This window comes from Pseudomonas sp. Z4-7 (assembly GCF_051131965.1).
Taxonomy (GTDB): Bacteria; Pseudomonadota; Gammaproteobacteria; order Pseudomonadales; family Pseudomonadaceae; genus Aquipseudomonas.
In genome coordinates, this window is the sequence record NZ_CP071642.1 from 4,376,152 (window position 1) to 4,606,837 (window position 230,686).

168 protein-coding genes, 4 tRNA genes, 5 pseudogenes and 1 riboswitch (2 of these 178 running past the window's edge) are annotated in these 230,686 nt (G+C 60.3%); of the genes and pseudogenes, 74 read left to right on the top strand and 103 right to left on the bottom strand.

Translation table 11 applies throughout. From position 1 onward, the window contains the following. The 21 genes from fliD to J3P91_RS19735 all read right to left on the bottom strand — a co-directional run. Nucleotides 1-889: the 5' portion of a flagellar filament capping protein FliD gene (gene fliD / locus J3P91_RS19635; protein WP_434601469.1), read on the bottom strand. Its footprint begins 542 nt before the window's first position; the window shows 889 of its 1,431 coding nt (coding positions 1-889); it begins with the start codon at nucleotides 887-889; its stop codon lies off the left edge, out of view. 81 nt (nucleotides 890-970) lie between these two features. After that, the gene (locus J3P91_RS19640; RefSeq protein ID WP_434601470.1) at nucleotides 971-1,336 is read right to left on the bottom strand and encodes a flagellar protein FlaG; all 366 of its coding nucleotides are present in this window, start codon (nucleotides 1,334-1,336) and stop codon (nucleotides 971-973) included. A 72-nt stretch (nucleotides 1,337-1,408) separates the two neighbouring features. Continuing rightward, the gene (locus tag J3P91_RS19645; protein ID WP_411386813.1) at nucleotides 1,409-2,257 is read right to left on the bottom strand and encodes a flagellin domain-containing protein; all 849 of its coding nucleotides are present in this window, start codon (nucleotides 2,255-2,257) and stop codon (nucleotides 1,409-1,411) included. A 277-nt stretch (nucleotides 2,258-2,534) separates the two neighbouring features. Continuing rightward, nucleotides 2,535-3,461, bottom strand: coding sequence for a ketoacyl-ACP synthase III (locus tag J3P91_RS19650; protein ID WP_411387478.1), 927 nt, complete (start codon nucleotides 3,459-3,461; stop codon nucleotides 2,535-2,537). 410 nt (nucleotides 3,462-3,871) lie between these two features. Further along, nucleotides 3,872-6,766, bottom strand: a complete 2,895-nt coding sequence (locus J3P91_RS19655) for a TIGR00180 family glycosyltransferase (protein WP_434601471.1) — start codon at nucleotides 6,764-6,766, stop codon at nucleotides 3,872-3,874. Nucleotides 6,767-6,828: 62 nt separating this feature from the next. Beyond that, nucleotides 6,829-10,416 (bottom strand): glycosyltransferase, encoded by a 3,588-nt coding sequence (locus tag J3P91_RS19660; RefSeq protein WP_434605180.1) that lies wholly within the window; start codon nucleotides 10,414-10,416, stop codon nucleotides 6,829-6,831. 109 nt (nucleotides 10,417-10,525) lie between these two features. Next, complete coding sequence (locus J3P91_RS19665; RefSeq protein WP_434601472.1) at nucleotides 10,526-12,091, bottom strand: flagellar hook-associated protein 3; 1,566 nt, start codon at nucleotides 12,089-12,091, stop codon at nucleotides 10,526-10,528. Between the two features lie 13 nt (nucleotides 12,092-12,104). Continuing rightward, on the bottom strand, nucleotides 12,105-14,171 hold the full coding sequence (gene flgK / locus J3P91_RS19670) for a flagellar hook-associated protein FlgK (protein WP_434601473.1): 2,067 nt from the start codon (nucleotides 14,169-14,171) through the stop codon (nucleotides 12,105-12,107). A 10-nt stretch (nucleotides 14,172-14,181) separates the two neighbouring features. Beyond that, nucleotides 14,182-15,489, bottom strand: coding sequence for a flagellar assembly peptidoglycan hydrolase FlgJ (flgJ, locus tag J3P91_RS19675; protein WP_434601474.1), 1,308 nt, complete (start codon nucleotides 15,487-15,489; stop codon nucleotides 14,182-14,184). Between the two features lie 11 nt (nucleotides 15,490-15,500). Continuing rightward, on the bottom strand, nucleotides 15,501-16,571 hold the full coding sequence (locus J3P91_RS19680) for a flagellar basal body P-ring protein FlgI (protein ID WP_434574135.1): 1,071 nt from the start codon (nucleotides 16,569-16,571) through the stop codon (nucleotides 15,501-15,503). A gap of 45 nt (nucleotides 16,572-16,616) precedes the next feature. After that, nucleotides 16,617-17,312: a flagellar basal body L-ring protein FlgH gene (flgH, locus tag J3P91_RS19685; RefSeq protein ID WP_434601475.1), complete on the bottom strand. Its 696-nt coding sequence runs from the start codon at nucleotides 17,310-17,312 to the stop codon at nucleotides 16,617-16,619. 72 nt (nucleotides 17,313-17,384) lie between these two features. Continuing rightward, a complete protein-coding gene (flgG, locus tag J3P91_RS19690; protein WP_434572605.1) occupies nucleotides 17,385-18,170 on the bottom strand; it encodes a flagellar basal-body rod protein FlgG in 786 nt (261 codons plus the stop codon). Between the two features lie 49 nt (nucleotides 18,171-18,219). After that, nucleotides 18,220-18,957 (bottom strand): flagellar basal body rod protein FlgF, encoded by a 738-nt coding sequence (locus J3P91_RS19695; RefSeq protein ID WP_305499560.1) that lies wholly within the window; start codon nucleotides 18,955-18,957, stop codon nucleotides 18,220-18,222. A 174-nt stretch (nucleotides 18,958-19,131) separates the two neighbouring features. Beyond that, nucleotides 19,132-20,283, bottom strand: coding sequence for a dTDP-4-amino-4,6-dideoxygalactose transaminase (gene rffA / locus J3P91_RS19700; RefSeq protein ID WP_434601476.1), 1,152 nt, complete (start codon nucleotides 20,281-20,283; stop codon nucleotides 19,132-19,134). Between the two features lie 50 nt (nucleotides 20,284-20,333). After that, nucleotides 20,334-21,011, bottom strand: a complete 678-nt coding sequence (locus J3P91_RS19705; protein WP_434601477.1) for a metallophosphoesterase family protein — start codon at nucleotides 21,009-21,011, stop codon at nucleotides 20,334-20,336. Then, on the bottom strand, nucleotides 20,992-21,969 hold the full coding sequence (locus J3P91_RS19710; RefSeq protein ID WP_434601478.1) for an ATP-grasp domain-containing protein: 978 nt from the start codon (nucleotides 21,967-21,969) through the stop codon (nucleotides 20,992-20,994). The genes J3P91_RS19705 and J3P91_RS19710 overlap by 20 nt, the downstream gene beginning before the upstream one ends. After that, on the bottom strand, nucleotides 21,966-22,814 hold the full coding sequence (locus J3P91_RS19715) for an NAD-dependent epimerase/dehydratase family protein (protein ID WP_434601479.1): 849 nt from the start codon (nucleotides 22,812-22,814) through the stop codon (nucleotides 21,966-21,968). The genes J3P91_RS19710 and J3P91_RS19715 overlap by 4 nt, the downstream gene beginning before the upstream one ends. Beyond that, a complete protein-coding gene (locus J3P91_RS19720; RefSeq protein ID WP_434601480.1) occupies nucleotides 22,811-23,539 on the bottom strand; it encodes a class I SAM-dependent methyltransferase in 729 nt (242 codons plus the stop codon). The genes J3P91_RS19715 and J3P91_RS19720 overlap by 4 nt, the downstream gene beginning before the upstream one ends. A gap of 45 nt (nucleotides 23,540-23,584) precedes the next feature. Next, nucleotides 23,585-27,127, bottom strand: coding sequence for a glycosyltransferase (locus J3P91_RS19725; RefSeq protein ID WP_434601481.1), 3,543 nt, complete (start codon nucleotides 27,125-27,127; stop codon nucleotides 23,585-23,587). A 52-nt stretch (nucleotides 27,128-27,179) separates the two neighbouring features. Then, on the bottom strand, nucleotides 27,180-27,881 hold the full coding sequence (locus J3P91_RS19730) for a WbqC family protein (protein ID WP_434601482.1): 702 nt from the start codon (nucleotides 27,879-27,881) through the stop codon (nucleotides 27,180-27,182). A 123-nt stretch (nucleotides 27,882-28,004) separates the two neighbouring features. Then, a complete protein-coding gene (locus tag J3P91_RS19735; RefSeq protein ID WP_434601483.1) occupies nucleotides 28,005-29,564 on the bottom strand; it encodes a sigma-54-dependent transcriptional regulator in 1,560 nt (519 codons plus the stop codon). A 396-nt stretch (nucleotides 29,565-29,960) separates the two neighbouring features. On the opposite strand from J3P91_RS19735, the gene phhA reads away from it, so the two are divergent. From phhA to J3P91_RS19750, 3 genes are all read left to right on the top strand, one after another. Then, the gene (gene phhA / locus J3P91_RS19740) at nucleotides 29,961-30,746 is read left to right on the top strand and encodes a phenylalanine 4-monooxygenase (protein WP_434601484.1); all 786 of its coding nucleotides are present in this window, start codon (nucleotides 29,961-29,963) and stop codon (nucleotides 30,744-30,746) included. 99 nt (nucleotides 30,747-30,845) lie between these two features. Then, nucleotides 30,846-31,202, top strand: coding sequence for a 4a-hydroxytetrahydrobiopterin dehydratase (locus tag J3P91_RS19745; protein WP_055101412.1), 357 nt, complete (start codon nucleotides 30,846-30,848; stop codon nucleotides 31,200-31,202). Further along, a complete protein-coding gene (locus J3P91_RS19750) occupies nucleotides 31,202-32,395 on the top strand; it encodes an amino acid aminotransferase (RefSeq protein ID WP_434601485.1) in 1,194 nt (397 codons plus the stop codon). Before J3P91_RS19745 ends, J3P91_RS19750 begins: the two co-directional genes overlap by 1 nt. Nucleotides 32,396-32,571: 176 nt before the next feature. On the opposite strand, the gene J3P91_RS19755 is transcribed toward J3P91_RS19750, so the two are convergent. After that, on the bottom strand, nucleotides 32,572-33,141 hold the full coding sequence (locus J3P91_RS19755; protein ID WP_434601486.1) for an NAD(P)H nitroreductase: 570 nt from the start codon (nucleotides 33,139-33,141) through the stop codon (nucleotides 32,572-32,574). Nucleotides 33,142-33,296: 155 nt separating this feature from the next. Between J3P91_RS19755 and J3P91_RS19760 the strand changes: the two genes are divergently transcribed. Beyond that, the gene (locus J3P91_RS19760) at nucleotides 33,297-34,751 is read left to right on the top strand and encodes a TrkH family potassium uptake protein (RefSeq protein ID WP_434601487.1); all 1,455 of its coding nucleotides are present in this window, start codon (nucleotides 33,297-33,299) and stop codon (nucleotides 34,749-34,751) included. On the opposite strand, the gene J3P91_RS19765 is transcribed toward J3P91_RS19760, so the two are convergent. After that, nucleotides 34,708-35,763, bottom strand: a complete 1,056-nt coding sequence (locus J3P91_RS19765) for an AraC family transcriptional regulator (RefSeq protein WP_434601488.1) — start codon at nucleotides 35,761-35,763, stop codon at nucleotides 34,708-34,710. The genes J3P91_RS19760 and J3P91_RS19765 overlap by 44 nt on opposite strands. A 297-nt stretch (nucleotides 35,764-36,060) precedes the next feature. On the opposite strand from J3P91_RS19765, the gene J3P91_RS19770 reads away from it, so the two are divergent. Both J3P91_RS19770 and J3P91_RS19775 read left to right on the top strand, forming a co-directional pair. Further along, nucleotides 36,061-36,372 (top strand): Mpo1-like protein, encoded by a 312-nt coding sequence (locus J3P91_RS19770; protein WP_434601489.1) that lies wholly within the window; start codon nucleotides 36,061-36,063, stop codon nucleotides 36,370-36,372. A gap of 11 nt (nucleotides 36,373-36,383) precedes the next feature. Beyond that, nucleotides 36,384-36,965 (top strand): HD domain-containing protein, encoded by a 582-nt coding sequence (locus J3P91_RS19775; protein WP_434601490.1) that lies wholly within the window; start codon nucleotides 36,384-36,386, stop codon nucleotides 36,963-36,965. A gap of 175 nt (nucleotides 36,966-37,140) precedes the next feature. Here J3P91_RS19775 and J3P91_RS19780 read toward each other — a convergent pair whose 3' ends face one another. Further along, entirely contained in the window at nucleotides 37,141-37,959 is an 819-nt protein-coding gene (locus J3P91_RS19780) for a UDP-2,3-diacylglucosamine diphosphatase (protein WP_434572576.1), read from the bottom strand. A 135-nt stretch (nucleotides 37,960-38,094) separates the two neighbouring features. On the opposite strand from J3P91_RS19780, the gene J3P91_RS19785 reads away from it, so the two are divergent. Next, complete coding sequence (locus J3P91_RS19785; protein WP_434601491.1) at nucleotides 38,095-38,838, top strand: AraC family transcriptional regulator; 744 nt, start codon at nucleotides 38,095-38,097, stop codon at nucleotides 38,836-38,838. Nucleotides 38,839-38,930: 92 nt separating this feature from the next. Then, nucleotides 38,931-39,821 (top strand): DMT family transporter, encoded by an 891-nt coding sequence (locus J3P91_RS19790; RefSeq protein ID WP_434601492.1) that lies wholly within the window; start codon nucleotides 38,931-38,933, stop codon nucleotides 39,819-39,821. A 19-nt stretch (nucleotides 39,822-39,840) separates the two neighbouring features. Here the strand turns inward: J3P91_RS19790 and J3P91_RS19795 are convergent, their stop codons facing one another. Continuing rightward, nucleotides 39,841-40,128, bottom strand: coding sequence for a SelT/SelW/SelH family protein (locus tag J3P91_RS19795; RefSeq protein WP_434572572.1), 288 nt, complete (start codon nucleotides 40,126-40,128; stop codon nucleotides 39,841-39,843). Between the two features lie 71 nt (nucleotides 40,129-40,199). Here J3P91_RS19795 and J3P91_RS19800 point away from each other — a divergent pair, with 71 nt between their 5' ends. After that, a complete protein-coding gene (locus tag J3P91_RS19800; RefSeq protein ID WP_434601493.1) occupies nucleotides 40,200-42,389 on the top strand; it encodes a patatin-like phospholipase family protein in 2,190 nt (729 codons plus the stop codon). A 114-nt stretch (nucleotides 42,390-42,503) separates the two neighbouring features. Here J3P91_RS19800 and J3P91_RS19805 read toward each other — a convergent pair whose 3' ends face one another. The 3 genes from J3P91_RS19805 to recQ all read right to left on the bottom strand — a co-directional run bounded on the left by J3P91_RS19805 (nucleotide 42,504) and on the right by recQ (nucleotide 47,302). After that, nucleotides 42,504-44,504 (bottom strand): FimV/HubP family polar landmark protein, encoded by a 2,001-nt coding sequence (locus J3P91_RS19805; RefSeq protein WP_434601494.1) that lies wholly within the window; start codon nucleotides 44,502-44,504, stop codon nucleotides 42,504-42,506. 119 nt (nucleotides 44,505-44,623) lie between these two features. Beyond that, entirely contained in the window at nucleotides 44,624-45,058 is a 435-nt protein-coding gene (locus tag J3P91_RS19810; protein WP_305499533.1) for a MarR family transcriptional regulator, read from the bottom strand. A gap of 117 nt (nucleotides 45,059-45,175) precedes the next feature. After that, nucleotides 45,176-47,302, bottom strand: a complete 2,127-nt coding sequence (gene recQ / locus J3P91_RS19815; protein ID WP_305499531.1) for a DNA helicase RecQ — start codon at nucleotides 47,300-47,302, stop codon at nucleotides 45,176-45,178. 419 nt (nucleotides 47,303-47,721) lie between these two features. Here recQ and J3P91_RS19820 point away from each other — a divergent pair, with 419 nt between their 5' ends. Together J3P91_RS19820 and J3P91_RS19825 are read left to right on the top strand one after the other, a co-directional pair. Next, nucleotides 47,722-48,309, top strand: coding sequence for a YecA family protein (locus J3P91_RS19820; protein ID WP_305499530.1), 588 nt, complete (start codon nucleotides 47,722-47,724; stop codon nucleotides 48,307-48,309). A gap of 8 nt (nucleotides 48,310-48,317) precedes the next feature. Further along, nucleotides 48,318-48,716, top strand: coding sequence for a YbaN family protein (locus J3P91_RS19825; RefSeq protein WP_434601495.1), 399 nt, complete (start codon nucleotides 48,318-48,320; stop codon nucleotides 48,714-48,716). 240 nt (nucleotides 48,717-48,956) lie between these two features. On the opposite strand, the gene J3P91_RS19830 is transcribed toward J3P91_RS19825, so the two are convergent. Continuing rightward, nucleotides 48,957-55,340 (bottom strand): retention module-containing protein, encoded by a 6,384-nt coding sequence (locus J3P91_RS19830; protein WP_434601496.1) that lies wholly within the window; start codon nucleotides 55,338-55,340, stop codon nucleotides 48,957-48,959. 452 nt (nucleotides 55,341-55,792) lie between these two features. Here J3P91_RS19830 and J3P91_RS19835 point away from each other — a divergent pair, with 452 nt between their 5' ends. The 3 genes from J3P91_RS19835 to J3P91_RS19845 all read left to right on the top strand — a co-directional run bounded on the left by J3P91_RS19835 (nucleotide 55,793) and on the right by J3P91_RS19845 (nucleotide 60,914). Further along, nucleotides 55,793-57,151 carry a TolC family outer membrane protein gene (locus J3P91_RS19835; protein ID WP_305499524.1) on the top strand — a complete coding sequence of 453 codons (1,359 nt, stop codon included), beginning with the start codon at nucleotides 55,793-55,795 and terminating at the stop codon, nucleotides 57,149-57,151. Nucleotides 57,152-57,169: 18 nt separating this feature from the next. Then, nucleotides 57,170-59,329, top strand: a complete 2,160-nt coding sequence (locus tag J3P91_RS19840; protein WP_434601497.1) for a type I secretion system permease/ATPase — start codon at nucleotides 57,170-57,172, stop codon at nucleotides 59,327-59,329. Nucleotides 59,330-59,549: 220 nt separating this feature from the next. Then, on the top strand, nucleotides 59,550-60,914 hold the full coding sequence (locus J3P91_RS19845; protein ID WP_434572560.1) for an HlyD family type I secretion periplasmic adaptor subunit: 1,365 nt from the start codon (nucleotides 59,550-59,552) through the stop codon (nucleotides 60,912-60,914). A gap of 160 nt (nucleotides 60,915-61,074) precedes the next feature. Here J3P91_RS19845 and J3P91_RS19850 read toward each other — a convergent pair whose 3' ends face one another. Both J3P91_RS19850 and J3P91_RS19855 read right to left on the bottom strand, forming a co-directional pair. Continuing rightward, a complete protein-coding gene (locus J3P91_RS19850) occupies nucleotides 61,075-61,668 on the bottom strand; it encodes a tRNA-uridine aminocarboxypropyltransferase (protein WP_434601498.1) in 594 nt (197 codons plus the stop codon). Between the two features lie 2 nt (nucleotides 61,669-61,670). Beyond that, on the bottom strand, nucleotides 61,671-62,564 hold the full coding sequence (locus tag J3P91_RS19855; protein WP_434572557.1) for a LysR family transcriptional regulator: 894 nt from the start codon (nucleotides 62,562-62,564) through the stop codon (nucleotides 61,671-61,673). 344 nt (nucleotides 62,565-62,908) lie between these two features. Here J3P91_RS19855 and speB point away from each other — a divergent pair, with 344 nt between their 5' ends. From speB to J3P91_RS19875, 4 genes are all read left to right on the top strand, one after another. After that, on the top strand, nucleotides 62,909-63,859 hold the full coding sequence (speB, locus tag J3P91_RS19860) for an agmatinase (protein ID WP_045155351.1): 951 nt from the start codon (nucleotides 62,909-62,911) through the stop codon (nucleotides 63,857-63,859). Nucleotides 63,860-63,868: 9 nt separating this feature from the next. Beyond that, nucleotides 63,869-64,276 carry a YybH family protein gene (locus J3P91_RS19865; protein ID WP_305499519.1) on the top strand — a complete coding sequence of 136 codons (408 nt, stop codon included), beginning with the start codon at nucleotides 63,869-63,871 and terminating at the stop codon, nucleotides 64,274-64,276. 51 nt (nucleotides 64,277-64,327) lie between these two features. Next, complete coding sequence (locus tag J3P91_RS19870; RefSeq protein WP_434605182.1) at nucleotides 64,328-65,833, top strand: purine-cytosine permease family protein; 1,506 nt, start codon at nucleotides 64,328-64,330, stop codon at nucleotides 65,831-65,833. A gap of 101 nt (nucleotides 65,834-65,934) precedes the next feature. Further along, a complete protein-coding gene (locus tag J3P91_RS19875) occupies nucleotides 65,935-67,323 on the top strand; it encodes a sodium:solute symporter (protein ID WP_434601499.1) in 1,389 nt (462 codons plus the stop codon). Between the two features lie 204 nt (nucleotides 67,324-67,527). On the opposite strand, the gene J3P91_RS19880 is transcribed toward J3P91_RS19875, so the two are convergent. Continuing rightward, nucleotides 67,528-67,656: a PA1414 family protein gene (locus J3P91_RS19880; protein WP_256222727.1), complete on the bottom strand. Its 129-nt coding sequence runs from the start codon at nucleotides 67,654-67,656 to the stop codon at nucleotides 67,528-67,530. Between the two features lie 139 nt (nucleotides 67,657-67,795). Continuing rightward, a complete protein-coding gene (gene ptrR / locus J3P91_RS19885) occupies nucleotides 67,796-68,689 on the bottom strand; it encodes a putrescine utilization regulator PtrR (protein ID WP_434601500.1) in 894 nt (297 codons plus the stop codon). Nucleotides 68,690-68,792: 103 nt separating this feature from the next. On the opposite strand from ptrR, the gene J3P91_RS19890 reads away from it, so the two are divergent. Further along, a complete protein-coding gene (locus J3P91_RS19890; RefSeq protein ID WP_434572550.1) occupies nucleotides 68,793-69,965 on the top strand; it encodes a YbfB/YjiJ family MFS transporter in 1,173 nt (390 codons plus the stop codon). Here the strand turns inward: J3P91_RS19890 and J3P91_RS19895 are convergent, their stop codons facing one another. Both J3P91_RS19895 and J3P91_RS19900 read right to left on the bottom strand, forming a co-directional pair. Further along, complete coding sequence (locus tag J3P91_RS19895) at nucleotides 69,966-71,420, bottom strand: NCS1 family nucleobase:cation symporter-1 (RefSeq protein ID WP_434572548.1); 1,455 nt, start codon at nucleotides 71,418-71,420, stop codon at nucleotides 69,966-69,968. 411 nt (nucleotides 71,421-71,831) lie between these two features. Beyond that, a complete protein-coding gene (locus tag J3P91_RS19900) occupies nucleotides 71,832-72,668 on the bottom strand; it encodes a CvfB family protein (protein WP_434572546.1) in 837 nt (278 codons plus the stop codon). Between the two features lie 318 nt (nucleotides 72,669-72,986). On the opposite strand from J3P91_RS19900, the gene J3P91_RS19905 reads away from it, so the two are divergent. From J3P91_RS19905 to J3P91_RS19915, 3 genes are all read left to right on the top strand, one after another. Continuing rightward, complete coding sequence (locus tag J3P91_RS19905; RefSeq protein WP_018607615.1) at nucleotides 72,987-73,175, top strand: hypothetical protein; 189 nt, start codon at nucleotides 72,987-72,989, stop codon at nucleotides 73,173-73,175. Between the two features lie 197 nt (nucleotides 73,176-73,372). Continuing rightward, the gene (locus J3P91_RS19910) at nucleotides 73,373-74,083 is read left to right on the top strand and encodes a TorF family putative porin (RefSeq protein ID WP_434601501.1); all 711 of its coding nucleotides are present in this window, start codon (nucleotides 73,373-73,375) and stop codon (nucleotides 74,081-74,083) included. An 80-nt stretch (nucleotides 74,084-74,163) separates the two neighbouring features. Beyond that, entirely contained in the window at nucleotides 74,164-75,030 is an 867-nt protein-coding gene (locus J3P91_RS19915; protein WP_434601502.1) for a DUF6279 family lipoprotein, read from the top strand. Nucleotides 75,031-75,156: 126 nt separating this feature from the next. Here the strand turns inward: J3P91_RS19915 and J3P91_RS19920 are convergent, their stop codons facing one another. After that, nucleotides 75,157-75,549, bottom strand: a complete 393-nt coding sequence (locus J3P91_RS19920) for a transcriptional regulator (protein WP_434601503.1) — start codon at nucleotides 75,547-75,549, stop codon at nucleotides 75,157-75,159. A 25-nt stretch (nucleotides 75,550-75,574) separates the two neighbouring features. Here J3P91_RS19920 and J3P91_RS19925 point away from each other — a divergent pair, with 25 nt between their 5' ends. The 5 genes from J3P91_RS19925 to J3P91_RS19945 all read left to right on the top strand — a co-directional run bounded on the left by J3P91_RS19925 (nucleotide 75,575) and on the right by J3P91_RS19945 (nucleotide 77,672). Further along, nucleotides 75,575-75,712, top strand: coding sequence for a hypothetical protein (locus tag J3P91_RS19925; protein WP_434572540.1), 138 nt, complete (start codon nucleotides 75,575-75,577; stop codon nucleotides 75,710-75,712). Between the two features lie 19 nt (nucleotides 75,713-75,731). Further along, on the top strand, nucleotides 75,732-76,463 hold the full coding sequence (locus J3P91_RS19930; RefSeq protein WP_434601504.1) for a DUF899 domain-containing protein: 732 nt from the start codon (nucleotides 75,732-75,734) through the stop codon (nucleotides 76,461-76,463). A 240-nt stretch (nucleotides 76,464-76,703) separates the two neighbouring features. Next, nucleotides 76,704-76,976 carry a hypothetical protein gene (locus J3P91_RS19935; RefSeq protein ID WP_434601505.1) on the top strand — a complete coding sequence of 91 codons (273 nt, stop codon included), beginning with the start codon at nucleotides 76,704-76,706 and terminating at the stop codon, nucleotides 76,974-76,976. Nucleotides 76,977-77,077: 101 nt separating this feature from the next. After that, a complete protein-coding gene (locus J3P91_RS19940; RefSeq protein WP_434601506.1) occupies nucleotides 77,078-77,380 on the top strand; it encodes a type II toxin-antitoxin system RelE/ParE family toxin in 303 nt (100 codons plus the stop codon). After that, entirely contained in the window at nucleotides 77,373-77,672 is a 300-nt protein-coding gene (locus J3P91_RS19945) for an addiction module antidote protein (protein WP_434601507.1), read from the top strand. Before J3P91_RS19940 ends, J3P91_RS19945 begins: the two co-directional genes overlap by 8 nt. Nucleotides 77,673-78,230: 558 nt before the next feature. Here the strand turns inward: J3P91_RS19945 and J3P91_RS19950 are convergent. From J3P91_RS19950 to J3P91_RS20015, 14 genes and pseudogenes are all read right to left on the bottom strand, one after another. Further along, complete coding sequence (locus tag J3P91_RS19950; RefSeq protein ID WP_434601508.1) at nucleotides 78,231-78,551, bottom strand: colicin; 321 nt, start codon at nucleotides 78,549-78,551, stop codon at nucleotides 78,231-78,233. 79 nt (nucleotides 78,552-78,630) lie between these two features. Continuing rightward, nucleotides 78,631-79,332, bottom strand: coding sequence for a transposase (locus tag J3P91_RS19955; RefSeq protein WP_434601509.1), 702 nt, complete (start codon nucleotides 79,330-79,332; stop codon nucleotides 78,631-78,633). A 198-nt stretch (nucleotides 79,333-79,530) separates the two neighbouring features. Then, nucleotides 79,531-79,803 (bottom strand): hypothetical protein, encoded by a 273-nt coding sequence (locus J3P91_RS19960; protein WP_434601510.1) that lies wholly within the window; start codon nucleotides 79,801-79,803, stop codon nucleotides 79,531-79,533. A gap of 131 nt (nucleotides 79,804-79,934) precedes the next feature. Then, on the bottom strand, nucleotides 79,935-80,333 hold the full coding sequence (locus J3P91_RS19965) for a hypothetical protein (RefSeq protein WP_434601511.1): 399 nt from the start codon (nucleotides 80,331-80,333) through the stop codon (nucleotides 79,935-79,937). A gap of 602 nt (nucleotides 80,334-80,935) precedes the next feature. Next, the gene (locus J3P91_RS19970) at nucleotides 80,936-81,319 is read right to left on the bottom strand and encodes a hypothetical protein (RefSeq protein ID WP_434601512.1); all 384 of its coding nucleotides are present in this window, start codon (nucleotides 81,317-81,319) and stop codon (nucleotides 80,936-80,938) included. Between the two features lie 773 nt (nucleotides 81,320-82,092). Continuing rightward, a pseudogene (locus tag J3P91_RS19975) lies at nucleotides 82,093-84,444 on the bottom strand (DUF637 domain-containing protein); the annotation flags it as partial. Between the two features lie 24 nt (nucleotides 84,445-84,468). Further along, nucleotides 84,469-84,870, bottom strand: coding sequence for a hypothetical protein (locus tag J3P91_RS19980; RefSeq protein ID WP_434601513.1), 402 nt, complete (start codon nucleotides 84,868-84,870; stop codon nucleotides 84,469-84,471). An 18-nt stretch (nucleotides 84,871-84,888) separates the two neighbouring features. Next, nucleotides 84,889-85,038 carry a deaminase domain-containing protein gene (locus tag J3P91_RS19985; protein ID WP_434601514.1) on the bottom strand — a complete coding sequence of 50 codons (150 nt, stop codon included), beginning with the start codon at nucleotides 85,036-85,038 and terminating at the stop codon, nucleotides 84,889-84,891. Between the two features lie 120 nt (nucleotides 85,039-85,158). Beyond that, the gene (locus J3P91_RS19990) at nucleotides 85,159-85,629 is read right to left on the bottom strand and encodes a hypothetical protein (RefSeq protein ID WP_434601515.1); all 471 of its coding nucleotides are present in this window, start codon (nucleotides 85,627-85,629) and stop codon (nucleotides 85,159-85,161) included. Further along, nucleotides 85,629-85,793, bottom strand: coding sequence for a polymorphic toxin type 24 domain-containing protein (locus tag J3P91_RS19995; RefSeq protein WP_434601516.1), 165 nt, complete (start codon nucleotides 85,791-85,793; stop codon nucleotides 85,629-85,631). Before J3P91_RS19995 ends, J3P91_RS19990 begins: the two co-directional genes overlap by 1 nt. Beyond that, on the bottom strand, nucleotides 85,790-87,163 hold the full coding sequence (locus J3P91_RS20000; RefSeq protein ID WP_434601517.1) for a DUF637 domain-containing protein: 1,374 nt from the start codon (nucleotides 87,161-87,163) through the stop codon (nucleotides 85,790-85,792). Before J3P91_RS20000 ends, J3P91_RS19995 begins: the two co-directional genes overlap by 4 nt. 254 nt (nucleotides 87,164-87,417) lie before the next feature. After that, a pseudogene (locus J3P91_RS20005) lies at nucleotides 87,418-87,632 on the bottom strand (transposase); the annotation flags it as partial. A 42-nt stretch (nucleotides 87,633-87,674) separates the two neighbouring features. Beyond that, entirely contained in the window at nucleotides 87,675-88,547 is an 873-nt protein-coding gene (locus J3P91_RS20010) for a hypothetical protein (protein WP_434601518.1), read from the bottom strand. A gap of 33 nt (nucleotides 88,548-88,580) precedes the next feature. Beyond that, a pseudogene (locus tag J3P91_RS20015) lies at nucleotides 88,581-90,590 on the bottom strand (hemagglutinin repeat-containing protein); the annotation flags it as partial. Between the two features lie 327 nt (nucleotides 90,591-90,917). On the opposite strand from J3P91_RS20015, the gene J3P91_RS20020 reads away from it, so the two are divergent. Together J3P91_RS20020 and J3P91_RS20025 are read left to right on the top strand one after the other, a co-directional pair. Next, on the top strand, nucleotides 90,918-91,190 hold the full coding sequence (locus J3P91_RS20020) for a hypothetical protein (protein WP_434601519.1): 273 nt from the start codon (nucleotides 90,918-90,920) through the stop codon (nucleotides 91,188-91,190). Between the two features lie 650 nt (nucleotides 91,191-91,840). After that, nucleotides 91,841-92,149: a hypothetical protein gene (locus J3P91_RS20025; protein ID WP_434601520.1), complete on the top strand. Its 309-nt coding sequence runs from the start codon at nucleotides 91,841-91,843 to the stop codon at nucleotides 92,147-92,149. Between the two features lie 380 nt (nucleotides 92,150-92,529). Here the strand turns inward: J3P91_RS20025 and J3P91_RS20030 are convergent, their stop codons facing one another. Genes J3P91_RS20030 through J3P91_RS20040 form a run of 3 tightly spaced genes read right to left on the bottom strand, consistent with a single transcriptional unit; the run spans nucleotide 92,530 to nucleotide 107,142 of the window. Beyond that, nucleotides 92,530-92,940, bottom strand: a complete 411-nt coding sequence (locus J3P91_RS20030; protein ID WP_434601521.1) for a hypothetical protein — start codon at nucleotides 92,938-92,940, stop codon at nucleotides 92,530-92,532. Next, complete coding sequence (locus J3P91_RS20035; RefSeq protein ID WP_434601522.1) at nucleotides 92,937-105,413, bottom strand: filamentous hemagglutinin N-terminal domain-containing protein; 12,477 nt, start codon at nucleotides 105,411-105,413, stop codon at nucleotides 92,937-92,939. The genes J3P91_RS20030 and J3P91_RS20035 overlap by 4 nt, the downstream gene beginning before the upstream one ends. Nucleotides 105,414-105,435: 22 nt before the next feature. After that, nucleotides 105,436-107,142, bottom strand: a complete 1,707-nt coding sequence (locus J3P91_RS20040) for a ShlB/FhaC/HecB family hemolysin secretion/activation protein (protein ID WP_434601523.1) — start codon at nucleotides 107,140-107,142, stop codon at nucleotides 105,436-105,438. 233 nt (nucleotides 107,143-107,375) lie between these two features. Here J3P91_RS20040 and J3P91_RS20045 point away from each other — a divergent pair, with 233 nt between their 5' ends. Next, entirely contained in the window at nucleotides 107,376-107,651 is a 276-nt protein-coding gene (locus J3P91_RS20045) for a hypothetical protein (protein ID WP_305499507.1), read from the top strand. A gap of 51 nt (nucleotides 107,652-107,702) precedes the next feature. Here the strand turns inward: J3P91_RS20045 and J3P91_RS20050 are convergent, their stop codons facing one another. Together J3P91_RS20050 and J3P91_RS20055 are read right to left on the bottom strand one after the other, a co-directional pair. Continuing rightward, on the bottom strand, nucleotides 107,703-108,890 hold the full coding sequence (locus J3P91_RS20050) for a patatin-like phospholipase family protein (RefSeq protein ID WP_434572504.1): 1,188 nt from the start codon (nucleotides 108,888-108,890) through the stop codon (nucleotides 107,703-107,705). 35 nt (nucleotides 108,891-108,925) lie between these two features. Continuing rightward, nucleotides 108,926-109,858: a lipid A biosynthesis lauroyl acyltransferase gene (locus J3P91_RS20055; protein WP_434601524.1), complete on the bottom strand. Its 933-nt coding sequence runs from the start codon at nucleotides 109,856-109,858 to the stop codon at nucleotides 108,926-108,928. A 118-nt stretch (nucleotides 109,859-109,976) separates the two neighbouring features. Here J3P91_RS20055 and minC point away from each other — a divergent pair, with 118 nt between their 5' ends. The 6 genes from minC to J3P91_RS20085 all read left to right on the top strand — a co-directional run bounded on the left by minC (nucleotide 109,977) and on the right by J3P91_RS20085 (nucleotide 114,571). Beyond that, nucleotides 109,977-110,711, top strand: a complete 735-nt coding sequence (minC, locus tag J3P91_RS20060; protein WP_030142350.1) for a septum site-determining protein MinC — start codon at nucleotides 109,977-109,979, stop codon at nucleotides 110,709-110,711. A 201-nt stretch (nucleotides 110,712-110,912) separates the two neighbouring features. After that, nucleotides 110,913-111,725, top strand: coding sequence for a septum site-determining protein MinD (gene minD, locus J3P91_RS20065; protein WP_042728954.1), 813 nt, complete (start codon nucleotides 110,913-110,915; stop codon nucleotides 111,723-111,725). Further along, the gene (gene minE, locus J3P91_RS20070; RefSeq protein WP_039594520.1) at nucleotides 111,725-111,979 is read left to right on the top strand and encodes a cell division topological specificity factor MinE; all 255 of its coding nucleotides are present in this window, start codon (nucleotides 111,725-111,727) and stop codon (nucleotides 111,977-111,979) included. The genes minD and minE overlap by 1 nt, the downstream gene beginning before the upstream one ends. Nucleotides 111,980-112,079: 100 nt before the next feature. Then, entirely contained in the window at nucleotides 112,080-112,715 is a 636-nt protein-coding gene (locus tag J3P91_RS20075; protein ID WP_018612476.1) for an RluA family pseudouridine synthase, read from the top strand. Nucleotides 112,716-112,892: 177 nt separating this feature from the next. Beyond that, nucleotides 112,893-114,182, top strand: a complete 1,290-nt coding sequence (locus J3P91_RS20080) for a M18 family aminopeptidase (protein ID WP_434601525.1) — start codon at nucleotides 112,893-112,895, stop codon at nucleotides 114,180-114,182. Between the two features lie 206 nt (nucleotides 114,183-114,388). Next, entirely contained in the window at nucleotides 114,389-114,571 is a 183-nt protein-coding gene (locus J3P91_RS20085; protein WP_305499501.1) for a hypothetical protein, read from the top strand. A gap of 7 nt (nucleotides 114,572-114,578) precedes the next feature. Here the strand turns inward: J3P91_RS20085 and J3P91_RS20090 are convergent, their stop codons facing one another. Continuing rightward, on the bottom strand, nucleotides 114,579-115,304 hold the full coding sequence (locus J3P91_RS20090; protein ID WP_434601526.1) for a UTRA domain-containing protein: 726 nt from the start codon (nucleotides 115,302-115,304) through the stop codon (nucleotides 114,579-114,581). A gap of 350 nt (nucleotides 115,305-115,654) precedes the next feature. Between J3P91_RS20090 and J3P91_RS20095 the strand changes: the two genes are divergently transcribed. The 6 genes from J3P91_RS20095 to J3P91_RS20120 all read left to right on the top strand — a co-directional run bounded on the left by J3P91_RS20095 (nucleotide 115,655) and on the right by J3P91_RS20120 (nucleotide 121,056). Beyond that, nucleotides 115,655-116,722: an ABC transporter substrate-binding protein gene (locus tag J3P91_RS20095; protein WP_434572496.1), complete on the top strand. Its 1,068-nt coding sequence runs from the start codon at nucleotides 115,655-115,657 to the stop codon at nucleotides 116,720-116,722. A 213-nt stretch (nucleotides 116,723-116,935) separates the two neighbouring features. Next, nucleotides 116,936-117,742 carry an alkaline phosphatase family protein gene (locus J3P91_RS20100; protein ID WP_434601527.1) on the top strand — a complete coding sequence of 269 codons (807 nt, stop codon included), beginning with the start codon at nucleotides 116,936-116,938 and terminating at the stop codon, nucleotides 117,740-117,742. A gap of 5 nt (nucleotides 117,743-117,747) precedes the next feature. Further along, nucleotides 117,748-118,584 (top strand): ABC transporter permease, encoded by an 837-nt coding sequence (locus tag J3P91_RS20105; RefSeq protein WP_434605184.1) that lies wholly within the window; start codon nucleotides 117,748-117,750, stop codon nucleotides 118,582-118,584. Further along, on the top strand, nucleotides 118,571-119,371 hold the full coding sequence (locus tag J3P91_RS20110) for an ABC transporter permease (protein ID WP_434572493.1): 801 nt from the start codon (nucleotides 118,571-118,573) through the stop codon (nucleotides 119,369-119,371). The genes J3P91_RS20105 and J3P91_RS20110 overlap by 14 nt, the downstream gene beginning before the upstream one ends. Further along, nucleotides 119,368-120,357: an ABC transporter ATP-binding protein gene (locus tag J3P91_RS20115; RefSeq protein ID WP_434601528.1), complete on the top strand. Its 990-nt coding sequence runs from the start codon at nucleotides 119,368-119,370 to the stop codon at nucleotides 120,355-120,357. Before J3P91_RS20110 ends, J3P91_RS20115 begins: the two co-directional genes overlap by 4 nt. Before the next feature lie 45 nt (nucleotides 120,358-120,402). Further along, nucleotides 120,403-121,056: an HAD family hydrolase gene (locus J3P91_RS20120; RefSeq protein ID WP_434572490.1), complete on the top strand. Its 654-nt coding sequence runs from the start codon at nucleotides 120,403-120,405 to the stop codon at nucleotides 121,054-121,056. A 204-nt stretch (nucleotides 121,057-121,260) separates the two neighbouring features. Here J3P91_RS20120 and J3P91_RS20125 read toward each other — a convergent pair whose 3' ends face one another. After that, on the bottom strand, nucleotides 121,261-122,223 hold the full coding sequence (locus J3P91_RS20125; protein ID WP_434601529.1) for a zinc-binding dehydrogenase: 963 nt from the start codon (nucleotides 122,221-122,223) through the stop codon (nucleotides 121,261-121,263). A gap of 142 nt (nucleotides 122,224-122,365) precedes the next feature. Between J3P91_RS20125 and J3P91_RS20130 the strand changes: the two genes are divergently transcribed. Further along, nucleotides 122,366-124,444 carry a carboxy terminal-processing peptidase gene (locus tag J3P91_RS20130; RefSeq protein WP_434605186.1) on the top strand — a complete coding sequence of 693 codons (2,079 nt, stop codon included), beginning with the start codon at nucleotides 122,366-122,368 and terminating at the stop codon, nucleotides 124,442-124,444. Nucleotides 124,445-124,574: 130 nt separating this feature from the next. Next, nucleotides 124,575-126,362: a bifunctional diguanylate cyclase/phosphodiesterase gene (locus tag J3P91_RS20135; protein ID WP_434601530.1), complete on the top strand. Its 1,788-nt coding sequence runs from the start codon at nucleotides 124,575-124,577 to the stop codon at nucleotides 126,360-126,362. Between the two features lie 192 nt (nucleotides 126,363-126,554). Here the strand turns inward: J3P91_RS20135 and J3P91_RS20140 are convergent, their stop codons facing one another. The 5 genes from J3P91_RS20140 to J3P91_RS20160 all read right to left on the bottom strand — a co-directional run bounded on the left by J3P91_RS20140 (nucleotide 126,555) and on the right by J3P91_RS20160 (nucleotide 129,231). Beyond that, nucleotides 126,555-126,956 carry a sel1 repeat family protein gene (locus J3P91_RS20140; protein WP_434601531.1) on the bottom strand — a complete coding sequence of 134 codons (402 nt, stop codon included), beginning with the start codon at nucleotides 126,954-126,956 and terminating at the stop codon, nucleotides 126,555-126,557. Beyond that, the gene (locus tag J3P91_RS20145; protein ID WP_003179080.1) at nucleotides 126,957-127,328 is read right to left on the bottom strand and encodes a hypothetical protein; all 372 of its coding nucleotides are present in this window, start codon (nucleotides 127,326-127,328) and stop codon (nucleotides 126,957-126,959) included. Then, entirely contained in the window at nucleotides 127,325-127,663 is a 339-nt protein-coding gene (locus J3P91_RS20150) for a helix-turn-helix domain-containing protein (RefSeq protein WP_305499486.1), read from the bottom strand. The genes J3P91_RS20145 and J3P91_RS20150 overlap by 4 nt, the downstream gene beginning before the upstream one ends. A 111-nt stretch (nucleotides 127,664-127,774) precedes the next feature. Further along, the gene (locus J3P91_RS20155) at nucleotides 127,775-128,230 is read right to left on the bottom strand and encodes a YkvA family protein (protein ID WP_434572484.1); all 456 of its coding nucleotides are present in this window, start codon (nucleotides 128,228-128,230) and stop codon (nucleotides 127,775-127,777) included. A gap of 287 nt (nucleotides 128,231-128,517) precedes the next feature. After that, nucleotides 128,518-129,231 carry an FKBP-type peptidyl-prolyl cis-trans isomerase gene (locus J3P91_RS20160; protein ID WP_305499483.1) on the bottom strand — a complete coding sequence of 238 codons (714 nt, stop codon included), beginning with the start codon at nucleotides 129,229-129,231 and terminating at the stop codon, nucleotides 128,518-128,520. A gap of 267 nt (nucleotides 129,232-129,498) precedes the next feature. On the opposite strand from J3P91_RS20160, the gene J3P91_RS20165 reads away from it, so the two are divergent. The 3 genes and pseudogenes from J3P91_RS20165 to J3P91_RS20175 form a co-directional block, all read left to right on the top strand. Further along, nucleotides 129,499-131,304 carry a di-heme-cytochrome C peroxidase gene (locus J3P91_RS20165; protein ID WP_434601532.1) on the top strand — a complete coding sequence of 602 codons (1,806 nt, stop codon included), beginning with the start codon at nucleotides 129,499-129,501 and terminating at the stop codon, nucleotides 131,302-131,304. Between the two features lie 31 nt (nucleotides 131,305-131,335). Further along, nucleotides 131,336-132,472 carry a catalase family protein gene (locus J3P91_RS20170; protein WP_434601533.1) on the top strand — a complete coding sequence of 379 codons (1,137 nt, stop codon included), beginning with the start codon at nucleotides 131,336-131,338 and terminating at the stop codon, nucleotides 132,470-132,472. A gap of 198 nt (nucleotides 132,473-132,670) precedes the next feature. Further along, nucleotides 132,671-132,784: pseudogene (locus tag J3P91_RS20175) on the top strand (nucleoid-structuring protein H-NS); the annotation flags it as partial. A gap of 1,400 nt (nucleotides 132,785-134,184) precedes the next feature. On the opposite strand, the gene J3P91_RS20180 reads toward J3P91_RS20175, so the two are convergent. The 4 genes from J3P91_RS20180 to J3P91_RS20195 form a co-directional block, all read right to left on the bottom strand. Next, nucleotides 134,185-134,261, bottom strand: a tRNA-Asp gene (locus tag J3P91_RS20180). A gap of 17 nt (nucleotides 134,262-134,278) precedes the next feature. Then, a tRNA-Val gene (locus J3P91_RS20185) sits at nucleotides 134,279-134,354 on the bottom strand. 176 nt (nucleotides 134,355-134,530) lie between these two features. Next, nucleotides 134,531-134,607 (bottom strand) — tRNA-Asp (locus J3P91_RS20190). 19 nt (nucleotides 134,608-134,626) lie between these two features. Beyond that, nucleotides 134,627-134,702: transfer RNA gene (locus J3P91_RS20195), tRNA-Val, on the bottom strand. Between the two features lie 160 nt (nucleotides 134,703-134,862). Here J3P91_RS20195 and rdgC point away from each other — a divergent pair. The 3 genes from rdgC (at nucleotide 134,863) to sugE (ending at nucleotide 137,323) form a co-directional block, all read left to right on the top strand. After that, complete coding sequence (gene rdgC, locus J3P91_RS20200; protein WP_305499478.1) at nucleotides 134,863-135,783, top strand: recombination-associated protein RdgC; 921 nt, start codon at nucleotides 134,863-134,865, stop codon at nucleotides 135,781-135,783. A gap of 142 nt (nucleotides 135,784-135,925) precedes the next feature. Then, nucleotides 135,926-136,891: a bile acid:sodium symporter family protein gene (locus tag J3P91_RS20205; RefSeq protein ID WP_434601534.1), complete on the top strand. Its 966-nt coding sequence runs from the start codon at nucleotides 135,926-135,928 to the stop codon at nucleotides 136,889-136,891. Between the two features lie 117 nt (nucleotides 136,892-137,008). Continuing rightward, entirely contained in the window at nucleotides 137,009-137,323 is a 315-nt protein-coding gene (gene sugE, locus J3P91_RS20210) for a quaternary ammonium compound efflux SMR transporter SugE (RefSeq protein WP_305499474.1), read from the top strand. A 150-nt stretch (nucleotides 137,324-137,473) separates the two neighbouring features. On the opposite strand, the gene J3P91_RS20215 is transcribed toward sugE, so the two are convergent. The 3 genes from J3P91_RS20215 to J3P91_RS20225 all read right to left on the bottom strand — a co-directional run bounded on the left by J3P91_RS20215 (nucleotide 137,474) and on the right by J3P91_RS20225 (nucleotide 141,876). Beyond that, nucleotides 137,474-139,348: an MFS transporter gene (locus J3P91_RS20215; protein ID WP_434572475.1), complete on the bottom strand. Its 1,875-nt coding sequence runs from the start codon at nucleotides 139,346-139,348 to the stop codon at nucleotides 137,474-137,476. Between the two features lie 81 nt (nucleotides 139,349-139,429). Continuing rightward, nucleotides 139,430-140,578: a TDT family transporter gene (locus tag J3P91_RS20220; RefSeq protein ID WP_434601535.1), complete on the bottom strand. Its 1,149-nt coding sequence runs from the start codon at nucleotides 140,576-140,578 to the stop codon at nucleotides 139,430-139,432. Nucleotides 140,579-140,682: 104 nt separating this feature from the next. Beyond that, complete coding sequence (locus tag J3P91_RS20225) at nucleotides 140,683-141,876, bottom strand: MFS transporter (protein WP_434601536.1); 1,194 nt, start codon at nucleotides 141,874-141,876, stop codon at nucleotides 140,683-140,685. A 102-nt stretch (nucleotides 141,877-141,978) separates the two neighbouring features. Between J3P91_RS20225 and J3P91_RS20230 the strand changes: the two genes are divergently transcribed. Both J3P91_RS20230 and J3P91_RS20235 read left to right on the top strand, forming a co-directional pair. Beyond that, nucleotides 141,979-142,518 carry a TetR/AcrR family transcriptional regulator gene (locus J3P91_RS20230; RefSeq protein WP_305499468.1) on the top strand — a complete coding sequence of 180 codons (540 nt, stop codon included), beginning with the start codon at nucleotides 141,979-141,981 and terminating at the stop codon, nucleotides 142,516-142,518. A 253-nt stretch (nucleotides 142,519-142,771) separates the two neighbouring features. After that, nucleotides 142,772-146,242 carry a hybrid sensor histidine kinase/response regulator gene (locus tag J3P91_RS20235; protein ID WP_434601537.1) on the top strand — a complete coding sequence of 1,157 codons (3,471 nt, stop codon included), beginning with the start codon at nucleotides 142,772-142,774 and terminating at the stop codon, nucleotides 146,240-146,242. Between the two features lie 143 nt (nucleotides 146,243-146,385). Here J3P91_RS20235 and rmuC read toward each other — a convergent pair whose 3' ends face one another. Both rmuC and J3P91_RS20245 read right to left on the bottom strand, forming a co-directional pair. Beyond that, complete coding sequence (gene rmuC / locus J3P91_RS20240) at nucleotides 146,386-147,774, bottom strand: DNA recombination protein RmuC (protein WP_434605188.1); 1,389 nt, start codon at nucleotides 147,772-147,774, stop codon at nucleotides 146,386-146,388. 175 nt (nucleotides 147,775-147,949) lie between these two features. Further along, the gene (locus tag J3P91_RS20245; RefSeq protein WP_434572466.1) at nucleotides 147,950-148,273 is read right to left on the bottom strand and encodes a sel1 repeat family protein; all 324 of its coding nucleotides are present in this window, start codon (nucleotides 148,271-148,273) and stop codon (nucleotides 147,950-147,952) included. Between the two features lie 933 nt (nucleotides 148,274-149,206). Between J3P91_RS20245 and J3P91_RS20250 the strand changes: the two genes are divergently transcribed. The 3 genes from J3P91_RS20250 (at nucleotide 149,207) to J3P91_RS20260 (ending at nucleotide 151,609) form a co-directional block, all read left to right on the top strand. Then, a complete protein-coding gene (locus tag J3P91_RS20250; RefSeq protein ID WP_007898912.1) occupies nucleotides 149,207-149,431 on the top strand; it encodes a hypothetical protein in 225 nt (74 codons plus the stop codon). 276 nt (nucleotides 149,432-149,707) lie between these two features. Beyond that, the gene (locus J3P91_RS20255) at nucleotides 149,708-150,190 is read left to right on the top strand and encodes a hypothetical protein (protein WP_434601538.1); all 483 of its coding nucleotides are present in this window, start codon (nucleotides 149,708-149,710) and stop codon (nucleotides 150,188-150,190) included. 144 nt (nucleotides 150,191-150,334) lie between these two features. Beyond that, nucleotides 150,335-151,609, top strand: a complete 1,275-nt coding sequence (locus tag J3P91_RS20260) for an OmpP1/FadL family transporter (RefSeq protein ID WP_305499461.1) — start codon at nucleotides 150,335-150,337, stop codon at nucleotides 151,607-151,609. Nucleotides 151,610-151,699: 90 nt separating this feature from the next. Here J3P91_RS20260 and J3P91_RS20265 read toward each other — a convergent pair whose 3' ends face one another. From J3P91_RS20265 to J3P91_RS20275, 3 genes are all read right to left on the bottom strand, one after another. Further along, the gene (locus tag J3P91_RS20265) at nucleotides 151,700-152,251 is read right to left on the bottom strand and encodes a glutathione peroxidase (RefSeq protein ID WP_434572462.1); all 552 of its coding nucleotides are present in this window, start codon (nucleotides 152,249-152,251) and stop codon (nucleotides 151,700-151,702) included. 182 nt (nucleotides 152,252-152,433) lie between these two features. After that, nucleotides 152,434-153,633, bottom strand: coding sequence for an MFS transporter (locus J3P91_RS20270; RefSeq protein WP_434605190.1), 1,200 nt, complete (start codon nucleotides 153,631-153,633; stop codon nucleotides 152,434-152,436). A 61-nt stretch (nucleotides 153,634-153,694) separates the two neighbouring features. Continuing rightward, nucleotides 153,695-154,099 carry a MarR family winged helix-turn-helix transcriptional regulator gene (locus J3P91_RS20275; RefSeq protein ID WP_434601539.1) on the bottom strand — a complete coding sequence of 135 codons (405 nt, stop codon included), beginning with the start codon at nucleotides 154,097-154,099 and terminating at the stop codon, nucleotides 153,695-153,697. 302 nt (nucleotides 154,100-154,401) lie between these two features. Between J3P91_RS20275 and J3P91_RS20280 the strand changes: the two genes are divergently transcribed. Next, on the top strand, nucleotides 154,402-154,677 hold the full coding sequence (locus J3P91_RS20280) for a response regulator transcription factor (protein ID WP_434601540.1): 276 nt from the start codon (nucleotides 154,402-154,404) through the stop codon (nucleotides 154,675-154,677). A gap of 195 nt (nucleotides 154,678-154,872) precedes the next feature. Continuing rightward, nucleotides 154,873-155,466, top strand: coding sequence for a response regulator (locus J3P91_RS20285; protein ID WP_434601541.1), 594 nt, complete (start codon nucleotides 154,873-154,875; stop codon nucleotides 155,464-155,466). A 39-nt stretch (nucleotides 155,467-155,505) separates the two neighbouring features. Here the strand turns inward: J3P91_RS20285 and J3P91_RS20290 are convergent, their stop codons facing one another. From J3P91_RS20290 to J3P91_RS20305, 4 genes are all read right to left on the bottom strand, one after another. Then, the gene (locus tag J3P91_RS20290; protein ID WP_434601542.1) at nucleotides 155,506-159,261 is read right to left on the bottom strand and encodes a sugar-binding protein; all 3,756 of its coding nucleotides are present in this window, start codon (nucleotides 159,259-159,261) and stop codon (nucleotides 155,506-155,508) included. 88 nt (nucleotides 159,262-159,349) lie between these two features. Further along, entirely contained in the window at nucleotides 159,350-162,157 is a 2,808-nt protein-coding gene (locus J3P91_RS20295) for a hypothetical protein (RefSeq protein WP_434601543.1), read from the bottom strand. Continuing rightward, nucleotides 162,147-164,642, bottom strand: coding sequence for a hypothetical protein (locus J3P91_RS20300; RefSeq protein ID WP_434601544.1), 2,496 nt, complete (start codon nucleotides 164,640-164,642; stop codon nucleotides 162,147-162,149). The genes J3P91_RS20295 and J3P91_RS20300 overlap by 11 nt, the downstream gene beginning before the upstream one ends. Nucleotides 164,643-164,738: 96 nt before the next feature. Further along, nucleotides 164,739-166,532, bottom strand: a complete 1,794-nt coding sequence (locus J3P91_RS20305) for a hypothetical protein (protein ID WP_434601545.1) — start codon at nucleotides 166,530-166,532, stop codon at nucleotides 164,739-164,741. A gap of 209 nt (nucleotides 166,533-166,741) precedes the next feature. Here J3P91_RS20305 and J3P91_RS20310 point away from each other — a divergent pair, with 209 nt between their 5' ends. From J3P91_RS20310 to J3P91_RS20340, 7 genes are all read left to right on the top strand, one after another. Further along, nucleotides 166,742-167,212 carry a hypothetical protein gene (locus tag J3P91_RS20310; protein WP_434601546.1) on the top strand — a complete coding sequence of 157 codons (471 nt, stop codon included), beginning with the start codon at nucleotides 166,742-166,744 and terminating at the stop codon, nucleotides 167,210-167,212. 23 nt (nucleotides 167,213-167,235) lie between these two features. After that, nucleotides 167,236-170,193 (top strand): sugar-binding protein, encoded by a 2,958-nt coding sequence (locus J3P91_RS20315; RefSeq protein WP_434601547.1) that lies wholly within the window; start codon nucleotides 167,236-167,238, stop codon nucleotides 170,191-170,193. A gap of 11 nt (nucleotides 170,194-170,204) precedes the next feature. Continuing rightward, nucleotides 170,205-172,187, top strand: coding sequence for an RHS repeat-associated core domain-containing protein (locus J3P91_RS20320; RefSeq protein ID WP_434601548.1), 1,983 nt, complete (start codon nucleotides 170,205-170,207; stop codon nucleotides 172,185-172,187). 230 nt (nucleotides 172,188-172,417) lie between these two features. After that, complete coding sequence (locus J3P91_RS20325; protein WP_434601549.1) at nucleotides 172,418-172,975, top strand: fimbrial protein; 558 nt, start codon at nucleotides 172,418-172,420, stop codon at nucleotides 172,973-172,975. Nucleotides 172,976-173,116: 141 nt separating this feature from the next. Next, on the top strand, nucleotides 173,117-173,806 hold the full coding sequence (locus J3P91_RS20330; protein ID WP_434601550.1) for a fimbrial biogenesis chaperone: 690 nt from the start codon (nucleotides 173,117-173,119) through the stop codon (nucleotides 173,804-173,806). Nucleotides 173,807-173,833: 27 nt separating this feature from the next. Then, nucleotides 173,834-176,341 carry a fimbria/pilus outer membrane usher protein gene (locus J3P91_RS20335; RefSeq protein WP_434601551.1) on the top strand — a complete coding sequence of 836 codons (2,508 nt, stop codon included), beginning with the start codon at nucleotides 173,834-173,836 and terminating at the stop codon, nucleotides 176,339-176,341. 60 nt (nucleotides 176,342-176,401) lie between these two features. Then, the gene (locus tag J3P91_RS20340) at nucleotides 176,402-177,481 is read left to right on the top strand and encodes a fimbrial protein (RefSeq protein WP_434601552.1); all 1,080 of its coding nucleotides are present in this window, start codon (nucleotides 176,402-176,404) and stop codon (nucleotides 177,479-177,481) included. 9 nt (nucleotides 177,482-177,490) lie between these two features. On the opposite strand, the gene J3P91_RS20345 is transcribed toward J3P91_RS20340, so the two are convergent. From J3P91_RS20345 to J3P91_RS20370, 6 genes and pseudogenes are all read right to left on the bottom strand, one after another. Beyond that, a complete protein-coding gene (locus J3P91_RS20345; RefSeq protein ID WP_434601553.1) occupies nucleotides 177,491-178,966 on the bottom strand; it encodes a hypothetical protein in 1,476 nt (491 codons plus the stop codon). A 146-nt stretch (nucleotides 178,967-179,112) separates the two neighbouring features. Next, the gene (locus J3P91_RS20350; RefSeq protein WP_434601554.1) at nucleotides 179,113-181,254 is read right to left on the bottom strand and encodes an autotransporter outer membrane beta-barrel domain-containing protein; all 2,142 of its coding nucleotides are present in this window, start codon (nucleotides 181,252-181,254) and stop codon (nucleotides 179,113-179,115) included. Between the two features lie 248 nt (nucleotides 181,255-181,502). Then, nucleotides 181,503-183,512: a hypothetical protein gene (locus J3P91_RS20355; RefSeq protein ID WP_434601555.1), complete on the bottom strand. Its 2,010-nt coding sequence runs from the start codon at nucleotides 183,510-183,512 to the stop codon at nucleotides 181,503-181,505. Between the two features lie 291 nt (nucleotides 183,513-183,803). Next, the gene (locus J3P91_RS20360; RefSeq protein ID WP_434605255.1) at nucleotides 183,804-187,883 is read right to left on the bottom strand and encodes a hypothetical protein; all 4,080 of its coding nucleotides are present in this window, start codon (nucleotides 187,881-187,883) and stop codon (nucleotides 183,804-183,806) included. Nucleotides 187,884-187,913: 30 nt separating this feature from the next. Further along, nucleotides 187,914-188,759 (bottom strand): annotated as a pseudogene (locus J3P91_RS20365) (dermonecrotic toxin domain-containing protein); the annotation flags it as partial. Between the two features lie 77 nt (nucleotides 188,760-188,836). Then, nucleotides 188,837-197,182: an NEL-type E3 ubiquitin ligase domain-containing protein gene (locus J3P91_RS20370; RefSeq protein WP_434601556.1), complete on the bottom strand. Its 8,346-nt coding sequence runs from the start codon at nucleotides 197,180-197,182 to the stop codon at nucleotides 188,837-188,839. Nucleotides 197,183-197,455: 273 nt separating this feature from the next. Here J3P91_RS20370 and J3P91_RS20375 point away from each other — a divergent pair, with 273 nt between their 5' ends. The 4 genes from J3P91_RS20375 to J3P91_RS20390 are packed head-to-tail and all read left to right on the top strand — an operon-like array spanning nucleotide 197,456 to nucleotide 201,123. After that, nucleotides 197,456-198,280: an SDR family oxidoreductase gene (locus tag J3P91_RS20375; protein ID WP_434601557.1), complete on the top strand. Its 825-nt coding sequence runs from the start codon at nucleotides 197,456-197,458 to the stop codon at nucleotides 198,278-198,280. Between the two features lie 22 nt (nucleotides 198,281-198,302). Next, nucleotides 198,303-199,298: a TRAP transporter substrate-binding protein gene (locus J3P91_RS20380; RefSeq protein WP_434601558.1), complete on the top strand. Its 996-nt coding sequence runs from the start codon at nucleotides 198,303-198,305 to the stop codon at nucleotides 199,296-199,298. Then, on the top strand, nucleotides 199,295-199,843 hold the full coding sequence (locus J3P91_RS20385; protein WP_434601559.1) for a TRAP transporter small permease: 549 nt from the start codon (nucleotides 199,295-199,297) through the stop codon (nucleotides 199,841-199,843). Before J3P91_RS20380 ends, J3P91_RS20385 begins: the two co-directional genes overlap by 4 nt. Next, a complete protein-coding gene (locus J3P91_RS20390; RefSeq protein ID WP_434601560.1) occupies nucleotides 199,840-201,123 on the top strand; it encodes a TRAP transporter large permease in 1,284 nt (427 codons plus the stop codon). Before J3P91_RS20385 ends, J3P91_RS20390 begins: the two co-directional genes overlap by 4 nt. Nucleotides 201,124-201,289: 166 nt before the next feature. On the opposite strand, the gene J3P91_RS20395 is transcribed toward J3P91_RS20390, so the two are convergent. The 11 genes from J3P91_RS20395 to cobO form a co-directional block, all read right to left on the bottom strand. After that, nucleotides 201,290-207,343: a leucine-rich repeat domain-containing protein gene (locus tag J3P91_RS20395; protein WP_434601561.1), complete on the bottom strand. Its 6,054-nt coding sequence runs from the start codon at nucleotides 207,341-207,343 to the stop codon at nucleotides 201,290-201,292. 151 nt (nucleotides 207,344-207,494) lie between these two features. Then, entirely contained in the window at nucleotides 207,495-208,226 is a 732-nt protein-coding gene (locus J3P91_RS20400) for an adenosylcobinamide-GDP ribazoletransferase (RefSeq protein WP_434601562.1), read from the bottom strand. A 2-nt stretch (nucleotides 208,227-208,228) separates the two neighbouring features. Further along, complete coding sequence (gene cobC, locus J3P91_RS20405; protein WP_434601563.1) at nucleotides 208,229-208,804, bottom strand: alpha-ribazole phosphatase family protein; 576 nt, start codon at nucleotides 208,802-208,804, stop codon at nucleotides 208,229-208,231. Further along, complete coding sequence (gene cobT, locus J3P91_RS20410) at nucleotides 208,801-209,856, bottom strand: nicotinate-nucleotide--dimethylbenzimidazole phosphoribosyltransferase (RefSeq protein ID WP_434601564.1); 1,056 nt, start codon at nucleotides 209,854-209,856, stop codon at nucleotides 208,801-208,803. The genes cobC and cobT overlap by 4 nt, the downstream gene beginning before the upstream one ends. Next, complete coding sequence (gene cobU, locus J3P91_RS20415) at nucleotides 209,853-210,374, bottom strand: bifunctional adenosylcobinamide kinase/adenosylcobinamide-phosphate guanylyltransferase (RefSeq protein WP_434601565.1); 522 nt, start codon at nucleotides 210,372-210,374, stop codon at nucleotides 209,853-209,855. The genes cobT and cobU overlap by 4 nt, the downstream gene beginning before the upstream one ends. Before the next feature lie 123 nt (nucleotides 210,375-210,497). Then, nucleotides 210,498-211,949, bottom strand: a complete 1,452-nt coding sequence (locus J3P91_RS20420; protein WP_434601566.1) for a cobyric acid synthase — start codon at nucleotides 211,947-211,949, stop codon at nucleotides 210,498-210,500. Further along, on the bottom strand, nucleotides 211,946-212,938 hold the full coding sequence (gene cobD / locus J3P91_RS20425; protein WP_434601567.1) for a threonine-phosphate decarboxylase CobD: 993 nt from the start codon (nucleotides 212,936-212,938) through the stop codon (nucleotides 211,946-211,948). Before cobD ends, J3P91_RS20420 begins: the two co-directional genes overlap by 4 nt. Next, on the bottom strand, nucleotides 212,931-213,839 hold the full coding sequence (cbiB, locus tag J3P91_RS20430; protein WP_434572441.1) for an adenosylcobinamide-phosphate synthase CbiB: 909 nt from the start codon (nucleotides 213,837-213,839) through the stop codon (nucleotides 212,931-212,933). The genes cobD and cbiB overlap by 8 nt, the downstream gene beginning before the upstream one ends. Next, the gene (bluB, locus tag J3P91_RS20435) at nucleotides 213,836-214,486 is read right to left on the bottom strand and encodes a 5,6-dimethylbenzimidazole synthase (RefSeq protein WP_434601568.1); all 651 of its coding nucleotides are present in this window, start codon (nucleotides 214,484-214,486) and stop codon (nucleotides 213,836-213,838) included. The genes cbiB and bluB overlap by 4 nt, the downstream gene beginning before the upstream one ends. Beyond that, nucleotides 214,483-215,862, bottom strand: a complete 1,380-nt coding sequence (locus J3P91_RS20440; RefSeq protein WP_434601569.1) for a cobyrinate a,c-diamide synthase — start codon at nucleotides 215,860-215,862, stop codon at nucleotides 214,483-214,485. The genes bluB and J3P91_RS20440 overlap by 4 nt, the downstream gene beginning before the upstream one ends. Before the next feature lie 11 nt (nucleotides 215,863-215,873). Beyond that, on the bottom strand, nucleotides 215,874-216,485 hold the full coding sequence (cobO, locus tag J3P91_RS20445) for a cob(I)yrinic acid a,c-diamide adenosyltransferase (protein WP_305499435.1): 612 nt from the start codon (nucleotides 216,483-216,485) through the stop codon (nucleotides 215,874-215,876). 82 nt (nucleotides 216,486-216,567) lie between these two features. Then, nucleotides 216,568-216,800: riboswitch (cobalamin riboswitch) on the bottom strand. A 159-nt stretch (nucleotides 216,801-216,959) separates the two neighbouring features. Here cobO and J3P91_RS20450 point away from each other — a divergent pair. Further along, nucleotides 216,960-217,544 carry a hypothetical protein gene (locus J3P91_RS20450; protein WP_434572435.1) on the top strand — a complete coding sequence of 195 codons (585 nt, stop codon included), beginning with the start codon at nucleotides 216,960-216,962 and terminating at the stop codon, nucleotides 217,542-217,544. A gap of 209 nt (nucleotides 217,545-217,753) precedes the next feature. Further along, on the top strand, nucleotides 217,754-219,064 hold the full coding sequence (locus tag J3P91_RS20455; RefSeq protein WP_434601570.1) for a PQQ-dependent sugar dehydrogenase: 1,311 nt from the start codon (nucleotides 217,754-217,756) through the stop codon (nucleotides 219,062-219,064). A 124-nt stretch (nucleotides 219,065-219,188) separates the two neighbouring features. Here J3P91_RS20455 and J3P91_RS20460 read toward each other — a convergent pair whose 3' ends face one another. From J3P91_RS20460 to J3P91_RS20480, 5 genes are all read right to left on the bottom strand, one after another. Next, complete coding sequence (locus J3P91_RS20460; protein ID WP_434572431.1) at nucleotides 219,189-219,722, bottom strand: C40 family peptidase; 534 nt, start codon at nucleotides 219,720-219,722, stop codon at nucleotides 219,189-219,191. A 166-nt stretch (nucleotides 219,723-219,888) separates the two neighbouring features. Then, on the bottom strand, nucleotides 219,889-220,515 hold the full coding sequence (locus tag J3P91_RS20465; RefSeq protein ID WP_434601571.1) for a C40 family peptidase: 627 nt from the start codon (nucleotides 220,513-220,515) through the stop codon (nucleotides 219,889-219,891). 214 nt (nucleotides 220,516-220,729) lie between these two features. Beyond that, the gene (gene hda / locus J3P91_RS20470; RefSeq protein ID WP_003178999.1) at nucleotides 220,730-221,434 is read right to left on the bottom strand and encodes a DnaA regulatory inactivator Hda; all 705 of its coding nucleotides are present in this window, start codon (nucleotides 221,432-221,434) and stop codon (nucleotides 220,730-220,732) included. A 170-nt stretch (nucleotides 221,435-221,604) separates the two neighbouring features. Continuing rightward, a complete protein-coding gene (locus J3P91_RS20475) occupies nucleotides 221,605-222,678 on the bottom strand; it encodes an AI-2E family transporter (protein WP_305499429.1) in 1,074 nt (357 codons plus the stop codon). Nucleotides 222,679-222,710: 32 nt separating this feature from the next. After that, nucleotides 222,711-223,769: a DUF2066 domain-containing protein gene (locus J3P91_RS20480; protein ID WP_434605192.1), complete on the bottom strand. Its 1,059-nt coding sequence runs from the start codon at nucleotides 223,767-223,769 to the stop codon at nucleotides 222,711-222,713. A 366-nt stretch (nucleotides 223,770-224,135) separates the two neighbouring features. Between J3P91_RS20480 and purM the strand changes: the two genes are divergently transcribed. From purM to J3P91_RS20500, 4 genes are all read left to right on the top strand, one after another. Further along, the gene (gene purM, locus J3P91_RS20485; protein ID WP_434572426.1) at nucleotides 224,136-225,194 is read left to right on the top strand and encodes a phosphoribosylformylglycinamidine cyclo-ligase; all 1,059 of its coding nucleotides are present in this window, start codon (nucleotides 224,136-224,138) and stop codon (nucleotides 225,192-225,194) included. Then, a complete protein-coding gene (gene purN / locus J3P91_RS20490) occupies nucleotides 225,194-225,844 on the top strand; it encodes a phosphoribosylglycinamide formyltransferase (protein ID WP_434601572.1) in 651 nt (216 codons plus the stop codon). The genes purM and purN overlap by 1 nt, the downstream gene beginning before the upstream one ends. Nucleotides 225,845-225,852: 8 nt before the next feature. Further along, nucleotides 225,853-226,566, top strand: coding sequence for a DUF3108 domain-containing protein (locus tag J3P91_RS20495; RefSeq protein WP_305499421.1), 714 nt, complete (start codon nucleotides 225,853-225,855; stop codon nucleotides 226,564-226,566). 321 nt (nucleotides 226,567-226,887) lie between these two features. Next, nucleotides 226,888-227,082 (top strand): hypothetical protein, encoded by a 195-nt coding sequence (locus tag J3P91_RS20500; protein ID WP_434601573.1) that lies wholly within the window; start codon nucleotides 226,888-226,890, stop codon nucleotides 227,080-227,082. A gap of 137 nt (nucleotides 227,083-227,219) precedes the next feature. On the opposite strand, the gene J3P91_RS20505 is transcribed toward J3P91_RS20500, so the two are convergent. From J3P91_RS20505 to relA, 3 genes are all read right to left on the bottom strand, one after another. Next, the gene (locus tag J3P91_RS20505) at nucleotides 227,220-227,759 is read right to left on the bottom strand and encodes a DUF2058 domain-containing protein (RefSeq protein WP_305499418.1); all 540 of its coding nucleotides are present in this window, start codon (nucleotides 227,757-227,759) and stop codon (nucleotides 227,220-227,222) included. Between the two features lie 26 nt (nucleotides 227,760-227,785). Continuing rightward, nucleotides 227,786-228,619, bottom strand: a complete 834-nt coding sequence (mazG, locus tag J3P91_RS20510) for a nucleoside triphosphate pyrophosphohydrolase (protein WP_434601574.1) — start codon at nucleotides 228,617-228,619, stop codon at nucleotides 227,786-227,788. Nucleotides 228,620-228,753: 134 nt separating this feature from the next. Next, nucleotides 228,754-230,686, bottom strand: partial view of a GTP diphosphokinase gene (relA, locus tag J3P91_RS20515; RefSeq protein WP_434601575.1) — the 3' portion only. It continues 314 nt past the right edge of the window; 1,933 of the gene's 2,247 nt are visible here — the last part of the coding sequence; its start codon lies off the right edge, out of view — the gene reads right to left on this strand; it ends in the stop codon at nucleotides 228,754-228,756.

Below are 230,686 nucleotides of genomic sequence, written 5' to 3' on the forward strand. Positions count from 1 at the left end.
TATTGGCGACCGCGTTATAGGCATCGACAAATTTCTGGATCGAGGCTTTCAAGCCATCATTGTTCGGCGCCACGGTAACGGTTGAAGTGCCGCCGTCCGCTACTCCGAGCAGATTCAACGTCAGCCCGGAAATGGCCGTGCTGACTGTATTGCTCTTGCTGGTCAGCAGCATGCCATCGACTGTGAAGCTGGCATCTTTGGCCAGGGCACCGATGGCGCCCGCCGAAGAAGCCGTCAACGCAGCCCCTCCGGCACCCACGATGTTCGTCCCATCGATCTCCAGCCCCGCAATACCACTCACCGAAATATCGGAGCCTGCGCCGGTCGTGGTCGAACCCAGCACCAGCCGCGAACCGAAGGAGTCGGTGATGATGTTCGCACTGACACCGGCAGCCTTGAGCGACGAGTCGGCGTTGATCGCGTCGCGAACCGATTGCAAGGTGGAGCCATCCGGCACATTGAGGTTGTAGTTGTTACCCCCCTGCGAGATGGTCATCGTACCCGTGGGAATGGCACTGGTCGTACCACCCGCGAAGGCCGCCGAAGTGACCTTGGACGCAGTGGCCAGGTTGGTGACTTTGATGGCGTAAGTGCCATTCACCGCCGTGTTACTGGCGGTAGCCGTGAGAACGCCGGGAGCTGAAGATGTCGCAGCAAAACCCGAGAATTGCGGGGTCGTTGTGCTGGACAAGTCCTTCATGGCGGTATTGAAAGCTGCCAACAACGACTTCAGGGTACCCACCCCGGAGATACTGTTGGTAGTCGTCGTCGTCGCTCGGGTGATCTGACCTTGCTTGGCGGCCTTGTCGGAATCGACCAGCGCCTTGACGATAGCGCCGGTATCAAGGCCGGAGCCTAGACCCAAGCCAGGTAGAATTGGACTTGCCATGTGGGACTCCCTTCAGTATGTCGCCGGCCTTTTGGCCTTTACACGCCCAAAAGAACATAACAACAAAATTCGTGCCGGTTGTCAGGCTTCGGCGCTGAACAACAAGCTGTTTGCATCATTCAAACTGTTGGCCAGTTTCAGGACTTCTTCGTTCGGAATCTGGCGAATCACTTCACCGGAACCACTGGCAATCACTTTGACCACTACTTTGCCTGAAGGCTCGTCAATAGAGAACTCCAGATTGCGCTTGACCGACTGGACGAAGTTCTCGATTTCCTGAACGGCTTTCTTGAGTTTGTCCTGCTCGGCGGCAGCGTCTTTAGGTGCTTCCTTGACCGGGGTCACGGTAGCAACCTCGGCTCGAGGCTTCTCCACGGGCTTGTCGGCCACGGTAGGTGCCGGCTTCGCCGCTGGATAAGACAAGTTCAGCTTCACGCTCATATCCATGTCCATCACCTCTTGAACGGAAAAAGCGAGAGAGCACGCAAGCGCACTCCCCCGCTAAAACTCATCCGGCTATTACTGAAGCAGCTTCAGTACAGCGGATGGCAGTTGGTTGGCCTGGGCCAGAACCGAGGTAGACGCTTGCTGCAGAGTCTGCTGCTTGGTCAGTTGTGCAGTTTCAGCAGCGAAGTCGGTATCTTGTACGCGACCCAGTGCAGCACTGGCGTTTTCGTTGATGTTCTGCAGGTTGGAGATGGTGCTGGCGAAACGGTTTTGTGCAGCACCGAGGTCGGCACGAGCACTGTTGATGGTGTCGATGGCGCTGGTGATTGCGTCCATAGCCGACGCGAAGTTGGTTTCAGCAACAGCGCTGTCGGAACCAACGATGGTGATTGCCGAGTCAACACCCAGGGCTGCAGCGTCGAAGCTGGCGCTCAGAGTCAGAGAGATCTGGTTGTCAGCACCGGTGTTCGAGCCGACCTGGAAGGTCATGGTGCTGGCGGTACCGTCGAGCAGGTTCTTGCCGTTCAGGTTGGTGCTGTTGGCGATACGGGTCAGTTCGTCGCTCATCTGCGAGAACTCTTTGTTCAGAGCGATACGGTCATCTGCGCTGTTGCTATCGTTACGGGACTGGATGGCCAGTTCACGCATACGTTGCAGAATGTTGGTCTGCTCTTGCATCGCGCCTTCAGCGGTCTGCGCCATGGAGATACCGTCGTTGGCGTTTTTGATCGCCATGGTCTGACCGCGGATTTGCGAGGTCATACGGGTAGCGATCTGCAGGCCGGCGGCGTCGTCTTTGGCGCTGTTGATTTTCAGGCCGGAAGACAGGCGAGTCATCGAAGTGGAGAGAGCGTCGGAAGCACGGTTGAGGTTCTTCTGAACGTTCAGCGATGTGGTGTTGGTGTTTACTGTTAAAGCCATGACGAATTCCTCGTTGGTTGGGTACTGCGGCTTCCGGCCCTTGGCAACCGCCGGGGTGTGGCCTAGAGAACCTTCGTAATAGTTATCGTCGGATTAGGAACTTGCTTGAGGGCTTTTTTCAAAAAATTTGCTAGCAGACTGCCACCCCTTGCAAAACAAGGCCTTAGCGGCGAGTAAAAGCCCGAAAAATGGCGTCAAGAAAGCGCAGAACAAAGCTGCGGGCAAAAAAATAGCGCCACAGGCCAGCCTGAAGCGCTATTGAGAAGAACGTGATGGGTCAATCGCGATACAGAATCGCCGAGCCCCACGACAGGCCCACACCAAAACCACTGATTGCCACGCGCTTCCAGTCAGCATCCAGGACGTGCTTTTCCAGCAGCAGCGGAATGCTCGACGACACGGTATTGCCGGTCTCGACCATGTCCTTGATGAATTTCTCAGGCTCGCCCTCGAAACGCCGCGCCACGGCATCGACAATCGCCGCACTGCCCTGGTGGATGCAAAACGCATCGATGTCGCTGGGTTGCAGCGACGACTCGGCCAACAGTTCGTGCAAATGAGCCGGTACTTTCAGCAAAGCGAAGTTGAACACCTGGCGACCGTTCATGAAAAACACTCCGTCGCTGACCTTCAGGTGCGGCGCACCGGAACCGTCTGTGCCGAACTTGGCCTTGCCCAACTGCCAGCTGGCGTCTTCGGCCATCCAAGTGGCGGTGGCTGCATCGCCGAACAGCATGGTGGTGTTGCGGTCCTCAGGGTCGACGATTTTCGAATACGGGTCGGCTGTAACCAGCAGCCCGTTCTTCAGCCCTGCAGCTTCCATGAAGCCTTTCAAGGCATAGATGCCGTAGACGTAGCCCGAGCAGCCCAGCGATATATCGAACGCCGCCACATGGGTCGGCAGGCCAAGCTTGTCCTGCACGATTGCGGCGGTGTGCGGCAACCCCTCTTCATCGCCGTTCTGGGTGACGACGATCAACGCGTCGATCGACTCGCGCGAAAGCTGCGGGTTATTGGCGAACAATGCGTTCACGGCTTCGACACAAAGGTCCGAAGTCTCCTGGTCGGCGTCTTTGCGCGGCAGGAACGCTGAACCAATCTTGCCAAGGATGAATTCTTCATCCTTCTCGAATTTGGCACCCTGAGCGTAGTTATCCACACCAGCGGTCGGCACATAACTCGCTATGCTTTTTATGCCAATCATCATGGCTTCCCGATCATGTACTGCGACTAGGTTCACCCCCAAAAGCTCAGGGGGCGCTTCAAAATGGTTGATTTCCAAGGGCGGACGCCTTGTCAGGCGAACGGACAGGCCTCCACTCCGGGGAATACAATACAGTGAAGATGCACTTTATGACCTATGCGTCACGCCGTTTTGTTCTGGAGGGGCATTTTTTCATGACAAACGAAGCCGTGTCATTTCCCACAAAGGGATTGGACACCGGAAAGAAATCTCGGGGATGGCAGCGTAATACGGGAACGAAGCCGGCAGGTTTTTACCTGCCGGCTTCATCAATGGAGCCCCCCGCAAGGCGATGAATGTTGTTCACTCAAGGCAATCGCCACAATGATCAGACAAGCCTTGGCTGAACAGCATTACCGCAAGGCGACAAGTTAGTTCAGCAAGCCGGTCCAGGGTACGTTGCGCACCGGTCCCAGAGCGAAACCCGCGCCCTGCAACGCCAGGTTGCCGTTGTAGAACCGATCCTGGGCGAATGCCCCGGCCCACTTCTCACGCAGTGCCGCAAGCGCTTCAGCCGTACTCGCCAGCACACCGGGCTGGATCACCTGCACATGCGGCGTCCACACCGTCAAATAACCGGCCTGGTCGACTCTCAGGCAGAGATCGACGTCACCCAGGGCATCGTCGAACAGTCCTGTATCAACGCCGTCAGCCGCTTCGAACAGTTGCTTGGAAATCATCAGGCAGGCGAAAGAAACCGCCGAACAGTTCTGCTCGACCACCAGCCTGTTCATGTAGCCCCTGGCGGTCTTCGGCTCGCCGATGAAGGCCGAGCCGACTTCGTCATTCAGACCCAGGATCAGGCCGGCCTGGGTGATGCGCCCATCACGTTCGACCAGCTTGGCGCCGACCACGCCCACTTCCGGACGCAACGCCTGATTGAGCAGCGATTCGATCCAGTTGACGTTGACCACTTCGCTGTCGGCTGCCAGTGTCACCAGATAGTCGCCCTTGGCCTCCTGGCTGGCAGCGTTGATCAAAGTCCCCGTCGCGACGCCCGCGTCGATATCCAATAACCGAACGCGACTGGCCTGGTGCCCCTGGCCATCGAGCCAGGTGCGCAGTACGGAATGGTTTTCCGTCCCGGTGGGGACCAGTACTTCGTAGCGCTGATATCGGGTGCGCTGCAGTACGCTGAGCAGGCATCGTTGTAGCGTCGTCAGATCGCCAATACCGTGGAGGATGATCGACACCTGGGGGCGCTCGGCAAAGCGGTAGTCGATTTTGTGCGTGCCCGGCACGACTGCACTCACGTCAGCTTGATAACCACGAACCGCCAGGTGACGCAGCAAGGTCTTGCGCTCGTCGGCATTGTCTTCCACCGGCGCCGCCTGGCAAGTCAGCAGAGGTTCATCCAAGTGGGCAAGCCCCTCCAGGCCGTCCTGCTCGATCAAACGCAACAGCAGGTCGAACTCCAACGCATTTTTGAACTCGCGCGAATAACCGCCGAGCTTTACCAACGTCTCGCGGCGTACCAGCCAATGACGGGCCATCAAGGCCGGGGCGTTTTGCAGCAAGTCAAGGTTGAACCCTGGCCGGAAGACATCGGCCAGCGTCCCGTCGGGCTGGCGCTGGAACTCATCCATTGCCACGGCCTGGCACTGCGGTGCGGCCAGCAGTTCCACACTCGCGCGAAACAGGCCGCTGGGTGTCAATTCATCGCCGGCCTCGACCATGACCATCCAATCGCAATCGCTTTGACTGACAACCTGATTGATTTTGTCGACGTAATTGCTTTCGTTGACTTTGACGAAATGCAGGACGCTTTGTGGCGTGGTCTCGCTCGGCAGGTCACCGGTGGTGAACACAACAATCTTGAACATCCGGCAATAGCCATTGATCACGCTGTCGAAGGTGGCCTGCATCTTGAAGATGTCGGCTTCCAGATCCAGGATCAAAATGCCAAACGTCGGCCCCCCGTTGCGAGCAGCCAGGTACTTCGACACTTTCTGGGCTTCACTGGCGCTCGGTTCACGCGCCTCGAGCCAGCGCAGCAATTGACCGGAGTGCGTGGCGTCGAACAACCTCGCGGTATTTTCATATGCCGCCGCCTTGAGCCGTTGTTCCCAGGCCTGAATCATCTGCACGTAGCGCGTGTCACCCTTTGCCTGCATGACCTCATGCAGTTGCTTTACCAGATCCTGGTTGAAGGCGTAGCTCAGGAAAGCCCTCGCCAGCTGTTGATCAAGCGGCTCGGCGCTGGTGTTGCGCTGGGGACGAGTCAGCTCCTTCTGCTTGAGCATGACGGCTTCCAGCTCCTTCAACTGCACCTGCCCGCTTGGCGCCGCATGAAGCAGGAATTCCAGCGCGGTGAGCACGTCAAAAAAAGACTGGTTATAGAACGGCAAATCAACGTATTGCGTCGGTTCGAAACGCCGAACAGGTTCGCCACGCCGCGAATCCCAGGTCGACTCGAACAGTTTTCCGGGCTGCGGCACCGAACGCTCGTCCAGCTTCTTGACAATGGCCTTGGCCTGTTCCCGCGCCGTGGCGTCCGTGCCGAAGGCATTGGCCAAGGCCGTGGCAAAGCGTTCCTGTTCAGCGACCGCACGCAAGTCCACGGAGCCAGGCGCCGTGGTGACCGAGCCCTGCGGCTTCGCCACGCGACTGCGCTCCTGCACACCATAGGGGACGTCCAGCAAGCGAACTCGTGCAGCGGCCACCAATCCATAGGAATGGCCGGCCTCCTGCAGCCGAGAATCAAAACCGCCGGGCAACGAAGCGTTGCTGTGCCGCAGGGTTTCGGTGCGGGTGACGGCATTCACCAGCGACGGGCAATCCTCGGCAAACACGGCCAGCCGGGCTTCGGCCGATAGGCCGGAATAATCCTCGCAGCCCTTGCGATCGAGCACGTAATAATCGACACGGTCGGCATGGGCCTCGAATGCCAGGCTGTAGCCTTGGCAGGCACCGTATTCTGCGTGTGCTTCGAGGAAACTCACCGCTTGTTCGAGCGCTCGGGGCAGCAGGAAACTTTCGGCATCGGCAATCGCCAGGTAAGGCGTGGCGACTCGCTCGACAGCCTGGCGAACCTTGTCGCCGAAACCAATGGCCGTGGGCGCATACAAATATTGCACTTCAGGGAACGCTGCCGAGATATCCGCAGCGATCTGGCTCGATGAGTCGATCACCAGCACCGCGAACGAACTGTCGCGGTAGTGGCGCAACGCCCGCCGCAGGGCAGTCGACTGGTCATGAGCGAGCAGCACCAGGGTAAACCGTTCATTCAATGGCGCAGTCGATCCTGTTGGGGCATTGCTTTGCATATTCGTTCCTTAACGAGTGGGGGCCGCATCGGCGGTACCGGGAGTTTCGCGGTTGAAACTCATCAGTCCGGTAGCCAACCATTGGCCCAGTACTGCAGGTTATCGCCGCGCAAGATAAAGTCGCGCAGCACCACTTCACGTAATTCGTCGCCCATCCGGTAACTGGCAATCGGATCCGCCAGGTGCATGCGGATGGCCTCCAGCCATTCTTCGGTGCTGTTGGTGAGGACCCGGGTACAAGGCAGGTGCCCCCGGTAAGCCTCGGTATCCGAACAGATGACCGGATAGCCACACGCACCGTATTCCAGCAGGCGAAGGTTGCTTTTGCAGTCGTTGAATATATGAAATTCCAGCGGCGCCAAGGCCAGGTCGAGATTCAGGCTGGCCAGCTTCGCCGGATAATCCGCCAGGCTCACGCCTGGGTGAAACTCATGGATATAGGGCTTGAGCAAATCCGGACACATGCCGAAGAAAACCCATTCGACTTCGTCGGCCAATTCCCGAACGACATCGACAATAAGCTCCAGGTCGCCACGGTGGCTGGTGCCGCCCCCCCAACCGATACGCGGCTTGCTGGAGGTTGCACGCCGGCTTCTGAGTTGGTTCCACAGGCTGGCAGCCAGCATGTTCGGCACCACGCGGATATCGTGGTGCATGCTCGACAAGACGTCCGCCAGCGGATGGGTGGACACCACGACCCGATCACACAGGGCGATCCCTCGGCGCAACATGTCATCAAGGTTGTCCGGCATGTTGCGGCGATGTTCGTTTTTTTCCGGGACCCGGGAGATGTAGTCATCCAATTCATAGATGCGCATGGCGTTGGAGTAAGTCTTGACTTGAGTGATGTCCTTGAACTTACTCACGTTATAGCGACCCTGAAGGATGACCACATCCGGTGACTGGCGCTCGATGTCGATGATCGAGGGCGTATCGTAGGCCACACGCCCCACGACTCGACCCGCCGCTTCCAGTTCGAACAACGGTTGGCTGACCCGGTAATGCCCCACCGCCGAGGTATTGACCGCCATCCCGAGGATCGAAGGGACGTTGCGGGTGATCAACGGATTCCAGCCGGTGCGGGGTCCAGGCTCAAGACTGAAGCTTTTCCCGGTCAGGCTCAAGTTACGGTTGTAGGCAGGATCGTTGGCGATCTTGGGCAACCAGCGCTGATAGAATGCCTCTTGTTCGTGCTCCAGCCGCTGCTTCCACGCAGGATCAGCACTGGTTTCCACGCCGGACGCGGACGCCAGCACGACATCACTGTGAGGCGTGGTGACGATCAGGTAACCATTTTTACCGACCTGCTGGCAGAGCTCCAGCGAGTTGATCCGCTGTATCGTAATGCTCTGATCGAACCCGCCCACTTCCTCCAGAACCTGCTTGCGTATCAACAGGCAGTGATCACCGACGGCGCTCCAGTTCTGCACCGTCTGCAAGCGTTGCATGTAGCCGCCGGATGTCACCGATTCGTTGACGAAAGCCCTGCCCGCCAACCCACCCATTCCCATGATCACGCCGGAGTCGATGACTCGGCCTTGCAGGTTGAGTGTACGAGGGCCGACGATGCCGACCTCAGGACGTTGACCCTGATTGAGCAGTTCGTCCAGCCAGGCGGCCTCATGCACGATGCAATTGGGGCTGAGCAACAACAGGTATTCGCCGCGGGCCTGTTGCGCGGCGAAGTTGCGGATTACCGCTTCGCTGGCACTTTCGGAATGCGTGAATATGCGCAACTTTTCACTGCCCAGCTCGGCCATTGCCCGCAGCCAATGCTGCAACTCGGCATCTTCACTGGCGTTATCGACAATGATGATTTCGTAGTGTGGATACGCAGTCGTACTGATCAGGCTGTTGACGCAACGCTCCAGCGCGCCCAGGCCATCCTTGACGCTGATGATGATCGACACCAGGGGGCGCTCGGCGAACAGGTATTCAATGCGCGGAATCAACGCCAGCAGCGGCCCAGGGTGCAGCTGGTGCGGCACGCCAATACGCTGTAGATGAGCGCCAATCAATTCGGCGTTTTGCTCGATGACTTTCGGCAACGACAGCCATTGGGCGAACGAAAACGTCGACTCGACCTGGACTTCCGGAATGTGGCCAATGACCTGCGGCCCATCCGTTTCCACCAGCCGCCAGATCAAGTCATGGGGTGCCAGCTCGCCCAGGCTCGGATCGAATCCACCCGAGGCCAGGAATCGGGCACGCTCGAAAGCCAGTGTCCGACCGACATAGGGATAACCGCGCATCAGGTCGAGATTGAAGTCGGGCTTGAAGATCGGCTCCACCGCCTTGTCATCCACCAGCGCACCTTCATCGCTGTAGAGGCAGGCAGCAGCCGGCGAGCTGACAATCCGATCGGCCATGATCAGCAGCGCTGACTCGGTCAAGCGATCGCCGGCTCGCAGCAGGTAGAACCAGTCGGCACCGTCCAGTTGAGGCAACAGCCCGTTGAGCTGCTGCGCCCAGTCCGCTTGCAGGCCAAGACGCAGGACGTGATTGTCCACAGCCTGGCGACCATTGGACAACAGCAGCACCGATTCGCAAGCATAGGCTTGGGCAGCGATACTCTGCAGGGTAATGTCCAACGCATAAGGATCGTCCTGCTCGTCGATGATGACGGGAACGATCTTCGGTCGATAAGCCCAGCGGGCGATCTGCCGGGACAAGACTTGCTTGCGCGATGGACTGAAACGGCGACAGGCCAACCACTGCGGATAGAGGTCTGCGTAGCTCTCGATGTCAGTGCCGACTTGCGAGTTGATGACGCCCTGCCGATTCGCAATGACCGCGTAGGCGTTGAGTTCTTCCCATTCGGGCGCCCCAGGCTCCCTGGGCTGCCCCAGTGGCTGGTAACGCACCCAGCCACTGGCGGGCGCCGGTTCGCCACTGCGCTGGGCGAGCATTTCCTTGAGCCAGGTCATCTCCACCGTGGCCGCTTCGAGCATCTTGGCCTGACGCGCCAGGCGATCCGGATGCAAGCGCTGGCCGCTTCCCTCGGCGAACAGTTGGACCAGGTGACCCCGGCGCAACAGGCAGATGAACAAGGCAAAATCGAGGACCGCCTCGAAGCCTTCGCCAGGCCGCGCCAGCGCCGGTAACAAGGCCTCGACATCGGCGCGGCGCATCAATGCGCCACTCAAACCGCCGAGAAGTTGACGGGCGCTCTTTTCAAAATACGCCAGCATGTCGGTACCGTTGAACAACGCATCGAACTGCGTGATGCCAGTGTTTTCAAGGCGGACCGGCAACGCATAGTTATCTACATCGATTAGATGATGCCTGTTGATCACAAGCGATACGTGCGCATGCTCCTGCAGGATGGCCGCCTGTTGACTGACGCAGAACGCCAGCAACTGGTCGTCATCGCACAGAAACTTGATGAACTCGCCCCGGGACTCTTCCAGACAGCGCAACAGGTTCTGCTGGAACCCCAGCCGAGTCGGGTTGCGCAGGTAACGCACCTCAACCTTGGCGTTCGCGCCAAGCTCCTGGACAATCTGCTCGATGCCATCGGTGCGGCAATCGTCGCAGATGACAATCTCCAGGTTCTCGTAGGTCTGCTCGAGCGCGCTTAGCAAGGCGAGGCGGAAAAAGCGTGGGCGGTACGCGGGGATGGCAATGCTGACAAGAGGAGCTGAATTCACACGCATGGCTCTCAACCGGTGGGCGCCAACTCGGGCGAGAGCAGGACGTCCTGAATCGTATTAGGAACGGGTCAGGGACCGCTTATAGCGTCACGGTCCCTGCCCTGGATCACACTTTGTTGAACAGGCCCAATTGAGCGATCTTGCTGAACGCCAACTGCGACGCTTGAAGCATAGTCTGCTGCAAAGTCAGGCGCGTCATCACTTCGGCCGGGTCGGAATCACGAATCGCCGACTGGGTCTGCGAGTTGGCCAGGACAAAGCTCTGATTGGTATCGCTTTGGGTATCGAGCGACTGGCCGCGACCACCGACTGAACTCAGTGCACTGGTCAAGTGGTCGGTACCACTGGCCAGGTTACCGATCGCCGAAGCCAGTGACGCATTCAGTTTCTGGATGGCGATGTTGTCGCCATTGGCCGGCGTATTCAAAGCAGTGCGCAACTGGTTGACGGTGTCCAGGATGTTCTGCGTCTCGTGGGTATTGACCGCGATGCTGAACTGATCGTTGGCCGCCGGCGCGCCATTGAGTGTGAAACTCACACCCGATGCGGTGGCGACGTTGCCTGCAAGGGTACCGCTGGAGACGGGTTTGCTGTCCGCGGTCAGTGGCGCGGCGTACAGGTCGAAGTCCGTGGCACTGGTAAACTTCAGTACCGCCGAGCTCGTCGGGAAGCTGGCGTGGTAGGCCGCCGGATCGGTAATTGCGCTGCCCGTGATTTGGGTCGCGGTGGTGTTGCCAGGGCTGCGAGCCGGTGTGAACGAATCAGGTTTGGCGGCCAGAGTGAAGGTATGGCCGGGCAAGATCGTGCCGGCAACATCACCCGCATGAAGGTTGACGTTCAAGGTCAAGTCGACGCCGCGAAAGCTCACGGTCTGGCCGGCCTGGCTGTTGGGATCAATAGTCCCGCCCTTGCTGGCTTCGGCCGTCACATCGTTGCCGCCCGAGTCGGTGATTTTCAACTGGGTGCCGCTGACGAATTCCACCGTGTACGGCTCGCCACTGCGGAACTGGCTGTTGTAACTGACGCTGGACGAGACTTGGCCGTTGGTCAGCACCACGCGCCCATCATCCACCGCCGGCGCGGTCATGGTGACCTGGGTGCGGCTGGTGTTGACGGCTTGCTGGAACACTTCCCAGCCGGTGCTGTTGGTGGCCATGGTCATGGTGTCGCCGATCGGCAGGTCCAGGGTCACCTGGTCGCCGTTGTAGCTGTAGGTGCCGTCGTCGTTGCGGGTAAACGGTACGACATCGCCCTTGGAACCGGCGAAGATATATTTGCCGTTTTCGTCCTTGGTGTTCATCAGGCTCAGCAACTGATCCTCGATCGAACCCAACTCCGACGCCACTGCTTTACGGTCTGCGTCGGTGTAGGCGGCGTTACCGGCACTCACGGCCAATTCCTTGGCGCGCTGCAACACGTTGCCAATGCTGGTCATGACCGCTTCGGTCGTGCCCAGGGTCGCCTTGATGGTGGTGACGTTGGCTTCGTATTGAGAAAGCATCGACGCCTGGTTGCCTAACTGCAGCAGGCGCGAAGCCCCCACCGGATCATCAGCGGCGGTGTTCACCCGCACGAGACTGCTGGCTTCCTCGCTGCTCTTGACCACCTTGGCGAAGTTTTTCTGATAGTTCGCAGCCGTGCTTTCGTAGAACTGAGAAGTAGAAATGCGCATGGGCTACGGCTCCTTAAAGACTGTTGATCAGTGTGCTGAAGATTTGTTGCGCCGCCTTGATGATCTGCGAAGACGCGGTGTAGTACTGCTGGAACTTGACCAGGTTGCCGGTTTCTTCATCCAGGTCCACGCCCGACAGCGAGTCGCGGGCGGTCTTGGCGTTGTTCAGGATTGCACCCGTGGCGGCGCTGTCGAGCTTGCCTTGGGCGGCCTTGGCGCCGACGCCTTCCACCAGTTTGCCGTAGGCATCGTTCAGGGAAATACCCTTGCTACTGGAGCCGGTGTCGACGGTCTTGGCGGTCTGCAAGCCGGCCAGGATCGTACCGTTACGGTTGTCCAGGCTGCCGGGCTGGCTGAGGCTGATGTTGATACCTGAACCATCGGATGGCGCGCCGGCAATCGACATGTCGAACGTGACGGTACGCTGCACCGGAGGTACGGACGAGTCGAAGATCGGCGCGCCTGTGGCGTCCTTGAGCGGAACGCTCAGGCTTAGGGTGTTGTTCTGGCCGGGCGTGATCGTGCCGCTGCTGATCAAGCCGCCCTGGGCATCGAGCAGCCGGTAGGCCTGGCTGGTGCCACCGGCCGAAGTCGCCCCGAACACCACTTTGACTGGCATGGAATTCTTGATGCCGTTCTGGATGATGCTGGTGGTGGCCGCATCGTAGATGTCCAGCTTCGTCGTCATGGTTGGCTGGCCGCTGGCCGGAATGGTCAGCGTGCCGCTGCCGCCCGGCGTGATGGCGGCGCCCAACGGCGCGGCAATCGCCAGCCGCTTGGAGTCGGTCATCTCGGTCTTGATGTTGGTCGCCGCGTTGCGGGTCGGGGTGAGCTTGAACGAGTCGCCGACGGCCGCAGTGCCGTTGGCAAAGGTCATGGAAAAACCGTCGATCACCGGCGGCGGCGTGGTCGCGGTGTTGAACGCGCCCATCGAGGTGCCGTCGGGCAGGCGCTGGACGGTGTAGTCCGTGCCGCTGGTGAACGTCACCTTATAGTCGTTGGTGGTCAGCTTGCCGGAGTCTGTGATGGCGATGTTGAAGTTGCCGGAGCCCGCGCTGTTGTTCAACGAGGCAACGCTGCGCTGGCTGATCTGCGCGGCGCTGTTGATGTTGCTGAACAGGTTGGAGCCAAAGGCCCCGTTCATGTCGATGCCCGATGCCTGGATGCTGTTCATCTGGTCGGCGACCACCAGGGCCACGCGCCCCAGCTCGTTCATGGCCGGGTCGAGCACGGTACTGCGGTAGCGCATCAAGCCACCGATCTCGCCGCCAGTGAGCACCGACGTCAGGTCCATGGAACTGGAACCGCTGTTGAGCTGGATCCCCATGCGGCCTGGATCGTTCTTGTCCGGTACTGCTTCGAGTTTATTGGTGATATTGCCCATCACCAGTGGCTGGCCGGAACCCAGGTAGATGTCCAGGCTACTGCCGTTCTCGACGACCTGCGTGCCGGTGAAGGTCGAGAGCTGGCGAATGGTCTCGCTACGGGCGTCGAGCAGGTCGTTGGGGGCGCCGCCGGCGTTGGAAACCTCGGCGATTTTCTTGTTCAACTGTGCAACGGTAGCCGCCAGGTTATTGACCTGCTCGACCATGTTCGACAGGTTGCCGTTGATGTTCTCGCTCTGCGCGGTCAGCTGGCTGGCAACCGAGTTGAAGCGGTTGCTCAGGGCCTGGGCATCGCTGAGCAGCAACTGGCGGGAGGCATCGTCGCCTGGCTTGGCGTTGACGTTCTGCACCGAGGCGAAGAACTTGGTCAGTGCGCCATTGAGGCCGGTGCCGCTGTCCGACAGCAGCGAATCGAGTGGGGTGATCTGCCCCTGATAGGCCGCCGCATCGCTGTTCAGCGAGGTGGTGGTCTTCAGTTGTGCTTCAAGGTACGAGTTATAGACCCGGCGCACGTCAGCCAAGGTCGTGCCGGAGCCGATGAACACGTTGCCGTACTGGTTCGACGCCTTGGTGGTCTGCACGGTCTGCTGACGCGAATACCCAGCGGTATCGACGTTGGCGATGTTGTTACCCGTGGTCACCAGTGCGGTCTGGCTTGCGGACAGACCCGACATCCCGATATTGAGCAAACTCATGGTTCAGACCTTATAAAGTCGTGGTGGCACCAGCCGAGGCGTAGTTCTGGTAACTCGTCATCTGCCGGGCTATGTTCGAAATCTTGTTGGCGTAGTTCGGGTCGGTGGCGTAACCGGCCTTCTGCAACTCGCGTACAAACTGTTCCGGGTTATCGGCCGACTTCAGCACAGCTTGATAGCGGCTGTTGCTTTGCAGCAGATTGACCAGGTCATGAAAACTGTCGCGGTACGAGGCGTAGGAACGGAATTCGGCCGTCTCCTTGACCATCTCGCCATTGCGGAATTCGCTGGTGATGGCGCGCGCCGAATCGCCCGTCCAGTTCTTGCTGGCCTTGATGCCGAACAGGTTGTGGCTGCTGCTGCCATCGGGCTGGCGCATCACCGATTTACCCCAGCCGGTTTCCAGCGCGGCCTGGGCCACCAGGTAACGTGGGTCGACGCCGATACGGTCCGCCGCTTCCTTGGCCATTGGCAGCATGGCGTCGACGAATTCATCGGCATCGCGGAAGGCCTTGCGCGCCGGTGCCAGCGGTGGCTGGGCCACGGCGCGGCCGTAAACCTGCATGTCACCTTTGGGCTCGGCAGCCTTGAGCGCGGCCAGCCAGTCGCCATTGGCCAATTCGCCGGTGGCCGGCTTGACGGCGGCAACGGCGCGGTCAGGCAGGATGTTCTGAGCGGGCGCCTCGGTCGAGGCCGCAGCAGCAGGCACCAGCCCGGCGAGCAGGCGGTCGGCCAATTTCGGCGGCAGCGCCAGGCGACGCTGGTTGAGCAATTCCATATCGTTGCGGTGCACGCCCTCGCCTGCACCTTGCGGTGTGCTCACGGCCCGCGAAGCCCACAGCGGGCGCTGACCGTTGGTGCGCGACAAAGGCCCGTCGGTGGGCAGCGTTCCGGCGGCCACCGGCGTTACAACCGGCTTGGTCACCTTGTCCAGCGCCTCTTGCTGCTTGGCGGCGGACAACGTCGCCGCCTCGCCTGGCGCCGTCGGTTTGTTCTTCGACATCTGGCGCAGCAGCACGTCGGCCAGGCCGATACCGCCACCCTCGCGCGACATCGAAACGGCCAGCTGCTGGTCGTACATTTCCTGATACTGCTTGGCTTCGGCAGTATTCATCGGATTATCCTTGCCCAGGGCCTCGGTGGCCGAACGCATGGACTTGAGCATTTCGCCGAGAAACAGCGACTCGAATTCCTGCGCCACCTTGCGCAGGTTGCCTTCGCTGTTCTTGTCGCCGACCTTGAGCTGGTTCAGGCGGTTGAGGTCCGAGTAGGACCCCGAATCCCCGCTGATCAAGGCGCCTTTGCGCATATCCACCATGACCGCTTTCCTTAAATCACGATCAGGTCGGCTTGCAACGCGCCGGCCTGCTTCAAGGCTTCAAGAATGGCCATCAAGTCGCCCGGCGCCGCGCCGACCTGGTTCACCGCCCGGACGATCTCATCCAGGGTGGTGCCCGGGCCGAACTTGAACATCGGCTTGGCTTCCTGTTCGGCATTGACCCGCGAGCGCGGAACCACGGCGGTCTGGCCGTTGGACAACGGCCCCGGCTGGCTGACGATCGGGTCTTCGGTGATGGTCACGGTCAGGCTGCCGTGGGTCACGGCGGCCGGCGAGACCTTGACGTTCTGGCCGATCACGATGGTGCCGGTACGCGAATTGATGATGACTTTCGCCACCGCCTGGCCCGGATCGACCTCGAGGTTTTCGAGGATCGACAGGTAGTCGACGCGCTGGCTCGGGTCCAGTGGCGCGGTGACGCGAATCGAGCCACCGTCGATGGCCTGGGCCACGCCTGGGCCGAGCATGTCGTTGATCTTGTCGACGATGCGCTTGGCCGTGGTGAAGTCGGAACGGTTGAGGTTCAAGGTCAGGCTGTTGCCCTGGTTGAAGCCGCTCGGCACGGCACGTTCAACCGACGCACCGCCGGGAATACGGCCCGCCGACGGAACGTTGACGGTGATCTTCGAACCGTCGCGACCCTCGGCATCGAACCCGCCCACCACCAGGTTGCCCTGGGCGATGGCGTAGACGTTGCCGTCGATACCCTTGAGCGGGGTCAGCAGCAAGGTGCCGCCACGCAGGCTCTTGGAGTTACCGATGGACGAGACGGTGATATCCACTTGCTGGCCGGGCTTGGCGAACGGCGGCAGGTCGGCACTGATCGACACCGCCGCGACGTTCTTCAACTGCACGTTGCCGGAGCCGGCCGGCACCTTGATGCCGAACTGCGACAGCATGTTGTTGAAGGTCTGCAGGGTGAACGGAGTCTGGGTGGTCTGGTCACCGGTACCGTTCAGGCCCACGACCAGGCCGTAGCCGATCAACTGGTTGGAACGCACGCCGGAAATGCTGGCGATGTCCTTCAGGCGCTCGGCTTGAGCGGTGAAGGCTGCCGACATCACCAGGGCACCGATCAACAGCTGTTTAAGATTCAACTTGATCACCTAGAAAGGGAACTTCGGGCTGAGGAAGAAACGGTCGAACCAACCTGGCTGACTCGCATCGGCAAAGGCACCAGTGCCCGAATAGGTGATGCGCGCATCGGCCACGCGGGTCGACGGAACAGTGTTGTCGGTGGAGATGTCATCGGCGCGAACCATGCCGGCGATGCGCACCAGTTCGTCACCGGTGTTGAGCGTCAGCCACTTCTCGCCGCGCACGGCGATGATGCCGTTGGGCAGCACATCGGCGACGGTCACGGTGATCGAACCGGTCAGGCTGTTGCTCTGGCCGGACTGGCTGTCGCCACTGCTCGATCGGTCGGAACCGTAGCCGGCATTGAGGCTCAGGTCGCCGCCACCGATGGGATTGTTGGTGGTCAGGCTGGAGCCGAACAGCGAGGTCAGGCCGACGCTGGTCTCGCTGGTCTTGTCGATCTGCGAGTTGGCGTTCTTGCTGGCCTGGGTCCGCTCGTTCAGGGTGATGGTGATGATGTCACCGACCCGGAAGGCCTTGCGATCGCTGTACAGGTTCTGCTCGAAGCCAGCCTGGTAGATCGAGCCATTGTTGGCGGCAGCCGGCAACGGCGTACGCGGCAACACCGGAGCGTAATACGGGTCATTGGGCTTGGGCGTTGGCGCGACACAGCCCGCCAGCGCGGTAACCCCACTCAATGCCAGAACAGATACAAAGCGATTCATGACCCTACCTCTTGGTGTTGCAGGCGACCCTGGGGCCGCCCTGTCTACGTGATGACGGATTTCGCGACGGGATTACAGATTCTGCGTGACGAACGAGAGCATCTGGTCGGCGGTGGAGATCACCTTGGAGTTCATCTCGTAGGCACGCTGAGTAGTGATCATGTTGACCATTTCCTCGACGGTGCTCACGTTGGAGGTTTCCAGGGTGTTCTGCAGCGTGGTACCGAAGCCGTTCAAGCCCGGGGTGCCGACTTGCGGCGCGCCACTGGCAGCGGTTTCCAGGAACAGGTTGTTACCCACCGCCTGCAGGCCGGCCGGGTTGATGAAGTCAGCGGTCTGCAGGTTACCGATCACCTGCGCAGCCGGATTGCCCGCGATGGTGATGGACACGGTGCCGTCACGGCCCACGGTGAATGTCTGCGCATCGTTCGGGATGACGATGGCCGGCTCCAGGGCGAAACCGCTGGCGTTGACGATCTGGCCGTTGGAGTCGAGGTGGAAGGTACCGTCACGGGTGTAGGACGTGGTGCCGTCCGGCTGCAGGATCTGGAAGAAACCGCGACCGTCGATGGCCATGTCCAGCGGCTGCTCGGTGGTTTGCAGGCTACCGGCGTTGAAATTTTTCTGGGTGCCGACAATGCGCACCCCGGTACCCACTTGCAGGCCCGACGGCAATTCGCTGTCCTGGGTCGACTGGGCGCCTGGCTGGCGTTTTACCTGGTAGAGCAGGTCCTGGAACTCGGCGCGATCACGTTTGAAACCCGTGGTCGAAACGTTCGCCAGGTTGTTGGAAATAGTGGAAAGGTTGGTGTCCTGGGCGGACAGACCTGTTTTGGCAACCCAAAGAGCCGGAAGCATTCGATTCTCCTCATACGCCTGTTTTTCGGCGCAGCGCTGTAATTAATGATTAGATCTGCAAGACCCGAGCCATGGCCTCATCGCCTTCTTTGGCGGTGGTCATCATCTTGACGTGAAGCTCGAACTGCTTGGCCAGGGCCAGCACCGAAGTCATCTCATCCACGGCATTGACGTTGCTCGCCTCCTGGAAGCCCGACACCAGCTGCACGTTGCCATCGATGGGCGCCGGCTGGCCGTCCTTGGAACGGATCGAGCCGTCCAGGCCTTTGGTCATGGTCTTGAGGTCCGGGTTGACCAGCTTGATGCGGTCCACCTCAGCCATTACCCGTGGGCCTTCGCCCATGGCGCGGATGCTGATGGTGCCGTCCTGGCCGATTTCGATTTTCTGCTCTGGCGGCACGGCAATCGGACCGCCGTTGCCCATCACCGGCATGCCGTTGCCGGCGCGCAGCACGCCAAGGGCGTCGACGTTGAGGCTGCCGGTGCGCACGTAGCTTTCGCCACCGTCGGGGTTCTGCACGGCCATCCAGCCCGGCCCGCTGACCGCCACGTCCAGTTCACGGCCGGTTTCAATCAGCGCACCCGGGGTGAAATCGGTGGCAGGCCGTTCGGACATGGCAAACGCCCGCGCCGGAAAGCTGTCGCCGAACACCGGCATCGAACGTGCCTGCTCCAGGTCTTTCTGAAAACCGTTGGTGGAGATGTTCGCCAGGTTGTTGGCATGGGCCCGCTGCGCCAGTGCGTTCTGGCTGGCGCCGGTCATTGCCACATAAAGGTACTTGTCCACTGTCGTTCCTCTGCATGCCGGACGTTTGCCGTCCACTGCTGTGTTGCAGAGCCTTAAGCAATTAGCAGACCAACTTTTTTCTGGCGGGCCCAGCCCCTTGAAACCAAGGGCTCTGGGGTTTCAGTAGACATTGTTGAAGGGTGCCGAAGTCGAAAAACCGGCGGTGTCATGCCGCTAAGTGGCAAGCGCAGCCAAAGCATTGCCGAGTACATCCACTACCCGGTCCTGCTGCTCGTTGCTCAAACCGAGCCACATCGGCAAACGCAACAGCCGCTCGGAATAACCATCGGTAATTTCCATCGAGCCATGCACCCGCCCATAACGCGCCCCACCGGGCGATGAATGCAGCGGCACGTAATGGAACACCGCATAGATCGCGTGGCTCTTGAGCGTCTCAAGGACCATCTGGCGCTCCACGCCAGGGGCGAGGAGTACGTAATACATATGCGCATTATGCTGGCAATGTTCAGGAACGATCGGACGACGCAGCAACCCTTGCTGTTCGAGCCCCGCCAAAGCGGCATGGTAGTGGTCCCAGATCGCCAGGCGGCGATTGGTGATGGCTTGCGCCTCTTCCAACTGGGCCCAGAGGAAGGCAGCCGTCATCTCTCCGGGCAGGAACGAGGAACCCACCTCTTGCCAGGTGTATTTATCTACCTCGCCCCTGAAGAATCGACTGCGATCGGTACCTTTTTCGCGGATGATCTCGGCTTGCAATGCCATTGCAGGATCATTGACCAGCAACGCCCCACCCTCTCCCGAGATCACGTTCTTGGTTTCGTGAAAGCTGAATGCCCCAAGGTTTCCGATACTGCCCAAGGCTCGACTCTTGTAGGTTGACATCACACCTTGCGCGGCGTCTTCAACCACCGCCAGCCCATGCTTATGCGCAATAGCCAGGATAGTGTCCATCTCGCAGGCCACACCGGCGTAATGGACGGGCACGATAGCCTTGGTCCGTGATGTGATCGCCGTCTCGATCAGGCGCTCGTCGAGGTTCAGGGTATCAGGACGAATATCAACGAAGACCGGCACTGCGCCACGCAACACAAAGGCATTGGCCGTGGAGACGAAGGTATAGGAAGGCAAGATGACTTCGTCGCCAGGCTGGATGTCCAGCAGCAACGCCGCCATTTCCAGCGCAGCCGTACATGAGTGGGTGAGCAATGCCGTGTTGCAACCCGTGTGCGACTCCAACCAACGGTGACAACGCTTGGTGAATGGGCCATCACCGGCGAGCATGTTGCCGAATTTGGCCTGGGCAATGTAGTCCAGCTCTTTGCCGGTCATGTACGGGCGGTTGAAGAATATCGTTTCGTTGCTCATTGCAAACTTCCCTGGGTGGGCATCGTAAATAGTGGCGCACGGCACAAACCTCAAACCGTACTGATCCGCCCACCTATCTGACTGCCGATATCAAGATTTTCATAGAAGTACGGGGTGAATCCGGCGCTCTTCATGGCCTGCTGGGTTTCATTAATATGGTATTCAACCCGGTGCAGGTTGAAGGCTTCGCCATCCCAAGTGGCGAAAGCTGCCCGGGGATCACCGTCACGTGGCTGGCCGACTGAACCGGGATTGCAGTAGGCCTTGTCCTCGCCGCTCCACAGGTGCTGGACATGGGTATGACCCGATGCGAAATATTGGCCGGGCAACGGCGCAAAGTACGCCTGCGAGGGGCGCAGGTACTCGTCCAGCGGATCGTTCCAGCCACCGTGGACGATGCTCAGTCCATCCTCTGTGGAGCGCTCCGGGAGGGACCCCAACCAGGCCAGGTTCTGCGAGGTGATGATGCCCCGCTGATAGTCCAGGCAGGCATTGGCGCTATTGGAACGGGGGCAGCGCTCATTCCTGGCCAGGTACCAATCATGATTACCCATCACGGAGAAGATGTTTCGCTCACGCAGGGCTTCGCAGCACTCATTGACTTGACTGTAATAACCGGCCGTATCACCCAGGCAGATAATCCGCGACACACCCAGCTCATCCAACTTGGCAAGCACTGTTCGAAGGGCGCTGTAATTGCCATGTACGTCAGAAATGATGCCGATCATAGACAATGAAATCCTCTATATAACGAACAGCGAAACCACTGCGAATGGTGGGCTGGGCCGGTGTCTTGCCATCAAGGTAAAAATCCAGGCACATGGCCGCCTCGTTGTAGCCGAATGCGCGACGCATTGAACTGGTCGAGGATATTCGCGGATTGATCTCCAGCAGGCTCCAGGAGCCATCGCTGCCACGACGGAATTGCAAGTTGGTCGGCCCCACCGGCTTGAAGGCGCGGCACAACCTGGCAACTGTTTCATCCAGCGAATCATCCTGATACACCCAAGCCTTGGCGGTGGCCCCGTCCGACGCCAGCTTGCGCTGAAAGGCGATGATCGGCCCCGTGCCGCCGCGCCCATCGCCGAACGCCGCCACGGTGAATTCATCGGCCGCGCTGCCAATGATGGGTTGGGCCATGAGGTAGTCACCGAGCAGGGCCGCGTGAGGCGTAAAGTCGCGCTCCTCGCGAACCCAGACCAGCCCTTTGGAGGCATAGCTTCGCCGCGGCTTGAGCAGGAACGGCAGGCCCAAGGCCGCCTTGAGCGCGTGGAAATCCCCCGTCAGCAGGCTGGGAATACGACTGGCATCCCCCAGCGCCACCAGCGCCTGGTCCATCGCCCATTTGTCCCTGGAAAGTTCGATCAATTGCGGGTTGTTGAGCGCGACCTGGCAATCAAATGTCGCCAACAACGCTCGGTTGTCCGACAGCCAATGGACATCCTGTTCGATGCCGGGAATCAGTAGGTCAACCTCGTGCCTGGCCAGCGCATCGCCCAGCCACTGGCTGTAGCACGCGTCAGCGGTCAAAGGAGCCTGCACGAATGCATCGCACCAACCGCGACCGACGGCATCGTCGTAGATATCGGTGCCGACCAGGTGAACAGAAGGGTCCGCCGCACGCAGCGACTTGAGCAGGCCGTAACCCATGATGGCGCCAACACCCGTCACCATGACGGTCTTCATGACAGGTTCTCCCGGTGCGCTCGCATCAGCTCAAAACCCCGGCGAATATCTATTCGCGGGGTGAAACCTATTTGTTCGTACAAGTCATGCCCACAGTCAAAGGAAGGCAGATCGGGAATATCGTTTTTTTCCGGCAGGAAGCGGACGTCCGACGGTTTGCCAAACGCCTCGAAGGCGGCCTGGGCAATCTCGGATAGACGAGGAGATTCGGGATGGCCGCAGTTGTACAAGCCAGTGATGCCCTGTTCCGCCAGCCGCGCGCAGACCTCGGCAAGGTCACTCAGATGAAGGTAGTTGCGCCGGGGGTCGTTGCTGCCATAGAGCTCGACAGCCTGCCCCGCCTGCGCCTTGTCGGCGATGACGTATAACAGCGGTTGGTGAGTCCTGCACTGCTCCCCGCTGTCGTAGACCTGACTGATGCGCAGGACGCTCAACGCCATGCCGCGCTCTTGGCAATACAGGCTCGCCACTTCTTCGGCATGGCGCTTGGACAGCGAGTAGATGCCGAAGTAGGGATCCGCCGCCTGATGGCTGGCCCAACGCGACGACAGCAGAATGAAATGCCGCGCCCCGCATTGTTCGGCCAGGCGACAGGCAGCCAATGCACCGACACTGTTGACCTGTTCGGCGCGAATCAGATCATCTGGCTGGCCGCCGCCGAAATCGGCCGCGGCCAGCACGACCACGTCGAAGCGCTCGTCGCAGGCGCTGGGTTGCGGGCTATTCAAGTCAAAGGCAACATCGGCGTCCCGGCGTCCCGCCAATTTGACTGGGCCATAGCTCGACAACGCCCGGGCGACCGCCTTACCGATGACTGAAGTACTCCCTATGACCAGGCTCTTCATGACGGCGCGACTGTCGCTTCCAGCATCATTGCACAGCACAGTTCTGGATAATCGACGCCCACGGTACACATGGCCTGGATGATGTCCGGACTCAAGTTCAGCGTTTTCAATTGCCCGGTGGTAAAGGGTTTGAGAAATATGCCTTCTTTGCGCACCACCTGGAGCCCGGCGTTTTCAAGTTCCGCGGTCAGGGTCTGTAGCGAGTAGCTGCGTACATGACCCAGCTCAAGATCCGCGCCGCCCAGCGCCGCCATGTCGTCAAGCAGCCCGGCAGCATGACCGAATCGCCGATGCAGGGACTCGCCGTTGGGAACCGCCACGAAGCAACGACCACCGGGGGCGAGAAAACGCTTGAACCGTTGCAGTACGGTCTGTGGATCCTCGACATGCTCAAGAATAAAACCCATCACGATGAGATCGAAACGCTTGTCGGTGTCGAATGTCTCAAAATAACTTTCAACGATCTCGGCCGCATTATCCGGGTATCGAGCCTTGAACTGGGCAATCACCGATGCGGAACCATCGATGACCGTGTGTTCGCCAAAGAACTGCGAGAAGCGATGGGTGCTGAAACCATGGCCAACACCAAGCTCCAGGAGGCTTTGCGCCTGGGTGCAGAGCGCCATGATGCGCTGGGGATACCAGTTGAGCATGATGTTGTTGTCATATGCATAGCCAAAGCTGTCGCTATAGGCAGCGACGAAGGTATCGAGATCGTTGCTCATGTCACATGTTCTCCGCTGAGCGACCAAGGTCATAATAAGTAGGGATCAATCGGCCAACCACGCCCGCCGCCAGGCGTCCAGGCGCTCGCCTTCGAGCAGCCACTGCGCCCGCACCGTCGACTGCAAGGTGTCCCCCAGCGTCGCGGAAGCTTCACGGTCTTCCAGGTGCAAGCGAATCGTCCGGATCCAGTCTTGCGCCTCGTTATTTACCCGTGACAGCGGCAATACCTCACCGCCGACAAAACCCGGCACCCGGCTGCAAATGACCGGATGGCCGCACGCGGCATGTTGCAGGACACGCAGATCACCGGAGCAGGCATTGCCCAGGGTTTCAGCCATGGGTACCAGTGCAAGATCCAGATTCAAGGCTGCCATGGCCCCGGCCAATTGCTGCTGCGCGACAGCTGGGTGCAGCTCCTTCAGAAAAGGCTGAAGTGCCGCGGGACAGTCGCCCAGCACCACCCAGTCTACTTCGCCAGCGAACGCGGGCAGCACGTCGGCCAGCAGTTGAGCATCCTTGCCGCCCAGCCAGCCCAGCCGCGGTTTTGGCCCGATACGCCGCTTGCTTTGCACACGCCCCCAGGCGGCCGGCAGCAGGGTTTCCAGCACGCGGATGTCGTCGTGCTGACCTTGCAACAGTTCGGCCAGCGTCGGCGTGGGGACCAGCACCCGATCGGCCTGCATCATCCCGAACCGCAGGCGCTCCAGCAGCTCATCGACACCGTAATCGCCCTTCAACTCCATCTGCGGCAAATAACCGTCCAGGTCGTAGACCGTGAACGCCTTGGAAAACGCTCTAAGGCGGCTCAGAGCCAGTAGCCCGGCGTCATCCAGAGGGCGCTGCAATACCACGGTGGTTGGCGCCAGGCGCGCAATTTCCACCGGCGACAGCAAACTCGAAACAGCTGCGCCTTCGACCTGACCTGCTTCCAGCAAGGTACTGAATGGCTGAACCAGACGCGAATAAGCCCCCGCCTGCTGTTCAGTGACACAGACCAACACCCTCGGCACACTGCCTTGCAGTGGATACCAGCACAGGTCGGTGTTTTCCCGGACAAATCCCTCGCCGACGCGCAGCGAAAAGTTGGAGTTGTAGGCAGGGTCGCGAGCCAATTGCGGCAACCAACGCGCGTAGAAGGCATCCTCCTGCTCGCTAGTTGCCTGGGAATCTGACACAACGTCCATCAACAGACGTGCGTAAGGGGTCCAGACGTTCAGGTAACCCGCCTGCTGCAGCTTCAGGCACAGGTCGACATGGGTCCAGGGGGCCAGCAGTGGATCGGTATCGAAGCCATCGGCCTCAAGGAACAGCGCCCGACGCAGCATCAGGCATTCACTGCCCACTGCGGAGCAGTTTTGCTCAAGCCCAGACCGGCCCATGCCCTCCGATACCTGGGCTGACAAGCCCTCAAAGGCCCGACCGACGACCCCGCCCAACCCCAACACGAGGCTCGCCTGGCGTATCCGGCCCTGACTATCCTGCAACTTGCCGCCCACGGCACCGACTTCCGGGCGCTGGGCGTGATTGAGCAACGCGTGCAGCCAACCCGGCTCAAGCACAGCGGTTTGCGCGTCGAGCCAGAGCAGATATTCACCGCGTGCCTCCTGCGCCGCCGCATTGCACATCGCTGCGCGCGACTGCCCCGGCGTGAAACGCAACACCTGGAAACGACCTTCGCCCATCTGCTCGACCAGCCCCAGCCACTCCAGCAATGCGGGTTCATCGTTGCCCGGCTCGATCAGCAAGACCTCGAAGTCCACGGCGTCTGTCCGCATCAGCAGGCTTTCCAGGCAACGCTGGAAATTGGTCAACTGTCCTTCGAGGTAAATCAGAATACTGACCGAGGCCAGTCGCTCGTGACCATAGTCGATACGATAGCGGCCCGGCTCCTTTTCAAGGGCAATCGCTCGCGCCTGACCATAGCCACGTCCGTGCAGGTGCGCGTCAATGACCGAGCGCTCATCAGCACATTCCGACTGCCGAACTTCGTTGGCGATCAGCAGGGGCTCGCTGACATGACCAATGCTCGCCATCCCTTGCTCGCCGATCAGGCGCAGTTGGTAGGCCAACTCGAAGGCGCCACCGCAGCCATTATCAAAACCGCTCAAGCGCTCCAGCGCCTCCCGACGGTACATCCAGTGACGGGAATGACTGGTCGGAAACGCCAAGAGCAAATCCAGGTTCAGGTCAGGCCGCAACGAAAGATTCGCCACCCCTCCCACCCGCAGCGCCTCGTCGGCGTATACCGCCAGGCAACTGTCTGGCGCATCGAGCAGATTCAGGGCCGTCATCAGCAACCCCGCAGCAATAAACTCCTCCCCCGCCTCGACCAGCAGGAACCAGTCGGTCTGGGTGCCCTCGACCAGGCCATTGATCGCTGCCGCAGGTTGCTTCGGGTCACACGCCAACCATTGAACATTGGCTCGCCCCGGGTCAGCGTCACCCATCACACATACATGGATGCGCTGGTATAACTGTCGATCCAGGCTGTCCAGGGTGTGCGCCAGCGCCAACGGATTGCCGTCGTCGCGGACCAGGACAGTGAAACTCGGCGCCGCCGCGCTAGCCAAGCGCTCATTGATCAGACGCAATGGTTGTGCCAGCGGGTAGCGTTGGCGCAACCAATCGAGCACACCCAGACGGTTGCCGACCGCCTCACGCGCGGCATTCGCCTGGGTTTTTGCAATAAACACGTCCAGCTGCTGCCAGAAAGCCGCCGTGCGCTCAACATAACGGGGCAAGGCGTCGCCGAGGCTTGCCCGGGCATGTTCCAACGGGTCCGGCTGGTCGAGCATGGCAAAACCGACGCTGCCGAAAAAACTGTTATCGAGCAGTGGCTGGTCGACGCCATGTCCTGGAATGAATATCACCGGACATCCGCACAGCACGGCCATGACGCAGGTCATCGACCACTCGTAGCTGTACATCACCTCGGCATTGCGCAGCAGCTCAGCCAGCTCAGGCAGGGCCAAGGGGTTGGCCATGCTCAGCAGGCGGACATCCGCTGGCAGTAGCGAGTAGTCGATCTGACCCAAGGGGTGACGGTTCTGGTAGAGATAGCTGCCCTTACGTACAGTGCCGGCGCCCACCGTCGAGAACATTTCGATATCGATCGCCGGCAGGCACAACAGGTCACCGTCAGGGTCGCCACGGTGCTCAGCGAGCCGGGCGGCGTAATAGAAAAACAAATCGGTGGGCGCGGCGTCCATGCCTTTCCTCGTGAGGAACCCCTCGAAATTCAGGAGAAAACGCGCCACGACCGGACAGTTGAGTGGATTGCCGGGGAATACCTCGGGATAAACCGCGATCGGCACCTTGCCCGCCGCCCTATGGCGCTGCTTGATCGCAGAACTGATCAAGGGCGTCTTGAGATCTGGATTGACCACTTCGGTGCTGCAGATGTAGGCCTCACGGCCACTGAGGTTGAGCATATGACAGAGGTAGTGCAGCGAGACGACGCCCGACGAGGATTCACGGTAACCAGGCGCCAGGATGTAGTAGGGATGCTCGGGTTTGGCATACATCAGCCGTAGACGCGCCAACGCCTGTTCGAGCGAATGAGCGTCCAGCTGCGCAAGGTTCGACATCGGGTGAAATCTCCAGAATCAAGTCAAAAAGGGTGTCACTGGCAAGGCCCGCTCAGACAGCCCCTTTCTCCAGAAAAGCCGATGCATCCGCGCCGGTATTGAACAACAAATCGATAACGCTGAGCGCATGCTGGAACTCGCCGTATAGCTGCGGATACTCGGGATAGCCGGCATAGCTCATGTACGACACCGCGATCCCCTTGGCGGCGAACGCCGCTTCGTCGAGGTAGTGACTGGCTGCGGGTCCAGAGAGGTATTCGTTGGCCCCGAGGGCCTGGCAGAGATGGATCAGGCGTTCGTTCTTGCCCTCTACGCGCCCCAGTTCTTCGGAACGGTGGAGCGGCGTATGGATGCTCAGCAGGGGGCACAAGCCGGCGATGAACAAATGGTTGATGCGAGTCAGATCGGTGAGGTTGGCAGCCTGCTCGTAGAGCGCACGAATCGGCGCCTCCATCTGAGCGAAGCACGGTGCGCGCCGATAACTCCGCTCAATGGTCTTCCAGTGCGCAGCGGCCCAATCCGGGCTGGTCACCTGGACTTCGTTGATCAATTGTTCGAGACGGCCCTTGTTCTTGACCGGAATACTCAGCCAATGCTCCCCCTGGGCGGTCTTGATCTTGTTGCGGTTGCGCCAGTCCCTCCGGGTGTACTGGACATCATCAAACAGGACGAACGCATCGACGCTGCGGATCAGATCGAAATAGCCCTTCCAAGGGATGTAATTCGACTGCACCACAGCTATTTTTTTTTGCATTCTGAGCCTCACGTACGCAGCCGAAACCGGGCCTTAGCCCTGTCAAAAAGTCGCCACCTACTCTGAATAAGCGGGGGGGACAGCCACGATCTAGCAAATCCCATACCAGGGAAAAACCCCCCGCTAAGGCTCGGTCTTGCCCACCTCATACTCACGCAACTTATTGGCAATGGTCGTATGGGAAACCCCCAACCGCTTGCCCAGCTGGCGACTGCTCGGATGTTCGGAGTACAAGCGCTCCAGCACCGCTTTCTCGAAACGCCCGACGATCTCGTCAAGCCCGCCCTCCAGGGAAAAGTCGCCAAGGGGTTGGCGCACGCCGTAGTCCGGCAGGCGGATGTGCTCGGCCTTGACCTTTGCGCCGTCGCACAGGGAAACGGCCTGGAACAGCACGTTTTCCAACTGCCGGACGTTGCCCGGCCAATGGTAATGGCTGAGGCGGTCCATCGCCGCCGGGGCAAGCCTCGGCAGCGGACAGCCAATCTGGCGGCTGGCCTGGTCGAGAAAATGTTCCACCAATGGCTCCAGCCCATCGAGGCATTCGCGCAGCGGTGGGATGTGCAACGAAAGCACGTTCAATCGGTGGTACAGATCCTGACGGAATTCCCCTCGGGCGCAGAGTTCGGACAAGTCGACCTGGGTCGCGCAGATCACCCGGACATCCAGGTAGACCTCTTCGTCACTGCCGACGCGACGAAAACATCCGTCCTGCAAAAAGCGCAGCAGCTTCACTTGCAGCCGCGGGCTCATCTCCCCAACGCCGTCGAGGAACAGCGTGCCTCCCGCAGTCAGCTCCAACAGGCCGAGCTTGCCTTCGGCCCGGGCGCCTTCAAAGGCACCGGGGCCGTAGCCGAACAACTCGGTCTCGGCCATGGACTCCGGCAGCCCGGCGCAGTTGAGCGCCATCAGCGGTGACTGCCCGCGCGGACTGGCCAGGTGACAGGCGCGGGCCAGCAGTTCCTTGCCGGTACCGGTTTCGCCTTCTATCAACAGCGGCGCGTCCAGCGGGGCCATGCGCCGCGCCTCGCGAACCACAGCCGCCATCACTTTCGAACTCTGGAAAATGCTGTCGAAGCCGCGCAGCTCCTGCTTGCGCACATTGTAGATACGCTCGCCCACCCGGTCGGCGCGGTGCAGGGTCAGCACCGCGCCGGCCATGGCTTCGCTGTCGTCGTGCTCCGACTGCAGCGGGGCGATGTCCGCCAGGAACACATCGCCCTTGACCTTGACCCGCAGCCCGTTGATACGCGACTGGTTGGCGCGCACCAGCTCCGGCAAGTCGAAGTCCTCGGCGTAGCGGGACAGCGGGATGCCGGGCACTTCGTCGACCCGCACTCCGAGCAACTGCGCCGCCGCCCGGTTGGCCGCGACAATAGAGCCGCCCATGTCGATGGACAGCACCGGAAACTCGAGGGCGCCGAGCAAGGCGTTGAGCTCCATGTGCCGACGCTCGCTGGGCATCAGCCCTACCCGCTTGACGCCGAATACCCCGGCGATCCCTTCGAACTTCGGACGCAACGCCTGGAACTGGATGTTGATCAGGTTCGGACAGTGCAGGTAGATCGCATTGCCGTGCTCGCCTCCGACCTCGCCCCGGGCGACGTTGATGCCGTATTCCACCAGCAGATTGAGGATGTCCCGCAGGATGCCGATGCGATTCTGGCAATGGACTTTGATGCGCATAAGAGGACCCAGGTGCATATGAGATAGAAAAGCGCGCCATTCCAGCCCCTCTGTGGCGAGGGAGCTTGCTCCCGCTGGGCTGCGCAGCAGACCCAAAACAGGGGCCGCTTCGCGCCCCAGCGGGAGCAAGCTCCCTCGCCACAAGTTTTTTCGGCGCAACAGCGCAAATAGTCGTCAAGATTATGTGACAGATGTAGGCCGTTTCCCACCTGAAAACCCCGTAAAGATCGCAGCACCCGCCAACTCGTAACGAAAACTTTACGGATCAACCCATCCGTCCCCCAATCCATCGTCGCCAGGCCGATGCGCACTCCGCAGCTTCGAGTTATCTCTAATGCATCGCTGGACATAACAAAAAACAAGTCTTCCCTTGAGGGATAACAGCAGGAGAGCAGCATGAAGCAGACGCAATACGCGGCCCGCGAGCCCGATGCGCAAGGTTTTATCGACTACCCCGCCGAAGAACACGCGGTGTGGAATACGCTGATCACCCGCCAGTTGAAAGTAATTGAAGGCCGTGCGTGCCAGGAATACCTGGACGGCATCGACAAGCTTGGCCTGCCCCACGACCGCATTCCGCAACTGGGGGAAATCAACAAGGTGCTCGGCGAGACCACGGGCTGGCAAGTCGCCCGGGTGCCGGCGCTGATTCCGTTCCAGACGTTTTTCGAACTGCTCGCCAGCAAACAGTTTCCGGTCGCGACCTTTATTCGTACCCGCGAAGAACTGGACTACCTGCAAGAGCCGGACATTTTCCACGAGATCTTCGGCCACTGCCCTTTGCTGACCAATCCCTGGTTCGCCGAATTTACCCACACCTACGGCAAACTCGGCCTACAGGCATCCAAGGAAGAACGCGTCTACCTTGCCCGCTTGTATTGGATGACCATCGAGTTCGGCCTGGTGGACACCCCGCTCGGTCGGCGCATCTACGGCGGCGGCATCCTGTCTTCTCCCAGGGAAACCGTTTATTGCCTGTCGGACGAGCCGGAGCATCAAGCCTTCGACCCGCTGGAGGCCATGCGCACGCCGTATCGCATCGACATCCTGCAGCCGGTGTATTTCGTCCTGCCCGAGCTCAAGCGCCTGTTCGACCTGGCCCACGAGGACATCATGGGCATGGTCAGGCGCGGCCGGGAGCTGGGCCTGCACGCACCGAAATTTCCACCGAAAGCGGCGTGAACCGCTACTTTTGCTTTCAATTGAGTCTGTTGCGCCACGCGGCTTTGCTTTAGCGTGGGCGCATCGACGTTTTCCAAATATTCGATCCGGGAACACACCATGAACACTCTGAACCAAGCCCATTGCGAAGCCTGCCGCGCCGATGCCCCGCAGGTCAGCGACGAAGAACTGCCGATCCTGATCAAGCAGATCCCCGACTGGAACATCGAAGTGCGCGACGGCGTGATGCAACTGGAAAAGGTCTTCCTGTTCAAGAACTTCAAGCACGCCCTGGCGTTCACCAACGCGGTCGGTGAAATCTCCGAGGCTGAAGGGCATCACCCCGGCCTGCTCACCGAGTGGGGCAAAGTCACCGTGACCTGGTGGAGCCACTCCATCAAGGGTCTGCACCGCAACGACTTCATCATGGCCGCCCGTACCGACGATGTCGCCAAGACTGCCGAGGGTCGCAAGTAATGCATTTCGATGCCATCGGCCGCGTGCCCGGCGACCCGATCCTCGGCCTGATGGAGGCCTACGGGGCGGACAGCAATCCTGGCAAGTTCGACCTGGGCGTGGGCGTCTACAAGGATGCCCAGGGCCTGACGCCGATTCTCCAGTCAGTGAAACAGGCCGAGCAGCAGTTGGTGGACCGCCAGTTCACCAAGACCTACATCGGCGGTCATGGTGACGCCGCGTTCGGCCGGTTGATCAATGAACTGGTGCTCGGCACCGATTCAGCGTTGCTCGCTGAGAAACGCGCCGGCGCCACCCAGACACCGGGCGGTACCGGCGCCCTGCGCTTGAGCGCCGACTTCATCGCCCAGTGCCTGCCGGGCCGCGGCGTCTGGTTGAGCAACCCGACCTGGCCGATCCACGAAACCATTTTCGCCGCCGCTGGCGTCAAGGCCAGCCACTACCCCTACGTCGGTGCCGACAACCGCCTGGATTTCGAGGCAATGCTGGCGACCCTGAGCCAGGTGCCAAAGGGTGACGTGGTACTGCTGCACGCCTGTTGCCACAACCCCACCGGTTTCGACCTGACCCATGAGCAATGGCGCCAGGTGCTCGACGTGGTGCGCAGCCGCAGACTGCTGCCGCTGATCGACTTCGCCTACCAGGGCTTTGGCGACGGGCTGGAGCAGGACGCCTGGGCTGTGCGGTTGTTCGCCGAAGCGCTGCCCGAAGTGCTGGTCACCAGTTCATGCTCGAAGAACTTCGGTCTTTATCGCGACCGCACCGGTGCGCTGATCGTCTGCGCCCACGATGGTGAGAAACTGGTCGACATCCGCAGTCAACTGGCGAACATCGCTCGCAACCTGTGGTCGACGCCACCGGACCATGGCGCGGCGGTGGTTGCGACGATCCTTGGCGATCCGCAGTTGAAAGGCCTGTGGGCCGACGAAGTGGAAGCCATGCGCCTGCGCATCGCGCAGTTGCGCGGCGGATTGCTGGAAGCGCTCGAACCCCACGGTCTGCGCGAGCGCTTCGCTCATATGGGGGTGCAACGCGGTATGTTTTCCTACACCGGCCTCTCGCCGGAACAGGTCGGGCAACTGCGCGAGCGCCATAGCGTCTACATGGTCGGCACCGGCCGGGCCAACGTGGCCGGCATCGACGCGACGCGCCTGGATACGCTGGCGCTGGCGATTGCGGATGTTTGCCGTTAACCGAGCAGGCTATTGCCGTTGTGGCGAGGGAGCTTGCTCCCGCTCGGCGGCGCAGCCGTCGTAAATTGGCTAACGCGTTCCGTCTGAAGGATTGCGTTGGCGCCTTTTGGGTCTGCTGCGCAGCCCAGCGGGAGCAAGCTCCCTCGCCACGAAAGCAACGAAAGCAACGAAAGGGTTTATGCCTGTGGCACGGTCCATTCCTGCACAAACTGCCCGATATCTTCCTGCGGTGCCGTGCGCGCTTCTTTCTGCGGCGTACCCAGGTAGAGGAAGCCGATCACCTCCTCCCCTTCTTCAAGCCCCAGCCCCCGCGCGACGTGGGGCGAATAGGCCAATTCCCCGGTACGCCACACCCCGCCAACGCCCTGGGCATAAGCGGCCAGCAAAATCCCATGGGCCGCGCAGCCGGCTGCCAGCAATTGCTCAGGCTTGGGAATCTTGAAATGGTCCTGCAATCGCGCGATCACCACCACGACCAAGGGCGCGCGCAATGGGCCGTTGAGGGCCTTCTCCACCACGGCTTCCGGCACCAGCGGATCATTGAAGCGTGCCGCCTCGGCCAGCAGCTCACCCATGCGGTAACGTGCCTGCCCTTCGACGGTCAGGAAACGCCACGGGCGCAGTTGGCCGTGATCCGGCGCACGCATCGCTGCGGCGAACATGACCTGGCGTTGTTCGGGCGTGGGCGCAGGGTCCACCAGACGCGGAACGGAAACACGGTTGAGCAAAGCGTCGAGAGCCTGCATCGGCGACCTCCTGGAAAAATGTTCGGCTATTCTAGTGGCTTGTGCCGCCAGTTCGTTAGTGCAAATTCAGTTGCAAGCAGCGCCGGGCGCCGGTTTACATGCCGCTTGTCACAGGTAGAATGGCGCCCTTTCCCCTATCAGCCCGAGCGGACTTCATGGCGTTGCCGACCCTGCGGATCATTGGTTTCATCATCGGCATCTTCCTGATCACCCTGGCGATCTTCATGATCGTGCCGATGGCCACGTTGCTGATCTACGAACGCACCAGCGACCTGCCATCGTTCCTCTGGTCGAGCATGATTACCTTTGTCGCCGGCCTCGCGTTGATTCTTCCCGGACGCCCCGAGCACATCCATCTGCGCCCCCGGGACATGTACCTGCTGACGGTCAGCAGTTGGCTGGTGGTGTGTGTCTTTGCCGCGCTGCCGTTCTTGCTGACCCAGCACATCAGCTACACCGATTCTTTTTTCGAGAGCATGTCGGGCATTACCGCCACCGGTGCAACGGTCCTCAGCGGCCTGGACACGATGTCGCCGGGAATCCTGATGTGGCGCTCGCTGCTGCACTGGCTCGGCGGTATCGGCTTCATCGGCATGGCGGTGGCGATCCTGCCGCTGTTGCGCATCGGCGGCATGCGGCTGTTCCAGACCGAATCGTCCGATCGCTCGGAAAAAGTCATGCCGCGCTCGCACATGGTGGCGCGGCTGATCGTGGCCTCCTACGTCGGCATCACCATTCTCGGCACGCTGGCACTGTGGTGGGCCGGGATGAGTCTGTTCGATGCGATCAACCATTCGATGTCAGCCATTTCCACCGGCGGTTTTTCCACCTCCGACCTGTCCCTGGCCAAATGGACGCAACCGGCCGTGCATTGGGTCGCCATTGTCATCATGATCCTCGGCAGCCTGCCGTTTGCCCTCTACGTCTCGACCCTGCGCGGCAATCGCCGGGCGCTGATCAAGGACCAGCAAGTCCAGGGGCTGATCGGCGTGCTGCTGGTCACCTGGCTGGTGCTCGGCACCTGGTATTGGGCCACCACCGACCTGCATTGGCTCGACGCCCTGCGGCACGTGGCGCTGAACGTGACGTCCATCGTCACCACCACCGGTTTTGCCTTGGGCGACTACAGCCTGTGGGGCAATTTCTCGCTGATGTTGTTCTTCTACCTGGGTTTCGTCGGCGGCTGCTCGGGTTCGACCGCCGGCGGGATCAAGATTTTCCGCTTCCAGGTTGCCTACATCCTGCTTCGGGCCAACCTTAACCAACTGATTCACCCGCGCGCGGTGATCAAGCAGAAATACAACGGTCACCGCCTCGACGAAGAAATCGTCCGGTCGATCCTGACATTCTCGTTCTTTTTCGCCATCACCATCTGCGTCATCGCGCTGCTGCTGTCGCTGCTGGGCGTCGAATGGATGACGGCACTGACCGGCGCGGCCAGTACCGTGTCCGGTGTCGGCCCGGGGCTTGGCGAGACCATCGGCCCGGCCGGCAACTTCGCCCCGCTGCCGGATGCCGCCAAGTGGATTCTTTCCGGCGGCATGCTGCTCGGCCGGCTGGAGATCATTACGGTGTTCGTGCTGTGTATTCCGGCGTTCTGGCGTCACTGACCGGCGTCGCTACAGCCCGCGCCCGGTATTCGCCGGGTGTGGTCCCGAACCAGCGCCGAAAGGCCCGGAAAAAATTGCTCGGGTCGGCAAACCCCAACAGATAAGCCACTTCCAGCAGCGTCATGGTCGGCTGCGCCAGGTACTGCTCGGCCAGTTCGCGGCGCGTATCGTCCAGCAAGTTCTGGAAACTCGTGCCCTCATCCTGCAAGCGCCGCTGCAAGGTACGTTGCGACAAGTGCAGGGTCTGCGCGACCACGTCCCGCTTGGGCTCGCCCCGGGGCAGCAGCCGGCAGAGCACCTGCCGCGCCTGGTGGGTCACGCGGCTTCCGGAAAAACGCGCGAGGTATTCGCCGGCAAACCGATCGTGGAGCTGCGCCATGGCCTCGTTGGCCGTGGGCAGCGGCGCCTCCATGTCCTCCTGCTGGAAAATCAGCGCATCGTAGGGAGCATCGAACACCAGTGGCGCGCCAAAAGCCTGTTGATAAGGTGCCAGGTCAACGGGTTCGGAACCCTGGAACAGTACCTTTACCGGATGCAAGGTGCGTCCCGTCAACCAACTGCACAAGGACAGCGCGCAGGCCAGGGAGGCTTCGGCACTTTGCCGGGTCGGCGGAAGGTGATCGCCATGCACGGTGAGAATCAGCCCATAGCCCTCCTCCAGATGACGAAAACTCAAGTCGGCGCTTTCGGCAATGATCCGCTGGTAGCGCACCAGCCGCTCGAAGCCTTCGACCAGCGTGCGACTGGACATCAATGCGTAACCGACCACATGGAACGATGCCGGGCGCACCACCTTGCCCATGTTCAGGCCGATGGCCAGATTGCCGGAACGAGCCACCGCCAATTGCCAGAGCCGCGTCATCGAGTCCTGGGTAAAGCGCGCGTCGGGATCCTCCAGCGCAGCAAAATCCAGCGCCAGTTGCTTGAACAGCGCCCGACAGTCCAGGCCGTCCATTTCCAACGCCTTGACAATCCCCATCGCCCAGCTTGAAGAAGTCGTTCGTTCGCTCATGGCATTTGCTTGCATGACGAGCCGCAGGGTACGGCTGGATTGGCGAAGGATATCAGTGTCCTGTCTTGCAAATACGTTCCTTTTTGACGAGTGGCTGTTGTCGTCAGGCAAGGCGCCGCGACGAGTCATAGCCCGCTATGGCGAGGAGCGGCAACGCAGCATGACGGCAACAGACGCCGTCCAAAAGGAACAGTATTTGTAAGACAGGACACTAGAGTGGCGCTGATTGTCACTGGCTGTTGCGTTTGGTAGCTCTAGACTTCAAATATCAGAACAATAACCAAAGAGCCTGCATTCTTGGAAAACACCAAACGATTCAACACCTTCGCCGAGTTCTACCCGTATTACCTCAGCGAACACAGCAACAGCACCTGCCGACGCCTGCACTTCATCGGCACCTCCCTGGTCATCCTGGTTTTCGCCCTGGCCCTCGCCGTCGGCGCCTGGTGGCTGTGGGTCGCGCTGCCGGTGGCCGGCTACGGCTTCGCCTGGGTCGGCCACTTCTTCTTCGAAAAAAACCGCCCTGCGACTTTCCAACACCCTCTCTACAGTCTGCTCGGCGACTTCGTCATGTACCGCGACATGCTGCTGGGCAAGGTGGCGTTCTAAGGAGATTGCCGATGACGTCTCACGCGCGCTTCACCCACATGCAGGACGGCAGCCGGGAAGACTGGGCGATCATCGCCGCCGACTTCAGCGCTTACGCGCGGCAGTTGCCGGGCCGGATTCTGAGCCACCTGAGATTGCTCGATGGCGACTTCGGCGGTTTCCCCGTGGATCGCCTGACCCACTCCCTGCAAACCGCCACCCGTGCCTACCGCGACGGGCGAGACGAGGAGTACGTGGTCTGCGCCCTGCTCCACGATATTGGCGACACACTGGGTTCGTACAACCATCCGGACATCGCGGCGGCGATCCTCAAGCCGTTCGTCAGCGCCGAGAACCTGTGGATGGTGGAGAAGCACGGAATCTTCCAGGGCTACTACTTCTTCCATCACCTGGGCATGGACCGGCACCTGCGGGAGCAGTTTAGGGAGCACCCGCAGTACCAGGCGACGATCGATTTCTGTGCAGGATACGACGCCGCAGCGTTCGATCCCGAGTACGACACGCTGCCGCTGAGTTTCTTCGAGCCAATGCTGGAAAGACTGTTTGCGGCACCGAAGCAATCGATCTACAAGGCGGCGATGGCCGAAACGTGAAAAACACACTTCCCTGTGGCGAGGGAGCTTGCTCCCGCTGGGCTGCGCAGCAGCCCCCGTTCAGACGCCTGCATTTATCCAGACACATCGCGCGGTTCAATTGACGACTGCTGCGCAGCCGAGCGGGAGCAAGCTCCCTCGCCACAAAAGCTCCTCTCCACTAAACGTTTAAAATTCAGGCAGGCTCAGTCACTTTCAACTCAGCCTTGACCAGCGCTTCGCGCGCCTGGGCGTCCGCCAGGCGATAGAGCTCGATCGAGCCGTCCCAATGCTCGATCAGCGCCGTGCACGACTCGACCCAATCGCCGCAGTTGAGGTACTCCACCCCGCCCACCGTGCGAATCTCGGCATGGTGGATGTGCCCGCACACCACACCATGCAATTCACGCTTCACGCACTCATGGGCGATGGCTTCTTCAAAGTCGCTGATGAAGCTGACGGCAGTCTTGACCTTGTGCTTGAGGTACGCCGACAGCGACCAGTAACCGTAGCCGTAACGGGCCCGCCAATGATTGAGCCAGCGATTGAGCGTCAGGGTGAACTCGTAGGCCGAATCCCCAAGAAAGGCCAACCAACGGTGATAACGGGTAATCACATCGAACTGGTCGCCATGGATCACCAAGAGGTGCCGACCATCGGCGGTGACATGCACCGCTTCGTCCACCAGTTGAATGTTGCCCAGGATCAGCTTCGAATAGCGTCGCAGGAATTCGTCATGGTTGCCGGTGACATAGATCACCTCGGTGCCGCGCTTGCTCATGGTCAGCAGGCGACGAATGACGTTGGTATGGGCCTGGGGCCAATACATGCCACTGCGCAGTTTCCAGCCGTCGATGATATCGCCCACCAGATAGACCTTGTCGGCGTGATAGCCCTTGAGAAAGTGCGACAGGTGCTCGGCCTGGCAATCTCGCGTACCCAGGTGAACGTCGGAAATCCACAGGGTGCGGACACGCTGTTTGCGGCTGGGCCTGGCGAGCTCGGCGCTGGTCATTGGGCAACCCTCTGATCGTTTTCACCACAGTGCACCCCAGCGGTTAATGACCCATGACAATAATGAGTCGATTGCATGACAGCGCGAGGCGCCACGCCCTCGGTGTAGACTGGCCGCCTGCCACGGGAGACCGCGATGAGACCGATCCTCACGCTACGCCACTACAGCCACGATCTGATTGTCCACAGCCACGACCATGCGCAGCTGGTGTTCGGCTTGTCCGGCGCGCTGGACTTCGAAGTCGAAGGGCGTGGCAGCCAGGTGGTGCAGCAGAGTTTCGTGGTGGTACCCGCCGGCGCCCATCACGCCTGCGGCAGTCCTCGGGGCAGCCGTTGCCTGGTGCTGGATGTGCCTGATGATGACTGGGTCGGGCAATGCCTGGGCGATCACGCCGATGCCAGCCGGCGCTTGCTCGACCGCAATATCCGCCTGCCCCTGGATACGGGGCAGAGCCAGTTGGTAAGTTGGCTCGCGGGCAGTCCGGTGGACGATCCGCTGATCGCCCAGCAAGGCGCGGTGCTGCTGTTGGTCAGCCTCAACGGCGCCCGCCAGCAAACGAGCGGCAGCCGGCACCTGCCCTATGCCGCGCTGGACGCTCATATCGACCAGCACGCGGCCTATCCGCTGCAAGTGGCGGACCTGGCGCGGGTCGCCGGGCTTTCCAGCGCGCGCCTGCATGCGCGCTTCGTCGCCGAACGCGGGCAGACGCCAATGGAATACATCCGCAGCCGCCGCCTGCACAAAGCTGTGGGACTGTTGCGAGACTCAAACCTGCCCATCGGCGAAATCGCCCATCAGGTTGGCTACAGTTCGCAAAGCGCCTTTGCGGCGGCGGTGCTGCGCGAGTTCGGTGTTTCGCCGGGCAAGCTTCGGCGCTAGCTCCGCGCTAAAAATCGCTAGGTTCGCGACAGACAGAAACGGCTGGCAAAGGGTTCAATAGCCGGACGCTCAACCGCTCAACAAGGATTGCAATGACTCCCCGTACCGCCCTCGGCGCCTTGCACATCGGCGCGCTCATGTTTGGCCTGACCGGCGTGTTCGGCAAACTGGCCGCCGCCTCGCCGGCGGTCATTGTGTTTGGCCGCGCGGTGTTCGCCGTGCTGGCCCTGGCGGTGTTTGCCCGGTTCGCCAGCCGCACCCGTTGGCAAAAATTGCGCGGCCGCGACGCTCGCCGGTTGCTGCTCGGCGGGCTGTTGCTGGCCGGACACTGGGTCAGCTTTTTCATCTCGGTAAAAGTCGCCGGGGTGGCCATCGCCACGCTGGGGTTCGCCAGTTTCCCGGCCTTCACCGTATTGCTCGAGGGGCTGGTTTTCCGCGAGCGGATCCGCGCCAACGAGATTCTCCTGGTGGTGCTGGTAAGCGTCGGCCTGGTGCTGGTCACACCGGACTTTGACCTGGCCAGCGGCGCCACCACCGGTTTGCTCTGGGCCGTGGCTTCGGGTCTATTGTTCTCGCTGTTGTCGCTGACCAATCGCGCCGGCTCCGCGCACGTACCGCCGGTGCAGGCCGCGCTGTGCCAGAACGTGGTCGTGGGCTTATGCCTGTTGCCGATGGCCGCGCCACAACTGAGCGACGTGCGCCCCATCGACTGGTTGTGGATCGGCCTGCTCGGGGTGTTCTGCACCGGCCTGGCCCACAGCCTGTTCGTCGCCAGCCTCGCGGTGATCAAGGCGCGCACCGCGGCGGTAGTGTTCGCCATGGAACCGGTCTACGGCATTACCATTGCCTGGCTGCTGTTCGATGAGAACCCGACGCTACGCATGCTGCTCGGTGGGGCGCTGATCATCGTTGCGATCGTCGTGTCGAGCCAGCTCGATGGCACGAAAAAATCCAGCGCCGGCGCCCAGGCTTCGTCTCACTGAGCCAGGTTACTGAAACGAGTCACTGAACCCGGTCGTTGTGCCCCAGGTCGCGCTCCGGGTCGATCCGGTCGCGGACCCGCTGCTTGAGGACCTTGGCCTCGGGAAAACCGCCGTCAGCCTTGCGCTCCCAGACCTGCGTACCGTCACAGCTGATATGGAACACCCCGCCGGTGCCCGGCACCAGGGACACCTTGCCCAAGTCGTCGCCAAACGTGCTGAGCAACTCCTGGGCCAGCCAGGCGGCGCGCAGCAACCATTGGCACTGCGTACAGTAAGTGATGACGACTTCCGGTTTGTGAGCGGTCATTGCGGGTGAGCTCCTGCGGTCAAAGGCGTCGTTATACTACTCGCCTTTGACCGCCTGCCCCGAGATTGACGATGCGCCGCCTGCTGCCATGCCTGCTCCTGTTACTGCTGCCCCTGTTCGCCGACGCGGTCGAAGCGCCGCGACCGAAGATCGGCCTGGTACTTTCCGGCGGCGCGGCCCGTGGGCTGGCGCATATTGGCGTGCTCAAAGCGCTGGAAGAACAAGGCATCAGGATCGACGCGATCGCCGGCACCAGCATGGGCGCGGTGATCGGCGGTTTATACGCCTCCGGGTACAAGATCGACGAGCTGGAGAAACTCGCCCTGGGCATCGACTGGCAGCAGGCGCTGTCCGATGCCCCACCGCGCAAGGACGTGCCCTTCCGGCGCAAGCAGGATGACCGGGATTTCCTGGTCAAGCAGAAGCTGAGCTTTCGCGACGACGGCAGCCTCGGCCTGCCATTGGGCGTGATCCAGGGACAGAACCTGGCCCTGCTCCTGGAAAGCCTGCTGGCCCACACCAGCGATACCCGGGATTTCGACAAGCTGCCAATCCCCTTCCGCGCCGTGGCGACCGACATCGCTACTGGCGAAAAAGTCGTGTTCCGCAAGGGCCACCTGCCCAAGGTGATCCGTGCCAGCATGTCGATCCCGGCGGTGTTCGCCCCGGTGGAACTGGACGGGCGGCTGCTGGTGGACGGCGGCATGAGCGACAACATTCCCTTGGACGTGGCCCGGGAAATGGGCGTGGACATGGCCATCGTCGTCGATATCGGCACGCCGCTGCGCAACCGCAAGCAATTGGTCACGGTGGTGGATGTGCTGAATCAGTCGACCACCCTGATGACCCGGCGCAACTCGGAGGAACAACTGGCGACGCTGAAAAACAACGACGTGCTGATCCAGCCCGCCCTGGCGAGCTTTGGCTCCACCGATTTTGGCCGCGCCACGGAAATGATCGACGCCGGTTACCGCGCCACCCGGATACTCGAGGCCCGCCTGGCACACCTGCGTCGCCCTGAACCGGCCGACGCCGAGCTGATGGCGGCGCGCACCCCCAGCGAACGCACGCCGGTCATCACCGCGATACGGGTGGAAAACGATTCGAAAGTCGGCGACGACGTGATCCGCTATTACGTTCGCCAACAAATCGGCGAGCCGTTGGACCTGGGTCGCCTGCAAACCGACATGGGCACCTTGTACGGCCTGGATTATTTCGAGCAGGTGCAATACCGCGTAGTGCACAAGGGCGCGGACAACACCTTGGTGATCAGCGCCCGGGGCCGACGCACCGGCACGGACTACCTGCGCCTGGGCCTGAGCCTGTCGGACGACATGCGCGGCGACAGCGCTTTCAACCTCGGTGCCAGCTACCGGGTCAACGGTATCAATCGCCTCGGCGCCGAATGGCTGACACGGGCGCAGATCGGCGACAAGCAGGAACTGTACAGCGAGTTCTACCAGCCGCTGGACGTCGGCTCGCGCTACTTCATCGCGCCCTACGGACAATTCGAATCGCGCAACGTCGAGTCGATCCTCGATAACGACCCGGTCGCCCAGTATCGGGTCGAGCGCTATGGCTTCGGCCTGAACCTGGGCCGGCAGATCGGCAACAGCGGGGAAATCCGCTTCGGTGTCGGCCAGGCCTGGGGCAAGGCGGACGTGCGCATCGGCGATCACGACCAGCCCAGCGAAAACTTCAACGAAGGCTTCTACGAGCTCAAATACTCATTCGACTCGCTGGACAACGTCTACTTCCCCCACGAAGGCGAAGACATCGGCTTGTCCTGGCGCCAGTACGAACCCGGATTAGGTTCCGACCAGCGTTATCGCCAGTGGGAATTCAGGTTGGACAAGGCCCTGAGCAGCGGCCCGGATACCTTCATCCTCGGCGGTCGTTATGGCCGGACCCTGGACACCGCCGAGGTCGTCACGTCGAGCTTCGTCCTCGGCGGCGCCCGACAGCTGTCGGGCTTTCGCGAAGACGGGATATCCGGCCAGAACATGAGCCTGATGCGCGCCGTGTACTACCGCAGGCTCACGCCGCGCGCCTACCTGCCGCTGGATTTCCCGCTGTATGTCGGCGGTTCGCTGGAGCGCGGCCGGGCCTGGAACAACGACAATGAATTCGACAGCGGCTACATCAACGCCGCCAGTATTTTCCTCGGGTTCGACACGCCGCTGGGGCCACTCAACTTCAGTTATGGCTTCAACGACGATGATGAGCAGGCGGTGTATCTGAATCTGGGGCAGACGTTCTAAAGCATATATTCCTACCTTGTGGGAGCGAGCCTGCTCGCGAAGGCAGAGTGTCAGTCGATGAATATTTTGAAGGTGATGGCCTCTTCGCGAGCAGGCTCGCTCCCACAGGGGTAATCAACGAATCCCGGCCAGCAGCACCCGGGCCGTTTCCTTGAGCGGCTCGTCGCCCTCTTCCACCAGTTCCTCCAGCAGCGTGATAGCGCTCTTGAGGTCTCCCTCATCGATACGATTCTGGGCTTCTTCGAGCTTTTCGGAATGCTGCGAGGGTTGCGCCTCAAAGGACACCGGTTCGAGCGACAGGGAGTCGAATTCCGGTTCGGCGGTCAGCGGCTCCAGCTCCAGCGACTGCTCTTCGTCGGCAAACCCGTCGAGAAAATCATCGTCCAGCGACTCGGTTTCCAGGGGCGCGCCCCATTGCAGGTCGGGCTCATCGAACCCCGAGAGCGACAAGGTGCCGGTTTCGAAGGTTTCCAGGGGTTTCGGTTCAGCGGAGGCCTGCGGGGTGTCGGTCAGGTCCCAGCTGTTCTCCATGGACAAGCTATCGAGCTTCAGCTCGAACTCGTCGCTGGCGGGACGGGGCGGTTCGGGCTCTGGAATGCGTGCCAGGGGTTCTGTCGGCGCAGGCGCATCAAGCGGCGCATCACGCGGCGTATCAAGGGAGGTCTCAACGGGCGCGGTAACCATGGAGATCCTCGGGTAGCGCCCGCGGACTTCTTCCAGCGCCTGGCGATCGATACCCTGGGCCAGCAGGTGGTTCTCCTGGGCCCGGAAACCGATGACATCGCCCTGCTTGCCCAGCACGTCGAGCAACTTGAGGCCCAGGTCGGTACGCTCCGGCTCCGCCAGCAACGCGGCGCGCAACAAGCCCGCCGCTTCGGTGAAGCGGCCATAGGTGAGGTAGATTCCCACCCCTTCGAGCACATCGCCGAGAGGCGCATCGCCGTTATTGAACGACGCGGCGACTTCAGGGCGTTCGGTGCCGGACTGCGTGTAAGTCTCGGGTTCGTCATCGTCCAGGATCAATTCGCGAGGCTCGGACATCGGCTGCGGATCCGCCAGTTCCTGCTGTTGCCGACGGCGGAGAAACAGCAACACGGCGAGCAACCCCAGCAGCCCTACCAGCCCCGCCACCCACAGCCAGTCGATGCCCTCTGCCTCGCCGGCCGGCGCCGCCTCGACCACCGGAGCGGGCTCGACGTATTCCTCTGGCGGCGGCGTCGCGACAACAGTCGATGGCGATGTCTGCGCCAGTTGCGCCTGCAACTCGCTGATCTGCTGGCGCTGGCCGGCAATTTCCGCGTCCTGGGCCTGAAGCCGGACTTGAAGTTCGTCGATGGTTTTCTGTTGTTGCTGGTTTTGCAGCACCGAGGCGGCAAGTTGCTCGGCATTGCTGTCGGGGGCGACAGAGGCCGGAGTTGAAGGGGCTGCGGCGGGAGGCGGCAATATGGCCGAGTCGGGCAGCAACAGGCGCTGACCGATGGAAAGCCGCTCGCTGCCAGGGTTCAGCGCCTGGATGCCCTGCATGAGCTCATTGACAGAGGCATTGCTGCCGGCGTCATGCAGGCGCTTGGCGATGATCCAGGGGTTGTCGCCCTGCACGACGGTGTAGCGCTTGCCTTGTGTGGCCGGTGGCGGCTTGATCGCGGGTGTTGCTTCGGCCGCAGCGGAAGGCTCGTCCACGGTCGGCACGATCCCTGGCGTGCCCGGCGGATCGATCAGCACGGTATATTCGCGCAGCACCCGGCCGTTAGGCTGGTTGAGCTGTACCAGGAAATTGAGGAAAGGTTCCTCCACCGGCTTGCTGGAAGTCACCCGGATGAAACTGCGCTCGCCGCGCAACACCGGCGTGAAACGCAGGCTGTTGAGAAAAAATACCCGCTCCACCCCGGCGCGACTGAAATCGTCCGGACTCGCCAGGCTGGCCGACAAATCCCCCTCGCCCAGGCCGGCCGCATCGACCAAGGCGATATCGGCGCGCAACGGCTGGTTCAGCGCGGAATGAAGCGTGATCTCTCCCAGCCCCAGCGCCGACGCCAGGGCCGGAAAGCCCAGGGCACCCACGACTATCAACACGTTGACCCAGTTGCGCAACGTGGACTGCAGACTTTCAAGCATGGGCATCCCTTTCGATTACCAGAACCAACCTCGGCGCAAACGCTTCCATTAGGAACGCTTACTACTGGTTATAGTTCGCTAACCGGCGAATCTCAAAAACCTGGTGTCAGGGATGTGCCTCAGGATTTTTCCAGGTTGGCCAGGATCCTGCCGTGAACCCGCATGCACACCCGCATATCCTCTTCATCAACGCCTTCAAACAACTCCCGACGCAGCTGCGTGGCAATGGTTTCGATTTGTTCAATCAGCGGCAAGGCCGGCGCGCAGAGCACGATTTTCTTGGCGCGGCGGTCCTCGGCCACGGCCTGGCGCTGCACCAGTCCCTGGGTTTCCAGGCTATCGAGCAAGCGGGCCAGGGTCGGGCCTTCAACGGCGACGCTCTGGGCCAGTTCACGCTGGGTCGGCGCCTGTTCGAAGCGCGCCAGGTGCAGCAGCACCAGCCAACGCGCCTGGGACAGGCCCAGCCCGGCGAGGCGACGGTCCAGCTCGGCTCGCCAGCCCCGGGACATTTGCGCCAACTGCATGCCAAAGCGGTGTTGATCGGTTAGAGGCATAAAAAACTCATCAGAATCTAAATAGAGAAATACTAATTATTAGTCAGCTAAGCATGAGCTTCGGATTCAAGCAAGGCTGGCACTGTAGTGAATCGTTAAAGGAGCGTAACCATTTGATCAGACTTCAAATTCCGATTGCAGTGCAGCCCTGACGCAATACAGGACGCCTTCCGGAACGCGGCCTGCAAACAGCGCGGCAACGTCAGATACCGCAGGCAATTCACCCTCGCCGTCGAGAAACGCGTCCTGGATTTCGCCCATCAGTTCTTCGGGCAAATCCAGCGCCTGCTCCAGGGATAGCTGCTGTTGGCCGATCGCCTCGGCCAGCATCGTGTAGACGTTCTTTTCCGAACACTGCAGTTGCCCGGCGATCTGTAGCGGGGTCATGCCGGCACGAGCCAGCGTGATGAGTTCGTGGCGTACATCGGCCACGGCTTTCGGCGCTTCGGCTTCACCGCCAAGCACCTGGAGGAAAGCCTCGCCGTAACGCTCCAGCTTGCGCGCGCCGACGCCACTGACCCGGGCCATTTCCGCGAGGGAAGTCGGTTGGCTGCGGAGCATTTCCAGCAAAGTCGAATCGGGGAAAATGACATAGGGCGGCACGCCATGCTCCTCCGCCAGCTTGCGCCGCAAGGCGCGCAAGGCCTCCCACTGATCGCGCTCCTCGCCACGCACCAGTTGGCTGGCCTGGCTCTTGCTGCTCTTGATCGCTGTTGCGGGCTTGAGGTCGCGACGCAGTTCCAGGCTGACCTCGCCTTTGAGCAAGGGCCGGCAGGTCGCGCTCAGGCGCAGGCCGCCATAACCTTCCAGGTCGATGTCGGCCAGGCCGCGCGCCACCAGTTGCCGGAACAGCGAGCGCCACTCGCTCTCAGTGCGGGCCTTGCCCACGCCGAACACCGAAAGATGCTGATGGCCAAAACTGCGGACCTTTTCGTTGTCCTTGCCCAGCAGCACGTCCACCAGATGTCCCACGCCGTAGCGCTGGCCCGTACGATAGATGGCCGACAGTGCCTGGCGGGCCGGCTCGGTGGCGTCCCAGGTTTCCACGCCGTCGACGCAGTTGTCGCAATGCCCGCAAGGCTCGGGCATGTCCTCATCGAAATAGGCCAGCAAGGTCTGGCGGCGGCAACGGGTTTCCTCGCAGAGCGACAGCATCGCGTCGAGCTTGTGTTGTTCCAGGCGTTTGTGGCGCTCATCGCCCTCGGAGTTCTGCAACATCTGCTTGAGCATCACCACGTCCTGCAGGCCGTAGGCCATCCAGGCATCGGCCGGCAAACCGTCACGACCGGCACGGCCGGTTTCCTGGTAATAGGCCTCTAGCGACTTGGGCAGGTCCAAATGCGCGACGAACCGTACGTTGGGCTTGTCGATACCCATGCCGAACGCCACGGTGGCGACCATGATCAGGCCTTCCTCGTTGAGAAAGCGCTTCTGGTGATAGGCCCGCAGATCGTTGGGCAGGCCGGCATGGTAGGGCAATGCCGGGAAACCTTGCTCGCTGAGGAACGCCGCCACCTCCTCGACTTTCTTGCGCGACAGGCAATAGACGATACCCGCGTCGCTGCGGCGCTCGGCGAGGAACGCCAGCAATTGCTTGCGCGGCTGCTCCTTGGGCACGATGCGGTAAAAAATGTTGGGGCGGTCGAAGCTGGAGAGGAACCGCTCGGCGTTCTGCAGGTGCAGGCGCTCGACGATTTCTTCGCGGGTACGTTTGTCGGCGGTGGCGGTCAGGGCGATGCGCGGCACGTCGGGAAACAGCTCGGCCAATTGCCCCAGCTGCAGATATTCACGACGGAAGTCATGGCCCCATTGGGATACGCAGTGGGCTTCGTCGATGGCAAACAGGGCGATTTCCAGGCTCTGGAGAAAGGCCAGCATGCGCGGCTGCACGAGACGTTCAGGCGCCAGGTACAGCATTTTCACTTCACCGCGCTGGATGCGCGCCGCCAGGTCCCGCTGCTGCTCGGCGCTCAGCGTGGAGTTCAACGCGGCAGCGGCAACGCCCAATTCCTCGAGGGTCGCGACCTGGTCGTCCATCAAGGCGATCAGCGGCGACACCACCACCGCGAGGCCGTTGCGCAGCAGCGCGGGCACCTGGAAGCACAAGGACTTGCCGCCGCCGGTAGGCATGAGCACCAAGGCATCGCCACCGCTGGCCACGCGCTCAATGATGGCACCCTGGCGGCCACGAAAACTGTCGTAGCCGAAGATGTCCTTGAGGACGCGTTGAGCCTGTTCGAGCATAAAAACTCCAAAAATCACCGAAACATCCCTGCAAGGCTGGTCCAGAAACACAAACGCTGCACCGGCAAATCGTAAGTGCGCGTTTCGAACCGCCGGGATGCCGCAGGGCATCACAAAACGCGGCAGTATACCCGAGGGCTTCGTTGCGAAGGGGGTTGCTGACGGGAGGTTTCAGGGCAAATGCCGGACAAGCCCCACCCCGTGGCGAGGGAGCTTGCTCCCGCTGGGTGGCGAAGCCGCCCCAAAAAAACAGGGCCGCTGCGCGACCCAGCGGGAGCAAGCTCCCTCGCCACAGGGACTCTGTAGGCTCGAGACCAGTGATGCATGGCCGGCAAGAAAGCAAATCCACCACGCGGCTGGCCTGAGCGCTCAAGAAAGCCTAGAATTCCCGCATTGTTTATTCCCCAAGGTAGCCTGTAATGTCCTTCGCTGAGCAACTGACCCGCCTGCAAGTCTTCCTCGACGCCGATGAGCTGCACGAAGAAGCGCTGGATTACGTGGCCGCTCATGGCTACCTGACCGCCCTGTCGATCTGCTCCGAGCAGGTGCCGGAGCGTGAATGGATCGACGCCCTGTTCGCCGAAGAACCGCACTACAGCGACGAAGCCCAACGCGCCGAAATCGAAGCGACGCTGGTCGGCCTCAAGGCTCACATCGCCCGCCAACTGGCTTCCGATGAAGAATTCGAGCTGCCGTGCGAGCTGGACCTGGGCGACGATCCGGACGATTCGGAACTGCGCGGCTGGTGCATCGGCTTCATGGAGGGTGTGTTCCTGCGCGAAGCGGCCTGGTTCGAAACCGCCGAAGAGGAAGTCAGCGAAATGCTGCTGCCGATCATGGTCGGTTCCGGCCTGTTCGACGAGCAACCGGAGTTCTCCGACATTGCCGCCGACCCTAACCTGATGGATGACATGATCGTGCAGATCCCGGAAGCCCTCACCGCCCTGTACCTGCTGTGCAACGCCCCGGACGAGAAACCGGCGATCCTCAAGCCGCGTCACCACTGAGTCAGCGGGTGCCCGCGCCCCTCGGCAATCGCCCGCTGATCCTGCGCTACGCTCTGCTCGCCATCGGCTGGCTGAGTGTGGTGCTGGGGGTCATCGGCATCTTTATTCCCGTCCTCCCCACCACCCCCTTCCTGTTATTGGCCGCGGCCTGCTTCGCCCGCAGTTCGCCCCGCTTCTACCGCTGGCTGGTGGAGCATCCGCGCCTCGGCCCCTGGATCGGCGACTACCTCAGCGGCAACGGCATCCCGCTCAAGGGCAAGGTCTACGCCATCGGGTTGATGTGGGCGAGCATCCTGATGTCGTGCTACCTGGTGCCCCTGCCGTGGGCGCGGGTGTTCATGCTGACCAGCGCGGTGCTGGTGACGGTGTATATCCTCAGGCAGAAGACCCTGCGCAAACCTGACTGAACGCCCTTGTGGCGAGGGAGCTTGCTCCCGCTGGGAGGCTAAGCCGCCCTGAAATCAGCTGATGCGATTCCCCAGGCAGACCGCGCCTGCCGATTTTACGACTGCTGCGCAGCCGAGCGGGAGCAAGCTCCCTCGCCACGGAACAGCGGTGCCTGGGTCCGGGAAAATTTTGCGCGGGTCAAAATGAAAAACCCGCCATCTCCAGAGCAGAGATGGCGGGTTTTGTCGTTTCAGCTCATCTCACACCGTGTCGACCTTCAACGAATGGTCGTTCAGCATGCCGTTGATGATGGTCGCGGTGTCCGCGCCGCCGATCATTCCGCCCGCGCCCGGCGTGACACCGTAGTGAGTGGCGAGGTTGACGCCGGCCAGGTCGATGGTCTGGTTCGGCGTGGCGCCGGCGGTGCTGCTGACGTCGATGCTGGTGATCAACGAGGCTCCACTGCCGGTCACGCTGAAGTGCAGGTAGTCATCAAGCGACGCCGCGCTGCCGTTCTCGCCCAGCAGCAGTTGCGACAGGTCGAGTTTGTCGAGGCCCGGGGTGAAATCCGTGATGACGTCGTGACCGCTGTTGCCCGCTTGCCATTGGAACGTGTCGGCGCCGTTGCCACCGGTGAGGGTGTTGTTGCCCAGGCCGCCGATCAGCAGGTCATCGCCGTCACCGCCGTTGAGCACGTCATGGCCGAGGCCGCCGTCGATGCGATTGCTCAAGCTGTCGCCGGTCAGGTGGTCGTTGAAGTTCGAGCCGACCAGGTTCTCGATGCCAGCCAGGGTGTCGGTGCCGGCCCCCAGGGTGTTCTGTCCGGCCAGCAGGCCGAGATTTACCGTGACGCCGCCGGTGGCATGGGCATAACTGGCGGTGTCGTTGCCAGTGCCGCCGTCGAGCAGGTCGTTACCGGTACTGCTGTAGAGCAAGTCATCTCCAGCCCCGCCATGCAAGATGTTGTTGCCCGCGCCGGTGCTGAGGATGTCGTTGCCGTCGCCGGCGTTGAGCACGTTGTTGCCATTGCCGGCCAGCAGTACATCGTCGCCCGTGGTCCCCGTCAGGGTGTGGCCCGCCTGATAGCTGATGCCCACCCCGGCGGAGTCACTGCCGCCGAGGTTGTCGCTGGCAGTGTAGCTGCCGTGATAATCGGGTGTAGTGTCCTGGGCACCGGCGTAGTTGACGGTCAGGGTCAGTTGGTAATTTTCCGAGGCATTGGCGTTGCCATTGCCGGGGTTGGGAATGTTGGTGACGTGGATCTGATAATTGCCATCCGCCGCCGCGGTGAACGATGCACCATCGTTGATCGCGATGAAGGGGCCGCCGTTAAGCGAATATTCCATGGCGATGCGACCGGCCGTGAGATTGTGATCCAGGGTCAGGGTTTCGCCTTGCTTGAGGCTGATGTTGAGCCGGTCTTCATCGTTGGCGTTGTTGTTCGACACCGCCCCCAGCGCCCCGCTGACCACCAGCACCGCGGTCATGCTCGCGGTGTTGGCGACGAAGGCACTGCGGTTGAGGCTGATCGACTGGGCGTTGTTGCCAGTGAAACTGGCGGTACCGGTGCTGCCGGTGAAATCCGCGCCCCTTGCCACCCAACCGGTGTTAAAACTGGTCGGCGATGCGGAGAGCGGGTCGCCGTTGGCGTCGCTGTCATTGCCCAGCAGCAGTTCACCCGGAACCACGATGTTGCCCGACAGCACGTTGGTGATGACGTTGTCATCGACCGCCACGGGCGCACTGTTGGGTTGGACCTTGATCACCAGGTTGGAGCCCGCCAGGTCACCATCGTTATCGCTGAGGGTGTAGCCGATGTTCTCGGTGATCAAGGTGCTGGTGGTGGTCTGGGAGGTGTAGCTGAACGCGCCGGTATCAAGATTCACCACGAGCATGCCGTCATGCCCGGTGGCGATGCTGACGGTGTTGGTCGCGGTGTTGAAGGCGCCGTGGTTGGCCCCGCCGCTGACGGTCAGCGCCCCCTGGCCACCGTTGGCGTCGGGGTTGTAGCTGTAGGTCGTGCCGTCCACCACCAGGCTTTTGATAAACCCGCCGTCGGCACCGAACGAGCCGCCTTCGCCAAACAGGCTGCCGGTAACCGGCACGCCTTGCACAGTGCCGGATAGCACCGAATTGAGCTGGTTCAAGTCAGTCACCACCACCGCGTTGGTGTTGGTGTGGGTGCTGCCGTCGTAGGCCAGCGGGTCAAGATTGACGTTTCTGGCGCCGCTGCCCAGGCCGACGGCGTAATTCTTGATGCTGTTGGCGTCGAGGAAGGCCTTCCACGCGGCCTCGTCCGCCGGGCCGATATCGCCCTTGGTCGGCTTGCCGTCGGAGAAAAAATAGCCAACGTTCTGGGCGCCGGTCAGTTGCCCCGGTGTTGCGAACGCCGTCTTGGCCATCTCCACGGCCGCATCGTAATTGGTGTCACCGTCCGCCTTCAGCGCGGCGATCAGTGTCTTGGCGGTTGCCACGTCCACCCACACGGCACTCTGGCCGGTAGCGCTGCCGCTGAAGGTGACAAGCTGGACCTTCACGTCGCCCATGTCGTCGTATTTGTCGAGCAAGGCGCTGATTGCCTGTTTGGCCAGGTCCATTCGCGAGAGGCCCGGCACACCGGAATCGTCTTTCATGCTGCCGGACACGTCGAGCACGATCAGCAGGTTCGAATCGATCTCCACCGCCGTGACCGAACGCTCGGACGCGACCGCCTTGGGCACATCGTCGACGATGCTGACCACCAGGTTGCCGGTGGTGCTGTTGCCCAGGGAATCGGTGGCCTGATAGGTGAAGCTTTCGGTCAATACGTTCGGGCCATTGTTGGCATGCGGCGTGGTATTCGCCGGCGAGGTCAGCGTATAGGTGTAAGAGCCGTCGGCGTTGAGCAGCAACTGGCCGTGAGCGCCATTGGCGTCTCCCACCAAGGCAAATGTCACGGCGCCGGTTGCACCGCTGACCGAACCGACCAAGGTGCCGGTGGCGGTTTCGCCGGTGCTGCCCGGCTCGCTGCCGGTGGCGGTGCCGGGGGCCAGGTCCTGGCCATCCTGTTTCAGATCCAGGGCTTTTTCGTAAACGGTGACGTCATGATCGGTTTCAGCGACCAGACAACTGTTGTGCACGTCGATGGTGATGGTCGTGGTGCTTTCATCCCCATCGGCGTCGCGCACGGTGTAGGTGAATACATCGGTGGCACCCGGTACGCCAACGGAGTCCGGATTGCTGTGATAGACCGCGTTGCCATTGGCATCCAGGGTCAGGTAGCCGTAGGTGCCGTTGATCTGGGTGTTCAGGCCGCCGTTGGCCGGGCTTGACGTATCATTGCCGGACCGCACGCCGATCACCACGCCACCATCGGCGCCGAGCACGTCGTTATCCAGCACGTTGCCGCTGACCGTCCCGCCCTCTACCACCGCCGCGGTATCACAGTGCGCCTTGGGCACATCGTCGACGATGTTGATAACGATGGTGCTGGTGACGCTGTTACCGAGTGAGTCCGTAGCTTGATACGTGAAGCTTTCGCTCAACACGTTCGGACCATCATTGGCGGCGGGCGTTGTCGTGGCGGGCGACGTCAGGGTGTAGGTGTACGAACCGTCCGGGTTGAGCAACAGTTGTCCATGGGCGCCAGTGGCATTGCCGATCAGGGCGAAGGTGACGGCGCCGACGGCACCGGTCACCGAGCCGACGAGGCTGCCGCTCGCGGTTTCGCTGCTGGCATTCGGCGCACTGCCCGTGACGGTGCCGGGGGCCAGGTCCTGGCCATCCTGGTTGAGATCCAGGGCTTTTTCGTAGACACGGATTTCCTGGTCAGGGGTTGCGGCCAGGCAGCTGTTATAAACGTCGATGGTGATGGTCGTGGTGCTCTCGTCGCCATCGGCGTCGCGCACGGTATAGGTGAACACATCGGTGGCGCCCGGTGCGCTGACGGCGTTCGGGTTGCTGTGGTAGACCGCGTTGCCGTTGGCGTCCAGGGTCAGGTAACCGTAGGTACCATTGATCTGGCTGTTGAGGCCGCCTACGGCGGAGGTCGATGTATCGCTGCCGGCGCGTACGCCGATCACTGCGCCGCTGGCGGCAGGCCCGTCGGCGCCGCCCTCGTCGTTGTTCAGCACGTTGCCGCTGACCGTCGCGCCCTCTTCCACCGAGGCGGAGTCGGCGTGGGCCTTGGGCAAATCATCGACGATGTTCACGTCCAGGTTGCCGGTGGCCGTGGTGCCGTTGTCATCGGTGACCACCACGCCGAACTGCTCGCCCAGGCTATTGGCGCCGTTGGCGTTGGGATGCGCTTCGTTGTCGAGCAAGGTGTAGCTGTAGCTGACCACGCCCGTGACGGCGTTGAAGCCGGTGACGGTCAAGGTGTTGCCCAACGCGGTGGTGATCGATTGCGGGAAACCGGCGGCGACGCCACCGCTGACCACAGTGATGCCGCCGACGCTCAGGGTCTGCACGCCGTCCAGCGCGGTGATGGTGAAAGTACCGTTCTGGGTCAGCGCCGAGGCATCCGGGTTGCTGCCGTCGCCGAGGTTTTTCTCCTGCACTGTCAGCTCGCCGCCCTCGGTGTCGAGGCCGTTGATGATCACCGGGTCGTCGTTGTTGTGCACTTGCAGCACCAGGTTGGCGGTGCTGGTATCGCCGTCGGCGTCGGTCAGGGTGTAGGTGAAGGTTTCGCTGCCGTTGCCGCCGCCGTGCAGGCCTTTGAAATCGGTGTCGCCAGGGTTGAGTGTGTAGGTGTAGGAGCCGTCGGCGTTGAGCACCAGCGTGCCGTAGGTGCCGGTGAAAGTGCCGGGAGTAATCGGCCCGGACGCCACTTGATCGGCGCCTTGGTTGTCGTTGGGCAGCACGCTGCCGGTCAGGGTCAGGTTGTTTTCCGAGGCAGTACCGGCGTTGCTGTCGTCCACGGCCTTGGGCAAGTCATCGACAATGTTCACGTCCAGGTTGCCGGTGGCCGTGGTGCCATTGTCATCGGTGACCACCACGCCGAACTGCTCGCCCAGGCTATTGGCGCCGTTGGCGTTGGGATGCGCTTCGTTGTCGAGCAAGGTGTAGCTGTAGCTGACCACGCCCGTGGCGGCGTTGAAGCCGGTGACGGTCAAGGTGTTGCCCAACGCGGTGGTGATCGATTGCGGGAAACCGGCGGCGACGCCACCGCTGACCACAGTGATGCCGCCGACGCTCAGGGTCTGCACGCCGTCCAGCGCGGTGATGGTGAAAGTACCGTTCTGGGTCAGCGCCGAGGCGTCCGGGTTGCTGCCGTCGCCGAGGTTTTTCTCCTGCACTGTCAGCTCGCCGCCCTCGGTGTCGAGGCCGTTGATGATCACCGGGTCGTCGTTGTTGTGCACTTGCAGCACCAGGTTGGCGGTGCTGGTATCGCCGTCGGCGTCGGTCAGGGTGTAGGTGAAGGTTTCGGTGCCGTTGCCGCCGCCGTGCAACGCAACGAATTGCGGGTCGCTGGTATTCAGGGTGTAGGTGTACGTACCGTTGGGGTTGAGCACCAGCGTGCCGTAGGTACCGGTGAACGTGCCGCCGATGATCGGCCCGCTGTCGGGGCCGGTGGGTATGCGATCAGCGCCCTGGTCATCGTTGGGCAATACGTTGCCAGTGAGGGTGACGAGGGTCTCCGATGCGCTGCTGGCGTGGCTGTCGTCCACGGCTTGAGGCACGTCGTCGGTGATGTTGACGTCCAGGGTTCCGTTGGCCGTATCGCCGTCGGCGTCGACGGCCACGACCGGGAATTGCTCGCTGATGGTGTTGGCACCACCGCCCGCCGGATGGGTTTCGTTGTCGGTCAGGGTATAGGTGTAGCTCACCACGCCAGTGGCCGGGTCATAGCCGGTGATGGTCAGCGTGTTGCCCAGCGCCGAGGTGACGGACTGCGGGAAACCTGAAGCCACGCCGCCAGCGATCACGCTGATACCGCCGATGCTCAGGCTGTTCAAGCCGTCGGGGGCGGAAATGCTGAAGGTGCCGCTTTGCACCAGCGCGCCAGGATTGCTGGCGGTACCGTCGGCAAGGTTGGCCTCGTTGGTGCTCAGCTCGCCGCCGTCCACGGTCACGCCACCAAGGGTGACGGGGTTGTCCGGCGTTTCAGGAATGACCGGCGGCACGGTTCCATCGCCATCATCGCCATCGTTGCCGTCCGGATCAGCCGCCAGCTCCAGTTGTGGAAACTCGGGAATCCCGTTGAACCCGGCGGTTGGGAAGCCAATCAGAGGATCAACCTCCCCGGCTACCTCCTCCAGCAGTACAAAGCTGTGCCCACCGCCCACTCCGCCCGGGTTGCCGCCCTCGGCGCCCGCCGCCGTGGCCTCGCCCGTCTGGGTCGGGTCGGCGCCGGCGGCGATGGCTTGCTGCAATTGCTGCACATCGGTCAGTTGCGCATTACTTGGCACTGGCGCTTCGGGCGTGTCGACAGGCGCTGCCTGGTTGGCGAGCAGCTGCGGGGTCAGGGTCAGGTCACTTTCGCGGCCCAAGGTCAGTTCCTGGCCGTTCTGCAAATGCACGGCTACTGCGCCCTCAGCGCCGGTGATCAGGTGCTCACCGGCGTACAACCGATCACCTTCGATCAACGGGCGCCGCAGCCCACCGGCGGCCTCTGCGAAAACCTGCCCTACGACCTTGCTGACGGTACCGATGAGCGCTGCCATGTGCATTTCCTCCGTTGCCAACCGTAGTCGGCACCTGTGCTGGGTGAAGAAGCGAGACTCAGGCTGGCCGTCAGAATCTGGAAAATCTGCCAGCTTTCGCGAGATCGGAAGGTACCGGATTTTCGCCACAACGACAAAAAACCGTCACGCATACCGCCTCGCTTTTAAATCTTTTTGCCCTTCTTCACATCGTTTCGAAATTTATCTGGAACTTTTTATTGACGTCTGGAATCCGTCAAGAGCCTTAAATACAAAGGCTTTCTCGTTGAACAATGTGCCGGTTTTTTCCAAGCACATAAGATTGTTTTGGAATAATACTTATGAGAATTTCTTCTTAGGCTTTTCCTGGAATGTTCTTAGCTGTGTTGTTACAAGGTTGAAACGGTTTTGATCTTTTACACGTCAATATTCTGGCGACAACGAAGCACAACAGACCTCAGGAGATGCATCCCATGCGCGTTCTTACCCCTCTCTGCAGCGCGGTTTTGCTGGCCATGGCCTGCTCTTCTCAAGCGCAGGCCATGTCCTTGACCGAAGCGATACAGAGCACCATCGCGACCCACCCGGAACTCGCACAGCGGGTGGACAGCCGTTTGTCGGCCAATGAAGACGTCAAGGTCGCCCGGGGCGGTTTTTTCCCGTCGGTGGATTTGAACGCTGGCTACGGTCGGGGCTACAGCGACAACACCAACACCCGGGCGCTGGGCAACCATCACACCAATATCCTCACCTACACCCAGTCGGAGCTGCGCCTGCGTCAGATGATCTTTGACGGGTTCAACACCGCCAACGAAGTGGAACGCACCAAGGGTGTGGTCAACTCCCGCGCCTATTACGCCCAGGGCACCGCGCAGGACCTGGCCCTGCGGACCATCGAGGTCTACCTGGAAGTGCTCAAGCGTCGCGAGCTGGTAACCCTGGCCAAGAACAACCTGCAGGCGCACCTGCGCGTCAACGACCAGATCGGCCTGCGCACCGAGCGTGGGGTGGGCAGCACGGCCGACTCCGACCAGTCCAATGCCCGTCGGGCCCTGGCGGAAAACAACTACGATACCGCCCAGGTCGACCTGGCCGATGCCGAGGCGAACTTCTACAGCGTGGTCGGGCGCATGCCCGATGAGCTGGAAGCCCCGCCGTCGACCAAGGGCGAAATCCCGGTCGACCTGCGCGAAGCCCAGCAGAGCATGGTGGATAACAACCCGTACCTGAAATCGGCCCAGGCCGACATCCAGTCCGCCGAAAGCCAGTACGAAGTGGCGAAATCACCGTTCTACCCACGCTTCGATGCGGAAGCGGCGGTGGGCGCCAACAACAACCTCGGCGGCGAAGAAGGCCACGACAACAACTGGCGGCTGGGGGTGGTGATGAACTACAACCTGTTGCGCGGTGGTAGCGACAAGGCCCGGCTGGCCTCCAACGCCCACCAGATCAACCAGGCCATGGACATCCGCAACAACGCCCTGCGCCAACTCAACGAAGACACGCGCCTGGCCTGGAACGCGATGCTCAACGCCCGCAAACAGACCCCGACGGCCCGTGAGTACGCCGACACCACCGCCCGCGTGCGTGCCGCTTATCAAGACCAGTTCGGCCTCGGCCAACGGACCCTGCTCGACTTGCTCGACAGCGAAAACGAGCTGTACAACGCCAACCGTCGCTACACCGAGGTGCGCTACACCGAGGAATACTCGATGTACCGCGTGCTGGCGAATATGGGCCTGTTGTTGAGCAAACAGCGGATCGTGCTGCCGGCCGACGCCGTCGCCCAGACCGAAGTCAAGAACCAGGCACGGCTGCCGGAACTGAAGTAGTCCATGGGAGCGATCGACATGACCCGCATGGAACCGGTAATCCCCGGCGCCGACCCGCGCCTGAACTTCGATGACCCGTTGCTGGACGGCTTGTTGATCCTCTGCAAACTCCATGGCGCGACTGTCAGCCGCGCCAGCCTCAGCGCCGGGTTGCCAATGGCGCACCAACGCCTGAGCCTGGACCTGCTGCCTCGCGCAGCGGCCCGGGCCAGTCTGCAGGCGCGGCTGCTGCGTCGCGACCTGGCGGATATTTCAGCGCTCAATCTGCCGGTGATGCTGATTCTGGCCGGAGGTCGCTGCGCGATATTGCGCCGCTGGGGCGACGACGGCCAGGCGCTGATCCTGCCCAGCGAAGCCGATGGCGGCGAACAATGGGTCAGCCGCCAGGAGCTGGCCGCCGACTACAGCGGCCAGGCCTTGTTCGCCCGACCGCGCCACGAACTGGAAGATTTGCGCGCGCCGCTGGTGCCGCGAGTCGAGGCCTGGTTTCGTGACACCTTGAAACTGTCGCGCTGGCTGTACAGCGACGCGATCCTGGCGAGCTTCCTGATCAACCTGCTGGGGTTGATGGTGCCGCTGTTCGTAATGCAGACCTACGACCGCGTGGTGCCGAACCAGGCCACGTCGACATTGTGGGTGCTGGCCGTCGGGCTGCTGATCGGCACCGGGTTCGAATTGGTGCTGCGGGTCGTGCGGGCTCATCTGCTGGACAGCGCCGGTAAAAAAACCGACGTGATTCTCTCCGCCACGCTGTTCGAACGCATCACCGGCATGGCGATGAAAGCCAAACCAGTGACCATCGGCGGCTTCGCCCAGAGCATCCATGACTTCCAGGGCCTGCGGGAATTTCTCACCGCCGTGACCCTGACCAGCCTGATCGACTTGCCCTTTGCCGTGCTGATGCTGGTGGTGATAGGCCTGCTTGGCGGTTGGCTGGTGGTGATACCCGTGGTGGCGTTCCCGATCACCGTGGTTTTCGCCATGATCATCCAGGCGCGCCTGCGCGACACCGTGCAGAAAAGCCTGGCCCTCGGCGCCCAGCGCCAGGCCTTGCTGATCGAAACCCTCGGCGGCCTGGAAACCCTCAAGGCCTGCAGCGCCGAAAGCGAACGCCAGCATCAGTGGGAAAGCACTCATGGCGCCCTCACCCGCCTCGACAGCCACGCCCGCAACCTTTCGGCGCTGGCAACCAACGGCACGCTGTTCCTGCAGCAACTGGCCGGCATGGCAACCATCGTCGCCGGCGTCTACAGCATCATTGCCGGCAACCTCAGCGTCGGTGCATTGGTGGCAACCTACATGCTCGGCAGCCGGGTCCTCGCGCCGCTGGGCCAGATCGCCGGGCTGATCACTCGCTACCAGCAAGCCCAGCTCACCATGCGCAGCACCGATGCCTTGATGGCCCTGCCCCAGGAGCGCGACGCCAGCCAGCGTCCGCTGGAGCGCACCCAATTGCAGGGCGCCCTGGATGTCAGCGGCGTGACCTTCCACTACGACGGCCAGAGTACTCCGGCGTTGGCAAACGTCAGTTTCAGCCTCAAGCCTGGCGAGCGCGTCGGGATCATAGGCCGCAGCGGCTCGGGCAAAAGCACCCTGGCGCGCCTGGTGATGGGTTTTTATGCCCCGCAGGAAGGTCAGTTGCTGCTCGATGGCCTGGACCTGCGGCAACTGGATGTCGCCGACCTGCGTCAACAGATCGGCTACGTCGCCCACGACCTGCCTCTGCTGGCCGGCAGCCTGCGCGACAACCTGACCCTCGGCGCCCGCTATATCAGCGACGGCCGCATGCTGGAGGTGGCGGAACTGACCGGCGTGACCGAACTGGCGCGCCAGCACCCGCAAGGCTTCGATCGCCCGGTCGGCGAGCGCGGCCAGCTGTTGTCCGGCGGTCAGCGCCAGGCCGTGCTGCTGGCCCGGGCCCTGCTGCTCGACCCGCCGATCCTCTTGCTCGATGAACCCACCAGCGCCATGGACAACAGCAGCGAAGATACCTTGCGGCAAAAACTTCACGCCCATGTGCAGGGCAAGACCGTGCTGCTGGTCACCCACCGTACCTCGATGCTGAGCCTGGTGGATCGCCTGGTGGTGCTGGAAAACGGACGGATCGTGGCGGACGGACCGAAGGACGCGGTGATTGATGCGCTGCGCAAAGGGCGGGTGGGGTCTGCGGCGGTGTAGAAGCCGACACATATCCTGTTTGGTCCGGGGAAACATGGTTAACACCTGTGGCGAGGGAGCTTGCTCCCGCTGGGCTGTGAAGCAGCCCCGAGGCCATTCACCTGGTTGTGTCAGGCAGACCGCGTCGGCGGGTTTTACGACGGCTTCGCCGCCGAGCGGGAGCAAGCTCCCTCGCCACAAAAAGCAGCACTGAGAATTTATTAATCAACGGGTACCGTCCATGCCAGCTCAAACACCTGATTCAGCCGCCCGAAGCTACTTCGGCAGTTTCAGCAAAAGCGCCGAAAGCGAGTTCATGCCGGAAACTGCCAGCGCGACGTTGCAGGACTCGCCCCGGCGTTCACGGGTGACGGTGTGGCTGGCCGCCGGGCTGATTGTCAGCGGGTTGGTCTGGGCCAAACTGGCCGTGCTGCAGGAAGTCACCACGGGCGAAGGCAAGGCGATTCCATCAAGCAAGATCCAGGTGATCCAGAACCTGGAAGGCGGCATTGTCACCGAGATTTTCGTGCGCGAAGGCCAGATGGTGAACAAGGGCGAGACCCTGCTGCGCCTGGATGACACGCGGTTCCTGTCAAACAAGGGCGAGAGCGAGGCCGATCGTTATGCCCTCACGGCCCAGGTCGAACGCCTGTCGGCCGAGGCTGAAGGGAGGCCGTTCGCGCTATCGGCAGAGGTGACCGCCAAGGCCCCGCAAGTGGCCGAGGACGAACGTTCGTTATATGAACAACGCCAGCGGCGCCTGGCCAGCGAGCAACGCACCCTCACCGAACAGCTGCGGCAGAAAACCCAGGAACTCGCCGAGTTTCGCTCCAAACAAGGCCAGTTCAGCTCGGCCCTGTCCTTGCTGCAGGAAGAAATGAACATGTCGGCGCCGCTGGTGCGCACCGGGGCGGTTTCACCGGTGGAAATCCTCCGGCTCAAGCGCAGCGCGGTGGAGGTGCGCGGCTCACTCAACGCCACCACCCTGGCGATCCCTCGGGCCGAGTCGGCGATCAACGAGATCAAGAGCAAGATCGACGAATCGGAGCAGTCCTTCCGCTCCGACGCGGCCAAGGAGCTCAACGAGAAACGCACTGAACTGTCGAAAATCACCGCATCGAGCATTGCCATCGATGACCGGGTGACCCGCACCACCGTGGTCTCACCGGTGCGCGGGGTGATCAAGCAGCTCAAGGTCAACACCATTGGCGGTGTGGTCCAGCCGGGCAGCGACATGGTCGAAATCGTGCCACTGGAGGACAACCTGCTGATCGAAGCCAAGGTCCGCCCGCAAGACGTGGCCTTTCTCCACCCGGGCCAGAAAGCCATGGTCAAGTTCAGCGCCTACGACTACACGATCTATGGCGGCCTGAGCGCCAAGCTCGAACTGATCGGCGCCGACACCATCACCGATGACAAGGGCAACAGTTTCTACCTGATCCAGGTGCGCACCGATAAAAACCATTTGGGCGGCGATGCCAAACCGTTGCTGATCATCCCGGGAATGGTGGCGACGGTGGACATCATCACCGGGGAGAAAAGTGTGCTGGATTACCTGCTCAAGCCGGTGCTGAAGGCGCGGACCGAGGCGATGCGTGAGCGGTAATCCGAATCTACACCGATCCCGTGGCGAGGGAGCTTGCTCCCGCTGGGCTGCGCAGCAACCCCAAGACCATTCACCTCGTTGTGTCAGGCAGACCGCGCCAGCAGGTTTTACGACGGCTGCGCCGCCGAGCGGGAGCAAGCTCCCTCGCCACAGGGTTCTTCTAACCTCCATGGTTTTTCTGGAAGATCTCCTCCCCCATCGCCGCGATCTGCCCCTCGATCAGCGCCTCGAACGGCCTCAGCAACGGCTCGAAACTTGTCGGTGCTTCGAGGGTTTGCAGTGCCTGGACAATCGCCTCCACCGTCGACAACGCGCCCGGCCCGGGCGCCTTGCGCAAGCGGTAACGGGACACGCCACCGTTAGCCAACGTCACCCTCGGCAACGCCGCCAGCAGCGGATTGAGGTGCAGCAGTTTTCTCGCCTTGCGCCAGGTGCCATCGGGAACGACCAACAGCAGCGGCTCATCGGACGGCCCGTAGGCTTGCATCGGCTGCGCATCGTCGGCGGGAAACAACAACCGCGCCTGATACCCCGGTTGATCGAGCAACCTGGGCAAATCCTCGAACACCTCGCCGACGATCAATTCGGCGTTGTTCAGGCCCAACGCCGCCAACCGCGCCGTGTTCAAGGCATGGTTCACCTCGCTGGGATGCTGCAACAGCAGAACGCGGGTGCGGCTGTCGAGACTGGGGATCAATGGGCACAGGCAATGGCTTTGCGGACGGTGGCAACGCGGGCATACAATTCTGGACATGGTCAGGCCTGGTTCAGTTGAGCTTTGAGCAGATCACGGAAGGTCTGGATCAGCGGCTCGCGGCTGCGGCCACGGCGCACGATCATCGAAAACGGCGCCTGATAGCCAAAAGTCGCCGGCAGCAGCACGCGCAGATCGCCCTTGTCGACCCAGGCCTGGGCGTAGTGCTCGGGCAGATAACCGATGTAGGCACCTGACAGCACCAGAATCAGTTGCGCTTCCATACTTTCTACTGTCGCCGCGCTGTGCTTGAAGCCGTGGCGCGCCAGTTCGGCCTGGCTCCAGTAACCGCGCCCGACCATACGCTGCTGGGTAATGAGTTGCTCGGGGATGCGCCGTTCGTTGAATAACGGATGCCGGTTGCTGCAATACAACCAGTGCTGTTCGCGGTACAGCGGCATATAGACCAGCCCGCTCATGCGCGTGGAAAACGCGCCGATGGCCAGGTCCAGGCGATTGTCCTGCACGCCGAGTTGCAACTCGTAGGGGCTCATGACCGACAAGTGCAAATGCACCGCCGGGTGCTCCTGGCTGTAGGCGCCGATGGCTTCGGCGAACGGCAACGCCTTGTCGCTGACCGTCGAATCGATCACGCCCAGGTTCAGCGTACCGCGCAACTCACCCTTGAGCGCCGCGGCGTATTGCTCGAAGCCTTCGAGCTCGCCCAACAGGCGCAGGGTTTCCTGATGGAACAGCTCGCCTTTGCTGGTCAGGCTGAACCCGCCCCGCCCACGATGACAGAGCACCAGGCCCAGGGCCGATTCGAGTTGGCTCATGTAGGTGCTGATCGCCGACGTGGAAAGGTTGAGCTCGTGCTGGGCATTGGCAAACCCCTGGTGACGGACCACGCTGACAAAAATGCGCAGCAGTTTCAGGTCGGGTAGAGCGTTGGCCATGGGGGTATCTCCAGATCACACATATACGGAGCCTGCCGTGCTTTTGTGGCGAGGGAGCTTGCTCCCGCTGGGCTGCGAAGCGGCCCCAAAACCATTCACCTCGATGTATCAGGCAGACCGCGTTGGCTGGTTTTGCGATGGCTGCGCCACCGAGCGGGAGCAAGCTCCCTCGCCACAGAGGTTAATCGTCTGCCCCGGGATTGCGCTGCTGCGGAGTCTATCGCCCTGCCCACCATTAGTTTAGAAAAATCTGAACTAAGTATTTGCCGCCAGCGATTCTTCACGGCGAAGGCTTTTCGCAGAATCGGCCCCTGATAAATAAAACAAACGATGAGGCCCTACCCGTGGACAAGATTCTTCACCAACCACTGGGCGGCAACGAAATGCCGCGCTTCGGCGGCATCGCCACCATGATGCGCCTGCCCCATTTGCCCACCGCCGCCGGCCTGGACGCTGCCTTTGTCGGCGTGCCACTGGACATCGGCACCTCCCTGCGCGCCGGTACCCGCTTCGGGCCCCGCGAGATCCGCGCCGAATCCGTGATGATCCGTCCCTACAATATGGCCACCGGTGCCGCGCCGTTCGACTCGCTGTCGGTGGCGGACATTGGCGACGTGGCAATCAATACCTTCAACCTGCTGGACGCGGTGCGGATCATCGAAGAGTCGTACCACAAGATCCTCGAACACAACGTCATCCCCCTGACGCTGGGCGGCGACCACACCATCACCCTGCCGATCCTGCGGGCGATCCACAAAAAGCATGGCAAGGTCGGCCTCGTGCACATCGACGCCCACGCTGATGTGAACGATCACATGTTCGGCGAGAAAATCGCCCACGGCACCACTTTCCGCCGCGCCGTGGAAGAAGGCCTGCTCGACTGCGATCGCGTGGTGCAGATCGGCCTGCGCGCCCAGGGTTATACCGCCGAAGATTTCAACTGGAGCCGTAACCAGGGCTTCCGTGTGGTCCAGGCCGAAGAATGCTGGCACAAGTCTCTGGCCCCATTGATGGCCGAAGTGCGCGAGAAAGTCGGCGGCGGCCCGGTGTACCTGAGCTTCGACATCGACGGCATCGATCCGGCCTGGGCGCCGGGCACCGGCACCCCGGAAATCGGCGGCCTGACCACCATCCAGGCGATCGAGATCGTCCGTGGCTGCCAGGGTCTCGACCTGGTCGGTTGCGATCTGGTAGAAGTTTCGCCGCCGTACGACACCACCGGCAACACCTCGCTGCTGGGCGCTAACCTGCTGTACGAGATGCTCTGCGTACTGCCCGGCGTGGTCCATCGCTGAGGCGCCGCCATGAGCCATCGAGATCAGGTTCTCAAGGCCGCCGCCGAGCTGGTATCGGCCTTTGCCCGCAATGACCGCGAGGCTTACTTCGGCGCTTTCAGCGCCGATGCGAGCTTCGTGTTCTACACCCTCGAACAGCCGCTGCTGTCACGCGAGGCCTACCAGGCCTTGTGGGACCGCTGGCGCGCCGAGGATGGCTTCGAGGTGCTGCGTTGCACCTCGAGCAACGCCTTCGTCAGCCTGCAAGGGGACGTGGCGATTTTCATCCATGACGTGGCCACCGAGCTGCGCATGCAAGGGGAGCTGCACTTTAGCCAGGAGCGCGAAACCATCGTGTTTCGCCAAGAACAACAAGGCCTATGGCTGGCCTGTCATGAACATTTGTCCGCAATGCCGGAAGGGCTGCCACCCCCTTAGCCAAACAGGCGACGTTCACATCCGATGAACGCGCCTCGATGATCGGAGCAGATCATGAATAACAATAACGATAAAAGCCTTACGCAAATTGAAACCAACGGGGTCGAACAGATCCCCGACCATCAACGAACCGCCGGGCCGGGGGATCTGTTTCGACTGATCTTCGGCGGCGCCAACACCTTTGCCACCGCAGTGCTCGGCAGTTTCCCCGCGCTGTTCGGGCTGTCATTCCAGGCCGGGGTCTGGGCGATCGTGCTGGGGGTACTGGTCGGTTCGATCATCCTCGCGCCGATGGGCCTGTTCGGCCCGCTCAACGGCACCAACAACGCCGTGTCCTCGGGTGCGCATTTTGGCGTCCATGGGCGAATCGTCGGCTCGTTCCTGTCGCTGCTGACCGCCATTGCGTTCTTCTCGCTGTCGGTATGGAGCTCGGGCGACGCGCTGATCGGCGGTGCCAAGCGACTGGTCGGCGTACCGGAAACCGACCTGAGCCTGGGCCTGGCCTACGGCCTGTTTGCCCTGCTGGTATTGACGGTGTGCATCTACGGCTTTCGCTTCATGCTGTGGGTCAACCGCATCGCCGTATGGGCCGCCAGCCTGTTGTTCCTGCTGGGCATCTTCGCCTTCGCGCCAAGCTTCGACAGCCAGTTCGCCGGCACGGTCAGCCTCGGCCAGCCGGGCTTCTACGCCGCCTTCATCGGCGCGGCGCTGGTGGCCATGAGCAACCCGATTTCCTTCGGCGCGTTCCTCGGCGACTGGTCGCGCTACATCCCGCGCAACACGCCCAAACCACGCATCATGCTGGCGGTCATCGCCGCTCAGTTGGCCACATTGATACCGTTCCTGTTCGGCCTTGCCACCGCCACCATCGTCGCGATCAAGGCGCCGGACTACATCGCCGCGAACAACTACGTGGGCGGCCTGCTGGCGGTCTCGCCGGGATGGTTCTTCCTGCCGGTGTGTCTGATCGCGGTGATCGGCGGCATGTCCACCGGCACCACCTCGCTGTATGGCACCGGGTTGGACATGTCCAGCGTGTTCCCACGGCTGCTGTCGCGGGTCAAGGCGACGCTGCTGATCGGCGTGCTGTCGATTGCGTTCATCTTCATCGGGCGCTTCGCCGCGAACCTGGTGCAGAGCGTCTCGACGTTCGCCGTGCTGATCATCACCTGCACCACGCCGTGGATGGTGATCATGATCATCGGCCTGGTGGTGCGCCGCGGCTTCTACTGCCCGGACGACCTGCAAGTGTTCACCCGTGGCGAAACCGGCGGGCGCTACTGGTTCAGCCATGGCTGGAACTGGCGCGGCCTGGGGGCGTGGATTCCCAGCGCACTGGTGGGGCTGTGCTTCGTCAACCTGCCGGGGCAATTCGTCGGGCCGTTGGGAGAGCTGGCCGGTGGCATCGACATAAGCCTGCCGGTGACCCTGGGGCTGGCCTCGGTGGTGTACCTGCTGTTGCTCGGGTTGTTTCCGGAACCGGCGGCGGTGTATGGGCCGCAGGATCCGCGAAGCGCTGATCCGCTAAACCCGCCAGAACTGCGACAGGCCGCCTGACTGACCAATTCCCGTGGCGAGGGAGCCCGTTCGCACCGAGGCTGCGGTGTCAGCGCCAGCAGCCTCGCCCACATAAAAAATAGAACCGGAGACACGCCATCATGGCCTTGGATTTAATCGTCGTTCTCATCTACGCCACCGGCATGATTGCCCTGGGCTGGTACGGCATGCGCCGCGCCAAGACCCGCGACGACTACCTCGTCGCCGGGCGCAACCTCGGTCCGGGTTTTTACCTGGGCACCATGGCCGCCACCGTGCTGGGTGGCGCGTCGACCATCGGCACTGTGCGTCTGGGCTATGTCCACGGCATTTCCGGCTTCTGGTTGTGCGGCGCCATCGGCCTGGGCATCGTCGGGCTGAGCCTGTTCCTCGCCAAGCCGTTGCTCAAGCTGCGGATCTACACCGTGACCCAAGTGCTGGAGCGCCGCTACAACCCGGCCGCGCGCCATGCCAGCGCGGTGATCATGCTGGTCTATGCGCTGATGATCGGCGCCACCTCGACGATCGCCATCGGCACGGTCATGCAGGTGCTGTTCGGCCTGCCCTTCTGGGTTTCGATCCTGGTGGGCGGCGGCGTGGTGGTGTTGTATTCCACCATCGGTGGCATGTGGTCGCTGACCCTGACCGACATCGTGCAGTTCCTGATCATGACCATTGGCCTGGTGTTTCTGCTGATGCCAATGTCCATCAGTGACGCTGGTGGCTGGGACGCGATGGTGGCGGCCTTGCCGGCGCGTTATTTCGATTTCACCGCCATCGGCTGGGACACCATCCTCACCTACTTCCTGATCTACTTCTTCGGCATCTTCATCGGCCAGGACATCTGGCAACGGGTGTTCACCGCCCGCAGCGAAGGCGTGGCGAAAGTCGCTGGCACCGCGGCCGGCCTGTATTGCGTGCTCTACGGCCTTGCCGGTGCGCTGATCGGCATGGCCGCCAAAGTCTTGCTGCCGGACCTGGAAAACGTCAACAACGCCTTCGCCAGTGTGGTGCAAACCAGCCTGCCGAACGGCATTCGCGGCCTGGTGATCGCAGCCGCGTTGGCGGCATTGATGTCCACCGCCGCCGCAGGCCTGCTCGCGGCATCCACCACGGTGGTCCAGGACTTGCTGCCCCGCTTGCGCCAGGGCCGTGAAAGCGGCGACGGCGACGTTCACGAAAACCGTATCGCGACCCTGCTGCTGGGCGCGGTGGTATTGGCTATCGCCTTGGTCGTCAGCGACGTGATCAGCGCCCTGACATTGGCCTACAACCTGCTGGTCGGCGGCATGCTGATCCCGCTGATCGGGGCGATCTACTGGAAACGCGCAACCACCGCTGGCGCGATCACCAGCATGTCGCTGGGCTTCGTCACCGCGCTGTTCTTCATGTTCAAGGATGGCCTGGATGCGAACACGCCGATTTACTACAGCCTGAGCGTGGCGTTGGTGAGCTTCGTGGTGGTGAGCCTGCTGTCGCCACGGTCGGAGGTGGTGGCCAAGGCGGTTTGATCGGTAATTGCTGGCGATGAAATCACTGTGGGAGCGAGCTTGCTCGCGATGACGGCGGTACGCTCAACATGGATTCATGCTGATCCACCGCTATCGCGAGCAAGCTCGCTCCCACAGGGGCCTAGGCCATAAATAAAAAGATCGCAGTCTCGGGCCGTTTCAATTGAAACGGCCCGAGACTGCGATCTCTCCAAAAAAGTGGGTTTACCGGCGGCGCGGCTGGCGGCGGCGTTGCTCGTCGTCGGTGCGGATCGGGATCGGCTGCATGGGCGGTTCGATCAGGCCGAGCGCGACACCCAAGTCGTGAAGCCAGTTCTGGATTTTCTCTTTCATCGTGGTGCCCCCTCAGGGTGGTGCGAGCGGCAGATTTCTGTGGCCCCTTCGCACTGATAATAGTCCGAAGTCCTACGCAATGCTCGTTACAGATTGCAATGATCTGTTACTGAATTGATCCAAATTCCACGCTGGGAGTTCAAGCCGATTGCGCCGTGATCATTGGCGCCCGCGGCCACGCTTGTTGCTGCAACTCGATCCAGGCGCTCAGGTTGGCGCCGACCATGCCTTTGCGCCACATCAACCACGTCGTCGCGCTGGCAAACGGCTCGGCCAACGCATGCACACTTACCCGTTCCCGACCCGGCAGGCTGGCGAGCATCGACTCGGACATCAGCGCCACTCCGGAGCCGGCTATCACACAGGCCAGCATCCCCTGGTACGACTCGATTTCCATCGCCCGGCCCATGGTCGCATGATCATGGGCGAACCAGGCTTCCAAGCGCATTCGGTACGAACAGCCACGCCGGAAGGTGAATACCGCACGGCCTTGCACGTCCAGCGCGCTGCGCACCGGTGGATGGTCGGCCTCGGTGATGAGCACCAGCCGCTCGTCGCACAACGGCACGCCATCCAGCCCGGCCAACTCCAGCGGACCGTCCACCAGCGCCGCATCGAGGCGATTGGTGAGCAGACCTTCAAGCAATTCTCCACTCGGCCCCGATTGCACTTGCAGGTTCACCGCCGGGTAGGCCCGGTGGTAAGCCGCCAGCAAGTCCGGCAAGTGGGTCGCCGCTGTGCTGTACATCGTGCCCAACACAAAATCCCCGGCCGGCTGGCCGCCCTGCACCGCCGCATGGGCTTCGTCATGCAGGGCGAACAGCTTGGTCGCGTAGTCCAGCAGGACTTTTCCCGCAGGCGACAATTGCAAACGCTGACGCTCGCGCAGGAAAAGATCCACGCCCAGTTGCTCTTCGAGCTGCTTGAGCCGGGTCGAGAGGTTCGATGGCACCCGGTGCAGGCGCTCGGCCGCCCGGGTGATGGAACCTTCCTCGGCCACGGCCTGGAAAATCCGTAACTGGCTGAACTCCACGACATTCTCCAAAAAAGAACAAGTTGCTCACTATTATTCATTTTTAATGAAAGTCAATCGGTTCTAGCCTGACGGTCAATCACCTCGACGCCGGAGATCGACCATGTCGCCCTTGATTCGCCTGCTCGCCAGCTTCATTGCCTTGATGATGGCCATGGGCATCGGCCGCTTCGCCCTTACACCGCAGTTACCTCATTTGATCGGCGAAGGTCAGGTCGACTTGACCGCCGCCGGTCTGATTGCCGCCGCCAACTATCTGGGTTACTTCCTCGGCGCGCTGGACGCCATGTTCGCCCGTCGCGCCGAACAGGTGCAGCGACGGCTGTTGGGCGGCCTGTGGTTATGCGTGCTGCTGACGCTGGCGTCGTTCTGGGCCTGGGGCTTCTGGCCGCACCTGGCGCTGCGCTTTGGCACCGGCGTGGCGAGCGCCTGGGTGATGGTGATGATCACCGCGTTGAGCCAACCCCTGGCGGCGGCAGCGGGACGGCCTCGGCTGGGTGCGTTGGTATTTGCCGGGCCGGGCATGGGGATTTTTCTTACGGGCTTGCTGGCCCTTGGCTCGAACCTGTTGGGCCAGACATCCGCCACCTTGTGGCTGGTGTACGCCGGCGCGGCGCTGCTGATGTTGCTGGTCATCCTGCCGGCCCTGCCGAAACCCGCTCCGGCGGCCACCCTCGCAGCGCCAGTCGTCACTTCCGGCAGCAGCGGCATCGCCCGGCTCTGCGTGGTCTACGCCTTGTATGGCGTGGGCTACATCATTCCAGCGACGTTTCTGTCGCAGATGGCTTCGGCGCAATTTCACGGGCAATGGCAGGCCGACCTGTTCTGGCCCTGCTTCGGCCTGGCCGCCGCCACCGGTGTGCTGCTGGTGAGCCTGCGCCGGCCGAACCCGAACACCACCAGTCGCTGGCTGATGGCGACGTTGTGGCTGCAAGCCGCTGGCGTGTTTGCCTGCCTGCTGGGCAGCGGCACGGGCCTGGCCCTGGGCGTGTTTCTCTGTGGCGCGCCGTTTCTCGCCTGCATGCAACTGATGGTGATGCGTGCCCGGGAACTGGCCCCCCACGCGACCCAGCGCAACATCGGCCTGCTGACCGCGTGTTTTGCCATCGGCCAGCTCAGCGGCCCCCTGCTGGCGGCGCTGAGCAGCCATTTCAGTGGCGGCCTGCAACCGGCACTGATCGTCGCCGGCAGCGGACTGCTGTTGGCCGGCGGACTGTTGCTGCGGCCCGCCAGACGTGGCGCGACGAGCCCCTGCGCGCAGACCGCCCTGCGCTGATCAGGCCTGGCCAGCCGGGTTGAGCGAGGTATTCAGTTGTAGGGCTGGCTCACGCCGCGCCAAGGCGAAATACAGCACCCCGCCGAGGAAACAACCGGTGAACCAGGCAAAGTTGGCCATCGGTTGCAGCAGCGGCGTGAAGGTGATCGCCACGCCCATCAGCGTCGCCGGAATCAACGCTTTGACCGCCGTCCAGTTGATGCCGCCGCTGTAGTAATAACGCCCGCTCGGCCCATCATTGAACAGCGCGTCGACGTCGATCTGCTGCTTTTTGATCAGGTAGTAATCCACCAGCAAGATGCCGAACAACGGGCCGATAAACGCCGCCAAAACGTCCAGGGTGTAGTGGATTACTTCAGGATTGTTGAACAGGTTCCACGGCGTGATGAAAATCGAGGCCACCGCCGCGATCATGCCGCCGGCGCGCCAACTGATCTTGCTCGGTGCCACGTTGGCGAAGTCGAAGGCCGGGGACACGAAGTTGGCGACAATATTGATGCCGATGGTCGCGGTCACAAAGGCAAAAGCCCCCAGCAACACCGCTACGTCGTTATCGATGCGCGCGACGGTTGCGATCGGGTCGTGGAGCATTTCGCCGAACACTGGCAATGTCCCGGACACAATCACCACGGTGACCAGCGAGAAGGCCAGGAAATTTACCGGCAGCCCCCAGAAATTGCCGCGACGCACGTCAGACATGCTCCGGCAGTACCGGCTGAAATCACCGAAATTCAGGGTCGGGCCGGAAAAATACGAGACCACCAGGGCTGTTGCCACGATCACTTGGCCGAACGCCTGCCAGCCAGACAAGGATTTCTCGGCCAGGGTAAAGCTGATGTTGCTCCAGCCGGCCTTCCAGACGATCCAGCCGGCCAACAGGAACATCACCGCATACACCACCGGCCCGGCCCAGTCGATAAAACGACGAATCGACTCCATGCCCGTCCAGAACACCAGCGCCTGGACAAACCACAACCCGAGGAAACCGAACCAGCCCAGGTAGGACAAACCGGCAAAATGCGGCGTTGCGTAGGCTTCCATCGAAGGAAAGAACCGCAGCACCACAATGATCAGTGCGCTGGATGCCAGATACGTCTGGATGCCATACCAGGCCACCGCGATCAGGCCGCGGATCACCGCGGGGATATTCGCTCCGAACACGCCGAACGCCAGCCGGCATATCACCGGATAAGGCACCGCCGCCTGTTGGCTCGGCTTTGCGACCAGGTTGGCGATCAACTGCACAATGCAAATCCCGCCGAGCAGCGCAATGAGTACCTGCCAACTCGCCAGGCCCAGAGCGAACAGGCTGGCGGCAAACACATAGCCGCCGACGCTGTGCACGTCGCTCATCCAGAACGCAAAGATGTTGTACCAATTCCATTTCTGCGGCAGCGGCCCCAGGTCTTCGTTATAGAGACGGGGGCTGTAGCCGTTGGGCAATTGCTCGGACATTGCGGGGCTCCTTTTGAGTACCGCCGTGCCCCCGAATTGATTGTCCACCACACTGCGCACGGGAGCCGGCATGGTTTGTATACGGGTTGCTACGCAGAATGCGTGCCACAGGTGCAAGATCCGCGACAAACCGCGGTTTGCAGAGCAAGGGAAGGCCGAGCGAGCACCGGCATGCGCCCACGAACGGGGCGCGGGTGCATGCTTAGGGTGCAATTTTTTGTATACAGCGAAGATCACCGTGGCGAGGGAGCTTGCTCCCGCTGGGGTGCGGAGCGGCCCCAAACAATGTCCTTATCGCCACGGTAGGTCAGGAAGGACGCCGGGGCCCGCTGTGCGGGCCAGCGGGAGCAAGCTCCCTCGCCACGAGATCAAGAGCCCAAAAGCCCACAGGCCACAAGCCCAGTAGTGCGATCAGGCCAACTCAATACGATCCGCATGAATGACAATCTGTCCATTCTTGTACAGCGCGCCAATGGCCTTCTTGAAGTTGCCCTTGCTCACGCCAAACAGGCTGCTGATCAGCGCCGGGTCGCTCTTGTCGCTGACCGGCAGCGTGCCGTTGTTGTCGCGCAACTTGGCGAGGATCTTCGCATTGAGGCTGGTCGCCGCTTCCTGGCCCACCGGCTGCAAGCTCAGGCTGATCTTGCCGTCCGGGCGGATTTCCTTGATGAACCCCTTCTCCTGCATGCCGGCGCGCATGAACTTGAAGATTTCGTTCTTGTGGATCAAGCCCCAATGCTTGTTGTTGATGATTGCCTTGAAGCCCATGTCAGTGGCTTCGGCAACCAGCAGATCGACTTCCTGCCCAGGCGTATAGTTGGCCGGAGTCTTGTCCAGGTAACGGTCCAGGCGCGCCGTGGCAGTGATGCGGCGGGTGTGTTTGTCGAGGTAGACGTGCACCACGCAGTATTCGCCGGCGGTCATCTGGCGTTTTTCTTCGGAGTACGGCAACAGCAGATCCTTGGGCAGGCCCCAATCCAGGAACACGCCGATGCTGTTGACCTCAACCACTTTCAGACTGGCGAACTCGCCTACCTGGACTTTCGGTTTTTCCGTGGTAGCGATCAGTTTGTCGTCGCTGTCCAGATAAATGAAAACATTGAGCCAGTCTTCATCTTCACTCGGAATATCCTTGGGGATATATCGGTTGGGCAGCAGGATTTCGCCGTCCGCGCCGCCATCCAGATATAAACCGAAGTTGGTATGTTTAACCACTTGCAAACTGTTGTAGCGCCCGACTAAAGCCATTTCCAGATACCCTCATTACGTGGGCGGCATTCTACCCGGTTTTGCCGCGTGATTCGTGGTCGCCGGTGCAGCCGTTGATTTTCCTGGGTTTTCAGCGAGAGAGCGGCCATTCGTCAGACGGCAGCGAGGGCGAATCGCCACATTTCGAGCCCGAACCACGTCAAAGGTTGTTATTTAAAACAGTGGCTTAGGGCGATAAACGTACATAAATCGGTAATATTTCCGGCCTCGCTGCGCTATATTCCGGAGGGATATTTACCAAGCAATTGTCAAGTATTTCCTGTACGATGCCTGGCCCAATTAATTATCCATAGGTTAATGGCCGTCATGCGCGTAAAAGCATCCAACAGCAAAGCAAAGCCAGCCCCAGCCGTTGAAACCAGCGAGTCGATCAACGACCAGATCGCTGCCTTCCTCAAGTCCGGCGGTGAAATCCAGCAGATTGCCAAAGGTGTCAGCGGCCAGACCTTCGGTCCGTCCAAGCAGATCAGCCTGGGCAAGAAGTAAGCCCCGTTTCACCTGGTCCCAAAGCGCTTTGAATCTCGAAGCGCTTGGACTGGAACCTTCCCCGCTCGACCCCCTTCCCACATAAATCGACGAACGGCCATCGCTGCCGGGCATTCGCCGGTATGCTTGCACCTCTCTAGCTCAAGCGTTTCAGCTTGGTTACGATTCCCTGCTCCTCGCTATTCATGGAGTGAAGCATGCGCATTCCTGTTGTCCTGCTGACGTTCAGCCTGCTCGCTTGCCCCGCATCTTATGGGCAGGTGTTCCAGCGCGAGCTCGGCGACTTCGATCTCAAACTCGGCACCACCCCCAGCCGCAGCATGGCCCAAGGCCTAGTGACGCCTTCGAGCACCGGCTCGTTCCACGGCGGCCTGGACCTGAGTCATGACAGCGGCTGGTATGTCGGCCAGTGGTCACCCAGCGCCGGCGTATCCGCCGACCTTGAGATCGATTCCTACATGGGTTTCAAACAACCCTTCGGCCAGACCCTGGGCTACGAAGTCGGCTTGATCCACTACAGCTATCCCACCGTCGATACCCTCGACAGCCAGGAATTCTACGGCGGCCTGACCCTGCTCGGCAGCCGCTTCGGCGCCGCCTTGAGCAACGATCCGGACAAACAGAACAGCACCCTGTTCGCCGACCTGGGCGGCAACGTGCCGTTCGGCATTGGCATCAGCGCCAAATACACCACCCACCAGCTCAACTCGCCGGTTTCCGTGGATAACGGCTATGTCAGCAGCTTCAGCGACTGGTCGCTGAAAATCTCCCGCCCATGGAAAGGCATCGACCTGGACCTGATCTACAGCGACTCAAGCCTCAGCGGCAGCAGTTGCTCCGCCTACTCCGGCCACAACAGCGAATGCGACAGCCTGCTGACCCTCAAGATGGCCCATCCTTTTTACTAAGCGTTACTTATTAATCGGCTGAACTGCCGCGCGCCTGCCATGCTCAAACAAAGCACCTCCGCCTTCGCAAGGACTCGCTCATGTCGCGCTGGTTAACACGCACCGCCATGTTCATCGCCCTGCTGCTGACACTCACCGCTTGCAGCCGTGTCGGCCTGGCCTACCGCAACCTCGACCTGATCATCCCTTGGACCCTCAACGATTACCTGGAGATCAACGGCGAGCAGAAAGACTGGTTCAACGACCGCCTCAAGGAACACCTGAGCTGGCATTGCACCACGCAGTTGCCCGGCTACCTGGATTGGCTCGATCGCCTCAAAACCATGGTGCAGACCGACCAGGTGACTGACGAAGCCCTGCAGCAACGCACCCGCGAAGCCAAGGCCGCGATCGCCGAAACTGCCCGGGAAATCACCCCATCGGCCACCGAACTGTTACAAGGCCTGAGCGATGACCAGGTGGCCGACATGGACGCCGCCTTCATCAAGGATCAACGCAAACGCCAGCGGGACTACCTCAAGCCGACCTTGCAACAACAGATCAAGGAACGCGCCGAGCGCATGGAAAAACGCCTGAACGACTGGATCGGCCCGCTCAACGACGCCCAGCGCCAACGCGTACAAGCCTGGTCCACCGCGCTTGGCGACCAGAATCAGCAATGGATCGCCAACCGCGCCCACTGGCAGAACCAGTTCAGCGAAGCCGTCGCCCAGCGCCACAGCCCCGAATTCCCGAAACGCATCGAGCAACTACTGGTGAACCGCGAAAGCCTGTGGACGCCCGCCTACCGCGAGGCCTACAACAAAACCGAAGCCCAGGCCCGCAGTCTGTTGGTGGACCTGATGGCACAGAGCACCCCGACGCAGCGTGAACAGCTGTTGAAAAAGATTGACGGGGTGAAGAAGGATTTCAGCGATTTGAAGTGCCTGAAAGCAGCTCGCCCATAAGCCCCACCACAAATCCCCCTGTGGGAGCGAGCCTGCTCGCGAAGGCGGCCTGACGGTCAAACGTAAGTTGCCTGTCAGATGGCTTTCGCGAGCAGGCTCGCTCCCACAGGAGAATGGGTGAATCCATCAGGCAATCTGCGCCTTCGAAGCCAGATCATCAAAAGTAAACTCATCCAGCGCATCTTCCTGCTCATCCAGCACCTGCCGCGGATGATCATTGCCCGGAATGCTGCTGTCGATCAGGCTCAACAACCGCGAGCCACGTGGCGTCAGCACAAAATTCTCGCCATTGCCGCCCTCTTCCTCCGGCCGCGGCTCGATATAACCCCGCTCCAGCAGCAGCTTTTCGTACTCTCCGGCAACCGCTTTCAGATGATCGAGGTTCTCGATGTCCTCGCCCAGAGCCGCCTTTTCCGCCGCGTGCTGCTCCGCATAGGGCCGAGGGGTAAAACTGTGGCCGGCGCCGTTTTGCACTTCGTGCAGCAACCGTTCGATCAAGTCCCAGTTATAAGTCGTCATCCTGGTCCATCCTCTAGAGAGTGAGATGCCTACTCAGTTTGTGACCGAGGCGGTGCGGCGCCGTTCAGCCGGGTTTACCGGCGGCGTCTTTCCCACGCCGACCAACGGTTTGTCGAATCCGCCGGCCGCCAAACGACTAGCCGTTGCAATCGCCGATCAATGAGTCTCTGAGGAGAAGCCCTATGAACATCGAGCACCATCAGGTCGTATCGCGGGAAGCCTGGCTCGCCGCCCGCCGCGAACACCTCGCCCACGAGAAAGCGTTCACCCGCGAACGGGACAAACTCAGCGCCGAACGCCGCGCGCTGCCCTGGGTAAAAGTCGAAAAACCCTACCGCTTCCAAGGCCCCCACGGTGAACTGAGCCTGGCCGACCTGTTCGGCGGCCGCAGCCAACTGATCATCTACCACTTCATGTTCGGCCCCGGCTGGACCGAAGGCTGCCAGGGCTGCTCGTTCCTGTCCGATCACATCGACGGCGCCAACCAGCACCTGGCCCACCACGACGTCGCCGTCGTGGCCGTCTCCCACGCCCCGTTCGCCGAATTCCAGCCGTTCAAACGGCGCATGGGCTGGGTCTTCGACTGGGTCTCATCGGCAGGCTGCGACTTCAACTACGATTTCGGCGTCAGCTTCAACGCACAAGACCGCACAGCTGGAACAGCGACCTACAACTACGAAAAAACCGACAGCGCCGAAAGCGAACTCCCAGGCCTGAGCGTCTTCTATCGCAACGAAGCCGGCGACATCTTCCACACCTACTCCACCTACGCTCGCGGCCTCGACATCCTCGTCGGCACCTACAACTACCTCGACCTCACGCCAAAGGGCCGCAACGAAGCCGAAATCATGGACTGGGTGCGCCACCACGATAAATACCAGGAAGCCAAGCCCCACAGCTGCTGCCATGGCTGAAGCGCCAGCCACCCGAAGTCGAGCACCGCCCCGTGGCGAGGGAGCTTGCTCCCGCTCGACTGCGCAGCAGTCGCCTGCTTTAAGCCGAAAGATGCCAAGCGAAACGCCCTACATGAAGCTCGGAAAACGGTGTCTTGTGGCGATGGAGAAGGTCGGCCTATAGTCCCTCGTCGCCCAATAGCGGCCGGGTTTGGCGACCCGAATCAACAGAGAGACTCATCAACCTCCGAGGCTCTTGCTATGACCAGATACATGCCCATCACTGGCGTCGACTGCACTCCCGCCACCCTGCTCATCGACACCGAAGCCCCACTCGACGTTCTCTTCGAAACCGCCGACTACCGCATCCGTTGCGTAACCCAAGTGCTGGAAAATATCGCGTTCCGCTCAGAAATCAGCTCCGATACCGTCGTGCTATCCGACTTTTGCAAGCTGTTGACGATTTCTCTACGCGATGGATGTGACGTGATGGATGTGATCGGAAGACGGTTGCGGGCGCAGGCTGCCGGATAACGAAAACGGGCGACCTTGGGGTCGCCCGTTTCACATTATGGGCTCACGCTTGCTGCTAAATATGCAGCCTTGCTTTTTCTGTATTTTATAGACTACATTTTATGAAGAAGATCGAATCCAGCAAATTCCGATCCTGGCTGAAAAAGCTTAAGGATGACACCGGTAGAGCTCGTATCACCTCACGGATCAATCGACTGATAGAGGGTTTACCCGGCGATGTCGCTCCAGTCGGCCATGGTATCAGTGAGCTACGAATTCACTATGGGCCTGGCTACAGGGTGTATTTCTACCGGCAGGGCGACATGCTGGTGATTCTGCTCTGCGGGGGTGACAAGGGCAGTCAGAGCCGCGACATTGAAACCGCCCACCAGATAATGCAGGCGTGGAGAGCACAAAATGACTGAGATTTTTACCGAATTCGACCCAGCAGAATACCTCTGCACTCCCGAGGCCATCGCGGAGTTCATAAGCGATGCCTTGGAAACCGGCGATGCAAGTTATATCGCCAAAGCGATGGGAGTCGTCGCACGAGCCAAGGGGATGACCGAGTTGGCCAGGGAAACGGGCCTGTCGCGCGAACAGCTATACCGCTCCTTTAGCGAACATGGTAATCCCACTCTGAAAACAATGCTGGCGGTCATGAAGGCACTTGGCGTCGACATGACGGCTCGGCCACACACGCATACGGGGTCGTGAAAAAAAAAGGAAAAAAGGGAAAAAAGGGGACAGATTTATTTTCCGATCAGCTTTGCCCCTACACAATCAACCAGGGCCTGATCACTCCGCTTCATCACACTGCAAAACAGATCGAGATGTGGAGCGCTCCGCTAGTCACGAGAAAAATAAATCTGCCCTCTTTCTCCTTTTTTTTATTACTCGAATTCTTTATTCTGCAATTCAGCTTTTAGAAAAAGCTGAGCACGTTCAGATAGCTCACTCCACTTATACATGTTTAGAACTACATTTTTCTTACTCGAATAAAAGTTAAATTCAATAACCCGCTTTCTCAGATGTTCCAATATCCATAAACGGCTCACTCCCACCCTTAAAATACACACACAAATATGGAAAAAAAATATTTATATCACCTACCTTCTCAAACTCTAGCTGCTTCATCATTGCACTCCACGAAAGCCGATATTTTCGCAGAAGGTGGCCAAAAAAAAAGGACCACCAAAAAAGCAAAACTGCGTTAAATAAATCCGTCCTCTTTTCTCCGGTCCCCTTTTCTCCGACAGTCCCCTTTGCACCATTTTATTCGTGCTCTCGCCTAGAGTATAAAAATCCACTAATCGGATCTAAATCTCGCTTAGCACCCTCCGCATGCACGCACTGGATATCAATTTTTTTGATCGCCTGCTCTTTCCCTCCCAGCGCATCTAAATTTGTAGCTACAACCTCTAGGCTCTCCAAATCAAAGTCTGTTGGCTGACGATCAAGATAGTATCGAATTAACACAGAACCACTTTCATGATATCCGACGGCGATGGCTCTAATATTAGGGTATATCTCGCCAAGTAGCGCAACGCGGAAGCACGCCACGAGCCAATCCGGCAATTTTTTCGCGAATAGCATCTCAGTTCCTCGCATCTGGAACAATATGGGCACCATTTTTCCCATAGTGGAAAAAAGGGGACGAAAAAAGGGGACAGATTTATTTTCCGTTCTTCCCCCTTGGCCGCCCCTGACCTCGTTGTTCTACCCGAATACCAACAATTCGCTCTACCTCATCAACGAAGCGCCCTGTCCCGGTCAACTGACCTCGCTGCAATGCATCACGGATCAATCGGACCTGCTCTGTAGGTATGGCCTCATGCACGAAAGCCTTATATCTACGACGCCGCTCCACAGTCGTAGCGCCTAGAGCAACGAAGCAGGGATCGACATCCAGCCATCCGCTGTCAGGCCCATCACCCAACCGGCTTCCGTAGCTCGACCATTGGTAATCTGCTACGTCGGCCACCATTTGAGCGCGTACAGGATTCAATTCTATGTAACGACAACAGGCAAGGAGATAAGCATCTGACTGCACGACACTGGATTTGTAACGGCTTTCCCATAGCGTACCGGAGCGCCCTTCCAGCCGATTGCGGTAACGTGTGGCACGTGCCGCTAAAGCCTTCATCATCTGCCCCAACCCAGCGATCGACTCACCCGGGGCCAGCAGCAGATGGAGATGATTGGTCATCAAACAATAGGCGTAGACCCTAACTCCAAAAGCATCCTTGAGCTCGCGCAGATCCGCCAGGTAGCGTTGATAATCCTCGGGAGCCGCAAAAACCACCTGACGGTTATGGCCGCGCTGCACGATATGGTGTGGATAATTCGGCAAAACAATACGTCCCATCCTGGGCATATTCGACCTCTCCTCCGTGGAAGCTTTCAGCGTAGCAAAGGTTCAGAAAATAAATCTGTCCCCTTTTTCCCTTCAGCTTGAGTGCAAGAGGACTACAGGATAGATATAGGAAGGGTGCAGACAGGGTGCAAAACACCGGCGCAAGGCCGGTGCCAGATCAACTCAGGTCATTTAAAATTGGCTTACTTCAGACCTTACTTATAGAGAAAGTTCCTGACGCACTTTATCGACTATTTTATCAATAATAAACTCAGGCCCGAATATAGTAAGACCTACGAATGTTTCTGACTCAATTTTAACTTTACCACCCATCAACTCAACCTCTGTGACTTCAATTTCTTGAGAGCCTCCAACCGCCCATGACTTATCAAGTCCTACAGCACCAAGCCTGACTAAAACAATGTGTAGGGCGTTACGCAACACCGCATCGTATTCATCACCCAGTACTATTGATGTAAATTCATCACTCATATTCAAAAACCTAAATCCTTCCCGCCTGAACGACTTGCAGACTCCGCAAAAAAAGGGGACAGATTTATTTTCCGATCAGCTTTGCCCCTACACAATCAACCAGGGCCTGATCACTCCGCATCACCACAGGCTCAGAAAATAAATCTGTCCCCTTTTCTCCGTGCCACTCCAGCTCCTGGCTTCAGCTGAATAAAGTTCAACCAGGCCAATAGAGCCGCTTCAAATGAGTCGATATCAAGCAATTCGAAGTAATTCTCATCGTATAGCGAATAAATTTTTACTTCGCCCTTAGATAACTCAGCTCCCCATGCATCACGACTCCAATCTGAAAAATCAATCTTAGACTCTTTAACTAATCTTATCCGATTCACACCCTCATTCAACCACGACACCACCTCTAAAGACGTTTGCCCACCATCATCGGTTAAGAGGCAGGCAAGTGGACTAACACCATCTTTGTTGACGGTACTTGAACTACAGCTCGGCGAAAAACTTCCAGCCGATCTTTCCCATGAAAAAAGCAGCTTCATTGCATGCGCCTAAAGTTTTGGATAAACGGTAGTTTTGGGGCTGATATCCCTCGACCTGCACACCACTAGGGGTCGTCCCGGTCCATTTGTTACCTACAACTGTTTTGTTCTGGAAGGCACCATCCACTTCAACTTTTATACGATCAGCGGACCAAGAAAAAATGGGGACAGAAAAAAAGGAAGAAAAAATGGGGACGGATTTATTTTCCTTCACTGCATATCAGGTTCAGGATGCGGAGCATCTGCTGGTCGCCAGAGGGAAATACGCACCGTTTTCCTCGAAAATAAATCTGTCCCCTTTTTGCGAACTTTCACGGCCGTTACCGGTCTAGTTTGACCGATTTTGCTTGGCGCTAAAGAAAAGTGGGACAAGAAAAGTGGGACGGATTTACTTTCCTTCACTGCAAATCAGGTTCAGGATGCGGAGCATCTCTGCTGGTCGCCAGAGGGAAATACCCACCATTTTCCTCGAAATAAATCCGTTCCCTTTTGCTCAGCGCTGCGCGGGTCAAAGAAAAATAAATCCGTCACCTTTCTGTACTTTTTGTACCTTTTTGTAGTCCTGACAGGTGTAAACCTATTTCAGGACCAGACAGTCCAAATCACCACCATTTCGGATAGCTTTCAAACTCCTGTAGTATTTTACTCGTTGCGCCATTAGCTAAAGCTTCTTCCCCACCGGTGTTTATCGCATTGCCAAAAACATCCCTTTTGACAGAGGACCAAAGCAATCTATTATTCTCACAGTCGACTACGAGAGAGAAGTCATTGTTTACATCCTGCATCCGAGCCACCCTTTCCCGCTTAAGCATGTCAACAAACGTATCGAGTACAGCGCACTCAATCCAGCAGCTCATTTTTATCGAAAAAGAAAACTCAAATTTTTCAACACTCAACTCTACAAAAAACCTTATCGACGGAATACGATCATCAAACTCAAGCAAACTCATCCCGACCCGAATCGGGCTATCTATTTTAATATCCATTTAGTAAGCCCCTGTATATCTCGCGTGTATGATGGCGGGTAGCTCGCCTTCTGCCCTAGGCGGTTTGAACTCTAGTTGCCACCCATCCACACTAATTCTTTCGCCATACGGCATTTTGATTTTGAAAAAAGGGGACGAAAAAAGCGAAAAAAGGGGACAGATTTATTTTCACCTGCTGCAAATCAGAGATGTGAAGCATTCCGCTAGTCACGAGAAAAATAGATCCGTCCCCTTTTTTTGTTAGTCACTGGTGTGCTAACAACCTCCTTGCTTTGCAAAATTAGACGTAGCTCATCTTGTGTATAAAAGGGGACGGATTTATTTTCCTTCACTGCAAATCAGGTTCAGGATGCGGAGCATCTCTGCTGGTCGCCAGAGGGAAATGCCCACCATTTTCCTCGAAAATAAATCTGTCCCCTTTTCTTGTCCCCTTTTCTTTTTTTCAGGCGACCAAGCTTTGCCTGGTCTACATAAATCTGTCCCTTTTTAAATTTTAAAAAAAATAGAATAATCTGGACCAAGCTCACACCTCAAACTTTCGGCTAATCGCTCCCCCTCCAATTTGAATTGTCGCTCCAAATCCTCACTCTTGAATCCGGAGTTTGGCGGGTAATCTACATCCAGTGTTTCGTTGTATATAGAGGCCCATTTTGATAGACGTAGCTGTAGTTCCTCAGATATAGGAAGCTCGCAAGGATCTATGTCTCCATACTCATCGGGAGTCATATTCCAAAGCGGATGACATTGATAGTCCGCCATGAGTTTTATATATTTCATTTAACACTACCTCTTGGATTTGCACCTACGACAAAGCCGTTGTCGCCAACAGTCACTGCAATTCGCTGCGGCTGCCCATTAATAGTTAACTCATAAATTGGGCGTCCTGTCCCAGAGCCTTGATGACCAACTAGTTTTCCTTCAGAAACAGCCTTCATTACCACGCCCGGAATTTGAGCCTCAGACACGCCCATCTGAGCGAATTGGCTACCATGCTCCTCAATAATGTGCTGCAACCCGGCTTTTGAGTTTCCAGTCTCTAAAAATATGACTTTCCCACTAGAATTGCGAGTTGTTGCAACAACATTCTCCAGAGTAAATTTCACACCATTAGCAGTTAACTCATCAAGCAAAGATTTGTTCAACGTGCCTTTTACACCTAGAGGCTCTTGGACTACCGCTTTTACCGCCCCTACTTCCCCCAAGCCTTTCGTCACGATAGCCGAGCTTCCCCCACCTATCGCCTCGCTCGCAACTCCTTTTCCAAAAACAGATCCTAAGACCTTACCGACCCACGCCATTGGCAAAGGCACGAGCGACCCGATTGCCAAGGCATCTTTTGTTGCCCTCGCGTCTCCTGCACTGATCCAGCGCTGCGTTTCTGGATCCGTCAGGTCAATGCTGCCCCCGCTGGCAACACACGAAGCGTCACCACAAGGTAGGAAGCGCGGGTTAAACGCCTCTCCATCCACCAGAACAGGCGATCGGAAACCACCCTGAGCATCCAGCACTCGACCCGAGAGACGATCACGAACCTCATCACTAACATTGGGTGTTTTGCTCCAGTCGTGATCAGGAGCAACGGGGAAAGCCGCCCAAATGTAGTTACTGGTTGACGCTCGAATATAGGCTACGAGATCCACATCGAGCTTTGCTAACTGTTGGACGTATTGGCCGTTACCCAAGTCCACCCATTTTGCCGAAGGATCGTAAATGCCATCCTTGGTGACAACCATGTCGGAGGCAGCATGAATGTCTGTGCCGTCTACAGAAGACAGACGCAGCTGTTCTTCGATTTGCTCAACGCTGTACTTTCCACCACTGCGTGCGGCCAGTTGCTCGGCGAGTTCGTGATCTGCTTTGTGCAACTGCCTGTTGTATTGCGAAGCATTCTTTGCAATCCACGCAGCCTTTTCCAGTGTGCTCGCATCGACGTTTTGTTGCGCCGTGGCGGCCAAGACCCCAACGATCTGAGAACTCATCGTCAAGAGGTTCTCATCACCCTTGACCAGATTATCCAAGACTCCGATAAGCGCCTCATTCGCTCCCGCTGCCAAGGCACCGGTCTTGAGATCCCCGCCAGTCACTTTAGCCAGTAGACCACCCACCAATGCATGTATAGCGATTTTTTGCAGAGAGCCGTCGTCAACCGCTCCTTTCGTGTAATCACCTACCGCATTGAAACTGGCTGCCGCCAAGGTGTTGAATAAGGCCGCTTTCAACGCGTCACTTGCACCGCCCTTTTGCCCGAGAGCCTTGCCCAGCAACGCTGATGTTTCGCCTTGCAGGATTTGATTTCCGGCAAACCGACCAACCCCTTCCAGACTGCGCAGGTCGACGGTGACTTTCCCCGTAATCGGATTGGTCGTTGTTTTCAGGATGCCGTCAAAAACACCAGCCGTTAAACCAGCCGTCACCCCTGAAATGGCATAGCCTTTAAGCGCATCCGAAGACGTCACATCCTTGAATACCGCCCCAAGATTCCCTCCATTGTTGATAAAACTAGTCGTCGCATTCGTCGCAGCACCCGTAGCCACCGCTGCAAGGCCTGCGGCTCCGATGGTTCCCATACTGGCAAAAGCGCTCAGTGCCGCAGGACCGACAAAGGCCGCCATAACAATCGCAATGATCAATTGCGAAGCCGGGCCAAGTCCCGAGTTCTGGTACTTGAACGACTCATGGATTTCCTTGACCAGATGCCAATCCACGTCACCTCGCGCTTCAGCCTCTTTCAGCCAGGCCAATTTCGGATCGGCCTGGACCATCGCATCAATGGCTTGGCTAACCGTTTGCTGATCGACGTGCTTGATATCAATCTTCAGCCCTTCAACCGCCTTGATGGTGATACTTCCTGCCGCCACCATCTGCGTCTGACGCAACGTCTCACCAAAAAAGGGGACGGATTTATTTCCTTCACTGCTAACCAGGTTCAGGTCCGGAACACCTCTTCTGGTCGCCAGAGAGAAATGCCCATCATTTTTCCTCGAAAATAAATCCGTCCCCTTTTTGCTGCTTTTTGCTGTCCCCTTTTTGCTATTACCAATGCTCCCGCCACTGGCGAAGCCGGACACATCGAAGGGCTGATCAATGTCAGCCTGCACTTCCCCAATAAACAACACGCTCCCTTTATCGGTCCTTTTCCGTAAACGAAATCACATGGAGACACTTAGTACCTCTATGCACTTTTGGACACCTGAAGCATCAATGACACCAGTATAGCTAGCGACTAAGCGTATATGTTCAAGCATTAGCTTCTCGTCTTCATCACTACTGCTACCCAACCCAAACTCAGGCAGCTTAGAGTACGCATCGCTGAGCTCTTCAAAGACATCATCTGTGAAAGGATCATTCCTAGCAAACTTCACCCCCCCCATTATCGCCACGAAAAATAAAGCGGTGAGGGCCTGAACCTCTACCCGGTGCGCTTTGGAATGCAAAAACGCATCCATCTCATCATAAGCGTAAGCAAAGGCCTGATAGATTGTAAGACCTTTATTATGAGTAGCTTCGCTATACGAAACCTGCATCTCATACAACATATCGGAATAACTCAAAGGACCTCCAAATAAAACTCAATCACGCGTAAATACATTCAACTGGATATTTGGATAACGCTCCCTAAATTGTAAGATCACCCCCGTACAGCTAGGACAAACTGCTTTTTCAGAGAGCAAGTTTATGCGCCCTGTTGCGCTAAATACAAAACGCCCGATGCGATGCATCGGGCGTTAGGGTGAAACAGGTGTAAGCCTATTTCAGGACTAGACAGCCGAAGCTGTTTCTGGCTGATTTTGCCAGCGACCTCTGGAAAGTCTCTAGGTGTAAGAATGCCTTTTACACCGTTAAATTACCTGAAAAAATGTAACCACCGGACCATAGTCCTGATCCGAGTTAGAAACCACCACACTAAAGTCCTTATCAGCAAATTTTTCTCTCAAAACCAACCGCCACGATAATGCAATAACCTCTGCCAACTGTTCGAACACCCTATCATCGACGTCCTCAGAACATCCTTCAAAGACATCATAAATATGCGTGTGGTTAATCATTCTTTCAGTCGCTTGCAGATCGCCATCGAATTGCTCAAGCCAAGATCCAACAACACCACCATCATACTTACTTTCTAAAAAAACCCCACCCCCATCAACAATAAAATCAGGAAAAAAAAGCTTGCACGATAGCAATACATCCTCAGGGTTGCACTTATTACTTATATAGGAAAACTCATCAATCTCGTCTTTTTTCGCCCACTCCGACTTCCAAGAGTCATAACGAACCAAGCCGATCATGGGATGAATTGTGTTAACTTTCATTATGGAATCTCGTCAGATTTAGCGGGCCTTGGTGCTAATTTTGTCGAGGGCGATTGAACTCTAATCGTCCCATCCGGCAATTTATTTCTACCGTACTCAATTACATGCGGCGTTTGCACATTCGCATGCGCGGCTCCAGTAACGTCAACTCTCTTAACAATCATCCCCGCCGAATCATACACAGCATAGCTGGTAATGTTCCTTGGTTATCCGCTCTATACACCGTTCCATTGACTGGCCCACCATCAAGTTTGAAACGTCCGCTTATCTGGACTGCGTTTTGCAGCGGACCGCCTGCGAGGTCGCTTGCATTGCGAGGCGCTGAAGGGGAATTTATTCCTTTTGCACCAGCAGTATTCTTCTCCGCATCGACCAACCCCGCAAGATTACCCCCAGCCTTTGGCGTCAGCCCATTCCCCGTCTCAAGGTACAGTTTGCCGTCCGCTGCCAACACCTCAACATTACCAGTCTTGGTGTTGATAACACGACGATAGCCCTCTGGCAGTCCCCCCGTCGCGTTGAAAGCAGCCCCTGCGGAACCGCCTTCACGATAGCCTGACGGCAACGCGGTTTTCTCTGCCGTTAAGGTCCCTCCACCGCGTACCGCCTTGGCCTCGGTGAATTTATCCAGAGCCGCCTGAACCCTAGGCGAAAGCGCCCCTTCGCCAGCACCCCGAGCGCCGCCCGAGCCGGGTATGACCAGCGCAGCCAAGCTCGTTGCGTTTTTCCATTGGTCGGTGACCTTCGCCAGGTTCGTCAGGTCGTTCAGCGCACGCTCAGTCAGGGTGTCCTTATATTGCGTGCAGAGCGTCGTCGTGCAATTGAGGTCCTTCAGGGCGGTCAGTCCGCCCTGGATCGAAGTCAGCAGGGACTTGGCAAAAGCTCCACTGACGGCCTTCTCCGACCAGTCGGTGATTTCGTTACTGATCTGTTCGTACTTTCCCCCATCCCACGTGTTTTTCTGACAAGTCTCGTTACTACCGCAGGCATTCATGTCCCCGACAAAATCACTCATGTCATGGTGATTGAGGTTGTTGTACTGGGTCGCATTGCCAGCAACAAACGAGCCTGTCTGCAGACTATTCGCATCATCACCAGCCACGGCGGCAGCGGCTACCACGCCCAGCAGTTGCGAGGACATGAGCATCAGGTGGTCGCGATACTCCGGACTCATCTGAGCCGACATCCGTCGCAACTGGTTAGCAAACGTCTCGTTCACGCCTGCCGCCATCGCACCCACAGCAAAATCGCTGCCCGATGCTTCGGCGATCATGCCGCCTACCAACGCATGGAGGGCGATCTTCTCCGGACTGCCCGTCTTCAGTTGAAGGTTGCCCACCTGGTCAAAGGAATACGCCGCCAAGGTGCTGTAGATCGTCGACTGGAGGATACCGGCCAACGTAACGTCTTGACCGAAAGCCTTGGCGATCGCAGCGGCGGATGCGTTGTTGATCAGCTGCTGACCGGCAAAATGACTGACAGCCTCGATCGATCCCAAATCGATCACCGTCTTGCCATTGACCTGTTTGGTCATGGTCATATCGCCCAGGTAATTAAAAAAGGGGACAGATTTATTTTCCGATCAGCTTTGCCCCTACACAATCAACCTGGGCCTGATCACTCCGCATCACCACAGGCTCAGAAAATAAATCCGTCCCCTTTTTTGCGCGGCAAAACAATACGTCCCATCCTGGGCATATTTGACCTCTCCTCCGTGGAAGCTTTCAGCGTAGCAAAGGTTCAGAAAATAAATCTGTCCCCTTTTATCCTGTCCCCTTTTATCCTTTCAGCGACCGACTCACCCGGGGCCAGCAGCAGATGGACATGATTGGTCATCAAACAATAGGCATAGACCCTAACTCCAAAAGCATCCTTGAGCTCGCGCAGATCCGCCAGGTAGCGTTGATAATCCTCGGGAGCCGCAAAAACCACCTGACGGTTTGGCCGCGCTGCACGATATGGTGTGGATAATTCGGCAAAACAATACGTCCCATCCTGGGCATATTTGATCTCTCCTCCATGGAAGCTTTCAGCGTAGCAAAGGCTCAGAAAATAAATCTGTCCCCTTTTTCCCCTGCCTTAGCTGCCTCTGTCCCGTAATCGCGAAGCGGATTCACATCGCCGGGATAGGTGGCACTGCTAAAGGACGAGAGGACCTTGCTTCCCTGCGTGAACTGGTACGGAGCAAACAACTGTCCTGTCGCCTGCCATCCATCCAGGAAAGATGCCGCACCTGCTGCCCCCGAGAAAGCAGGTATAGCGCAGCCCGCCCCAGTGATACAAGCCGGAGTGGAGAGTATCGCGCCACCGAACCCTGCGGCGGCCCCTATCGCACCTAATACAGCTCGGCTAGCCTGAGATGACTGTCTGACCTCCTTATCATTAACCAGCAGATCATCGTTGACCTGATCCCATTTCGAATATTCGTCAAAGGCTCCAGTTGCGAACAACGCATTTTGTGCGTCTTTGAATCCCTTGCCGTCCGCTTCAAGCGCCTGAACCGCATCATAAGCCGGATCATCCGGAGGTACCGAGGCGGCGCAATGCACCAAAGCACATGCCGCGGCTTTGAGTTCGTAAGCCTTTTCTGGCGACTCCTTCTGGAGCCTCTCGAGCGCGACGGTCTCCTTCAGGTGAAGCTGACGATTGTACTGGTCCGCCATCAGCGCAACCCAGGAGGCTTTTTCTACGTCACCACCCGCAAGCCCGGCTGCTGTCAAACCGACGAGTTGGGAAAACGCTTCCCTTAGTTCAGGCTGTGCATCAAAGGTTGAGCTGAGTACGCCGGCTAAAGCTTGGCTAGCACCTGCCGCAATGGCACCAGTTCTGAAATCGCCGCCGGTTGCTTTGGTAACCGCCCCGCCCACCAATGCATGCAGAGCAATACGACCAAGCCCCCCCTCAGTCCACATGGCCATGCCGGCGGTATCACCTACATTTTTTGCCGCCTGCTAATGATCCTGAGCATAGCCACCCACGAAATTGAAGGCTGTAGCTGCTGCGACATTTCCGGCTTGCGAAATCAAACCATCTTTGAGGTTCTGCCCGAAGCTGCCCCCACCGATGGCGGTTTTTATTACGCCTCCCGCAATGCCTTGAGCACCCGAATACAGAGCGAAACCACCAATCCCCTGAAGCGTATTCAGATCAAAGCCGTACGTAATGTTATTGAACGGCAGCGCAGTGCCACCGAATATCGGCTTAACTACGCCTTGAGTAACACCGAACGTTACACCAGCAATTGCGGCATTTTTCAGGCTGCCGGCACTAAACGTTTCCTTGAATGCGGCGCCCAAGTCGCCCTTGTTGTCGATGGTGCTGGTGACCGCTGTGGTCGCCAAACTTGTCGCAACCGCTCCCCCGGCAGTCGCCCCCACCAGCCCCAAACCGGCCGGCCCCATGATGAATGACATCAGGATGGCTATTGCAATCTTGGCGCCCGCACCGAGTCCTGAGTTGTCGTATTTGAAGCTTTCGTGAATCTCCTTTACCTGACGCCAATCGATATCGCCGCGAGCCTCGGCCTGTTTCAACCAGGCGAGATCTGGATCGGCGTCTACCATGGCGTCGATGGTCTGGCTGACACTTTGCTGATCGACTTGCTTGATATCAATGCTGATCTGGCCAGCGGCTTTAATCATCAGTCGCCCTTGAGCAACCAACTCGCTTTGGCGCAGGGTTTCATCCGTGCGCCCCGAGCCTTTGGCCTCGTACCACGCAAGGTCGCCATCACTTTTGGTGTGACTCTCATCGTGTAGATCCTTTACACCTTCAAATACGATATTGCCGCCACTGTCGAGCGTAATGTCCTTCCCACTTTGAAGCCTCGCCACCTGATACCGCTGATCCCCCCCACTGACCAACGTCAAATCCCCCCCAGCGCTGATCTCGCTCCCGATGTTCTTCACATCAGTTACTTCATCGCGCTGAGTCTTCTTGCTTCCCCAACCGCCCTTCTTTTCCATGTCATACAGCGTGTAATCGGAGTTCTGTGCGGCCAGCAGTTGCAGTTTGTTCTGCGCCACCAGATACGCTTCGTTCGCGGCGCTGATGCGGCTGGCGATCAGGGTCATGTCGTTGCCGGCGCCCAGCACTACGTCGCCGCCGGCTTTCACGGTGGTGGCGACCTGGCTGACGTGGTCTTCCTTGCGGGTGACGCTTGAGCCTTTGTTGTACGAATGCACTTCATCCGCCGCCGACGCCAGGGTCATGTCGCCGCCGGCGCTCATGTCTACGTCGCGCTTGGCTTCGAGTTCGCTGGCGATGGCTGTCAAGTTGCGACCGGCCGTGACATCCAGGTCCCGCCCTGCCGTCACTTCGGAAGCGAGCTGTTTGATCGCCGAGTCATCGTGATCGCCGTGGTCGGTGATGCGGTCGGCTTTCTGCGCCGAGACGATGTTGACGTCGCGGCCGGCTTGGAGGGTCAGGTCGTTGCCGCTGCGCACGACGCTGCCGATGGTGTTGAAGTCGCGTCCGGCGTCGATGCTCAGGTTGTTGCCGGCCTCGATCCGGGCGGCGCTGTCGGCAAAACCCATCGACCATGACCATGCGCCGTTTTTGTCGTCGTAGTTGGTCACCGTGCGTTCGTTGACCACGTCGCCCCGCGCCGTGGTGAGCGACACGTCGCGCCCGGCGATGATGCCGCCGGCCTTGTTGGTCAGGTTGTTGCCGGCCAACAGGTCGAGGCGGTTGCCGGCTTCCATCAGGCCGCTGTTGGTCAGGTCGTTGGCGGCGGTGGCCGAGAGGTTGTTGCTGGCGCGCAGGGTGCCGGCGTTGCTCAGGTCCTTGCCGGCGATCAGGGTGACGTCCTGGCCCTGGATCAGCGCGCCGTTGGCGGCCAGGCGGTTGTTGGCGTTGGCCAGGTACAGGACCGGCGTGAGGACTTGCTCGCCGTTGACCTCGACGTTTTCCATCCAGACGATGTCGTGGGTCAGGGCGGCGACTTGTTCGGAGGTGATGGCGGCTGTCTGTCTTCAGTCCCTGCCTAAAATTCCTACGCAAACCTCGGAAACCGGTGCCTTGTGGCATTGGGAGAATGAGGCCTATAGTCCCTGCGTCGTCCACATGGCGACTCGGGTTTGGCGACTCGATTGAATGAAGTGCAAAAGCTCCTGCTACATTGCAGGGGTTCTTGCACCCGCAGAACTGTTCAATGGCAGTTGTGCGCGGGAGACCTCAGGGTCTGCCGGTTCGCTTCATTCCCGGTTCGCCAACCCGCGTACAACTGCCACCCATTCGTTTGGCGACGCATGAGTGGTAGTCCTTTCAACTGAATGAAGGTGCTGCTCATGAACCGATACATGCCCATTACCGGCGTCGATTGCACTCCCGCAACTCTGCTCATCGACACCGAAGCCCCGCTCGACGTTCTCTTTGAAACCGCCGATTACCGAATCCGTACCGTGACCCAGGTGCTGGAAAATATCGCATTTCGTTCGGAGATCAGCTCCGATACGGTGGTGCTTTCTGATTTTTGCAAACTGCTGACGATATCGCTGCGCGATGGATGTGACGTGATGGATGTGATTGGAAGGCGATTGCGGGCGCAGGTAGCGGATTAATGAAGGATGGGCGACTGTAGTCGCCCGGCTTACGCTATTCTGAACTTTTCACCAAATGCGCTTTGAGTTCTCGCAGACCCGCGAGGTAGCGCTGATAATTTTCGGCCACTGGACACCATCTGACGGTTATGGTCGCGGTTGGCCACATGGTGCGGGGTTATTTGGCAAAAAATACATTCCATTTGGAGCTTTCTCACTCTTCCTTCTGCGTAGCTATCAGCGTAGCAATAGAACAGAAAAATAATTCCCCTTTTTCCGCAACACAGATTGATTCCGTTGTGCGCTACCATGCTCACCCTCGCAGGGCCTTCTGACGGCTATAGCGATTGGGCAGCGCGACGGTAAACTGGTAGCTCTGAAGCTTGCCCCCCCTGAGATGCCCCAACAGTAATTATTTTTTAAAAATCGAAATTGTGTTTGGATTAACCAAGACTGCCCCCAACTAAGCTTCGATTTGATCTGAAACCCGACTTAATGCAAACGATTTTATCGAGTAATAACGTTCTACAGGAGCACCAATCATGTACAAAAGGGTTACGGGAGTCGTTTTTTTCCTAATGAGCGGCTGCTCACTGCACCCGTATACCAAAGAGGACCTTTTGAACGCCGGTATAACCAGCCCCGAGTATTGCTTGACGCAAGAGCGGACGATGGTTGAAGAACGAGTGCAGAACTATCTGAACCACTGCTTCCATCCGCAAATAACCGAGCTTACTACCGGTGGCACACTCGTCAACACCATTCAATTGAAAGTTGACAGGAATACCGAAAGGAGCGATATGACGCTATGGGCACCGACGATTTATGGCAATCAGTTTTATATGAATGTGATCGTCTCGAAAAAAAAACCCGCCTGCGCAACCACCATGACAGCCGTGGCTTCGAGCTGGGTCTTTGAGCGAAATTTCCAGAAGATCTTGGAGCGTGCAAATGGTGGAAATCCTTGGTGTCCAATATGATTTCTAGCCTCCCCCACACATCTACTTGCGAAGATCGGTTGCTGACAAATGGCATTTGTGATGCCTAGCGCACTGCTATGCAGTGGCGTTTCTCTTATATGTCACCGCTGTAGTTCAGGCATAAAAATTTTAATTTTTTTCTTTAAAAATCACATGAAAAATCATGTTCAAAACTCACAAAAAGAAAAATTATTTTCATTGCGACGATCTAATAAAGATAAGAACACCCGCTCGACATAAGTTAAAAATTAACTCACCTCTTCTCTGGTCGCAGACCAAGGCAACCTTTTTTATTTTATTACAGAGCTTTCTGTTAGTTAGCCGTTAAGTCCCACTCAGCCCCGTCCCTTACCCTAAGGATTAACGATTTTTTTGACGGATCACCTTATACCACTGAAAGGGTCGCTAATTGAACATCCAAATTCGGATAACGCAGAGCGTATTTCCAAAGCCACCTCCGGGGACAAGCTGTCATCGCTTTGGGAGCAGACATAAGTAAATAATCCTTCAAGCCCTAATTGCGCAGCCACACAAATAGTTTTTTCTGCTGTCTCCAGATCATGCCCATCCCAGCAAGATAATAATGAAACCTCCACTCTCCGCCGCAGGTCCTCAGGAAGTATTGTATAGGTATGCCATTGACGTTCGCTTAGCTCAGAGACCGCGTTTAGGAAGACAGCAGCGGTACATCCTAAACGTTCGAAGCAGTTCACCACCTCAAGAAACTCACTATATAACTCTGCCTTATGCATACTATCAGGCAGGGCATAATAATACGCTATGTCTTTCATTTAAAATCCACCGGAATATGCGTTAAATTTGATGGCTTCCTGTAAAGCACCCCATCCTGACCTAACAGTTTGTTACCAATTTTTATTTGCGCTGTCCATCCCGCCCCTGAATTAGACTCGGGAAATTTCGCTGCGGCACTAGCGTCGGGCGCATGCCACTTAACCTCAACTCTTTGTCCATTCCATACGTACTGGTATTTTCGACCTTCAGTGATCGAAGCAGATGCCTTAAAAGTATCCGGAATTCCTGGAGGCATCAACTTCTCTAAATCCGTTGCATTAATTCGCCCGTTCTTTATAAATTTCGTCGCGGAACCTTGAGGGTCAAAAAAAGCAGGATTGGTAGCAGGTCCTGGTTGGTTTAGGTACCCAAAATTGTTATCGGCTTGGGACGCAGCGTTGTCCAGCGTAGAATTTGCTTTCGTCGATGCGCCTCTTGAGCCTGCGCCACCATTCATATTTCCAGAGGTGCCAATCTTTGGAATCCCAAGGCTCGCGGCATTCATCGCTCCGACCACGATATTGCCAATGCCGTTCCATGTATCACCATCGTCGACTTGGCCCACACCGTGGCCAGCCTGAAGTACACCATTCGCCGCAGCTGAGATCCGAATCATCGTGCCGAGGTTACCCGTCAGAAAATACAGAGCAGGCGCACCCACGTCGCCCATAGCTTGCATTTCCCCATTGATGCGCAGGTAGCCTTGAGCATCGCGATACAACATCTCACTGGCGCTTTGATCTCTGGACCAGAAGATATTGCCGATAGATACACCGTCTTGGGCTCGCAAGGCATCCGCGTAGGCAATTCGCTCTTGCGTAGTACCGCCCGCAAACGGGTAATCCCTATAAGGACTCGGCCCGTTCATAAGCAAATTGTCGATGCTGGTTCGAGCAGCCGCTTCCCCATACTTGAGGCTTTGCTCATAGCCATACACCTGAAGGTAGGCGGCTAACTCAGTCTTTTCTGAGGTAGACAGGGAGCCAGGATCGGTGTGAAAGCGCTCCAATAGTCCATCGCTGCGTTGATCTGCCCCTTGCAGCACAATCATCTTTTTGGCGGCGTCTAGGCTTTTGGTTTCGTCATATTCTTTGAGGGCTCTGTCTCGCTCTGCTTGGGAGTGATTGCCTAAAAAGTTGTAACGCGTGCCATTTTCAGCCACTTGCGCAGCAACGGCCAAATCCCCGTTCGAAGCTGCTGCTCCCAGTACGCCGACAATTTTTGAAAGTGCGACCAAGTACTCTTGGGCTCGAATATATTCAGCCGTACCGGGTTCCAGATGCGAGGGCAGTAGCGTATCCCCGAGCAAGCCGACCACAACTTCGTTTGCTCCACCCGCTATCGCCCCCGTGCGGAAATCTCCTCCCATAACCTCTGCCATCAACCCGCCCAAGGCCGAATGAAGGAGAATTTTCTCAAGCCCCCCTTCCGTTAGTGGCAAATCACCTATTTTTCCAGCGCCATAAGCCCCAGCAATGCTCGCGGCCGTTCCGGCCAACGAAGTTGCGAGGTTGTCCTTGAAACTACCCCCGTAGACAGCTGTCTTGATCACTGCGTCAGCCGCCGCTTTCATCGCAACCGTCTTCAAACTCTCAACATTCAGGCCGACTGTGCCGGGATTGTAATTCAGCCCCTGCGTAATACCCGCTGTAGCTACCGAGACGGCGTACCCTTTCAGGCTATCTTTAGAGGTAACGTCCTTGAGCACGGCGCCGAGATTGCCTCGGTTGTCGATAGTACTTACCGTTGCTTTAGTTGCGACACTGAGTGCTCCAGCCTGAACCATCATATTCATGCCAGCCATCATCGGTCCCAACACGGCGGCCAAAGCAATGGCAATGATTAGTTGGGAAGCAGGCCCCAGCCCGGAGTTGCTGTACTTGAAGGACTCGTGGATTTCCTTCACTTGTCGCCAATCCACGTCACCTCGCGCTTCAGCCTCTTTCAGCCAGGCCAATTTCGGATCGGCCTGGACCATCGCATCAATGGCTTGGCTAACCGTTTGCTGATCGACGTGCTTGATATCAATCTTCAGCCCTTCAACCGCCTTGATGGTGATACTTCCTGCCGCCACCATCTGCGTCTGACGCAACGTCTCGTCGGTATTGCCTTTCCCCTTCGACGATGTCCAGAAAGCATCACCATCACTTTTCAGATGGCTCTCGTCATGCAAATCCTTCAAAGCTTCGAAAGTAATCGAACCACCACTGTCGAGCGAAATATCCCCACCACTCTCCAGTTTCGCCACCTGATACCGCTGATCCCCTCCACTGACCAACGTCAAATCCCCCCCAGCGCTGATCTCGCTCCCGATGTTCTTCACATCAGTTACTTCATCGCGCTGAGTCTTCTTGCTCCCCCAACCGCCCTTCTTCTCCATGTCATACAGCGTGTAGTCGGAGTTCTGTGCGGCCAGCAGTTGCAGTTTGTTCTGCGCCACCAGATACGCTTCGTTCGCGGCACTGATGCGGCTGGCGATCAGGGTCATGTCGTTGCCGGCGCCCAGCACGACGTCGCCGCCGGCTTTCACGGTGGTGGCGACCTGGCTGACGTGGTCTTCCTTGCGCGTGACGCTTGAGCCTTTGTTGTACGAATGCACTTCATCCGCCGCCGACGCCAGGGTCATGTCGCCGCCGGCGCTCATGCCTACGTCGCGCTTGGCTTCGAGTTCGCTGGCGATGGCTGTCAAGTTGCGACCGGCCGTGACGTCCAAGTCCCGGCCTGCCGTCACTTCGGAAGCGAGCTGTTTGATCGCCGAGTCATCGTGATCGCCATGGTCGGTGATGCGGTCGGCTTTCTGCGCCGAGACGATGTTGACGTCGCGGCCGGCTTCGAGGGTCAGGTCGTTGCCGCTGCGCACGACGCTGCCGATGGTGTTGAAGTCGCGTCCGGCGTCGATGCTCAGGTTGTTGCCGGCCTCGATCCGGGCGGCGCTGTCGGCAAAACCCATCGACCATGACCAGGCGCCGTTTTTGTCGTCGTAGTTGGTCACTGTGCGTTCGTTGACCACGTCGCCCCGCGCAGTGGTGAGCGCCACGTCGCGCCCGGCGATGATGCCGCCGGCCTTGTTGGTCAGGTCGTTGCCGGCCAGCAGGTCGAGGCGGTTGCCGGCCTCCATCAGGCCGCTGTTGGTCAGGTCGTTGGCGGCGGTGGCCGAGAGGTTGTTGCTGGCGCGCAGGGTGCCGGCGTTGCTCAGGTCCTTGCCGGCGATCAGGGTGACGTCCTGGCCCTGGATCAGCGCGCCGTTGGCGGCCAGGCGGTTGTTGGCGTTGGCCAGGTACAGGACCGGCGTGAGGACTTGCTCGCCGTTGACCTCGACGTTTTCCATCCAGACGATGTCGTGGGTCAGGGCGGCGACTTGTTCGGAGGTGAGGCTGACGCCCACGGACAGGTCGAGCGCCTGCTTGCTGGCGAGGGCGTTGTTCATCAGGTACTTGAACATGCCCTCGTTCGAGGTTTGGCCCTCAAGGAAGCGTTGGCCGGTGCGGGCGATGACGGCTTGCTGCACCAGGCGCTGTTCATAAAGGCCATCGCCCAGGCGCTTGGCGCTCTGGTCGGGGTCGTAGCCGAGGCTCTGCAGCAGGTAGTCCGAGCTCATGAATTGCTTGAGTTCGGTGAGCGCCGGGTTGGTTTCGATCAGGTATTTGTGCGGGTTGGAGGTAACCGTCGCATTGGGCAGGGCTGCCACGCGCGCCACCGTCTGGCTGGCAACAGGCTTGGGAATTGCCACCGAAACATCAGTCGCACCAGCGCCTCCGATGGCGGTGCCTTCGTGGGTATGTCCAGGCAACTGAGGCATGCCAGTAGCCGGGTCCGTCGGGATTGCGGTCTGGATGGTTGAGGCGCCGACGGTAATGTCAGCACCTTCGCGAGCCAGTAATTGCAACTGCCGATCGGCCGCCGAAACCTGCCCGACGTCAGCAATCTGAAGGTTGCGCCCGGTGAGGGCCGGTATACCGGTGGTCCGGTCCGAGGCGCTCACGCTGGCGCCGCCTATCGTCCAGGTGGATGGCACCACCGGCGCCTGAGAGGCCGGCGCACTGCTGCTGCCCTGCCCGCTCAAGCGGAACAGGCCATTCTGGCCTTGGGGCATGACAAAGCCCGGCAAAGCCAGCGGGTCGACCCGTTGCTGGGCCAGGTCAGGTGGAAGCTGGCTGTTGAGATGAACAATGAACGGTGTGGTTGCCCGCAGCGTGCCGGTGTCGTCGACCTTGCTGTCGCTGGTGAGAATTGGCGCGTTGACGGTTTGTACGCTGTTGTTCAATGACGTTGAGGCAATGATGGTGGTGCTGCCGCCGGACTGGATCACCGCGTTGACGCTTTTGCCGGTGCTGGCCGTCTGCGTTGCGGAGAAGACGCCGTACCGGGTGACTTCCACGGGCACGGGCATGTTTTTCGACGGGTCGTAATCCGGATTCAGCTCGGTGCTCAATCCGCTTTCCTGCTGGTAGAAGTAGCCGCCGTCGGCCCGTCGGTACAGCGGCACGTACTTAGCGCTGTACTTGTTGTATTCGTTGACCGCACCGCCCGGACCGATCAGCCCCAGGTAGATGCTGCCCGGCTCCCTGTCGGCCGGGTTCCGGTAGTTGCTGCGGTAGGTGATGGTCTCGAGGTTGACCCCTTCGTTCTTGAACGTATCGACCGTGATGTTGATGTTCTTCGCTGCCGACACCGAGCTGTACTGGTTGAGGAAGTTCGAGCCGGTGACGGTCAGGTTGCCGCCGGATGTGATGAAGGCGGTCGGCGAATCCTTGTCGAGCGTGGTTTCGTAGACTTCATTGACGTAATACCAGACGTTCCACTCGTCCGAGCAATGGCTGCAACTGTGAGTGATGTAGCCATTCACCCGTTGCTGCGTGTACGTCAGCTCATCTTTGCGGTTGGTGATGGAAGTGGCGAGCAAGCGCATGTCGCCCGCGCTTTCCAGGGTGCCGGAAATGTTTTCGATCACATCTGCCCGGGCGCCTGCCGCGTTTCGGGAGATGGTCAGGTCACCGAAGCTGTAGATGTCCGCGTAGTTGTTTTTCAGCGTATCGCTGCGCAGTTGCATGCCCGCGCCGCTGAAGATCAGGCCCCTGTCGTTGAGCAATTGCGTGGCGTTGACGGTGAGGTCCTGGGCGCTGCCCAAAGTGCCGTAGTTGTTCAAGGACGACGTATTGAGCAGCAAGTCGTCATTGGCGGTCATGCGTCCACGGTTGATGATCGAGCCCGCCGTGATGTCGGTCGATCCGCCCCCGGTAATACGGCCGGCGTCAGGCAAGGACACACTGGCCGCTTTCAGCGAAAGACGCCCCAGGCTGCTGACTCGGCCAACCCCCGAATAGGTCCCGCCCAGGCTCAACTGCATGTCGCCATCACTGGCGATCAAGCCGTTGTTCACCCAGTTCCCACCGGTACCCTCCAGCCGCGTCGAAGCCAGCAACTGGCCGGTTTCCGTCTGGGTGAAGTTGTTGACGTTCACGTTCAAGCGCCCGGCCTGGATGGCCGTGGTGTTGGTCCAGGTATCGGCGTTGAGCGTCAGGCCGCCACGAGTGACGAGGGTACCGCCGGCGCCGGTGACGTTGGGCAGGGAGATGTCGAACGTGCCGTCGCCCAGGTGCAGCAGTTGGCCGCCGCTGTTGAGAAAGCTGTTGGCGGCCAGGGTCAGGTTGGTGTTGGCCGTTTCGAGGCTACCGTTGCGGTTATCGAAAAGGCTGCCAATCTGGAAATCCGTCGTTCCGCTGGTCCCCAAGGCGCGCAGTTTGCCGCCCTGGTTGTCCACGCTCACCGCGCGCACCGCCAGGGTGCTGTCGCTTTCGAGGATGCCAGCCGTGTTGGTCAACACCCCGCTCAGGCCCAGCTCGATGCGGTTGCCGGCGATCTGACCGGCGCTGTTATCCAGACTGGTGCCGCTGACATTGACCAGCCCGGTGGCGTAGAGGCCACCGTTGCGGTTGTTCAGGTCGGCGGTGTTGATGATGACATCGCCGGCCTGGGCCGCGATTCGTCCGCCGTTGTTGTTCAGGCCGGCCAAGGCGCGGATGTTCAGGCGCTGGCCCTGGATCACGCCGCCCTTGTTGTTCACGTCCAGACCGTTGCGCAATACGCCCACGGTGCGCGCTTCAATCGCGCCTTTAAGTGCGGCAAGGGTGCCGCCGCGGTTGTCGATGCTGGCGGCGCCAACGCTGACGTCGCCGGTCTGGGCGATGAGTTTGCCGCCCTGGTTGTCGAGGTTGCCGCTCAGTTCGAGGTCCAGGCCGGTCTGGCCCTGCATCTCGCCCTTGCCGTTGGCAAGGCTTGCGGCAGTGAGTTCGACATCAGCCGTCTGGCTGTAGATCAGGCCGTTGGTATGGTTCTGCACGGTGCCGGTGGCGGTGATCGCCAAGGCATTTTTTGCCGCGAGGGTGCCGGTGTTGCTGTTGTCCAGGGTGCCGGTGAGCAGGGTCAGTTGATCCTGGCTGGCGATCTGGCCGCCCTGGTTGTTGATCGCGGTCGCGCCTTTTACGGTCAGCGGACCGGCGCTGGCAAGCTTGGCGCCGCTGTTGTCGAGCACGCCATTGAGGTTCAGGTTGACGGCTGCGTTGCCGATCAGGCTGCCCTGGCGGTTATTCAACCCGGCGGTGTCGACTGTGAGTGCTTGCTGAGCATTGACCGCGCCACTGACGTTTGCCACGGAAGTGGCCTTGAGGGTCAGGCCCGCGCCGCTGTCGATCAGGCCGCCCTGGCCGTTATCCAACGCGCCGCTGAGGGTGAGGCTCTGCGCACCGCCGCTGCTGAGAATGCCCTTGGTATTGTCCACCGAACCGGCCGTCACGCCCAGGCTGCCCTGGCTGACCAGCGCCCCGCCGTTGCCGTTGAGGAGGTTGCCCAGCAGGTTGAGGTTTACGTTGCCGTTGCGGCTGGACAGTGTGCCGTTGTTGCGGTTGTCCAGGCTCGCGCCGTTGACCAGCAGTCCTTGCCAGCCGGAGATCAAGCCGTTCTGGTTGACCAGCGCCTGGCCGTCGAGGCCCAGGTTCTGGCTGCTGATCAGCTTGCCGCCGCTGTTGTCCAGGGTCCGGCCTTTGAGGTTGAAACTCTGGCTGCTGGAGATTTCGCCGCCCTGGTTGTTCAGGTCGCGCAGGGCATTGAACGTCAGCGGACCTTTGCCGGTGATCAGGCCGTTGCGATTGTTCAGGTCGCCGTTGCCGAGGTTCAGGGTGACGGCTTTTTCGCCGAGCAGGCGGCCGCCGTCTTGCGTCAGCGATGCCAGGGTCAGGTTGATGTCGCCCTTGGCCGACACTTCGCCACCGTTGCTGGAATCCAGGGAGTCGGCGCCGAGTGTGAGGTCGCCTTGGGCATTGATCAGGCCGTTGGCGCTGTTGTTCAGGGCCATGGCGTTGAGGACCAACGCACCGCCGGCCAACACACTGCCGCCCTGGTTGTTCAGATCGCCACTGTTGAGAGTCAGCAGTTGCGCAGCGCTGATCAGGCCTTGGGCCTGGTTGTTCAGTTGTTGATCGACAGTCAGCTCAAGGCCGCCGCGGCTGGTGATCGTGCCGCCATTGTTGTTCAGGTTTTGCGCCTTCGCATCGACGCTGGCCGCGCCGATCATGCCCTTGACGTTGTTCAGCGCCTGGGCGATGCGCAGGGTCAGGCTTTGGCTGCTCAGCAGCTTGCCGCTGTCGTTGGTGAGGTTTTGCGCCGTCAGGGTAAAAGCTTGCGCACTGGAAATTTCACCGCCCTGGTTGTTCACACCGTTGAGGTTTTTCAACAGCATGGCGCCCGGGGCGTTGATCAAGCCGCCCTGGTTGTTGAGCTGGCCGTTGTGCATGTCCAGGCTCAGCGAAGTGTTGCTGAACAGTTGACCGCCCTGTTGGTCCAGGCCAGTAACCGACGCGGTCAACGCGCCTTGGCTGCCGATGCGGCCGCCGTCCTGGTTGGTGACCTGGGCGGCCGTCAGGTTCAGCGTGCCGCCACTGTTGAGCCGGCCCTTCTGGCTGTTGTCGAAGGCACCGGTGGTGACGTTTACCGCACCTTTACCGCTGAGGTTGCCCTGCTGACGATTGTCCAGCGCCGCGCTGGTGAGCAGCAACGCGCCGTCGGTGAGCAGTTCGCCGCCCTGGTTGTCGACGCGACCCAGGCTGTGCACGGTCAGGTCTGCCGCGCTGGACAGGCTGCCGCCGGTGTTCGTCAGGTTGGCGGCGCTGACGTTCAGGGTGCCTTCGCTGCTGAGCTGGCCTTGGGTGTTGAGCAGGTCGCGGCTCAGGTTGATGCGCTGGTTCTGCTGGCTAACCAGGTAGCCGCCGCTGTTGTCGAGCGAGCCACCGTTGAGCTCCAGTTCGGTCTTGGCGCTGAGCAGGCCTTTGGTGCGGTTGAGCAATTTGTCCACGGTCAACTTCAGCGCTTGTCCGGCGAACACCTGGCCGCCGTCGCTGTTGTCGAGGTTCTGGCTGACCAGCGTGACGTCGGCGTTACTCGACAGCTCACCGCCACGGTTGTCCAGCTCATCCACGTCGAGATCCAGCGCTTTTGTCGCGCCGACCAGGCCGGCCTGACGGTTGTCGAGGCTGGAGGCCTTCAGCGTCAGGGCGTCGGTGCTGATCAACGTGCCTTGACGGTTATCCACCGTGTTGACGGTGGCACTGAGCCCGGTCTTGCCGGCGATACTCCCGGCGCGGTTGTCCAGGCGATCAGCGACCAGCAACAGGCCGCCGTCGGCGATCAACGAGCCGCGCTGGTTGTCGAGCAAGGAGTCGACGGTCACATCGAGTCGGTCACGGCTGCTGATCAAGCCATCGCTGTTGTCGAGGCTGTTGCTACGACTGTCCACCGATGCCGCAGAGATGGCGCCGCGAGCGTTGTTCAGCACTTGGGCAATGCTGAGCATCAGCCCTTGGTTGCTCAGCACTTTACCGCCGCTGTTATCGAGGTTTTCTGCCGCCAGCGTGAACGCCTGTTTGCTGGAAATTTCCCCGCCCTGGTTATTCACGTCCTTGAGGTTGCTCAGCAGCAACGCACCCGAGGCGTTGATCAAGCCGCCCTGGTTGTTCAACTGGCCCTGGTTCATGTCCAGGCTGAGGCTGGTGTTGCTGAAGAGTTCGCCGCCCTGTTGATCCAGGCCGGTGATCGACGCGGTCAGGGCTTGGCTGCTGGCAATACGGCCGGCGGCGTTGTTCACCTGCGTGGCGTTGAGCGTGAGGGTATTGCCCGAGGTCAGGAACCCGCCCTGGCTGTTGTCGAGGGTCCCGGTGGTGACCTGGGTCGCGCCCTTGCCCGAGATCAGGCCTTTCTGGCTGTTGTCCAGGCTGGCGCTTTTGACGGTCAGTGCGGCGTCGGTGCTGATGGAGCCGCCCTGGTTGATCAACCCTGCACCGCTGGCAATCGACAACATCGCGGCGCTGCTCAGGCTGCCCGCGGTGTTGTCGAGGCTGCCCGCCTCGACAGTCAACTCGCCTTCGCTGCTGATCAGGCCTTTGCTGTTCAACAGTGCGTTATCGAGGGTGATCACCAGTCCGTTGAGGCTGTTGAGCAGGCCCTCGCTGTTGTCCAGCGAGCTGCCGCTCAAGGTCATGTGGCCTTGGGCATGGATCAGCCCTTTGCTCTGGTTGATCAACTCGGCAACTTTCATTTCCAGGTCAGTGCCGACGATGAGCTTGCCGCCCTCGCTGTTGTCCAGCCGCTGGCCGCCTATCGTTGCGCCAAGACCGGCGGACAATTCGCCGGCCCGGTTATCGATCTGCCCGACCTGCAGATCCAGTGCCTTTGTGGTGCCGACCAAACCGCCGTTGCGGTTATCCAGTGTGTCGGCACTCAGGCTCAGGTTGCCTTGAGCGACCAGCGCACCGCCCTGCTGTTGCAGGGCGCCGAGGTTGGCAGTGAGTTGGCCTTGGCTGGAGATGCGACCGAGGCCGTTCTGTACTTCATTGGCTTTCAAGGTCAGCGGGCCGACGCTTGTCAGCAACCCCGCGCGGTTGTCCAGGCGCGCGCCGTCGAAGGTGACGCTGCTTTTGCCGGAAATGACCCCGGCTTCCCGGTTGTCCAGTTGACCGACCGTCAATTGCAAGGCCTTGTCGGCGCGCAGGCTCCCGCCACGGTTATCCACGGAATCGCTGTGCACGCTCAGCAGATCATTGCCGGCCAGACGACCGCCGCGGTTGTCGAGATGGCCGGTTTGCAGGTCAATCGCACCCTTGGCAACCACTTCGCCCTTGTTCTGATTGTCCAGCACACCGCTGATGCGTGCGGTCAGGCTACCATCGCTGATCAACTGGCCGCCGGCGCTGTTGTTCAGGCTGGCCGCCTTGATCGCCACAGCCTTGCCCGAGCCGAGCACGCCGTTGCGGTTGTCCAGCGCACCGCCCAGATCAATGTCCAAGGCGTTATCGCCGAGCACCTGGCCGTTGCTGTTATTCAAGGCCAACGCGTTGAGCCGGGTCAGGCCCGCGCTGGAAATCTCGCCGTCGAGGTTGGTCAATGTGCCGTCGATGTTTACGGTCAGGTCTGCATCGCTGCTCAGGTTGCCGCCGCTGTTGTCCAGGCTGGTGGCGTTCAGACTGAACGCCTGGTTGCTAGAGATTTCGCCGTCGCGGTTGTTCACGGCCGCGAGGTTTTTCAGCAACAGGCTGCCGGGGGCATTGATCAGCCCGCCCTGGTTGTTCAACTGCCCGTGGTTGAGGTCGAGCGCAACGCTGGTGTTGCTGAACAACTGACCGCCCTGTTGATCCAGGCCGGTGACACTGGCGTCCAGCGCCTTGGCACTGGCGATGCGGCCGGCGGCGTTGTTCACCTGGCCGGCCTTCAACTGCAGCGTGTCGCTGCTGATCACGCTGCCCTGCGCGTTGAGCAGTTGCCCCGCCAGGTTCAGGTTCAGCCCTTGTTGGGTCGAAAGCGAGCCCTGGCGGTTGTCCAGCGACGCGGCGCTCAATTGGGCGTTTTTGCTCGCCGTGAGGCGCCCGCTCTGGTTGTTTATCTGGCCGCTGGCGCTGATGTCGAGCATCTGCCCCGCCGCCACCAGACCCGCGACGTTATCCAGCGAGGCAACGCGCAACGTGACGTTACCCAGGCTGCTGAGCTCACCGGCGTTGTTGATCAACTGCCCGACATTGGCCGTCAGGTTGCCGTTGCTGCTGACGGTGCCTTGGGTGTTGAGGAGTTTGTCGGCAGTAACGCCCAGCGTGCCGCTGCTCAGCACGCGACCCTTGTTCTGGTTGTCCAGCGTCCCGGCCTTTACCGTGGCGGTTTGCCCGGCGCTGAGGGTGCCGCCCTGGTTGTTCAACGTTTGCGTAACGTTGGCGGTGAGGTTACGGCTGGCGACGATGCTCTTGCCGTTGTTGTTCAGGCTTTGTGCCGTGAGGCTCACATCTCCCGAAGCATTGCGCGTGTTATCCGCGTTAACTCCAGCTTCGATAATGCCGTTGTTGGTTAACTGCCCACCGGCATTCAACGTGATGCTATCCCGAGCGGCGAGGGTTTGTTGGTTAGTCAGGTTGCCCTGGGTCTGGGCGCTTAGGGTCGTGCCGGCATAGACCGGCCCCTTCGCGTCAAGACTCGCCGCCTTGACGTTGACCGCCCCGCTGGCAGAAGTATCAACCATGCTCAAATGCCCATTGGCATCGAGCTGGATATCGCCGCCACTGGCAATCAACTTGCCGTCCAGCTTCACCCCGACCCCGGCCTCGGTGCCGACCAATTTGATCGCCCCGGCGTACATCCCACCCAACGCCGAAGAGTCGATCGCCAGCTCCGGCTTGACACTGCCATCATCGGCGCGGGCAGTGGCGCTCAAGGTGTCGGCGTTGACGTCGTTGCGACCGGCAATGATCGTCAGGTTCCTGGCCTGGATCTCGGCATTGATCTTGGCGCTGCGGGTGATGATTTCGAAGTGATCGACATTGCTGGCGTTGAGACCGGTGCCTTCGATGGCGACGCTGCCCTGGTCCACTTGATAACGATCCAGCCGACCGTTTTCAACGATTGGTTTGCCGGTGCTCAAGGTCACTTTCGGGCTGTTGATAAAACCGCAGCCATTGCAGCTGATGCCGTAGGGGTTGGCGACGATGACGTGGGCCGATTGCCCGGCCACTTCGGTGTAGCCGCGCAACTGGCTGGGGCTGCCGCCGTTGACTTCGTTGAGGATCGTCGTGGCGGCCGCGCCCTGGAGGTTCGGGTTGCCGACGATGATCCCGCCCAGTTGCGTGGATTGGGTGCGCGAGGTGGCGTTGTTGAGGATTACGCCGTTGCTGCCGACGTTGTAGTCCTTGAATTGGTTGTGGGACAGACCGTTGGCATTGGGCTTGGCGATGTTGACGATGGGCACGCCATTGCCGGCCCGGTCCAAACCGGTGCCCGGGGCGCTAACCACGATACCTTCAGCCTGGGCCCACATCGGTTGCCAGAACATGACGTTGGCCAAGAGGAACGCCAGGCCGCGCTTGGGCATGCCGAGAAACCGCTCGCGGTTTTTCAGGGCGGCGGAAGGTTGGCGGGCCAGGAAGGCGTGTTGGCGGTCGTCCATGATCGGGTCTCGTTGCAGCAGATTAAATGGATACGTCTACGCGGAAGTAGATCGGCGCTTCGCGCTCGGTCAGGGCATCCGGACGTTCCAGGGAATGGGCGAAGGTGACGCTGGCGCTCAGGTGCTGGCCACGGGCGAACAGCTCCAGCGAGTTGCTCGACATACGCCCGTGCTGATCGTCGTTGTAGCGATCGCCACGGATCACGCCTTGGTCATAACCAAGGCTGGTGCCGTATTCGGCGAACACCGGGCGCAGCCACTCCAGCGTCACCGGGCGGCTCCAGCGCAGGTCGTTGCGCCAGTAGCCGCCGCTGTCGCCGGACAACGATTGGTCCTTGTAGCCACGTATCGACGACTGCCCGCCCAGGCTCATGCGCTGTGGGCTGAACAGCACGTCTTCGCTGCGCTGGCCGGTCATCAGGCTGCTGAAGCTGAACGACTCGCCCCACACCTTGAAGGGTTGCAGGTAGCTGGCGGTGGCCGTGTACTTGCGGTAACGCGCGTCGGCCTGGCCGGGACCCGGGTCGTTATCACCCTGGGCATCGAAGGCACCGATGCCTTGCTGCACGCCCAGGTCCAGGTTGACGAAGGCGTTGCCGATCCGGCGGCCATGGTTGATGCCGAATTGGCCTTCGCTGAGGCGATTGCTGCTGACATCGAGCTTGCTGTCTTCGATGAAGTTGTTGGTGCGCAGGTACGCCAGGCCCGTGTTGAGGGAGGTCTTGCTGACGGCGTCACGATGGATCACCCGTTCGACGCGCAACTGATGGTTCTGGCTGTCGCCGGTCTGCTTGAAGTTGAAGCCGTTGGCCGGGATCTGCGAGCGATATTCGCTCTGGCTGTAGGTGTAGCTGAAGTTCCACCAGCCCCAGGGCAGGTTGTAATAAAGCATGGCGTTGTTGGAGGTGTGCTGGTGGTCGGTCATCGCATCGTGACCGCCGCGCAACATCAACTGGTCGGCCAACCCCAGCGGGCTGTCCCATTCAAAGCTGGTGCCCCACTGTTGCTCGCCGGTGCTGCGCTGTCCGTCGTTGCTGCGGGACAGGCCGGCACGCCAGGGCTTTTGCGGATCGTTGGTCACCTGAACTTCACTGCCACCGACGTTCTGGCCGGGGGTCAGCTCCATTTTTGCCTGGTTCGAGGGCAGGCGATTGAGCTGGTCCACCAGTTGTTCGATTTCCCGCAGGTTGACCAACTCGCCGGTCTTGCCGGGAAACGCCATCGCCAGCTCCCGCGGTGACAACCGGCTGTTCTCGGCGCCCTTCAGGCCTTCCAGACGCCCTTCCACCACCAACACACTCAAATGCCCGGCGGACAGATCCTGTTGCGGCAGGTAGGCGCGGCTGGTGACCAGGCCTTTCTCGATGTAATGGTCGGTGATGACTTTGAGCAGTTCGTTAAGCTGCGGCACACCCAGGCATTGGCCGATGTAGGGCTTGAGCAACTGCTCGCGCTCGCTGGCGGACAGGCTGTCGGCGCCTTTGAGTTCGATGGTCTTGATCGTGAAACAGCGAGTCTCGGCGGGCGTCGTCGGCTGGGCCGGTTGCGCCTCCTTGCCGGGCAAGTCCTTGAGTTCCTCGAGACGCCGGCGTTGCTCTTCGAGCAAGCGGTTCTGGCGCTCGCGGATCAGGTCGGTGTCACCGGGCGTCGGCGCGGCGAGAGCAAGGGTAAGCGGAGAGAGGCACAGCAAAGCCAGGCACAACCTCGCCCAAGGGGCGGGTGAGAACATGTTCGATCCCTCGAAATCAGTGACATCAAAACAGTGGCGCGATATTAATGAGCCACCATTTTGACGTCAACCAACCGTTCGAGCTTTGAGCGGGGTGTCGCGACCATTCATCCGAAACCAGACGATCCTGAAAATCGGGAAACCTCGTTACCGGGAACCGCGCAAATGAACTTTCCCTGGCAGCCCGCCCTCAACCGTCTACCTGCCCAACAAAGGAATACGAGGCCCGAGCCATGAAAAACCTCATCCAACTCACCCTCGCCGCCACCCTCACCTGCGCCCTGCCCGCCTGGGCCACTTGCACGCCCGAGGAAGCGACCATCAAGCGCGAGCAACTGGCGGATAAGGTGACCAAGCTCACCGAACAGGATCCGGCCAAGGCCAAGGAAATGAATGAAGAACTGCAGGCGATGAACCTGGAAACGTCCAGCAAGGACGTACCGGACAAATGCCAACTGATCGATAAGCGCCTGAAGGAGCTTGAAGAGGCGCAGAACAAGGCCGAGTAATCGGCCTGGCGCGGATAGGAAAGGACTGCCCAGGCCGGTCGGGGTCGCCGGTCAATTCGCCGCGAGGCCGAGCGCAACCTCGGGCTGGGCCAACCTCAGGAACCGGATCAAGGCCTCGCGTTGAGCCAGGGCATCCTGTCGCCCCAGCTCGATCAGTTCGCTGCAATAACCTTTCTCGAACAACAGATAACTCAACACACTGGCACCGCTGGTCTTGGTCGCACCCGGCCCACGCAAAAATACCCGCAACGCTCGGGGCAGCTCCTGGCGATGGCGCGCGGCAATTTCGTCGATCGGCTGGCTCGGGGAAATCACCAGCACTTCCACCGGTGCCGCGCCGAGGGCGTGGGCCGGCACATCGTCTGGCAGCATGTGGCTGAATCTGTTCAGGCGCTCAAGCAGCTCGATGTCACTTTCCAGGCTGTCGATGAACGTGCTGTTGAGCATATGGCCGCCGATCTGCGCCAGGGTCGGCTGCAGGCCGGTGTAGCTGCGTTCCAGTGGATCCTGGGCCGACACGCCGCGCGGATTGCCGCTGACGCCGATGACCAGCACGCGGTTGGCCCCCAGGTGCAGGGCCGGGCTGATGGGTGCCGATTGGCGCACCGCGCCGTCGCCGAAATATTGCGGGCCGATCTTCACCGGCGCGAACAGCAAAGGGATCGCCGAGCTGGCGAGCAGGTGTTCCACCGACAGCTGCGTGGGCACACCGATACGCCGATGACGCAGCCAGGCGTCGATGGTGCCGCGGCCCTGATAGAAGGTCACCGCCTGGCCGGATTCGTAGCCAAAGGCAGTAACCGCCACCGCGCGCAACTGGTGCTCGGCAATCGCCTGCTCGATACCCGCGCCATGGAATTGCGCCTGGAGCAGTTCGCGCAGCGGCGAACTGTCGATCAGCGCCACCGGCAGCTTGGCTCCCAGGCCAAGCAGGCTATGGCCAATGAACCGCGTCGCCTGGCCCATGACCCCGCGCCAGTCGCTGCGCATCACCTGGTGGCTGCGCACGGCTTGCCAGAAGGCCGTCAGGCGTTCGATGGCGGTCTTGAAGTCCATCGCTCCGCTCGCCAGGCTGACCGCATTGATCGCACCGGCAGAGGTGCCGACAATCACCGGAAACGGGTTGCGACCGCCCTCCGGCAGCAACTCGGCAATCGCCGCCAATACACCGACCTGATACGCCGCTCGAGCCCCACCGCCGGAAAGAATCAAACCTGTAACCGGTTCAGCTGGGGTCATCGCGATACTCCGTGTTCAGTCATAGGGCTATATGATCAACCGCGTTTATCGTACAGCTTCGGCTCGCCGGGCGGCCGGGTCTTGAAGCGCCGGTGGGCCCAGAGGTATTGCTCGGGACACTGGCTTACCGAGCGCTCGACCCATTGGTTGATGCGCAGGCAATCAGCCTCTTCGGTCTCGCCGGGAAAATCCTCCAGCGGCGCCTGGATCACCAGACGATAGCCGCTGCCATCGGCCAGGCGTTCCTGAACGAACGGCACGACCAGTGCCTTGCCCAGGCGCGCGAATTTGCTGGTCGCGGTGACCGTGGCCGCCTGGATGCCGAACAGCGGCACGAACACACTTTGCTTGGCGCCGTAGTCCTGATCCGGTGCGTACCAGATTGCCCGGCCGGCGCGCAGCAATTTGAGCATGCCGCGCACGTCATCACGTTCTACCGCCAGGGAATCGAGGTTATGCCGTTCGCGGCCCCGGCGCTGGATATAGTCGAACAACGGGTTCTTGTGCTCGCGATACATGCCGTCGATGGTGTGCTGCTGGCCGAGCAGCGCCGCGCCGATTTCCAGCGTGGTGAAATGCAGCGCCATCAGGATCACGCCCTTGCCGTCGCGCTGGGCCTGCTTGAGATGCTCCAGGCCTTCGACATGGGCCAGCTTCGCCAGCCGCGAACGCGACCACCACCAGCTCATGGCCATTTCGAAGAAGGCGATGCCGGTGGAGGCGAAGTTTTCCTTGAGCAGACGCTTGCGCTCAGCGGCGGATTTTTCGGGGAAACACAGTTCCAGGTTACGACTGGCGATGCGCCGTCGGTCGCCGGCCGCCCGGTACATCAATATTCCCAAGGTGCGGCCGATCCGCAACAGCAGCGGATAAGGCAACTGGATGATCAGCCACAACAGCCCCAGGCCGCACCACAGCAGCCAGAAACGCGGATGAAAAAAAGCAGCTCGAAAACGCGGGCGATCCATTACAGCTTCCATTAATACCTGGGCCGCGCATTCTACATCGTTCGACCCGGCTTGCGGCTCGCGGACGATCTCGTTATAAGTCTCGGCACTTTTAGTGACAAGCCGTTGTACGCCGACCATGAGCCAAACCGAACCGCTAGACCAAGATCCCGTGTTCCAGCTGAAGGGCAGCATGCTCGCCATTACGGTGCTGGAGCTGGCCCGTAACGACCTGGAAGGCCTTGACCGGCAACTCGCGGCGAAAGTCGCCCAGGCGCCGAATTTTTTCAGCAATGCCCCGCTGGTACTGGCGCTGGACAAGCTGCCGGCCGGTGAGGGCTCGGTCGACTTGCCGGGGCTGATGCGCGTTTGCCGCCAGCATGGGCTACGCACCCTGGCGATCCGCGCCAGCCGCATCGAAGACATCGCCGCCGCCATCGCCGTGGACATTCCGGTGCTGCCACCCTCCGGCGCCCGTGAACGTGTACTGGAGCTGAGCCCGGCGGAACCGAAAAAACCGGAAAAACCGCCGGAGCCGACCATCAAGCCGACCCGTGTGATCACCTCGCCGGTGCGCGGCGGGCAGCAGATCTACGCCCAGGGCGGCGACCTGGTGGTGGTGTCCTCGGTCAGCCCGGGTGCGGAACTTCTCGCCGATGGCAACATCCATGTATACGGCCCGATGCGCGGCCGTGCGCTGGCCGGTGTCAAGGGTGACACCAAGGCAAGGATCTTCTGTCAGCAGTTGAGCGCTGAACTGGTCTCTATCGCCGGGCAATACAAGGTTTCCGAGGACTTGCGGCGCGACCCGTTATGGGGTGCCGGGGTCCAGGTAAGCCTGTCAGGCGACGTGTTGAACATCATTCGGCTTTAACGGATACTGCCGCATTTTCCAAGCATCTCTAAAACCTAGCGAAAACGGCTTGAATGACGTAGGAAAAAGGATCAGGCACTGTTTACCCAAGGTAGACCCCGCCCGCATCCGGTTCCAGCCAAGCCTGTCCAGTTGCAGCAGTTTTTCCAGAGATGTTTTTCAGGGGCTGACAAAGTCCTTTTTCCTTAGGGGTGAAACACCTTGGCCAAGATTCTCGTGGTTACATCCGGCAAGGGTGGTGTGGGTAAGACCACCACCAGCGCCGCTATCGGTACCGGCCTCGCCTTGCGCGGCCACAAAACAGTCATCGTCGACTTCGACGTCGGCCTGCGTAACCTCGACCTGATCATGGGTTGCGAGCGTCGCGTGGTCTATGACTTCGTCAACGTGGTCAATGGCGAAGCGAACCTGCAGCAGGCCCTGATCAAGGACAAGCGCCTTGAGAACCTCTACGTACTGGCCGCCAGCCAGACCCGCGACAAAGACGCGCTGACCCAGGAAGGCGTGGAAAAAGTCCTGATGCAACTCAAGGAAGACTTCGAATTCGTGGTCTGCGACTCCCCGGCCGGTATCGAGAAAGGTGCCCACCTGGCCATGTACTTCGCTGACGAAGCGATCGTCGTGACCAACCCGGAAGTCTCGTCGGTACGCGACTCCGATCGCATGCTCGGCCTGTTGGCAAGCAAATCCCGTCGCGCCGAGAACGGCGAGGAGCCGATCAAGGAGCACCTGCTGCTGACCCGCTACAACCCGCAACGCGTCAGCGACGGCGAAATGCTCGGCGTCGAAGACGTCAAGGAAATCCTCGCGGTGACCCTGCTGGGCGTGATCCCGGAATCCCAGGCGGTACTCAAGGCTTCGAACTCCGGCGTGCCGGTCATCCTTGACGACCAGAGCGACGCCGGCCAGGCGTACAGCGATGCGGTCGATCGTCTGCTGGGCAAAACCGTCGAGCATCGATTCCTCGACGTCACGAAGAAAGGTTTCTTCGAGCGCCTGTTTGGAGGTAGGTAATGAACCTTTTTGACTTCTTTCGTGCCAACAAAAAGCCAAGTACCGCCTCGGTCGCGAAAGAGCGTCTACAGATCATCGTGGCGCACGAACGCGGCCAACGCAGTACCCCGGACTACCTGCCTGCCTTGCAGAAGGAACTGGTGGAAGTGATCCGCAAGTACGTCAATATCGGCAACGATGACGTGCATGTCGCGCTGGAAAGCCAGGGCAGCTGCTCGATCCTGGAACTCAATATCACCCTGCCGGATCGCTGATCGACCCAGCAGGTGCCACGGCGGCTCGGGCCTTTCTCCCCCCTCACAGGACAAGGAGAAGGGCTCGAGCCGCCGTTGGCGTTTGTTACGAGACTGTTCAATGCCCCTGTCCAACATCCGCATCATCCACCAGGACGCCGCCGTACTGGTGGTCGACAAGCCGACCCTGCTGCTCTCCGTGCCTGGCCGGGCGGACGACAACAAAGATTGCCTGATCACCCGCCTGCAGGAAAACGGTTATCCGGAAGCGCGAATCGTGCACCGGCTGGATTGGGAAACGTCCGGCATCATCCTGCTGGCCCGTGACCCGGACACCCATCGCGAACTGTCCCGGCAATTTCATGATCGAGAAACCGAAAAAGCCTACACGGCATTGTGCTGGGGCCAACCGGAGCTGGACAGCGGCAGCATCGACCTGCCCTTGCGCTACGACCCGCCGACCAAGCCCCGCCATGTGGTCGACCACGAACAGGGCAAGCATGCCTTGACGTTCTGGCGTGTACTGGAGCGTTGCGGTGATTGGTGTCGGGTCGAATTGACGCCGATCACCGGACGCTCGCATCAATTGCGCGTGCACATGCTCTCCATCGGCCATCCGCTGCTGGGCGACGGGCTCTATGCCCACCCGCAAGCCCTGGCCGCCTGGCCACGGCTGTGCCTGCACGCGAGCATGCTCAGCTTCACACACCCGCAAAGCGGCGAGCGCCTGCGCTTCGAGTGCCCTGCACCGTTCTGAAAAACACCTCCGACACAGTGGCGAGGGAGCTTGCTCCCGCTGGGTTGCGTAGCGACCCCTTTTTAGGCCTGCTGCGCAGTCCAGCGGGAGCAAGCCCCCTCGCCACAGTTCCGCCTGGAATGCTCACCTACGCTGCTAATACGGTAAACTCCCGCCCATTGCTGTCTGGAGTTCTTTATGCGTGCACAGTTGAACCAGGGCCTGATCGATTTCCTCAAGGCCTCCCCCACCCCGTTCCATGCCACCGCCAGCCTTGCCCAGCGCCTGGAAGCGGCGGGTTACCAGCGTCTTGATGAGCGCGAAACCTGGGCCACCGAGGCCAATGGTCGTTATTACGTCACGCGCAACGATTCCTCGATCATTGCCTTCAAGCTGGGCCGCAACTCACCGCTGCACGACGGTATCCGCCTGGTCGGCGCGCACACCGACAGCCCATGCCTGCGGGTCAAGCCGCAGCCGGAACTGCAACGTCACGGGTTCTGGCAACTGGGCGTGGAAGTCTACGGCGGCGCACTGCTGGCGCCGTGGTTCGACCGCGACCTGTCCCTGGCCGGGCGGGTGACCTTCCGCCGCGACGGTAAGGTCGAGAGCCAGTTGATCGATTTCAAGGCGCCGATTGCCACGATCCCGAACCTGGCTATCCACCTCAACCGTGAAGCCAACCAGGGCTGGGCGATCAACCCGCAGAACGAACTGCCGCCGATCCTTGCCCAATTCGCCGGTGACGAACGCGTTGATTTCCGTGCCGTGCTCACCGACCAGCTGGCGCGGGAACATGGCTTGAACGCCGACGTGGTGCTCGATTACGAGTTGAGCTTCTATGACACCCAAAGCGCAGCGGTCATCGGTTTGCACGGTGACTTCGTCACCGGTGCGCGCCTGGACAACCTGCTGTCGTGTTATGCCGGCCTGCAGGCCTTGCTGACCGCCGACACCGAAGAAACCTGCGTGCTGGTGTGCAACGACCACGAAGAAGTCGGTTCCACCTCGGCGTGCGGCGCCGACGGTCCGATGCTCGAACAGACCCTGCGCCGCCTGCTGCCCGAAGGTGAAGAGTTCGTACGCACGATTCAGAAATCCCTGCTGGTTTCGGCGGACAACGCCCACGGCGTTCACCCCAACTATGCCGACAAGCACGACGCCAACCACGGCCCCAAGCTCAATGCCGGCCCGGTGATCAAGGTCAACAGCAACCAGCGCTACGCCACCAACAGCGAAACCGCCGGGTTCTTCCGCCATCTGTGCATGGCCGAGGAAGTGCCGGTTCAGAGCTTCGTGGTGCGCAGCGACATGGGTTGCGGCTCGACCATCGGCCCGATCACCGCCAGCCAGCTGGGCGTACGCACCGTCGACATCGGCCTGCCGACTTTCGCCATGCATTCGATCCGCGAGCTCTGCGGCAGCCACGACCTGGCGCACCTGGTGAAAGTGCTGAGCGCGTTCTACGCGTCTCGCGAATTGCCGTAAGCCTTTGTGTGGCGAGGGAGCTTGCTCCCGCTCCAATGCGCAGCATTGGCAAAATCTGCGTTCAGTCGCCGATTTTGGGGCGGCTGCGCCACCCAGCGGGAGCAAGCTCCCTCGCCACAAGAGCATGCGTCACGGTGCGTGCATACCCGCCTTCCTCGCCAAACCCCAACTAGACTGACCTTATCCCTCCCGACAAGGCTGTCGCCATGATTTCCATGACCTCGTTCAACGCCATGCTGGTGCCCATCATCGCCGGCATGATCCTGCTCGCCATCGGCTTCAATTTCCGCGACAAGAACGTCGGGGTGTTTGCCATGTGGATCGGCATGTTGCTGATTCTCGTCACGGTACTGTTCAGGATCCTGGCCAAGCTCAACGACGTCTCCTGAGCGCGCCTCAGGCCGACTGTTCCGACACGTCCACCCCGACATGGATCGCATCGTGGCGCCAGAACTCCAGGTCGCAATCGATCAGCCGCTGATGCTGGTCGTAATTGACCCGGGCAATCCGCAGGCCGGGGCTGCCGACCGACACTTTCAGCGCCGCCGCGGCTTCCGGCTGTAGCGATGTCGGCACGATTTCGAATTTCACCCGGCCGTAGCGCAGGTCGTAATGGCGAGCGTACAGCTCGGTCATCGACTGGTTGAGATCGAATTCGAGGATGTCCGGGAAGTAGGCGGGATTCAGGTAGTGCTCGACGTACAGCACCAGGCGTTCGTCGATGCGCCGGGTGCGGCAGATCTGGATGACGCTGGACAGCGCCGGCAATTGCAGCCAGGCACAGACCGCCGCCGACGCGGGTTGCAGGCGGGCCGAGATCACCTGGGTCGACGGTACTCGTCCCTGGGCACTGACCATCGCGTGGAAATGACTGCGCTGCATCAGGTTGTAGGCCAGCCGTGGTGGCGACACGAACCAGCCCCGGCGCTCTTCCCGGTAGATCTGCCCCTGGGCTTCGAGCTGCAACAGCGCCTCGCGCACGGTAATCCGCGTGGTGCCGAACAACTCGCTGAGCTTGCGCTCGGCCGGCAACTTGCTACCAGGCGCCAGCAAGCCGTGATCGAGCTGCTCCTGCAGGACCTGTCCGATGGTTGTCACCGCTTTGGTTGTCTCAACGCGCATCAACGTTACCTATCTGGACTAGACCAGCACTGTTTCGGGGCAGGATTCGATCGCACATCAATCCACGGCTCATGCCTGCAAGCCTAGGCACTGCGCATGACTGATAGATGACACAACCGCTAAACGGTCAACACATCGGCTTGCAAATTAACGGCCAAGGCCTTGCAGATCAGTTGCTTACTCATGGTCTACGCTTATGACGCAGCGACGCTTCATGAGCCCGACGATTGCTGGCGAACCTTGCATCGACATCAAAATGTCATGGGACGCGCCTACATTGGCTCAGGTATTGCTGACCTAGACCAACACCATCGCAATCGCAGCGTTGAAAACGCCCATAGGAGCTTCGGATGAAACAGCTTTTCCTGGCATCACTGTTAGGCTCGACCATTGCCATGTGCACCGCCGCCATGGCCGCTGATACCGATCTGAAAACATTGGAAGCCGCTGCGAAAGCGGAAGGCGCCGTCAACAGCGTCGGCATGCCCGATGACTGGGCAAACTGGAAAGGCACCTGGGACGACCTGGCCAGGCTCTATGGCTTGAAACACATCGACACCGACATGAGCTCGGCCCAGGAAATCGCCAAGTTCGCCGCCGAGAAGGACAACGCCAGCGCCGACATCGGCGACGTCGGTGCCGCCTTCGGCCCGATCGCGGTCAAGCAAGGCGTGGTCCAGCCCTACAAACCAAGCACCTGGGAACAGATCCCGGACTGGGCCAAGGACAAGGACGGCAACTGGGCCCTGGCCTACACCGGCACCATTGCGTTCATCGTCAACAAGAAACTGCTGCACGGCTCCGAAGTGCCGACCAAATGGGCCGACCTGAAGACCGGCAAGTACAAAGTTTCCATCGGTGACGTGAGCACCGCCGCCCAGGCCGCCAACGGCGTGCTGGCTGCGGCCCTGGCCAACGGTGGCGACGAGAAGAACATTAAACCGGCCCTGTTGTTGTTCGCCGATATCGCCAAGCAAGGCCGCCTGTCCATGGCCAACCCGACCATCGCCACGATGGAAAAAGGTGAAGTCGAAGTCGGCGTGGTCTGGGACTTCAACGGCCTGAGCTACAAGGCCAAGATGGCCAGCCCGGATGACTACGTCGTGCTGATTCCGTCCGACGGCTCGGTGATCTCCGGCTACACCACCATCATCAACAAATACGCCAAGCACCCGAACGCCGCCAAGCTGACCCGCGAATACATCTTCAGCGACGCCGGCCAGATCAACCTGGCCAAGGGCAACGCCCGGCCGATCCGCGCCGAGCACCTGAAACTGCCGGAAGAAGTCCAGGCCAAGCTGCTGCCGAACGAGCAGTACAAAGGCGTGACGCCGATCAAGGATGCCGACGCGTGGGAGAAGACCTCCAAGGCGCTGCCACAGCAGTGGAATGAAGAAGTCATCGTCGAGATGAAGTGAGGCGCTAGCTCCCGCTCGGAGATCCACCTGGAAATCCAACTGTGAGAGCAAGCCTTGTGGGAGCGAGCTTGCTCGCGATGAACGATGACACGGTCCCGCAGTTGAACCGTGTCGTCTTCATCGCGAGCAAGCTCGCTCCCACAGGGCCTGCTTCCACAATGGACTTCTGTGAACCCGATATCTCAGCGACACCTGCCCGGAGTCCCGGTCCCCATGAAGCACAACGTCATCCTGGTGGTGCTCGACGGCCTCAACTACGAAGTCGCCCGGCATGCCATGGGACATTTGCAGGCGTATGTCGGCGCAGGACGCGCGGCGCTCTACACACTGGAATGTGAACTGCCCGCCCTGTCCCGCCCACTCTACGAATGCATCCTCACCGGCGTCGTGCCCATCGACAGCGGGATCGTGCACAACAATGTCTCGCGCCTGTCGAACCAGCGCAGCATTTTCCATTACGCCACCGACGCCGGCCTGAGTACGGCGGCTGCGGCCTATCACTGGGTCAGCGAGCTGTACAACGTGTCACCCTTCGTCGCCGGTCGTGATCGCCATACCGAAAACCCCGACCTGCCGATTCAATACGGACATTTCTACTGGAATGACCACTACCCCGATTCCCATCTGTTCGCCGACGCCGAACACCTGCGCCAGCGCTACTTGCCGAATTTCCTGCTGGTGCACCCGATGAACATCGACGACGCCGGTCACAAGCACGGCCTCGACACCCCGCAGTACCGCAACAGTGCCCGCTCGGCGGACATCAACCTGGCGGTATATCTGCAAGCCTGGCTCGACGCCGGTTATCAGGTGCTGGTGACTTCCGACCATGGCATGAACAACGACCGCTCCCACAACGGCCTGCTACCGGAAGAACGGGAAGTACCGCTGTTTGTCCTCGGCGATGGCTTCAGCCTTGACGCCAACGCGGCCCCTCGGCAAACCGATCTGTGCGGCACTATTTGCCAACTGCTCGGGGTCGCCCACGACAAACCCTATTGCCAGGAGTTGCTCAAGTGAATGCCATGACGCGCGGCAAATGGCTGGCAGTGTTGTGCCTGGTGCCCTTCGCAATTTTTTTCATTGTGTTCCAGGTCGCCCCGCTGCTCTGGGTGCTGGTCAACAGCCTGGAATCGGAAGAGTTCGGCTGGGGCCTGGCCAACTTCAGCAAGATCTTCAGCTCGAAATTCTACCGACAGGCGATCCAGCACAGCCTGGAAATCAGTTTCTGGTCCAGCGTGTTCGGCATCCTCATCGCCGTGCTCGGCAGCTACTCGCTGCGCCGCGTCGATTCGCGGCTGCGCAACTTCGTCAACGCCTTCGCCAACATGACCAGCAACTTCGCCGGCGTGCCCCTGGCCTTTGCGTTCATCATCCTGCTGGGGTTCAACGGCAGCATCACGATCATGCTCAAGCAGGCGGGGATCATCGAGGATTTCAACCTGTACTCGAAAACCGGGCTGATCATTCTCTACACCTATTTCCAGATCCCCCTCGGCGTGCTGCTGCTTTACCCGGCCTTTGACGCGCTGCGCGAGGACTGGCGTGAGTCGGCATCCCTGTTGGGCGCCAGCGGCTGGCAGTTCTGGCGGCACATCGGCTTGCCGGTGCTAACCCCGGCGCTGCTCGGCACGTTCGTGATCCTGCTGGCCAATGCCCTCGGCGCCTATGCCACGGTCTATGCGCTTACCACCGGCAATTTCAACGTCCTGCCGATTCGCATCGCGGCGATGGTCTCCGGCGACATTTCCCTCGACCCGAACATGGCCAGCGCCCTGGCCGTGGTGCTGGTGGCGTTGATGACCCTGGTGACCGTCATCCATCAGTTGCTGCTCAAGAGGAGCTACCATGTCTCGCGCTGAATCGGGCCCGGCCGGATTCTATCATCGAGCGGTGGTGTACCTGCTGTTCGCTATCCTGCTGCTGCCGCTGGCCGGCACGCTCATCTATTCCATCGCCAGCAGTTGGTCGGCCACCGTGCTGCCCAGCGGCTTCACCTTCAAGTGGTACTTGCAACTGTGGAGCGACCCGCGCTTTCTACACGCCTTCGGCCAATCGCTGATTGTCTGCGTGGGCGCGCTGGTGCTCTCGGTGGTGCTGATCCTGCCGCTGCTGTTCGTGGTGCATTATCACTTCCCAAAACTCGACGCGCTGATGAACATCCTCATCCTGCTGCCCTTCGCGGTGCCGCCGGTGGTGTCTTCGGTGGGGTTGTTGCAGCTCTATGGCTCCGGCCCGCTGGCGATGGTCGGCACGCCGTGGATCCTGATTGGCTGCTACTTCACCGTCGCCTTGCCGTTCATGTACCGGGCGATCACCAATAACCTGCAAGCGATCAACCTGCGCGACCTGATGGACGCCGCCCAACTGCTCGGCGCCAGCACTTTCCAGGCCGCGTTGCTGGTGGTGCTGCCGAACCTGCGCAAGGGCCTGATGGTCGCGCTGCTGCTGTCCTTCTCGTTCCTGTTCGGCGAGTTCGTGTTTGCCAACATTCTCGTCGGCACCCGCTATGAAACCCTGCAGGTGTACCTGAACAACATGCGCAACAGCAGCGGCCATTTCACCAGTGCGCTGGTGATTTCCTACTTCTTCTTTGTACTGGTCCTGACCTGGGCGGCCAACATCTTGAACAAGGACAAAAGCCAATGAGCTACGTCAGCGTCCAACATTTGCAGAAAGGCTACGCCGGCACGCCGGTGTTCAGCGACATCAACTGCGAAATCCACAAGGGCGAATTCGTCACCCTGCTCGGCCCTTCCGGGTGCGGCAAGTCCACGCTGCTGCGCTGCATTGCCGGCCTGACAGCGGTGGATGCGGGCCAGATCCTGCTGGACGGCCAGGACATCGTGCCGCTGAGTCCGCAGAAGCGCGGGATCGGCATGGTCTTCCAGAGCTATGCGCTGTTCCCCAACATGACCGTGGAGCAGAACGTCGCCTTCGGCCTGCGCATGCAAAAGGTCGACGCTTCGGACAGTCGCCAGCGTGTGCTGGAGATCCTGCGACTGGTGGAGCTGCATGACTTTGCCGCCCGCTACCCGCATCAACTGTCCGGCGGCCAATGCCAGCGCGTGGCCCTGGCCCGCTCGCTGGTCACCCGGCCGCGCCTGTTGCTGCTGGACGAGCCGCTGTCGGCGCTGGACGCGCGGATTCGCAAGCACTTGCGCGAACAGATCCGTCAGATCCAGCGGGAACTGGGCCTGACCACCATCTTTGTCACACACGATCAGGAAGAAGCCCTGACCATGTCTGACCGGATCTTCCTGATGAATCAGGGAAAGATCGTCCAGAGCGGCGATGCCGAGACCCTTTACACTGCGCCCGTCGATGTCTTTGCCGCCGGCTTCATCGGCAACTACAACCTGCTCGACGCCGACGCCGCGAGCAAGCTACTGCAACGCCCGGTGAACGGTCGCATCGCCATTCGCCCGGAAGCCATCGAGCTGAGTCGCAACGGCGAACCCGACGCGCTGATCCGCAGCCACAGCCTGCTGGGTAATGTGATCCGCTACCGGGTCGAGGCCCGCGGCGTGGAACTGGTGGTGGATGTGCTCAACCGCTCGGCCGCCGACCTGCATCCCGATGGTGCACGGCTGGCACTTTCCATCGATCCATCGGCGCTGTGTGAGGTAGCCTGAGGGTCTGGTTGATTTTGAAGATATCTTGAAAAGGGAAGCGCGTTGATGGCTCTGGCAATTTTTGATCTGGACGAAACCCTGATCCACGGCGACTGCGCCACCCTCTGGAGCGAGCAGATGGGGCGCCTGGGCTGGGTCGATCCCGAGTCGTTCATGCGCCGCAACAACGAGCTGATGGACGCCTACAGCCACGGCAAGCTGCGCATGGAAGAGTACATGGACTTCAGCCTGGAACCGATGATCGGCCGCACGCCGGAAGAGATCGAACACCTGGTGGCACCGTGGGTGGAAGATTTCATCGAACCGATCATCTTCAGCGACGCCACCAAGGCCATCGCCGAGCACCGCAAGGCCGGTGACCGGATCCTGGTGATCTCGGCCTCGGGCACGCACCTGGTCAAGCCAATCGCCGAACGCCTGGGCATCGATGAGATCCTCGCAATCGAGCTGGACGTCGCCCATGGCGTGTACAGCGGCAAGACCGTGGGCACCCTGACCTATCGCGAAGGCAAGATCGCCCGACTGCTGGATTGGCTGGACGCCGAGGAAGAAAACCTGGAGGGCGCGAGCTTCTATTCCGACTCGCGCAATGACCTGCCGTTGCTGCTCAAGGTCGATCACCCGCACGTCGTGAACCCGGACCCGGTCCTGAAGGCCCACGCCGAATCGGCCGGCTGGCCGATTCATACCTGGAAGTGAAGCAGATCAACTCCACAATACCTGAGGCCATAATGCCTTGTGGCTGTTGTGGCTGTTGTGGCGAGGGAGCTTGCTCCCGCTCGGCTGCGAAGCAGTCGTAAAGCTGGCTGACGCGATCCTTCCGAACAGTCGCGTCGTCCGGATTGGGGCGGCTACGCCGCCCAGCGGGAGCAAGCTCCCTCGCCACAGGGGACCGACTCCCGATCAGCTCAGGCTGTCATCGACCTCCAGGACCAATTTCCCGGACACCTGATTGGTCGCCAGCTCGGCAAACGCCGCCTCGGCATCGCTGATCGCAAACGTCCTGGCCAATTGCGGGCTCAGGCGCTTGTCGGCGAACAACGGCCACACCTGCTGCCCCAACTCGGCGATCAGGTCGGCCTTGAACTGATCATTACGACTGCGCAAAGTCGAGCCCAGCAACTGGATACGCTTGCCCAACACTTGTGCCAGATCGAGTTCGGTGGTGCGCCCGCCCATGAGCCCGATCAATACCCAGCGCCCGTCAACTGACAAAAGTTTCACGTTGAGGCTGGCGTAGTTCGCGCCGACCGGATCGAGGATCACGTCGAACGGCCCGAAGTCGTTCAGGCTGTTGATATCGTCGGTGCGCACCACGCCGCCCTGGGCACCGAGCGCTTCGCAATAGGCCAGTCGTTCAGCCGAACCGACGCTGACCCAGCATGGGTTGCCGAACGCCTTGCACAGCTGGATCGCGGCCGAACCGACGCCGCTGGCGCCGGCATGCAGCAGCACTTTTTCACCCGGCCTGAGCCCGGCCAGCTGGAACAGATTCAGCCACGCGGTGGCGTAGACCTCAGGCAGCGCGGCGGCTTCGGCCAGTGACAGGCCTTCCGGCACAGGCAACACATGCCGACCATCGACCACCACTTCCTCGGCCATTGCGCCGCCTGCCAGCAATGCGCAAACCCGGTCGCCGACCTGCCAGGAGGAACCCGGCCCGACTTCACTGATCACCCCGGAACATTCCAGCCCCAACACCTGGCTGGCGCCGGGTGGCGGTGGATAATGCCCGGCTTTCTGCAACAAATCGGCCCGATTCAGGCCAGCGGCCGCTACACGGATGCGAACTTGCCCGGCATCACACGCCGGACTTGGCTCATCTGCCCATACCACTTGGCCTTCAACGCCTTGCAATGCTTTCACGGTGCCTCCATAGTGAGTCTCGACTGGGCCCGCTGCTGTAACAACGCCGGGCTTTCTTGCATTATGCGCCCGGGCCACATGGAACCGGCGACTTCAAAGACGGCCTAATATGCGTGATCAATTGTCCCTGCGTCGAATCAGCATGAAGCACTTTTTCCCCAGCACTGCACTTGCCCTCTTTATTGGCCTTGGCGCTTCAGCGCTCTCGAACACTGCGTTCGCGGCCAACAGCTGGGACAAGCTTCAGCCCGATCGCGACGAGGTGATCGCCAGCCTTAACGTGGTTGAATTGCTCAAGCGCCATCACTACAGCAAGCCGCCACTCGATGACGCGCGCTCGGTCATCATCTATGACAGCTACCTGAAGCTGCTTGATCCGTCGCGCAGTTATTTCCTGGCCAGCGACATCGCCGAATTCGACAAGTGGAAGACCCAGTTCGACGACTTCCTCAAGAGCGGCGACCTCAACGCCGGGTTCATTATCTACAAGCGCTACCTGGACCGCGTCAAGGCGCGCCTGGACTACGCTCTTGCCGAGTTGAACAAGGGCGTCGACAAGATCGACTTCAATGCCAAGGAAACCTTGCTGGTCGACCGCAAGGACGCCGCGTGGCTCAAGAGCACCGCCGAACTCGACGACCTGTGGCGCAAACGCGTCAAGGACGAAGTGTTGCGTATGAAGATCGCCGGCAAGGATCCCAAGCAGATCCAGGAAACCCTGACCAAGCGCTACAAGAATCAACTCGCGCGCCTGGACCAGACCCGCGCCGAGGACGTCTTCCAGGCCTATATCAATACCTTCGCGATGTCCTACGACCCGCACACCAATTATCTGTCGCCGGATAACGCGGAAAACTTCGACATCAACATGAGCCTGTCCCTGGAAGGCATCGGCGCGGTACTGCAGAGCGATAACGATCAGGTCAAGATCGTGCGCCTGGTGCCGGCGGGCCCTGCCGACAAGACCAAGCAGGTCGCCCCGGCGGACAAGATCATCGGCGTGGCCCAGGGCAACAAGGAAATGGTCGACGTGGTCGGCTGGCGCCTGGACGAAGTGGTCAAGCTGATCCGCGGCCCGAAAGGTTCGGTGGTCCGCCTGGAAGTCATTCCGGCCAGCAATGCGCCGAACGACCAGACCAGCAAAGTCGTGTCCATCACCCGTGAAGCAGTGAAGCTGGAAGAACAGGCCGCGAAAAAATCGGTCCTCCAGCTCAAGCAGGACGGCAAGGACTACAAGCTCGGCATCATCGAGATTCCGGCTTTCTATCTGGACTTCAAGGCTTTCCGCGCCGGGGATCCGAACTACAAGAGCACCACGCGCGACGTCAAGAAACTGCTCACCGAACTGCAGAAGGAAAAGGTCGACGGCGTGGTCATCGACTTGCGCAACAACGGCGGCGGCTCGTTGCAGGAAGCCACCGAACTGACCAGCCTGTTCATCGACAAGGGCCCGACCGTGCTCGTGCGTAACGCCGATGGCCGGGTCGATGTGCTCGAGGACGAAAACCCCGGCGCGTTCTACAAGGGACCAATGGCCTTGCTGGTCAATCGCCTGTCGGCCTCGGCCTCGGAGATTTTCGCTGGCGCCATGCAGGACTACCACCGCGCGCTGATCATCGGCGGCCAGACGTTCGGCAAAGGCACCGTGCAGACCATCCAGCCACTGAACCACGGCGAACTGAAACTGACCCTGGCGAAGTTCTACCGGGTTTCCGGGCAGAGCACCCAGCACCAAGGCGTATTGCCTGACATCGATTACCCGTCGATCATCGACACCAAGGAAATCGGTGAGAGCGCCCTGCCCGAAGCCATGCCGTGGGACACCATCCGGCCTGCAATCAAGCCGGCCGTGGATCCGTTCAAGCCGTACCTGGCCCAGCTGAAATCCGAGCATGACGCCCGCACAGCCCAAGACGCGGAGTTTGTGTTCATTCGCGACAAGCTGGCCCTGGCGCAGAAGTTGATGATGGAAAAAACCGTCACCCTCAACGAAGCCGAGCGCCGCGCGCAGCATGCCGACATCGAAGCCAAGCAACTGGCCATGGAAAACCTGCGTCGCAAGGCCAAGGGCGAGGAGCCGCTCAAAGAGCTGAAGAAGGAAGACGAAGACCTGATCACCGAGCCGGAAAAAACCAAGCCGGAAGACGACGCCTATCTGAGCGAAACCGGTCGGATCCTGCTCGATTACCTCAAGCTCAATACGGCGGTCGCCAAACATTGAGGTGATGGCCTTTTAATGGTGGTGCTCGTCGGAGTGTCATCAAACTGACATCAGTCTGTCGTGAAATACAGGACCGGGCGCACCCCAGCAGGGGTTGCGCCCAGTCCTTTTTTTATCGCCAGAGATCGCCATGACCACGACAGAACAGCTGAGTGCCTTGAGCTCAATCCTGAGTCAAAGCGGTTTGCACAGCCTGTTCCAACCGATCATCTGTCTTTCCGAACGACGCATCCTCGGCTACGAGGCCCTGACCCGTGGCCCGTCGAACAGCCCGCTGCACTCCCCCATCGCGTTATTGTCCGTGGCGCGCCAGGCCGGACGCCTCAGCGAACTGGAGCTGGCCTGCCGACGCAGCGCCTGCCAGCGCTTCAATGAACAGAAGCTGCCGGGCAAACTGTTCCTCAACGTCTCGCCAGAATCGCTGCTCGAATCGGCCCACCAGACCGGCCGCACCCTGCAGCTGTTACAGGACTTCGGCATTCCGCCCAGCCAGGTGGTTATCGAACTGACCGAACAAACGCCTATCGATGACTTCCAATTGCTGCAAACCGCCCTGCATCACTATCGAGCCATGGGTTTTTCCATTGCCCTGGATGACCTTGGTGCCGGGTATTCAAGCCTGCGGCTGTGGTCCGAATTGCGACCTGACTACGTGAAGATCGACCGGCATTTCATCGATGGCATTCACCAGGACGCACTCAAGCGTGAATTCGTCGGTTCCATTCTCAAGATCGCCCAGGCTTCACGGGCCCAGGTGATCGCCGAAGGGATCGAACTGCCGGAAGAGCTCGCCGTGTTGATCGAAATGGGCGTCGACCTGGTCCAGGGCTACTTGCTCGCCCGGCCCCAGGAGCATCCATCCCAGGACGCCAAGGCATTGATGCCCCGCCAGGACAGCGGCGTGGTGCCGTTGGGCGATGAAGTCAACGACCTCACTGCGCTGCTCAACGAACAACCGGCAGTCGCCCACGACACACCGACGGCAGCGGTACTGGAAGCGTTCCGGCGCCAGGCCAACCTCAATTCCCTGGCGGTGCTGGACGACCGTGACCAACCGTGCGGCATCGTCCATCGTCATTCGCTCTCGGATGCCCTGCTCAAGCCTTTCGCCACCGACCTGTTCGCTCGCAAGCCCATCAGCCGCCTGATGAGCGATGATTTCCTCGCCGTTGAACTGAGCCAGTCACTGCAACAAGTCAGCCGCCTCATCACCAGCCGCGCCCGCCAGCGCATCGAAGAAGACTTCATCATCACCCTCAACGGCGGCTACCTGGGCCTGGGCCGGGTGATCGACGTGCTCAAGCTCATCACCGAACTGAAGATCCAACAGGCGCGCTACGCCAACCCGCTGACTCTGCTGCCGGGCAACGTGCCCATCCAGCAGTGCCTTACGCGCCTGCTGCAGCAGCGCCAGGAGTCGGTGATCTGCTACGTCGACATCGACAGTTTCAAACCCTTCAACGACATCTACGGCTACGGTCGCGGTGACGAAGTCCTGCTGTGCCTGGCCCAATGCCTGAACGAACGCATTGACCCCAGCCGCGATTTCGTCGGCCACATCGGCGGCGACGACTTCCTGCTGGTCCTCGGCCCGGACGACTGGCGCAAGCGCCTGACCCAACTGCTGAGCGACTTCCAGAACCACTGCCGCCGCTTCTACCGGCCCGAGCATCTGGAAGCCGGATGTTTTACCGCGTTGAACCGACAGGGCATACGACAGGACTTCGCCTTGCTGTCGTTGTCGATCGGGGTGGTGCATCTGCGCGCCGAGGCCTGTTCAGAGCTGGATGCCAGCCAGTTGGCGGAAATGGCTTCGCAGGCCAAGCACCATGCCAAGGAGATCGTCGGGGGGAGTTTGTATCTGATTAACGGGCTAGTTGAGCAGGCGCCCGTGGCGGAGCTGGGTTTCTCAGCGTGAGCTTCAGGTGAAAAACCTGTGGGTGATAATCACGCTGTGAGTGATGATCATCCCGTGGCGAGGGAGCTTGCTCCCGCTGGGCTGCGTAGCAGACCCTCTGGGCAGCGCCTCGGTGTGCCTGGTTGATCGAGCAGACTGGTTTGGGGCGGCTTCGCCGCCCAGCGGGAGCAAGCTCCCTCGCCACGAACGATTTCAGGGTTCCTTGCTCTCGAGCGCCTTGAGCTTGATCTCGGCCAGCGGATGCCCGGCCTTCAGGGCCAAGGCCCACCAACGCGCCGCTTCGTCCGGATCCGGCGCCTTGGTGGTAGAGCCTGCCAGGCTGATGACGCCGACCTGGTAGGCGGCCTTGCCGTCACCGGCCAGTGCCGCCAGGCGGAGCAAGCGAATGCCCTCTTCCCGTGCGCCGAGCCCTTGGCCGCGAAATGTCAGGATATGCCCGTAGAAGCTCTGGGCGCCGACGTCGCCCAGGTTCGCCATGCGCGCAAACTGGCCTTCAAGCCAGGCCCAGCCACGGGGCTGCCGAACCAACCATGACCAATGGAACAGCCGGCGCGCCAGCCAATAACCGGCCCGAGCCTTGATCCGCCAGAGCACTCAGGCCTCCGCCGATTCGGGGTACTCGTATTCGAACACCCGGACCACTTCCGACGCATGCCAGGATGCGGCGGCGACGCCGTCGGAGGGGCCGGAAAAGCGCCCGAGGCGTTCAACACATTCGAAAAAACCGGTGCGTGGCAGGCGACTGGCCCCCTGACTGATGACCAACGAACTGCGCAGTGGCTGTTCGGCCCGGGCGTCCAGCGCCGCCAGGTGTTCGAGTGCGGCGGTCAATGTCTGCATGGCCGGGCTGGGCAGTTGCAAGCGCTCCAGCAAGGCGCGGTACGTCAATAAATGGCGCTGGCGACGCGCCTGGTCCAACTCACCCAACAACCCGTCCCAATGTTGCCGACTGATGCGTACACTCACGATTCATCCCTCCAACCCGGCACCGTCAGTTCCCAGGCCAGACTGCGCTTGATCGCGGCATCGGGCTGACGCTCGCCGCTTTCGATCATGGCCAGATAAGACGGGCTGATGCCTACCGTGCGGGCCAGCGCCTCGATGGCGATGCCCTTCCCTTCGCGCAAACTGCGTAATTGATCCAGGCCAGGGAGAACCTGGCCGGGTGCCGCCGCATGGCGGACCGTGGCTTCTTGCGGTGCTTGATTGATGCCGGCTGCCTTCAGCAGCGCCTGGTATTGATCCCACGGCAAAACCGCGTACTCGGGCTCTCCGTCGCGCGTGATTATTTGAATATCCATGATTACCCCGTAGGACAACGACACTTAGCTAGTAAGCTTTTTCTTGGAAGTGTAATCCTAATAGCAGCCAAGGTCGCGGGGCGATGAAATCTCGCGGGGAAACGGGCCAGATCAGCTTTTTTTCGGCCCTTGCAGCTGGAGTTGTTCCGGGGTGTCGGGAAGCCTTTCAACCCGCGCAAGTTTCTCCGGCGACTGCTGTTCGCGCCAGGCACGGAAGGCACCCAGCTCGTCGTCGAGGGTTTTCATGATCCAGGCCAGCACCGCAATGTCGTCGAACATGCCTAGCATGGGCAGCAAGTCCGGAATCGCATCCAGCGGGCTGAGGAAATACATGAGGCCCGCCACCACCGAGAGCATCGATTTGGCACTGACGGCGCGGTATTCGCCCCGCCAGTAAGCCAGGCATAGAGCCTGCAGCAGACGCAGGTCCTCCTTGAGCTTGCCGAGGCGACCGCCCTCCCGGGCGCCCTTGCTGGCAACGGCGAACAGCAGCGTGGGCAGTCTGCCGCGGGCCAGGAGCCGTCCCGCCAGGGGAAGAAATCGCGCGAAATTCCACGGGGCCTTCATTTTTTCTCCCACTGAAATGTTATCCACACAAATTGTGGATAACCTTGTGAACAGAGCTGCATTTCAACGCTGCGCCCCCCGTTTCATAAGGGCCTGGCTTAGATCGGGCGTTTTTTACTCACATAAATAAACGGCAACCACCTACCCGACGGGTCGACCGCATCCAGCACAGCGCTGTACTGCCTATGACTGTAGCTTGCCCTGCGCGTTCGGTTTTTTTGCCACGTCGAATGCCAGATACAAAAACGCCCCGCATGAGCGAGGCGTTTTCATCAAGACAGGCGCAATTACTTGGCTGCGCCTTCTTTTGCCGGATCCTTGATTGCCAGCAGTTCCAGGTCGAATACCAGGACCGAGTTGGCAGGGATCGCAGGGCTCGGGCTCTGGGCGCCGTAGGCCAGGTCGCTCGGGATGTACAGTTTGTACTTCTCGCCGACATGCATCAATTGCAGGCCTTCAACCCAACCCGGGATCACACCGCTGACCGGCAGGTCAATCGGGCTGCCACGCTCCACGGAGCTGTCGAACACAGTGCCGTTAGTCAACTTGCCGGTGTAGTGAACAGTCACCACGTCGGTCGGCTTAGGCTGCGCGCCGCTGGCCTTCTTGACCACTTCGTACTGCAGGCCGGAAGCGGTGGTGGTGACGCCGGCCTTCTTGCCATTTTCTTCGAGGAATTTCTTGCCGGCGGCTGCCGACTCTTCACTCATCTTGGCCATGCGCTCTTCGGCACGCTTTTGCAGCGCGGCAAAGGCTTCGACCAGCTCTTCGTCTTTCAGCTTCTGTTCTTTCTTGCCGACGGCATCTTCGATGCCCTGGGCAACTGCTTTGGAGTCCAGGTCATCCATACCTTCCTGAGCCAGGCTTTTGCCCATGTTCAGGCCAATACCGTAGGAAGCTTTCTGCGCCGGGGTTTTCAGCTCTACGCTGGTCTGCGAGTCACAACCCGCGAGTACCAGGCCAACCAGGGCTACCGCCGCCGCCAACCGATGCTGTTTCATGCTATTTCCTTGTTCATGCGCCTAAAGGGCAATCGAGTAAAGCCGCGAGCTTATCAGGCGGCCACGACCAATGGCTACCGGCATGTGAGCCACAAAGCGATGATAAGTTCAGGACGGCAAACGCTTTTTGATCCTCGGCAGATGAAGCATCTGTCATCTGTTATACACGGCCAGATCGGCCGCTACTCGTAGCGCGGGGTAATGGCCACTTGCCGGCCAAGCGGCGCTGAGGCATAAGGGCATATTAAAAAAACAAGGACGTAAACCGTGCGCCTCCTCTCTCGCTTTTTATTGCTGATCCTCGCGCTGGTCATCGTGGTCGTGGCCGTGGTGCTTTATTACGTGGCCAACCCGCGCCTGCCGGCCTACACGCCTGTCCAACAGGTGCACTACCTGGACCAATGGAGCGCCGCCGAGCGACAGACTTACTATTTCACGCCCCAGGGCACCCAGGTCAAAGGCCTGCGTTACGAGTGGTTCACCGCGCTTGAATTGCCGTTCTCGCAACAGCGCTTCGCCTCGCCGGACTACCTGGCGCGCTTCGGTTTTCTGGTCGATCCGGCGCAGAAAGCCACGCCACTGAACCCCGGCAACTTACCGGTGGGCTTCACCCGACACCAGAACGCCGGTAGTAACGAGCAATACCTCGACATTACCTGCGCCGCCTGCCACACCGGCGAATTGCATTTCAAGGGCCAGGCGATCCGGATCGATGGCGGCTCGGCCCAACACGTATTGCCATCGACTGTTCCGACATTGCGCGGCGGCAGTTTCGGACAGGCACTGGTGGCAAGTCTCGCCTCGACTTACTACAACCCATGGAAATTCGAACGCTTCGCCCGCCAGGTGCTGGGCAATGACTATGACGCTCGCCATGAAGAGTTGCGCAAGGACTTCAAGATTTCCCTGAATATGTTCCTGCGCACGGCCTGGAACGACACCCACCGCGGCCTCTACCCCACCGAGGAAGGGCCGGGCCGCACCGATGCCTTTGGCCGCATCGCCAATGCCAGCTTTGGCGATGCCATTTCGGCAGAAAACTACCGGGTCGCCAACGCACCGGTGGATTACCCACAGTTGTGGGAAATGTGGACGTTCGACTGGGTACAGTGGAACGGTTCGGCGCAGCAACCGATGGCCCGCAACGTCGGCGAGGCGCTGGGGGTTGGCGCCACGTTGAGTTTCTTCGATGCCCAGGGCAAGCCGCTGCAAGGCGATGCGCGCTACCCTTCCAGCGTGCGGGTGCGCGACCTGAACAAGATCGAAGAGACCTTGCAACTGCTCAAGCCACCCGTATGGCCGGAAGCGTTGCTGGGTTCGATTGACAAGCCTCTGGCGGCAAAGGGCAAGGCGTTGTTCGAAGAAAACTGCGCCGGCTGCCATGTGCCCAAAGTCGTCCAGGGACCTGACCGGCCGGTGCAACAGTTGCATATGCTGCCAGTGAAGGTGATCGGCACGGACCCGGGCACCGCGAACAATATTGCCGATCACCGTTTCAACCTGACCAGCCTGCAATGGGACCCGGCCGAACTGGCGAAGCTGGAAGTGCAACTGCACCCTGCCCCGACAGAGCCGCTGGACCTCAGCCAGATCTCGGTCGCCAAGGGGTTGGCCTACGTCACCGCATTTGTCGAAAACCGCGCTTACCGGGATGCCGGCGTCACGCCGGTGGAACGTCCGGCACTGGACGGTTTCGGGCTGCCCATCGGCGTCCGTGAATTACGCGCCTACAAGGCCCGGCCATTGGCCGGCGTCTGGGCAACACCGCCGTTCCTGCACAACGGCTCGGTGCCGACCATCTACCAGTTGCTCTCGCCGCAGGCCGAGCGGGCGACCACCTTTTATAAAGGCAGCTTCGAGTACGACCCGCGGCACCTGGGCTATCGCACCGAAGCGTTTGCCAATGCCTTCCTGTTCGACACCCGCATCACTGGCAACCATAACAGCGGCCATGAATTCCGCGCTGGCGAACGAGGCAATGGGGTCATTGGCCGTTTGCTGCAACCGCAGGAGCGCTGGGCGCTGCTGGAGTACTTGAAGGTGCTGGGCGGACCGCTGGAGTCGCAACTGTGATGATGAATCTTTCAGGTAAAAGGATTGCACCATGCTCATAAAGCTCTGGCTGCGCCTCGGCGCCTTTCTGGGCAAGACGCTCCTCTGGCTGCTGGGCATCGGCCTGCTCGGCTGGGCCGTGGCCACGGCCTGGTTCGCCTGGCAACACAGTGGGCCGGTCGCGGACAGGGAACAGATACCGGCCGGTGAAAGCGCCATGACCCAGGACATCATCCAGACCGCCATCCGCATCGTCGACCAGCACCGCGAAGGCACGCGCTACCTGCGCGATGCCCATGCCAAGGCCCACGGCTGCGTGATGGCCGAAGTCCAGGTGCCCGGCGATCTGCCGGCACCGTTGCGCCAGGGCGTATTCGCCGAACCGGGCAAGACCTGGCAGGCGACGATCCGCCTGTCCAACGGCAACGCTTATCCACAGTTCGACAGCCTGCGCGATGCACGAGGCATGGCCATCAAGCTGCTGGATGTGCCTGGCAAGCAATTGCTCGCTGACCGGCAATCGCAGGGCGAGCAGGACTTCGTGATGTTCAATCATCCGAACTTCTTTGTCAGCGATGTCGCCGAATACCGTCAGAACGTGGCGGCCCAGGCTGACGGAAAAAAGGCGATGGCTTTCTTTCCGAGCCTGGACCCACGCAGTTGGCAGATCCGTCATCTGTTCATCGCCCTGGCGACACTCTCCCCGCCTCCGGCGAGCCCGACCCAGACCACTTATTTCTCGGTATCGCCGTACAAGTTCGGCGCGGCCAATGCCAAGTTTCGCGTCGCGCCGGATCCGGACAACTGCCCAGCCTACACTCTGCCCAAGCAGAACCAGGACCTGCCGAATTTCTTGCGCAGCGCACTGACTCAGCAGTTATCCACAGACCGCGTGCCAGCCTGTTTTGTGCTCCAGATCCAGCGTCAGGACCCGGGCAAATACATGCCGATCGAAGACACCAGTATCGAGTGGCGGGAAAGCGATGCGCCATTCGAGACGGTGGCGCGGATCAAGGTGCCGGCCCAGGATTTCGATACACCCAAGCTGAACCTGGCCTGCGACAACCTGTCGTTCAATCCGTGGTTTGGGCTCGAGGCGCATCGGCCGATTGGCGGTATCAACCGTTTGCGTAAAGCGGTGTATGAGGCGGTCAGCGATTATCGGCATAGTCGGAATGCTGAGCAGTAGGTGGTGGGTGTGGTGTGGTGTGGTGTGTATATCCGTTTCTGCGGTAACGGCTGCTTATGGTTTCGCCCTTACGGCGAGTCACTTTCAAAAAGCGTGAAAGTAACCAAAGCGCTTTTGCCCCACCACTCGGTGCCTCGCTAAGGCTCGGCATGCCCGCACTCCGGCATTGCTCCGTGGGCCCGCCGCGAAGGGCCGTCCCTGGCCCAGCGCGGCTATCCCGGCATCCATGCCGGGATGCCCACTCCACAATGCCTGCGTTCGGCCATCGTGGTTAACGGGGCGCCCGAGATCAACGTCCACCGCGAGGCGGCCTTCGAGCCGACCTGGTTTTGGTTGACCGTGTTCATCCTGTGGGAGACACCTGTGGGAGCGAGCCTGCTCGCGAAGGCGGTGGCATGGTTGATGAAGACGCTGGATGTGTGCCGGCCTCTTCGCGGGCAAGCCCACTCCCACAGTTGGCTCTGCGTTCGGCCATGGATTTGCAGGCACCACAACACACCTGTGGGAGCGATCCAGCTCGCGATGGCGGTGGCATGGTCGATGAAGATGCTGGACGTGCCGGCCTCTTCGTGGGCAAGCCCACTCCCACAGTTGGCTCTGCGTCAGGCCACGGATTTATAGGCGCCACAACACACCTGTGGGAGCGAGCTTGCTCGCGATGGCGGTGGCATGGTTGATGAAGATGTTGGATGTGCCGGCCTCTTCGCGGGCAAGCCCACTCCCACAGTTGGCTCTGCGTTCGGCCATGGATTTGCAGGCACCACAACACACCTGTGGGAGCGATCCTGCTCGCGATGGCGGTGGCATGGTCGATGAAGATGCTGGACGTGCCGGCCTCTTCGTGGGCAAGCCCACTCCCACAGTTGGCTCTGCGTCAGGCCAAGGATTTGTAGGCGCCACAACACACCTGTGGGAGCGAGCCTGCTCGCGATGGCGGTGGCATGGTTGATGAAGATGTTGGATGTGCCAGCCTATTCGCGAGCAGGCTCGCTCCCACAATTGGCCCTGCGTTCGGCCATGGATCTGTAGGCGACACAATGCACCTGTGGGAGCGAGCCTGCTCGCGATGACGGTGGCATGGTTGATGAAGATGTTGGATGTGCCGGCCTCTTCGTGGGCAAGCCCACTCCCACAGTTGGCTCCGCGTTCGGCCATGGATTTGTAGGCGACACAACGCACCTGTGGGAGCGAGCCTGCTCGCGAAGGCGGTGGCATGGTCGATGAAGATGTCGAATGTGCCGGCTTTTTCGCGAGCAGGCTCGCTCCCACAGTTGGATCGGAGTACGACTGGGAGAGCGAGGCCGGCTTTAAGGCCGCCTCGCGGTGGACGTTGATTTCGGCGCCCCATTAACCACGCTGGCCGAACGCAGGCATTGCGCAGTGGGCACCTCGGCATGGATGCCGAGGTAGCCGCGCTGGGCCAGGGACGGCCCTTCGCGGCGGGCCCACGGAGCAATGCCGGAGTGAGGGCACACCGAGCCTAGGCGAGGTGCCGAGTGGTGGGGCAGAAGCGTTTTGCTTACTTTTACGCTTCATAAAAGTGAGTCGCTGTAAAAGCGAAACAGCCAGCGGCCATTACCGCAGAAACGGATATACACACCACACTGAGAAAGACAGATATCGAAAGCAAAAAAAACGGCGCCTTCCATCTCTTAAAGGAAAAGCGCCGCTTCTGGCGGGTATCTGGCGTTCAGCGTTCCAGATACCAAATATGGCGCAGCGGACGGGACTCGAACCCGCGACCCCCGGCGTGACAGGCCGGTATTCTAACCGACTGAACTACCGCTGCGCGTAACATTGAAAGTCTGGTGGGTGATGACGGGATCGAACCGCCGACATTCTGCTTGTAAGGCAGACGCTCTCCCGGCTGAGCTAATCACCCTGCACTTTCGATGCGGGGCGCATTCTCTCACAGTTTTTTATAACGTGCTGATTTAATTGATAAATCCAGCAAAAAAATGTGATTCCCACGCACCACAGAAACTCCAGACAGCAAAAAGCCCGCGTTAGCGGGCTTTCTGTGGTGACCTGGCGTTCAGTGTTCCAGGTTACCGAATATGGCGCAGCGGACGGGACTCGAACCCGCGACCCCCGGCGTGACAGGCCGGTATTCTAACCGACTGAACTACCGCTGCGCATAACACTTGAAGCGAATGGTGGGTGATGACGGGATCGAACCGCCGACATTCTGCTTGTAAGGCAGACGCTCTCCCGGCTGAGCTAATCACCCTTCGCTTTCGGTGTGGCGCGCATTCTACGGAGCACTTCCTAAGCTGGCAAGCACTTTTTAATTTAATTTTTTCAGGCCTTCCAAAGGCTTAGCGAAGGGTTGGCCTATGGCGCCGCGAAGAGAATAATGCCCCCCTTTGTATAAAGGAGAGACTCACCCCATGTGGTTCAAGAACCTGCTTATCTATCGCCTGACCCAAGATCTGCCTGTTGATGCCGAGGCGTTGGAAACTGCACTGGCGAGCAAACTGGCACGCCCCTGTGCAAGCCAGGAGCTGACCACTTACGGTTTCGTCGCGCCATTTGGCAAAGGCGAAGACGCCCCCCTGGTGCATGTCAGCCAGGACTTTTTGCTGATTGCCGCACGCAAGGAAGAACGCATCCTGCCAGGCAGCGTCGTCCGTGACGCGGTCAAGGAAAAGGTCGAAGAGATCGAAGCCGAGCAGATGCGCAAGGTCTATAAAAAGGAACGGGACCAGATCAAGGATGAAATCATCCAGGCCTTCCTGCCTCGCGCTTTCATCCGCCGTTCGTCCACGTTCGCCGCGATCGCGCCGAAACAGGGCCTGATCCTGGTCAACTCGGCCAGCCCGAAACGCGCCGAAGACCTGCTTTCGACCCTGCGCGAAGTCATCGGCACGCTGCCGGTGCGCCCGCTGACAGTGAAGACGGCCCCGACCGCGATCATGACCGACTGGGTCAAGACCCAGAAAGCCGCAGACGATTTTTTCGTGCTGGACGAATGCGAACTGCGCGATACCCATGAAGATGGCGGCATCGTCCGTTGCAAGCGCCAGGACCTGACCAGCGACGAAATCCAGCTGCACCTGAACACCGGCAAGGTGGTGACGCAACTGTCGCTGGCCTGGCAAGACAAGTTGTCTTTCGTGCTCGACGACAAAATGGTGGTCAAGCGCCTGAAGTTCGAAGACCTGCTGCAAGACCAGGCGGAACAGGACGGCGGCGACGAAGCCCTCGGCCAACTGGACGCCAGCTTCACCCTGATGATGCTGACGTTCGGCGAGTTCCTGCCGGCGCTGGTCGAAGCGTTGGGTGGTGAAGAGATTCCGCAAGGGATCTAAAAGTAGCGGATAGCCCCTGTGGGAGCGAGCCTGCTCGCGAAAGCGGTATGACAGCCACAGCGATGTTGACTGACACCCCGCTTTCGCGAGCAGGCTCGCTCCCACACGGGTATCCGGTGTTTTTTATAATAAGGATCAGATCATGCGTGCACTGGCTGCATTGAGCCGCTTCGTCGGCAATACGTTCGCTTACTGGGTGTTGCTGTTCGCCGTCGTGGCGTTCTTTCTGCCGACCTGGTTCATCGGTCTCAAAAGCGCCATTGTGCCGCTGCTGGGCCTGGTGATGTTCGGCATGGGCCTGGCACTGAAGCTGGAAGACTTTGCCGAAGTGGCTCGTCGCCCTGGACGGGTGGCCCTGGGGGTGATTGCCCAGTTCGTGATCATGCCGGGGACAGCATGGCTGCTTTGCCAGGTATTCAGCCTGCCGCCCGAAATCGCCGTCGGCGTGATTCTGGTGGGTTGCTGCCCGAGCGGCACATCCTCCAACGTGATGACCTGGCTCGCCCGCGGTGACCTGGCCCTGGCCGTGGCGATTTCCGCCATCACCACCCTGCTTGCCCCGCTGCTGACCCCGACGCTGATATGGCTGCTGGCCTCGGCCTGGCTACCGGTATCGTTCTCGGCATTGTTCTGGTCGATACTGCAAATTGTCTTGCTGCCCATCGCACTGGGTATCGTTGCCCAACGTTTGTTGGGTGCGCGGGTCCGTCATGCCGTAGAGGTGCTGCCGCTGGTATCGGTGGTCAGTATCGTGATCATCGTTGCGGCGGTGGTGGCAGCCAGCCAAGCAAAGATCGCTGAGTCCGGCCTGCTGATCATGGCGATCGTGATCCTGCATAACAGCTTCGGCTACCTGTTGGGGTATTTCACCGGTCGCCTTTTCGGGTTGCCGTTGGCCCAACGCAAGACGTTGTCGCTGGAAGTCGGTATGCAGAACTCCGGCCTCGGTGCGGCATTGGCCAGCGCGCACTTTTCGCCGCTGGCGGCAGTGCCCAGCGCGCTGTTCAGCGTCTGGCACAACATTTCCGGCGCCCTGCTCTCGACCTGGTTCCGGCGCATGAGCGAAAAACAGGACCGCGAAGAGCTCGCCCGACAAACCGCGGACTGACCGAAGGACTTGACCGAATAGTCAGCATTGGGCACTCTTGCGCCCAATGTGGGGACGACCCCGCAATGCCGTGAAGTTTTTATCCGGGGACGACCCCATCCATCGATGAGGTGTGTGATGTCCTGGATCATTCTGTTTTTCGCCGGCCTGTTCGAAGTCGGCTGGGCTGTCGGCCTGAAGTACACCGACGGCTTCAGCCGCCCGCTCCCTACCGCACTGACAATCGCCGCCATGGCGATCAGCCTCGGCCTGCTCGGCCTGGCGATGAAGGAGCTGCCGCTGGGCACCGCCTATGCCATCTGGACCGGGGTCGGTGCCGTGGGCACGGTGATCGCCGGGATCATCCTGTTTGGCGAGTCGATGGCGCTGATTCGCCTGGCCAGCGTTGCGCTGATCATAGCCGGGCTGGTCGGGCTCAAGGTCAGCGCTTAAGCCACTACACCTTCGCGAGCAGGCTCGCTCCCACATTAGATCAAATGCCTTTGTGGGAGCGAGCTTGCTCGCGATTGCGGTCTGTCAGCAACATCAATGTCGACAGGTATATGGCCATCGCGAGCAAGCTCGCTCCCACAGGTTTTTGGTTTATCTGACCGCCCCGCGCAACTCCCCGACTAACGCCTGCAATTTCGCCGGCTCCGCCGCCTCGACCGCCACCGCCGTCCCCGCCACCAGCGTCACCCGCGACCAGAACCGCCGAAACAGTCCCTTGCTCGGATCACGGCTGAAAAAGCTGCCCCACAAGCCCTGCAATGCCAAGGGAATCACCGGCACCGGGGTTTCCTGCAGGATGCGCGTCAGCCCGCTCTTGAACTCGTTGATCTCACCGTCGGCGGTCAACTTTCCTTCAGGGAAGATGCACACCAGCTCACCGTCCTTAAGGTACTGGGCGATGCGGCTGAAGGCTTTTTCATAGATGTGGATATCCTCCTGGCGCCCGGCAATCGGAATGGTCCCGGCGGTGCGGAAGATGAAGTTCAGGATCGGCAGGTTGTAGATTTTGTAGTACATCACAAAACGAATCGGCCGACGCACCGCGCCACCAATCAGCAAGGCATCGACAAACGATACGTGATTGCACACCAGCAACGCTGCGCCCTCATCCGGGATCGCTTGCAGGTTGCGATGCTCCACGCGGTACATGGAATGGCTGAGCAGCCAGATCATGAAACGCATGCTGAACTCGGGGACGATCTTGAAGATGTAGGCGTTGACGCCGATGTTCAGCAGCGACACCACCAGGAACAGCTGCGGGATCGACAGCTTGGCCAGGCTCAGCAGGACGATGGAAACGATCGCCGAGACCACCATGAACAAGGCGTTGAGAATGTTGTTGGCGGCGATCACTCGCGCCCGCTCGTTTTCAACGGTGCGCGACTGGATCAATGCATACAGCGGCACGATGTAGAAACCGCCAAAGATACCTAGCCCGAGGATATCGATCAGCACCAGCCAGGCGTGGCCGAAACCTAGAATTTGCAGCCAGCCATGGCCGTCGACGCTGGCGGGGATTCCACCGGAATGCCACCACAACAGCAAGCCGAACACCGTCAGCCCGAACGAACCGAACGGCACCAGGCCGATCTCCACTTTGCGCCCCGAGAGCCTTTCGCAAAGCATCGAGCCCAGGGCGATCCCCACCGAAAACACCGTCAGGATCAGCGTCACGACGGTTTCGTCGCCGTGCATCCATTCCTTGGCATAGGCCGGAATCTGCGTGAGATAGATCGCGCCGACAAACCAGAACCAGGAATTGCCGACAATCGAGCGGGATACCGCCGGGGTCTGCCCGAGGCCCAGCTTCAGGGTCGCCCAGGACTGGCTGAAAATGTTCCAGTTCAAGCGCATCTGCGGCGAGGCTGCCGCCGCCCGCGGAATGCCGCGGCTGGCCAGGTAGCCGGCCACGGCGATGCCGACAATCGCCACCGACACCACGGGCGCGTAATTGGCCGAGGACATCATGATCCCGGCGCCGATGGTGCCGGCAAGGATCGCCAGGAACGTCCCCATCTCCACCAGGCCGTTGCCGCCGACCAGTTCATCCTCGCGCAGGGCTTGCGGCAGTATCGAATACTTCACCGGCCCGAACAGCGCCGAGTGCGTGCCCATGGCGAACAGCGCCACCAGCATCAGCCACAGATGATCAAACAGGAAACCCACCGCGCCGACCGCCATGATCGCGATTTCGCCAAGCTTGATCAGGCGAATCAACGCATCCTTGGCGAACTTTTCGCCGAACTGGCCCGCCAGCGCCGAGAACAGGAAGAACGGCAGGATGAACAGCAGCGCGCACAGATTGACCCAGATCGAGCGATCACCCTCGATGGTCAATTTATAGAGAATGGCGAGGATCAGCGACTGCTTGAAGATATTGTCGTTGAACGCGCCGAGGGACTGCGTGATGAAGAACGGCAGGAAACGCCGCGTGCGAAGCAAGGTGAACTGCGAGGGGTGACTCATCTTCCATGTTCCTGAGTGGCTTGGACGCTTATTGGAATGACGCTTTTTCGATCCAGGCCACACATTACCTGTCTTTGACGATTATTTCCCCAGCCCCGCAATACAAGGCGACACGAACAACTCACCGTGCCAGGCGCCCAGCACCGTGCGCCGAGCGACGATCAGCCACATCACCGCCAGCATCACCACCAATGCGCAACCCAGCAGGTTGAAAAATACCAGCCCCAGCACGCTCGCCAGTTTCAGCGTGGTCAGTGCGTACACGCCCAAGGGAAAGGTGAAACCCCACCAGCCGAGATTGAACGGGATGCCTTCGCGCAGATAGCGCCCGGTGATCAACAGCGCCATCAACACCCACCACAAACCCAAGCCCCACAGGGTGATGCCGGCCACCAGCCCCAGCCCCGAGGCAACCTCGCCCACGCCCGGCAAGCCATTGGCGGCGAAAATCATCGGGGCCTCGCCTCCCAGCAGCAACATGCCCAGGGCGCCCGTGCCGATAGGGCCGAGGGCCAGCCAGCTCGAAGCGGCCATGTTTTCATGCGGCAGTTTGTGCAGGGCCATGCGCAGCAGCAGGATGGTCAGAATGCTGAACGCCACCGGTAGTGAAAATGCCCACAACACGTAGCTGGTAACCAACGTGACCAGCTGCGCATGGGCGTCGCCAAGGTGTGGCGCCAGCAACCCGCCACTGGCAGCGGCCACCTCGGCGGCCACCACGGGCAACAGCCACACGGCGGTCATCTGGTCGATGCGGTGCTCCTGGCGGGTGAACATCAGGAACGGAATCAGCACGCCGCAGGCCAGCGACATCGCCACGTCGATCCACCACAACACCTCTGCCACCGCCACCACGCCATCCCCCCAGCGCGGCAACCCGAACACCAGAAAGCCGTTGATGATCGTCGCCAGGCCCATGGGAATGGTGCCGAAAAACATCGAGACCGTTGAATGGCCGAAAACTCGCCGGGCCTCGTTGAAAAAAAGCACCCAGCGAGCGCTGTACAACCCGGTGAACAGTGCAAACAGGAAAATGTTGAACAACCACAGCCCTTCAGCAAATGCGTGCAATCCGGCATTGCCGCCTGGCACTTGCGCCAAGGCCAATGCCAGCACGCCAGTCCCCATGGTGGCGGCGAACCAGTTCGGGGTGAATTGTCGGACGACCTCCAAGGGTCCGGCCAAGTGGCTCAGCGGGCGTAAACGGTTTTTCGCAGCGCAGCAAGTCATGGTCAATCCTCGTTATCGGATGAGGTAAAGCCATGCTAGAACTGAAAAGAATATCTATATAACGGGTAATTTCTCTATATCTATTCTGTTTTACAGATAAACCCTCACGATCCCACCCCCTCCGCCAGCGGTTCTGCAGGCTGGCGCAGCAAGCCCGCCAGCGCACCGACTGCCATCACAATCAGCACGGCGCCGTAGCCATCGGTGGTCGGAATCAGCCCGAAAATACGCGTGAGGTTTCCCGCCAGCAACGAAGGCAGGCTGAAGGCCAGGTAACTGAGCACGTAGAACGCCGACATCAGGCCGGCCCGTTCGTGGGGCAAGGCCAGCGGCATGATGCTGCGCAGGGCGCCGAGGAATCCGGCGCCAAAACCGCTGCCAGTGATCAAGGTGCCAATGAAAAACCACGGCAGACTGGCCGTGTGTACGGCCGTCAATACCAGGCCCAGGCCGAGCACCAACAGGCTGGCGCCAAGCCGCAGCATCGTTCTTGCCGCCCGGTTACGCAGCGTGTAGATCGACAAGGCACCACTGAGGGTGAGCACAGCCACCAGCGCGCCGCCTATCAGGTTCGATGTCGAACCGGTCGCGGCCCGCACCAGTGATGGCGCCAGGGACAAATAGAATCCCCCGACCGCCCAAGCCGCCAGGTCCAGAGGCAATATCAGCCACAAGGCGCGCCGGGCCTGGACAGGTACATGCAAAGTCGGGCGCAACGATCGCCAGGCCCCGGGCTGCGGGCTTACGCTTTCCGCCAGGCGCCACAGATAAATCGCCTGGAGGAGAAACAATGCCAGCAGCAGCCAATACGTCAATTGCAGCGGCATCGGCGCGAACTCAGCCAGCAGGCCGCAGCCCATCGCGCCACACGCCATGCCGAGCAATGGCGCCACGCTGGTGATCAGCGGCCCCTGCTGACGATCGAAGTCCAGCAACGCCGCCCCCAATACACTGGTGGCCATTCCGGTGGCAAAACCTTGAATCAAACGCGCACCGATCAACCAGGCGACGCTGTCGGCGTTGATAAACAGCAGCATCGCCAGCATGTTGAGCAGCAATGCCGCAAAGATCACCGGCTTGCGACCGAGATAATCCGACAGCGAACCGACGACCAGCAAAGCCGCCAGCAGACTGAACGCGTACACGCCGAAGATCAGTGTCAGGATCGCCGGGGAAAACTGCATATGTTCCTGGTAGAGGTGGTACAACGGCGTCGGCGCGCTGGACGCCGCCAGGAAGCCGAGCAAGGTGAGCGCCAGAAATATCAGGCTGGCGCGGGTCGAAGCTGGACGAGACATGGGCACGCTCCACAAGGCATTCACAAAAGCTAATTTTTTGCTTTTGTGGAGTGTGCTACTGGCATGCGCTTAAAGCAAATTCTTTGTGTTAAGGTCCGATTCATGGCTATTAAAGAAGGTTTACGCCCCGGCGGCAGAAGCGCCCGGGTTCAAGAGTCGATTCATTCGGCCGTTCGCGCGTTATTGCAGGAGCAGGATCGCGCCAGCCTGACCGTGCCGCAAATCGCCGCGCGTGCCGGGGTGACGCCATCCACCATTTATCGCCGTTGGGGCGACTTGCAAGCGCTGCTGGCGGATGTCGCCATCGCACGCATGCGCCCGGACGGCGAGCCGGCCAATACCGGCAGCCTGCGCGGCGACTTGCGCGCCTGGGCCGAGCAGTATCTGGACGAAATGAGTTCCGAGCCCGGCCGCAACATGATGCGCGACATCCAGGCCTGCGCCACGCCGGGCTATTGCGTGGGCATTATCAGCGGTCAGTTGCAGATTATCCTGGACCGCTATCCCGATGAGCCGAATCCGGGCATCGAGCGGTTGGTGAATGTGATCGTGGCGCCGACGGTGTTTCGTATCCTCTTTGCCACTGCACCGCTGGAGGTCGAGGAGTTGTATCGGTTGGTTGACATAGCGTTGGGTCAGTGAAACCGCCATCGCGAGCAAGCTCGCTCCCACATTGGAGCTGCGGCGTACACAAATATTGCCTTCAATGGGAACCAGTGTGGGAGCGAGCTTGCTCGCGATGAGGCCGGCAACAGCGCCACAAAACAGAAGCGATCACCCCAACCGCGACACCCCCCCCCCCCGCCCCGACCTTGGTCGACACTGACGAACCCGAGCGGGCATGCGAGACTGTCGTGCCGGGCCCGAGCCCGGGGATATTTGTCCGGGAGTTTCCATGTCGCTGTCCAGCGGGCTGATTGCCGTTGTCGCCTTGGCCTATATGGCCATCATGTTTGCCATCGCCTTCTACGGCGACCGACGCAGCACGCCGTTGCCGCCGCGCGTGCGGGCCTGGGTCTACAGCCTGTCGCTGGCGGTCTATTGCACCAGCTGGACCTTCTTTGGCGCCGTGGGCCAGGCCGCCGAACAGCTCTGGTCGTTCCTGCCGATTTACCTCGGGCCGATCCTGCTGCTGGTGTTCGCACCGTGGGTCCTGCAGAAAATGGTGATGATCAGCAAGCAGGAGAACATCACCTCCATCGCCGACTTCATCGCCGCCCGCTACGGCAAGTCGCAGTCCCTGGCAATTGTGGTCGCCCTGATCTGCCTGGTCGGCGTGCTGCCCTACATCGCCTTGCAGCTCAAGGGCATCGTGCTCGGCGTGAACCTGCTGATCGGCGCCGGCGCCGACGCCATGGGCACCCGGGCCCAGGACACCGCCCTGATCGTCTCGCTGATCCTGGCGCTGTTCACCATCGTCTTCGGTACCCGCAACCTGGACGCCACCGAGCACCATCGCGGCATGGTGCTGGCGATTGCCTTCGAGTCGCTGGTCAAGCTGTTCGCCTTCCTGGCCGTCGGCGCGTTTGTCACGTTTGGCCTCTATGACGGTTTTGATGACCTGTTCAACCAGGCGATGCTGGCGCCCCGCCTGGAGCAATACTGGAAGGAAACCATCAACTGGCCGTCCATGGTCGTGCAAACCGGCGTGGCGATGATGGCGATCATCTGCCTGCCCCGGCAATTCCATGTGACCGTGGTCGAGAACATCGACCCGCAGGACCTGCGCCTGGCCAAGTGGGTGTTTCCCGCGTACCTGGCGCTGGCCGCGCTGTTCGTGGTGCCGATCGCCCTGGCCGGGCAGATGATGTTGCCCAGTTCGGTGCTGCCGGATTCGTTCGTCATCAGCCTGCCGCTGGCCCAGGCCCACCCGGCCCTGGCGGTGCTGGCGTTCATCGGCGGCGCGTCGGCCGCCACCGGCATGGTGATCGTGGCGAGTGTCGCCCTGTCGACCATGGTTTCCAACGACATGCTGCTGCCCTGGCTGTTGCGCCGCAACAACGCCGAGCGGCCCTTCGAGGTGTTCCGCCAGTGGATGCTGTCGGTACGCCGGGTGAGCATCGTCGTGATCCTGCTGCTGGCTTACGTCAGTTACCGGCTGCTGGGGTCGACGGCGAGCCTGGCGACCATCGGCCAGATCGCTTTCGCCGCCGTGACTCAGCTGGCGCCCGCGATGCTCGGCGCGCTGTACTGGAAACAGGCGAACCGACGCGGCGTGTTCGCCGGTCTCGCCACGGGAATTTTCCTCTGGTTTTATACGCTGGTGCTGCCGATCGCCGCCCACAGCCTGGGCTGGTCACTGAGCAGTTTTCCCGGCCTTGCCTGGCTGCACGGCAACCCGCTGGACCTGCCGATTACTCCGCTGACGCAAGGGGTGGTTTTGTCCCTGGCCGGCAATTTCATCCTGTTCGCCTGGGTCTCGGTGTTGTCCCGCACCCGCGTGTCGGAGCACTGGCAGGCCGGGCGCTTCATCGGCCAGGAAATCAGCGCCCGCCCCAACCCTCGTTCGATGCTCGCGGTACAGATCGACGATCTGCTGCAACTGGCCGCCCGGTTCGTCGGCGAAGAGCGCGCGCGGCAGAGCTTCATCCGTTTCGCCTACCGCCAGGGCAAAGGTTTCAACCCGAGCCAGAACGCCGACAGCGAATGGATCGCCCACACTGAGCGCCTGCTGGCCGGTGTGCTGGGGGCCTCTTCGACGCGGGCGGTGGTGAAGGCGGCAATTGAAGGGCGGGAGATGCAACTGGAGGACGTCGTGCGGATCGCCGACGAAGCGTCCGAGGTGCTGCAGTTCAATCGCGCGCTGCTGCAAGGGGCTATCGAAAACATTACCCAGGGCATCAGCGTGGTGGACCAGTCCCTCAGGCTGGTGGCCTGGAATCGTCGCTACCTGGAGCTGTTCAATTACCCCGACGGACTGATCAGCGTCGGCCGGCCGATCGCCGACATCATCCGCTACAACGCCGAACGCGGCCTCTGCGGGCCCGGCGAGGCCGAGGTCCATGTCGCCCGCCGCCTGCACTGGATGCGCCAGGGCCGCGCGCATACCTCGGAACGGCTGTTCCCCAACGGCCGGGTGATCGAGCTGATCGGCAACCCGATGCCCGGTGGCGGCTTTGTCATGAGTTTCACTGACATCACCGCGTTCCGCGAAGCCGCCCAAGCCTTGACCGAGGCCAACGAAGGGCTGGAGCAACGGGTGGCCGAGCGCACCCGGGAACTGTCGCAGCTGAACCTGGCGCTGACCGAGGCCAAGAGCACCGCAGAAGCCGCCTATCAGTCCAAGACCCGCTTCCTTGCCGCCGTCAGCCATGACCTGATGCAACCCCTGAATGCCGCGCGGCTGTTCTCCGCCGCGCTGTCCCACCAGCATGACAGCCTGCCCGGCGAAGCCCGGCAACTGGTGCAGCACCTGGACAGCTCGCTGCGTTCGGCGGAGGACCTGATCACCGACCTGCTCGACATCTCCCGCCTGGAGAACGGCAAGATTAACCCCGATCGCAAGCCCTTCGTGCTCAACGACCTGTTCGATACCCTGGGTGCCGAATTCACCGTGCTGGCCCAGGAGCAAGGGCTCAAGTTTCGCGTTCGTGGCTCGCGCCTGCGGGTCGACAGCGACATCAAGCTACTCCGGCGGATCTTGCAGAACTTCCTCACCAATGCCTTCCGCTACGCCAAAGGTCCTGTGCTGCTGGGCGTTCGCCGCCGCCAGGGCGAGCTGTGCCTGGAGGTCTGGGATCGCGGCCCCGGCATCGCCGAAGACAAACAGCAGGTCATTTTCGAAGAGTTCAAGCGCCTCGACAGCCATCAGACCCGTGCCGAAAAAGGCCTCGGCCTGGGCCTGGCAATCGCCGATGGCCTGTGCCGCGTGCTTGATCACAGGTTGCGCGTGCGTTCCTGGCTGGGGCGCGGCAGCGTGTTCAGTGTCAGCGTGCCGTTGGCCAGCACCCAGGCCGCTGCTCCCAGTGCCGCGCCCGAACCCAACGGCCAATTGCCGAGCGGGGCCCAGGTGCTGTGTGTGGACAATGAAGACAGTATCCTGATCGGCATGAGCAGTTTGCTGACGCGTTGGGGGTGCCAGGTCTGGACCGCGCGCAACCGCGAAGAGTGCGAGCGCTGGCTCGCCCAGGGCGGGCGGCCGCAACTGGCCCTGGTGGATTTTCATCTGGACGACGGCGAGACGGGCACCGAGCTGATGGCCTGGCTGCGCACGCGCCTGGGCGAACCGGTGCCGGGGGTGGTGATCAGCGCCGACGGCCGGCCGGAGACGGTGGCGCAAGTGCACGCGGCGGGGTTGGACTACCTGGCCAAACCGGTGAAGCCGGCGGCGTTGCGGGCGTTGTTGAGCCGGCATTTGCCGTTGTGATCAAGGGGGCACGGTCTCCTGTGGCGAGGGAGCTTGCTCCCGCTTGAGTGCGCAGCACTCATAAAAGAGGGGCCGCTGCGCAGCCCAGCGGGAGCAAGCGCCCTCGCCACGGGGGGGGGCGCTTTCAGGCCTTGAGAAGTGCTTCAGCCTCGGGTGTCCGTGCTGGGTTCTTCCGCCACCTCAGGCAACCCATCCACATCCGCCATCGCGCGCTCCAGCAGCTCCGTCGGCAAGCTCTTGCTCGCCCGGGCGCCGAGCAGCTTCAGTTGTTCGCTGCGGCTGATCAGGTTGCCGCGCCCTTCCGTCAGCTTGTTGCGCGCAGCGCTGTAGGCTTTGTCCAGTTGCTGCAGGCGGTTGCCGATTTCATCGAGGTCCTGGATGAACAGGACGAACTTGTCGTACAGCCATCCGGCGCGCTCGGCAATTTCCCGGGCGTTCTGGCTCTGGCGCTCCTGTTTCCACAAGCTGTCGATGACCCGCAATGTCGCCAGCAATGTCGTCGGGCTGACGATCACGATGTTGCGGTCGAAGGCTTCCTGGAACAGCGTCGGCTCGGCTTGCAACGCGGCGGAAAACGCGGCCTCGATCGGCACGAACAGCAACACGAAATCCAGGCTGTGCAGACCGTCCAGGCGCTTGTAGTCCTTGCCGGCCAAGCCCTTGACGTGGGCTCGCAACGACACGACATGCTGCTTGAGGGCGAGCTGGCCGATGGCGTCATCTTCGGCGGCGACGTATTGCTGGTAAGCCGTGAGGCTGACCTTCGAATCGACTACTACCTGTTTATCGCCGGGCAGGTAAATCAACACGTCCGGCTGGAAACGCTCACCGTCCGGGCCCTTGAGGCTGACCTGCGTCTGGTATTCGCGGCCCTTCTCCAGGCCTGCGTGTTCGAGCACCCGCTCGAGGATCAGTTCGCCCCAGTTGCCCTGGGTTTTCTGCCCCTTGAGGGCGCGGGTAAGGTTGGTGGCTTCATCGCTCAGGCGCAGGTTCAGTTGCTGCAAGCGCTCAAGCTCCTTGCCCAAGGAAAACCGCTCGCGAGCCTCGGCCTGATAGCTTTCCTCGACGCGTTTCTCGAACGACTGGATGCGCTCCTTCAGCGGATCGAGCAGTTGTCCCAGACGCTGCTGGCTGGTTTCGGCGAAGCGCTGTTCACGTTCGTCGAAGATTTTTCCGGCCAGCTCGGCGAACTGCGCCCGCAACTCGTCGCGCGAACCTTGCAGGTCGTTGAGGCGCTGCTGATGGCTTTCTTGCTGCTCGCGCAATTCGGCGTGCAACGAAGCCGCCTGGGCATCGAGCCGCCGCAGTTCCGCTTCCTTGTTGGCCCGTTCGAGATTCCAGGCGTGGGCCGCGTCCCGAGCATTGTCGCGCTCGATCTGCAGCAATTCGACTTCGCGACTGGCCGCCGCGAGCTCGGCCTGTTTGGCGGCATTGGCCTGGCTCAGGTCACTGATTTCGTCGCGGCAGGCATCCAGCTGGGCGTTCAACCCATCGTGGGCCATGTGCGCGGTCGCCAGGCGTTCTTCCAGCAGGGCGAGTTCGGTCTGCGCCGCGCTGGCCTGGCGTTGCAGATGCCAGGCCAGGGCCAGCAACGGCAGCGCAGCGCCCGCCAGACCAAGCAACAGGCTGGTCAAATCCATAGCCATGACAGTTTCCGCGGATGAAATAAAGCCCGAAGGTTAACCAAGCAACCCGGCGTTGCACAGCTCAGTCTTCGATTTCACCCAACGCCTGGCGAGCGCGGTGATCGCCGGCCCGGGCGGCCTGGCGCAGCAGGTCCTGGCCGATGCGCCGGTCGCGAGCGTTACCGCATTCGCGGCACATCAGCTGGCCGAGACGGCTCTGGGCGGCCACCACGCCTTCACGGGCCGGTTGCTTGAGCAGGCGGCCGGCCAGGTGCTTGACGCTGGGGCTGTCGCCCAGGCGCGGGCTGTCGAGTAACCATTCGGCCACGCGCATCGAAATACGCTTGGGTGGGGTAACACCCTGGGGTGTGGAGGTAACAGGATTTGATACTGAGCGGAACTTCATAACGCACTACGGTGACAGGTCAGAAGGCGCGCCACTCTACTCCTTTTTTCGTACGGGTAAAGTCGAAAAAAACCGGCACGCCCGTCCTAGAGCAAGCGGTTGGGACAATCCACAGAAGCTGTGGATAACTCAGTGGACAACCTACCCGGAACTCGCCGCAAGCCCTGTGGAACGGGGCCTGCGCTCAAACTGACGATTTTTTCACCAGCTAAAAAAAGCGATGTTTTTCATTGACTTAAATTTTGGATGCAGGCACCCACCTCAGAATGTTCCTACATGACAGTTCGGTGACAAGCCTCGCTGCAAGTGTGCACAAGTAACACGCGAACCGTTATATGGCCGCGCTTTTTTGACGCATTTGAAGAGGTGGAGCCTGGGGATAAACCGCAGAGTGCCTTGGCTCATCGCCCCGGATTCGCCAGCCATGGAAGGCAGAGCGCGGCGCCCCACTGGTCGGATTTGAATATTAATTGAACACTGGCCTTCCCTTCACGGATTCGATCCGTTAGTATCCGCGGCGTTAGTACCAAGCTGAAAGTCAATTCCAGGTCGAACACATCTCCACGGCCAGCTACCCTCAAGGGCAGCTCCGCCGATAAAAAGAGACCGACCTCCTCGATGGTTTCCAGGTAAATCTTGCGTCAACACTGCCTTTGATCGAATGCAAAGGGTGTCTGCCAAGCTCGTTACTCTGACCGAACCAACCTGCAAAATTGATCAGGATCTTCACCCCGGGCCCAGAACCTTTGCCCTTGATGTGCTGCCTGCCCTCCTAAGTACCTACCTGCCAGCCCAAGCGCGCCTTTTTATAGCGCTCAAACTGGCTGCTTTGTTCCAGTCGGGTTCTTCGTTCGACCAATGGTGGTCGACGTTACTGGAACGTTTTAACGCGGCACGGTTCTTAACCGTGTCATTTGCAGGAACACCCATAACATGTCTACTCAAATCCATACCCAGGATGCCATCCGCACCCTGACCAACGCTTTTGCCCCAATGAACTGCCTGATCATGGCCGCTCGCAAAGGCTGCTTCAGCTTCACGCTGGTCAACGAACACGGCATCGCCCGTCATAGCGAACGCCTGTATCCCGACCAGTACTCCAGCGCAGAACCGCTGCAGGCCGTGATCGAGCGTACCCGCCAGGCACTGGTTGCCTGAGACGCCCGGAAAGCTGAAACCGAAGACCCCGCCCCGAAAAGCGGGGTTTTTTATTGCCTGGCATTTCTCGATAAAGCGCAGCGGCTTAAGTACAAAGCGCTATAACAGCCATAACCGTTCGATGAAGATGGTTTAAAAACAGTCCTTTACAGCAGGGATATGACACTACACTTCAAGTCAAGCGGCCTGATCCGCTTCCGGCGGAGCCTGAACCGATCCACTGCTGCCAAGCCCCACATCTTCAGGCTTCGCCCTTTTTCCCGTCTCGAGGGTTTTATGGGTATCGCTGCCAGCGAACTGTGTCGATACGTGATCCGTCCGACGCTCCTCTACCTGGGGAGTCACAGCACGACGGCGGAGACCTTGCTGCTGGGCATCGCCGCCAGCCAGTCCGGGCTTGGCGCGGCGTTGCACGATCGGCGCGGGCACGGCCTGTACCGCATCACCGAACCTCGCCACCAAGCCTTGTGGGACGACTATCTGGCGCTGGACCCGGAGCGGGCCAGTCTGGTACGCGGCCTGGCGAGCCAGCATGCGTTCCTGAGCGGTCCCCATCTGGAACTGACCGTCAACCTGCGCTACGCCACGGCCATCGCCTGGCTGCTGGTGGAGGAACAGGCCACACCGCTGCCCGAGGCCGGCGACCTGTTGGGCATGGCGCGGATCTGGCGGCAGACTTTTCACCCCCAGGGACGCCTGCGAGATTTCACCTGTGCCTGGCAAAACTGTGTTTCGCCACTGAATCAGGTCGCTTGCTGAATGGAAAATCAGAAAGTTCCTACAACTTCAGTGAATTTGGTCAGATTGTCCTACAAAACCCCTCTAAATCAAGCCATACAAGCTATAGCGCTTGAAGGAAAATGTTGGTAATTTTCGCGTCGGTGATCACCTGGAGTTCTAACAATGAAAAAAATGATGCTCAAAACCACCCTTGGCCTTGCCGTTACCTTGGCATCCACCCAACTCTTTGCCAGTGGTTTTGCCCTTAACGAACAAAGCATCAGTGGCATGGGCACTGGCTTCGCGGGTCGTTCCTCTTCTGCCGATGATGCAAGCACCGTGTTTGGCAACCCTGCCGGTATGTCGCGCCTCAAGCGCGAGCAAGTGACCGGCGGCTTCGCCGTGATCGACGCGTCCACTGATATCAACGATGCCAGCGGTACCCGCTCCGGCACCAACGACGGCGACATGGTTCCGTTCACCGGCGTTCCGATGGGCTACTACGTCAAGCCTATCGATGACAAATGGGCATTCGGCCTGGGTGTTTACGCCCCGTTCGGCCTGATCACCGATTATGAAAACAGCTTCCAGGGCCGCAACTTCGGCAGCAAGAGCGAAGTGAAGGTCGTGACTTTCCAGCCAACCATCAGCTATGCCTTCAACGACAAGGTATCGATCGGTTTCGGCCCGACCATCAACCGTATCTCCGGTTCGCTGGAATCGGCACTGACCACACCGTTCTCGCCTAACGACGGCAACGTCAAGATCAAGGGCGATGACATCGGCTACGGCTACAACATCGGCTTGATGGTCCAGGCTACCGACAGCACCCGTGTCGGCCTGACCTACCACTCCAAGGTCAAGTACAAGCTCGAAGGCCACACCGAAGTGAGCCCGGGTGCCGGTACGCCGGGCTTCCTGTTGAGCCGTGCACGTTATGACGCTTCGCTGGACATCACCACGCCTGAATCGGTGGACTTCTCGGTTACCCAGGAAATCAATGACGCCTGGACCGTCTATGCAGGCAGCACCTGGACCCGCTGGAGCCGCCTGAAGGACATCACCGTCGATAACGACCTGACTGGCGGCGGTGCCCTGAACCCAGCCCTCTTCGGCACCATCACCGAAGAACAGAACTGGCACGACACTTGGGCCTACGCCATCGGTACGTCCTATCAGTTGAACAAACAGTGGGTACTGCGCACCGGCCTGACCTTCGACCAGTCGCCTGCCAACAACGAAGACCGCTCGCCACGCATCCCTACCGGCGACCGGACCATCTTCAGCCTGGGCGCCGGCTGGAGCCCGACCGACGACCTGACCATCGACGTGGCCTACTCCTACCTCAAGGAAGAAAAAGTCAACGTCAACCGCAGCAACGCGCTGGGCCAGGCCTACAACGCTGAATACGAAAACAGCGCCAACGGTTTTGGTGTCGGTGCAACCTACCGCTTCTGATGATTCACGGCGAAGCTGAACACTTCGCCAGCTGAAGCGAAAAAAAGCCCCGCACTCTGCAAAGAGGCGGGGCTTTTTCGTGGCTGGCGGTCAGGGTTTCGAAGCGATGGCCGTTTCCACTGCCTTGATGAAGTCAGGATCGTCGGGTTTGATCCGGCTGGAAAAACTGCCGACCACCCTGCCCTGGCGATCTACAACGTACTTGTAGAAATTCCATTTCGGCGCGCTGGACTGTTCGGCCAGGTGCCTGAACAAGGGGATCGCGTCCGCGCCGCGCACTGGCTGCGGCTCGGTCATGGTGAAGGTCACGCCGTAGTTGACGTAGCAGACCTTGGCCGTCTCCGCGCCATCCTTGGACTCCTGCTTGAAATCGTCAGAGGGTACGCCCAGCACTTCCAGCCCTTGCCCCTTATAGTGCTGGTTCAGCGCTTCGAGGCCTTTGAACTGCGGTGCAAAACCACAGAAGCTGGCGGTGTTGACCACCACCAGGGGCTTGCCAGCGAAGCGCTGGCACAGGTCGATGGTTTCCTTGGCCCGCAGCTTGGGCAGCGAGCCCTCCAGCAGCGGCGGACAATCAGCCGCCCAAACTTGCCCGGCCGCAGCCAGCAACAGGGTGGGAACAGCAAGCCAGCGCATCAGCATGTCGGATTTTCCTTGAAAGCCTGTCAGACCAGGACGTTACTCCGCCCGCCCGACGCCGTCCATTGTTCAGCAGTTACCCATGCCCAATTGCATCAACGCCAACCCGCCCTGGTGCCAGCCCCACCAGGCGAAGGCCAGCAACAGCGCGGCGCCGGCCGCGACCAACCACGGACCGACGCGACTCATGCGGCACCGGCCTGTGCTTGCAGCCGCGCCACCGGACGCTCGCGCACCGGCCAGTTCAATGCCGCCGCCAACAGGCTGAGCAGGATCGACACTTGCCAGATCAGGTCATAGCTGCCGGTGCGGTCGTACACCACCCCGCCCAGCCAGCCCCCCAGGAACGAGCCCAACTGGTGGAACAGGAACACCATCCCACCGAGCATCGAAAGATTTCGCACACCGAACAAGGTCGCGACCGTACCGTTGGTCAACGGCACCGTCGACAGCCACAAAAAGCCCATCGCCATGCCGAAGACATAAGCCGTGGTCGTAGTCACGGGGAGCCAGAGGAACAGGCCGATCACCACCGCCCGCGCCAGATACAAGCCGGTCAGCAACCGCGGCTTGGACATGCGTCCACCCAGCCAGCCGGCCGTGTAGGTGCCGAAGATATTGAACAACCCGACCAGCGCCAGCACCGTTGTGCCGACACTGGCCGGCAAGTGCTGATCGACCAGGTAGGCCGGCAGGTGCACACCGATGAACACCACCTGGAAACCACAGACAAAAAAGCCCACGGCCAGCAGCCAGAACCCCGAATGACTGCAAGCCTCGCGCAATGCTTCGGAGAGCGTCTGCTCATGCCCGGACAGCGGCGCCGGCGCGTCCTTGAGCATGCTCACCAGAGGCACGATCAGCGCCACCAACAAGCCCAGCGCCAGCAGCGCGGCGGACCAGCCAAGCCAGCCGATCAGCCCCAGCGTGCCCGGCAGCATGGCGAACTGGCCGAAAGAGCCGGCGGCGCTGGCGATGCCCATGCCCATGCTGCGTTTTTCCGCTGGCACGGCCCGCCCGACGACGCCAAGGACCACCGAGAACGAGGTGCCGGACAGGCCGATGCCGATCAACAGGCCGGCGCTCAACGACAGCGACCAGGGCGAGTCGGCCATGCCCATCAAGACCAGCCCGAGCGCGTATAAAACGCCACCGATCAGCACCACTTTGGCCGCGCCGAAGCGGTCGGCCAGCGCGCCGGTAAACGGCTGCGCCAGGCCCCAGATCAGGTTCTGCAAGGCAATCGCGAAGGCAAACACCTCGCGACCCCAGCCGAAATCCGCGCTCATCGGCGCCAAAAACAGGCCAAAGCCATGTCGCACACCCAGCGATAACGCCAGGATCAGCGCACTGCCCACCAGGACCCAACCACAGGTACGCCACATCGATGTCATTATTGTTCTCCGGTCGCGGGTATATACCCACTTATCAGCGGACGAACCGGCATCACGCCAGTTCATCCAGCAAGGCCAACAGGGTCGCACGCTTTTCCGCGCCCAGCTTGTCGATCAGTTTCTGTTGCGCCGTTTCCCAGGCCGGCTGCGCCGCCGCCAGTCGGGCACGTCCGGCCTCGGTGAGCTCGACGATACGGTTACGCAGATCCTCGCCCTCGGCCAGCTTCACCAGGCCCTCGCCTTCCAGCACCCGCAGGTTTCGCCCCAGAGTGCTGCGGTCCAGGCCCATGGCCTCGGCCAGGGAAGAAATGCTCGGCTGGTCCAGGCGCGCCAGGTTGTTCAGCAAAGAATACTGGGCAACGTTGATCCCGAAGCCGTCGAGGGCGCCGTCGTAATACCTGCTGACGCCACGGGCGGCACGACGCAGGTTGATGCACAAACATTGAGAGGCAAGCATGGTGCGTGTATATACCCGCGATTAAGTTAACGCAAGTTAATTCAAGGAATGTCACTGCCCCAACACACGGCAAGCAAGTCCCAGCGATATGTCCTACAAGCTGCGTAGCCTCGGCCTGACAGCCTTTTCCCAGTGACCTGCTTAAAGTCCGCACCTGTCAATCCTGACAGGTTTCGCCGGGATTGAATCCAGATATAAGGAGGTATCCCCAGTCCTGCCCAGGCCTTGGGGGGCGCCGTGCAAGCGACAGCAGGACAGCACCGCGTCCACGCCATCAATGATGATGAATGGGAGATTCAATCATGTACCAAGCCAGCACTGTTTCAAGTCGTTCGCCAGCAGGCTCTACCCACCTGCGCGGCGCAGAAAGCAACGAAGCCCAAGCCGTGCGCCTGACGAACCGGGAGAAAGAATTCCTGCAATGGAGCGAGATCGGCAAGTCTTCCTGGGAAATCGCCAGGATCGTCGACTGCAGCGAAGCCAACGTCAATTACCACTTCAATAACATCCGCCGGAAGTTCGGCGTCAGCTCGCGTCATCTCGCCGGGAAAATTGCCCGGGAACAAGGCTTGATCTGATGCAGGCTGGGGTTTCGACGGCGGTGTGGATGAAGTAATCCTGTCGAGGTAACAATGCCCCTGAATGCCCTGTACCCGAGTTGCAACACGGCCAGCCCTGAAGCGCGGGGCAATGCACCCATCGCCTACAGGCCTGCGGTTGATCGATCGTTACGCATCATCCTCGCCGACGACCACCCCGTGGTACTCATGGGTATGGAAATGGCGCTGTCGAACCCGGCCTTTTCAGTAGTCGCCAGGGCCTACAACGCCGATGAGCTGATTGAGCACCTGAAATGCACGCCATGCGACCTGGTGATCAGTGACTATTCCATGCCGGACTGCCGATCTCCCGACGGTCTTACTTTGATGGGTTATCTCAAAAGACACTATCCCAACTGCCCCCTGATGGTGATCACCATGTTGCGCAACCCCTCGGTCCTAAGAGCCTTGCTCGACGCCGGCGTGGATGGGTTGTTCGACAAACGCAGCTCGCTGAGCAATCTCAAGCAAGCGGTCCTGAACATCATCAGGGGGCACCGCCATGCATGTCCTTCGTTCAAGGCCATCCTTGAGGCGCAGCCCTTACCTGTTGCAATATCCAAAGGCCCGTCAACCAAGCTTTCCAACCGGGAACTGGAAGTGGTGCGTTTGTTTGTCCGGGGTTTGTCGGGCAGGACAATTGCAGCGCAGCTGAACCGCAGCGAGAAAACCATCAGCCGACAAAAGCGCACCGCCATGGACAAGCTGGGGCTTGACCATGACGGTGGGCTGGTGGAGTTTGCGCGGGTCAGCGGATTGATCAACTGAGCCCTCGCTTCTACGACATGACACTGGAAACAGCCCCCGTCAGTTCGACGGGCTGGGCCCACTCACCTCGACCAAACGTGACAGCAAATCATAAGAAAGGGCTCGTCCTTCTTCATCCTTGATCAGGTTGCCGTTGGCGTCGTATTCCAAGGTGATATCCGGATAATCGACATGGGAATTCACCACCGCAGTCAATTGAGTCGGATCCTCACCGGCGTATTCAAACTGAGCCTTATTGATTTCGGTCGCCGATCCTTTGATAAAGGTCGTACGGACCTCTTCGTGATTGTCCAGCGCATCGAAAAAGAAGACTTGCTCCGAAATGACATAGCCATACGGGTCCACTGGTGATTGGGGCCCATCGCACCAATACTCCTCAAGTCGTCCACGTAGCTCGTACCGATAGTTCTCATCGCGCAACAACGTTTCGCCCGGCGCCGAGCCTTCACTCAGTTCGCGCTGTTCGACCTGGTCGAGATTGTTCCAGACCTGTTTCAACCACGATCGGGCGCCGTTGAAATCGAACGTGCGCAGCGTTTCGCGCCCCAAGGCGTCGTACTCAAGCTGGATGCTCACCTTGTTGTTCGAGCCATCAACGGTGGAAATACGCTCCGTCAGTCCCTGGACGTTATAGGTGAAGTCACTCCTCACGTAGCCGCCAGTGCCCGGCACACCCAACTCGGTGTAGGCCAGCTTGCCGGTAGTTCGATCATATTCGGACAACTGGACCTGACCGATCACATCGTAGTACCGGATGATCCTTCCGAGCCGACTGTGGACGTACGTCATGGCATAGGGATCAACCACGTCAGTGACTTTGCGTGTTTCCGTCTTGATCTCGCCGCGGACGTCGTAAGTACGTTCCAGTTGGATGTCGGTTTCAGCCGAATTGAGCAGCCGGGCATCTTGGAAATCGTAGCCGTAAATGGCTTCGATCGGCGCCGGAACCTCCTGCAGGCGCTGAATGGTTGCCTCCCCCGCCACAGCCTTGCGAGTGAGCGGTTCATCTGTGAGCTCATAGGCATATTCGTAATGGATCACGTCGCCGCTGGGCTGGATGACCCGATTGGCCTTGGTGTAGCTGGTGTCGTACTCGTGTCGGGTGACTCGGCCCCCGGTCGTCGATTCAACCAAGCGCTCCAGGCTGTCGAAAGCCTGGGTGCCGAGGACCTTGTCGTTGACCTTGATCAGCGTTGGCAGATCGCCACGGCTATGGCCGGCGTATTCACGGACAACTTTGTCCTGCGTCGGCAACGTCGTTTCGAGCATACGATCGAACACATCGTAGACGTAGGACGTCTCGTAACCCGCCGCGTTTTTTTCCAGAGCCGTACGGCCCAGGCCATCGTAGGAATAGCCATGGACGCTGACGGACGCCTGCGCGAGGTCGAACCGCTCGACTTTCACCGGCTTTTCCAGGCGATTGGTGGTGGTGACGGTCTTGCCCATGCCCTGCGTCCACTCTGTGCTGGTGAACTTGATAGGGTCCTGCAGAGTGTGTTGCGTAACGCCCGCTGCATCGGTACTGCTCGACTGCTCGCCCCAGTCATCGAAGGTATAGGTGGTCTTCAAAACCAAGGGTTCGAGTTCCAGCCAATCGATTTCGTGTTCTTCGGTCAACTGCCCCAAAGCGTTATGCGTCGCCCGGTAGGTCTCGCGATATTCGCCAGCGGAGAAGTCGAAATCTTGCTGCTCCTCGCTGACGGGCCGATTCAACCCGTCGAACCAGGTACGGGTCTTGACCTTCTTGACGTTTTCCATCTCCTGCCAAGCCTGCCCGGCCGCCAGCGCCTGGCCGCTGTCCGACGGGCGAACCAGCCGGTAGATGTAGGAACGCGTGGCGGCATAGACAGGATCGTCGGGGGCAACGGTTTCCATCACTACACGCAACAGGGCATCGTAGGTGTTACGAATGCGGATGTCCTTGTCCTGGCTGAGCAGGGGCTCGCCGTTGAGCAGCGAACGCTCCGTACTGACGACCTTGACCAGGCTGTCATGTCCGGTAAAGGTCTCGGTAGTGGCGAACGCGGTTTCACCCAAGAGCACCTCTGAAGCCTTGTCCGTCTTGTTCTTCCTGGCCTTTTCCTCATCCGTCTTGATGCTGTACTGATAACCCGTCGTCGAGACGTACGATTGATCTGCGCCAACCCGCTCGACAGTTTCCAGTTCAATGAGCCCATGTATCAAAGGATCCAGCGGCGTGTCGAAATACCCGGAGCGGGTGGTTTCCAGCAAGACGTCCGCCTGGTCGACTTGATAAAGGGCCTGCTCGGCGACAACTGCCCAGGGCTCCTTGATGTCGCTTTTGGCAAGCGTTGGCAGCTCGATATAACGGTAGCGGGTCCGTAGGGTTGGCGCGCCGGCCTGCACGTCGGGGACACGCAACGGATCGGTGGTCGGCGTGGTGGTTGTTTGCTCGACATGCCGGACAAACCCGTAGGGATCCTTCGGGCACTGGCCGACAACGCCCTCGGCCGGGTAGTAAGTCGTCGTCTCGGTAACGCCGCTGGCCTGGACACTCAAGGTCTGGTTGCCATGAATGTCGTACTCGCTCAGTTCGACATCCTCGCGCAATACCCGTGGGTCATCCGTCAGTTCCCAGCGTGTGGTCGCTTCCTTCAGAAGCTGACATTGGCGTGGCTGCTGGTCGAAAGGCGCCTTGGGGTCATCGTCCACATAATAACGATTGCTGAGAGTCTGCTGGTGTGTGCCCTGGAGAGTCGTCTGTGATACCAGCAAATGGAAGCGGTTGAAGACGCGGGTGACGCTGCGTATCGCGTTCGCTCCGACCAGCTCCTCGGTGGTTTGATATTCATAGGCATCGAGGACTTTATAAAGGTTATCCAGGCCATCGTCCGTCCAGTTGATGCTGCTGCCGTAACCCAGGAAGTTATGCCCATCGGCTCCGTAGCTGTATCGAACCTCGATGGGCGCTTGGCCGGCGCCAGGGTCGGTGATATGCCCGGTGACCCTGGGCAACTTGCGTTGCTCATTGCCGTTGCCCGGGAAACCATGCCCCTCGTCCTGGTACAGGACGCGCTCATGCCCCCCCAACGGTGTCCAGACCTCGCTGATGACGTCCTTCTGCGGGTCATATTCGAAACGCCAACCTGCCTCTTCAACAGTCGGTAACGTGATCCTGTCGACCCGGTCGTTCCTGATATCCAGGATCACCTCGGCCAGCGGGGCACCGCCAACGGGGGTAAAGCCGATCCTGACGGCATGCGTCTCGGTGTCACGGACCACTTGCAACAGCAGGCCATTGTCGTCCCGAATGGCACTGAGCATCGGCTCACCATTGACCACGATGTAGTCCAGGCTGATTTCGTGACCTTGCGGTGAAAATATCCTGACAGGCACAGCCGTTTGCGGAGAGGCGCCCTTGGGCTCCAGCCACTCCACCAGGCCTGACTTATGCACGATCTTGAATTGGCTTTCAGAGAGCTCATAAAACTGGAAGTTCTCGATCTTCTGCTCTTTCATTCGCCGGCGATTGGCAACGCCTTCGTAGGGACCGGTCACTTTGAAGGTCTCGCCGGAATACACCGAGACGACCTGGGTACTGGGCGTGTATTGGCTCAGTTGCAGATTCCAACCCTTGCCGTAACCGCTGTCGACCGTGTTCATCGGGTTATAGCTGAGCACCAGCGGCACCGATGGGCCACGCAAATGGTTGCTGAGCAGTTCACGCAGCGACAGGGAAACGGTATAGATACCGGTTCGTGGGTCTACACCCGTCTGGATGAAGCTCATGAAGTTGAAGGCGTTGGAATGCACGGCGGTGGAAGCGGTCATGATGAACCTCGCGAATAAGCCAGGTGAACTTCAATGTTCGTGCTGGGCAATACGACCACCGCCGCATTGCCCAGCAGAATGATCGTTTTCAGCCTTTCTTGCCGGCGAAAGAAACACTTAATCGATTGCGGTCACCGGACTGGAAGCTGATCGCAAGCTCATGATGGTTGCCTTCATTGTCCGTCAGGTAGACCTCCAGTGGAGAACTCTCCATTGGATACAAGAGCGGATGCGCGCCTCGTCGAACGTTATCGTAATGGTCACGCCGGAACAGCCCGACCCTGAATAAACCCACGCTCAGAGAATATTGTTGAATCATTTCAGGCTTGGGTTTTTCGTCGAGGTTATCAACTAGCGCCTGGTCATAATGCAGGACGTATGTTTCGGGTTTCTTCAGCGGATCGCCATAGCCATAGCCGGTGTAGCTGAACATGGTTTCATTGGCGGCTTGGCTTTCCCACTTCACCATCGAGAAATGTTCGCCGCGCACCTCTGCGGTCTGGAAGTCCACACCCACCCGGCCCTCGCGCATATAGGAGAGGTCCCAGTAGTCTGTCGTCTTGAGGAAATGATCAAAATCGTAGTCGCCCTCCGGATCACTTCCTCCCCCACCCTCCACTCGGGTACGCGTAAGCTCGTAGTGAGCGAGAGTAGGAGTGGGCGGAGCGACGGGCTTCAGCGTCACGATGCCGTTCTCAATGTTTTCTGTATCCGAGCGATACGGGACACCCTGACTGCTTTCAAAAACCGCATACAAACGAGTAACCTCAGTGGTGCGGCCGACCATATACACACGCACCCTGCTCGGTTCAGCCTGCTTGCCAGGCGCCACTGAGCTCATACCTGCATAGGGTTTGAAACGATTGGGAATTCGCGTCTGTGCCCACTGCCCGCCGGGCTGCGGAGGCTCCTCGGCCATGATGCCTTCCTGCAATGCAGGGAGCTCCGGGACCATCTGGTTGGAGCCGACGTGATAGATCTTCAGCGACTTCTCCTCTTCGGGGGTCAGCCGTGCCCCGTCGGTTTCAATGAACGCTTCCAGCGGCAGTTGTTGATAACCGTTGGCAAACATTGCCTCGCCACCAAGGGGTTTAAGGTCGAACTTTACCAGGCCCTCCCAACCGGGCTCCTCCTGGTGGGCGGCGAGTTTTACGATGCTGTAGCCTGCATAGATGAGCATGCCACCCACAATAATCTCGCACCTGATGAAATCGAAAGATCGGGAAGACGCTGCGGGCGCGGTGTAGACGCCTTTATCATCTACCGTTCCGTCTCCTATCACTCTCCAGGTGCGCTCGACTTCCTCTGGAGCGTTTGATTTTTCGGTGAATAGCTGGGTCGCGGAGCGCCCCACTCCGCCGACGAACCGCGGCTCTATCTCAAGTGTCGGAGCAGCTCTTGTCAGTACCACCGACGCTTCGACCGATTCACCCGCGTTATCCGTAACGATGATGGGGTCAACAACCGTGAATTCGGGTAACTCAAGCAATTCGCTGGCCGCCGGTGGTGTATAGATCGCCGTATTACCATTGCCCTGGACCGCCAGTGACCCATAGTTCGGTTGCTTCCAGGTCAACGTCGAGCCACTGAGGGCTGATGCGACAAAGGTCACGGTTTTTGTCTGGTGCCCCTCGATACGTGCCGCGGCTTCGGGAGAAATCGCCATCGACCGGGTCGTGACCAGCAACAGTGCCCCCACTTGATATGTCTGCTGCGTATCGGGATCGAAATAGGAAGCCGTGACTATATTGCGCACCAGCTCCTTGCCCAACATCTCTCGGGAAACGGGGCTGTAACGTCCGGCAGCGTCGATGCTGCCCGCCGACGTATTCGAATTGAGGCTCTTGACCGTCCAACTGACACTTACCGGGGCGCCATTGAAAAGCGCCGTGTATGCAACAGGCTGGCTCCCGGCCTTCACCACGCGAACCGCGGGCTCGATGGTCATCGATGTTCTGGAAGGGTCGAGACGACCAAAAATCACCAGATCCTTGGGCGTATCGCGGGAAACTTCAACAAATACATTCTGCTCTCCGGGAAACAAAAGGCTCTGGATCAGCGCCAACTTGTCAGGATCGGAACGCTCCACATATTTTTCCGCCAGGACCACCGTTGCCGAAAAATCCCCGTCATCGGGAATCAGGTACGGGAATCGGTCCGGCGATGGGTAATCCCCGCCCATCTCGTCCCCCCTGAGCTGCACCATGACCACTACCGCGCCGTCTGGCGCATTGACAGCGTCCGCCAGTTCGGCTCCGGGTGCACGTTGCGTCAGCAGCTCGAAGTTTGTCGGGGTCAGGTCGCTGTCGCCTTTCAGGTCGAGGATGCCCAACACATATACCTGCTGCTCGGGCGGCAGGTGTTTGAAGACTTCATCGAAGTGCGTGCCTATCTTGACTTGACTGGCCACCGGCCCCGCGAGGTTGCATGAGAACTTCACGCCCTTGGATAAGTCCAGCGTCACCCTGCCCAGGCGATCAACCACCCCCACCACAACGGAAAGGTCCAATTCCACCGTGAGCGTATAACCATGGGCTTCGCTGATGTCGAACTCATACATCAAGCCGTAGGTATCTTCATAAGCGGCAAAGTTTCCGCCCAAAATACTCAAGGTCAACTTGGCTCGGGAGTTGCTTATATCGGCGGGCTCGAACGATAGCAAAGGCTTGCCCAACATGACATTTGTCAGAACGCCTTCCTCGGATCCCGAGTCATTGAGGTTCATACTGCCGGAAAATATCGGCAAATAATTCGTACCGTCGTATTTTTCCAGCCATTGTTGCTGGAGCACCCGATTAAGCCGCTCGCGATTGAAGGCACACACGGCCCCCCAGCCTTGGGTAATCGAATACTCCTTCATTTTTGCCAAAATATCGGCACGTGAATTACTGGCCATTTCGATTATCCTCGGCGAGGGTGGCGATGCGCTGCAGACAGCCTTTGATTTCTTCGCTGGCATTCGCGGACGGATTGATTGACTTGAGCTCTTCGGAGACCGCATCCAACAAGACGTTCAACGTCTCAAGGTCTGGAAAAGGATCTTCTTCCACAATCGGCTTGTCCGGCAATGGCGAAAGCGGCAACGGCAGAATGGTGAAACCGTCAAGCTTCATCCCCGAGAGATCAAGTATGACCGTGATCAGCACAAACTGACTGCTGGTGGTTCCACTTGCCGTAAAAATCCCGGTAGCAGGATCAACTTCTCCAGCATCAGCGGGTATACATCTCCACGCCAAAGGCTCGGTGGGTATCTGATCATTAAACGAGGCAACCAATTTCACCGACTCATAAGGAGCTTGCTCAAACGCAGCCTCAATAACCACTAATTGAGGCCGGTACTTGACCACCATCAGGGTATTCTGTTCTTGATCGGTTGTTGTGTTTTTTACAACCACTTCATCTATTGTGAAAGACTCGACGGATTGCTCTGGTGCGAACGGCGCGGTGTAGAGATTTTTTCCTTCTCCATCTGCGTCAGCAGGAATACTGCCGCTGCCGACGACGCTCCATTTCAGTGCGCCGTTCAAAGTGTGCGCCGACAGTTCGCGAGTCTCAGGGGCCACGCTTGGCTTGGAAGCGTTGCATATTTCAATCAGCGGGTTCAGGGTAATGGTTCTGGCGACGACCGTAACCAACGCCCTGGTGGTATGGACCCCAGCGATGGACGCGGTCACTTTGACCCGCATATAGGTCCCATGAATATCGGCCAAGGCCGGGGCGGTATAGAGACCTTGTGAATCAATGGTTCCGACACCCAGAGTGCCGCCATCGAGATCCTCGACACTCCAGTCGATGGTGCCGCTAGGGGTAGGGGTTACCGAAAATTGGCGTTTCTCGTCATAACCCAGCTTGACTTCCATGGGGTCGATGGCAAACGTGGTCAGGCGGGGGCTGATTGCGCCGAAAAGGACCAAGTCCCCCGTCGGATCAACTCTCTTAAGCTGTACCGCATCATCAGTATTAAAAATAATTGAATTAAGGATAAATAGATCGATTGCTTCAAGCCCGTTAATCGCTGACAAAACTGCGTTGGCCGCATGACTTTGTATGGTGTTGCTGAATTCCCGACTGGCTAGGTATGACCAGACTGCTAGAGGCACGTCTTCCGTGACAATATAAGTATATAACAGCTCGGCTGATCGGAGCTCAACGTGAAGCCGGCGCGACGCCGCATCGAGAGAAAAAGCGTAATCTGCACTTAAACCAATCCCAAGCTGAAATGTGTAGTTGCCCCCATCAAACACACAAGTCATGGTGTGCTTTATATCTTTATTACCCATGCCCACTCTCAGGTGAGGAGTGCCGTCCTCATTCCTGTACATTGTCATGGTCAACTTGGAGTACTCATCAATAAAAATAGGTAGCCGATACCCAAAGAACCTAGTTTTCCATGCGCCGTGACTCGCTTCAAATTCTGGAATCTCCAAATAACCATCGGTGCTTTCCACTTCTATTATATGAACAAAGCCCCTATCATCCTTCGTACCCTTGAATGTGGCATTTGGTGCACTGAATGCCCTGGCCGTACCTTTGCCGATAATTTCATGCATGAAAAAATTCGAGCCAAATAACATTGATGCATTGAGATCAGGCTGGTCACTGGGCAATGGATACGACCAATCATCTCCAGGCAAACCGCCTTGCATTGAGCCTTCCATGGCAATACGCATTTCAAGCGCGCCATTACCGTAGTTCTCCGCCTCGAGTGAATCGCCACCGACTTCCATAATGGTCCGCAACTTGAATGAGGCGGGCTTGATTATTTCCTGAGTCGTAGTATCCAACATACCCAAGTGAAATTGCCGCTTTTCCTCCGGAGTCTCACGAAATTTGCGTTTGAAAAACGCTCCGGCCTTCTTCTGCTGAAGGGGAATACGATCACAGGTCTCTAGCCAAAGTCTATTTTGTGAGGCCGAATCGCCCAGATCCAACTGCACTTCACCCTTATCATTGACGCTGCCTTGAACCTCCTTGAGCGGTACCTTCCTGGCTTCCAGTGTCGGATGATCCAGAGGATCATAGGAACCGATTCTGGTGACCTGAGGGAAACTCAGGGTGTCGTCCAAGCTGATGTCCTTGCCACCGACGACGGCCATGCTCATCATGACCTCGCCGGTATTGTCCGGGTTATTATGAAAACTCAAACGTGGCGTATCGGTGACGTAATCCAGCTTCCATCGCCAAGTGCTTTCTGATACGCCATAGGCTTCATTGATGGGTGGCATCATCGAATTCGTGTGATGTTTTTCGACGTACTCCTGAAGCAGCAACTGGTTGCATTTATCGCGATCGTAAGCAACCAATGCATCCCAATCACTCGTACGAGGCTCCAAGCTGGCCCATTTAAGGTATTCGCTCAGTGTTTTACGTTCTGCCGCCATGATATTCATCCTCTGGGGTAAATTAGTATTTCCCTGCGACTAACACTTCTTCAAGCGCGCACTCAGCAACCTATTGATCGTTCGGTTGTTATAAGACTAAGTCTGCAGCGTAAACCTTGCCGGCTCAAACAATGTCTCCGCCCCCGGCTCGTAAACTATCTTGACCTGAACTTCTACCGCACCCAGTTGGAAATCCTCGAAACTGGACCTTGCAAGATTTTTCTCAATTTGTTTATTAGTAACGTCCGCAGCTGTTACCGGGTAGTTTTCAAGAATCGGGACAATCAAGTCAGATCCATCCTGGCCCTTACCCATAATCTGCGCGGTTACGACCTGACCATCACGCATATAAAGCCAAGAGAGGAGCGTGAACAATTCGCCTTCATTTCCGATCCGGCTTACATATATAGTTCCGTTATTCGCCTGGCCTTGCGCGGACTGGATGGCTCTGTAGAAGCGTTTCTCGATCGACAACACCCGCACAGTAAAAATTTCCGACTGCACGGCAGGCTCGCCTGACTGCTGAACGGTGTAATAAACCCGCACAGCCTTATCCAGATTCGAGGGAATGAATTGCGCTGGAATGTTGTAGGTACGCCCATTCGTCGGGACTGTCGCGATATGTTTACCGCCGTCGCCATAACCTTCCCAGTGCAGTTGAACGATGTCCTCGGGGCCGTAGTTGGCAAGCGGGTCGATCAAGATAGTTACGCCGGTAGCGGCCTTGTTTGTGACATTCAACAGACCTTCGCCCTCTACCGGATTGTCCGGGTCGACGTAGGCGTCCAGCACGATGACCATCGGCAAGTACAGGGGCTCTCGTACGTTTACCCGATAAGGTTCCGAGGAGCGTGCCGTTCCCTCCCAGGCATATTGATAGCGCAAATCGATCGTTCCGCCCTGACTGGCGGCGACCCAGTCGGCGTCCAGGTGTAACTCGAAAAACCCCTTGCCCAGCGTGGACGCATCGACACGGGCACGCAGGATCACCGGATCCACATCCGCGAGTGACGACGAGACATGACAAAGGAGCTCATCCCCCACTTCCATACCGGGGTAGCCTGCGATGCGCAGCAGCAAGCCTTCCGGGAACAAGGCGGGATTGAGCGTGCCGCCGTCATGCCCGTCGATTTCCAGAGGCGGCAACCCGACCGAGGTCGGTGGCAGCAGCTTGAATGTCTGCGCAGGGGACTGGGTGGTTTCTCCCGGATTGCCTACATATTGGATACCGTAGTGCACCTGCATGGTTCCATCCTCGGCCCGCAGCAGATCGGAGCGATTAAGAAACAGGCCCAGGGGTTTGCCCACGCCCTCGTCTTCGAGCGTCCGTGAGTTTTTGAGCGCAGGCAATTCCATGCCGTCGGAGTCAAACCGACGGCAATACAGGGTCACCGTGTCTCCAGCGGCCATCGCCTGGTAAGGCGCCACCCAAGGAGTAAAAATGCGAGGTTCATCCTCAACGAGTGACAGGTGAAGATCGTGCGATTCGCGGATCTGCAACACCGGCAGGGTCGCTACCGACCTCGGACGTTTGCCAACATAGAAAAACAACCGAAGCGATTCGTCTCCGGGCACGCCGCCGGGTTTTCTCACACGATATGAATAAAAAACCGTACCGTTGCGAAGCGCCTGCAGCAGACTGTTCTCGATCAAGACCGGCATGCCGTCAGGCGTGACTTCCTCCCCGATCACTTCGACTTCGTCATTGAATTTATCGACTATCTCGCCGGATTCGCCACAACCGAACCAATTGACAACAATGAAGTCCGCGTCGGCGAGGCCGTCGTACTTTATAAAGGTTTCAAGCTCCTGCGCACCCAGTTCCTCAAGATCAACGGCATTATCCGGACCTAATAAAGGAATGACCGGTGCCGGATTGGAGAGCGTCATCTTTGATTCCTTGGCATGGAAGTATTGAGCGATCCACAGGATCACTTGGGTTCAGGTATATAGATTTACGCCCTAACGACGCTCGTTGGAACTATCAGAACTGTTAGGTTTACCGAGGCGGCGTCTCTGCTAGCGTTGTCAGGTGAAAGCTACGTTATGCGTAGCGAGGAAGCCCAATGAATACCAACTCCGACAAAAGGAATTAAGTAATGCGACATCTCAAGTTATTACTCACTCTGGTAATGGGTCTTGGTTACGCAGGTTATGGAATGACGGAAAACACTACAAACGCCACTGGCACCATTTACATCAGAGAACAAAACACGAGCATTCAATGCAGTGTTCCAGCAACGGCGGGCGATCATGTTATATCAGACTTTGGCTGTACCAACGACCAAGCCTATTCGGTTCGACTCGATAACATCCCGTCGGCGGTCAGTATAACTTTTTTTGACGATAAGAACGGCGAAGGCTGTCTGGATGATGAAGGATGGGAAATTGAGGTTCGTACCATCAAGAACCCGACCACAACACCGACGGAGCCCTGGATGTTCCTCGCATCGATGCACGGTCATCAGGACGGTACGATCATCGAACCTGGCGTACTGAAAATACGCTCCCGCTCGGGCGGAGATATTCACGGAAAACTCTCGTGCGTACGCGTCGAGACCGATAAATAACTTTCCAGACCGAGGCCTCATCCATGCCCGCTTCCACCGCCGTCCATTCCAACGCCTTCAACTTCCTCAGTTTTGTCCAGTCCGGAGTCGATGCAAGGACGGGCATGTACACGGTGTCGCTGTCTTTACCCGAAGTGAAAACCTGTGACCTCAGCGGCCCGGCGATTCCCCTGGTGCTCAACTTCAACCCTCTGAACGAGGTCGACAGTGGCTTCGGCCTGGGCTGGGACCTGGCGCTGACGCAATATGCCCCGAGCACCCAGATCGTCTCGATTCATTCAGGGGAAACTTTCAAGGTCACGGGGTCATACCCGGGAGATACGGGTCGCCTGCGCATGAAAGAGCAGAAAATCGAAAGTTTCCAACTCTTCGAACTGCCCGAAAAAAAGTATCGGGTGGTGCATAAATCGGGGCAGGTGGAGACCCTGGAACTTCAGGGGGCGGAGCCGCAAGTGGCAGTACCGGTGAGCATCCATTCAGCGCAGGGCCATGAGATCACGCTCGAGTACGACGTCTTCAACGGGCGCCCGATGCTTAGCGTCATCCAGGACAGCAGCGGCAGGCTTCTGCAAGTCACCCGCGACCGGGTAAAACACACGGTCACCTTCAGCATCGGATTCAACGGCGCCACCCCCGCGGCCCAGGTGCTCTTGAATTTGATAAATGATCGCATCGACAGGGTCACCCTGCCGACGACCGAAGCCGCCGGCTGGCGCTTTGAGTACCGGACGGTGCGCGAGCTGGCCTGCATCAGCGAAGTCTGGACGCCGCTGGGCGCCCACGAAACCATCCAGTACAACGATTCAGGCCATGGCTTCCCCGGCGGCGGCAATGAACAGCGCAAACTGCCGAGGGTGACCGACCATGTAACCGCCCCCGGCGGCGGCAACGCGCCCATCGTGGTGAAGTACAGCTACGCCAGCGACGGGCATAATTTCCTCGGCTATGGAAGTGCTGTCGAATGGACGGACGACGGCCTGGACAATCTGTTCAAGGTCAACGAACCCTACCTCTACAGCTCCACCGAAAGCCTGATGGCCGGTACCGATGTCGTGCGCAGCGTGACCCGGACATTCAACCGCTTCCACCTGCAGACCGAAGAAACCACCGTGCAGGACAATCGGCAGAAAACCGTCCGCAGCCGTTATTACGCGGATGATGACGACACGCTATCTTTCGACGAGCAGCCACGGCAGTGCCAGTTGCCCCGGACAATTTCGACGCTGTGGTCGATCAGCGACGACCCGCGTAGTTGGCGCCAGGACAAGCAGCTCAGCGAATTCGACATTTACGGCAACCAGACGCTGCGGGTCGAGCCCAGCGGTGTTACCGAGCACATTGCTTATTACCCCGCTGAAGGGGTGGCAGGGCAGTGCCCGGCGGATCCTTATGGGTTCGTGCGCCACGTGCGCGAAAAAACCTTCCTCCCCGCAAGCGATCCGACACTCGTGCCAGGACTGCAGAGCGGTGCATTGCCATTGCGCACCCGGTTTCGCTATGAAGCACTGCCGTCGCTGGGCAGCAGCACTATCCAAAAGCCCTGGATAGCCATGACACAAGAGCAACTGTTCGAACTGACCGACACCAAAGACCCCATCGAGCGCCAGCTCTCATCGACCCTCTTCGGCTACTTCAACGTTCCAGCCGACCCGTTGACCCATGGCCGGCGAGCCCGGCAGGCAATCACGCTGGGCAGCGATACTGGTCCCACTTCCTTCGTCGATTACCGCTATACAAAAAATGCCGAAACCCGCTCGTTACAAACCGAGCAAACCTCCTCGACGGACTTCGACGATACCGTCATGACCGTGGTCGACGAACGTTCGATGCTCCACGGCGAACCCCTGCTGATCACCCAGGACGGCGTTCAATACAGTTACCTTTATGACCAACTGAACAGGGTAGTTCGTGAAACCCAGGCCCCCGGCACGGAATACGAAGCAGCGCGGCGTTATAATTACCGCCTGATACGGCCGGTCGATACGGGCCTCCTTCCTGTGGCGATCCAGGCCTTTCAGGAAATGGAGGACGTCAAGGGCGTGAAGCTACGGACTCATTTCGACGGAATGAGCCGGGTGGTTCGCGAGGAGCTGGAGGATTTCGGCACCTATCGCGATATCTACAAGGCACAGTACAACGACAAAGGCCTGCTGATGGAAGAAACGCAAATCGACTGGCTGGAAACCAACGATCTTCTCTTGACGACCACCTACAGCTACGACTCCTGGGGGTTGCGCGACAGCGTAACCCGGCCGGACGGCGTAAAAATGCTGATGTTCAACGACCCCATAGCTTTTGCCAGCGAACAATGGATCGAAGGCACAGCACGCACCCGGACCGTTACCAACCGATTCGAAAAAACCGTCAGCGTCGAACGGATCGACCCGAACGGGCAGCGCATCAGCCGAACGGTATTCGACTATGATGGCCTGGGCAATTGTGCGTCAAAGGTTGACGAGCTCGGCGGTATCACACGTTATAGCTACGATGCGTTCGCCCGCCTGGTCCGCACCACCCTGCCCGACCTGACCACTGTCCATACTACTTACGCCGCGCACAGCCGGGCCGAGTTGCGTAGCCGGATCGAGGTCAAGCCGGGCAATTTCGACGGGCCCGCCCGCACCGTAGGCGAGCAAGAGTTCGACGGCCTGGACCGGGTGACACAGTTCAAGGTTGGTCCCCGGATCGAGTCACGGGAGTACGAGGCTGGCTATCTGCTGCCCAAGCGCCGGGTCACTCCGGCCGGCAACGCGGTCGAGTTTCAATACCAGCACGGCCTGATCGAGAAGCCGACCGTCATCACCGCAACGGACGACGAGTCATCCTTCGACATCGACGTGCTGGACGCCAGACTGAACGGCTCGAAAACAGCCAGGGCGCATATGCCTTTGCCTATGATGAGGCCGGACATCTGGAGGCCGAGACCTGGACCGATGCCCTCGACAACAAACCGTACACGACCCGCTATAGCACTTCCCTGAAAGGACGTCCGTTGAGCCGTACCGACATTGGCGGTCACGATACGCGTATGGCATATAACCCGACCAAAGGGCGGCTGCTGAGCATCGAGCAAAGGCAACTGAAGGCCTCATTCGAATACGATGCAATCGGCCGCCTGTTTCGAACCACCAGCCGCGACAATGCCAACAACAACACTCTGACCACTACCCTGGCGTTCGATGATGCGGGGCGCGAGATCCTGCGCACCTTGGTGTTGCTCGACCCGCTGGGCCAGCCGATCGAAGCCGAGCGCTCCATTGAATTGACTTACCAGGCCGACAGCAACGTGCGTAGCCGGCACCTGCGCGTAGCAGGGGCCACTGTTCTGCTGGAAACCTACAGCTACGACCTGCGCGGACGCCTGGAGCTCTACCGTTGCTCAGGCACTGAACTGCCAAAGGATCGCTTCGGCAACGCCATCCTCAGCCAGTACTTCGAGTTCGATACGCTGGACAACATTATCTACACGCGGACCGTTTTCAACGATGGGCAACTGGACATAGCGCATTTCAGCTTTGCCGAGGACGATCCCTGCCAACTGGTGGGCGCCAGCCACAGCCATCCTGATTACCAGAGCCTGGAAACCCGCTTCACTTATGATCTGGACGGCAACCTGAAGCAGGATGAAGCGGGACGACAGCTTGACTATGACAGCCAGGGGCGTCTGGTGAGTGTCGCCAGCCCTGACGGACAGCCCCTGAAAAATTATCGCTACGATGCCCACGACCACTTGCAGGCGATCACCCCACAGGGGGATACGCAAACCCTGCGTTTCTACCAGGGCACGCGGATCACCGACACGCTGCACGACGATCAACATGTGCAGTTCCTTTATCACCAGGGGAAGCCCCTCGGCCAACAGACCCCCAGCGACGATGGGCAAACGCTGTTGCTGATGACCGATGCCAAACAGTCGGTCATCGCCGAGAGCCAGGGCGATCAAGTGCGCAGCGCCATCTATGGAACCTACGGCGAGCGGGGGCCGGACTCGACATTGCAGAGCCTGCTGGCTTTCAATGGCGAGGCGCTTGAAAGCACCGGGTGGTATTTACTGGGCAACGGCTACCGGGCCTATAACCCAGCGCTGATGCGCTTCCACAGCCCGGATGCCCTGAGCCCCTTTGGCGCCGGTGGCCTCAATTGCTACATGTATTGCGCCGGTAACCCGATCGCCTTCGGCGACCCGACCGGGCACGCGCGCCAGGGGCAGATTATCAATAATATAGGGTTCAATATCGGGGTCTCGGCAGCCACCACCGTCCTCGGCATCGTTTTGTCATTTGTGACGCTCAATCCGGGGCCGCTGATCGCAGCCATGGCGCAAGTGGGCATCACGACCTCGGCCGCGGCCATCAGTACCGCCATAACAGCCGTGACCGTGGGCTCATCGGTGGTGGCGGGAGGAGTGGCGGTTGCTTCCGGCTTTGTCCGGGATGAGAATGCCAGCGAAGCACTTGGCTGGATCTCGCTGGGCCTGGATGCGATAGCGCTTCCGCAAGTCAAGTTGCCCAAACCGCCCGTACCCAAAGTCCCGAATCCGATCACCATTCCGAGGGCCAAGCTTGGAAGAGCTCCAGGCAGGGCCTCGCTGGATGACACCGACGATTTTGCCGACCTTGACCTGAGTATGTTCGAGCCCCGGCGCTCAGCTACTCCGGACGACAGCATCGGTCCAAATCGGAACCAGAACCGTCGAGTCACGTTTTCACCACAGGTGGAGGAGATGGGTCCGTCAAGTTCCGGCAGCCGTTCGAGCACCGCTTCGGTCAGCTCGTCTGACAATTCTTTCCGAACCCGCAGCAGAGCCAGTTCAGCCGATTCGAACACCAGTTATGATCTTCCTCCAGCGCTGGCCCAACTTGTAGCAGGGGACCAAAAAAAGCTGACAAAGAATGTCGTGCTCGGCGGTCAACAGTGGTACGCCCACAGAAAGCCGGGCGACCCGGCCGTCATGCCCGGGGTTCACAAGGTCTGAGCGAAGCCAGGCGGCCCTGGGGTCGCCTGGTCTTTTTCTCTCTGGAAACACCCTTAAACACTCCCCCAACCGTTGTCTCGGGAAATGAGAATTCTCTCATATTCCCTGCCCCACCCCCTCCCTAGAATCCCCCACCGAAGCATGCCTCCTCGCGATAGCCCTCTATTCGCGAGCAGCCAGTGCATCGCCTCCTCTATGGCTCACCGTTCATTGTTCAAGGATTCGACTAGATGAAAAAAAACCTCCTGGCAGCCTCCCTCGGGCTGGTAACCGCCCTTGCCGGCGCATCCGCATTCGCCGGTACCAGCAGCGGGCAGATCAATTTCACCGGTCTCATCAATGCCAATACCTGCCCGATCGAACCCATCGATCCGGGCAGCGGCGCCCCCGGTCCCATCAACCTGGGTGAGGTCGCCGCCCTGGATTTCGCCGGGGTAGCCGATACGGAAGTCGGCGGCCGCGAGTTCGCGTTGCGCGTCAAGGATGGGACTGCCTGCGGCTTTTCCGCCGGTGATACAGCGGAGGTGACGTTCACCAGTACCCATGGCAGCGCCGGCACCGATGGCAAGTACTACGGGATCCAGACCGGCGGTGCTACCGGCGTCGCCCTGACCATCAAGGACAACGATAACGCGCCTATCGACAGCGGCACGCCGTCCAAGGCCTATCCGCTGAACCCCACCGGCGAAACCCGGATGATCTTCCACGCCAAGTATCGTTCCATCAGCGCAACGGTTACTCCCGGCCCGGTGATTGCCAATATCAATTTCGTCGCCACCTACCCGTGAGATCCGCGGTTGGGTGCATAGCCATGCATCCAACCGCGTCGTTCACCACCACGGACCGCAGCAATATCACGGGATGACCCAGTGTTTCGATCAAAAAGAAAATACCGCCGTGCCTGCACCTTACTCACAGGGACTGTGACCTTGCTCCTGGCCTACGCCCCCCTGAGCCAGGGAGCCCTGACGCTGAGCGCGACCCGGGTGATTTTCGACAGTGGCAAACGCAACGTTTCACTGATCGTCGCCAACCCCAGCGACAAAGTCTTCGCGGTGCAATCCTGGGTCAACACCAGCGCCGACGACACCACTACGATCGTACCGTTCGTAGCCTCGCCGCCGCTGTTTCGCATCAACCCGGGCAGAGAGCAGCACGTGCAGATCAATGGCTTGCCTCATTCACTGCCCAACGATCGCGAGTCGTTGTTCTTTTTTAATGCCCAGGAAATTCCCCAGGCCGAAACCGACCAGCGCAACGTGCTGAACATCGCCATCCGTACGCGCATCAAGTTTTTCTATCGCCCTGCGGAACTGAAGCAAACCCCGGCGGAGCGGCTCCAGGATTTGCAATGGTCATTGCAATCGATCAATGGCATGCCAAGCCTGGTGCTGAACAATCCTACCCCCTTCCACTACACCTTCCAGCACCTGGAAATCAGCGCTGGCGGTCAGTCGAAACGAATCGACAGGCCGGCGATGGCAACGCCCTTCGGGCGTGAAATCTATTCGCTGAAAGGTTTCAAACCCGGCAGCGACGCGCAGCTCTTGTTCACCACGATCAACGATTACGGCGGCATTACCGAGCCCGCCACCTTGCCCGTGCGGCAGCACCCTTAACCCCTCCAGCCCGCAGTGTCAGGGAACATGATCATGATCGGATTTTCAGCAGGCCGGCGCATGCGCATGCGGCTGGCTCGCTGCCTGCTGGCCGGCGGCAGCGGCATGCTTATCGAGACGGGCGACGTACTGGCGCAAACACCAGCACGGTTTCTTTCGGGCTTCATGCATCAGGGCCATGACCAGGATGCCGACGCCGGCCAGTTGGCCTTGCAAGCCATGGCCAACGAACAAGGCTTGGTGCCGGGTCGCTACCGTGTGCAGGTCAGGCTTAACCAGCAATACGTGGGCGAGCACGACATCGAGTTCATCAATGGCGGTTCGGCCGTTCTGTCGGCCTGCCTGACAATGGGCCTGCTCGATCAGTTCGGCGTGAACACCAAAAGCGTCGCCGATCCCGAAACGCTCGCAAGTCGATGCGTAGAGCTGGCCATCCTGATCCCCGACGCCCGCGCCGATTTTGATGCGCCGCGCTTGCAACTGAACCTCTCGGTTCCGCAAATTGCCATGCACCGCAAGGCCAGCGGTTACGTCGACCCGCAGCGCTGGGAGCACGGCATCAACGCCGCGTTTGTCAATTACCAGGTCTCGGCGCAGCAAGGCGATACCCGCTATTCGGGACGTAGCGACAGCCAGGATCTGCTGCTGAACGGTGGTATCAATCTCGGCCCATGGCGCTTGCGCAGCAATCAAAGTTCCCGCCAGGACAGCGATGGCGGGCGCACCTGGACGCGGGCCTACACTTACGCCCAGCGTGACCTGCCCGGCCTGCACGCCAACCTGACCGTGGGCGAAGCCTACAGCGGCGGTGATGTGTTCAAAAGCGTTGCACTAAAGGGAGTGATGCTCAAATCGGACTCCGGCATGCTGCCCGACGTCATGCAGAATTATTCGCCGATCATCCGCGGCGTGGCGTTCAGCCGGGCGCGCCTGGAGATACGCCAGAGCGGCTACCCGATCTATTCCACCTATGTCAGCGCCGGTCCTTTTGAAATCGACGACCTGAACACCGGCGGAGGCAGCGGTGAGCTGGAGATCCTGCTCACCGAGGCCGACGGCCAGGTCAGGCGTTTTACCCAACCCTACGCGTCCCTGGGCAACCTGCTTCGCGAGAACATCTGGAAGTACAGTGCTGCCATCGGCCGCTATAACGTCGCCGGAAAGGTTGAAGACCCGATGCTCTGGCAAGGCACGCTTGCCAGCGGGATCGGCTGGGGCACGACTCTCTACGGCGGCCTGCAGACCAGCGAGCATTACCAGGCGGCCAGCCTGGGCGCGGCAAAGGACTTGGGCGCAATCGGCGCACTGGCACTGGACGTCACCCGCTCCAGCGCCGCGATCGATGTCCAGGATGCGGGCTCCGTACAAGGCCTGAGCTACGCAATCAAGTATGGCAAGAGCTTCGATTCACGCACCAGCCTGCGCTTTGCCGGTTACCGCTACTCCACGCAAGGGTATCGGGACTTCGATGAAGCCGTGCGCCAGCGTAGCCAGGACACTACCTTCAAGGGCAGCCGGCGCAGTCGCCTGGAGGCGTCGATCTACCAGGGCATCGGCCAGCAGAGTGCCCTGACCTTCACGCTCTCCCAGGAAGATTTCTGGCGCACCGATCAGCAACAGCGCCAGTTCCAGCTCAACTTCAATACCCGCCATCGAAGCGTGAACTACAGCCTCTATGCTGGGCAATCATTGCGCAGCCGTCAGCAGACCAGTGATCGTCAGATGGGCTTGAGTGTCTCGTTCCCGCTGGACATCGGTCACACCAGTTCCATCAGGCTGGACACGCAAAAAACCGGCACGAGCTGGAGCCAGCGTGCCAGCGTCACCGGCAGCCTGGACCAGAATCGCCTCGGTTACCGCGCAGGCATCGTCAACGAAAACCACCGGCAGCAAGCCGCCGAGCTGTCGATGAGCTACCAGATGCCCGTCGGCAATTTCGGCGCGGGCCTGAACTACGGCAATGCCTACCGCAACCTGTCGGTCAACGGCGCCGGTGCCATCGTGCTGCACGGAGAAGGTGTCGAGTTCGGTCCCTACCTGGGAGAAACCGCGGCGCTGATCGAGGTGCCAGGCATCAAGGATGTCGGAATCGCCAATGCGCCAGGGGTACGCACCAATGCGCGAGGCTTCGCGCTGGTTCCCTACCTGCGGCCCTACCGGATCAACCAGATCGAGCTGGATACCGCGGAGCTGGGGCCGGAAATCGAACTGGAGAACGGAACCACCCAGGCCGTGCCTCGACGGGGAGCGCTGGTCAAGCGTACGTTCGCCGCCCGCTCAGTCCTGCGAGTCGTGGTCAATGCCACGTTCGAGGGTCGTCCGTTGCCGTTTGGCGCCCGGCTCGAATCCGCCGAGGGCGAAGTCGTCGGAATTGTCGGCCAAGGCGGCCAGGCCCTGTTGAGCACTCACGCGCAACCGCAAGTCTTGAGTGTTGCCTGGGGTGCAAGACCCGCACAGCAATGCCGCCTGGTCATTGATCCGCAGAGCTTGCCGTCGTCCCGGGGCTACCGCTTGCAAACGGCGATCTGCCGATGAACCGGTTTTTTCCAGGCGATACCGTCTTTGACGCGACGCCGCCTCCCCAGCAGGATATTCATGATTAAATTATCAGCGCGACACCTCGCCAGCCTGATCGGCGTCTTCGCTGGCTGCCAGTTTGCCTTGCCCGTCATGGGCAATACCTGCCGGTGGGATTCAGCGCCGGGCCCAGTCACCTACCAGGTCAACCTGGGTACCGTCTACGTGCCTCGCGATGCGAGTACCAACAGCGTCATTGGCGTTGCCGACCAATTCGTTACCAGCAACCGCCCGGGACCGACCATCGTCTGCACCAACGATGGCAGCGTGACGCTGGACTTCAACGCCATCAACATAGCGCCGCTCGATCATCGGCGGGGCACCTTTGGCAGCGGCGTCGACGACAAGATTTTCGCCACTAACATACCGGGAATCGGTGCGCGCATTACCTTGGAAGCCGGATTCGACGGAGTGGCTGGCAATTCCTTCTCCCCCATCGGCGGCAGCCCCGTGATGCCCTTCGATGCACAACTCAGCCAGCGCATGGTGTCGCCGTTCTCTCTCTCCAGGCTGCGCAGCTTGGTCACGCTGATCAAGACCGGCCCTATCGCCCCCGGTCCGCACATGGTGAACCGGCATATGTTCGACGGTTATTTCTCCAACATCGGCAAAGGCTTTGGCTACAACCTGAACGCAACGGTCATTCAGTCCCAATGTGCAGTGGGCGCCAACCCGGTGAGTGTCGACCCGGTACCGCTGGGTACCTGGCAGGTCGGCGACTTCAATTCTCCCGACTATGCCACCACGCCTGTGCCGTTCACGATCACCCTGACCCGCTGCGAGGCCGACCCGACCAACGCCAACCAGGCCAACGCCTACATCCGCCTCGACGGCGCCAACGGGTCCTTGCCCGAGGGCGACGGCCGTAACGGTGTATTCAGTCTGGGTAATGGCTCGGGCGCCCGGGGTGTCGGCATCCAGATATTGCGAGGCGATGGGATCACCCCCGTGCCATTGGGCACGGACGTGTTCTTCGGTTCCATTGAAAACGCCCGCGACAAGACGCTCGGCTTCAGTGCGCGGTTCTACAAGACCGGCAGCGTAGTGAGCCCAGGCAGCGCCAATGGCGCGCTGAGCTTCACCCTCACCTTCCAGTAAAGCCTTTGGTCAAGCCTTCAGCATCGGTCGCAACTCGGTGAAGAACTGCCAGTGCTCGCCGTCATCGAAGCTGACCTGGGTTTGCACGATAAACTGATTATCGGTTGGCAGGGACAACATGAAATCCCGAGGCAGTTTAACGTGCACCCCATTGCTGACCTCCGCCGCTACGACCTTGTGCTTGTCCAGGATGGTCAGACTTCTGTTCAAGCCCGACACCTTGATAGTCACCAGGCAGGCCTCGCTGATAAAGACCCATTTTTTTTGATGCACAGGCAACCCGCCGGCCGGAATTGTGGCCTTGGATACCGGAGTGGTGAAGGGAGGTTCCAACTGGGGGGGCGGAAACTGGGTAAACGTTCCGACCTGTACCGTCAGTTTCTCCGAGTCCTTGGAGGTGCCGTCCGCGAGTTTGACACCGTAGTACATTGGCACGTCCTTGTTGAACATCGCAGCAATACTCGCCGCGGGAATCGTCACTGACTTCACGCCCCACGGCACTGGAACGGCAATTGCTCCCGCCGTACCAGGTTCGCCGAACTGCATGGAGACGACGTCATCGTCATAATAGACGGCATCCTCGGGAATCTGCGCGGTTGCCCCGTTTATAGCCCTCAGTGGATTCAGATCGGCATATTGCGACGGGTTGCCTTCGGCTTCCTCGACCCAAGGGTAAGGAACGTAATGCGGCGCTCGCAAGACCGCAACCACGAACGAGATCGGATCGGATTCAGGCGATTCGTTGCCGGCCCGATCAAAGACCCGATAGGAGATCGAACGCGGCCCGTCGCCCATGTCGCGAATGAGCGCTTCGTCGAACTCCAGTTGAAACTGGAATTCTTCGTAGTCGTCTTCGGTAAGCGTCCTGGATACTTCCCGTTGCTGGCCGCTATCCTCGTTTTTCCAGGCGCAGACGATACGGTCACCGGGGGCCGGTTCGAGGTAGGTGGGAACGCTCACGGCCACGATCCCGTTGTTGTCGATGAGGTATTGTTCGGAGAGGCCATCTTCGACAATGGTCGGGTCGATCAACACAACATTGTTAAAGGCCAATTGAGGAGGCGTTTTATCAATAGTGACCTTGATCGGCACGGATCGACGAGGGGTCGAACTGTTCCAGGGATTCAACCGGTAAGACACGCGGTGGATGCCCTCATCCAGCTTGGCAACAGGAACTTCCAGCCACAGATCCGCAGGCGGACTGTCAGGTTCGAGAGGCCCCTCCCAACGTTTTGTAGCCACGGGCTCGGCTTCATTTTCATCCCATATCAACTCCACCGTATCGTACATCCCGGCCTCTGGAGCAGCGTCGCTCCAAAGGGGAAACCCGATACGCAATGGCTGTTCCCAGGCATCCTTGGGCAATAGGTTCTCTTCGCCACCCGGAATCGGCGGCAGCACGCCGACAGCGGTGGGAGGATCCAGATCGACCAGGCTTTTTTCATACATGAAGCGTTTATTCAACGACGCGAGAAACTTGAACATGTCGGCGCCCTCATCAAGAACAAGCAGAAAAAAACAACTGCGGAAATGTTCCCCCGCAGATTCGTCAGTTGCTGTTTTATCGCGATGAGGCATCGGCGGCGGTATCAACCGGGAACAATGATGTTCCCGGGTACCTCTTCAGACCCTTACCAGCGATAGCGAGCGCCAAAATTGAAACCCCACGGCTGCTCGATACTGTCTCCCTTGCTGTAGTCGAGATCGGCGTGAATCGACACCTTGTCGTTGAGATTCACGGCAATGCCCGCCCCCAGCTCACCACGCGAGCCGGACAGGTCGTTGTTGAACATGACCTCGTTGACCTGTACCTCGTTGTTTTTTGCAAACTCATGGGCATAGGCCGCGCGCAGGTAAGGCTGCACCCGTTGGCCATCGCCCAGATCGAAGTCACGCCCGACAGTGGCACCGGCCTTGCCGAGCAGTGAACGCGTACGGTCGCCCTCGGCTTTCAGGCCGTTATTCAGATCGTAATCCTGGCCCTGGATGATCACCCCGGAGAGTTGGGTATAGGGCTCGATGAAGTAGTCGTCAGCCAGCTTGATATGGCGGCCGAATTCGAGGGCGGCGCCGACCCCATGGTTGTCGTAACGCCCTTCGGTTTTTTTGCCATCGCTCAGTTGCACGTCGGACTTGTTCTGGAACCGGTTGAGCTTGAGGACACCGTCGAAATAATAACCGCTGGGCTCATCCAGCCAGGTGGTGTAGGCACCCACGTAATAGCTGTCGACCTTGGCGCTGGTGCCGCGACTCAAGTCCAGGTCCGACTTGCTGTAGCCACCCAGCAGGCCCACCAGCCACTGGCCATCCCCGAATGGCAAGGGGGCGTCGGCACCGAACGACAAGCCTTGCTGGGTTTGTGTGTAGGCCACTCCGGAGCTGGCGTCGACATCGAACTTGTTACCGTAGGCGCGCATCCAACCGCCGGCCTTGCCATTGTCCATCCGCACCTCGCCCATGCGCGTGCGCAACGTGCTGAGTTCGCCGTACCAGACGGTCGGTGCGGTGTTGAACAGGGCCAGTACGGATCGAGTGCCGGGGCTGATCACTTTTGTGGTGGTGTCCAGGTACCAGTCCTGATCGCCCTTTTTTACCAGCTCATAGGAAAACGCCCCGCGATCCACCGGCCCGTTGAGCAACGAAAATTGCGCATCGCCGGCGCCGATGTGGATCACCGGAATGGAACTTGCGCTGGTCGGCTCGGCGCCGCTGCTGCCCATCAGCACGCTGTGGCTGCCGGTGGCGGTACCGGTGACTTCAAGGGTATCGACCTGGCCTGTGACCAGGTCGGCGTCCATGACAAAGAGGCCGCTGCCCGAAAGGTTGGCAACCGAGAGCTTGTAGAACTCGGTCGGGCTGCCGAACTGGACCGTACCACCATTCATGGACAGGTCGCCGATGCTGGCGTTATCGACCATGTTCCACTGCGCCTGGCTATTCACCGCAAGGCTGGCAACGTTGTCGAGCCGCCCGGTAAAAATTGCCTGGTTCTGCAAGGTGATGTTGGCGGTGGCGCCGACATCCGCACTGATATCGCCGTTCACATCGCTGTTATCGATGATCATATTGGCGGTCGAGACTCCCTTGACCTCCAGGACCTTGCCGTTTCCCCCTGCCAGGGTGGAACGATTGCCCACCAGGATCTCTGCCGTGGTGGCAGGCAAGCCGAAGTCATTGACCAGGATCGCCGCGCCACTTTGCCCCTGCACCGTCGTGCCATCCAATGTCAGGCGGCCGGGCTGCGACACGGTCTGATCGGTGAGCAGCAAGACACCGTTGGTGCCGCCGACGATTGTGCTGTTGGTAGCGGAGACCCGGCCACTCGCCAGTTGCAGGCCAAAGCCACTCGTACCAATGAGCGTACTCTGGCTCAGCACCAGCTCACTGGTGCCGCCGACCACGGCACCGACCACGCCGCCCGTGAGGGTACTCCCGGTGACCGTCGCCTTGGAGCCCAGGCCGACCGAGGTATCGCTGCCTAGTGACAGCGCTGTTCGGCTGGCGGTCACGAGACTATTGGTCAGGCTCGCATCGCTGTCCACCAGACCGATGCCGGTGGAGGTGCTGGCACTGGCTACCACTGTCGTGCCCGCAAGAGTGACGGATGAGCCGTTTTCGACAACGATCTCCTGGGTGCTGGCGCCGTTAGCCGTCAAGCTTGAGGCGCCCCGGACCAGATAGTTGTCCAGCGCGTCCCTGCCGTCGATAAACGCCGGCTCGCCATTATCGACAATGCGGCCGAATGAATGGGTACTGGTCAGTAACAACGGCATGATCGTCAACCACCTCACAAACATGGGCAGTGGACGTAGCGCAAAAGCGTATTCAATTTTCATCAGACACCACGGGTAAAGATTTCCAGTAGGCGTTCAGCGCCCGGCAACTGAGCGCCTGAACTTGTGCGGGTGCGAAGATTAGGAATTAACGCTCTTAAAATATGTAGGACTTATCTGAAATCCGGAAAACAGGCCAAACCGAACGACAGGAGTCACGCGTCCTCCTGTCTCTACTTCCGGAAAGCTCAGGGTATGGGTCTCGGGATGGTGCAGTGCTGGCCGGCACCTTCGAAAACCGCGATCATCACGCGCTCCGGTTCGGAGGAAACGGTGGTGCCACGAACAGACATGCTGTAGCTCGTTTCGCCCCAACCGTACTGATCAGCGTCATAGGTGGGCTTGAGGTATGTTTCGTACTCGATGAACCAGTCGATACCGTTTGACTCTTGCTGAGGGTCGACAGTTATGTCTTCCGAAAGAAAGGTATCGGGTATCGGGGTCGTTCCGTCCTTGTCATAGGTCTGCCACGTGGCCGTCACCGTCTCGCCTTCCTTCAAGTAATCCGACGGCGGAATATGAACGCGGATTCCCCACTTCCCATTCTTTTCAATCAATGCGTTGCAATTCAGCGGATACGTACCTTCCCTATCCGGGAAGGTCGTTTCGGGAAGATCCACCACCTCGACCACCACGTCTATATGTGTGCGCTGCGACTCCTGGGGATTGACGAAACCGTCACGGGTCAAGGTGTAGTGCATGGGCAAGTCATCCATGACCGGCGTTTTTTCGATATCTGCCCACGGAATCTCGAAAGGAATCTCTACATCGGCCACCTCAGAGCCAGTGATGAGATAAGGCGATGAAGTCACAGGTTCACCATTCCAATACAGCGTCAGCTTATCGTCCGTTTCCAGCACATCCAACAGGGTCTGGGGTAAATTGATATGCCCTGTCGCCGGCTCTCCCACATCGGCCATGGTCAAGTCGGTGGCACTGCCGCTAAAGCTTTCGAATCTGACCAGACCCAACGCCGGGTTGGTCGGCTCCGGATCGGGGTTATCCGGCCCCGGTATGTCGAGATCGACATCGACGTCGATCTTGCCCGGCGAAGACGTGGGGTGGTCGCCCCGCAAGACGATATAGTCAACCTCTGTGGATTGCGCGCCCCCTGCGTCGAAATCGTATTCGGCTCTCATGTGCGTCCAGGGCACGGTGATCAACAAGGGAAATGGCAAATGCGTACCCACGGCGGTTCGAGCGATGTCCGTTCCCCACTTGACCACAATGCCGTCATCGCGCGTCCAATTCGTATACTCGTTGATGCGCACCTGCGTCGGAGTGGCGCCATCGGCGCGATCAATCAGACCATCAGCCGCCAGAGGTACTTCCGGGGCTTTCAAATCAGCGGGCAGAGCGCCGAGGGCAACCTGTAGGGTGGTCGGTAAGGACATGTCGCTACGATTCCCCGCCTTGTCGAACAGGACGTAGGCAAGGTACTGCTTCCTGGAGCCAAGGGCGATGACCTTATCCTTGGGTATCACAATGTTCCGGTCCGCGGGCAGGAGGCCTACAAACGCCAACTCTCCAGCTTCTGGAAAATCGTCCGGGATACTGGCCAGTAAGGCCAGCGCTACGAGGACAGACTCTTTCTTGTCTTCCACCAAGTCGGGAATCTCGCATCTCAGTCCTGAGTGTTGCTCCAGCAGCTCCGTGGTGATAAGGGGGCCGTCCTGCGCGATAACGGCGAGCGGCACGAAACTCGGCGGCGGCCCCAGCGGACGTGTTCTGTCGATGGTCACAGGCGCCGGGTCGGAACTCGTTTGAGTGGGTGCGTTCCATGCTTGTACCCGATACCTGAATTCGAATTTTCCCTCATAATTCTCAAACACTTGCAAGGGTATTGCCCGCTCAAGGGGAAACTGATCGTCGGGGACATCGGGCGGCCCGGCGATGTCCTCCTGTTGAAAGTTCTGGTACTCGCTCTCGGGAACGGTGACCGGACGCCAATCCAGATAGAGAACATCCTTGAGCGCCGGAAGAGGGGGACGATCGGGCCAGATGGGAATCTTTACCTGCAGTGGCGCGGTGATTTTGTCGATGTGCATCAAGCCGTCCAGGTCACCGGCAATCTTGTCAACGATCTCGGGAGGCAGGTGGTTGTCAGCTTGCCGGCTTTCCCTGCGCTTGAGCAAAAGCCATTTACGATACTCCGCCCGCACCTGTTGGCCAGTCGGTAAGTCGCGAGTGCCTGTCATTGTTCATGCTCCAATCAATTCGCTCACCCATGGTTGAACCATGGCACCTAAGCTTGATCGGGCGAGGAGCGGATTCGAGCCCTGAGAAACCCGCCGTTGCGCCTGATCGTCAGCCTTTGGCAAATTAAGGGCGCGTTTTCAACGCAGCGATACTGTCAGAGTTGACAGGTACCAAGGCACGTTCAACTCCCTCCAAAGACACCCAAGCCAAGCCCTCGCCACACCTTGCCGCCCCATCACAACCCAGCCGCCCCCGAGAAGACCGACCACCACCAGCCTTCCCAACATGGCCTATGGCACGCCCCTGCCTGCCCACCAGGGCCCCACCAACTCCACGGTAGCCTCCCTGGCCACGCGCTCGGCCTCGCTGGCCTTCACCGCACGAAATATCGCCCATGCCCTGCGATACTGGTCCTCGCTGAGCTGGACAGCGGCGCTGCCCCAGTCCACGTCGGCCGCCGCTTCCAGCGTCGGGCCAGGAAGCCCTTGGGCGGGGGCCGCCAGGTTTTCGCGCAGCACCTGCGGCCATTGGGACGTGTCGACAGGCGCGCTGGAAGCTTCGGTCAAGGTTTCGCCGAGCGCATCCCACTGCGCCTGGAAGTTGGCCCAACGCGCCGACATTTCTTCAAGGTAGGGGAACCAGTAAAGGTCGCCGTACTGCGGGTTTTCCCATGTCGAGAATGCCCCCTGCGTTTCGAGCAGGCGCTGGACGAAGCGCTCTTGGGTAGCGTCATTGGCGATACGCATGTCATTCCATTTTTGCACATCACTCAGGTATTCCTGCCAGGCACCGAAGAGATCATGAATGAACGAGGCGAAGGGTGGCTGTTGGGGCTGAGCCGTCGCGCGGCACCAGCGCAGGAAGATCGCGAGGTGCGTTTCCAGCTCGTCCAGGATCGGCGGCGCCCCCACATCCAGGATGGACAGGTGCAGATGCTGCAAACGCTGGCAAATGCGCTTTCGAAACGCGTCAAAACGTTCATCGAGATTGGGAACAAGCCCTGCCAGCTGCGCCGTCTCTGCGTCCAGCTGGAAAAAACACCCGGCAATGGCCAGGGCGCGATCCCTCCCGCTATCGAGATAGGGACGGAAATCATCACCCTCGCTCTGCTTCACCGCATCGCTGAGCCAATCCAGGAATTGTCCATCGGCAGGATTCTGGCGCAGGGCTTCAAACCGGCGTTGCACCGTTTCATTACCCATCCAGATGTCCCGGCTATAGGCAAAGCTTTGCCCGGTGCCGCGCAGACGCTCGATCTGCTCTGTCGGCAGAGGATTGTCATCCAAGGCCACAACCATCCTCTCGCCCTGGCCAAGCGGGCGCGCCAGCGTCGGCAACAGGGCTTCGACGCTGGTAATGCGATTGCCCGACAGGTCAACGGCGAGCAGCCCCAAGGGATCGCGTCGCAGCAGCTCGATGACGGCCAAGGGAACGCTCTCGATCCGTGCCAGGGAAAGATCCAGGTTGGTCAGCCGGGATAATCCTGTCAGGTCCGGCAGTTCGCTGATGATATTTGCGCCCAGGTTCAGGCGCCGCAGATTGGCCAACCGGGCCACAAAAGCAGCACTTTGAGCGTCCAGGCGCAATCGGCAATTCGTCAGGTCGAGCAATTTCAATCGAATCAAGCGCCCGATGGCCTGGAGTTGCGCTGGCGCGAATCCTTCATTGTCCGACCACACCAACTCCTCCAGCCTGGGTAACCGGCCCAGCGCCCCAATGGCAGAGACGCCGCCGGGCCCCTCGGCGTCCTTCGAGGTATCGGTTCCTGACAAATCCATTTGTTGGAGTTCAGAGCCCGCCCCCGCCGCGAGCAGTGGGGTAAACGTCTGGTCATCAAATACGATCGGGTTGCGGCCCAGGTGCAACAGTCGCAACCGCGGCATCTGCGCAATTGCCGGCGGGCAAAGGGTCAGACGATTTTTACTGAGCCAGAGTGCCGCTACGCGAGGGAACAGACGCAGAAAGTGCGAAGGGTCGGGCGTCAGGCCCATATCATGCAAAATCAGCAGCTCGACATGGCTGAAATCAGCGTCGATGCTCGGCAGCACCCCGACCGTATCGCCCTCCACCGCCAAGGAGAAGACTTGCCGCACTCTACCTTCTTCAATCAAGGGGGAAGTCATTTCGCGCCGCCAACATATACGCAACTCCTCGCCAAAATGCTGACGTGCCTCCAGCCGAACAGCCGGGTTGTCGTGTTCAACTTCATGATGCTTACCCGTTGCCGTCTCCCAATTGCGCAGGCTCAAGTCGAGCCGGCTCCATTCAATCTCCTTGTCATTCACCAACAACTCGATGGCCCTGCCGGTACTGATGCTACGCGCCTGCAATTCAGCCTTTACGGCGGCGCTGATGCCTTGGCCGGGGTACAAAGCCCGAAGGCGTTCGTCCAGTGTGCGGCGCACCGATACCAGCGCCGAACGGTCGATCATCGGATAGCCGCCCAGTAACCGCAGCTTCGGCGGTGTCAGCGCGAGCATGCCCAGGTGCAGGCGCAACGACGCACGGGATTTCAACGCGCGTTCGAACAGGCGAGCACGCAGGTCACCTTGCCCCTGAACGGCCAGATCCATGGCGTTGGGTTGGCTATTGAAGAATATGCGCGACAAGGCGACTTCAAGGTTGGTCAGCGCGGTGAGTTCCTTGCCCACCTCGTCAAACAACTGATAGTGGCCTGCGGTGCGGCGAATAGTCTTGATCGGTCCCTTCCTGCCCACCCTCAGCGGACCACCGATAAATCCCTTGTCAAGAAGGAGCTGGACCCGTACCCGTTCGTCCATGTAATGCACCTCGGGGCCGATCAGGGCCATGACCAGCCGGTCGCGATCATTACTCGCCTCGGAGGCCAGCATGAACTCCAGCGCACGGGAGATCCGCAGCTCGCGCAGGGCCTCGACCGTTCGCCTGGCAAGGCTGTTCGACACCCGACCGGCCAACAGCCCTTGCAGCTCCTCGCCGGTAACGCTTGCCAGCAGCGAATCGAGCATGGGCCCCGGCAGGCTCGGGAACAGGCGATGCATCAGCGCCGCACCGGGACGCTTCTCAAGATCGGTAAAGGCGTCGAGATCGGCGAAGGCGTCGATCAGCGGATACCCGTTGGTCTTCAGCCTGTCGGCCAGTCGATCGGCCAGGCGCTGGTGGAGAATCGCCGGTGCCTGCGCTGATGCTCCCTCGCCCAAAAGTGCACGCACCTCGGTTGGTCCAAGCTGTGCGAGCAACCGCTGCTGCCAACGACCGGCTCTGAAATCCGCCACGTCGAGAAGCAGCTCGGCGCCGGTTCCTGGCGAGGCGAAGGAGGTGCCTGCTTCGCCGCTATAACGAAACGCCCGCTGGGCTGGCCAGCCGGGCAGTTGAGTGAGCATTTGCACCATGCCCCGCGGCACACTTGGCAAAGCCTCGCCGGCGCGTAAACGGACCTCGGCCTCCAGCAACTGCTCGCGTGCTTCGAAGCGCCGAGCCATGTAAAGCAACTGCCCCGGCAATGGCTTGTCGTTCACTGCCGCATAGCGCAGCTGCTCATCAATGATGCCAGTCGACCATTGGGCGCGTTGCAGGCTTATATCGCGCAACCCTCGAAATTCCGGGATGACTTCGCGCAGCAGGCTAAAGCCCTCCATGCACAAAGGGCTTTGATAAGCCCAGCGCCACCCTCTGGCTCGGCTCCACTCAAGCGCCGGCTCCATCCCGGCATAATCCGCCGGCAACTTGAGGCGCAGCGAACGCTCATCGCCAACGACTTCGTAGAAGTGTTCGCCGACCTTGATCCAGGCTCGGCCTGCGGCACGCCAGATGCCAAAATCGTCAGGTGCCAGGCCAGCCGGGGGTGAGCGTTTGGCGATGAATCCCTCGGTGAGCCCATGCCACAGGCGTAAACTATCATTGGCCAAGGGGACGGGAAACATCTCGCCCACCAGGCTGTTGGCCGCGAATTCGCCCGTTGCCTCCAGACCGGCGTCCAGCGCAGCCTCGAACAGATGCTCAATCGCCTCGCGCAGGTGGCCCTGGCTCAGTTCCTGAATGCCTTCATAAACATCGCGGATGAGTTGCCGGATGCCGAGAAACACTGCCGCGGATTCCACGACCTCGGCGCCAGCCACACTGAGAGCGATCAGGGCGACGACTTCCAGTTCCAGGGTCAGCCACCATTCGGTGTTGTCCGGCAGCGCCTTGTGGTCGATCAGAGCCACCGGCCTGGCGACCTCCGATGAACGTGTCAGCACGCTGCTGCGCCATTCCTGATAAAGGCCGTGAAAGTATTTATCAGGCACTGCGGCCGCGATAATGTCCCGCTCTTCATTCCTCGGCCTGTGCTGCACAATCTTGTCGAACCAACTCCGGTCGCGCAACGGCACCAGGCTGCGCAGGAACACGGCATCACCGGTGCGGGCCAGGCGGCCGAACAGTTCCTTGGCGAAATCGAACGACCCGGCATATTGCTTGAGCGGCGTGACCGGGTCACCGGGAATATGCACCACCAACGGTACCTTTCCCTTGGCGGTGGCAGGGTGCCGGGCCCAATACACCCGTACGCCACGCAAACCCACCGGATGATCCGCGCCCTCCCTGATGTTCAATGCAAGGCCGCTGACGAATACCGTTGCCAGGGCTTCCACGGGATGGGCGGCATCGAGTTGTATACGGAAGTTAGCCAGGATGCGCTCGCCTTCGGCGTCCAGCAGGCCTTGGATTCGGGCCCGTTGCGCATCGTATTGGAGCAGTGCCCGACGATATTCGAGGTATTTTATTACAAGGGACGGCGGATTATTCACATTGTCCGGCCATGTTGGTATCCGGCGCTCCAGCTCCGTTTGATAAGCGGCACCGATGTCGAGGTCGCGACACAGGCTTGCGAACTCGTTGAGCCTTGGTCTCGCTATCAGGGCACTATCGGTACGAATCTCGAAACGGCTGCCCTTGACGCCAGCTTTCGCCTGGGCATCGGCTTGGGTGAAGTTGTACAGCGCCCAGTCAAACAGCGAATGGTTTTCGCGGTCGTTGGGCCTGACCAGGAATGACGACTCCAGGTCGATTGGCGCGCCAAACAACCGGTCCATGGCCGGTTGCAAGCGCGGTAGCGCGAAATCGCGTATCGAGGGGATAACCTTTATCGCGTCGGTCAACCGATACCCGGCACTGGCCAGGCTGAGGGCAGCCTGGCGCATCCTGGCCTGTTCGGCGGGACTTGCATCAAGCAGCCAGGCGGGAAGCCGGCTGCGGATAAATGAGCGGTGAGCCAAGGTTGACATCAGAAACCTCCATTATCGTGAAGGCTTCAGTTTCTGCGGGTGCCTGGTGGCTTTGGCGGTACATATGTATAGGTTGATCACTCAGCCAGATTGAACGCGCGGCCCTCCTCGGCGGTCAGCTCGTGTATCAGCCGTTCCTGATCCTCCTCATACACCCTGGCCTGCTCCCTCTGACTGGCTGCCCATTGGTCGCCAGTGTCGGGATACCTATCATCAACGCCCGCTGACCGTTGCCGATATTCGGCTTCAAGGCTAGCGAAACGATTGGCGTAGTGTTCGCGCAGATATTGGGTCCAGAACGACTGGAGTTGGCCGTAATTGAGCAGGCCTCCCCGGCGCTCCTCCTGCAGAACATCCTGTACCGCCCTGGACACTTCGCCGCTACTGAGCCGAGCAGATCCCGGAGATGCCATGCTACGAGGCGCGGCGAGCAAGCCGAGGGGGACGCGAGCGCCAATCAGATAAGCCATGCGCACCTCGGCCACATCGCGCGCCCCAGCCTGTCGATTGGCAACAAACTCGAGCGCCTCGGCACGGTAGCTGGCACGTAGCCGCTGGTAGAGCCAGGCACCACGTCGCTCCTCCGGCATGCCGGCCGGAAGCGGCTGATGGACCAGGGCGTGGGTTTCGATCGGGACGAACTCGACACGCAAGCCGTCCGTACAAGTAGCCATTTGCCCACGCAACCGCGCGCCTTCTTCGGCCATCCCATTCATTCGGCCGCGCAGAACTGCGTTGTTTCCGGCCTGCTCAAGTACCGTCCAGACTGAATTGATCAGAGAAGGTCGGTGGGCGGCATGAAGAAAATCTCTGGTTTGTCGCAGTTGATTGACCATGGTCATGAGGTTCGAGGCGTCTGCCTGTTGCTCAAGGTCTTGCCATAGTTGCTGGCGACGCGCGGCTTCAACTTCGCTGAGTCCTTCAAGCCATGGCTCGACGCTGACCGCAGGAATCTGTCCCGCTTGAGCGAAGTGATCAAGCTGCAAGTCATCCAGTTCGAAGGTAAAGCGAGGGATACCCTGCTGCACCGCGGTCATCGAGTCGAGCAATCGCTGGGAAAGCGCTGGATCGAGCCGGTTGCCTGCCAGCACTACTTCGGTGGACGCTTGGTGATTGCCTTCGTTGCTGAATACCTCTTCCGGAATGTGGGTGAGGAGATTTTCGGACAGGTCGAGTTCTTCCAGGCTCGATAGCAAGTGTGCGTCTATCCAGTGGGGAAACCGTTCAATATGCATACGGCTGAGATAGAGGCCCGCGTTGGCACCGAAGCGATTGGCCAGGGCCGTTGCGTTGTCGATCACTCCCAAGCGGTTACCGCTCAGGTTGAGGTGTATCAGGTTGGCAACCGAGGCGAACAGGTCCATTGCCGACTGGTCGATTCCGATCCCCAGGTTCATCAACTCCAGCCACATGAGTTCGGGTAATCTGCCAATTACGTCGGGTAGCCTGCCTAACGACGTTGTCGGGCTGCTGATGGTCAGGCTGCGCAGAGCCTGGAAACGATCTATGAACTGACCGAGCTCATGGTAAGCAAGGCCAGGGCGCCGCAACTCCAGGTCGTGTACCGCCTGGTAGGCATACGCTGGAAGATTGTCCGGTGGCAGCTCCGTCAACAACTCCAGCACCAGCGTCGCGCCCTGGCCGCTGCTGCGGTAGCGTTGATGGGCCTCGAACATCTGCGCGCCGAGCCGTTCGCGGGCTACGCGGACAGTATCGGGCACGGGCCTGGTGGAGCTGCTTGCCTGCGCCCACTCGGTGAAGACTTCGCGAATCCGTGCCGACTCCGCCCGCCAGATCTCCACATGCCGGCCCAGCTCGGCAGGTAACGGCCGGTCGTCGATGACAAACCGGTATCGACGGTTCTCACCGTTGGCGAAGAGGATTCTGCCCCGAACCTGTTGCGGCAGCGGATTGCCCTCCAGTCTCACCTCGATGTGGCGTGCGGTACTGGTCGGGTTGGCCAGCAATCCCGTAGGCACGGCGTCGATCCGGTTGTTGACCAGGGACAACTGCTCGGTCACGCCGAAATCGATGATCGGGAAAGCCTGAAGCCTGCAGCCGTCCAGAATAATCGAGCGCAACCCGAAGTCGCTCAGGTCGACAATCGCATTGTCCGGCGGCGTGAGTCCCCTCGCACCGGTCAGGTCGAGGCTTTGCAACGTGGCGATCCGTCGAATGGCACCCAGATGACGTGCGGCGTCGTGCATGTTGAGCAGGCTCAGATGCAGCAATTGCGGAACGTGCTGGGAAGATGGAACAAAAAAACCCATGAGGTCGGAGCAGTCGACCTCCAGGCGCGAAAGGTTATTGAACCTGCTCAGAGGTTCCCGATTAAACCAACGTACCCCTGGCCCCAACCGCAAACCGTGCACGCTCGAATAAAAACAAGGCGGCAGGTCGACAAGCGACTCAACAGGCACATTGCCGAGTCGCAAGACTGTTCGGGGCAGATTCAACTCGGTTGCCCAGGCATCGGCCTGCCAGTGGGCCATCAGCGCTATGCACAGGTTCCGGTGCTCCTCAATGCGAGCTGGAGAGCTGGCAGACAGCAGTAATTGCCTTTGATCGAGCGCCTCGGCCATCCTCGCGCGCTGGAATCCCATTGTCGATAAGGTCGCGGCAATCGCCTCAGCGCTTCGTCCTTGCGCACGCAGGGCGGCCAGGGCGGCCAGTGCCGCTTCGGAACTGGAATCACCGGGAACATCGAGCGCCCGCATGTGGTCCAGCAATACCGCGTCCGGGGGCGGCGCTTCGAACCGGGCCAAGGCTTGCCGCCAATTCGGCACCCGGGTCGGCTGGATCGGATGCAGCGTGGCAAACGGAAAGTGCCGCATGAGCGCTTCGAAAGCCAATCGCTCGTATGCCGCATCGTATATGCCAAGCGTATTTGGCGAGTCGAGTTGCCGCATCAGCGGGTATTCAGGCCTTGGCGCCAGCACCGCATTGAATAATGAGGTGCCTGTCAGCCTGGAGTGCTCGCGATAGAAGTCCAGCAGGTGCTGGCGGGTTTCCCTCGGTGCAATACTGTCGTAATGGGCTCGTCCGGCTTGATAGCGTTGCGTCATTTCCAGTGAAATCGCCTGCAGGGTCCGGTTGTTCGCACGACTGGCAAAATGGCTCGGCGCATAGCCGGAGCCCAACGCGCTAGCGACCCAGTTGCCCAGCAACAGCCCGTCGTCAGTGGCAGCGAGCTGACCCAGCGGGATGGAGGTCAGAATGGCGCTGTCAACGTCCAGGTAAATGCCGCCATAGGCATTCATCAATGGGTAGCGCAACACGTGCGAGGCGGCCGGATAGTAAGGCTGCACGGCACCAGTGATATGACGATATTGCGCGCCGAGAGGCGTGCCGCTCAGGTTCTGGAAAAACGGTTCGTCGTTCAGGTTCCTGATCACCAGGCCTGGCATCAGTTCAGCCGCTTGCTCGGTCAGTCGCTGCAGTGAATCGGCGTCCAGATCCACATGCAAGATACTTTGGAAGCGCGGGGCCTGGCGTGCGTTGATCGCCATATTGGCCAGGGCATCGCGCCCAAGTGGGTCCCGCCCTATCCAGAGATAGTGGATGATGGCCGGAACCGGTTCAAGCTGCAGCGGCACCGCTGGCAATGCAGGCAACTCGACGGTCAGCAGGTTGCTTGCGTGTTCCAATAGCGCCGGCCGGCTACGGAATTCGCTGAGCGAACCACGTTGCCATTCGCCTTCGGCGTTGCGCCAGAGCATGGCGCCGAGCTGGCCGCCGCGCCTCTCTCGCCATCCACCTTCAGCGGCGTCATACACAACCTGAACCGCGATGCGCACCTGGAAATCGGGGGGCGCTCCTTCCACGCCCTCCATGGGCAAGGTGATCTGACGCGAGGTTGAAGGCTGCGGCGTGCCTGCCGGAAACATCCCGCCAGCCAGCCCGCCCTGAGCCAGGCGCCATTGTTGCTCGACGTATTCCACCAGCGGGCCGCGGTGCTCACCACGGTGAATGCGCAGTTGCGCATCTGCGCTGCGGTGAACCTGGTACAGGTTGCCTTGCATGGAAATGTATTCAGCGTCGCCCAAGCGATACAGTTGGTTGTGTGGAACCACGCCGCTGACGTCCACGCCCAGCGCATGCAGGTCGATTTGCTGCGCGATGCTCAGCTTGCGATTGCCCCAGCTGAAATCCGCACGAAAATTACCCGCTACCGTCTCGACGGGACCCTGGGTGACTGCGGGCAAATTCAAAAGCCTTTTCGGGGCAAGGGCTGCACGCCTCATCCCGGTATAACGGACCTGTTCTTTTGCCAAGGCAAAAGCGCTGCCCAAATGCCCCTGAATCTGGCGCAGGCGCCAGAGCGTTTCGTTCAGCATCCTGGCGCCCTTCCACCCGGCCCGGCCCAGCAGCGCAAGCAGGCCCCACGGCACAGGATTCAAGGCTTCAAGCGTTCCCACCAGCAGGACTTTGCTGAAGGCAGCGCTTGCTGCGCCAGTCTTGGCCAGCCGCAAGGCGACCTTCGACACGCCCAGGCTCGTGGTGCGGGCGACCACCCTGCCGAGCGTCACCGACGCCGCGTAGCCGCTCCTGAATGCAGCGTGAAACGGGAGCAGGAAGGTGACGATCTCCAACGCCGTGAACACCACCGTGGCAGTGCCGACCCGGTCGTGCTTGATATCCAGGTAGAGCGAGTAGAAAGGCACGATGAAGCTCAGCGGCGTATCAAGCGCTTGATGCCATTGCTGGTAGTGCTTCTCCAGCGGCGTACGACGCCGGTAGAAGGCGCGCAACTGGTTGATCACTTTGGCGAAGTGGCGCTCTACCATCAACTTGCAGAACCCCTCGACAGCCTGGCGCTGCGGTACCACGTTGTTCGGATGGGTGGCCCGGTAGCGATTTTCGAACAGATATTCCAACTTGCCCACCTGTTCCCTGGCGAGGCCTTCGCGTCCTTGGATATAGGCCGCCGCGTCGAGGTGCGGAAGCCCGGCGAATTCATGAACGTCGAGGATACCGTTATGGTATGAAACCGGCGGGCCATAATATTCATCGGTGCGAACGTCCGGGCCGGATTCAAGAGCAACCTTGCGAACGGTGCCGGAGGGGCAGAACAGTTCGTAGGCATAACCGTCTCCCAGCGCCAGCAAACCGAAATGGCCGAGCCTGTCTGGCTTGCCCTCGGCATCCTTGAAGCTCACCGACACCACTCGATCGACAGCCAGCAACTCGCGGCGCTGGTGTGCGGGCAGATCGAAGATGGCGTCGATCATTTTCTCGCGCTGAGCGGATTGGCTGGCCTGCTCGAAACGCTCGTAAGCCGTCTCGAACCGCCTGGTCAACGCCGGCCCACCGAGTCCTTTACCGCCAAACCCCAGTTCATCGTCGTTGAGGCCATAATCATCCACATCGGTCATGTAGCGCTCGACGTTGGACATGTAGGGGCCCCTCCACTGTGTGGTGACCAGCTTGCCGATCCACTGGGCAAGGTTGATCAGAAAACCGTTGAGCCGCTCTTTCTCCGCCAGGCTCGTCAATCGCTCCTTGTTCTGATCGACGCCGGGCGCATCGATTTTCATCTGCGCGCGCGCCATTTCCTTCCTGTCCGGCGGTGACTCGAGCAACGCGTTGAGGTTCTTCTCCCGGCGCTCGGCATCTGCACAGGTGAACTCGATCGCCCGTCGTGCATCGTCATCGGAGACTTCGTCGAGGCCACCGGCCCCCAACTTGCCTCGGCACATCGCGAAATAGATCGAGGCGTCGTTGCGCAGCGCCGCGCAGGCGGCTTGCTGGACCTGCGTCAGGGGTTGCGCAAGAACGCTCGCCCACAAGGTTTCGAGTTCGCTGAAACGCTTGCGCCAGGCGAGCCCGGGTACCGTTGCCTGCGCCAGCGCCACGGCATGGCGAAAATCCACCGCGGTCTGCGTACGGCCGTATAACAGTGTGGCGGGCCGGCCCCGGACCAGGAACTCAGGAGCATGGCGGCGCAGCAACATGACCGCGGCCAGGCTGCCCGCCCACTCCGAATGCCGGGGGAAATAATCGCGCAGGTGTGCCCACAGCGCGTCCAGCACCTGTTGCCAGGTATGGTCCCCCAGGGCTGGGTCGTAGAGGTTGAAGCCGCACAGATAACCGGCGCGGTGTTCCTCGGGTGGATAGAGGTAATCGGTGATCGCCGAAAGCGCGAGCGCCTGGCCTCGCTCCGCGTCGGTATCGACGGGCCAGCCCGCGGGTTTGAGCAGTGCTTGTTGCAAGCGCTCGAAGGCCGGCGAATCGATGAGCGCATCCAGCAGCGGATTGATCTCTTCGGCCAGTTTGTCGGGAGACGCTTCGCTGTAGTCAAAGGCACGGGGCGCCTCCAGCGCCGTGCAAAGGGCCTCGACATCCGGCATGGCGGTGCCGCCATTGATGTGCCGGTGAACCACAGCGCGTCGCCAGTTCTGGGTGATGAGTTGGGCTTCGATCCATTCGTCGCAGGAAAAACAGCTGTCAACCGCCGCGCCGGTGGTCAACAGCGCATTGGCCAGCGCCAGCTTGTCGTGAGCCTTTGCTGGCTTGGCCGGGTCAAGCAACCCGGCCTGAAAATGAAAGACCTGGTGACGTCCGCCCCGATCAGGCCATGCCAGTTCGGCCGGGGTTGCCCGCGCGGCCCAGAGCCTGCGCGCCACGCACCTGGCCAGGTCTGGCGATGCGTCGACACGGATGGGGTAGTGATCAGGCAAGGCAGCGAACACCTGGGCGGTCATGCGGGCAACCTCGGCTGTGCCGAAGTAAGCCTTGAGCCTGTCGGCATGGCTGTTGTCAGTGACGGGCTCAGGTGCGTCGTCGGCGAGCTGCCCCGGAAAAACCTGCACCAACGACAGGCCCTCGGGCATGCCTTGCAACGGTAACGCCACACCCGGGCGGGCCTGCAGGTGGCAGGCCTGCAGCAGCGATTCAATACCGATGGTTTCGGCGGCCCGCAACGTCCGTAGCGCCAATGCCTCGGTCAATCGTGTGGTTTCGCTCGTCAGCAAGCGGTCGATACGTTGGCCCAGTTCGCTCAAGGAGCCGGTCGCGGGGACGTGTCGATAGGCCTGCTCCAGGTCACTGCGCAACCGTTCAAGATTGCTCTGTGCCAGGTGCTCGAATACGTCGCCGTTCAACTGCTGGTAACGACAGCGCTTCTTCACGCCAGGGTCGTGGAAACCGACCAGCGCCCGATCCTGGGCCTGGATGTAACCCAACCAGGGCCGGAACAGACCGGGGTCATTAAAACGCCGCTCCACCTCGACCCGCAGCGCCGTCAGGTCGGAAAACGGCTCGATGCCCAGGTGCGGGGCAACGAGCATAGCGGTGCTGTCTGCCCGCGTGCCGATCACCAGCACGCCGTGCAGCTGTCGGCGGCTGCCATCCGGCAGCTCGATGTACAGGGCCGTCACCCGGATTCGGCCCTCGGCCTCGGCAGCCGGATCATCGCCATGCAGGGGTCTGGCGCCGCGCACTTCCGACACGTCGCGCAAGGTCTGGAAATCGTCGGGCCGCACCCCGGCGTCGGCGCAGGCCAGGCGCGCCTGTAGTTGGAAACGTCGGCGGTAAGCTTCGGCCAGCGTGGCGGAATCAGCCTCGAGTGCCTGTCCATCGCCGAACGCCTGGATGCGGGCGGCGAATGCGGTGAGCTGCCGACCATTCACGAGCAGCCGATATTCCAACTGACCAGGCCGCTTGTCGAAGAACTCGTAGGCGTCGTCGATATCGAAGAGTTCGGTCTTGGTGAAACTGGTGAAGATGATCGATGCCAGGGTTCGCGGCTTCGCATCGACGACGCCGTGCTTCGTCACCGCCACTTGCTCGAAATCCGCCAAGGTGTCGATTCTGGCAAGCGTCGCAAAGGCTTGGTGCATTTCGGCTTGCAGCAGGGCAAGCAGCCCCGTTGCGGAGCTCAGCAGCTCGATCGGCGAAGGCCGTTTGCTCAGTGTCTCGACCCAGGCTTGTTGCTGGTTACGCAAGGAACTGTCATCAGCGAGGTTGGCCAGCAGAGCCCAGCCATATTCGCTCAACGCCTGTCGGCTGCGTTCCTGCAATTGCTCGACCAACGCCTGCCTGAACTCGGCGCGTGCCAGGGCGTGAGGTGCTTCGGCAGGGTATGAAACTTCAGGTGCCAAGCCTTCCCAGGCAGCGATGCTCAGCTGGCCCAAGACCTTGCACACGGCAATCGCATCGAGGTTTTCCAGCGGAACAGCCTGCAACCGAGCAGCCTCCTGCCGCACCACAGTCTGGGTGCCGATGGCGGTAATGAAGTTCCGATCGCCCCAGCGCTCCAGGGCCACGTTGAAGGGCGCAAGCAAATCGACAAACCGGGTCAGCAGGCTCAACGCCTGCTCCGCGGTCGGCGGGAATTTATCGCGTGGAAGGTTCGGCAGATGGCGCGCGTAGAGATCGGCAATGATCGGGTCAGGGCGGGCCGTGTTCTGGATCGTCGTCATGGGCATTCCGGTTCGTGAATTCGAACCGATACCCTAGACAGCGCCCGGCCAGGCGAGGTGGTACTTATGTATAGGCTGGTTGCGCTTTTGTATCGGCAAAGGACCGGGTAGGCCTATTGTCACCATGGCTGCGGAAAGGTCCTACAGGAATCAGGGAAGGATCCTATATGCATCGGGAAACAACTTGTCTTAACTGCGTGCGGTTCTTGAAAGCGAGCGACCCGCTTTGCGCAAGACTCACTCCAGTCCCCAGACAAGCACAGGAGCACCACAGTGTCCCTTTCCGGCAGAACCTTGTTCATCACCGGCGCCAGCCGCGGCATTGGCCGCGAGATCGCTCTACGCGCCGCCCTTGATGGCGCCAATATTGTGATCGCCTCCAAGAGTGCCGAGGCCCACGCAAAACTTCCCGGGACCATTTACAGCGTGGCGCAAGAAGTCGAAGCCGCCGGCGGCAAGGCCCTGCCCCTGCAACTGGACGTGCGCGACGAGACGGCCGTAGGCGCAGCCATGAGCCAGGCCGCAGAACATTTCGGCGGTATCGACGCCTTGGTCAACAACGCGGGGGCGATTCGTCTCATGGGCGTCGAGCATCTTGAGCCGAAACGCTTCGACCTGATGTATCAGATCAACACCCGGGCGGTGATGGTCTGCAGCCAGGCCGCCCTGCCCTACCTCAAGCGCAGCGGCAACGGCCACATCCTCAATCTTTCACCGCCGCTGAACCTCTCCACCCGTTGGTTCGCCCAGCATGCCCCCTACACCATCACCAAGTACGGCATGAGCATGCTCACCCTCGGCATGAGCGATGAGTTCGAGAAGTACGGCATAAGCGTCAATTCACTGTGGCCCAAGACCATTATTGCCACCGCCGCCATTGAATTCGAACTCGGCGGACGCCAGGCCTTCAAGCGCGCCCGCACGCCGGCCATCATGGCCGACGCCGCCCGCGCCATTCTCTCCAGCAGCGGACGCAACATCACCGGCCGCCTGCTGATCGATGAAGAGCTGCTGGCGGAACACGGCCAGACCGAGTTCGAGCAGTACCGCTACGACCCGCAAGGCGGCGCGCTGACGCCCGACCTGTTCCTGAATTGAATACCGACACACTGGAAACCCCATGAAAACAGTCAGGTTCGTCATCACCGCCATGGCGGCGTTCGCGCTGTCCATCTCGCTGGCCTTCTCGCAGGAATTCACCCTGCGCCTGAGTCATCAGTTTCCTCCAGCCCATCACTCGGCCTTGCGCCTTGAGCAGTTCAAGAAAGATGTAGCCGCGCACACCCATGGGCGAGTCGAGGTGCAGATATTCGGGGCCGCGCAATTGTACAAACCAGGCCAACAGCATGCGGCGGTCGCCTCGGGCGAAATCGAAGCGGCGGCCATCGTCAACCTGCAGTGGGGCAACGTGATTCCGGAAATGTCGGTGACATTGATCCCCTACCTGATGAGTTCACCGGCCAGCCAGAAGGCCTTTATCCATTCGCCGGCGGCGAAATTGCTTGATGAAAAAATCCGCGAAAAAGGCGTCGTCAATATCGCCTGGATCGTCGATACCAATGATCTGATCTTCACCTCGTCGAACCGGTTGCTGCGCTCGCCGGCCGACTTCCAGGGCGTCAGGATCCGCGGTTTCAACAAGCTGTTCGACTCCGGCCTGAAAGCCATGGGTGCTGCGCCGGTAGCGATGCCGGGGTCCGAGGTCTACCAGGCGCTCCAGACGGGAGTGCTGGACGCCGGTGTGACCGGTGTCGCCGCGGCTTACTCACGCAAATTCCATGAAGTGCAAAAGTACGGTGCGGCGTCCACTGTTTTCCTCGCGTTCGATAATCTTGTCGTGAACCCGAACTGGTGGGACAACCTGCCCGCCGAACTCCAGGCGGGCCTCCAGCGCGCGGCGGACAATGCTGTCCAGAGTTCGCTGAGCACCCATGAAGGCGTGCGTTCGCAGGACATCAAAAACCTGGTGGACAGCGGTATGGAGGTAGTCGTACTCGACGCGGCCCAGGTCGAAGAACTCCGCCAGGCCATGCAGCCTGCCGTCCGCAAGGCGTTCCTGGACAGTGCAGGCGACGATGGTGAACGCCTGCTCGCGCTGATCGAGCAGCTGCGATGACACCCCCGGCGGGCTTCAGCGACAGCCGCCCGCTGCGCCTTTATGGACGCATGGTAGGCGTGACCAGTAACGTTGCCATGGCATTCGCCGCACTGCTGGTGCTCATGGACCTGGCATTGATAGGGCTGGCCGTTGCGATGCGATACCTGGCAGGCGCGCCGCCGGCCTGGAGTGATGAGATCGTCGCTCTCTCACTGACCGCCATCGTCATGCTGGGCGCTCCCAAGGTGCTGGCGTCGGGCGGGCATATCGGCGTTGATATCGTCACTTCGTTGTCGAGGGGGCGCGTAGCGGTCTGCCTGAATATCTGGGCGAATCTGGGCGTACTGGCTGTCGCCTGGCTGCTGATCGTCAACGGCTGGAATACCGCACGGTTTTCAAGGACGCTCGGCTCGTTGACCGAGGGACACCTGGAACTGCCGCTCTGGATGCTGCAACTGTTGTTGCCGCTGGGGGGCATGCTGCTGGCACTCGTCGCCATCGAGCTGCTCTGGCGCAACGTCGAGACCTTGCTGAAGCCGACCGCCCGGGAAACGGCGCGATGATCCTGGTGCCGATCCTCGGCATCCTGTTGATCCTGCTGTTCACCGGCATGCCGATCTTCGCGGCGCTGATGCTTTATGGCGCAACACTGCTGTTGCTGGTGCAAGGGAGCCTTGGCCCCGTGATGGACATCGTCTTCCATGAGATCAACCGATACCTGCTGGTGGCAGTTGCGTTATTCGGCTTCATGGCAAACTTGATGATCAAAGGGCGCATCGTCGATGATCTGTACGATGCCGCTTATACCTTCACTCGTCATCTGCCCGGCGGCCTTGCAGTGGCGACCATTATTGCCTGCAGCGTGTTTGCCGCGATCTCTGGTTCGAGCGTGGCGACCGCGCTTACGGTGGGTGCCGTCGCGATTCCGCAGATGCTCCGTTTCGGCTACGACCCGCGCCTGGCCTATGGCGTAGTCGCCGCCGGCGGGACATTGGGGATTCTCATACCGCCGTCCAGTCCGATGATCCTGTACGGAGTGACCACCGATACATCTATCGGCAGGCTGTTTATGGCCGGTATCGGGCCCGGTGTCGCAATGGTGCTGCTCTTCGTGGCCTGGGCCGTCATCAGGGGCATGCTGGACAGCACGACACAACGCCCCAAGAGGGCATCCCTGCGCGAGATGGCCGAGGCTCTGCGCAAATCGATATGGGCTGTGCTCCTGCCAATCATTGTCCTCAGCGGCATGTACCTGGGCATTTTTACCGCAACTGAGGCAGCAGCAGTGGGCGCGTGGTTGTCCTTGATGGTCACTGTCGTCATTTACCGCACAGTCGGCTGGCGTGAGGTGTGGGAATCATCGATCGAATCAGTGAAACTTTCAGCGATGCTATTCCTGATTCTCGCCGGCGCCACGGTTTTCTCGCACGTGTTGATCAAGATGCGTATTCCACAACAGATCGTCGAAACCCTGGTGGCTGCCGATGTCGGTGCCCTGGGTTTCGTGCTGGTCATGATGTTGCTGATCCTGATCCTGGGGATGTTCCTTGAATCGATCGCGATCATCCTGATCACCACCCCGATCATCCTCCCGGCGATGCTGCATTTGGGCATCGACCCGATCTGGTACGGGGTGCTGCTGGTGATCAACCTGGAAGTCGCGATGATCACACCTCCGGTGGGGATGAACCTCTTCACCCTGCAGGCCCTCTCCCAGGCACCACTGGCGACCATCATCCGCGGGGCCCTCCCGTACGTGCTGCTGATGGTCGCCATGCTTGGCGTTATCCTGCTGTTCCCGGGCCTGGCGTTGTGGCTACCGAACAGGGTGTTTGGGCAGTAATATCAAACCGTCAAGTCAGCAAGGGTATGGGTCGTTACGCCCTTTCTCGCGTACTGCCAGGCCCAATCCGGTATTTCCATGTGGCGGGTCAAGTACAAGGCGAAATCCAAGGCGGTGTGCCCAAGGCGTTGGTTGATACGCTCACCGGGGATACGTCTTTCTTTGCTCAGGTCAGCCTGTCTATGGGCAATGACGGTCGCCGCGGCCACCAGCGGGTGACCATCTCGGTGGTCACCCGACGTGCCAGGGGCTCGAATTCCTGAGTCTTGACCGTGGTGAAGATATCGAGTGTGCGCAACAATTGGCCGTCAGTGAGCGTCACCGCCGGTCCGGCGGCCCAATTCACATCCAACACGGCCAGGTTATCGAGCAGCACCCCAGGCCAACGCGACGGGTCTATGGGCTCACCTGAGGGAGCATTCACCAATAGATCGTCATATGCCGCACCCCAAGCGACCCATTCGTCGGACATCAATCCCAGGTAGGGTCGCCAGGTGATCTCCCCCGCAGAGGGCAGATCATGGATGTTGTCTGCGTTACGAATCCCGCTGAGCCAGTCGATGAACCTCTCTGGGGTCATATGTGCCTGGCGTTGCACGACCTCAGGGTAGAGTTCCAACAGGCCGAAGTCCCAATAGTCATAGTGGTCGTAAAGGAAACTTGCAAAAGGCACTCCTTGCGGTTCGAGGCGGGCGCGCAGGGCCGATTCGAACATCAGAAAGTGCAGCCCCAGCTCGTGCAGGTCCGGTGTCTCACGCTCCGAAATACGCGCTTGCAGGCGATCGCGCAGTTGCCCCAACTGCAAATCGAAATCTGCAACTTTAGCCCGCAGGTCGGCATGGATATTGGCGTAGCTGATGTAGTGCTCCAGAACGGTGCTAGCCCCGTCACGAGTCGCAGGTTCCAGCGTCCCTGCGGTATGGTCGAAATGGATATAGTCAGAGAACCAGTTAATGAAGTTCCGCTGCTGGACATCATCGCGAGCCACTTCCAATGCCCTTTGGAAGTCGGGGAGGTCATCCAGCCAAACGTCTACGGTATTGCGATAAGCCCCAGGCTCCACCGCACGAAGCGCCTGAATTTGGGCGCTTTGCAGAGGATTGTCGTCAAGCAGCAACCTCAGGCGCCCCTGTCCTGGCAGGTCTCGAAGTGTGGCAATCAATTCATCCGGTATGTGGGTTATGCGGTTGCCGCTGAGGTTGACGAAGATCGTTTCGTGTGAAGGCTTGGAGAGTACCGCCAGCGCCAGTTCCGGCACGCGATCAAGCTGCGCATTGGCCAGCTCCAGGATGCGCAAGCCTGCAAGCTCCGACAGATTGGGCAGCTCAAGGCAATTGTTACCACTCAGGACCAGTTCTTCCAAGACCGTGGCAGTACGCAGGAAAGCGCTGCCTTGCTCATTGAGGCGAAGGCCGCAGTACCGTAGATCCAACGATCGTAACCTTGGTAAAGCCGTAATGGCCTGCAAACTCTGGGGCGTGAAATGCAAGTTGTCGGCCCACACCAATGCGCGCAGGACGGGTAGCTCGGCCAGGCGACCGATGGCGGCGACCATTGCCTCGCCGCCACTGCTCAGCCCGGACAAATCCAGGGAAAGCAAACTGCTGGCGGAACCAGCGCCTAGCAAGGGAGCGAACATATCCTCCTTGATTTCCAGTGGATTGTTGCCCAATGACAAGACCGACAGCGTGCGGAGCTCACCCACTGCCGCCGGCACTACGGTCAGGCTATTGCCATTCAATGACAGCGTATCGATATTGGGGAACAACCGCAGGAAATCCGATGGGTCCTCGCTCAGGCCCATGAGATCCATATGCAGCTCTTCGATATGCTCGAAACGCGCGGTGATCGGAGGCGGTCGACCAATCTCCCACCCTGTCAGTACCAAATGCAGATCAATTCCCGGGTGTTCCGGATGCGGCTCACTCCGCCAGGCGCGGCGGATCTCCTTCGCCACCTCCATACGCAGCGAGGACAAGTCCTCGGGGCTGATACTGTTCTCGGCAGGGTGATGAATGCCCTCCTGAACCTGCCACTGGCGCAGCCCTTCGTCCAACGTTGCCCATTCTTTCTCCAAGCGGGTAACCAGCACTTCAGCAGTGGTATTTTCGAGCAAGGCTTGTGCACCCAGTTTTTGCTCACGCGTCGAGAGGTTATCTTCGGTGTGCGCGGGGTACAGCCGCTTGAGGCGTTGTGTCACGCTGCCGTTCGTACGCTGCAGTGATCGATGCGCTCCGCCCCGGCCAAATCCCACAGCGCGCCAGTCACCGTCGGGCATCCGTGCCACCGTATTTCTCGTCACACCACTGGAGCGGATGCTCAAACCCGTAACCGGATCGACAATGTTGGCCTCCGTTGCGGTCAACCTGGTGTGATCGTGCACCCGGAACACCGTCCCGTCGCGCTGTTGAATATAGACCGGGCGAGCCGTCACGCGGCCTGTACTCGAGTCTTTGAGAGTCACGCGGTAAAAGCCCTGGGCATCCGGTGCAAGCCCCCGTATCGGCGATGCATCCGTCACCGCATAACGACGGTAGACCGCCTCCTCCAACGGCAGCCCAAGCCGTCCCTCACTCTGACTTTGGCCTGCCATCACCGCCAGGAACGAGGATTGGCCTCGTGAGGGAACGGTCATCCCACCGGCAAGGCCTCCTCTGGTGCTTTCCAACAGATGCAAAAGCTTCAAGCCTTTGGCGTTCAGCGGGACAAGCCCTGTCTTGAACATTGCCCAACTGATCGTTATGGCCCGTTTGATCAGTAGATAGCCTGGAACCAGAAGCAGACTGACCACATCCAATACCCCCCCGATCATCTGCGGAATAATATCGCTGAAGGTAACTTGAACATCTCGATTGCTGGTGGAACGCTCCGCGGTATGCGCTCTGTGGAAGCTGACGTGCGCACGATGCAGGGTTTCAAGAAAATCATCGTCGATCAATGAGCACCCAACAAAGGGACGACCGCCACGCCGTCCCAGAATCCGCTTTATCTCCTCAGGTTCGACCAAGGAAATGCGTGAACGGAAATACCCGTACCATTCTTCCCGCAGCAAAAGCCTTGCAACGCCATCGCTCAGGTCGGAAAACTCATGGAAGTCATTGCCATCAGGGCTGTCCGGAAAGTAAACGCCAACCGTACCTTCGATTTCCGGCCTCTGCCGGTCCGACAGGATCAGCGCCCCCTCAATACTGGCAGCACCGCCCGACCCGTGTGACCTGCCATCCCCCGGGCTGCCGCCGAGCAGAAGAGCATGGACATGGACCTTTTTGCCCCCGACCCGGGCGCGTGTCTGCGCCAAGGGGGATTTCAGGACGGCATCCAGCCAGAGGGCGAGTTGCTTGCACGGCTTCGGTGGGTTGAAAGCCTCATCTTTCACGATGACCTTGAACGCCTCGTTGCCCCGAAGGGCCGCTTCGTAGCCCTTGAAGCGCATATTGGCCAGATACGCCGCCTGCCATGCCGCTTTGTAGTCCGGTTTGTTCAATGCCTCCACGAGCACGAGCTCATAACTTCCACCGGCATCGATGCTCTTCGTCATCCTGGCCAGCTCGATCCCGGTCAACGTATAGAAGTAGCCGTTGGCCGGATTGCGCACACGCCGGCCATCCTGATCTGTCAGGTGGATGGGCTGCACATCCCTCATTGCGCTCGGATACTGCCTGGGGCGCAGGTTATCAAGCATCCACTGGGTCAGGTTGGTGGTACGCGACTTCCCAGGGTCGGTGTTCGTGCCAGAGGCAAGCGTGACCAGGGTTTTGTCCGGGTCGAAATCCACCGCTGGATGCAGATTTTCCTGCACGTATTCCTTGACTTTCTGGCGGGTAAATTCCCATAGCGTCGGGATTTCCTTGCCCACGTTACTGGCCTTCTGGAAGACTTGCTCCTCCAGCAGGCGATAACGGTTCTTTTCCGCCTGCGTCGCGGTTTTATAGAGATTGGGGCGGTTGTTTTCCACCAGGGTTTCCTGACGGACAGCCAGAGGCCCGGAAAGCCCCAGCATAGGTAAAGCCAGCGCATCCTCTACGCTGCGCGCAAAAATGTCCAAAGCCGGCGCTTGAGCATCGGGAACTGTCAGCGCAGCCTCAAGCGCGGAGCGTTGAAGCTGCAGCAGGTCATTGGCGGCTACTACAAACACCGGCTCGGACAATTCCGTAGAAATGTCCTGGATCGCGCGTTCCTCCCCCTTGTAGAGAGGGTGCACGTTTGAGACCAGCGCTTGAAAAGAACCGAATCGCTGTATCCCACCTTCCAGGGAATAGAGAAACAATGAACGTCGATCAGGTACTTTGATCACCATCGCGGCGGGCCATTTCCGCGCTGTCGCGCTGCCCGTATCGAGCATGACCGCGTAAACATGAGGTACGGGCATGCGCAGCAAATCGTTTCTGGCTGCCAAGGAAGGGTGAGTGGTAATGAGGTCCAGCAGGCGATCCTCCTCAGCCCGCAGGAACCGTGCACTTCGGGTCAACTGGGTGGCCGGCTCCTGGTCCGCTCTGTATAGATTGAGAAGATGCTGGAACCGCTGGGCAAGCAGATACGCCAAGGCCGCTTCGGCAGAGGACGGCCTCGGCGGTTCGAGCAAGTAACCCCATGTGCGGCTGTTGCGGAAGCTGGTGAGATCGTCACGCAACTGACGCCTTACGGATACATTGGTTGTCGGCTGAGGGAAGTAGAAGACCGACTCCATGGTCCGTAGGACCTGCGCGTCCACCGGATCAGCAAATACGCTGTCCTCCTCCGACACGGAATCCGGGCGGCTGAAAAAACCCACCTCGCCCAATAGATAATGGGGCGGCGCATCACGCTGTAAACAGTCCTGGACTACCTCGGTGAAACTTTGCGAGGAGGTCAGCGAGCGTCCGCCGCTGGAGTCAGTGACGAAGTGATTGACGTAGCAGTTATCCGGATCGATCGGTGCTGGCAGCGAAGCCTGAAACTGGCGTACCTCAAATTTTTCACCAAGCATGCGGACCAGCAGGTTCTTGAGCGCCGAGTCGAATGTCGGCAGACCAGCAAACAGGCGGGCCAGTTTCACTTGGTTGGGGTCCAGCAATTCCATCTGCCTGAGCCGCGCTTTTTCCTGGGGCCCGAGCAGCTTGCCGTGCTCATCCACGTCGGTGATCAGAGATTGTCCGGGGCCTTGATAACCTGGTGGGACACCTTCTTGCAGTTGTCGCAGAAGCTCCGGCGCCAAGGCTCTGCCGTTGACCTGAAGTGACGAAAAGTCGACGGTCATCTGGCTGATATGCGGATAACGCCAGCCCTCGCGCGCCGAAGCGGCAGACGCGTAGAACTTGTCCTTGCTCTGGTGAGTGCTCAAAAACCCCTGGGTGACGACGTGAAGCAGCGGCACCGATGCGCCTTTGCTTTCGGAAGCCGAATCGATCGTCTCGACTTCATGGTAATCAACTCGAACCTGTGCATTGCTGCTCAGGCCTCGTTCGGACAACCACTGCCCGGCAAACTTGTGGGGACGGAACCGCAGACCGTTGGGCAACAGGCTGACAGGCTCCAGCACTTGATCGTAGACCGCCCTGGGCTGACGTTCAGGTCGCTTGAACGTATCGTCGGCCTCTGATCGCAGCTCCTGCTCCAACGTCCCGCAATCCATGCCGACTGCCAGGCTGGCGAATCCGTTATAGCTGTGTGGCATCCCTTGCCTGATCGCCTGCAGCAATCCGTCGTTGAGCCCCGCCAGGGCGCCGAGGACATCGGCCGGGACCGCATCTGCCAGCTGCTTGCGGTTATAGTCGCTGAAGGTTCCGGCACTCTGTTCATCGCCCCAGAATATCTTCATGTGCCAGCGATAAGGGGCCTGTGCGCTGCCCAGCAGCGTCGTCTCGAGTTCGGCGTCGTCCGGCGGCGTGGACAGGTAGGTCCTCAAGAAAGCCTTCTCACCAGATGCCAGCATCCACAGAGGCACCAGATCGATGTGTTCGGTGCCGTTCTGGTAAGTACTCAGCGTGCTCCAGTACATCACCGGTATCAACGTATCAGGGGTGATGGGATGGGCAAGGCTACCCGGTATTTCAGCCGGGTAGCAGGCAACGAGCTGGCGGATCCACTGCGTTTCAAGGCTGCTGTCGTGGCGCGTTTGCCCGGGGTTGTCCGGTTCGAGCAGGCCGGTATATTCGACGCGGCTTGTCACAGCGGCGATAGAGAGCGGATCTGCGTCGGCAGCAAGCGATGCCCCAGCGGTTTCTTCAGATAGAACAGACATTGATGTCACCCGTGTTGTGCTTGATAAAGCATCGAGCCTATCGAGCCATGAAGCGGCGGATGACATACATAGTTATAGCGTGAGTGGATAACTCGCAGAGACATGTAAGCCGGTATGTAAATCTGTCTCTGGTCGCGGTAATGAGTGCCGACTAGCTCAATGCCCAACCCACCAGCACCGCCATCTCCAGCAGTTCCAGCAAGGCCCCCGCCGTGTCTCCGGTGCACCCGCCCAAGCGGCGCAGCATTATCCGGCGCAAGCCGATAAAGCCCAGCGCCGCGACCAGCAACGCCACCAGCCCGGCCCAGCCCGCCACCAGCACGCAGCCCAGCGCAACGGCGCACAGCACCTGCCAACCGGCGCGGCGTGGCAGGTGGTCGGCGAGCGCCTGGCCCAAGCCACCGGCGCGTACATAGGGCGTGGTGAGGAACAGCGCGAGCAACGCACCACGCCCGAGTACCGGCACGATGAGCAGCGCCAAGGTCTGCTGCTGTTCGATCAGCGCCAGCAACGCGCTGAATTTGAGCAACAGCACCAGCACCAGGGTGACCACCGCGATCGGTCCGCTGCGCGGGTCCTTCATGATCAGCAGCGTGCGCTCGCGATCACCAAAGCCGCCGAGCCAGGCATCGGCGCTGTCCGCCAGGCCATCGAGGTGCAGGCCGCCACTGAGCAACTCCCAGGCCGTTAGCAGCAGCGCGGCATGCAGCAACAAAGGTGCGCCTGACAGCAAGACGTCGAGCCCGCAGAGCAAGCCGCCGAACATCGCCCCTACCAGCGGATAGAACAGCAGCGAACGACCCAGTTGCGCCGGTTCGGGCATGCCCGGCAAGCGCACCGGCAGGCTGCTGAGAAATTGCAGGGCGATCCAGAAAGGCAACATCTTCAGACCGCCTCTTCGAGGACTGGACCGGACGCCACCAAGAGAGAAAACAGCGCGCCGTGGGCGACTTCGACATTGAGCAATTGCTCGCGCGGCAGGCCGCGGGCGCGGGCCAGCAGCAGCCGCATCACGCCGCCATGGCTGACCAGCAGGATGCGCTGCCCGGCGTAGGCTTGATGCAAGCGTTCGAGCGCCGCCAGCACTCGCGCCGAGAATTCGAGCACTGGCTCGCCTTCCGGCGGCGTGAAGCCGTAGGGGTCGGCCCAGAACCGCCCCAGCGCCTCGGCGTCAGTCTCCATCAATGCCGCCGCGCTGCGGCCTTCCCAGGCGCCGAAATGCAATTCCTGCAGGTCCTTGTCAAAGTGCACCGGCAAGCCAAGTCGCGCACCCAGCTGTTCGGCGAAACGCGCGCAGCGCTGCAAGGGCGAACTCACCAGCCGATCCCACGGCCCGCCCGCTGCGACCGCCGCGTCCATCTGTTCCCAGCCTCGTGGCGTCAGGGCGTCGTCGAGACTGCCGCGCAGCCCGCCGCCCAGTTCGGTCTCGCCATGGCGCAACAGGTCCAGGCGCAAGGTCATGCCGGGCGATCCGCCACGGCCGCTTCGGCGAAGGTCGCCATCTGCCCGTGGAGGTCACAGGCCAGGCGCAACAACGGCACCGCCAGCGCCGCCCCGCTGCCCTCGCCCAGGCGCAAGCCCAAGTCCAGCAGCGGTTCGGCAGCGAGGGTTTCCAGCACGTGGCGGTGTCCCGGTTCGGCGCCACGGTGGGCGAACAACAACCAGGGCCGGCACGCCGGATTGAGCCGCACCGCCACCAGCGCCGCGACGCTGCAGATAAAGCCATCCACCAGCACGGCGATGCCTTGTTGGGCACAGGCCAGATAGGCGCCGACCAACGCGGCGATTTCAAACCCGCCAAGGTTGCAAAGCGTTTGCAGCGGGTCGCCGTTCGACGCACCGTGCACGGCCAGGGCGCGTTCGATGACCTGGACCTTGCGGCTGATACCCGCCGCATCCAGCCCGGTGCCCGGCCCGACCAGATGCGCCACCGGACAATCGAGCAAGGCACAGGCCAGCGCGCTGGCCGCCGTGGTATTGCCGATGCCCATCTCGCCACCGATGAACAGTTGCGTGCCGCTGGCGGCGGCGCGCATGGCACTGTCGCGTCCGGCTTGCAGGGCCTGTTCACCCTGGGCCAGGGTCATGGCCGGGCCCAGCAGGAAATTGGCGGTGCCCGGGCCGACCCGCAAATGCAGCACGCCGGGCAAGTCCAGCGAAGGCGTCACGGTGCCCAGGTCGACGACCTCCAGGGAAGCGCCCAACCGCCGCGCGAGCACGCTGATGGCCGCGCCGCCGCTGACAAAGTTGAGCAGCATCTGCCCGGTCACTTCCTGAGGATAGGCCGAGACGCCTTCGGCCACCACACCGTGATCGCCGGCAAAAATCGCGATCCACAATTGTTCAAGGCTCGGCTTGACCTGCCCTTGCAGGCCCGCCAGCTGCACCGCCACCGACTCCAGGCGCCCGAGGGAGCCGGCCGGTTTGGTCAGTTGTTGTTGCCGCGCCATCGCTTGCTCCAGCACTTGGCTATCAACGGGCTTGCACGGGTCCAGCCACCAGCGGTGATTCATAACGCAGTGCCTTTGAGAGTCAGGGGCAGGCCGGCGACGGTCAGCACAACGCGCTGGCAACGTTCGGCCAAGGCTTGATGCAGCCAACCGGCTTCATCGACGTAACGGCGAGTCAGCTCGCCCAGCGGCACGACACCCAGGCCGGTCTCGTTGCTGACAAAAATGATTTCGCCGGGCAGCGCGCCGATGCAGTCCAGCAGTGCTTCGCGCTCGGCAGCCAGTCGGTCGGCATCGTCGAGCATCAACAGGTTGGTCAGCCAGAGGGTCAGGCAATCCACCAGCAGGCAACGCTCGCTCGCGGCGGTTTCGCGCAACACCTGCGCCAACGCCAGTGGCTCCTCCACCAGCGCCCAATCGGCCGGGCGCCGGGCGCGATGCTGGGCGACACGCTGGTTCATCTCGCCGTCCAGGGGTTGGCTGGTGGCGATGTAGGTCACCGGCAAGCCGGTGCCCGCCGCGAGTTTTTCAGCCAGGCGACTCTTGCCGGAGCGGGCGCCGCCGAGGATCAGTTGCAGCATGGGTCATTACCTTCTATCTGCCGGTGTGGCGACTGGCGCCATCGCGAGCAAGCTCGCTCCCACATTTGAAATGCGTTCCAATGTGGGAGCGAGCTTGCTCGCGATGAGGTCAGCCCGGCCACCTCAAATCCCACAGAGTTCACGCAACACCCCGGTATCCAGATGCCGCTCCACCAGGTCCGCCAACCGCTCGATATCCCGCTCGCGCAACCCGTGGTAATCCACCGCTTGCACGTCCTGCACGCCCGCCCAGCGCAGCAACGCGCTGCTCGCCGCTGGCGTTTCAAACAGCCCATGCAGATAGGTGCCGAAAATCTGCCCGTCGAGGCTTCGGGCGCCATCGCAACGGCCGCCGTCCAACGTCACCGCAGGGTTTTCCAGGGCCGGGCCAGTGGTCACACCCGCATGGATCTCGTAGCCGCTGACCTCGGCATCCTCCAAAGCCAACCGCCCGCGCACATTGCGCAACTGCTTCTCATGCTCCAGCGTCGTCTCGAAGTCCAGCAGGCCCAGCCCGGCACTCGAACCGGCCGCGCCTTCCAGCCCGAGCGGATCGTGAACCTGCCGGCCAAGCATCTGCAAACCACCGCAGATGCCCAGCAACTTGCCGCCGTAGCGCAGGTGCCGATTGATCGCCGTCTCCCAGCCGTTGGCGCGCAGGTAGGCCAGGTCGCTGCGCACGCTTTTCGAACCGGGCAGGATGATCAGGTCAGCCGGCGGGATGGTCTGGCCGGGGCCGATGAATTGCAGGTCGACCTGCGGGTGCAGGCGCAGCGGATCGAAGTCGGTATGGTTGCTGATGCGCGGCAGCACCGGCACCACAACCTTGAGTACCTGTTCGGCCTTGTCGGCCTGACGCTGATCGAGACCGTCCTCGGCTTCCAGGTGCAGGTCCAGCACATAAGGCAACACGCCAATCACCGGTTTGCCGGTGCGCGCTTGCAGCCAATCCAGGCCGGGTTGCAGCAACGCCAGGTCGCCACGAAAACGGTTGATGATGAAACCTTTGACCCGGGCCTGTTCGCTCGGCGAAAGCAACTCAAGGGTGCCGACCAGGTGGGCGAATACGCCGCCGCGATTGATGTCGGCGATCAGCAGCACCGGGCAATCGACGGCCTCGGCAAAACCCATGTTGGCGATGTCGCCGGCACGCAGGTTGATCTCCGCCGGCGACCCCGCGCCCTCCACCATGACCACCTGATACGCCGCGCGCAAACGCTCATGGGAAGCCAGCACCGCTTGCATCGCGATGGCCTTGTAATCGTGATACGCCACGGCGTTCATGCTGGTCACGGCGCGGCCATGGATGATGACTTGGGCACCGGTGTCGCTGTTGGGCTTGAGCAGCACCGGGTTCATGTCGGTATGCGGTTCGAGGCCACAAGCCTGGGCCTGGACCGCCTGGGCCCGGCCGATTTCGCCGCCATCGGCGGTCACCGCGCTATTGAGCGCCATGTTCTGCGGCTTGAACGGCACCACGCTCACGCCCTGGCGCCTGACCCAGCGGCACAGCGCCGTGACCAGCGTGCTTTTGCCGGCATCGGAGGTGGTGCCCTGCACCATCAAGGTGGTCATTGAATGTCCTTGGCATAGGCCTCGAAAGCCTGTTCGAGACGCAGGAATTCTGCGTCATCGGCCGGCAGTCCGAAGCGCAGACTGCTGGTGTTGATGAACAGCCGCAGGAGAATGCCGCGATGAGCCATGAAGTCATAAAGGGCCCGGGCGTGCTCGGTAACCAGCCACTGGAACAACCCGCAGCCACCGTGGGGCTTGAAGCCGCGGTGTTCGAGCAGCAGCGCCAGGCGCTGACTCGTTTCCTCGCAACGCTGGCGCTGGCGAGTATGTGCCTCGGTATCCAACAGGCACGCCTGGCCCAATATCCGCGTCGGCCCGCTGACGGCCCACGGCCCGACCTGTTCGGCGAGCAGCTTGAGCAAGCGTCGCTCGGCCAGGACGAACCCGAGGCGAACTCCGGCCAGGCCGAAAAACTTGCCGAACGAGCGCAGCACGATCAATCCGACCTGATGGGCGTAGGCGGCAAGGCTCAGGTGCGGCGTGATATCCATGAACGCCTCGTCCACCACCAGCCAGCCACCCCGCTGGGCCAGCCGCGCATGCCAATCCAGCAGGCGTTCGGGGTCCAGGCTCAGGCCCGTGGGATTGTTCGGGTTGACCACCACCAGCACGTCGAGGCTGTCGAGAAAGAAATCCACTTCCGCTTCCAGCACTTCGCGCACGATGTAGCCGCTGCGGCGCCAGGCTTCGGCGTGCTCGGCGTAACAAGGCGACAAGACCCCGACCTTGCCCGCTCGGCGTAGGCGCGGCAGCAGTTGGATGGCCATTTGCGAACCGGCCACCGGCAACACATGCGTCGCTTCGTAATAGTCGCAAGCGGCCTGTTCCAGACCATCGTCGGTCTCGGGCAGGCGCGCCCAGGCGCGCAATGGAATCGCCGGGATCTCGAACGGCCAGGGCGCAAGGCCACTGGACAGGTCAAGCCAGTCAGCCTCGGCAATCCCGTACTGCCGGGCGGCGTTGTGCAGTCGTCCACCATGCTCAAGCATAAAACTCGGCTCCGAGGCAGAGAATCAGCAGCCATAACCATACGCCGCGCTGCACCAATTGCCAGCCTCGGTCAATCGAATCGGCACTCGCCGGCACGCCCTCGCCCAATGGCGGGCGTTGATGCAGTTCGCCGTGATACACCGCCGCGCCCCCCAACTCCACACCCAGCGCGCCGGCACCGGCGGCCATCACCGGCCCGGCATTCGGGCTGTCCCAGGTCGGCCCCTGGCTGCGCCAGCATTTGAGAGCCAGGCGGGTCTTGCCGAGCGCAGCGTAAGTCAACGCCACCAGGCGTGCAGGAATATAGTTGAGCAGGTCATCGATCTTCGCCGCCGCCCAGCCGAAACGCTCGAAGCGCTCGTTGCGATAGCCCCACATGGCGTCGAGGGTATTGCTCAACCGGTACAACACCACGCCGGGCGCGCCGGCTACGGCGAACCAGAACAGCGCGGCGAACACCGCGTCACTGCCGTTTTCCAGGACCGACTCGGTGGCGGCGCGGGCAACGGCGGTTTCATCCAGCTCGGCGGTTTCGCGGCTGACCAGGTAACCGACGCGTCGACGCGCCTCGTCCAGCTCACCGCTGCGCAGCGCCCGGGCCACCGGCTCGACATGCTCGCCGAGACTGCGCAGGCCGAGGGCGCAGTACAGCGCCAGAATCTCCACCAGCCAGCCAATCATCGGTGCCCAGGACAGGGCCGTGGCGAGCAAGGTTAGCGGCACCACGGCGATCACCCACGCCGTCACCCCATGGCTGCGCCAGCCGCGCCCGCCGGAGTTGAAACGCTGTTCGATGCGATCGGCAAAGCCGCCGAACGCCACCAGCGGATGCCAACGCCGGGGCTCACCCAGCAGCGCATCCAGCGCCACCGCGGCGGCACTGACCAACGCTACGCTCATGGGCGCACTCCCCAGTGGTTTTCATACAGCAGTTCAGTGAGCGGACGCGGTTGCGCCCAGCCTTCCAGGGCAAGCATCGGCGCTGGGTAGAAGCCTTCGACCGGCCCCAGGCACAGGACCGCCAACGGCTTGGCCCCGGCGGGCAGGCCCAGCAGGTCAGCCAGGGCCTGGGGTTCGAACAGCGACACCCAGCCCATCCCCAGCCCTTCGACGCGGGCCGCCAGCCACAGGTTCTGGATGGCGCAGGACAGCGAGGCCAGGTCCATTTCCGGCAAGGTCCGGCGACCGAATATGTGCCGCTCGCGGTCGTCCATCAATGCCGCCACCAGTACCTCGGCGCAGTCATTGATACCTTCGACCTTGAGCTGCATGAATTCATCGCTGCGCTCGCCCAGGGCTTCGGCGGTGCGGATGCGCTCCTCTTCCACCAGTCGCTGGATCTGCCCACGCAAGGCGCGGTCGCTGATACGGATGAAGCGCCACGGTTGCATCAGCCCGACGCTGGGCGCCTGGTGCGCGGCTTCGAGCAGACGGCGCAGCAACGCTGGCTCGACGGTGCCACCGGTGAAGTGGCGCATGTCGCGGCGTTCGGCGATGGCGCGGTAGACGGCTTCGCGTTCGGCCTGGGTAAAGGCGTTGTCAGTCATGGCCTCATCGCGAGCAAGCTCGCTCCCACATTTGAATCGCGGTCCCCTGTGGGAGCGAGCCTGCTCGCGAAGGCGGCCCCAGGGTCGGGCGCAAACAACGCGGCAATCGCCCCGGGATTGGACGGAAAGTAAAAATGCACATAGGAAGCCGTCATCCGCCCCAGGCGAAAAACCGCCTCAGCCCCTCGCCCACCGTTCGGGCTGTGCCCACGGGCGATCGGCTCAAGTTCAGTGCTGGTCAAGGAGTGATGATAGGTATGCCCGCGCAGGGTGCCTTCCGGCAGCTCGACTGATTGCAACGCCAAGGCCGCAAGGCGCTTTTGCATCTGCGCTTCGCCGCTCAACAGGCCGAGCAGCTCGGCGCGAGTGCCCTCGACGTCGGTCAATGAATCGAGCAGGTAGAGCATGCCACCGCATTCGGCGAGCAGCGGTTTGCCGGCTGCGTGGTGGGCACGGATCGCCGTCAGCATCGGCACGTTCCGCGCCAGTGCAACGTGGTGCAGCTCCGGGTAACCGCCAGGCAGATACAGGCTGTCCGCCTCGGGCAGTTCGGTGTCATGAATAGGGGAAAAGAAGGCCAGTTGCGCGCCCATGGCCCGCAGCAGATCGAGGCTGGCGCCATAGGTGAAGGCAAACGCTTCGTCACGGGCGACGGCGATGCGCACACCGTCGAGCCACGGCTCAACGGTTGTCAGTTCGGGCGCGGCGAACTCGACCTGGGGCGGCAACGCCACTTCACAACTGCTGGCCAATGCTTCGGCCGCTGCGTCGAGGCGAACGTCCAGGTCATTCAGTTCGCTGGCCTGGACCAGTCCGAGATGGCGGCTCGGCAACTCGATGCCGGTTTCTCGCGAGAGCGCGCCGTACCAGCGCAGGCCTTCGGTCAGGCTGCCCTCGAGCAATTGCGCGTGGCGCAGGGTGCCGACCCGGTTGGCCAGTACGCCAGCGAACGGCAAGTCCGGCTGATAACGGGCCAGGCCCAGGGCCAGGGCGCCGAACGTCTGGGCCATGGCGGTGCCGTCGATCACTGCCAGCACCGGCACGCCGAAGTGGCGCGCCAGGTCGGCGCTGGACGGGGTGCCGTCGAACAGCCCCATCACCCCTTCGATCAGGATCAGGTCCGCTTCGGCGGCGGCTTCCCACAACAGTCGGCGACTTTCCTGCTCGCCGACCATCCACATATCCAGTTGATAGACCGGTGCGCCACTGGCGCGCTCAAGGATCATCGGATCAAGGAAATCAGGTCCGCATTTGAACACACGCACCTGGCGCCCCTGGTTGCGATGCAACCGTGCCAGCGCCGCAGTGACGGTGGTCTTGCCCTGGCCGGAAGCCGGCGCGGCAATCAACACCGCCGGACAGTGGCGGCTGGTCATCGAAGCATCGTTCACAGTTCGACGCCTTTCTGCGCCTTGATGCCGGCCTGGAAGGCATGTTTGATCATGCCCATTTCGGTCACGGTGTCGGCCAGCTCGATCATTTCCGGCTTGGCACCCCGGCCAGTGACCACCACATGTTGCATGGGCGGGCGGGCCTGCAAGTCGCTCAAAACCTGATCGAGATCGAGATAACCGTGCTTGAGAGCGATGTTCAGCTCATCAAGCACCACCAGGCCAATCGACGGATCGCCGAGCAGTTGCCGCGATACCGCCCAGGCCGCTTCGGCGGCGGCGATGTCGCGCTGACGATCCTGGGTTTCCCAAGTAAAGCCTTCGCCCATGACGTGAAAGCGCACCTGCTCCGGGAAGCGTCGGAAAAACAGCTCCTCGCCGGTGCTGTTGCGCCCTTTGATGAACTGCACCACGCCGCACTGCATGCCGTGGCCCATGGCACGGGCGAGCATGCCAAACGCCGAACTGCTCTTGCCCTTGCCGTTGCCGGTCAGCACCAGCAGCAGGCCACACTCGTTCGGTGAATTGGCGATGCGCTCGTCAATCACGGCTTTCTTGCGCAGCATGCGCGCCAGGTGGCGTTCGTCGCGATCGGGCGTATCGGTCATGAGGGGAGCTCTCCGTTGGGACTGGATAACGGCGGGCGGGCAGAAAAAAGGACGGCAGCGAGCCTGGCATCGCCCACCGTGATGCCGTTGGATGAATCAGGCCGGTCTCCGGGCTCATGAGCGGCGTAATGCCTGGCTGCGCGCCTTCCCATGTCTTGCGACACAGTGGTGAGTGGCCTGCGTGGCCACAAAGCACAGCGTTGACTCATTTACCGTTGCGGGGGCAGCGCCGGGTTCGCGTTCGCTCACCGGCTTCCCTGTTTCACTCTGTCGGCCGCGACCGCGCCACAGAGCACCTGAAACAAGCCGCGAAGGTTAGAGGGTTGGGGATGGAGCGTCAATTAAAGCCGCCACATGCATCGGCTCATTGAGTGGTCCTGATCAATAAACTGACATCGATCTTGTGTGAAGCTGTGGCAAGTGATATCAAATAGACACTACGACCCGCTATCACAAGAACAAGAGGGCAAACGCATGCAAGGCATGATTATCAGCAATCCAAAGCTGGAGTTTCTACGCCCGGTGCTGGAACGCTGGTTCGACTGTATCGATCGCTACAACGCCGTGCGCGGCGATAACGACACCCCCTACTGGCATGATCAAAAAGCCAACCTCGGGTTGCTGTCTGCCGCTGCCTGGATGGCGGAGATGGTCACGCTGCAGAACGCAGCGACGCGCAAGCAGAATGAAGAAGGCGAACGCAACGTCAGCGCCGACCTGTTCATCGCCAGCACCGATGAGCGCGCCTTCATCCAGGCCACCCAGCGCTGGCCGAAGGTCAACAACCTGAACCTGACCCAACCTTTGCTCGAAGCCGCCAGCGACGCCAAGCGCATCAGCTACGCCAGCGACCTGAAACTGGGCTGCCTGTTCGTTGCCCCGCAAAAAGCCCAGCAAAGCGCCACGCCAGAAGAGTTGCAGGACATGATCGACGACCTGCAGAAGGAGAACACCTGCGCCGTGGCCTGGTATTTCCCCTACGCCTATCGCAAATTGCGCAACGAGGCGGGCCAGTACCATCCGGGTATTGCGCTGCTGCTGAAACAGGCGCACGGCTGATTCATGGATCAGTGGGAAAACATGTGGGAGCGAGCCTGCTCGCGAAGACGGTGCAACAGTCGACATCGATGTTGCCCGATACAGCGCTTTCGCGAGCAGGCTCGCTCCCACAAAGGAATCTGTTTGCCTGGCTGTTGTTACCCACCGTTGAACCATCCCACGTCTACGCTCCTCTATGAGTAACCACATGCACTCATAGGGAAGCCCGCATGCTCAAGCCACCTCATCTGTTAATCATTGCCCTGGCTACGGGGCTTGTCGCGTGTGGCGAGTCTTCCACATTGCAGGTTTCCGACGGCACCGGCCCGTCGCCGAAACTGCCCGAACCGAACAAGACCCTGATTCCCACGGTGAATATCGCCGAAGCGGTCGGCTGGCCGGACGGCGCCAAGCCAACCCCGGCCCAAGGCCTGCAGGTAGTCGCGTTTGCCGAAGGGCTGGATCATCCGCGCTGGCTTTATATACTGCCCAATGGCGATGTGCTGGTGGCCGAAACCAACGCCCCTCCCAAGCCCGACGATACCCAGGGCATACGTGGCTGGGTCATGAAAAAAGTCATGGGCCGGGCCGGTGCCGGCGTGCCCAGCCCCAACCGCATCACCCTGCTGCGAGACGCCAATCACGATGGCGTCGCCGAGACCCGGACGATTTTCCTGGAGAACCTCAACTCGCCGTTCGGCATGACCCTCGTCGGCAATGACCTGTACGTGGCCGACACCGACCGCCTGATCCGCTTCCCGTACAAGGAAGGCGACACACAAATCAAGGCACAGCCAACCAAGGTGGTCGACTTGCCGGGCGGCACTTTGAACCACCACTGGACCAAAAACGTCATCGCCAGCCGGGACGGCAGCAAGCTGTACGTGACCACCGGTTCGAACAGCAACGTTGGCGAGAACGGCATGGAAGCGGAAGAAGGCCGGGCGGCGATCTGGGAAGTCGACCGCGCCACAGGCACTCATCGCATCTTCGCCGCGGGCCTGCGCAATCCCAATGGCCTGGCAAGGGAGCCACGCAGCGGCGCGTTGTGGACGGCGGTCAACGAACGGGACGAGATCGGCAGCGACCTGGTGCCGGACTACATCACGTCGGTGAAGGATGGCGGCTTCTATGGCTGGCCTTACAGTTATTACGGGCAAAACATCGATGTCCGGGTCGAGCCGCAAAACCCCGAGCTGGTGGCCAAGGCCATCGCCCCCGACTATGCGGTGGGCCCGCACACCGCCTCCCTGGGCCTGAGCTTCGCCGAGGGCAGCCAATTGCCCGCGCCGTTCACCGAAGGGGCTTTCATCGGGCAACACGGTTCCTGGAACCGCAAGCCCCACAGTGGCTACAAAGTGATTTTTGTTCCGTTCAGCGGCGGCAAACCGGTCGGGCAACCAGTAGATGTGTTGACCGGTTTCCTCAATGCAGACGAAAAAGCCCAGGGCCGGCCGGTGGGCGTGGTGATCGACAAGCAGGGCGGGTTGTTGGTGGCGGATGATGTCGGGAACAAAATCTGGCGGGTGTCAAAAAACTAAAGCTGAAACCCGTGGCGAGGGAGCTTGCTCCCGCTCGGTTGCGTAGCGACCGCTAAAAGCTTGGGGCTGCTGCGCAGCCCAGCGGGAGCAAGCTCCCTCGCCACAAGAGCCTACCCGGCAGAAATCAGGGATTACGCGCCAGATGATCCGGCTGCAGTACGCGCTTGGCGCCCAGGTAGGCTTTCTGCCAATAGGCCTTTGACAGGCTGTCGAGCTTGACCGTCCCGCCCGTGGCCGGCGCATGGACGAAGCGCCCCTCCCCGACATAGATTCCGGCATGGCTGACCTGGGAGCCGCCATTGGTGGCGAAGAACACCAGATCGCCGCTCTGCAACGCATCCTTGCCGACTTCCGGCGCGCGCATGCTGATCATTTCGCGCGTGGAACGTGGCAGCGAGATGCCGGCGGCGTCACGGTACACATAGCCGATCAAGCCACTGCAATCGAAACCTGAATCCGGCGTGTTGCCGCCCCAGCGATAAGGCGTGCCCACCAGGCCCAACGCCCGGAACAGCACGTCTTCGGCGGCGGGAGAAAAAGTCTGGGAAGGTGCGAACACTACCGGAGCCCGCACTGGCGCGGGCGGCGGGGTGCGACTGGCGCACGCGCTGAGCAGTGCGGCAAGAAACATGAGAGCGAGGCGGGCCGACGTCGACATAGGCACAACAATCCTGATCTGGATGCGGCTATTTCTGCCGTGGAGATGGAAACAAGTCCGCCCGCGTAGTACGCAGGCGGATTGCCATCAATCAATGATCATGGATTCTAGCGGCTATGGGCCAAACTTCAAGTAAGACTTTAAGTTTGCCCTACAAACTGTGCGTTTACTTGCGAGCCGTCACTACAGTCGGTGCCATGGCGAGGGCACGCTTGGCTTCGATGAAGGTCTTGCTCCAGTAGCTGTCGCCCAGGCTGTCGATTCGCACCCCACCGCTGCGGCGGCTGCTGGAGTGGATGAACTGGTTGTCGCCCAGGTAGATACCGGCGTGGCTGACGCGACCGCGACGCCCGTTGGTGCTGAAGAACAGCAGGTCACCGGGTTCGAGCTGGTTGCGAGCGACCAGCGGGGCCTTCACGTTAATCATTTCACGCGTGGAACGCGGCAGGGTCATACCCGCTTCTTCGCGAAACAGGTAGCCGATGAAGCCGCTGCAGTCGAAGCCGGCTTCGGAGGTCCCGCCAAAACGATAACGTGTGCCGATCAAGGACATGCCGCGCTCCAGGATGCTGTCCGCCAGCACTGGAAGCTGATAAGGCTTGCTGCCGGCGAAGTCTGCCAGCTCTTTGTCGGAGGCCATTTCTTCCTGGAACGCAACGGCGGAAGACTGGGCGGTAACGGTGTTATTTACCTGTGGTTGGGGCACTTGCTGGGTCACTGGAGAGTGGGCAGCGCAACCGAACAACAGGGTAACGAGTGCGAGAGGCACGAGGGGTGCGAAGCGATTTAGCATGGGCACGACCGTGGCTGAGGTAGTAAAGATGGCGAGACTATGCCTTCTATCAACCTCATTTGCAAATTCAATCGATGCAAATGTGACTTCTTGATTTCTCGTTTACATCTAAGCGCTTAAGCCCGTATTGAACGGCTTGCAGGCCTCCAGCCCAGTAAAACCGCGGGCTTCGTCGGGTTAAGAAGAGGCTTTAAGCCATCATCTCGCGACCGTTTTACCAGCCTAAAGTTTCTTTCAAAAAAGGAATGGTCAGCTTGCGCTGGGCCTGGAGCGAGGCCTGATCGAGACGTTCAAGCAGTTCGAACAACGCGCTCATGCTGCGGGTGCCACGGGTGAGGATGAAATGCCCGACCTCGTCGGTCAGGTGCAGGCCGCGTCGAGATGCACGCAACTGCAACGCGCGAAGCTTGTCTTCGTCGGAAAGCGGGCGCATCTGGAAGATCAACGCCAGGGTCAGGCGGGATTTCAAGTCGGCCAGCTTCACCGGCAGCTCCCGTGGCGAGGTCGATGCGGCAATCAACAGGCGCCGGCCACTGTCGCGCAACCGGTTGAACAGATGGAACAACGCCTCTTCCCAATCGGCCTTGCCGGCCACTGCCTGGAGATCATCCAGGCAGACCAGTTCGTACTGCTCCAGGTTGTCGAGGATTTCCACGCCGCGATCCAGCAGCTCAGCCAGTGGCAGGTACACGGCAGGCTCACCCAACTGCTCGAAGCGCAAGCACGCCGCCTGTAACAGATGCGTGCGCCCTACCCCGTCCTTGCCCCACAGATAGATCAGGCTCTCGGTCCAGCCGGCGTCGGCTTCGCAAAGCCGCTCGACATAGCCGAGTGCAGCGGCATTGGCGCCTGGGTAGTAATTGATGAAGGTGGCGTCGTCACGCAGACGCACACCAAGGGGCAGCTGAATCGGTTTCATGCTGACTGAACGGTTCCAAGGGAACCATTAGTGGCCTCTGTGTAAAGTTTGCAAAGTTTATACCCGTGGCGCGGACCGCACAATGCGCCGGACCACGAGCAAAATCAAAGGTTTGCAGCAGCAAGGGCACGGAGCGTCAGTTTCCCTGACGCCGCGCCTGCCATTTTGCCCTAGAGGTCGGGGTCCTCTGCGCCGCTATATATGTCGGAATCCTTGTACAGATCGTGCATATGACGCACCAGCACCATGATCACCGCCGCCACCGGCAGCGCCAGCAGGATCCCGGTGAAGCCGAACAACTCGCCACCCGCCAGGATCGCGAAGATCACCGCCACCGGGTGCAAGCCGATACGATCTCCCACCAGCAACGGCGTCAGCACCATGCCCTCCAGCGCCTGCCCGACCATGAATACCGCGACGATGCCGACCATGGGATACAGGTCGCCGCCAAACTGGAACAGCCCGGCGATCAACGCCGCGCCAATCCCGATGACAAACCCCATGTAAGGCACGATGGCCGCCAACCCGGCGATCAGGCCGATCAACAGGCCCAGCTCCAACCCTACCAGCATCAGCCCCGCCGCGTAGATGAACCCCAACGCGACCATGACCAGCAACTGCCCCCTGACAAACGCCCCCAGCACTTCGTGGCATTCGCCAGTCAGCGTCATGATGCGTTCTTCGCGATGACGCGGCAGCAGGCTGCGGATCTTCGCCATCATCAGGTCCCAATCGCGCAGCAGATAAAAAGCCACCACGGGAATCAGCACCAGGTTCGCCAGCCAGCCGATCAGCGCCAGGCTCGAAGCCGTGGCCTGGCTCAATACCACGCCGACGATATCGGTGGTCTGCCCCATGTGCTCACTGATGGCGGCCTTGACCTTGTCGAACTTCCAGAAACCGTCCGACAGGCCCAGCTTCGATTGCACCCACGGCACCGCGGTGTGCTGCAGCCAATCGAGCATCTGCGGTGCCAGCTCGTACAGGCGCACCAATTGCTTGGCCAGCATGGGTATCAGCACCAGCAGCAGAGCGCTGACAATCAAGGTAAACAACGCGAACACCGCCACCACGCCCCAGGTCCGGGACAGCCCGAGTTTTTCCAGGCGATCCACCACCGGATCGAACAGATAGGCCAGTAACAGCGCAACCAGGAACGGCGTGAGGATCGGGTGAAGCAAGTAGATAAATGCAATCAGCAGGGCGACCCCACCCAACCAGAACCAACGCCGCGTATCGCCCATGAACCACTCCTGCCCCTATAAAAGAAAGAAAACTACCAGCGGAATCGCAAGTTAGCCGCCGGCGACGGCGTCGGTGTCGCGACCGGAACCGTTCCGTCGGCGGCCGGCTGCGCCGCGGGCGCTTGCGCGACGGCTTCACCCGGCGGCAATTCCTGCAGTTTGGCCAGGGCCAGTTGTGCCTTCAATTGCTCGGCGCTGCCGTTGACCTTGTAGACGATCATGTCGCCCTCGACCCGCTGCACCTGACCAGCGAACGGTTCGAGCAGACGCCCCAGCGCTGCATAACGTTCCAGATTCACGCCTTGGACTTCCAGCAACTGCTCGGTCGCCACGCCCGGCCTGGCCACGAAACGCGGCGCCAGGCGCTGGCTCACCGCCAACATCACGGCATCGGCCAGCGCAGCGGGATCGGCGCCCTGGGCATTGCCCTGTTCGCGCTGGTCGCCCAGCCACAGGCGCCAGGTTGCCTGCCACTGGCCACCCTCCTCCTTGGCATGGACCGCCAGCAAGGCATCCGAGCCATACCGGTCCGACGCCTCACGCAACGGCGCCGGATCGTTGCCTTGCAACGTCGGCGCGGTGGCGACAATCTGCTCGCTCAAGTCCGCCAACGGCAAGTGCAACGGCAGCCCCCGGTGCTGGGCAGCGCGGCGCAGAGGCGTGGCGCTGGCCTGGCCATCGCCGACCAGGCTGGAGCCTTCTGCCGAGTCATTCAGCCACCAGCCAAGGATCGATGGACGATTCGCGCCCCAGAGCGGCAGCCCCGCCGAACGCAATGCCCGGTCGGTGCTGGCGGGATCGAAGTCCACCTGCAGGCTTTCCGGAGGACCGGCGTCGTAGCCGTATTGCAGAATGATCTGCTGCGGGTCCTTGCGGATCGCCGCCAGGCCGGGATTCTGCGCGGCCTTGGCGTCGCCGGTCAGGCGCAGCACCAGGGTGTCCAACGCTCGCAACGTTGCCTGGTTTCGCTCATCCGGCGCCTGGCTGCTGACCGGCTCACGCACCTGATAAAGGTTATTGAGGGTTTCGGCATGGCTCGCCAGGCTGATCAGCGACAGGCAGCCCATGGACAAGAATTTGAACAGACGCATGGAAGATTCCCGGACATAACGGCTGGCACCGGCCGTGTGGAGAAGATTGAGCATGGCTGTGACCACGGCACCGGGGAAAACATTCACCACCCAGCGCAAGTTTTCTACTGTCATAACCATAGCCGCTTACCGCTACACCTTATACAGACGCGTCGCCCACTACCAATACAAGAAATAACGGTTTTTTTTGGCGGATATGTCCCTGCCCGTCGGCGCGAGGATGGCCGCTGGTCCACAAGCCTGATAAAATCGCGCGCCTTCGCAGACCGGCAATGGCTGGGCACCCGGAATAATTCGTACAACGGTTATTCGATGGCCCCGGCGATCGGTCGTTACCCAGAAATCCCCCCTTTAAAGGCCTGGATCATGAGCAAGCAACCCTCCCTGAGCTACAAGGACGCCGGTGTAGACATCGACGCCGGTGAAGCATTGGTCGAACGCATCAAGAGCGTCGCCAAGCGCACCGCGCGCCCGGAAGTCATGGGCGGCCTGGGCGGTTTCGGCGCCCTCTGCGAGATCCCGGCCGGCTACAAGCAACCGGTCCTGGTCTCGGGTACCGACGGCGTCGGCACCAAGTTGCGCCTGGCCTTGAACCTGAACAAGCACGACAGCATCGGCATCGACCTGGTGGCCATGTGCGTGAATGACCTGGTGGTCTGCGGCGCCGAGCCGCTGTTCTTCCTCGACTACTACGCCACCGGCAAACTCAACGTCGATACCGCCGCCCAGGTCGTGACCGGCATCGGCGCCGGCTGTGAATTGTCCGGCTGCTCCCTGGTCGGCGGCGAAACCGCTGAAATGCCAGGCATGTACGAAGGCGAAGACTACGACCTGGCCGGCTTCTGCGTCGGCGTCGTGGAAAAAGCCGAGATCATCGACGGCTCGAAAGTCGCCGCCGGCGACGCCCTGCTCGCCCTGCCATCTTCCGGCCCGCACTCCAACGGCTACTCGCTGATCCGCAAGATCATCGAAGTCTCGGGCGCCGATATCGAGAACACCCAGCTCGACGGCCAGCCACTCGCCGACCTGCTGATGGCCCCGACGCGCATCTACGTCAAGCCGCTGCTCAAGCTGATCAAGGACACCGGCGCCGTCAAGGCCATGGCCCACATCACTGGCGGCGGTTTGCTGGACAACATCCCGCGCGTGCTGCCAAAAGGCGCCCAGGCCGTGGTCGACGTGGCGAGCTGGACCCGCCCGGCGGTGTTCGACTGGCTGCAGGAAAAAGGCAACGTCGATGAAACCGAAATGCATCGCGTGCTGAACTGCGGCGTGGGCATGGTCATCTGCGTGGCCCAGGAGCACGTCGAAACCGCGCTGAACGTCCTGCGCGACGCGGGCGAGCAGCCTTGGGTCATCGGCCAGATCGCCACCGCGGCCGAAGGCGCCGCACAGGTCGAGCTGAAAAACCTCAAGGCACACTGATGTCCGCAACCTGTGACGTCGTGGTGCTGTTGTCCGGCACCGGCAGTAACCTGCAGGCCCTGATCGACAGTACACGGACCGGCGACAGCCCGGTCCGGATCCGCGCGGTGATTTCCAACCGCGCCGATGCCTACGGCCTGCAACGTGCCAAGGAGGCGGGTATCGATACCCGCGTCCTCGAACACCAGGCGTTCGACGGTCGCGAGGCCTTCGATGCCGCGCTGATCGAACAGATCGACGCCTTCAATCCGCAACTGGTGGTCCTGGCCGGTTTCATGCGCATCCTCAGCGCCGGTTTTGTGCGTCACTACCAAGGCCGCCTGTTCAATATCCATCCGTCGCTGTTGCCCAAATACAAAGGGTTACACACTCACCAGCGTGCGCTGGAGGCCGGTGACACGGAGCATGGCTGCTCGGTTCACTTTGTCACCGAGGAACTCGATGGCGGACCACTGGTCGTACAGGCAGTAATACCGGTAGAGTTGCACGACACGCCGAAAAGCCTGGCGCAACGGGTCCACGCCCGCGAACACCAGATCTACCCGATGGCCGTGCGTTGGTTTGCCGAAGGCCGGCTGACGCTCGACGATCGCGGAGCCTCACTGGACGGCCAGTTGCTCGCCGCCAGCGGCCATTTGATTCGATACTAGGAGATTTTATGCGTCGCGCCCTGCTCTTCGCTTGCGCTCTGCTTGCCCTGCCCCTGGCACAGGCCGCAGACCTTCAACCGTTCTCCGCCAGCTATACCGCCGACTGGAAACAGCTGCCCATGAGCGGCACCGCCGAGCGCAGCCTGACCAAGGAGGCCAACGGCACCTGGAAGCTGAGCTTCAAGGCATCGATGATGATCGCCAGCCTGACCGAAGAAAGCACCCTGACCCTGGACAAGGACACCCTGCTGCCGCAGTCCTATCACTTCGAGCGCGGTGGCCTGGGTAAAGCCAAGAAAGCAGACCTGGATTTCGACTGGAACGCCAAGATGGTCACCGGCACCGATCGCGGTGACGCGGTCAAGCTTCCGTTGAATCGCGGCATGGTTGACAAATCCACGTACCAACTGGCCCTGCAGCACGACGTGGCGGCCGGCAAGAAAAGCATGAGTTATCAGGTCGTCGATGACGGTGAAATCGATACCTATGACTTCCGCGTGCTTGGTTCGGAAAAAGTCGACACCAAGGCCGGCCAGATCGACGCCATCAAGGTCGAGCGCGTGCGCGACCCGACACAAAGCAAGCGCATCACCGTGCTCTGGTTCGCCAAGGACTGGGATTACCTGCTGGTACGCCTGCAGCAAGTCGAGACCGACGGCAAGGAGTACAACATCATGCTCCAGGACGGTACGGTCAACGGCAAGGCTGTGAAAGGCAGCTGATCCATACCGACACCAAAAAGCCTCGCACATGCGGGGCTTTTTGTTGCCCGAGTTTCAAGCCCACCACCTATACCTGTGGGAGCGAGCTTGCTCGCTCCCACAGGGGTTTTGCTTTCACTCAAGGCTTGCCGCTACAACATGAAATTTTCTTCATGAACACCACCTGCGACCAAACGCCGCGCCCTGCCTGGCCTGCACGAGGGCTACACGCTTTATGAAAACTTCTTAATCGCCCCGGTCATTTACTTAGCTCGCTATCCAAATCTATAACAAAACCCTGCACACGCCTTGCTGCAGATAACAGAGATTGGAGCTTGCAAGATGACTGTGAAAGTAACTGAACGCGACGACGCCCATATGTCCCACGAAGGTATTGCCGCCGGTATCCGGATCTGGGATGTGCATCAACAGGATCTGCTGGTGGGCATGTTCCATTCCGAGACGGACGCTCATAACTACAAGGCCGAGCTGGAACGTGAGGAGCGGCAGCGTTTGCGTGAGACCTCGCATTCCTGAACCACGCAAAACACCTGTGGGAGCGAGCTTGCTCGCGATAGCGGGGCATCAGCCAACATCTCTGTCACTGATAGGCCGCTATCGCGAGCAAGCTCGCTCCCACAGGGTTTGTGTTCAACTCAATAGTATTTTCCCGCTTACCACATCAAATCATCAGGAATCTGATACGCCGCGTACGGATCATCGGCATCCACTTCTTCGGTCTGGGTGTTGAGCTGGACGATGCGCTTGGGGTCGCGTTCCTGGATTTTCAGCGCCGCTTCGCGCGGGATCACTTCATAGCTCCCGGCATGATGGACGATCGCCAGGGAACCGCTGCTCAGCTTGTTACGCATCAGCGCATTGACCGAGATGCGCTTGACCTTCTTGTCGTCGACGAAGTTGTAGTAGTCATCGGTGGTCAGCTTCGGCAGGCGCGACACCTCGATCAATTGCTTGATCTGCGCGGCACGGGCCTTCTGCTCGGCCTTTTCCTGCTGCTGGCGGTTGAGCTCCTGGTCGCGCTTGACCTTCTCGGCCATGGCTTCCTGGGCCGCACGCTGCTGGGAGTCGTCCAGTTCGACCTGGCCCTTGTGGGCCAGGCGTTGCTGCTTCTGTTTCTCTTTGCCGACCTGCTTGGCCTGCTTTTGGTTGACCAGCCCTGCTTTGAGCAACTGGTCGCGAAGGGAAAGGCTCATGGTGCTTACTCACTTAGGCAACGGCCTCAGCCACAGCTGGGCAAATTCTTTTCCTGACGTTTGGCTTCGCCCCACAAGGCGTCCAACTCTTCGAGGGTGCAATCTTCCATGGGACGGTGGGTCTCGCGCAATGCCTGTTCGATAAATCGGAAACGTCTTTCAAACTTTGCATTGGCGCCACGCAGGGCCGTTTCGGGGTCGACTTTCAAGTGTCGAGCCAGGTTCACCACGCTGAACAGCAGGTCACCCACTTCGTCGCTGATGGCCGCGGTGTCATTGTCCGCCATGGCTTCGAGCACTTCGTCGAGCTCTTCACGGACCTTATCGAGCACCGGCAGCGGTCCCGGCCAGTCGAAACCGACCTGGCCGGCACGCTTCTGCAACTTCGCCGACCGCGACAAGGCCGGCAATGCCGCCGGTACATCATCAAGCAGTGACAACTGCTCGGGCACCGAGGCCTTCTCGGCGCGCTCCTCTGCCTTGATTTCCTCCCAGCGCTGCTTGACCTGCTCTTCGCTCAGGCGCGGGGTATCCACGGCTGCGTAAAGGTCACCGGTGGGAAACACATGGGGATGGCGGCGAATCAGCTTGCGGGTGATGCTATCGACCACGCCGGCGAATTCGAAACGGTTTTCTTCCCGGGCCAGCTGGCTGTAATACACCACCTGGAACAGTAAATCGCCCAATTCACCTTGAAGGTGATCGAAGTCGCCGCGCTCGATGGCGTCGGCCACTTCGTAGGCTTCCTCCAGGGTGTGAGGGACGATGGTTGCGTAGGTTTGCCTGATGTCCCACGGGCAGCCGTATTGCGGGTCGCGCAAGCGGTTCATCAGGTGGAGCAGGTCTTCGAGGCTGTACATCAATCATCCCACCACAAAAAATCCCTGTGGGAGCGAGCCTGCTCGCGAAAGCGGTACATCAGTCAAAACATACCAGCTGACACACCGCCTTCGCGAGCAGGCTCGCTCCCACACTGTTGGACTGTGCCTGACCTTTAGCCCGGTGTCCGATTACGCCGGGTCTCGATGATGTTCGGCAACTGGGAAATCCGCCCCAGCAACCGCCCCAGTGCATCCAGCCCCGGAATCTCGATGGTCAGGGACATCAGCGCGGTGTTGTCCTCCTTGTTCGAGCGGGTATTGACCGCCAGCACGTTGATCCGCTCGTTGAGCAGCACCTGGGACACGTCACGCAGCAGGCCGGAACGGTCGTAGGCGCGGATGATGATGTCCACCGGGTAGGTGAGCACCGGCACCGGGCCCCAACTGACCTGGATGATCCGCTCCGGTTCGCGACCGGCCAGTTGCAGCACCGAGGCGCAATCCTGGCGGTGAATGCTCACGCCACGGCCCTGGGTGATGTAGCCGACGATCGCATCCCCCGGCAGCGGCTGGCAGCAGCCCGCCATCTGGGTCATCAGGTTGCCCACGCCCTGGATCTGGATGTCGCCGCGCTTGCCGGGCTTGTAGCCGGTGGCCTTGCGCGGGATCAGTTCCAGTTGCTCGTTGCCGCGTTCCGGCTCAACCAGTTGCTGGGCGAGGTTGACCAGTTGCGCCAGGCGCAGGTCGCCGGCGCCAAGGGCGGCGAACATATCCTCGGCGGTCTTCATGTTGGCTTTTTCAGCCAGCTTGTCGAAATCCACCTGCGGCAGGCCCAGGCGACTCAGCTCGCGCTCGAGCAGGGTCTTGCCGGCGGCAACGTTCTGGTCGCGAGCCTGCAACTTGAACCAGTGGACGATTTTCGCTCGCGCCCGCGAAGTGGTGATGTAGCCCAGGTTCGGGTTCAGCCAGTCGCGGCTCGGCGTGCCGTGCTTGCTGGTGATGATTTCGACCTGCTCGCCGGTCTGCAGGCTGTAGTTGAGCGGCACGATCCGCCCGTTGATCTTGGCGCCACGGCAGTTGTGACCGATCTCGGTGTGCACCCGGTAGGCGAAGTCCAGCGGCGTCGAGCCCTTGGGCAGGTCGATGGCGTGGCCGTCGGGCGTGAAGATGTAGACCCGGTCCGGCTCGATGTCGACCCGCAGCTGTTCCGCCAGGCCGCCGATGTCACCCAGTTCCTCGTGCCATTCCAGCACCTGGCGCAGCCAGGAGATTTTCTCTTCGTAATGGTTGGACCCGGACTTGACGTCGGTGCCCTTGTATTTCCAGTGGGCGCAAACCCCCAGCTCGGCTTCTTCGTGCATGGCATGGGTGCGGATCTGCACCTCCAGCACCTTGCCTTCCGGGCCGATGACCGCGGTGTGCAGCGAGCGGTAGCCGTTTTCCTTGGGGTTGGCGATGTAGTCGTCGAACTCCTTCGGAATGTGCCGCCACAAGGTGTGGACGATCCCCAGCGCGGTGTAGCAATCGCGCATTTCCGGAACCAGCACGCGCACGGCGCGAACGTCGTAGATCTGGCTGAATTCGAGGCCTTTGCGCTGCATTTTGCGCCAGATCGAATAGATGTGCTTGGCCCGGCCACTGATATCGGCTTCCACGCCGGTGGCCTGCAATTCCTCACGCAACTGAGTCATGACATCGGTAATGAAGCGCTCGCGATCCAGCCGTCGTTCATGCAACAGCTTGGCGATCTGCTTGTACTGGTCAGGCTCCAGGTAGCGGAAGGACAAGTCCTCCAGCTCCCACTTGATATGACCGATACCGAGACGGTGGGCCAGCGGCGCGTAGATGTCGAACACCTCACGGGCGACACGGTTGCGCTTTTCATCGTCGGCGGATTTCACGGCGCGGATCGCGCAGGTGCGCTCGGCCAGCTTGATCAGCGCGACACGCACATCGTCGACCATGGCCACGAGCATCTTGCGCAGGTTTTCCACCTGGCCCTGGGTGCCCAGGACCATGGACTGGCGCGGGCTGAGGCTGGCGCTGATGGCCGCCATGCGCAACACGCCGTCGATCAGCTTGGCGACCACGGTGCCGAAACGCTGG

Bases quoted from the DNA above. Each gene is read 5' to 3' on its own strand.
- J3P91_RS20250 (WP_007898912.1), top strand. From the start codon at position 149,207: ATGTCTACTCAAATCCATACCCAGGATGCCATCCGCACCCTGACCAAC.
- J3P91_RS20305 (WP_434601545.1), bottom strand. From the start codon at position 166,532: ATGACGCTCTCCAATCCGGCACCGGTCATTCCTTTATTAGGTCCGGAT.
- J3P91_RS19960 (WP_434601510.1), bottom strand. From the start codon at position 79,803: ATGAGTGATGAATTTACATCAATAGTACTGGGTGATGAATACGATGCG.
- J3P91_RS20115 (WP_434601528.1), top strand. From the start codon at position 119,368: ATGAGCTACGTCAGCGTCCAACATTTGCAGAAAGGCTACGCCGGCACG.
- J3P91_RS19855 (WP_434572557.1), bottom strand. From the start codon at position 62,564: ATGGCCAACGCTCTACCCGACCTGAAACTGCTGCGCATTTTTGTCAGC.
- J3P91_RS19935 (WP_434601505.1), top strand. From the start codon at position 76,704: ATGACCAGATACATGCCCATCACTGGCGTCGACTGCACTCCCGCCACC.
- J3P91_RS20310 (WP_434601546.1), top strand. From the start codon at position 166,742: ATGCGACATCTCAAGTTATTACTCACTCTGGTAATGGGTCTTGGTTAC.
- J3P91_RS20030 (WP_434601521.1), bottom strand. From the start codon at position 92,940: ATGAAAGACATAGCGTATTATTATGCCCTGCCTGATAGTATGCATAAG.
- J3P91_RS19905 (WP_018607615.1), top strand. From the start codon at position 72,987: ATGGCCGTCATGCGCGTAAAAGCATCCAACAGCAAAGCAAAGCCAGCC.
- recQ (WP_305499531.1), bottom strand. From the start codon at position 47,302: ATGCTCGAACAGGCTCAACGCGTCCTCAAGGACATCTTCGGCTACGAC.
- J3P91_RS19895 (WP_434572548.1), bottom strand. From the start codon at position 71,420: ATGTCCGAGCAATTGCCCAACGGCTACAGCCCCCGTCTCTATAACGAA.
- sugE (WP_305499474.1), top strand. From the start codon at position 137,009: ATGTCCTGGATCATTCTGTTTTTCGCCGGCCTGTTCGAAGTCGGCTGG.
- J3P91_RS20255 (WP_434601538.1), top strand. From the start codon at position 149,708: ATGGGTATCGCTGCCAGCGAACTGTGTCGATACGTGATCCGTCCGACG.
- J3P91_RS19940 (WP_434601506.1), top strand. From the start codon at position 77,078: ATGAAGAAGATCGAATCCAGCAAATTCCGATCCTGGCTGAAAAAGCTT.
- J3P91_RS19965 (WP_434601511.1), bottom strand. From the start codon at position 80,333: ATGAAGCTGCTTTTTTCATGGGAAAGATCGGCTGGAAGTTTTTCGCCG.
- J3P91_RS20260 (WP_305499461.1), top strand. From the start codon at position 150,335: ATGAAAAAAATGATGCTCAAAACCACCCTTGGCCTTGCCGTTACCTTG.
- J3P91_RS19735 (WP_434601483.1), bottom strand. From the start codon at position 29,564: ATGCGCATCAAAGTCCATTGCCAGAATCGCATCGGCATCCTGCGGGAC.
- J3P91_RS19795 (WP_434572572.1), bottom strand. From the start codon at position 40,128: ATGACCGCTCACAAACCGGAAGTCGTCATCACTTACTGTACGCAGTGC.
- J3P91_RS20035 (WP_434601522.1), bottom strand. From the start codon at position 105,413: ATGGACGACCGCCAACACGCCTTCCTGGCCCGCCAACCTTCCGCCGCC.
- J3P91_RS20370 (WP_434601556.1), bottom strand. From the start codon at position 197,182: ATGACGACGATCCAGAACACGGCCCGCCCTGACCCGATCATTGCCGAT.
- minE (WP_039594520.1), top strand. From the start codon at position 111,725: ATGAACCTTTTTGACTTCTTTCGTGCCAACAAAAAGCCAAGTACCGCC.
- J3P91_RS19745 (WP_055101412.1), top strand. From the start codon at position 30,846: ATGAACACTCTGAACCAAGCCCATTGCGAAGCCTGCCGCGCCGATGCC.
- J3P91_RS19840 (WP_434601497.1), top strand. From the start codon at position 57,170: ATGACCCGCATGGAACCGGTAATCCCCGGCGCCGACCCGCGCCTGAAC.
- J3P91_RS20075 (WP_018612476.1), top strand. From the start codon at position 112,080: ATGCCCCTGTCCAACATCCGCATCATCCACCAGGACGCCGCCGTACTG.
- J3P91_RS19785 (WP_434601491.1), top strand. From the start codon at position 38,095: ATGAGACCGATCCTCACGCTACGCCACTACAGCCACGATCTGATTGTC.
- J3P91_RS19680 (WP_434574135.1), bottom strand. From the start codon at position 16,571: ATGTCGGCAGCCTTCACCGCTCAAGCCGAGCGCCTGAAGGACATCGCC.
- J3P91_RS20205 (WP_434601534.1), top strand. From the start codon at position 135,926: ATGCGTGCACTGGCTGCATTGAGCCGCTTCGTCGGCAATACGTTCGCT.
- J3P91_RS19705 (WP_434601477.1), bottom strand. From the start codon at position 21,011: ATGATCGGCATCATTTCTGACGTACATGGCAATTACAGCGCCCTTCGA.
- J3P91_RS19775 (WP_434601490.1), top strand. From the start codon at position 36,384: ATGACGTCTCACGCGCGCTTCACCCACATGCAGGACGGCAGCCGGGAA.
- J3P91_RS19930 (WP_434601504.1), top strand. From the start codon at position 75,732: ATGAACATCGAGCACCATCAGGTCGTATCGCGGGAAGCCTGGCTCGCC.
- J3P91_RS19985 (WP_434601514.1), bottom strand. From the start codon at position 85,038: ATGCATCGCATCGGGCGTTTTGTATTTAGCGCAACAGGGCGCATAAAC.
- J3P91_RS20095 (WP_434572496.1), top strand. From the start codon at position 115,655: ATGAAACAGCTTTTCCTGGCATCACTGTTAGGCTCGACCATTGCCATG.
- J3P91_RS19880 (WP_256222727.1), bottom strand. From the start codon at position 67,656: ATGAAAGAGAAAATCCAGAACTGGCTTCACGACTTGGGTGTCGCGCTC.
- hda (WP_003178999.1), bottom strand. From the start codon at position 221,434: ATGAAACCGATTCAGCTGCCCCTTGGTGTGCGTCTGCGTGACGACGCC.
- J3P91_RS19820 (WP_305499530.1), top strand. From the start codon at position 47,722: ATGTCCTTCGCTGAGCAACTGACCCGCCTGCAAGTCTTCCTCGACGCC.
- J3P91_RS19780 (WP_434572576.1), bottom strand. From the start codon at position 37,959: ATGACCAGCGCCGAGCTCGCCAGGCCCAGCCGCAAACAGCGTGTCCGC.
- J3P91_RS20335 (WP_434601551.1), top strand. From the start codon at position 173,834: ATGATCATGATCGGATTTTCAGCAGGCCGGCGCATGCGCATGCGGCTG.
- J3P91_RS20265 (WP_434572462.1), bottom strand. From the start codon at position 152,251: ATGCTGATGCGCTGGCTTGCTGTTCCCACCCTGTTGCTGGCTGCGGCC.
- J3P91_RS19665 (WP_434601472.1), bottom strand. From the start codon at position 12,091: ATGCGCATTTCTACTTCTCAGTTCTACGAAAGCACGGCTGCGAACTAT.
- cobU (WP_434601565.1), bottom strand. From the start codon at position 210,374: ATGCTGCAACTGATCCTCGGCGGCGCCCGCTCCGGCAAGAGTCGCCTG.
- J3P91_RS19970 (WP_434601512.1), bottom strand. From the start codon at position 81,319: ATGGATATTAAAATAGATAGCCCGATTCGGGTCGGGATGAGTTTGCTT.
- J3P91_RS20350 (WP_434601554.1), bottom strand. From the start codon at position 181,254: ATGCCGTTGTTACTGACCAGTACCCATTCATTCGGCCGCATTGTCGAT.
- J3P91_RS20300 (WP_434601544.1), bottom strand. From the start codon at position 164,642: ATGGCGGCAGAACGTAAAACACTGAGCGAATACCTTAAATGGGCCAGC.
- J3P91_RS19920 (WP_434601503.1), bottom strand. From the start codon at position 75,549: ATGACGACTTATAACTGGGACTTGATCGAACGGTTGCTGCACGAAGTG.
- J3P91_RS20275 (WP_434601539.1), bottom strand. From the start codon at position 154,099: ATGCTTGCCTCTCAATGTTTGTGCATCAACCTGCGTCGTGCCGCCCGT.
- J3P91_RS20505 (WP_305499418.1), bottom strand. From the start codon at position 227,759: ATGAGCCTTTCCCTTCGCGACCAGTTGCTCAAAGCAGGGCTGGTCAAC.
- J3P91_RS20345 (WP_434601553.1), bottom strand. From the start codon at position 178,966: ATGTTCAAGTTTCTCGCGTCGTTGAATAAACGCTTCATGTATGAAAAA.
- J3P91_RS20230 (WP_305499468.1), top strand. From the start codon at position 141,979: ATGGCTATTAAAGAAGGTTTACGCCCCGGCGGCAGAAGCGCCCGGGTT.
- J3P91_RS19900 (WP_434572546.1), bottom strand. From the start codon at position 72,668: ATGGCTTTAGTCGGGCGCTACAACAGTTTGCAAGTGGTTAAACATACC.
- J3P91_RS20455 (WP_434601570.1), top strand. From the start codon at position 217,754: ATGCTCAAGCCACCTCATCTGTTAATCATTGCCCTGGCTACGGGGCTT.
- J3P91_RS20475 (WP_305499429.1), bottom strand. From the start codon at position 222,678: ATGGGCGATACGCGGCGTTGGTTCTGGTTGGGTGGGGTCGCCCTGCTG.
- J3P91_RS19800 (WP_434601493.1), top strand. From the start codon at position 40,200: ATGCGCCGCCTGCTGCCATGCCTGCTCCTGTTACTGCTGCCCCTGTTC.
- J3P91_RS20000 (WP_434601517.1), bottom strand. From the start codon at position 87,163: ATGACCAAACAGGTCAATGGCAAGACGGTGATCGATTTGGGATCGATC.
- J3P91_RS19805 (WP_434601494.1), bottom strand. From the start codon at position 44,504: ATGCTTGAAAGTCTGCAGTCCACGTTGCGCAACTGGGTCAACGTGTTG.
- J3P91_RS19835 (WP_305499524.1), top strand. From the start codon at position 55,793: ATGCGCGTTCTTACCCCTCTCTGCAGCGCGGTTTTGCTGGCCATGGCC.
- J3P91_RS19730 (WP_434601482.1), bottom strand. From the start codon at position 27,881: ATGCAAAAAAAAATAGCTGTGGTGCAGTCGAATTACATCCCTTGGAAG.
- J3P91_RS20215 (WP_434572475.1), bottom strand. From the start codon at position 139,348: ATGAGTCACCCCTCGCAGTTCACCTTGCTTCGCACGCGGCGTTTCCTG.
- J3P91_RS19655 (WP_434601471.1), bottom strand. From the start codon at position 6,766: ATGCAAAGCAATGCCCCAACAGGATCGACTGCGCCATTGAATGAACGG.
- J3P91_RS20295 (WP_434601543.1), bottom strand. From the start codon at position 162,157: ATGGCCAGTAATTCACGTGCCGATATTTTGGCAAAAATGAAGGAGTAT.
- J3P91_RS20285 (WP_434601541.1), top strand. From the start codon at position 154,873: ATGGAAATGGCGCTGTCGAACCCGGCCTTTTCAGTAGTCGCCAGGGCC.
- J3P91_RS19990 (WP_434601515.1), bottom strand. From the start codon at position 85,629: ATGAAAGTTAACACAATTCATCCCATGATCGGCTTGGTTCGTTATGAC.
- J3P91_RS20495 (WP_305499421.1), top strand. From the start codon at position 225,853: ATGCGTCGCGCCCTGCTCTTCGCTTGCGCTCTGCTTGCCCTGCCCCTG.
- flgJ (WP_434601474.1), bottom strand. From the start codon at position 15,489: ATGGTGGATATGCGCAAAGGCGCCTTGATCAGCGGGGATTCGGGGTCC.
- J3P91_RS20380 (WP_434601558.1), top strand. From the start codon at position 198,303: ATGAAAACAGTCAGGTTCGTCATCACCGCCATGGCGGCGTTCGCGCTG.
- J3P91_RS20220 (WP_434601535.1), bottom strand. From the start codon at position 140,578: ATGACTTGCTGCGCTGCGAAAAACCGTTTACGCCCGCTGAGCCACTTG.
- J3P91_RS20270 (WP_434605190.1), bottom strand. From the start codon at position 153,633: ATGTGGCGTACCTGTGGTTGGGTCCTGGTGGGCAGTGCGCTGATCCTG.
- J3P91_RS19910 (WP_434601501.1), top strand. From the start codon at position 73,373: ATGCGCATTCCTGTTGTCCTGCTGACGTTCAGCCTGCTCGCTTGCCCC.
- J3P91_RS19850 (WP_434601498.1), bottom strand. From the start codon at position 61,668: ATGTCCAGAATTGTATGCCCGCGTTGCCACCGTCCGCAAAGCCATTGC.
- J3P91_RS19755 (WP_434601486.1), bottom strand. From the start codon at position 33,141: ATGCAGGCTCTCGACGCTTTGCTCAACCGTGTTTCCGTTCCGCGTCTG.
- minC (WP_030142350.1), top strand. From the start codon at position 109,977: ATGAGCCAAACCGAACCGCTAGACCAAGATCCCGTGTTCCAGCTGAAG.
- cobC (WP_434601563.1), bottom strand. From the start codon at position 208,804: ATGACCTTGCGCCTGGACCTGTTGCGCCATGGCGAGACCGAACTGGGC.
- J3P91_RS19945 (WP_434601507.1), top strand. From the start codon at position 77,373: ATGACTGAGATTTTTACCGAATTCGACCCAGCAGAATACCTCTGCACT.
- J3P91_RS20340 (WP_434601552.1), top strand. From the start codon at position 176,402: ATGATTAAATTATCAGCGCGACACCTCGCCAGCCTGATCGGCGTCTTC.
- J3P91_RS19830 (WP_434601496.1), bottom strand. From the start codon at position 55,340: ATGGCAGCGCTCATCGGTACCGTCAGCAAGGTCGTAGGGCAGGTTTTC.
- cobO (WP_305499435.1), bottom strand. From the start codon at position 216,485: ATGACCGATACGCCCGATCGCGACGAACGCCACCTGGCGCGCATGCTG.
- J3P91_RS20280 (WP_434601540.1), top strand. From the start codon at position 154,402: ATGTACCAAGCCAGCACTGTTTCAAGTCGTTCGCCAGCAGGCTCTACC.
- phhA (WP_434601484.1), top strand. From the start codon at position 29,961: ATGAAGCAGACGCAATACGCGGCCCGCGAGCCCGATGCGCAAGGTTTT.
- purN (WP_434601572.1), top strand. From the start codon at position 225,194: ATGTCCGCAACCTGTGACGTCGTGGTGCTGTTGTCCGGCACCGGCAGT.
- J3P91_RS20460 (WP_434572431.1), bottom strand. From the start codon at position 219,722: ATGTCGACGTCGGCCCGCCTCGCTCTCATGTTTCTTGCCGCACTGCTC.
- J3P91_RS20100 (WP_434601527.1), top strand. From the start codon at position 116,936: ATGAAGCACAACGTCATCCTGGTGGTGCTCGACGGCCTCAACTACGAA.
- J3P91_RS20170 (WP_434601533.1), top strand. From the start codon at position 131,336: ATGCTCATAAAGCTCTGGCTGCGCCTCGGCGCCTTTCTGGGCAAGACG.
- bluB (WP_434601568.1), bottom strand. From the start codon at position 214,486: ATGACTGACAACGCCTTTACCCAGGCCGAACGCGAAGCCGTCTACCGC.
- J3P91_RS20450 (WP_434572435.1), top strand. From the start codon at position 216,960: ATGCAAGGCATGATTATCAGCAATCCAAAGCTGGAGTTTCTACGCCCG.
- J3P91_RS19865 (WP_305499519.1), top strand. From the start codon at position 63,869: ATGAGCCATCGAGATCAGGTTCTCAAGGCCGCCGCCGAGCTGGTATCG.
- J3P91_RS20090 (WP_434601526.1), bottom strand. From the start codon at position 115,304: ATGCGCGTTGAGACAACCAAAGCGGTGACAACCATCGGACAGGTCCTG.
- J3P91_RS20290 (WP_434601542.1), bottom strand. From the start codon at position 159,261: ATGACCGCTTCCACCGCCGTGCATTCCAACGCCTTCAACTTCATGAGC.
- J3P91_RS20245 (WP_434572466.1), bottom strand. From the start codon at position 148,273: ATGAAGTTCCGCTCAGTATCAAATCCTGTTACCTCCACACCCCAGGGT.
- J3P91_RS20135 (WP_434601530.1), top strand. From the start codon at position 124,575: ATGACCACGACAGAACAGCTGAGTGCCTTGAGCTCAATCCTGAGTCAA.
- J3P91_RS19845 (WP_434572560.1), top strand. From the start codon at position 59,550: ATGCCAGCTCAAACACCTGATTCAGCCGCCCGAAGCTACTTCGGCAGT.
- J3P91_RS20480 (WP_434605192.1), bottom strand. From the start codon at position 223,769: ATGCGTCTGTTCAAATTCTTGTCCATGGGCTGCCTGTCGCTGATCAGC.
- J3P91_RS19890 (WP_434572550.1), top strand. From the start codon at position 68,793: ATGTCGCCCTTGATTCGCCTGCTCGCCAGCTTCATTGCCTTGATGATG.
- J3P91_RS19725 (WP_434601481.1), bottom strand. From the start codon at position 27,127: ATGTCGAACCTTGCGCAGCTGGACGCTCATTCGCTCGAACAGGCGTTG.
- J3P91_RS19750 (WP_434601485.1), top strand. From the start codon at position 31,202: ATGCATTTCGATGCCATCGGCCGCGTGCCCGGCGACCCGATCCTCGGC.
- J3P91_RS19760 (WP_434601487.1), top strand. From the start codon at position 33,297: ATGGCGTTGCCGACCCTGCGGATCATTGGTTTCATCATCGGCATCTTC.
- J3P91_RS20225 (WP_434601536.1), bottom strand. From the start codon at position 141,876: ATGTCTCGTCCAGCTTCGACCCGCGCCAGCCTGATATTTCTGGCGCTC.
- J3P91_RS20150 (WP_305499486.1), bottom strand. From the start codon at position 127,663: ATGGATATTCAAATAATCACGCGCGACGGAGAGCCCGAGTACGCGGTT.
- J3P91_RS20120 (WP_434572490.1), top strand. From the start codon at position 120,403: ATGGCTCTGGCAATTTTTGATCTGGACGAAACCCTGATCCACGGCGAC.
- J3P91_RS19720 (WP_434601480.1), bottom strand. From the start codon at position 23,539: ATGAGCAACGATCTCGATACCTTCGTCGCTGCCTATAGCGACAGCTTT.
- J3P91_RS20155 (WP_434572484.1), bottom strand. From the start codon at position 128,230: ATGAAGGCCCCGTGGAATTTCGCGCGATTTCTTCCCCTGGCGGGACGG.
- J3P91_RS20395 (WP_434601561.1), bottom strand. From the start codon at position 207,343: ATGTCTGTTCTATCTGAAGAAACCGCTGGGGCATCGCTTGCTGCCGAC.
- cbiB (WP_434572441.1), bottom strand. From the start codon at position 213,839: ATGAGCGTAGCGTTGGTCAGTGCCGCCGCGGTGGCGCTGGATGCGCTG.
- J3P91_RS19650 (WP_411387478.1), bottom strand. From the start codon at position 3,461: ATGATTGGCATAAAAAGCATAGCGAGTTATGTGCCGACCGCTGGTGTG.
- J3P91_RS19810 (WP_305499533.1), bottom strand. From the start codon at position 45,058: ATGCCTCTAACCGATCAACACCGCTTTGGCATGCAGTTGGCGCAAATG.
- J3P91_RS19790 (WP_434601492.1), top strand. From the start codon at position 38,931: ATGACTCCCCGTACCGCCCTCGGCGCCTTGCACATCGGCGCGCTCATG.
- J3P91_RS20385 (WP_434601559.1), top strand. From the start codon at position 199,295: ATGACACCCCCGGCGGGCTTCAGCGACAGCCGCCCGCTGCGCCTTTAT.
- J3P91_RS20020 (WP_434601519.1), top strand. From the start codon at position 90,918: ATGAACCGATACATGCCCATTACCGGCGTCGATTGCACTCCCGCAACT.
- J3P91_RS20400 (WP_434601562.1), bottom strand. From the start codon at position 208,226: ATGTTGCCTTTCTGGATCGCCCTGCAATTTCTCAGCAGCCTGCCGGTG.
- J3P91_RS20040 (WP_434601523.1), bottom strand. From the start codon at position 107,142: ATGTTCTCACCCGCCCCTTGGGCGAGGTTGTGCCTGGCTTTGCTGTGC.
- J3P91_RS20110 (WP_434572493.1), top strand. From the start codon at position 118,571: ATGTCTCGCGCTGAATCGGGCCCGGCCGGATTCTATCATCGAGCGGTG.
- J3P91_RS20420 (WP_434601566.1), bottom strand. From the start codon at position 211,949: ATGACCACCTTGATGGTGCAGGGCACCACCTCCGATGCCGGCAAAAGC.
- J3P91_RS20085 (WP_305499501.1), top strand. From the start codon at position 114,389: ATGATTTCCATGACCTCGTTCAACGCCATGCTGGTGCCCATCATCGCC.
- J3P91_RS20500 (WP_434601573.1), top strand. From the start codon at position 226,888: ATGACTGTGAAAGTAACTGAACGCGACGACGCCCATATGTCCCACGAA.
- cobT (WP_434601564.1), bottom strand. From the start codon at position 209,856: ATGAATCACCGCTGGTGGCTGGACCCGTGCAAGCCCGTTGATAGCCAA.
- J3P91_RS20355 (WP_434601555.1), bottom strand. From the start codon at position 183,512: ATGACAGGCACTCGCGACTTACCGACTGGCCAACAGGTGCGGGCGGAG.
- J3P91_RS19710 (WP_434601478.1), bottom strand. From the start codon at position 21,969: ATGAAGACCGTCATGGTGACGGGTGTTGGCGCCATCATGGGTTACGGC.
- J3P91_RS19950 (WP_434601508.1), bottom strand. From the start codon at position 78,551: ATGCTATTCGCGAAAAAATTGCCGGATTGGCTCGTGGCGTGCTTCCGC.
- cobD (WP_434601567.1), bottom strand. From the start codon at position 212,938: ATGCTTGAGCATGGTGGACGACTGCACAACGCCGCCCGGCAGTACGGG.
- rffA (WP_434601476.1), bottom strand. From the start codon at position 20,283: ATGAGCAACGAAACGATATTCTTCAACCGCCCGTACATGACCGGCAAA.
- J3P91_RS19715 (WP_434601479.1), bottom strand. From the start codon at position 22,814: ATGAAGAGCCTGGTCATAGGGAGTACTTCAGTCATCGGTAAGGCGGTC.
- J3P91_RS20325 (WP_434601549.1), top strand. From the start codon at position 172,418: ATGAAAAAAAACCTCCTGGCAGCCTCCCTCGGGCTGGTAACCGCCCTT.
- J3P91_RS20080 (WP_434601525.1), top strand. From the start codon at position 112,893: ATGCGTGCACAGTTGAACCAGGGCCTGATCGATTTCCTCAAGGCCTCC.
- rdgC (WP_305499478.1), top strand. From the start codon at position 134,863: ATGTGGTTCAAGAACCTGCTTATCTATCGCCTGACCCAAGATCTGCCT.
- J3P91_RS20130 (WP_434605186.1), top strand. From the start codon at position 122,366: ATGAAGCACTTTTTCCCCAGCACTGCACTTGCCCTCTTTATTGGCCTT.
- J3P91_RS19765 (WP_434601488.1), bottom strand. From the start codon at position 35,763: ATGAGCGAACGAACGACTTCTTCAAGCTGGGCGATGGGGATTGTCAAG.
- J3P91_RS20315 (WP_434601547.1), top strand. From the start codon at position 167,236: ATGCCCGCTTCCACCGCCGTCCATTCCAACGCCTTCAACTTCCTCAGT.
- J3P91_RS20390 (WP_434601560.1), top strand. From the start codon at position 199,840: ATGATCCTGGTGCCGATCCTCGGCATCCTGTTGATCCTGCTGTTCACC.
- J3P91_RS20160 (WP_305499483.1), bottom strand. From the start codon at position 129,231: ATGAAACAGCATCGGTTGGCGGCGGCGGTAGCCCTGGTTGGCCTGGTA.
- J3P91_RS19925 (WP_434572540.1), top strand. From the start codon at position 75,575: ATGCCTACTCAGTTTGTGACCGAGGCGGTGCGGCGCCGTTCAGCCGGG.
- mazG (WP_434601574.1), bottom strand. From the start codon at position 228,619: ATGTACAGCCTCGAAGACCTGCTCCACCTGATGAACCGCTTGCGCGAC.
- J3P91_RS20055 (WP_434601524.1), bottom strand. From the start codon at position 109,858: ATGGATCGCCCGCGTTTTCGAGCTGCTTTTTTTCATCCGCGTTTCTGG.
- flgK (WP_434601473.1), bottom strand. From the start codon at position 14,171: ATGAGTTTGCTCAATATCGGGATGTCGGGTCTGTCCGCAAGCCAGACC.
- J3P91_RS20045 (WP_305499507.1), top strand. From the start codon at position 107,376: ATGAAAAACCTCATCCAACTCACCCTCGCCGCCACCCTCACCTGCGCC.
- J3P91_RS20465 (WP_434601571.1), bottom strand. From the start codon at position 220,515: ATGCTAAATCGCTTCGCACCCCTCGTGCCTCTCGCACTCGTTACCCTG.
- J3P91_RS19915 (WP_434601502.1), top strand. From the start codon at position 74,164: ATGTCGCGCTGGTTAACACGCACCGCCATGTTCATCGCCCTGCTGCTG.
- J3P91_RS19640 (WP_434601470.1), bottom strand. From the start codon at position 1,336: ATGGATATGAGCGTGAAGCTGAACTTGTCTTATCCAGCGGCGAAGCCG.
- J3P91_RS19995 (WP_434601516.1), bottom strand. From the start codon at position 85,793: ATGATTGTTAAGAGAGTTGACGTTACTGGAGCCGCGCATGCGAATGTG.
- J3P91_RS20440 (WP_434601569.1), bottom strand. From the start codon at position 215,862: ATGACCAGCCGCCACTGTCCGGCGGTGTTGATTGCCGCGCCGGCTTCC.
- J3P91_RS20105 (WP_434605184.1), top strand. From the start codon at position 117,748: ATGACGCGCGGCAAATGGCTGGCAGTGTTGTGCCTGGTGCCCTTCGCA.
- J3P91_RS20025 (WP_434601520.1), top strand. From the start codon at position 91,841: ATGGTTGAAGAACGAGTGCAGAACTATCTGAACCACTGCTTCCATCCG.
- J3P91_RS20010 (WP_434601518.1), bottom strand. From the start codon at position 88,547: ATGGCCATGTGGACTGAGGGGGGGCTTGGTCGTATTGCTCTGCATGCA.
- J3P91_RS20235 (WP_434601537.1), top strand. From the start codon at position 142,772: ATGTCGCTGTCCAGCGGGCTGATTGCCGTTGTCGCCTTGGCCTATATG.
- J3P91_RS19875 (WP_434601499.1), top strand. From the start codon at position 65,935: ATGGCCTTGGATTTAATCGTCGTTCTCATCTACGCCACCGGCATGATT.
- J3P91_RS20050 (WP_434572504.1), bottom strand. From the start codon at position 108,890: ATGACCCCAGCTGAACCGGTTACAGGTTTGATTCTTTCCGGCGGTGGG.
- flgH (WP_434601475.1), bottom strand. From the start codon at position 17,312: ATGAATCGCTTTGTATCTGTTCTGGCATTGAGTGGGGTTACCGCGCTG.
- J3P91_RS19955 (WP_434601509.1), bottom strand. From the start codon at position 79,332: ATGCCCAGGATGGGACGTATTGTTTTGCCGAATTATCCACACCATATC.
- flgG (WP_434572605.1), bottom strand. From the start codon at position 18,170: ATGCTTCCGGCTCTTTGGGTTGCCAAAACAGGTCTGTCCGCCCAGGAC.
- J3P91_RS19645 (WP_411386813.1), bottom strand. From the start codon at position 2,257: ATGGCTTTAACAGTAAACACCAACACCACATCGCTGAACGTTCAGAAG.
- purM (WP_434572426.1), top strand. From the start codon at position 224,136: ATGAGCAAGCAACCCTCCCTGAGCTACAAGGACGCCGGTGTAGACATC.